The organism is Pseudoxanthomonas sp. LjRoot206, assembly GCF_056175725.1.
Map to the genome: position 1 here is coordinate 1 of NZ_JBGFFI010000006.1, position 225322 is coordinate 225322.

Sequence of the window (225322 nt, forward strand, 5' to 3'; positions counted from 1 at the left end):
GGCTTAACGCAGCAGGGACATCACGTTCTGCGGCACCTGGTTGGCCTGGGCCAGCATGGCCGTACCGGCCTGCTGCAGGATCTGGGTGCGGGTCAGTTCGGCGGTTTCCTTGGCGAAGTCGGTATCGCGGATGCGGCTGCGCGAGGCGGCCAGGTTCTCGGAGCTGGTCTGCAGGTTGGCGACCACCGAGGTGAAGCGGTTCTGCACCGCACCCAGGTCGGCACGCGCGCCGTTGACCGAGGTCAGCGCCTTGTCGACGATCTCCAGCGCCTGCTGCGCACCCTTGACCGAGCTGATGTCCAGATTGCTGGCGTACTGCCTGGTCGGGGCGGCACCGGCGGTGTAGCCGGCCGCGGTGGTGGCGAACGCGGTGAACGCACCGCTGCTGTTGACGCTGTCCTTGACCGAGGTCAGGGTGACGGCGCCCGCAGCGTTGGCTTCAGCATAGACACCGGTCTCACCGACCTTGCTGTTGATGTGCGCGGCCAACTGCTTGCCGGTTTCGCTGGCGTTGGCGGCGGCCAGGCCGACGCTCTTCACGGTCAAGGCGTCGAAGCTGACCGCCGTGCCCTTGCTGTCCGTGATGGTGAACGCGGCCACCACCTGGTCGGTGTTGTCCGTGCCGGTCACCGCCGCGATCGTGCCGGTGGCGAACTGGGCGCCGCCCAGGGCGTTCGCCTTCGCATCGACGGTCTTGTCGATGGCGATGGCCTGGCCGGCGTTGGCGCCGACCTGGAACAGCTGGCTGGAGAACGAACCGTCCAGCAGCTTGGTGCCGTTGAACTCGGACTGCTTGGCGACGCGGTCGATTTCGGCGGTCAGCTGCTTGACTTCGGCGTTCAGCGCGGCGCGGTCGGACGAGGAGTTCGTCGCGTTGGCCGACTGCACCGACAGCTCACGGATGCGCTGCAGGTTGTTGCCGATTTCGGTCAGCGAGCCTTCGGCGACCTGTGCCAGCGAGATGCCGTCGTTCGCGTTGCGGACGGCGACGTCCAGGCCGCGGATCTGCGTGCTGAAGCGTTCGGAGATGGCCAGACCGGCCGCGTCGTCCTTGGCGCTGTTGATGCGGAGACCCGACGACAGACGCTGGATGGTCGTGGCCAGCGAGGCGCCGCTGGTGCTCAGGTTACGCTGAGCATTCAACGACATCGTGTTGGTGTTGATTACCTGTGCCATGAGAGTTTTCCTTAGGCGTGTGTCGCACGGGGGGTGGAGTGGTCAACGCTGCCCGGCCGTGCAACCCGGGACGTCAAAGGGTTAGTTCCGCAGCAGGGACATCACGTTCTGCGGCACCTGGTTGGCCTGGGCCAGCATGGCCGTACCGGCCTGCTGCAGGATCTGGGTGCGGGTCAGTTCGGCGGTTTCCTTGGCGAAGTCGGTGTCGCGGATGCGGCTGCGCGAGGCGGCCAGGTTCTCGGAGCTGGTCTGCAGGTTCGCGACCACCGAGGTGAAGCGGTTCTGGATGGCACCCAGGTCGGCGCGGGCGCCGTTGACCGAGGTCAGGGCCTTGTCCACCACTTCCAGGGCGCGCTGCGCGCCGGCGAAGGTGGTGATGTCCAGCGACTGGACGAACGAGCCGGCCGCCGCCAGATCGCCACCGTTGGTGCTGGTTTCGGTCAGGCCCAGGTTGGCGGCCGTCGAGACGGTGGCGCCGGCGACGACGGGGCCGCCGAAGGCGAGGGCGAACTCCTGGCCACCCTTGATGCCGGTCAGGTTGATGACGCCCGCCTTGACCTCGGCGTACACGCCGGTCTCGCCCAGTCGGGCGTTCAGCGCAGCGGCCGCGCCCTGGGTGATCGACTGGCCGGCCTTCACTTCGAAGGCGCCGATGTCGACCGTGGTCGCGGTGCCGCCGGTCGGGGTGACGGTGACCTGCAACTGCGAGAACGTGGTGTCGGCCGCGGCCGCATCCGTGCCCAGCGCAGTGCCGGTGTAGAGGTTGGCGAAGGTCACGCCGCCCAGCGTCTGCGCGCGGGCGTCGACCACCTTGTCGATGGCGATGGCCTGGCCAGCGTTGGCGCCGACCTGGAACAGCTGGCTGGTGAACGAGCCGTCCAGCAGCTTGGTGCCGTTGAAGTCGGCCTGCTTGGCGACGCGGTCGATTTCGGAGGTCAGCTGCTTGACTTCGGCATTCAGTGCGGCGCGGTCGGACGCGGAGTTGCTGGCGTTGGAGGACTGCACGGCCAGTTCGCGGATGCGCTGCAGGTTGTTGCCGATCTCGGTCAGCGAGCCTTCGGCGACCTGGGCCAGCGAGATGCCGTCGTTGGCATTGCGCACGGCGACGTCGAGGCCGCGGATCTGGGTGCTGAAGCGTTCGGAAATGGCCAGACCGGCGGCGTCGTCCTTCGCACTGTTGATGCGCAGGCCCGACGACAGGCGCTGGATGGTGGTGGCCAGAGAGGCGCCGCTGGTGCTCAGGTTGCGCTGAGCGTTGAGCGACATCGTGTTGGTGTTGATTACCTGTGCCATGTTCGTCTCCTCTTATTTGGATTCACGGCGTTGAAGGGAAAAGACGCTGCCGGTTTGTTTTGTTGGGCTAGTCGTCTTCGTGTTGCGAAATGAATAACGGCGCTGCCAAAAAAACCTTTAGGGCATGCTGAAAAAAATGTGCTAGGGCACCGAAACCCTTGCTGGCAAGGGGTTTCAGCGGGATGCGAAAAGCGTGATGGCGGCCCTAAAGAAGGGTCGGCGGGTGCCGTTAAGCGCGCCGCGTCCGCTGGGTAGGGCCTGGGAACGCGCAGGGCGCCACCGCACGTGGCGCGATGAAAGCAGTCGTGGCATCACATGCGCAGGGCGCGCACGGCGGCGATCAGCGGGCGGGTTTTCGCCAGGCGTCGTCGGGATCGTCGAGCAGCGAGAGATCGGGTATGCGGTATTCGCAACCGACCAGGGTGCGTCCCTGCAGGCCGGGATGTTCGCCGGGATACACCACCAGCGCGTGCGCATCGTCGAGTGCGCCGGACAGCGGAGCGTCCTTGCTTTCTTCCAGCGCACGTTCGAGTTGCGCGGTGGCCTGTTCGATCGGGCTGTCCACCAGCAACAGCACGCGGTTGTCGGTGATGACGACCGCATCGCTTTGGTGTCCCCATGCCGTCGCGGGTTCGGCGAGGCGATAGAGGTCCATCGCCGGCGCGCTGTACTGGCGTTCGGTCTGGGTGAATTCGGTGGGACGCTCGCGCCGCAGTCGCGGCAGCAGGCCGCGCAGGTCGGCAGCAGCCGTGCGACAGGCGAGGGCGTCGATCAGCGTATCCGTCGGTCCATCGGGGACGGGCGGTGGCACGGTACGAACCGACTGCGCGGACGACAGGACTGCCGTGCCGGCCAGCCAGGCGGCCAGCACCATCGGCAGCGTCTTACTCGATCTGCGCATTCGCGTGGGCGGCATCCAGCGCTTCCATGGCGTCGCGCGGTTTCAGCTTGCCGGCTTTCTCGAACGAGGCGGCGGCCGTGTCTTCCTTCTTGTCGCCATGCAGGAGCAGCAGCACGTTGGCGTACTCGACGTGCGCGATGGGCGAGTCCGGCGTCAGCTTGAGCGCGGTCTTGATGTGCGATTCGGCTTCGCCGGCCTTGGCGCCGTAGGTCAGGCCGCCGATCATCGCGCCGATCTTGTCGATGATCTCGGCGTGATAGAGCGCCAGCGCGGTATGCGCTTCGGCATGCTTGGGCTCGCGCTCCAGCGTCGCGTCCAGCGCGGCGCGGACCTTGCCGGCGATGCCCTGCTTGAGCGCCTTGGCGATGCTCAGGCCCTGGCTGTAGCGGCCGAGCGCGAACGCATGCCGGTAGTGGCTGTTGGCTTCGTCGGGCAGCACCTTGATCGCGGCCTCGGCCAGCTTGGCGGCCTGCTCGAAGCGCTTCAGCTGTTCGGCCTCGTCCTCCACCAGATAGGTGGCGTGGATGCCCATGGCCTTCACCGCGACCGAGGCGCCCAGCGGCCCGAGGGCATCGCCGGCTTCGTAGGCGGCCTGGAAGTCGCCGTGGTGGAACGCGCGCCAGGCGTCCTGCAGCCGCTGCGCAAGGTCCGCCGCCTCGATGCCCTTGGCGGCCTTGCCGGCGGCGGCGATCAACGCCTTGGCGCGTTTTTCGTCCGGATAGGGTTCCTGGTCGCCGGCATGCAGTGCGGGCCAGGCCTTCTTCAGCGCATCGCCGGCATAGGCGTACGCCTTGGCGTCGTGAGGAAACGGAGCCCACTTCGAAGATTTAGCTGCCATCGGTCATCCCTCCCAAGGTGCGGCGAGCATCGCCGCGAACGCGGTCCGCAGGCAACCCCTACGCAATCCATCGCCTCAACGGCCAATAGTGTGATTGCTCGACGCAGGCCGGACAGCATCCCGTCATGGAAGCCGGCCATCGCGGTCGGCATGTGGATCGCCCCCATGGCCGCCAAGAAGACCTCCCGCAAGACCCCCGAACCCACCCTGCGCCACGTCTGGCTCGCCGGACTCGGCGTGATCGCGGTCGCCCGCCGCGAAGCCATTGCCGCCGTCGCCGATGCCGGCGATCGCCTGCAGGCAGCACGCCAGCAGGCGGAAGCCCTGGCCGGTCAGGCTCAGCGCGATGTGCTGGGGCGCCTGGCGGACGTCCGCGAGCAAGGCGAAGCCAGCGTGGAGCGCTTCAGTGCCGACGTCGAAGCCCGCCTGCAGCCCGTGCTGGCCAAGCTCGGCCTGAAGAAGCCTGCCCGCAAGCCGGCGGCCCGCACCCGCAAGAAGCCGGCCGCCAAGCGCACGCGTGCGGCCTCCACGCCGCGCAAGGCCGCGACGAAGCGCCCGGCACGCCGCAGTCGCGCCTGACCGCTGGCGACAAGCGCCGAGAACAGGAACGCCCCGGCATGCCGGGGCGTTCTTTCATGGCGACTTGTTTAAAGGTGGCGGGTGACCGCGGGCTCGGAGAACCAGTCGTTGTCGCGCCCGTTGGCGTAGCGGATCGGGATCTCCGCCAGCAGGGCAGGCTCCACATCGTCCAGGCAGGACAGGTTCACCGAGTAATAGCGCCCGCCCAGCACCTCCAGCTCGCCGCGGCCGAAGGACTTCACGCCGCAGTGCCTGCAGAACAGGTGTTCCGCCACGCCGCTGCCGAAGGGATAGCGGGTGAGGGCGTCTTCGCCCTGCAGCAGGCGGAACGCGTCGGGCTTCACCACCATCCCCCAATAGCGGGTCTTGGTGCAGATCGAGCAGTTGCAGCGGCCACTGCCGGCGCCCAGGTCGAGGTCGACGTCGTAGCGCACGGCACCGCAGTGGCAACTGCCCTGGTAGGTCTGGACGGTCATCTGGCGCATTCCTGATGGGATGTGGGGTGCCATTGTCGCGGTGATCGAGGACAGCATCAGTCCTCAATAGGCGTGCATACTGGCCCCATGCTCAGCACCTCCAATCGCCTGCTCCGCCTGCTGTCGTTGATGCAGTCCCGTCGCCACTGGACCGGCGCCGAGCTGAGCCAGCGACTGGAAGTCGACCGCCGCACCCTCCGCCGCGACGTCGAGCGCCTGCGCGAGCTGGGCTATCCGATCGACGCCTCGCCGGGACTGGGAGGCGGCTACCGGCTCGGGTCCGGCTCGGCGATGCCGCCGGTGCTGCTGGAGGACGACGAGGCCGTTGCGGTCGCCGTGGCCCTGCGCACCGCGGCGGCCAGCGTGGGACGGATGGAGGACACGGCGCTGCGCCTGCTGTCCAAGCTCGACCAGTGGTTGCCGGCGCGGCTGCGCAAGCGCGCCAGCGCGCTGTACTCGGTCACCTTGTCGCTGGCCGGCGGCGTGCCGACCTCCGACGTGGACCTGCTGCTGCGCATCGCCGCCGCCTGCCGCGACGGCTTCCGCCTGCGCATGCATTACCGCGACCGCAGCCAGCGCGCCACCGAGCGCCTGATCGAACCCCTGCGCCTGGTGCACACCGGCAGCCGCTGGTACCTGGTCGCGTGGGACCTGAAGCGCGAGGACTGGCGCACGTTCCGGGTCGACCGCGTCCAGTCGCTGCACGACACCGGCACGCAGTTCCCGCCGCGCGAGTTCCCCGGCGACGTGGCGGACTACGTGGCCAAGTCGATCACCCAGCCCTTCACCCGCTACCAGATCCGCCTGCGGCTGCCGGGCTCCATCGAAGAGCAGGCCACGCGTGTACCGACATGGTGCGGCATCCTCGAGGCCGGCGACGCGCACCACTGCATGCTCGAGTTGGGGGCCGAATCGATCGATGCGCTGCTCGCACTGATGGCGCTGATCGGCCCGGACTTCGAGATCGTCGACGATCGCGGACTGCTGCCCGAACTGCGCGCGGCGTCGACCCGCCTGGGCGCGGCGCTGGCCGCCGCCTGATCCATCGCATTGCCTAGGCCGATGTAGGCGGGGCTTCAGCCCCGACGCTTGCAGGCCTGTTCGCTGGAGTCTGGGGATAAAGCGTCGGGGCTGAAGCCCCTCCTGCACATGCGGCGCAGGCTACTCGGTATACGCCTGCGTCAACGTGTTCAGGTGCACGCGCTCGGCATCGCGCAGGAACGGTGCCACCAGCATCATCACCTGCACGATGCCCTGGCGGATCGCGGCCTGTTCGTCCTTCTCGCCGCGGGTGGCGGCGTAGTTCAGCCAGAAGGTGGAAATCACCAGGACATTGGTGGCGGTGGCGGCGAGTTCGGCAGCGGACGCGCGCATCACGCCGGCGTGGCCCATGCCGCGCATCACCGCATGTGCGCTGTCGTCGGCGCGCTTGAGGATGCGGGCGAAGCGCAGCCGCAGGCGGCGGTTGCGGCTGAGGATCTCGACCAGGTCGCGGTACAGGAAGCGGTAGTCCCAGATGCATTCGAACACCAGGTGCAGCTGCAGCCAGATGTCCTCCAGTCCCGGCAGCCGGTCGGTCGGCGGCGTCAGCGCGGCATCCATGCGCTCTTCGTAGCGGGCGAAGAGCTGCTCGATGATGTCGTCCTTGTTGCGGAAGTGGTAGTACAGGTTGCCCGGGCTGATTTCCAGCTCGTCGGCGATGTGGTTGGTGGTGACGTGCGGCTCGCCCTGCGTGTTGAACATCGCCAGGGCGGCGTCGAGGATGCGCTGGCGGGTGTCGCGCGCCACTTACGTGGTGAGCTTCTTCACCAGGTCCACGTACTTCTTCTGCGCGTCTTCCGGCGCCGTGCCCTTCAGCTTGGCCCACGCCTCGTACTTGGCGGTGCCGACGAAATCGAAGAAGCCGGGCTTGTCGCCCTTCACGTCGCCCTCCGATCCTTGCTTGTACAGGCCGTACAGCCGCAGCAGCGTGTCGTTGTCCGGGCGCTCGGTCAGCGTCTGGATGTCCTTGGATGCCTGCTCGAACGCGCTCTTCAGATCTGCCATGGATGATCCCTCCCAGTGATCGTGGCCATCACACCACGGGCGGTGGGGACGGTCAATCCGTGACGGGATTGTCGAACGTGGGCGGCTCTGGCAAGTTAGCCCGCAGGGCGGTCGGAGGGGCTGGCCCACGAAAATCGAGGATTGGGTCGTCATGAGCTATTTCGTCACGGGCGCCACGGGATTCATTGGCCGCTACCTGGTCGGTAACCTCCTCAAGCGCAGCGGGACGGTCCACGTGCTGGTCCGCAAGGACTCGCAGAAGAAATTCGACGCCATCGCCAAGAAAGCCGGCTGGGACATGAAGCGCGTGTCCGTGGTGCAGGGCGACATGACCAAGCCCAAGTGCGGGCTGACACCCGCCCAGCTGCGCGCGCTCACCGGCAAGGTGAAGCATTTCTTTCATCTGGCCGCCATCTACGACCTGACCGCCAGCCGCGAGTCGCAGCAGGCCGCGAACATCGACGGCACCCAGCATGCGCTCGACCTGGCCGCTGCGCTCAAGGCCGGCTGCTTCCACCACACCAGTTCCATCGCCGCCGCAGGCCTGTACCCGGGCATCTTCCGCGAGGACATGTTCGACGAAGCCGAGGGGCTGGACGATCCCTACCTGCGCACCAAGCACGAGTCCGAAGGCCTGGTGCGCAAGGAAACCCGCATCAAGTGGCGCATCTACCGTCCCGGCATGGTGGTCGGCCACTCGAAGACCGGCGAGATCGACAAGATCGACGGACCGTACTATTTCTTCACCCTGATCAAGAAGCTGCGCGAACTGCTGCCGCCGTGGATGCCGGTGCTCGGTGTCGAGGGCGGGCGCATCAACATCGTGCCGGTGGATTTCGTCGCCGATGCGATGGACCACATCGCGCACAAGCCGAAGCTGGATGGCCATACCTTCCACCTGACCGATCCGGAACCGATGCGCGTGGGTGAGGTGCTGAACACCTTCGCCCGCGCCGGCCACGCCCCCGAGATGACCATGCGCCTGGATGCGCGCATGTTCGCGTTCGTGCCAGGCGGTATCCGTACCGCGGTCGGCAACCTGCCGCCGGTGCGGCGCTTCATCGGCATGCTGCTGCGCGACTTCAAGATCCCGAAGGAAGTGCTGAAGTTCATCACCTATCCGACGCGCTTCGACAGCCGCGAGACCGAGCGCGCGCTGAAGGGCAGCGGCATTGCGGTGCCGCGCCTGGACGACTACGCATGGCGCTTGTGGGACTACTGGGAACGCCATCTGGACCCGGACCTGTTCATCGACCGCTCGCTGAAGGGTAAGGTGCGCAACAAGGTCGTGGTGATCACCGGCGGCTCGTCGGGCATCGGCCTGTCCACCGCGCAGCGCGTCGCCGAAGCGGGCGCGACCACGATCATCGTCGCGCGTGGCGAGGAGGAGCTGTTCAAGGCCCGCGACGACATGAAGAAGGCCGGCGGCAAGGTATTCGCCTACACCGCCGATCTCGCCGACATGGCGGACTGCGACCGGCTGGTGAAGACCGTGCTGGACGAGCACGGGCACGTCGACATCCTGATCAACAACGCCGGCCGCTCGATCCGCCGCTCCATCGAGGCCAGCTACGACCGCTTCCACGATTTCGAGCGCACGATGCAGCTGAACTACTTCGGCAGCATCCGCTTGATCATGGGCTTCCTGCCGACGATGACGGAGCGCCGCAAGGGCCACATCATCAACATCAGCTCGATCGGCGTGCTCGCCAACTCGCCGCGCTTCTCGGCGTACGTGGCGTCGAAGGCGGCGCTGGACGCGTTCAGCCGTTGCGCGCAGGGCGAACTGTCGGGCAAGGGCATCAGCTTCACCACGATCAACATGCCGCTGGTGAAGACGCCGATGATCGCGCCCACCAAGATGTACGATAGCGTGCCTACGCTGTCGCCCGAAGAAGCCGCCGACCTGCTGGTCAAGGCGATCATCGAGAAGCCGAGCCGCATCGCGACGCGCCTGGGCATCTTCGCCGCCTTGGTCAACGCCGTGGCGCCGAAGGCCTACGAGGTGGTGATGAACACTGCGTTCGAGCTGTTCCCGGACTCGGCTGCGGCCAAGGGCGACCGCAAGGCGCTGAAGGAGGCCGCGCCGAGCCAGGAGCAGATCGCCTTCGCCTCGCTGATGCGGGGCGTGCACTGGTAGCGGCAGCTCGTGTGTAGGAGGGCCTTCAGGCCCGACCATGGCTGCCCGAAAAGCGAGCTGCTTACGTGGGTCCTCGTTCGTTACCAGTGCGCACGAATGCTGAGACGTTCAGGTCGGGCCTGAAGGCCCTCCTACAGCGGTGACCGCGTGCTCGTGCTACGGGGTGCTGTCCGCCCATCGCAACGGCACCGCCTGCATGTTTCGCATATGCAACGCCAGTGGTTCGATCCGCGACCAGATGACGTCTCGGAGCTCCACGTCATCCACCGTCTCCGCCATCGCACCATGGAAGCACGCCAGCCAGCCGCTCGCTTCCTCCATGCCGATCCGGAACGGCAGGTGGCGGGCCCGCAACATCGGCGCGCCGTGCTTCTGGGTGAACAACGGCGGACCACCCAGCCAGCCGCTGAGGAACTCGAACAGCTTCTGCTCGCTGCCATCGAGCGTGTCCGGATGCTGTGCACGCACGGCCGCCGCTTCCGGCAGCGTATCCATCAGCGCATACATGCGCTGCGTCATCCGGCGCAGGCCGGCTTCGCCGCCGATGCGGTCGTACAAGGTGGGAGCGTCGGTCATTGGGATCAAAGGCGGGACGATCGCGGGATCATCCCCCGGCGGCGATGGCGCGCACAGCGACCGAACGTCGCGGCGCGCGCAGGCTCACATCGTCTTGCACTGGCGCCAGCGCACCGGTTCGCTGCTGCCCGGCGGCGGGTTGAGCTGCACGCGGCTGGCGCGCAGGGCCGGGTAACGCTCCAGCTCCAGGCAGATCCACGGCCAGACTTCCTTCTCGCTGGCCACCCGGTCGATGCTGAGGGTCAGCTTGGTCTGCCAGACGCCGCGGGTGATGCCCGGGGTCTTCGACAGCGCCTTCAACACGTTGGCCATCTGCACTTCCAGTTCCGCTTCCGTCGGTTCGTGGAAGCTTTCCTGCGCGACCGGAGCAGGCGCGGCGGGTGCTGGGGGGCGCGCGACAGCGGCGGGCGCAGGCGCGGCCGCTTCCTCGGTTTTCGGGTGCGTGCCGGACCAGGCGACCATCGCCAGCGCGCCCAGGGTGACGGCGCCCAGCCACGAGATGCTGGAGTGGCGCTTGGCGCGGCCGGACGCGTAGTGGGTGATCTGCTCGCGCAGGGCAGGTTCGACCAGATGGCGGACTTCCGGCCACAGGCGCGGTCCATCGAGCAGCTCGATCGTGGTGCCCTGGGCGGCGTCGCGGCCTTCCTTCTCCACCTTGCCCTCGGTGGCCAGGATGCCGCCTTGGGCGGCGCCCAGGCGGATGCTGGCCGCGAGTTCCTGTACCGGCGCGGCGGCGATCCGATAGGCCGATCCGTGCTTGCAGGACAGCAGCCAGCGCTCGTCGCCACGCGCGAGCAGGAAGGTCGATTGCGGCTCACGCGATTCCTGCGTCTCCGGTGCGGCTTCCACCAGGCCCCGTTCCGCCATCGCCGCAAGCACCAGTTTGGAGAACTCGCGCCAGCGCAGCCCAGACAGCGCGTGCAGGCCGTAGGACATTTCGTCGCGGGGGCGGCGGACCAGCCAGAAGTAGAGAGTGGCGGCGATACCGCTCACCAAAGTGACGGCCAGGCCAATGAGCCAGATGGACATGTTGCGCGGGCAGCGTTGTTGTTATTTGACCCGCGATTCTACCGGGCCGGCCCTGCGCATGTCTGTGATCGTCCGGTCGAATGCCGGAGGGCAAGCAAGCGCCCGCCAGTCCGAAGTCGTAAGGGGAGGGGAGCAAACGAACTTCGGTGGACTGGCGGGCGGAATGATTGTTACGTCATTCGATGCTGCCGCGCAACAAAAAACTGTTCAGAAAAGCGCGAGAAACATCATTGCCGCCTTATGGTGCAGCCTTCTTGCGCGATGCACGTTTGGCGGGCGTTTTCTTCGCTGCGGCAGGCGCCGGTTTCTTGACGGCGGCCTTGCGCGGACGCGCTGCGCGCGCGGGTTTGGCGGCCGGTGCGCCGCCGAGCTTGCGCAGTTCCGCGTTAAGCGCGTCGACGCGATCGATAAGCGCGGAAAGATCTTCGCGGCTCGGCACTTCCAGGCGGCGCAGCGCGCGGTGCACGCGTTCCTCGAAGACTTTTTCCAGCCGATCCCACGTATCCGAGGCGCGTTCGCGTGCCTGGCCGACCGTGGTCTCGACCGCGTCACGCATGGCCTGCGCCTTGCCACCGGCGGCCTTGCGCGTGACGTGCTCCAGCGACAGGCCTTCCTTCACCAGCGTCTCGAACAGCTTGGTGCCTTCGGCCTGCGCGCGACCGAATGCGCCGACGCCGGCCAGCCAGACCTGCTGCGCGGATTCGCCGAGGCGCTTGGACATCTGCTCGGCCTGCGCCTGCAGGTCCTCGTTCTTGGAAGCGGAAGCGGTCTTCTTGCGTGCGGATTTCTTCAGCGTGGCCATGGCGTTCCGTCGTTGGGTGGTGTTGGGAGTGCGCGCCAGAATCGACGCCGCGTCTAGAGTTTTCACACCAGCGGGTGACGCATCCGTGATCGGCTCAGGAGCGCCGCGCCGCCCGCTGCCGCGAGACCAGCTGGTCCACGTCGTCCAATGCGCGGCGCAGGCGTGCGGTGGTCTCGGTCATGCGCGGGGTCACGTCGAGGCCGTCCAGGATCGAACGATGACGGTCGTTGACGATGTCCTCGTTGTAGCGGATGCCGTGCGCGGCCAGCATCGGCTTGAGCACGGCGGCGCGCTTGCGCAGGTCCGCCAGCGTGTTGCGGTAGGCCAGCTGGCAGACGCGGTGGCGCGACGAGAAGCTGAAGAGGTTGGTGAAGAACAGCTCGCTGTCGTCCGCGTTCGGTTCGAACACCAGCTGGTCGATGTCCGGGTACCGGTGCGGGTACTTCTCCATGCCGATCTGCATGCGCGACTGCAGCAGGGTGCGCAGCGTCTGCGACAGCACGGCGGGCAGGCCGCCGCTGGCCAGGCCGACCGGTTCGGCCTCGTCCGCCTGCGTGAGCGCCTGGTTGGCATCGAACGGCACCAGCGGGTTGATGCCGATCATCAGGTCGATGCCGCGGTCCAGCACCGTGCTCGCGTGCATGGTGCGGCGCAGGGCACCGTCGAGGAAATGGCGGCCGCCGATTTCCACCGGCGGGTACAGGCCGGGCAGGGCGGAGCTGGCCTGCACGGCGCGCGAGATCGGGATGTCGTCCCAGCCTTGCTCGCCGAAGCGCACGGCTTCGCCGCTGTCCAGGTCGACCGCGACCACGAACAGGTCCGCCTCCAGCGTGCGGAAGTCGTTGCTGCGGCCACGCCGGCTGAAGATGTCGCGCAGGAAGCGCTCGACTTCCTCGTTGTCGAAGATGCCGGTCGGCACCAGCCCGCCGAAGCGCAGGAACAGGTCGGACCAGCGCGTGGCGCGGCGCGGGTTGCGCACCAGCCGCGACAGCCAGTCCGCGTACAGCCCGGGCAGGCTTGCGGCGCGGCGCAGGTACTCGCCGACGTTCGGGCGCAGGAAGGTTTCGGGGCGGAACTCGGCGTCGTCGCTGGTGCCGGTGATGAAGATGCGGCACATCTCCGCCGTACCCATGCGGTTGGCCAGCCCGGCCGCGAGGAAGGCGCCGGAGCTGACGCCCACGTAGCAGTCCATCCGGGTCAGGTCCAGGCCGTCCAGCGCTTCGTCCAGCGCGCGCAGCGCGCCCAGCTCGTACATGCCGCCGATGGGGCCGCCGCCGGCGATGGCCAGCCCGATCTTGCCGTTGTGGCCCCGTTGCCGTGCGCTGTGGATCGAAAGCATGTACTACCCGTGGTGACCTTGCGTTCCGAGTGTAGCCGACCGGCCCGCGGGTTGCGGTGGTCGCCATGCGCCGGGATCATGCGGTCCATGGCACGAGTGAATCCGCTGATCGAACGCGTCGGCCGGCGCCTGGCCTGGCACCAGGCCGCGCACGACCCGGCACGCGAACCGCGCAACCGGCTGCGCTGGCTGCCGGAAGTACGGCGCTGGCAGGCCGCGCGCCTGGAAACCAGCTTCGCGCACTTCCTCGAGGACCCGAAGCGGCGCGCGGCAGCCATGTTCTTCCTCACCGACGTCTATGGCGACCACGACTTCAGCGGCCGGGATGCCAACGTCGCCAAGGTGATGCCGATGATGCAGCGCCTGCTGCCCGGCGCGGTGCTCGAGACCGTATCCCATGGCATCGAACTGGGCGTGCTGACGCATGCGCTGGACATGCGCATGGCCGAAGCCCTGCACCGGCTGGCGCCGAGCCGCCGCAAGCTGGATGCCGACCTGTATGGCCAGGCCTATCGTGAGGTGGGGTTGCCGCGCCTGCGCAGGCACCAGATCGACCTGATCGCCGAGGTGGGCGTGGGGCTGGCGCGGGCGGTGAAGACCCCCGGCGTGGCCACGCTGCTCAAGCTGTCGCGCGGTCCGGCCAAGGCGACCGGGCTGGGCCAGTTGCAGGGATTCCTCGAGCGGGGCTTCGCCGCCTTCGCGGCGCTGGGCGATGGCAAGGCGTTCGTGCGCGATATCGAACGGACCGAACGGGCCGTGTCGCGCCGCTTGTTCTCGGGCGACCCGGATCCGTTCCGCGACTAGTCGAACTTTTCGCTCAGCACGCGGCGGATCTCGGCCTCGATCGGGCCCTTCATCGCCGACAGCAGGAAACCCAGGTTCGCGGTGACCCGCAGCTTGTCGGCGAGCAGGGCGATCTTGCCGTCCACGCCGGAGCGGCTGAAATTCAAGGTATCGCCGTCCCAGCCGTAGTCCATGTCGAAGCGTTCGGCGAGTTTCTTCGCCACGCCTTCGATGGCCTTGCGCGCCTGCGCAGGCGTTTTGGAATGCGGGTGCTGGATATCGATGCTGGCCATGCGCGGGCTCCTGTGACGTGGCGGTATTCTGCGCGGCGCGGCGTGAAGATGCCAAGCCGGGACTGCCTCGCCGTGCGCCAACCTGATAGGCTCCGGCGCGTGCAGAACCTCAGACTTCATTTCAGCAATCGCCCCGCACCGGACCGGCCGCTCACCACCGGTGTGCACCGCATCGTGCGCGAAGCCGCCGGCACCATCGGCGTCGGCGATGCGCTGCAGGGCGCACTGCTGGCGCAGATCTGCGTGGACCGGCGCGGCCTGTGGCTGCAGGTCGCCAACGGCATGCGCGGCGTGCACATCAACGGTCGCCCGGTCAGGCGGATGGCGGTGTTGCGTCCCGGCGACGCGGTGTTCGTGGAAGGCGTGGAGCTGCTGCTGCAGTCCGGCTATGCGTCGGCGTCGGACCTGCGCGACAGCGATGCCGGCCAGGGCGACATGCGTGTGGTGCTGCGCGGCCTGGGCGGCAAGTACCACGGCAAGAGCGTGTCGCTGGAACAGCCGCGCGTGGTCGGCCGTGCCCGTGATGCGCACATCCGCGTCGACGACCCGGCCTTCGCCGAGCGGCATGCCCGGCTGGAACTGCGCGGCGACCGCGTGCTGCTGCGCGACCTGGGATCGTCCGAAGGCACGCGCGTCAACGGCATGGCCGTGCGCGACGCGCTGCTGGTCGCCGGCGACCAGATCGTCTTCGACGCCCAGCACCGGTTCGTGCTGGAAGTGCCGTGGGCGCCGAGCGCGAAGCTGGAGGAGGCGGCAGCCGCGGACGATGCCGACGACGCATCCGCCGAGCGTGCCGTCGTGGCGAAGCCGTCGTCTTCGGCCTTGCGCTGGCCCTGGCTGCTGCTCGCGGCGTTGCTGATGGCGGGCGCGCTCAGCGCGCTGCTGCTGTTCGGCGCCGGCTGAACGACGTCCAGGCCCGCCAGCCGAGCAGGCTCGCCAGGATGGCGGCATACAGCAGCGGCTCGCGGATGTCGGACTTCACCAGCCACCAGAAGTGCAGCACCGCCAGCACGCCGATGGCATAGACGAGCTTGTGCAGCTGGCCCCAGCGGCGGCCGAGGCGGCGCATCCAGCCCTGCGTCGAGGTGATCGCCAGCGGCACCAGCAACAGCCAGGCCGCGAATCCGACCGTGATGTAGGGACGCTTCACGATCTCCTCGAAGATCTGCGTCCAGTAGCCGCGCAGGTCCAGGCCCAGGTACACGCCCAGGTGCAGCGTGGCGTAGAAGAACGCGTACAGCCCCAGCATGCGCCGGTAGCGCAGCAGCACCGACTGGCCCGTCAGCTGCCGCAGGGGGGTGACCGCCAGTGCGATCATCAGGAAGCGCAGCGCCCACAGGCCGGTGCGGTGCTCGATTTCCGCCACCGGGTCCGCGCCCAGCGCGTCGCTGCCGGTCTGCCAGACGTCGTAGAACTGCCAGGCGAGGATGGCCAGTGGCGTCAGCGCCAGTGCGTGCACCGCCGCCTTCGCGGCGACCAGGCCAGCCGATGGCTTGCGTCCGGCTGCCACTCAGTACCACTTCTTCAGGTCGAGGCCGGCATACATCGAGGCCACCTGGTCGCCGTAGCCGTTGAACATCCGCGTCGGGATGCGCTCGGCGAACAGCTTGCTCTGGGTGCCGGCGATGCGGCGTTCGGTCTTCTGGCTCCAGCGCGGATGGTCGACGTTCGGATTGACGTTGGAGAAGAAGCCGTACTCCGACGGCTGCAGGTCGTGCCACGCGGTCTCGGGCATGCGTTCGACGAACGTGATCTCCACGATCGACTTGATGCTCTTGAAGCCGTATTTCCACGGCACCACCAGCCGTAGTGGCGCGCCGTTCTGCTGCGGCAACGGCTTGCCGTACAGGCCGGTGGCGAGCAGGGTCAGCGGATGCATCGCTTCGTCGATGCGCAGGCCTTCCCGGTAGGGCCAGTTGATCGAGCGGTAGCGCACGCCGGGCATCTGCAGCGGGTCGGCCAGGGTGGTGAAGGCGACGTACTTCGCCTTGGAGGTTGGCTGGAATTTCTTCAGCACCTCGCCCAGCGGCACGCCCAGCCACGGGATCACCATCGACCAGCCTTCGACGCAGCGCAGGCGGTAGACGCGCTCCTGGGGCGTCAGCCCCTTGACGAGATCCTCGAGCGCGATCTTGCCGGGCTTGGCGCACTCGCCGCCGACCACCACCGTCCACGGCGAGGTCTTCAGCGTCTTGCGCGCGTTGGACGGGTCCGCCTTGCCGGTACCGAACTCGTAGAAGTTGTTGTAGCTGCTGACGTCCTCCAGGCGGGTCAGCGTCTCGGTCGTGCGGAACCCCGAGCGCGCCTGCTCGGGCGTCACGGTGATCTTGGGCGCGGGAGGCGGTTCGGCCTCGGCGCAGCCGGCCAGGGCGAGGGCAGGGGCGGCCGCCAGCGTCTGCAGCAGGCGCCGGCGCTCCAGGTAGACGCGCTCGTCGGTGATCTGGGCGGCAGGGATCCGCAGGGCATCGCGCAGGGACATCGGGTTCTCCAGACGGGGGGCGTGGCGATTGGACGCTGCAGGCGCCGAAAAATTCCCGCCACGACGTTACGGGTCCACCTTATACGCCGCAGGGTGAGCATGGGATGCAGCGCGTTCGTAATTCATGCTCCGGCGTCCGCATCGTTGCCCCTGCAACTGATGCACTGCGGCATACTACGGACCCTCTCTCGCAGGTGCCCCATGACGCGCGCGTTCAACTTCAGTGCCGGTCCCGCCACGCTGCCCGAGCCGGTGCTGCGGCAGGCCCAGGCCGAGATGCTCGACTGGAACGGCATCGGCGCGTCCATCGTGGAGATCAGCCACCGCAGCCAGGATTTCATCGCGGTGGCCGCCCAGGCCGAAGCCGACCTGCGCGCGCTGGTCGGCATCCCGGACGACTACGCCGTGCTGTTCCTGTCCGGCGGTGCGACGACCCACCAGGCGCTGCTGGCGCTGAACTTCGCAGCGCCGGCGCAGGTCGTCGATTACGTGGTGACCGGGCACTGGGGCAAGACCGCCATCAAGCAGGCCAAACCCTACTGCACGGTCAACATCGCCGCCGATGGCGAGCCGGGCGGCTTCCACGACATCCCGGCGCGCGATACCTGGCAGCTCACGCCGGGCGCGGCCTACGTGCACATCACCGCCAACGAGACCATCCACGGCGTGGAGTTCCGCGATACGCCGGACGTCGGCGGCGTGCCGCTGTTCGCCGACTTCAGCTCGTCGATCGCCTCCGAGCCGCTGGACGTGTCGAAGTACGGCGTCATCTACGCCGGTGCGCAGAAGAACCTCGGCCCGGTCGGCGTGGCGGTGGTCATCATCCGCAAGGACCTGTTCGAACGCGCCGGCCAGCCGCGCGCCGACATCTTCGACTACCGCTCGCATGCCGAGCGCGATTCCATGCTCAATACGCCGCCGACCTGGAACTGGTACCTGGCCGGCCTGGTGTTCAAGTGGATGCTGGCCGAAGGCGGCGTCGCCGAGTTCGCCCGCCGTAACGCAGTGAAGTCGTCGCTGGTCTATGGCGCGATCGACGCTTCGGGTGGCTTCTACCGCAACGAGGTGGCGCCGGCCGCGCGCTCGCGGATGAACATCCCGTTCTTCCTGCCCGACGACACGCTCAACGCGCGCTTCGTCGCCGAGTCCAAGGCGGCCGGCCTGCTGGCGCTGAAGGGCCATAAGGCGGTCGGTGGCATCCGCGCCTCGCTGTACAACGCGCTGCCGGTGGAAGGCGCGCAGGCGCTGGTCGATTTCATGCGCGACTTCCAGCAGCGCAATGGTTGAGTGACGTCCTTGTAGGAGCGACGTGAATCGCGACCACCAACCTTCCGGTCGCGACTCACGTCGCTCCTACAGAAAGCATCTTTAGGAAACGCGAATGGCCTCCAAGCCCACCAAACCCAGCAAGCCGAAGAAGACCGCCAAGCCCGCTGCGGGCAAGCAGGCCGAGGCGACGCCCGCCCCGGTGCTGTCCGACGTGCGCGCCAAGATCGACGGCATCGACCGGCAGATCCAGTCGCTGATCGCCGAGCGCGCCGTCTTCGCCCACCAGGTCGGCAAGGCCAAGGGCAAGCTCGCCGCCGCCGTCGATTACTACCGCCCCGAGCGCGAAGCGCAGGTGCTGCGCATGGTGGTGGACCGCAACGAGGGTCCGCTGTCGGACGAAGTGCTGGTGCATGTCTTCCGCGAGATCATGTCCGCCTGCCTCGCCCAGCAGGAGCCGCTGAAGATCGGTTACCTCGGGCCGGAAGGTACGTTCAGTCAGCAGGCGGTTCTCAAGCATTTCGGACGCTCGGCGCACGGCCTGCCGTTGGCGAGCATCGAGGAGGTCTTCCAGGAAGTGGCCAGCGGCAATGCCGATTTCGGCGTGGTGCCGGTGGAGAACTCGGGGCAGGGCACCATCCAGATCACCCTGGACATGTTCCTCACCTCCGACCTGAAGATCTGCGGCGAAGTCGAGCTGCGCGTGCACCAGTTCCTGATGTCGCGCACCGGCCGCATCGACGACATCGAGCGCATCTACGCGCATCCGCAATCGTTCGCACAGACCGCGGGCTGGCTGCGCGCCAACCTGCCGAAGGTCGAGAAGGTACCGGTCTCCAGCAATGCCGAAGGCGCGCGCCGCGCGCGCGGCAACGACGATGCGGCCGCGATCGGCGGCGAGAGCGCGGCGCATGTGTACGGCCTGAAGAAGGTCGTCATGAGTCCGATCCAGGACGACAAGGACAACACCACACGCTTCCTGGTGATCGGCCGCAGCATCTTCCCGCCGTCCGGCCACGACCGCACCTCGGTGCTGGTCTTCATCCACGACAAGCCCGGCGCGCTGTTCGACGTGCTCAGCCCGTTCGCGCGCCACGGCATCAGCATGAACCGCATCGAGTCGCGCCCGTCCCACCACGCCAAGTGGGAGTACGGTTTCTTCATCGACCTGGCCGGCCACATCGACGACGAGGCGATGAAGCAAGCGCTGGCCGACCTGAAGCAGCACTCTGCGCAGATCAAGGTGCTGGGTTCGTATCCCGTCGCGGTGCCGTGAACCTATAGCGACACCCGTAGCGACTAGCGCCGTCATTCCGGCGAAAGCCGGAATCCATCTTGCTCTTGCTGACCTTGCGAAAGGCAAAAGACAGAATGGATCCCGGCTTTCGCCGGGACGACGGAAAGCCCGTCGCCACCTCGAGTCAGCGCGCTCCTCCACTTTCCAGACCCGTAACGAACAGCGATGAAACAACAAGACTGGATCGCCTCTGTCGGCCAAGCGCTGCGCGGCACCCTCGATATCCCCGGCGACAAGTCCGTGTCGCACCGGGCAGTGATGTTCGCCGCACTCGCCGATGGCACCTCGACCATCGACGGCTTCCTCGAAGGCGAAGACACGCGCGCCACCGCGGCGATCTTCTCGCGGCTGGGCGTGCGCATCGAAACGCCGTCGCCGTCGCGCCGCATCGTGCACGGCGTCGGCGTGGATGGCCTGAAGGCAGCGGACGGCGAACTCGACTGCGGCAATGCCGGCACCGGCATGCGCCTGCTCGCTGGCCTGCTGGCCGCGCAGCGCTTCGACAGCGTGCTGGTCGGCGACGCTTCGCTGTCCAAGCGCCCGATGCGCCGCGTGACCGGTCCGCTGTCGACGATGGGCGCACGCATCGATACCGAAGAGGGTGGCTTGCCGCCGCTGCGCATCCACGGCGGCCAGCCGCTGACCGGTATCGACTACACGCTGGACGTGGCCAGCGCGCAGGTGAAGTCGGCGGTGCTGCTGGCCGGCCTGTACGCCGACGGCGAAACCATCGTGCGCGAGCCGCATCCCACCCGCGACTACACCGAGCGGATGCTCAAGGCGTTCGGCGTGGACATCGATTTCTCGCCGGGCTTTGCGCGCCTGCGTGGCGGCCAGCGCCTGGTGGCGACGGACATCGCGGTACCCGCGGATTTCTCGTCGGCCGCATTCTTCCTGGTCGCGGCCAGCATCATTCCGGGCTCGGAGCTGCGCCTGCGCGCGGTCGGCCTGAATCCGCGCCGCACCGGCCTGCTGCAGGCGCTGCGCCTGATGGGCGCCGACATCACCGAAGAGAACGCGAGCGAGCATGGCGGCGAACCGGTCGCCGATCTCGTCGTGCGCCATGCGCCGTTGCGCGGCATCGCCGTGCCGGAAGCACTGGTGCCCGACATGATCGATGAGTTCCCGGCGCTGTTCGTGGCCGCCGCCGCCGCCGACAGTCCCACCGTCGTGCGCGGCGCGGCCGAGTTGCGGGTGAAGGAATCGGACCGTCTCGCCGCGATGGCCAACGGCCTGCGCACGCTCGGCCTGCGCGTGGACGAGACGCCGGACGGCGCGACGATCTTCCCGGGCCCGCTGCAGGGTGGCGCGGTCGACAGCCATGGCGACCACCGCATCGCGATGGCGTTCTCCATCGCGGGCCAGCTTGCGCAGGGCGAGGTGCGCGTGGGCGACGTGGCGAACGTGGCGACCTCGTTCCCGGACTACGACGCGCTGGCGACCGGTGCCGGTTTCGCGCTGCGCAAGGCGTGACGCTTTGCTTTCTGTAGGAGCGACGTAAGTCGCGACCGCGATCTCGACGAATCATGGACGTCGGAGCGCGAGAACTCGGGTAAGCCGTCGGCTTGCGTATGTGGAAAGTCTACGGTCGCGACTTACGTCGCTCCTACAGGAAGCAGCCCGCAAACCCGGACGCAGAAAGGGGGACGCCTTGCCCGCGTCCCCCTTTCCTTTCCTCGTCCGCTCCGTGTGGGGAGCTTAGGTGAAGCCGGTTAGATGGGTTTGAAGTCCACCGGCACCTTCACGCTGGTGGCAATGGCCTTGCCGTTACGCATGGCCGGCTCGAAACGCCACTGCTTCACGGCGGTCAGCGCTGCGCGATCCAGCTCGCGTTCGCCACTGCGTTCGACCACGCTGACATTGACCGGGTTGCCCTGGGCATCCACCTCGGCCAGCACTACGACGGTGCCGCCGACACCGGCGCGCAGCATCGAAGCCGGATACTTGGGCTCGGCGTTGCCGGCCATCGGGCGGGCGTCGCGGCTGACCGCAGCCGGACGGTTGGCGGCCGCGCGTTCGGCGCGCGCCTTCTCGGCGCTAGCGGTTGCACGCTCCTTGGCGGGCGTGGTCATCGCCGGATCGTCGATCACGCTGCCGGGTACGGTGGCGACCGGGGCTTCGGCCGGGGCGCGCGACTGGCTCCACCAGATCAGGCCGCCGGCGGTGACCGCGAAGGCCAGCAACAGCAGCAGGACGGGCGAGGTGGTGCGACGCGGTTCGACCGTGGTGTCTTCGACGGTATCCGGGGCGCGGTATTCGTTGTTGGTGGGCATCGACATGTGAACCTCCGTTTCGCGTTGTGGGTTCCGCGTTGGAACGGTGCCGAGTCTTTGCTTGGGGATGTTTGCGATGCGTGATTCCGCAATGAAGCGAGCCGGCCGAAGTTCAGCTAGCGGAACGACGGTTCAGCAATGCGTACGCGTCGTCAAAGTGCATCCGCGCAGCGATCGTCCTGCTTGAAGTAGACGCCACCGGGGACACGAGCGTTCTGTTCGCCGCGTCTCGCCAGCGCGTCGCATCCCATCATGCTGACCGGCACCAGCTCCATCGCGATCGAACCCGATGCGTGACGCAGTACGAACGCGTGGCCCTGCCGTGTCCACGTGCCCGACTGGATCGGCTCCGCGCAGATGTCGCACTGCACCTGCATCGTGTAGCGACCGGAGTCCATCAGTCGTACCGCATGGGAGTAGCCGCGCCCCTTCACCCAGGTCTGGCCGGGCTCGTCGCCCAACGGGTCGTCGAACGACGGGCTGCGCGTGGACCAGAACCATGCGCAAGCGCAGAGGACGATCAACGAGATTGCCGACCAGGCAGCGATGCGTTTCAGCGATCGCGCATGGCCCATGCGGTCACCGCATCTTGAAATCGATCGGCACCGTCACCGCGCCCGGCACCGGCTGGCCATCACGCTGCGCCGGCTGGAAGCGCCACTGACGCACTGCGGCCAGTGCGGCACGATCAAGGTCGCGCGAACCGCTGCGCTGCGCGACTTCGACGGAGGTCGGCAGGCCGTCGACGCCGACTTCCACCCGCACCATCACCGTGCCCTGGTCGCCGTTGCGCATCGCGGAAGAGGGATATTCCGGCGCCGGGGTCTGGCCGGGGATCGGCACCGGCACGTCGCCGGGGGCCAGCGCGACCGGCGTGGCCGGCGCCGTCGGATCGGTCGGCGTGGCGGGCAACGGGGTTTCCGACACCGGCGCCGGCATCGGCGTTTCCTCGACCAGCTGCGGACGTTCCTCGGGGGCGGGGCGGGGCGCCGGCTCTTCCATGCCGCTGGCGCCCGCGCCGGTGGACAACGGTTCCGGCAGCGCCGCGATCGGCAGCGGCTTGTTGCCCGGCGCAGCGGCTTCGGGGGTGTAGAAGCCGTCATCGCGGCTGGCCCACCAGACGATCACGAACAGCAGCAGGCCGATGCCGAAGGCGATCGCGGCGTTTCGCAGGGCGGTGCGGGGCAGGCGGAAGGTGAAGTGCGGGTCGTGCGGTTGCTGGGCCGACATGGGGATCACCGGGAAAGACGCGCCGATTCTTGCACACGCGCCGTTAACCGCGCGGGCAGGCGGTCGCAGATGGGCGATAATGCGGGCTTCCCACGCCAGACTGCTGTTTCCATGCTCGATCCTGTCCTGCTCCGCACCCAGCCCGCCGAACTCGCCCAGCGCCTCAAGGAGACCCGCGGTTTCGACCTGGACGTGTCCCGTATCGCCGACCTCGAGGCCTCGCGCAAGCAGATCCAGAAGCGTACCGAGGAGCTGCAGAACCTGCGCAACACCCGCTCCAAGGCCATCGGCCAGGCCAAGGCCAAGGGCGAGGACGTCGCCGCGCTGATGGCGGAAGTGGCCGGCTTCGGCGACGAGCTGAAGGCCTCGGAAGTGAAGCTGGACGAGATCCGCAGCGAGATCGAGGCCATCGCGCTCGGCATCCCCAACCTGCCGCACGCCAGCGTGCCGGTCGGCAGCGACGAAGCCGGCAACGTCGAGCAGCACCGCTGGGGCACGCCGCGCACGTTCGACTTCGCGGTCAAGGACCACGTGGAACTCGGCGCCCGCCACGGCTGGCTCGACGCCGACACCGCCGCCAAGCTGTCCGGCGCACGCTTCACCGTGCTGCGCGGGCAGCTGGCGCGCCTGCATCGCGCGCTTGCGCAGTTCATGCTCGACCTGCATACCAACGAGCACGGCTACGAAGAAACCAGCGTGCCGGTGATCGTCAATGCCGACTCGATGCGCGGCACCGGCCAGCTGCCGAAGTTCGAGGAAGACCTGTTCGCCACCCAGTTGGGCGAACACACGCGCTACCTGATCCCGACCTCGGAAGTGCCGCTGACCAACATCGTCCGCGACGAGATCCTCGACGACGCCCGCCTGCCGCTGCGCATGACCGCGCATTCGATGTGCTTCCGCTCCGAGGCCGGCAGCGGCGGCCGCGACGTGCGTGGCATGATCCGCCAGCACCAGTTCGAGAAGGTGGAACTGGTCTCGATCGCGCGCCCGTCCGAGAGCTACGACGAGCAGGAGCGCATGACCCGCGCCGCCGAGACCGTGCTGGAGAAGCTGGGCCTGCCGTACCGCCGCATGCTGCTGTGCACCGGCGACATGGGCTTCGGCGCCACCAAAACCTTCGACCTGGAAGTCTGGCTGCCGTCGCAGGACATGTACCGCGAGATTTCCTCGTGCTCCAACTGCGAGGATTTCCAGGCGCGTCGCATGCAGGCCCGCTGGCGCAATCCGGCCACGGGAAAGCCCGAGCCTGTGCACACGCTCAACGGTTCCGGCACCGCCGTCGGCCGCTGCCTGATCGCGGTGATGGAGAACTACCAGAACGAAGACGGCTCGATCACCGTGCCTGAGGTGCTGCGCCCGTATATGGGTGGGGCGGAACAGATCGCCTGAGCAAACCGCCCCTCCCGCTTGCCTGTAGGAGCGCCCTCGGGCGCGATGCTCTTGTCAGGATCGCGCGAAAGGCATCGCGGGCATGGCCCGCTCCTACAACGCTCGAGGGTGGTCGGACATCGGTAGGAGCGCCCCCGGGCGCGATGCTCTTGTCAGGATCGCGCGAAAGGCATCGCGGGCATGGCCCGCTCCTACAAAGCTCGAGGATGGTCGGACATCGGTAGGAGCGCCCTCGGACGCGATGCTCTTCTCCGGATCGCGCGAAAGGCATCGCGGGCATGGCCCGCTCCTACAACGCTCGAGGGTAGCCAGCCGTCTGTAGGAGCGCCCTCGGGCGCGATGCTCTTCCCTGGATCGCGCGAAAGGCATCGCGGGCATGGCCCGCTCCTGCAACAGGAGGCAGCGCGGGCCGAGAATGCGGTCAGGCGGCCTGGCGCAGCGGGGTGGGGATGCTGGCCAGCGCGGCTTCGATGGCCTGCGCCTTGTGCTCGGGCGAGTAGGCCAAGCGCTCGGCGCGGATGAATTCCACGTCTGTGATGCCCAGGAAGCCGAACACCTGCTTGATGTAAGGCGCCACGAAGTCGATCGCCGTGCCGGCGTATTCGCCGCCGCTGGCCTCGGCCACGATGACTTTCTTGCCGCCGGCCAGGCCCATCGGGCCATTCTCGGTGTACTTGAAGGTGCGGCCGGCCACGGCCACGCGGTCGATCCAGGCCTTCAGCGTGGACGGCACGCCGAAGTTGTAGCGCGGCACGCCCAGCACGATGACGTCGGCGGCCAGGAACTGCTGCATGGCGGCCTCGCTGGCTTGTGCGGCGGCGGCATCGCCCCCACCCAGTACGGCGTTGGTCAGGTGGGGCAGCGGGTCGGTGTCCAGGTCGCGGTAGGTGACCTCCAGCCCGGGCACGCTGTCCTGCCAACGGGCTACGATGGCGGCGGTCAGTTGTCGGCTGACGGAGTTGGCGGCCAGCGCGCTGCTGTCGATATGCAATAGTTTCACGGTGGTACTCCAGTCGGATGCGGCCAGTGCCGCCTTGGAGATCACTGTAGGTCGTTGCATTGGTGGGATAAACGTAGTCTTACGTCACTGATTGTTCTAAAGGCGGAATTATTTCATGCAGCACGACCTCAACGACCTCTATTACTTCGCCATGGTGGTGGACCACGGCGGCTTCGCCGCGGCCGAGCGCGCCCTGGGCATCCCCAAGTCCCGCCTGAGCCGGCGCATCAGCCAGCTGGAAACCGACCTGGGCGTGCGCCTGCTGCAGCGCTCGACGCGCCGCTTCGCCGTCACCGACGTCGGCACCAGCGTGCACCGCCATGCGCAGACGATGCTGGCCGAAGCGCAGGCCGCGCGCGAAGTGGTCGACCGCCTGAGCGCGGAACCGCGCGGCGTGGTGCGTGTCAGCGTGCCGGTGGCGGTGGCGCAGATGCAGCTGCCGAAGATCCTGCCGGCCTTCCTCGACAAGTACCCGAAGGTGCGGCTGCAGCTGCACGTCAACAACCGCCGCGTCGACATCATCAACGAGGGCTACGACGTGGCCCTGCGCGTGCGCGCCAAACTGGACGACGACGGCAGCCTGGTGATGCGCAGCTTCGGCCAGATCCAGGAATTGCTGGTCGCCAGTCCCAAGTACCTCAACCGCGCCGGCCGCCCGAAGGTGCCGGAAGACCTGGCCGAGCACGTGACGCTGAGCATCAGCGAGGACGAGGCGCGCCAGCGCTGGGAGCTGCACGGTCCCAACGGCGAGGTGCGCCGCATCGAACTGAATCCGCGCCTGGCCGGCTTCGATTTCCCGCTGCTGCAGTCGATGGCGAAGGACGGTTACGGCATCACGCTGCTGCCGGAGACGGTATGCGCGGAGGCCGTGCGCAAGGGCGAGCTGGAGGTGGTGCTGCCGGAATGGAGCCTGCCGCAGGGCATCTGCCACGCGGTGTTCGCCTCGCGCCGGGGCATGTTGCCGGCGGTGCGGGTGTTCATCGATTTCCTGGCCGAGCACCTGCCGCAGCAGATCGAGTCGTCGCGGCTGGATTGTGGTGGCAAGTGCGCCGAGGAGAAGGAGAAGGCGATCGCCATGGCGATCGACAACACCAAGGCCGCCAAGGTGAAGAAGGCGTCGTAGGCCACGGCGGCGGGGTTCGTGCGAAAATGCGCGTCGGTCTGCAAGGGGCCGGGTAGGGTAAACATGGTAGCGGGGGCAGGATTCGAACCTGCGAACCGGACCAGCGAGTCCCGAGAAGCAACACCGGAGAGATGGCCGAGTGGTTTAAGGCAGCCGTCTTGACGCGAAGGCCGCAGGCCGGAGCGAACATCGACCGCAGGTCGATGGTAAAACTGCCGTACGGCGCGCAGCGCCGCGGTAGGGTAGTGACAACGGAGAGATGGCCGAGTGGTTTAAGGCAGCAGTCTTGAAAACTGCCGTAGGTGTAAGCCTACCGTGGGTTCGAATCCCACTCTCTCCGCCAGATCAACGCGCAAGGCATTGATTCTGATGCGTAATTATTTGAAGCCAGAGGCATTGCCAACAACGTTGCCAACAACCCTATAGGGCTAACCAAGCTGCGTGTACATAGCCCGACAGCATGATGACGAACGCCGCAATACCGAATCCGGCGGCAACCCCGACGGTCGCTATCCAAGACGGCTGGAAATAGCGCATTAGGGTCGCAACCTGTTCTTGGTGAGCGCGAACCCTCTCGATGTAGGTGAACTCGTCGTTGACCGCTTTCGCCATGTTGATGTTGATCGTGGAGCGCACAACCATCCCAAATATCTCCCACAAGATGAAGGCGACCACCGAAATAGCTGTGCAAATAGTTGCGGAGAAATAGGTGAGCGGTGTGAAAACATCCTTTCCTTGACTGAGCAAAGCGACTAGCGCCGCATACCCAACAACTAGGATGACGTTCGTGTAGCTCATGGCTGACGAAATGCTTTCGCGGAGTATCTCTTTCTGCGCTGCAACTAAATCGCCCCGATACACTTCCCGATGCCAGAACATGATGGAAAGGAACTGGTCTTGCGTAACGCCGGCCGCGACCCAAACATAAAACTTGTCGCCCCCGTGGAAGAACTCTCTCTTCTCGTATACGCAAGTTCCCTCGGCTCCAGGTTCCAGCCACTCTGCGATGTTCTGCCAATCTAGCGGGGCGTCTCGCCCATTGGCGATGCCACCGAGAAGGCGCTTGAGCGTGTACTCGTTCATGCGGGAATTCTCAGTCTTCCAGTGGGTTCTGGATGGCGTCTATCACTTCCGTAGCGTCAGCATGTTTGATAAAAAAGTAGAATGTCGAGTCGACGACTTGAAGTGTTCTCTGCTGAACGTCATAAGCAAAAATTGGTGGAGATATTGCCTTGACGGATTGAAGTTTCGCCAAGTTGCCTAGCAGGTACGTCATATCGCTGTTTCTAACGTCTCCGCCACGATGGTGGATCTCTCGGATCCATTCCCACAGCACCTGTTTCCTCGCACCGGTCGAAATTCCATCAAATCCGTGGCTGACGATAACGCGGACCAAGTAGTAAGGAAGATATAAAGGTAGCTGGTCGCCTTTGACGCCGCCCGAGATCAATCCAGCCGCGATTGCATTCAATGCGCGCTCGTGGCGCGCACCGTAGTCGCGGGTCTTGACTTGGATCGCACTGCGAAGATGCTCAGCGTCGTCGATCCGGCGTGGCAGAAATCCTCGGTTGAGTACGCCGGCCGAAGTACAAATGTGTTTCAGAAGTTCTTGAAATACACCGATGCTTGAGAAGGAAGCCTCGATGGTCTTATCTACTAGATCTTCCCCAAAACTAATGTTCAGTTCCACGCTGCCAGCATTTGCGACACGCTTGAAATCTTCTTCGATCCAAGGTTCGACCGGAATCTCGATAGTTCGATCTAGGAGGTCGCCGTTGAACTGAGCCAGTCGATTCTGTTCGCGCCAGACACCGAGGATGACGAACTTGACGCCTAGCTCTTGGAACGCGCGTAAGTCGAAAGCAAACTGCTGTTGAACCTCGTCGGTAAGGTAGTGGAAGTTCTCCATGACTACCCATTTTTCGCAATCCACCTTCTTCAGTAGATCGGAAATGGATTGAGGAAGTTCGAGGTTGGCAGGCACTTCTACGTAAGTGACATCCTGTCCGGAATTTGCAGCTGTGGTGCCTTCTGTAGCTGCTTCGCCGCCACCGAATACCGGGATCATGGCTTTGAGCTTTAATCCAACCGAAAGCTTCTGCTCGGTGCCGCTCTTCTCCGTCGTAGATGCGACAATCTTGACGCCAGCTTGCGACAGTATCGACTGATACACGTCGATAAGCTGGAACTTGGGGGTGAGGCTAACCAGTATGTTGTCATCATACGGGAGGTGCTTCGAGACGAGCGCCGTCTTTCCCTGCTTGGACGATCCGTAAACAATAATTTGTTTGTTGGCCCCTAGCGCTTCGCGGAAGCTGTCATCGACTTGCGCCCGTTCTACATAAGAACGGATCGGGCGCGAAGTTACCCCAAAGACTTCGTCAAGTGCGGTCATTCCATTTACCTCCGTGTGATGTAGGGAGCTTATGGGTCGCAGGGGGCCGGGGCAAGAAGTAGCTTAGCCCCGGTAAGGCCAAAGGCAGCACCCGGCGCCTCCACACTGCATGAGCTCTGACGCATCTCCCCGAGTGCGTACGGCCTACGACTTTTTGCCAGTGCGTATCTGCGCCACGCACGCGATGCGCCGGCTAGACTGCAGCAACGATTCGTCCGGACGCCTTGGCGCATGAAACTCACCCCAACCCCCATCACCGCCGCCATTGCCGGCCTCTTCGCCGGCATCGTGATGCCCCTGATCTGGCCGAGGCTCGGCGACGAGACGATGTACTGGGTGTTCGCGTTCCTGCTGGTGATCGCGCTGCCGATGCACGTGCTGGTGGTCGGCATCAGCCCCACCCGCAATGCCGAGGGCAGGGAAGGCCTCGACGGCGGCGTCATCAAGCGCGTCGCCATCTGGCTGGTGGCCGGCATTGCCGCCGTCGCGCTGATGAAGATCATCGCGCCCTGAAAGATCCGGCGTTGGACTCCGGCGATCGGCGGGAGGATCGTTTCGACCCGTCGCTCCGTCTTTCTGATGCAGCAGCCCATCATTTCGATCCAACGTTCCATCATTTCGATGGAGCGATGCATCGTTTCGATCGAACGTTCCATCGTCTTGATGGATCCTCGCATCGTTTAGATCCAGCGTTCCATCGTCGTGATGGATCCATGCATCGTTTAGATCCAGTGTTCCGTCGTTTCGATGGATCAATGCATCATTTCGATGCAATGTCCGAGCTTGCTGATGGATGAGCGCATCATTCAGCCGCAAAAGTGACTTCTGCTAGACGCCGAAGTTCGCCATATCGAGGCCGCCATCCGCGTCTGACGTGCGTAGAACGCCTGCGACGCGTATCGATTTAACATTCTTAACATCACGTTGACCTCTCAATGTGAGATGCGGACTACAATGCTGCATCGCATCAGTCGATGTCCGCGTCCACGCTTCGGGGACGGACGCACATCTGCAGCGCTTCCGCGCGCAGCGTGCCTGGCACGCGGCACCTCGTTTCCTGCGCCCGACCGCGGCGCTTTCCTCCGATGCGATGACGTTCCCCGCCGGCGTCCGTGGACGCCTTCGCGTCGTGCCTTGTGCGCGGCATCTCCCCATTCTGGAGTGCACCCGCATGACCCTGCTGAAAACCCCCTCGCAACCGCTGCTGTTGGCCACCGATCTGGATGGCACCTTCCTGGCCGGCGATGCCGACGCGCGCAAGCGCCTCTACCACCTGGTCGACGCGCATCCGGACGTGAAGCTGGCCTGGGTCACCGGGCGCGGGCGCGAGGCGATCCTGCCGCTGCTCGCCGATCCCGGTTTGCCCACGCCGGACTACGTGATCTGCGATGTCGGCGCCACCGTGCTGCGCACCGCCGACATGCAGCCGATCCAGCCGCTGCAGTCGCAGATCGAATCGCGCTGGCCGGGCGAACACGTCGTCGCCGACGCGATGCGCCGCTTCCCGATGCTGGTGCGCCAGGAAGTGCCGCAGGAGCGCCGCTGCTCGTACTACTGCCACCCGGAACAGCTCTCGACCATCCAGGCCGAGGTCGAGGCGGTCGCGGCATCGCTGGGCTGCGAGGTGCTGTATTCCGCCGACCGCTACCTCGACATCCTGCCGCGCGGCACGCGCAAGGGCAGCACGCTGACGGCGCTGGTCGATGAACTCGAACTCGAGCCTGCGCGCGTGCTGGTCGCGGGCGACACGCTCAACGACCTGTCGATGTACGGCGAAGGCTTTCCCGGCGTCTGCGTGGGCGACTCGGAGCCGGCGCTGGTCGCCGCCACCGCCGGTATGGACAACGTGCTGCATGCGGACGCGCCGGGCTGCGGCGGCATCCTGCAGGCGATGGCGCACTTCGCGCTGCTCGATGCCGACGACTACACGCCGACGCTGCATCCGCCGGGCAAGGCCGAGCTGGTGATGGTCTACCACCGCCTGCCGTACGAGGAGCACATCGTCGACGGCCAGCGCGTGCGCCGGCCCCACAGTTCGCCGAACGGCATCATTCCCAGCCTGCTGAGCTTTTTCGGCGAAGGCCAGCCGGGTTCGTGGGTGGCGTGGACGGTGGACGATCCGAAGGCGCCGCCGATCGAGGCGCGCGCGCCGGTCGATGCGGAGCGCTATCCCGGCCTGACCGCGACCCACGTGCCGCTGACGAAGTACGAGGTGGACGTGTTCTACAAGCGCTTCTCGAAGGAAGCGTTCTGGCCGGTGATCAACAGCTTCTGGGAGCGCGCGCGCTTCAGCGAGGACGACTGGGCGCTGTTCAAGCGCGTCAACCGCCGCTTCGCCGAAGCCGCCGCCGCCGAGGCCGCGCCCGGCGCGACGGTGTGGCTGCACGACTACAACCTGTGGATGGTGCCGTCGGTGCTGCGCGAGCTGCGCCCGGACGTGAAGATCGCCTTCTTCCACCACACGCAGTTCCCGTCGGCGGACATCTTCGCGATCCTGCCGTGGCGCCGCGAGATCCTCGGCAGCCTGCTGGCCTGCGACTACGTGGGCTTCCACATCCCGCGCCATGCGGAGAACTTCACCGATGCGGTGCGCAGCACCTTCCCGGTGGAAGTGACCGCGCGTGCCTCGTGCGCGCCGCGCTTCCTGACGTTCGGCTGCGCGGTCGGCGTGGAGGACATGGCCACCGAGCTGCGCATCGACGGGCGCACGGTGCGCATCGGCGCGCATCCGATCGGCACCGACGTGGGCCGCATCCGCGCCAGCCTGGAGACCGAACAGGTGGCGGAGGACATCGCGCGCATCCGCGACGAGATCGGCCGGCGCAAGCTGGTGCTGTCGATCGAGCGGCTGGACTACACCAAGGGCATCCTGCAGAAGCTGCACGCGTTCGAACGCCTGCTGGACGAATCGCCCGAGCTGCGCGGCGAGGTGACGCTGGTGCTGGTGTGCGTGCCTGCGGCCAAGGAGATGACCGTCTACCGGCCGCTGCAGCAGCAGATCGAGCAGGCGGTGGGCCGCATCAACGGCCGGCTGTCGCAGCTGGACTGGACGCCGGTGCGCTTCTTCTCGCGCGTGCTGCCGTTCGCCGACGTGGTGGCGCATTACGCCGCCGCCGATGTCATGTGGATCACGCCGTTGCGCGATGGGCTGAACCTGGTGGCGAAGGAGTTCGTCGCGGTGCAGGGCCTGGATGGTGGCGACGGCGTGCTGGTGCTGTCGGAGTTCGCCGGCGCAGCGGCGGAACTGAAGGGCGCGGTGCTGACCAATCCGCACGATCCGGCCGACCTTGCGCGCACGCTGCGACAGGCGCTGGCGATGACCACCGGCGAACGCGAGGACCGCCAGCGCCGGCTGTTCGAAATCGTCCGTCACCACGACCTGTCGCGCTGGGGCCGCGAGTTCCTGGCCGCCGCGCGAGGCACGACCGAGGACGCATCGGCGGATCCGCGGCCGGCCATCGCCGCTTAATGCATTTACGTTTGACTCGCCGTATGTACGTGGCGATAGTCGATCTCGTATCCAGGGGAAAGGAGATCCGCGATGCGCATGTTGGTCGTGCGGAGCATGGCGTGGCTGCTGATCGCGGCGACGGCGCTGGTGCTGTTCGGCCTGGCGCAGGCGCCGGAGCTCTGGGCGCGCTGAGGCGCGGGCAAAAGAAAACCCGACCATGGGCGATCGGGTCTGAAAGGGGGAGTCCCCGGCTCCGGCAGTGCTGCTTGCTCAAGGCAGCGCCCAATTCCATTGCAGAGCGGCCATGCCTGGCCTTTGCAGGGCGTGCTGCCGGGGACGCACGTATGGTCGCCCACGCCGTTCACATTCGCAGTCGGGTGTCGCCCCGGTGGTCTGTAGGAAAAATCCTACCCGTCAGCCGAACAGCCCGTTGATCGCGCCATAGCCCATGGCCTGCGGATCGGGCAGGGCGGTGGTGTCGTCCCGCAGGAAGGCGCCGACCTGCGCGCCCAGCCGCCCGTACATCGATTCCGCCAGCGCCGACCCGGTGCTGATGCGGCGCACGCCGAGGCCTTCGAGCGCAGCGAGGTCCTGCAGCTGCGGCCGCAGCATCACGTTGAGCGGCAGTCCGCATTGCGCGGCGATCGCGCGGATGGCGTCGGCCTCGACCAGCCCCGGTACGAACAGGCCGTCGGTGCCGGCGTCGCGATAGCGCGCCGCGCGCGCCAGGGTTTCCTCGACACGCGCGCCTTCGGCGGCAAGGCCGCGCAGATAGACGTCGGTGCGCGCGTTGATGAAGACGTCGACGCCGTGCGCGGCGCAGGCCTCGCGGATCGCACGGATCTTGGCGGCGAGCAGGGCGGGATCGCCGGCGCCGTCTTCCAGGTTGATGCCGGCCGCGCCGGCGTGCACGACCCGCAGTACGGTCGCAGCGACGGTGGCGGGATCGTCCGAATAGCCGCCTTCCACATCGACCGTCAGCGGTACGCGGACCACGCGCGTGATGCTGGCGACCGCGTGCAGCAGGACGTCGACGTCGAGGGCGTCGCCATCCGGATAGCCCTGCGCCCAGGCGAGCCCGGCGCTGGTGGTGGCGACAGCGGGCGCGCCGAAGTGTTCGATTAACCGGGCGGTGCCGGCATCCCAGGCGTTGGCGAGGCGGAGCAGGCCCTGTGCATGCAGGGCGCGGAAGCGGACAGCGGGGGAGGCGGTCATAGCAGCCGGATCGCGGGAAGGGAGCGACAGCGTGCCATGTTGCGGGCGGGCGGACTCACCGCATGCTGACAGGATCGTGCCGGCAACGACCTCGGCTCAGGCGCAGAGCCGCCAGCCTTCGAACAGGCGCCAGCGGCCGTCGCCGCCTTCGATGTTGATGGCGTAGTCCAGCCCCTGCTGGTGGCGCTGGTTGGCCAGCTTCACGGCGTACCCGAGCGCGGCGCCCGGGGTGGGGAAATGCAGGGGGGGCGATTCGTTGATCGACAGCTCGTAAGAGCCGTCGTCGGCAGGATCGTGGAAGAGATCGAAGGTCATCATGGGGAGCAGTGACGTGGCCTGTTGTACAGCACGTTACGGAGAGCACCGTGATGTGGACGCATACGTGCAGCCTGCCGTTTCGGCCGATTAATCCATGTCGAGACGGCGTGAGAAAACTGTGCGGTCGGACTGAATGGTCTACACATGGTCTTCGCATTCCGGCCCGTACAACGGTAACCAGTGGTCGGGCGGCGGATCCACCCCCTCTGCCTCCCGCGCTCCCCTGCTACCGAGCCGCAAGGCTGACACCCAGGGCACCACGAGAGAACCGAACGCAGCTACTCCGGACACCCCCTGTTCCGTGCTGCGCCTGGCGGTGGACCGCGAGTCCGACACCGTCGCCGCCCGGAGAGCCAGGCGTGTTCTCGCCCCAACGCAAACGGGCCCGCAAGGGCCCGTTTGCGTATCCGGACTCCGGCGGATCAGTGGGCCGAGGCGTCCCAGGACCGCAGGCCCTGTTCGACCACGCGCAGCGCGTCGTCCACGCGCCTTGCGTCGAGCTCGGCGGCGGTGTCGCGTTCGCTGTGGATCACCTGCATCACCTTGGGCACCTGCGCCGGCTTGCCGCCGCCGAAGACGGCGAGGATCGGGTCGATCTCGTCGCCGCCGACCAGCGAGAACGACACCGCCGGCCAGCCCGCCTTGAGGAAGGCCAGGTGGTCGGTGGGCGGGTACTTGTCGCCGGGCGCGAAGCCGAGCTTCTCGTGCCTGCTGGCGGCACGCAGGGCGGCGACCAGCAGGCTGTCGCCCTCGGCGGCGGGCGTCATCATCCACAGCGTGTCGCCCCAGCCGAAGACATCGAAGTTGACGTACAGCGCGGGCTTCTCGCGTCCGGCGGTGCCGACCCAGGCGTGCGCGCCGAGCAGGCCTTTCTCTTCCAGGTCCCAGAACACCACCTGCACCCGATGGTGCGCCAGCGGTTTCGCCTTCAATGCCTGCGCGAGCTCCAGCACGGCCGCCACCCCGGAAGCATTGTCGGTGGCGCCGTGGCCGACGGCGACCTTGTCGTAGTGCGCGCCGATCAGCAGCAGCGGCGCCTTGTCCGGTCCGCCGAGGTCGGCGACGAGATTCTGTCCGGCCTGTCCCTGCTGCTCGAACGCCTCGCGCTTCCACGCGATGCCCATCGCGTCGAGTCGCGCGCCGATGGCATCGCCGCGTGCGGTGGTGCCGTCGCCCTTGCTGATGGCCTCGACCTGGCCGAGCCAGCGGCCGGAAACGTCGTCGGCCCAGGCCGGCACGCTGGCGAACAGGGAAAGGAGCAGGGCGCAGCGCAGGCTGCGGCGGACGTGGCGCATGGTGGAACCCCCGGTGACGACGCGTGGAAAGCCCGAGTATGCCGCACGTCGTCCGCCGACCGGATGGATCTACACGCATGTAGCGTGTCGACACCCGATACAATGTTAATTGCGCGGCGACGGACGGCCCGCCTACGCTCGACCCGTCCTTCGAAGGCAGCCGTTTTCATGACCATCCGCGTTTTCCTGATCGACGACCACGCCCTGGTGCGCACCGGCATGCGCCTGATCCTCGGTGCCGATACGGACATCGAAGTGGTGGGCGAGGCGGATACCGGCGAAGCGGCGCTGCCGCTGGTGCGCCAGCTCAAGCCCGACGTGGTGCTGTGCGATCTGCATCTGCCGGGCTACAGCGGACTGGAAGTCACCGAACGCATCGTGCGCGCCGACATCGGCGTGCGCGTGATCATCGTGTCGGTGCTGGAAGACGGTCCGCTGCCCAAGCGCTTGCTGGAAGCCGGCGCGTCCGGTTACCTCGGCAAGGCCGGCGATGCCGCGGAACTGATCCGCGCCGTGCGCGACGTGGCGCGTGGCAAGCGCTACCTGGGCAGCAACGTGGCGCAGAACCTGGCGCTGCACACGGTCGGTGGCGATGCCTCGCCGTTCGACGCGTTGTCGCCGCGCGAACTGGAAGTGGCCATGTTGCTCACCCAGGGCCTGCGGCAGGAAGAGATCGCGCGCCGCCTGAGCCTGAGCGCGAAGACGGTGAACACGCACAAGACGCGGTTGTTCGAGAAGACCGGCGTGCAGGACAACATCGCCCTGGCGCGCCTGGCCGCGCAGTGGGGCCTGATGGACCCGACGCGCGCGCTTTGATCGGGTATGCGCACGCTCCGTGCGCGACCGCGACTATCCGGGAGCGGGAACCCGTCCTCGCACCTCCGTCGTGCCAATCCCGTCATTCCTATCCCGTCATTCCTATCCCGTCATTCCAGCGGCTTTCAACAGCCGTATGGCTGTTCACGCTGGAATCCATTGCTCGTGCGAGCCGCTGACATGGCCGCAAGAGCAAGATGGGTCCCAGCGTGAACAGCCACACGGCCGTTGAAAACCGCTGGGACGACGATCTGATGCCCATCCCGCGCTGATAGCTCCCCCTGAAACGACACTGGCCGCTCGCGCGGCCAGTGTGTTTTCCGACATCGGAGGAGTCGCAGCGCGTCAGGCGTTGCGATTCTCGGTGGTGTCATCGTCCTGCTTGTCGGCCTGTGCGACATCGTCGGCCGGCTTGACCGGGGCGACCACGGGCTCGAACAGGCTGCGCGTGACTGACGGCGGCGTGTCGGCGTCGGCGACGAAGAACAGCGAACCGGTGGCCGGCGCGCTGGCGGGCTTCGGTGCGACCGGTGCGGGTGCGACGGCCTCGGCAGGCGCCTCGGCTTCCGCGGTCGCCTCGTTGACCGCGTCGACCAGATCGATCTGCACGGGCTCGTTGCGTACCACGGCGACGGCCGGGGTTTCCACGACGGTTTCCACGGTCTCGACCGGGGCGGCCACGACCACGACCGGTGCGGGCGTCTCGACCCCCTCGACGACCACCGGCGCCGGTTCGGCGGCGATCTCGGCCTTGACCGAGTCGACGATGGCGACGGCGGCCGGGGCTTCGTGCTGCACGGTGGCGATGACCTCGGGCTGCGCGCGGGCGGCTTCGGCCTTCACTTCCTCGATGACCTCGGCGGCCGCAGCGGTCTCGACCACGACCGGCGCGGGCACGATGGCGGGCGTCGGGTCGGCGACGGTCTCCGGCGCCGGCGTTGCGACCACGGCGGCCACGACCGGTGCTGCTGACACGACCGGTGCAGCAGCGGCGACGGCGGGAGCCGCGTGCGGCTTCGGTGCACGCGGCGCGGCCACGGCCGGTTCCTCGTCGTCGAAGTCGAACTCCGGCTGCGAACGGTCGGCGACGGGTGCGTCGTCGTCGCTGCCCAGATCGTCGGCCAGCATGCCTTCTTCGCCTGCGGCACCGGCTTCGCCATTGCCGCGACGGCGGCGACGGCCACCACGACGGCCACGGCGGCGGCGGCCGCCTTCACCGGTGTCGCCCGCGTCGGCGGACGCTGCGGCCTCGCCGTCGACGGCGATCACCTGCGTCGCGTCGGTGTCGATCGTCGGCACGTCAGCAACGGCAACCGGCGCCGGGGCGGCGGCGGTGCGCATGACGGTGTCCTGCGTGGCAACGGCCACGGCGGCAGCCGTCGTCACCGCATCGGCGGCGACCGGTGCGGCGAGCTTGGCGGCCACATCCTGCTGCGGCGCGCGCGGCTGGCGCTGGCCCTGGCCGTCCTGCTGCGGCTTGCCACCCTGCTGGCCCTGCGGCTGCTTGGGCGCCTTGGGCTGCTGCGGTGCGTGTCCCTGGGCGTTCTGCGGCTGGCCCTGCGGCTTCTGCTGCTTCTGGCCCTGTGGCTGCTCGTTGCGCGGCTTCTGCTGCTGGGCGTTGCCACCCTGGGCGTTCTGGCCCTTGTTGCGCTCGTCGCGGCGGCTGTTGTCCTGCTTGCCGCCACGGTTCTGCTGCTGGCCGCGGTTGTCACGGTTGTCGCGGTTCTCGCGACGGCCGTTGTTGTTGCGATCGTTGCGCTGGCGGTTGTCCTGCTGCGGGCGGGCCTGCGGGGCTGGTGCCGCGGCTTCGCCACCGCCGAACAGGCGCTTGAAGAAGCCGACCACGCCGCCCGCGGCGGGCGCGGCGACGGCGACCGGCGCCACGACCGGTGCGGGTGCGGCCACCGGAGCCGGCGCCTCGCGCTCTTCGCGCACCGGAGCCGGCTGCGTGTGCTTGACGTGGGTGACGGCGGGCGCGGCCGGGATGTTGAGCTGCGCCTTGGTCAGCGCATGCACCGGCAGCTTGCGCTGGGTGCCGCGGTGGTAGCTGGGCTTGCTGCTTTCTTCGCCGAGCTCGTTCTCGCGGATGCGGGTGACTTCGTAGTGCGGCGTGTGCAGCGCTTCGTCGGCGACGATGATGACCGGCGCGTCGTGGCGCTGCTCGATCTCGCGCAGCGCGCTGCGCTTCTCGTTGAGCAGGAAGTTGGCGATCTCGAGCGGGGCCTGGATCAGCACTTGCCCGGTGTTGTCCTTCATCGCGTGCTCTTCGGCCACGCGGATGATCGACAGCGACAGCGATTCGACGCTGCGCATGCGGCCATGGCCTTCGCAGCGCGGGCAGACGATCTGGCTGGACTCGCCCAGCGACGGACGCAGGCGCTGGCGGCTCATCTCGAGCAGGCCGAAGCGCGAGATGCGGCCGATCTGCACGCGGGCGCGGTCGTACTTCAGCGCGTTCTGCAGCTTGTTCTCGACTTCGCGCTGGTGCTTGTTGCTCGACATGTCGATGAAGTCGATCACCACCAGGCCGCCCAGGTCGCGCAGGCGCAGCTGGCGGGCCACTTCCTCGGCCGCTTCCATGTTGGTATGGAACGCGGTCTCCTCGATGTCGCCGCCCTTGGTGGCGCGCGCCGAGTTGACGTCGATGGCGGTCAGCGCCTCGGTCTGGTCGACCACGATGGAGCCGCCGGAGGGCAGGCGGACGTTGCGTTCATAGGCGCCTTCGATCTGCGATTCGATCTGGAAGCGGTTGAACAGCGGGATGTCGTCCTTGTACGGCTTCAGCTTGCGCAGGTTGTGCGGCATGACCTGCTGCATGAACTCGCGGGCGGTCTCGTACAGCTCGTCGGTGTCGACCAGGATCTCGCCCACGTCGCTGCGCAGGTAGTCGCGCAGGGCGCGCACGATCAGGCGGCTTTCCTGGTAGATCAGGAACGGGGCCGGCTTGGTCAGCGCCGCTTCGGCGATCGCCTTCCACACGCTCAGCAGGTAGTCCAGGTCCCACTGCAGCTCTTCGGCGTCGCGGCCGACGCCGGCGGTGCGGATGATCACGCCCATGTCGTCGGGAATGGCCAGCGCGTCCATCGCCTTCTTCAGCTCGGCACGGTCGTCGCCTTCGATGCGGCGGGACACGCCACCGGCGGTGGGCGAGTTCGGCATCAGCACCATGTAGCGGCCGGCCAGCGAGATGAACGTGGTCAGGGCGGCGCCCTTGTTGCCGCGCTCGTCCTTGTCGACCTGGACGACGACTTCCTGGCCTTCCTTCAGCAGCTCACGGATGCCGGCCTTGTTGTGGTCGACGCCGGCCTGGAAGTAATCGCGGGAGATTTCCTTCAGCGGCAGGAAGCCATGGCGGTCCGCGCCGTAATCGACGAAGGCGGCTTCCAGGGAGGGCTCGAGCCGGGTGATGCGGCCCTTGTAGATGTTGGACTTCTTCTGTTCCTTCGACGGCTGTTCGATATCGATGTCGTACAGGGTCTGACCGTCGACGATGGCCACGCGCAGCTCTTCTGCCTGCGTGGCGTTGATCAACATGCGTTTCATTGTGCGTTCCTCGCGCGCTGCTACCGCGCGGAACGCCATGGGGTTTCGCCTCTGGAACGTTGCACCGCCCCTTGCGCAGGCGCAGCGGGGCAGATTCGGGTTTCCAGCGCTACGACACCACGGCAGGCCGCGGGAGCGCTTTTCTTTCTAATAGGTGTTGCGGGGCCGGAGGCAGCTTCCCTCGGAAGGGGGCGCCACGCGGGACATGTTCAGCATCAGGTGCCGTCACGCACCCGGCGGTATCCGGGCCTGCCGATCAGCCGCTAACATGGCCGCCCCTGGGGCGGTGGCCGCGCACTTGCCGGAATCGCGGGGAGACGGGCTTCTGGCCCAACTGCAACTCCCTGCGAAATCAAACCCTTATCTCGCCCTCCGAGTGTAACAGAATGAACGGCTCCAACCCCAGCCCCCCCTCCGAGAAGCCGGCCGCAGGCGCCAAGACCGCCGTGCGGACGGTCACGGTGCCGGAGGACAGGGGCGGGCAGCGGCTGGACAACTTCCTGCTCGGCCAGCTGAAAGGCGCGCCGCGCAGTCTGGTCTACAAGCTGGTGCGCAGCGGCCAGGTGCGGGTGAACGGCGGCCGGGCCAAGGCGGAGCGGAAGCTGGAAGGCGGCGACGAGGTCCGGATTCCGCCCGTCAGTCTCGTCGAAGTAGGAGACAAGGTCGCGCCGCCGAGCGGCTTCCTGAAGCGGATGGAGGCGTCCATCGTGTTCGAGGACGAGCGCCTGCTGGTCATCAACAAGCCGACCGGCGTCGCCAGCCACGGTGGCAGCGGGATCAGCCATGGCGCCATCGAGACGATGCGCGCGCTGCGGCCGAACCAGACGCTGGAACTGGTCCACCGGCTGGACCGCGACACCTCCGGCCTGCTGGTGATGGCCAAGAAGCGCTCGGCGCTGTCCGAACTGCAGGCGTTGCTGCGCGAGGACAGCGAGGACGGCACCCGCGGCATCGAGAAGCGCTACCTGACCCTGCTGGTCGGCCGCATGCCGGATGGCGTGATGAGCGTGGACGCGCCGCTGCACATCGGCCTGCGCCAGGGCGGCGAGCGCCATGTTCAAGTGCACCGCGACGGCAAGCCGTCGCTGAGCCATTTCCGCGTGCTCGAGCGGCGTGGCGGGCATTCGTATTGCGAGGTGCGCATCGAGACCGGCCGCACCCACCAGATCCGCGTGCATGCCCAGCACATCGGCCATCCCGTGGCCGGCGACGACAAGTACGGCGATCCGGCGGTCAACAAGCGCCTGCGCGAGCAGGTCGGACTCAAGCGTCTGTTCCTGCACGCCGCGTCGCTGCAGTTCGCATTGGATGGGGGCAGGACGCCCTACGTGCTCAATGCGCCCTTGGCCGACGATCTGGCTTCAGCGCTCGACCAACTGGGTTAAGGCTCTGGAATGTGTCGAGTGTCGAGCAGGTGCAGCTGCGGACGCTCGATATGCAACATCACCGATCGGGGCCAAGACGAGATTTCGCTCAACCTGAGGTCCACACGGGAATACGCCAGGCAGCAGCGGGGTGCGAACGGCGAAACCGAGGATTTGAGCGGGACGATCAGATGCAGTTCACCGCCTCCGAGCCAAGCCGTGGACGAGGCCTCGTCTGCTTGCTCAAGCTCATCGTGGCGGATCCACGCCTGTGCGCGTAGCCCGCCGTTGTCGCTGGTCTCGAGGTGTAGCCGGTTGAGTTCAGCATCGTCCGGAAGCGTATTTGACCGGGTGGCGGATACGCTGACGGACAGCTCGGCATAGGGTGGCGTTTCCGCTGGCGCGACAGGTGGCGGTGGCAGGGCGTTCGGCGCGGAGCTGACGTTCGCGGCGACACAGCCCACCAACATGACCGCCAGACCGACGCGCATCGGAAACACCAACTCAGCCTGCGCCCTGCGCGAAACACCGCGTCGGCTTCTCCAGCACCGGCGGGAACGTCACCGGCACGTTGATGGTGTGACTGACCGTCTGGCCGTTGCGCGTGGCGGCGCGGAATTTCCACGTCTGCACGGCCGCCAGCGCGGCCTTGTCGAGCGCGGCGTTGCCGCTGCTCTGCACCTGGGCGACGCGTGCCGGGACGCCGTCCCGTTCGATGGTCACGCGCAGCACCGTGGTGCCGCCTTCGCTGTTGCATTCGGCTTCGGCCGGATAGGCGGGCGGCGGGGTGTCGATCGCGGCCAGTTCGGTCGGCGCGACGAGCGGCGTCGCGGATTCTTCCGCCTTCTTCGCGCAGGCCGACAGCGCCAGCACAACGGCGAGCAGCAGCAGGGACGATGCGTTGGTGCGACGTTCCATCAGGAGTCTCCCAGCAGGGCGCTGGCCTTGGCCGCGCAGATGAAGTCGTTCTCGCTCAGGCCGCCCACGTCGTGCGTCGAGTAGCGCACGACGGCACGGTTGTAATGCACGCCCAGGTCGGGGTGGTGATCCTCGGCGTGCGCGACGAAGGCGAGTGCGTTCACGAACGCCATCGTCTCGTAGTAGTTGTCGAACGGAAACGTGCGCAGCAGCGCATGGCCGTCCTCCACCACCTCCCAGCCGGGGACCTGCGGCAGCAGTTCGGCAATGCGTGCGGGCGGCAGGCGGTGTTCGCTGCCGCGCAGCGGCACGCAATGCGCGCGGGCGAGGGGGATCAGGTCGGACATGGCGCAACTCCTGCTGGGCGACCAGTCTGAATGAACCACGACGACCGGCCTGTGGACGTGAATGCCCGTGGGGCAGGGGGCTAGAATAGCCGCATGATCCAGATTTCCGACAGCGCGCAGGCGCACTTCCGCAAGCTGATCGAGCGCGAGGCGCTGCCCGGCCTGGGCGTTCGCCTCAGCGCGGTCCATCCCGGCACGGCGCAGGCCGATGCGCGTCTCGAGTTCGCCGAGCCCCGTGATCTGGCGGGCGACGAGTGGGCGGTGGATTGCGATGGCTTCACGCTGTATGTCGATGCCGCCAGCGTGCACTGGCTGGACGGTGCCGACATCGATTACGTGCTGAAGGGCGCCAGCACCCAGCTGACCATCAAGGCCCCTCGCATCAAGGGCGAAGCGCCGGGCGACGCGGCGTCGCTGGTCGAGCGCGTGCGCTGGGTGGTCGACAACGAGATCAATCCGCAGCTGGCGTCGCACAAGGGGCGCGTGGCGGTGGAGGAGGTCAGCGGCGACGGCGTGGTCTGGCTGCGCTTCGGTGGCGGTTGCCACGGCTGCGGCATGGCCGATGTCACCCTCAAGCAGGGCATCGAGAAGACCCTGATGGCGCGCGTGCCCGGCGTCACCGCGGTCCGTGACGCGACCGATCACGGGACCGGCGATGCGCCGTACATCCCCCGCGGCAACGCGGCCTGACGGAGTTTAGCGCCGGTGACGAACGCCACCGACGTCATCGCACACCTGTTGCCGCGCAAGGCGGCCCCCATCCTCGAACGCCAGACCCGCCTGCCTTTCGGTTGGGGCCTGTGGCTGCGCGCATTGCCGGAGCGGCTGGGCCGCATCACGCGCGAGAAGGCCGACGCCATCCTCGACGTGCTGGCCGTCCACACGCCGAAGGCGCGGCGCGCGGCGCCGTTCCTGCCCAGCCGGTTCTACGCGCTCCGTTCGTTGTTCTACCAGGGCTGGGGACCGCCGCCGCGCGAAGAGCGTTGGCTGCGCTGGGCCGCGGCGTTCACCAGCGGAACGCTGCACCTGCTGTTCTTCCTGTTCCTGCTGTGGGTGGCGCTGGTGCAGATCCCGCCACCGCCCGAGGAGGCCGGCGACAGCAGCCGCGTCCGGCTGGAAATGATCGGCGAGGGCAGCCCGGAAGAAAGGGGCGGCGCGACGCAGGCCGGCGAAACCGCCGCCGAGCAGACGGCGAGCGCCGCGCCTGTCGCGCAACCGTCAGCGACGCCGGCGCCTGCCCAGCCGCAACCGCAACCGCAACCGAGCGAATCGTCGCCTCCGCCATCGGACGTCGCGGCGCCCACCATGGCGATGGACGTGCCGCCGGTTCCGCCGCGCGATGTGCCGGTCCCCGAGATCGCGGATCAACCGCTGCAGGTCACCGAAGTCGCCGAGCCGACCCGCGCCTTCGTGTTGCCGTCCGTCACGCCGCGACAGCCGGAGATCACGCAACCGGCGCAGCGGGAGGTGGGCGTGCCCACCCGCGAGATTCCCACCCCGGTCACCGCGCCCGTCGTGCGCCGCGACACGCCGGTGCGTGCCGTCGACGTGCCGGCGATGGCCACGCGCGACGCGGAGGTCCGTGAACGCGAGATGGCCACGCCTGCGCCGCAGGTGCGCGCGGTGCCGATACCGTCGCGCGAGGTATCGCCGCGCGCTGTCGCGACGCGGGAGCGCAACGTGCGGCAGGCCGAGGTCCGCGAGCCCTCGCCGCGGCCGTCTCCAGCGCCTGCACCTGCCGTCGCCGCGCCTTCGACGACGGGGGCATCGGCCTCGCCTTCGACGGCGAGTACACGGGCACCATCGACGGCGACCGCCGCACCGCGTGGCACCACGGCACCTTCATCGAGCAATGCGGGCCCGGCACCGGCAATGAAACCCGGCGGGTGGAGCACGCCGGCACGCACGGACGACTGGGGCAATTCGCGCCGCAACGTGGCGGGCGACAGCGCTGCCGACGGCCGCGACCAGGCCGGGCTCTACAACGCCGACGGCAGCCTGCGCGTGCCGGGCAACGCCGGTGATGCCACGGCGCAACGCGGCGCTCCGGGCGGCGGCAACGACCAGTGGACGCGCGAGCGGCTGGAAGAGGCGGGCACCTGGTTGCAGCGACCACCGTACGACTATGAGCCCACCAGCTTCGACAAGTACTGGGTCCCCAGCGAATCGCTGCTGGCCGAATGGGTGCGGCGCAACGTGCGCGAGGTCGACATCCCGATCCCCGGCACCAACATGAAACTGAAGTGCTCGATCTCGGTGCTGCAACTGGGGGGCGGCTGCGGCCTGGGCAGCCTGTTCCCCGAGCCGCCGAAGGCGCGTCCGCCGCCGGAGATCCCGGTCAAGCGCACGCCGATTCCGACCGACAGCTGATTGCGCGATGATGAAAGGTGTGTGGCAAGAGGGGGTGGTGCGGGGGCGACGTAAGTCGCGATAGGGCGCCACGGAGGTTCATCGCGACTTAGGTCGCTCCCACGGAACGCTTTGCCGCAGCTGCAAACAAGAACGGAGCCTTGCGGCTCCGTTCTGCATTTCCGATAGGGACAGGCTTACCTGTGCACGTTGTGCAGATCGCGCAGCTGCGACGGACGCGAGCCGAAATAGGCGGCGAGGTCGGAGATGTCCTGGTCGCTGAGGTTCGCGGCCTGCGGCGTCATCAGCGCGTGCTGGCGGTCGCCGCTGCGGTAGGCCTGCAGCGCATGCGCCAGGTAGTCGCCGTACTGGCCGCCCAGCTTGGGATACGTGTCGTCGATCGGCGCATTGCCTTCCGCGCCGTGGCAATCCACGCAGCTCTGACCGGTGGCCTGGCCCTTGGCCTTGGCGAGTTCCTCGCCCTTGGCGATGTGGCCCTTCGGCAGGCCGGCGGACGAACTGGAACCATGCTGACCGCTGGCATGGCCGGGATTCTCGGCCGAAGCCTCGGTGCTTTCCTTCGAGCAAGCCACCATGGTGAGGGCCGCGAACAGGACGATGGCTAGACGCTGGGCGTGCTTGGCGTTGGGCATGGTGGGCTTACTTGACGGTGGAAAGGAAAGCGGCGATGTCGGCGATGTCCTGGTCGGAGAAGCTCTGCGCCTGGGCCTGCATCGTGGGGTGCTTGCGGTTGCCGGTGCGGTACTCAGTCAGCGCGTTGGCCAGATAATCGGCCGACTGGCCGCCGATCTTCGGCACCTTGAAGCTCGGGTAGGCGTTCTTGTAGCCCTCGATGCCGTGGCAACCCTGGCAGGTGTAGCTGAGGGTGCGGCCAGTGTCGGCATTGCCGACCAGCGGCTTGGCGGCGGGAGCAGCAGCCGGTGCGGTGGCTTCAGTGGCGGCCGGCGCGGCGGCGGGGGCTTCCTGTTGGGCGGTCAGGGCGGCCAGCGGAAGGGCGGCCAAGGCAAGGCAAGCGGCGAGCGGCAGCGGTCGCATCATTCTCGGAGAACTCTCAGGTTGCGCGCGCCACGGACCACCGCAGCGCTTGGCTGAACGCAGTATAGCCTGCGACCGAATGCCGCGCACAGGCAGGGTCCGTGCGCGTAGCCCGCCGCCGCGTCCTTTGCCGCCGAATGGTTGCCTGGCAGCGGTGCGCGACGACGTTGGCAACAGCAAGGAACCCGCGCATCGGGAACGCCGGCGATCAGCCGTCGCGCCGACATCCACCGTCGCCGGCAAAGCGGGGCCGGCAGCAGCACGAACCTCGACGCAAGTCACCATGACCTTCGGCGCATGGAAGTCGTTCAGGGGTGATATACCTTCATACAACACCACCACAACACCACCACGGTACCGCACCATGTCCCGACCCCGCCCCCATTCCGGCCGTTCCTATCTGCGCCTCGCACTGGTCCCCGTGCTGTGCAGCCTGCTGGTCCTGTCCGCCTGCAAGGGAGGCGGCCCGACGCCCGAGGCCCAGGCCAAGAACGGCGACGCCCCGAAGGAACCCGATGCCATCCCGGTCGAGGTGGCCAAGGTCACCCATCGTCCGGTCGCCGCCAGCTACAGCGGCACCGCCGCGCTGGAGGCGCTGGGCGAGTCCCAGGTCGTCGCCAAGACCTCCGGTGTCGCCCTGGCCGTGCTGGTGGAGGAAGGGCAGGTGGTCCGCGCCGGCCAGGCGCTGGTGCGGCTGGACCCCGACCGCCTGCGCCTGCAGGTCGCCCAGGCCGAAGCGCAGATGCGCAAGCTGGAGAACAACTACCGCCGCGCGCAGCAGCTGGTCGAGCAGCAGATGATCAGCGCCAACGATGTGGACCAGATCAAGTACGACCTGGAGAACGCGCGCGCCATCTACCGCGCCGCGGCGCTGGAGCTGTCGTACACCACGGTCACGGCGCCGATCTCGGGCGTGGTGGCGTCGCGGTCGATCAAGTCCGGCAACTTCGTGCAGATCAACACGCCGATCATCCGCATCGTCGACCAGTCGCGCCTGGAAGCCACGTTGAACGTGCCCGAGCGCGAACTGTCCACGTTGAAGGCCGGCCTGCCGATCGCGCTGGCGGTGGACGCGCTGCCCGGCAAGGTGTTCCAGGGCACGGTGGACCGCATCGCCCCGGTGGTGGATTCCGGCAGCGGCACCTTCCGCGTGGTCGGCTCGTTCGCCAGCGACGGCGTGCTGCAGCCGGGCATGTTCGGCCGCATCCGCATCGACTACGACCAGCGCGCCGATGCGCTGGTGGTACCGCGCATCGCGCTGCTCGACGATGGCGACCCCGCGGTGTTCGCGGTGCGCGGCGGCAAGGCCACGCGCGTGCCGGTGAAGGTGGGTTACGTCGATGGTGAGTGGATCGAGGTGCGCGAAGGCCTGAAGGCCGGCGAGCAGGTCGTGACCGCCGGCAAGGTGGCGCTGCGTGAGGGCAGTGCCGTGCAGGTGATTGGCGCCGAAGCCGCGAAGGTCGCCGCCAAGCCGGAAGCCGCCAAGACCACGGGAAGCAAGCAATGAGCTCGCCTGGCCACGCACCGGGGGAGCACGACCCCCACGCGACCGGGGGCGATGGCACCGTGGGCGGAGGACTCGTCGAGTTCTCCACCCGCCGTCGCGTCACCGTGGCGATGTTCTGGATCACGTTGTTCCTGTTCGGCGTGATCGCGCTGTTCTCGCTGAAGGTCAACCTGTTGCCGGACCTCAGCTACCCCACGCTGACGGTGCGCACCGAGTACACCGGTGCCGCGCCCTCCGAAATCGAGACCCTCATCAGCGAGCCGGTGGAAGAAGCCGTCGGCGTGGTGAAGAACCTGCGCAAGCTGAAGTCGGTGTCGCGCACTGGCCAGAGCGACGTGGTGCTGGAGTTCGCCTGGGGCACGGACATGGACCAGGCCAGCCTGGAAGTCCGCGACAAGATGGAAGTGCTGCAGTTGCCGCTGGAGGCGAAGGCCCCGGTGCTGTTGCGCTTCAATCCCTCGACCGAGCCGATCCTGCGCCTGGTGCTGTCCAACAAGCAGGAGCCCAAGGACGACACCGACGCGATCCGCCTGCTCACCGAGCTACGGCGCTATGCCGACGACGACCTCAAGAAGAAGCTGGAGCCCGTCGGCGGTGTAGCCGCGGTGAAGGTCGGCGGTGGCCTGGAAGACGAGATCCAGGTCGACATCGACCAGCAGAAGCTGGCCCAGCTCAACCTGCCGATCGACACGGTCATCCAGCGCCTGCAGCAGGAGAACGTCAACGTCTCCGGCGGTCGCCTGGAAGAAGGTTCGCAGCGCTACCTGGTGCGAACGGTCAACCAGTTCGCGACGGTCGACGAGATCCGCGAGATGCTGGTGACCACGCAGAGCGGCGGCGACAACGCCGCCGCGTCTGCGGCGGCGCAGATGGCGGCGATCGCGGCCTCCACCGGGTCGGCCGAAGCGATGGCGGCGGCTGCATCGGTGCAGAGTGCCTCGGGCGGCGGTGGCAGCGTGGTCGCCGGCGGTATGCCGGTGCGGCTGAAGGACGTGGCCGACGTGCGCCAGGGCTTCAAGGAGCGTGAGGCGATCATCCGCCTGGCGGGCAAGGAAGCGGTCGAGCTGGCCATCTACAAGGAAGGCGACGCGAACACCGTGTCCACGGCCGAGGGGCTGAAGAAGAAGCTCGAACAGTTGAAGCAGCAGGTGCCGCCGGACGTCGAGCTGACGGTCATCGACGACCAGTCGCTGTTCATCGAGCACGCCATCGCCGACGTCCAGAAGGATGCCGTGATCGGCGGCGTACTCGCCATCCTGATCATCTTCCTGTTCCTGCGCGATGGCTGGAGCACGTTCGTCATCAGCCTGTCGTTGCCGGTGTCGATCGTCACCACGTTCTTCTTCATGGGCGAACTGGACCTGAGCCTTAACGTCATGTCGCTGGGTGGTTTGGCGCTGGCCACCGGACTGGTGGTGGACGACTCCATCGTGGTGCTGGAGAGCATTGCCAAGGCCCGCGAGCGCGGGTTGGGCATCCTTGAGGCGGCGATGGTCGGTACGCGCGAGGTCAGCATGGCCGTCGTGGCGTCCACCCTGACCACGATCGCGGTGTTCCTGCCGCTGGTGTTCGTGCAGGGCATCGCCGGCCAGCTGTTCCGCGACCAGGCGATGACGGTGGCGATCGCGATCGCCATCTCGCTGATCGTGTCGATGACGCTGATCCCGATGCTGAGCTCGCTGAAGGGACGGCCGCCGCTGGCGTTCCCGGAAGAAGCCCCGCATCCGGAGTGGAAGCCCGGGTCGCGCTGGCAGAAGCCGCTCGCGGCGACGGGCCGTGGCGTCGGTGCGGCCAGTCGTGGCGCGTCGTTCGGCCTTGCCTGGCTGGTGGTGCGCGCGTGGCGCGGACTGGCCGCCGTGGTGGGTCCCGTCATGCGCAAGGCCAGTGACCTGGCGATGGCACCGTACAACCGCGCCGAAGCCGGCTACATGCGCCTGCTGCCTGCATCGCTGCATCGCCCGTGGCTGGTGCTGGCGTTCGCTGCCGCCACGTTCGTGGTGGCGCTCGCCGCAGTGCCGATGCTGGGTGCGGACCTGATCCCGCAGCTGGCACAGGACCGCTTCGAGATGACGGTGAAGCTGCCCCCGGGCACGCCGCTGGCGAAGACGGATGCGCTGGTGCGCGACCTGCAGATCAAGCATGCCGGCGCCGAAGGCGTCCACGCGCTGTACGGCGTGAGCGGCAGCGGCACGCGCCTGGATGCGAACCCGACCGAGAGCGGCGAGAACATCGGCAAGCTGACGGTGGTCATGGCCAACGGTGGCAACGAGGCGATCGAAGCCCGTGAAACTGAAGCCTTGCGCGCGACGATGAAGGATCACCCGGGTGCGCAGGTCGACTTCAGCCGTCCGGAGCTCTTCAGCTTCTCCACGCCGCTGGAAGTCGAGCTGCGTGGACAGGACCTGGCCAGCATCGAGCACGCGGGCCAGAAGCTGGCGGCGCTGTTGCGCACCAATCCGCACTACGCCGACGTCAAGTCGACGGTGGAGCAGGGTTTCCCCGAAATCCAGATCCGCTTCGACCAGGAGCGCGCCGGTGCGCTGGGCCTGACCACGCGCCAGATCGCCGACGTGGTGGTGAAGAAGGTGCGTGGCGAAGTCGCCACCCGCTACAGCTTCCGTGATCGCAAGATCGACGTGCTGGTGCGTGCGCAGGAAGGCGATCGCGCCTCGGTGGAGAGCATCCGCCGGCTGATCGTCAATCCCGGCAGTGCACGCCCCGTGACCCTGTCCGCGGTCGCCGACGTGGTCGCCACCACCGGTCCCAGCGAAATCCATCGCGCCGACCAGGTGCGCGTGGCCATCGTGTCGGCCAACCTGCGCGACATCGACCTGGGCAGCGCGGTGCAGGAAGTGCAGAAGATGGTCGCCGAGAATCCGCTCGGCGCCGGCGTCGGCATGCATATCGGCGGCCAGGGCGAGGAACTGGCGGAATCGGTGACCTCGCTGCTGTTCGCCTTCGGCCTGGCGGTGTTCCTGGTCTACCTGGTGATGGCGTCGCAGTTCGAGTCGCTGCTGCATCCCTTCGTCATCCTGTTCACCATCCCGCTGGCCCTGGTCGGCGCGGTCGCCGCGCTGTTCCTGACCAACTCGCCGGTGTCGGTGGTGGTGTTCATCGGCCTGATCCTGCTGGTCGGCCTGGTGACCAAGAACGCCATCATCCTGATCGACAAGGTCAACCAGTTGCGCGAGGCCGGCGTGGCCAAGCGTGAAGCGCTGGTCGAAGGCGCACGCTCGCGCCTGCGCCCGATCATCATGACCACGCTGTGTACGCTGTTCGGCTTCCTGCCGCTGGCGGCCGCACCGCTGTTCGGCAGCCCGGGTGCGGAAGTCCGCTCGCCGATGGCGATCACCGTGATCGGTGGCCTGCTGGTCTCGACGCTGCTGACCCTGCTGGTGATCCCCGTGGTCTACGACCTGCTGGACCGCCGCGCCGACGACTACTACCTGGAACGCGGCCGTCGCGCCCGCAAGGCCGCGGCCATGCCGGCGCACGGGGAGGGCGAGCCCGCATGAGCGTCGCGGAGTTCAGCATCAAGCGGCCGGTCACGGCAGTGATGTTCTTCATTTCGCTGTTCGTGATCGGCCTGATCGCGGCGATCCGTCTGCCGCTGGAAGCCTTCCCGGAGGTGTCGCCGCCCTTCATCTTCGTGTCGCTGCCTTACACGGGATCGACGCCGGAGGAGGTCGAGCGCACGGTGCTGCGCCCGGCCGAGGAGGCGCTGTCGACGATGGCCGGCATCAAGCGGATGGAGTCGAACGCCAAGTCGGAAGGCGCGCAGATCTTCATCCAGTTCTCGGACTGGGACCGCGATGTCGCCATCGCGGCCTCGGAAGCGCGCGAACGGCTGGATGCGATCCGCGACGACCTGCCGGAGGACCTGCAGCGATACTTTGTCTTCAAGTTCTCCACCACCGACCAGCCGGTGCTGCGGGTGCGCCTGGCCAGCAAGGCCGACCTGACCGGCGCGTACGACATGATCGAACGCGAGTTCAAGCGCCGGATCGAACGCATTCCCGGCGTGGCCCGCGTGGACGTGTCGGGTGCGCCGCCGAACGAAGTCGAGATCGCGATCAACCAGGACCGCCTGACCGCGCACAACCTGAGCCTCAACGACCTGACCACGCGCCTGCAGGCGGTCAACTTCTCCATCTCCGCCGGCGTCATCAGCGACGGCCCGCAGCGACTGCGCGTGCAGCCGGTGGGCGAGCTGACCGACCTGCAGCAGCTGCGCGACCTGGTGATCGGCAGCGGCAACGTGCGGCTCGGCGACATCGCCGACGTGCGCCTGAAGCCGGCCCGCATGGACTATGGCCGCCGCCTGGACGGCCAGCCGGCGGTGGGCCTGGACATCTTCAAGGAGCGAAACGCCAACCTGGTGGAAGTGTCCAGCAATGCGCTGAAGGAAGTGGAAGCGATCCGCTCGCAGCCTTCGCTCAGCGACGTGCAGGTCAAGATCATCGAGAACCAGGGCGAGAACGTCACGTCCTCGCTGCTGGAACTGGCGGAAGCGGGCGTGATCGGCCTGGTGCTGTCGATCGTGGTGCTGTGGTTCTTCCTGCGCCACTGGCCGTCGGTGTCGATGGTGACGCTGGCCATCCCGATCTGCTTCGTGATGACGCTGGGCTTCATGTACTTCGCCGGCGTGACGCTCAACATCCTGTCGATGATGGGCCTGCTGCTGGCCATCGGCATGCTGGTCGACAACGCCGTGGTGGTCGTCGAAAGCATCTACCAGGAGCGCGAGAAATATCCGGACAATCCCATCTGGGCGTCGATCGTAGGTACCCGCCACGTGGCGATCGCGCTGTCGGCCGGCACGATCTGCCATTGCATCGTGTTCCTGCCGAACCTGTTCGGCGAGCGCAACTTCCTCAGCATCTACCTGGGACAGATCGCGGTCACCATCTCGGTCTCGCTGCTGGCCTCGTGGCTGGTGGCGGTAAGCCTGATCCCGATGATTTCCGCCAGGCTGAAGACGCCGCCACTGGTGCGCACGGAGACGGGCATCATCCCGCGCATGCAGAAGCGCTATGCCGGTTTCCTGCGCTGGACGCTGGAGCATCGCGGCTGGAGCGTGTTCGGCATCCTGCTGATCGTGGTCGTGAGCTTCGTGCCGATCAAGTTCACCAAGTTCGACATGTTCGGCGGTGACAGCGGCGGCGAAGCCGAGCTCTACTACCAGTGGAAGGGCGCCTACACCAAGGAGCAGATGTCGGACGAAGTGCTGAAGGTAGAGCAGTTCCTGCAGGCCAACCGCGAGAAGTACCACATCACCCAGGTGTACTCGTACTTCAGCGAGCAGGGCTGGGGCGGCACGCAGGTGAAGTTCGACACCGACAAGGCCAGCGAGACCAAGCCGCTGGTCGAACAACTCCGCAAGGACCTGCCGAAGTCGGCGCGCGCCAATATCGGCATCAACGGCGAGGGCGGCGGGCAGGGTGGCGGCGGCCAGCCAGGACAGAGCGTGTCCTTCCAGCTGGTCGGCGATTCGACGCAGACCCTGTCCGAGATCGCGAACGACCTGATCCCCATCCTCGCCAAGCGCAAGGAACTGCGTGACGTGCGCGTGGACGTCGGCGACCAGAACAGCGAGCTGACCGTGCGCGTGGATCGCGAGCGTGCGGCGGCGTTCGGCTTCAGCGCGCAGGAAGTGGCGCGATTCGTCAGCCTGGCATTGCGCGGCGCGCCGCTGCGCGAGTTCCGCCGTGGCGAGACGGAAGTGCCGGTCTGGGTGCGTTTCGCCGGAGCCGAGGACTACGGCACCGAGGACCTGGCCGGCTTCATGGTGCGCGCGCCCGACGGCCGCACCGTGCCGCTGTTGAGCCTGGTGAACGTGGCCGTGTTGCCGTCGGCCACACAGATCCAGCGCACCAACCGCCAGACGACGGTGACCGTGCAGGCGAACCTGGCCGAGAAGGTCACGGTGCCCGACGCACGCAAGGCACTGGAGGAAACGCTGAAGGACATGGCATTCCCGGCCGGCTACAGCTATTCCTTCGACGGCAGCGCATTCCAGGAAGACGATGAAGCGATGGGGCAGATGCTGTTCAAGACTGCCCTGGCCCTGGTGATGATCTACGTCATCATGGCGGCGGTGTTCGAGTCGCTGCTGTTCCCGGCGGCGATCATGAGCGGCGTGGTGTTCTCGGTGTTCGGCGTGTTCTGGCTGTTCGCGCTGACCGGCACGACGTTCGGCATCATGTCCTTCATCGGCATCCTGGTGCTGATGGGCGTGGTGGTGAACAACGGCATCGTGATGGTCGAGCACATCAACAACCTGCGACGGCGTGGCCTGTCGCGCACCGATGCGCTGGTCGAGGGCAGCCGCGAACGCCTGCGCCCCATCCTGATGACGATGGGCACGGCGATCCTGGCGATGGTGCCGATCGCGATGGCGAACACGCAGATGGCGGGCGACGGCCCGGCCTACGCGCCGATGGCACGCGCCATCGCCGGCGGCCTGGCGTTCTCGACGGTGGTCAGCCTGCTGTTCCTGCCGACCATCTACGCGATCCTGGACGACCTGCGCAGCGGCACCGCACGCACGATCAAGCGCGCAAGGCAGGGACGCGGCGGCACTCCGGCGACGGCCAGCAGCGTCGCAGCCATGCACGCGGAGTGAGCCATGGCAGAAAGGAAAAAGCCGGGCATCGCCCGGTTTTCTCTTTGGGTGACGCGTCGGGACGAAGGATCAGCCGACGAGTTTTCCGAGCATCCGCAGGCCGCCTGTCCACACGCCGATGGCGGTGCCCAGGCTGGTCAGGAAGAAGTTCAGCAGCACGCGCGCCACCCGGTTCTTCCACCAGCCACGCATCGTCTGCACGTCGTCGCGCAGCGCCATGAAGTCCGCATAGGTCGGTTTGCGCAGCGTCGCTTCCACGAACGCACTGACCGTGCCCGAGGCGAGCGCCGGATGCAGCGGCGTCAGGGGGGAGGAGATGAAGGCCGCGAGGATGCTGAGCGGATGCCCGCCCGCGATCGCGCAGCCGATGGCGCCCAGGACGCCGGTCGCCAGCACCCACTGCAGCAGCAGGTCGGAACCGACATCGACGCCGCCCTGCCAGAAGCCCCAGGCGAAACCGCCGATCAGGAACACGCCGATCACCAGCTCCATCCACGGGAAGCGCGACTTGGCCTTGACCACCTCGAGCGAGCGGCGGAGTTCGGCAGGATCGGCGGTGTCGTCCTTCAGGTGCCGGGTCAGGCCGGGCAGGTGGCCCGCGCCGACGACGGCGAGCACGCGGTAGGGCGACGTGGCGCCGACCGGCTTGCCGGTGGCGATCTGCCGCAGTGCCGACGCCATGTACTGGTCGCGCTCGGCGATGATGGTCTGGTAGAGCTCCGGGCTTTCGGCGGCGAATTCGCCGAAGCTCGATTCCATCATGTCGCCCTGCTTGAGCTTCTCGATCTCGTCGTCGCCGACCTCGTCGTCGCCGAACATGCTGGCCAGGATGCCGGCGCCGACCTTGGTCCGCTGCCACCAGCCCAGCGACTGCAGGGCGCGCTTGAAGGTCAGCCCCACCTCGCGGTCGATCAGGTGTACCGGCAGGCCACGCGCCTGCGCATCCAGTGCGCCGGCCTTGAGCTCTTCGCCGGGCTCGACGCCGAGCTGTTCGGCCAGGCGCCGCTGGTAGGCGGCCAGCGCGAGGTTGGCGGCGAACAGGTGGGTTTTGCCCTCGCGGATCACCTTCACCAGGTCCAGCCGTGCGAGCGTGTCGGGATCGGTCAGCGACTGCAGGCGGCCCGGATCCAGCTCCACGGCCACGCTGTCGTAGTCGCCGCTGGCGACGGCGGCGCGCACCGCATCGACGCTGGCGCGCGACACGTGGGCCGTACCGAGCAGGGTGTAGCGCACGCCGTCGCGCTCGACGATCTCGTGGGGTTGTCCATGCAGCGGATCGGCAACGGCATCAATCGATTCGGTCATCGCGTCATTCGTCTTTCGGAGGTGCGTCGGTACCGACGCCGAGGGAGCGCTGCATCTGCACGGTGTCCAGCCAGCGGTCGTGCTTCCAGGCGATGCCACGGAAGATACCGACCAGGGTGAAGCCGAACTTCTCGTGCAGGCGGATGGAAGCGGTATTGGTGGGTTCGCCGATGACGGCGATCATCTGCCGATAGCCGCGCGCTTCGCAGGCGTCGATCAGTGACTGCATCAGCGTGGCGCCGATGCCTTGGCCCTGGTGGCCGGGCACCACGTAGACGGAGTTCTCGACGGTCTTGCGATAGCCGGCGCGGGCGCGGTAGCTGCTGGCGTAGGCGTAGCCGACGAAGGCACCGTCGAGTTCGGCGACCAGGTAGGGATAGCCCGCGTCCAGCACGCCCTGCATGCGGCGCGCCATCTCGGGCTCGTCCGGGACGTCGTACTCGTAGGTGTTGACATGGTCGCGGACTTCGTCCGCGTAGAGGGCGGCGATGGCGGGCACATCGGCCGGCGTGGCATCTCGGACGATCAGCGGCACGCGCAAGCCTCAGTCGATGTAGCGCTTGAGCAGGTCGCCGTACGCATCGATGCGGCGGTCGCGCAGGAACGGCCAGATGCGACGCACGTGTTCGCTGCGCTGCAGGTCGACGTCGGCCATCAGGATGGTCTCGTCGCCGCCGGCTTCGGCGATGAATTCGCCCTGCGGACCCAGCACATGGCTGTTGCCCCAGAACTGGATGCCGGACGCGCCCAACGGCGACGGTTCATGGCCGACCCGGTTGCAGCTCAGCACCGGAAGGCCGTTGGCGACTGCATGGCCGCGGTGGCTCAGCACCCAGGCGTCGCGCTGGCGGTTCTTCTCCGGCTGTTCGTCGTCGGGATCCCAGCCGATCGCGGTGGGATACAGCAGCAGGTCAGCGCCGGCCAGCGCCATCAGGCGAGCGGCTTCCGGATACCACTGGTCCCAGCAGACCAGCACGCCCAGGCGACCCAACGATGTGTCGATGGGCGTGAAGCCGATGTCGCCCGGCGTGAAGTAGAACTTCTCGTAGAAGCCCGGATCGTCCGGGATGTGCATCTTGCGGTACTTGCCCGCGATGCTGCCGTCCTTCTCGTAGACGACGGCGGTGTTGTGGTACAGCCCGGCCGCGCGGCGTTCGAACAGCGACGACACCAGCACGACGCCATGCTGCTTGGCCAGGTTGCCGAGGCGTTCGGTGCTGGGGCCGGGGATCGGCTCGGCCAGGTCGAACTCGTTGACCGACTCGTGCTGGCAGAAGTAGGCGCCGTTGTGCAGCTCCTGCAGCAGCACCAGCTTCGCGCCTTGTTTGGCCGCCTCGGCGACGCGCGCTTCGATCACCGACAGGTTGGCGTCGGCATCGCCGTGGTTCTTTTCCTGGATCAGGGCAACGGGCAGGGTGGTGCGGCTCATCGTGCGAGGCGGGGGTATCGGGGGGAGGGCGCATGGTACCGCGTCCCCCGTGACGGCAGGCGTCCCGGTCATGAATGCGCGGGTTCAGGGCGTGCCGCTGGTCGCCTCCATTCGCCGCTGCCGCCGGCCCAGCGCGACGCCGGTGACTGCCCAGGCCACCGCCACGCTGGCGCCGATGAACATCGCGGCAGCGGGATGGTCGGCGAGCACGTCCAGCGCCCGCTTGACCCAGCCACTCAGCGCATCGCCGCCGCGGTAGACGACGGTGTCGATGAAATTCTTCGCCTTGTATTTCTGTTCTGCCGGCACGACGGTGTAGAGCATCTCGCGGCCGGGCCGCACGAAAGCGTACTCACCCGCGCGCCGCACCACCATCACCACGACGAACACCGCGAACACCGGCGACAGCGCCAGCCACAGGAAGCCACCGGCCATGATCACCGGCACCGCCACCAGCAGCACGCCCACGCCGAGGCGCTGCGCGATGCGACCGGTGATGAACAACTGGCTGAGGATGGCGAGTGTCTGCACCACGGTGTCGATCAGGCCGAAGACCTGCGTCTGTTCCTCTTTGCTGGCGAAGCGCTCGGCGACCAGCTTGGCCTGCTCGAAATAAAGGAAGGTGGTGACCGTCGCCAGCAGCAGCACGAAGAACGCGATGCCCAGCAGATAGGGCGAGCGGAACACGGCGGTCGCGCCGGCAAAGGGATTGCCGCCCAGCGGTCGTTGCCGCTGTTCGGAGGAACTGGCGCCGGCGGGCAGCGGATGACGGTCGCGCCAGCGATGCAGCCAGGTCGCGGTCGCCGCGCTGGCGCCGATCAGCACCGCCGAGACCAGCATCAGGCCGCCGTGCCCCAATGGCTTCACCAGCAAGGTGGTGAGCAGCGGACCGGCCAGGCCACCCAGGCTCGCGCCCGCGGCGATCAGCGCGAACAGGCGCTTGGCCTCGTGGCTCTCCATCACGTCGGCCAGCACGCTCCACGCCAGCGAGATCATCAGCAGATTGATGACCGACACCCAGATGTAGAAGGTGCGCGCCAGCCAGAGGTCGTCCGGCCACGCGAGCATCGCCGCGCCATAGCCCAGCAGGCTCGCCACGACCATGCCGAATACCCAGGGCACGATCCGCCGCCGCGACACCTTCGACGCGATCCAGCCGTACAGCGGCAGCACGATCAGGGTGGCAACGAAGGTGCCGGTGAACAGCCACTGCAGGTTGTCGACACCGCCCGCGACGCCCATCGTTTCGCGGATGGGCCGCAACATGAAATAGCCGGCGAACAGCAGGAAGAACATCGCCAGACCGGCGCCGACGACCGGCACTTCGTGGTCGCGGACATTGAACAGGCGGGCGAGCCAGCCGGCGATGCCGGGCGCGGGAGGGGTCGGCATCGGCTCAGGCCAGCGCGGCGATCAGCGCATCGCGCTGCGCCGGGGTCAGGTCCGGACCGGTGCCGGCCTTCAGGTTGTCGGTCTGCCGGTCGGGCTTGCCGGTCGCAGGAATCACGGCGGTCACCGCCGGATGGCTGAGGGCGAACTTCAGGAAGGCCTGCGCCCACGACGACACGCCAGCCTCCGCCAACGCAGGTGGCACCGGTTTGTCCTTGACCTGCGCAAACAGCTTGCCGTCCTCGAACGCTCGGTTGATCAGCACGGCGACGCCGAGTTCCTGGGCGAGCGGCAGCACGCGCTTCTCCGCACCACGACTGACGACGGAATAGTTGATCTGCAGGAAGTCCGGCTTCTCCGCCTGCACGACCTCGGCCAGCTCGTCCTGCGCACGTTCGACGTAGTGGGTCACGCCGACGTAATTCACCTTGCCCTGTGCCTTCAGTTCCCGTGCGACTGCCATCTGCGTCTTCAGGTCGCCCAGGTTATGGACCTGCAGCAGCGCGACCTTGTCGGTCTTGAGGCGCCGGAGGGTGTCCTCGAACTGCGCCATGCCGGCTTCGCGCCCGGTCACGCCGGACAGCTTGGTCGCCAGCCAGGCCTTGGCGGTGAGGTTCTGCTCCGCCAGCAGGGCGCCCATCACGTCCTCGGCGGTCCCGTAGGTGGGGGCGGTATCGATCAGGGTGGCACCCGCGGCGAAGAAGCGCGTCAGCACTTCCCGCAACGGATCCCGCTCGGCGGCGCTTTCGCCGACCTGGAAGCTGCCGGAGGTGCCCATGCCGATGACGGGGACGCGTTCGCCCGAAGACGGGATGGCGCGGGTGTTCAGCGGGCCCAGCGTAACGGGGGCGGGAGCCGCCTTGGAAGAAGCGCCGCGTGTCGCGTCCATGCCGCCGGCCTGGGCGGCGTCGCGGCAGGCCACCAGCCCGAGGCCGGCGGTGGCCAGCGCGGTGGTCGTCAGGAACTTGCGTCGTGAATACACGGCCGTCTCCTCGATCAGGGGAAACGGTGGTTATCAGTGATCAGCCGGAGCGAGATGTAAACGAAGCGTTCAATCTGCGCCCAACTGATGTCACGGTGCCACGAGCCGTGGCACCGACACTGCGCTCAACCCAGCAGGCCTGCCGGCAGTTGCATGGTGATGCAGTGGAGGCTGCCGTTCTGCCAGATAAGCGCACGGCACAGCACCTGGACGATCTCGCGGTCCGGGTAGGCTTCGGCGAGCACCGCAGCGGCCTGGTCGTCGGCAGGATCGCCGTACGCCGGCATCAATACGGCGCCATTGATGATGAGGTAGTTCGCATACGACGCGGCAAGCCGGCGGCCGTTGTCGATCACCGGCTGCGCCCAGGGCAGCGGGAACGGGCGGTACGGGCGGCCGTCGGCGGTGCGCAGCGCGGCGATATCGGCGGCCATCGCCTGCAGTTCCGCATGGTGGACGTCGCTGGCGTCGTCGCAGGCCTGGTAGACGATCGCGTCGCCAGGTGCGAAGCGGGCGAGGGTGTCGATGTGGGCATCGGTGTCGTCGCCTTCCAGATAGCCATGATCCAGCCACAGCACCCGGTCCTGCTTCAGCCAGCGCGCCAGCTTGTCCGTGAGTTCCTCGCGGGACGCATCCGGATGACGTTCGTGCAGGCACCGCCACGTGGTCAGCAATGTGCCGGCACCGTCGGTCTCAATGCCGCCTCCTTCCAAAGCAAAATCAATGCTTTGAACGAAATAATTATGAAACAACTGCAGACCGGAAAGTTCTCCGACCAGGCGGTCATCGCGGCTCGCTTCGTACTTCCCGCCCCAGCCGGTGAAACGGAAATCGAGCAGCTTGAAGCGGTCGCCGTCACGCAGGGTAATGGGGCCCGAGTCGCGCAGCCAGGTATCGTCGTATTCGGCCGGCACGAAGCGCACGCGCTCCATGTCCACGCGCGCGGAACGCAACCGGGCCTCGGCGTAGGTCTGCAGGTCGTCGTCGGCGACGCAGATCACCACGGGCTGGAAGCGGGTGATCGCGGCCACCAGGGCGACGTAGGTTTCCTCGACATCGGCGAGGCGGTCGGCCCAGTCGGTCTCGGCATGCGGCCAAGCGATCAGGACCGCGGATTGGGGTTCCCACTCCGCGGGGAAGCGATAGGCATCGGTCATCGGATTACGGGGCGCGTGGGGCGCCGGTCAGCGGATGGGAGGCTTCGGGCCGATTTCCTCGGCAGAGGCCTTGTTCAGGACCACGTCGATGACGCGGCTCTTCTCGAAGTAGACGGTGAATCCCGGATAGACCCAGCGATGGATCACCGGCCACTGGCGCTTCTGGCCGCCGCGCGGCTCCAGCTTCTGCTGCGGGGCGCCGAAGCGGGCCTCGACGTCGGCCGTGGTCTGTCCACGAACCGGTGCTGCGGCGAGCTGTTCCTGGGTACGTTCGATCAGCAGCGTATCGGCGGATGCAGGGCCGGCAAGACCGAGCAGGGCGATCAACGGAAGTGCGAGGGCACGACGGCTCATGGTGGAACTCCCCTGGATGATCTGCCTTTTATAACAAAAGGCAGGCAACAAAAAACCGCCCGAAGGCGGCTTTCCGCGCATTGCCGGCCGGAGCCGGCAGTGCCGTCGCTCAGCGCTGGCGCGCCTTGAAACGGGGGTTGGACTTGCAGATCACGAAGACCTTGCCGCGGCGGCGGACCACCTTGCAGTCGCGGTGACGGGCCTTCGCCGACTTCAGGGAGGACAGGACCTTCATGAGTTGAAACCTCGGCTAAAAGAATATGGGGTGAAGCGAAGCCCGCTATTCTAGCGGCAATTCCGTTGGCTTATCAAGCGGTTGCATCGGGCGTGCCTGGCGCTGTCGTCCTGGTCCCGGTCGCGGACGCCATAATAGGGGTGAAAATTCCCTGGAGCCGCCATGTCAGACACCATTCCCGTCCTCACCATCGATGGTCCCTCGGGGGCCGGCAAGGGTACCGTGAGCCGCCTCGCGGCCAGTCGCCTGGGCTGGCATTACCTGGACTCCGGCGCTCTGTACCGGGCCGTGGGCGTGGCGGCCAGCTGGGCCGATCTGGACGTGTCCGACCCCGCCGCCCTGGTCCGTTGCGCCTTCGATACGCGGGTAAGCTTTCGCGAATCGGAGCAGGGATTGCGGGTGATCGTCGACGATCTGGACGCTACCGACGAGCTTCGTCTCGAAACCACTGGCGCGTTGGCTTCCGCCATCGCCGCCATTCCCGAGGTCCGCTCAGCGCTCAAGGAGCGCCAGCGTGCATTCCGGCAGCTACCCGGCCTGGTCGCCGACGGCCGGGACATGGGGACCGTCATCTTCCCGGACGCTCCTTACAAGGTCTTTCTGACCGCAAGCGCCGACGAACGGGCCGAAAGGCGCTATAAGCAGTTGAAAGACAAAGGGGTTTCCGTCACAATCGACGGTCTGCTACGCGAGATCCTCGCCCGCGATGCCCGTGACGCCCAGCGCACGGTGGCGCCCCTGAGGCCGGCCGACGACGCCGTCCTCATTGACACCACCGGCCTCGGCATCGACGCGGTCGTCGAGCGCGTGCTGGCCCTGGTGCCTGCACGCGCAGGTTGATTCCCGCGCTGCAGAAGGTCCGTGCGGAATCCTCCGCATGGTTTTCCAACCACAACACTCACGGCCATACGCATCCCGCGCAGGCCGACAACGGGTGGACCGTCCGCATTCACGTGCGCCGGTCTGTGTCATCAACCGAGTATTTTTCAATGACCGAATCATTTGCCGAACTGTTTGAACAGAGCCAGACCCAACTGGCCAAGCTGAAGCCGGGCGCCATCGTCACCGGCGTCGTCGTGGAAGTCCGCAACGACGTCGTGGTGATCAACGCCGGCCTGAAGTCCGAAGGCATCGTGCCGATCGAACAGTTCCGGAACGACGCCGGCGAAATCGACGTGGGCGTGGGCGACGAAGTGAAGGTGGCCCTCGACTCGATCGAGAACGGCTTTGGCGAAACCGTCCTCTCGCGCGAGAAGGCCAAGCGCGCCATGGTGTGGGACGAGCTGGAGCAGGCGCTCGAGAAGAACGAGACCATCACCGGCCGCATCAGCGGCAAGGTCAAGGGTGGTTTCACCGTCGACATCAAGGACGTCCGCGCATTCCTGCCGGGCTCGCTGGTCGACGTGCGCCCCGTGCGCGACCCGGGTTACCTGGAAGGCAAGGAGCTCGAGTTCAAGCTCATCAAGCTGGATCGCAAGCGCAACAATGTGGTCGTTTCCCGCCGTGCGGTGGTCGAGAGCGAGCATTCGGAAGAGCGCGAGCAGCTGATGGACAAGCTGCAGGAAGGCGTGGTGTTGAAGGGTGTGGTCAAGAACCTCACCGACTACGGCGCGTTCGTCGACCTGGGCGGCATCGATGGCCTGCTGCACATCACCGACATGGCCTGGAAGCGCGTGCGCCATCCGTCCGAAGTCGTGGAAGTCGGCCAGGAGCTGGATGTCCGCGTGCTGAAGTACGACCGTGAGCGCAACCGTGTCTCGCTGGGCCTGAAGCAGCTGGGCGAGGATCCGTGGGACAACATCGCCCGCCGTTACCCGGCCAACAGCCGCGTGTTCGGCAAGGTCTCCAACGTCACCGATTACGGCGCGTTCGTCGAGATCGAGCCGGGCGTCGAAGGCCTGGTGCACGTGTCCGAGATGGATTGGACCAACAAGAACGTCAACCCGTCCAAGGTTGTCCAGGTTGGCGATGAAGTCGAAGTCATGGTGCTGGACGTGGACGAAGAGCGTCGCCGCATCTCGCTGGGCATGAAGCAGGTCGCCGCCAATCCGTGGGAAACCTTCGCGGCCACCCACAAGAAGAACGACAAGGTGTCCGGCCAGATCAAGTCGATCACCGATTTCGGCATCTTCATCGGCCTGGACGGCGGCATCGACGGCCTGATCCACCTGTCCGACATCAGCTGGAACACCACCGGCGAAGACATCGTGCGCAACTTCAAGAAGGGCGACACGCTGGAAGCCGTGGTGCTGGCCGTGGACCCGGAGCGCGAGCGCATCAGCCTGGGCGTGAAGCAGCTGGAGCAGGATCCGTTCGGCCAGTACATGGCGGCGCACCCGAAGGGCTCGAAGGTCGAAGGCACGGTGAAGGAAGTGGACGCCAAGGGCGCCACGGTCGAACTGGCCGACGGCATTGAAGGCTACGTGATGGCCCGCGACATCAGCTACGACCGCGTGGACGATGCCAGCCAGCACCTGAAGATCGGCGACAAGGTCGAAGCCAAGTTCATCGGTATGGACCGCAAGGGCCGCACGCTGCAGCTGTCGATCAAGGCGAAGGACGAGGCCGAGACCGCCGAGGCGCTGGCCGAGTACAACAAGTCGGCCGCCGAAGCGTCCACCGGTACCACCAGCCTGGGCGCGCTGCTGCGTGCACAGCTGGACGGTGGCAAGTCCGAGTAAGCGGCTCGCGCCGTTGCAGTATCACCCGCAGTAACGTTCCCCACCGGCCCGGAAACCCCGGGCCGGTGCGGGTACATCCGCCCGAATTCCGCACGCGATGACCAAATCCGAACTCATCGAGATCCTCAGCCGCCGCCAGCCGCACCTCAAGGCAGAGGACGTGGATCTGGCCGTCAAGGCATTGCTGGAAATGATGGGCGGCGCTCTTTCGCAAGGCGATCGCATCGAGATCCGCGGCTTCGGCAGCTTCTCGCTGCACTACCGCCCGCCGCGCATGGGTCGCAATCCGAAGACCGGCGAGTCTGTCGCGCTGCCGGCCAAGCATGTCCCCCATTTCAAGCCGGGCAAGGAGCTGCGCGAACGCGTCAGCGACGTCACGCCCATCGAGGAAAGCGGGGAGTAATCCCGCCCGCTCCGGCGCGTGTCGTTCCGCGTCGAGTCCGTTAAGCTAGGCGCCGTCCTGCAAGGAGTCGCCTGATGAACATGTTCCGCCTGGTCGTCGCACTGCTGTTCCTGGCCTACGGACTCATCATCGGCGTGCTCAATACGCAGCCGATCACGTTGAAGCTGCTGTTCACCGAATTCCAGACCTCATCCGGCGTCGGCATCATGCTGTCGCTGCTGCTGGGCGTGGTGGTGGGTGGGTTGATCGTGGTCGCCACACTGGTATGGCCCCTGTACGCGAAACTGCGCAAGGCGAACCGCGCGGCGGCGTCGACGGCCAGCGCCGGCAGTTCCACCGTCGACGGTGGTCTCTGAGCCATGGCGTTCCTGACCGAGTGGTTCTGGTTTTTCCTGTTCCTGCCGCTGGCAGCACTCAGTGGCTGGATCATCGGCCGCCGCGGTGGACAGCGACACGGCGACACGCAAGTCAGCCGGTTGTCGAGCACCTACTTCCGTGGCTTGAACTACCTGCTCAATGAGCAGCCGGACAAGGCGATCGAGCTGTTCCTGCATATCGCGGAGCTGGACAAGGAAACCTTTGAGACTCAGGTCGCCTTGGGGCATCTGTTCCGACGTCGCGGGGAAGTGGATCGTGCGATACGCCTTCACCAAGGTTTGGTCCAGCGCGCCGACCTTAGCGATGCACAGCGTGTCCAGGCGCTGCTCGCCCTGGGCGAGGACTACATGCGATCGGGGCTTCTCGATCGTGCGGAAACGGTCTTCACCGATCTTGCCCAGATCGACCAGCGTGCGCCCCAGGCGCTCAAGCACCTGATCGGCATCTACCAGGCGGAACGCGATTGGGAAAAGGCGATCGACAATGCCCGTCGCTATGAAGAGGTGACGGCCGAGCCGATGGGAAAATTGGTGGCGCAGTTCGAATGCGAACTCGCCGAACGCCATCGTACGGCGAACAACACCGAAGAAGCGCGAGCGGCGGTGGCTCGCGCGTATCAGGCGGATGCGGGCAGTGTGCGCGCGGGCATCATCGAAGGGCGCATCGAGGCGGATGCCGGCAGTGCCGAAGCCGCCGTACGTGCCTTCGAACGTGCCGCGCGGCACGATCCCGACTATCTCCCCGAGGTGTTGCCCAGCCTGCTGGCCAGTTATGACCAGGTGGGTGATCTGTCAGGCGCGCGCGCCTTCCTGTCCGAGATGTGCGAGCACTATCGCGGCATTGCTCCAGTGTTGGCGCTGACCAAGCTGGTTGAGCGCCAGGATGGCGTGGCTGCTGCACGTGCTTACCTGGCCCGGCAGTTGAAGGATCGTCCGTCGGTCAGAGGCGAGGCTTCTTTGATCGACCTGACACTCGCCGAAGGCGCGGATCCTGCCGCCACGCTGCACGATCTCAAGCACATTACTGACCAGTTGCTGGTCCGGAATCCCAGCTACCGCTGCACGCGCTGTGGCTTCGGTGCCCGCACGCACCATTGGCAGTGCCCGAGCTGTAAGGAGTGGGGGACCGTAAAGCCTCTGCTGAACTACGCGGTGGTGTGATGCCCGCTGTGTATGCATGGGTGGGGTTGCTTGCTGCGAGCGCCGCGGTAGCGACCTGGATCGCGCGGCGCTATGCGCTGCGCAGCAATCTCGTGGATCAGCCGGGCGATCGGCGCAGCCATGCGGTGGCGACACCGCGTGGCGGCGGGATCGCCATCGTGCTGGTGGTGCTGCTAGCAGGTCTATATCTGTCGACACGACATGCTTCAGGGGGGGCGTTGTGGCTGGGCTTCCTGCCTGGACTCCTGATCGTGGCGGGTATCGGCTGGTGGGACGACCACAAGCCCCTGTCGCCGTGGCTGCGCCTGGTAGTCCAGGGTGTCGCAGCGTTGGCTCTGGCTGCAGGTGCGGGGTGGGAAAGCGGCCAGTGGTTACCGGCGCTGCTCGCCTTCGGGGCCGCCATGGTGCTGGTTAACGTCTGGAACTTCATGGACGGGATCAACGGCTTGGCTTCCGGCCAAGCCGCGCTGGCCGCGCTCGGTTACGCCGCGTTGCTGACCGGCGAGTGGCATTGGCTGGCGCTGGCGCTATTGGCGGGATGCGTGGGGTTTCTGCCTTTCAATTTCCCGCGCGCCCGTATTTTCCTCGGGGATGTCGGCAGCGGAGCGCTGGGATACGTACTGGCGGCCCTGCTGGCGGCGGGCCTTATCCAGTTGCCCGAGGACAGAGCCCCCTTGCTCCTGGTCCCGCTCTGGGTGTTCCTCGTCGACGCCGGCTTCACGCTTGCCGGGCGCATGCTGCGTGGTGAGCGATGGTGGACGCCCCATGTGGGCCACCTCTATCAAGTTGCAGCGCGGCGCGTTGGACATACGTTGGTAACAGTGATTTACATAGCATTCGGCGGTGTTGGCTTATTGTTAAACTGTGTGTGGGCACCGGCGACGTTCTCGGCTGCAGCCTGCGCAGTGGTTGCGCTTTACGGGGTGGGTGGAGCGCTGTGGGTTTTATTGCGCCGAGGATGGCGCGGCTAGTACTTGGAGAGGGAACTGATGGAATCCTGGCGGGACCGTCTGAGCGGGTTCATTCCCCGCGCCCTGGTGGCGATCCACGATCTGGCGATGGTATGGGGGTGCTGGCAGGTCCTGCATCGCCTTCGCTACGCCATGCTTCCCCAGCAGCCGGAGTTTCCGCTCTGGTCCAACGAGATCGCAGTCGTCCTGCTGGCGCAGGGGGCGGTGTTCTGGTGGATGGGTCTTTACCGCGGCCTTTGGCGGTTTGCCAGCCTTCCTGACCTGTGGAACATCGTCAAGGCGTGCGCGCTCGGATTTCTGGGCGTGGTTCTCGGCCTGTTCTTCTACAACCGGTTCGGCTCCACCCCACGGGCTGTATTGGGCTTCTATCCGTTCGCGCTGGTGGGCTTCCTGGGTTTACCCCGGCTCGCATATCGCGCGTGGAAAGACAGCCAGGTTCACCGCAGCAGCGACAGTGCGTCACGGGTCCTGATCCTAGGCGCCGGCCGCGCGGGTGAGGCACTGGTACGCGAGCTTCGGCGGACCGGCGTTTATCACCCGGTTGCGTTCCTCGACGACGCTTCTCGGCTGCATGGATCGAAGTTGCTCGGGATCCCCGTGCTCGGAGGCCTTGAGAATGCCGCCGCCGTTGCTCGGGAGACCGCCGCACGCATGCTGGTGATTGCCATGCCTTCGCTCGATGCGCCCGCCATGCAGCGGGTCGTCGCGATCTGTGAGAGCACTGGCCTCCCGTTCCGAATGGTGCCACGCCTGGTCAATGTCCTCGAAGGGCAATCCATGCCGGGCGACCTGAAAGAGGTGGCTATCGAAGACCTGCTGGGCAGAAAGTCGGTCACTCCCGACTGGAAGCTCATTCGCGGCTGGCTGGGTGGCCGCACGGTCATGGTGACGGGCGCGGGTGGTTCGATCGGCTCGGAGCTTTGCAGGCAATGCGCGCGCCACGGAGCACAGCGAATTGCCCTGGTCGAGATAGACGAACTGGCCCTGATCACGATCCAAGGGGACCTGCGACGTGCGTTTCCCGATCTTGAGGTGCTCCCCGTCCTTGGCAATTGCGGCGACCCCGCCGTCATTGCCCACGCGATGCGCGTGGCCGAGCCTGATGCCGTCTTCCATGCGGCGGCCTACAAGCAGGTGCCGTTGCTGGAAAGCCATCTGCGGGAGGCTGTCGGCAACAATGTGTTGGCGACGGAGACGGTCGCACGCGCCTGCCGAGAAGCAGGCGTGGGCACATTCGTACTGATTTCGACGGATAAGGCCGTCGATCCGGTCAACGTGCTGGGCGCGACTAAGCGTCTGGCGGAAATGGCCTGCCAGTCATTGGACGATGCACGTTTCGGTACGCGTTACGTGACCGTGCGCTTCGGCAATGTGCTGGACTCGGCGGGCAGTGTCGTGCCGTTGTTCCGCGAACAGATCCGCAAGGGCGGGCCGGTGACGGTGACGGATCCGGACGTGACCCGCTACTTCATGACCATTCCCGAGGCATGCCAGCTGATCCTGCAGGCAGCATCGGGCGCCGCCCATGCCTCAATCTACACACTTGACATGGGCGATCCGGTTCCGATCCGCATGTTGGCCGAGCAGATGATCCGTTTGGCCGGCAAGCAACCGGGGCGCGATATCGCGATTGTGTACACCGGGCTGCGGCCGGGTGAGAAGCTGCACGAAACGCTGTTCCACGCGGACGAACGCTATCAGCCCACTTCGCATTCAAAGATCATGAAGGCTTTGGCGCGCGACGTGTCGCCAGAGTTCCTGGAACTCGCCTTGCAGCGCTTGCGCGCGGCCCATGCGCGTTATGACACCGCCGAATTGGGGGAAGTACTCAAGGTGGCGGTGCCCGAATTCGCCCCGCTGTCAAACGGTCTTGACGAAGCGTCGGCTAATATCGTGGTATTCCCAGGTCGTGATGCACGCAGGATCCGATGACGCAGGCAAGAATCCGTAAGGCCGTATTTCCTGTGGCGGGGCTTGGCACCCGCTTCCTTCCGGCGACCAAGACGGTGCCGAAGGAAATGCTGCCGATCATTGATCGGCCGCTGATCCAGTACGCGGTGGACGAGGCCGTCGAGGCTGGATGCGACACCCTGATCTTCGTTACCAACCGTTACAAACACGCGGTGGCCGACTACTTCGACAAGGCCTACGAACTCGAGCAGAAACTCGAGCGCGCGGGCAAGGCCGAACAGCTGGAGCTAGTGCGTAACGTATTGCCACCCCACGTGCGTGCCGTGTTCGTCACTCAGGCCGAAGCACTCGGCCTGGGGCATGCCGTGCTCTGTGCCAAACCCATCGTGGGCAACGAGCCCTTCGCCGTTCTGCTGCCGGATGACCTGATCTGGAACCGCGGCCCCGGTGCGCTCAAGCAGATGGCCGACGCTGCCGAAGCAAGTGGCGGCAGCGTCATCGCCGTCCAGGATGTGCCGGCAGAGCAAACCGGCAGCTACGGCATCGTGGCGACCGAGGCCTTTTCGGGTCGTGAGGGGCGCATCAGCGCCATCGTGGAGAAGCCGAAACCCGAGGTGGCGCCGAGCACGCTGGCCGTGGTGGGTCGCTACGTGCTGGATTCACGCATCTTCTCGTTGCTGGAGAGCACCACGTCCGGCGCCGGCGGCGAGATCCAGTTGACCGACGCGATCGCGGCGCTGCTTTCGGAGAAGCCGGTTTACGCATACCGCTTCCAGGGCACGCGCTTCGACTGCGGTACTCATATCGGTTTGATCGAAGCGACGATCCGCTACGCGCTCGATCACGAGAAGCTGAGCGATGCCGCGCGCGGCATGATGCAGAGCGCATTGAACGAACTCGGCGTGCAGGATCTCGGCTGACGGTTTCCCTACCGTCGCTTGTCTGTATGCCCATGGCGCGGGGATAGCGAGCGATGCGCATGTCGTCGCGCAACTACTACGTCGAGACGGCGGGCAGCGGCGATACGTTGCCGTCGCTTTCGTCGAAGGTCGATGCGTCCGTTTGCATCGTCGGTGGCGGTTTCGCGGGATTGAATACGGCCCTGGGCCTGGCGGAGCGCGGAGTTCGCGATGTCGTTTTGCTGGAGGCGGATACGCCGGCCTTCGGAGCATCCGGCCGCAATGGCGGATTCGTGTTTGGCGGCTTTTCGCGTGGCGAGTCCTGCCTACTGCGGGATCTGGGGCCGGCACGCGCGAGAGCCCTGTACACCGGAACGACGCAGTCCGTGGAACTGATCCGCAGCCGGATCGTGCGGCATGCCATCGGGTGCGACGACACGCAGGCCGGCATCCTGTGGGCGAACTGGTTCCGCGATCGTGAGGTGCTCAGGCGACGCCAAACGCTGCTCTCCGACACCTTCGGACAGGACTGGCGATGGGTGGATCGCGAAGACGTCCGTCTCCAACTGCGTACGGCGCGCTATCACGACGCCTTGTACGAACCGAGTGCGTTCCACTTTCATCCGTTGAAGTACGCGAAAGGCCTGACGCGGGTCGCGGGCTCGCAGGGCGTTTCTCTGTTCGCGCATTCGCCTGCGGTTTCGCTGGCCCGCATAGGTCAGGGCTGGCGTGTTACGACGCCGTCGGGAAGCGTCGACGCGCCACAGGTCGTACTCGCCTGTGGTGGCTACCTGGCGGGTCTGCACCGGCGCGTTGATGCAGGTGTGCTGCCGATCGCGACCTACGTGATGGTCACCGAGCCGCTCGGCGCCCGGATGGATGAAGCGATGCGCACCCGCGCTGCGGTCTACGACACCCGCTTCGCTTTCGACTACTACCGGCCGCTGCCGGATTCCAGGTTGCTCTGGGGCGGCCGTATTTCCATCCTGGACCGCTCGCCGCAGGCGGTGAGGCGCCTGTTGTACCGCGACATGCTGAAGGTTTTTCCGCAGCTGGAGGGTGTGGGTATCGACTTCGCCTGGTCCGGTCTCATGAGTTACGCCCGGCACGAGATGCCGCAAATCGGGCAGGTTGAGCCCGGGCTCTGGGTGGCGCAGGCGTTCGGCGGCCACGGTGTGGCGCCGACGACGCTGGCGGGCGAGGTCGTCGCCTCTGCCATTGCGGAAGGCGACGAACGTTGGCGCGAGTTCGGCGCCTATGGCCTGGTGTCGGCAATGAAGCCGGCAGGATTTCTGGGCGCCCAGCTCAGTTACTGGTGGGCGGAAGCCAAGGATGCCTGGAAGGCAAGAACGGAAGGGGAGGAGCGGACATGAGCGGAGCCATGGGCGTGATCGCGTGGGACGACTTCATGCGGGTGCAGCTGTGCGCGGGCACCGTGCTGCGAGTCGAACCGTTTCCGGAGGCGCGCAAGCCTGCGTGGAAGCTCTGGGTCGACTTCGGTCCGCATGGTGTGAAGAAGACCAGCGCGCAGGTGAAGTCGCTGTACGCACCCGAGGACCTGGTCGGAAGGCAGGTCGTCGGCGTCATTAATTTCCCGCCTAAGCAGGTGGGTCCGTTCGTCTCGGAATTCCTGCTGACCGGATTCCACACCGACGGTGGCGTCGTGGTGACGACGATAGAGCGGCCCGTACCCGACGGCACGCGCATGGCCTGACGTTCCCAAAGAAATGGCGCCATACGCGCCATTTCTCTTTCATCTCGGCAAGCGACCCGCTTACAGCGATTCGAAGATGCCCGCGGCGCCCATGCCGGTGCCGATGCACATCGTCACCATACCGTACTTCTGCTGGCGACGACGCATGCCGTGGACGATGGTGGCGGTGCGGATCGCGCCGGTCGCGCCGAGTGGGTGGCCGAGGGCGATGGCGCCGCCCAGCGGATTGATCTTGGACGCATCGAGCTCGCTGTCGCGGATTACCGCCAGCGCCTGCGCGGCAAAGGCTTCGTTGAGCTCGATCCAGTCCAACTGGTCCTTAGTCAGGCCGGCCTGCTTCAAGGCTTTCGGGATCGCGGCGATCGGGCCGATCCCCATCACTTCCGGGCGCACGCCAGCGACCGAGAAGCTGACGAAGCGGGCCAGCGGTGTCAGGCCGTAGTCCTTAATCGCCTGCTCCGAGGCCAGCAGCACGCCGGCCGCACCGTCGCTCATCTGCGAGGACGTGCCCGCAGTGACCGTACCGCCGAACTGCGGGTTGCGGAACACGGTGCGCAGCTTGGCGAGCCCTTCCAGCGACGTGTCGGCACGGGGGCCTTCGTCCTGTTCGACCAGCAGCTTCTTCAGCCGCACGGTATTGCCAGCGAGATCGGGCTGACGTGAGACGACCTCGTACGGGCTGATCTCGTCCTTGAATTCACCGGCGGCTTGGGCGGCCAGCGCCTTCTGGTGCGAGGCGACCGCGAAGGCGTCCTGGTCCTCGCGTGAGATCTTCCACTCCTCGGCAACTTTTTCGGCGGTGATGCCCATGCCGTAGGCGATGGCGACGTGATCGTTGTCGAAGACGCTCGGCGCCATAGCGATCTTGTTGCCCATCATCGGCACCATGCTCATGCTCTCGGTGCCGCCGGCCAGCATCAGGTCGGCGTTGCCCAAGCGGATCTGGTCCGCGGCCATCGCCACGGCCTGGAGGCCGGACGAGCAGAAGCGGTTGATGGTCTGTGCGGCGATGGTGTTCGGCAGGCCGGCCAGCAGCAGGCCGATGCGCGCCACGTTCATGCCTTGCTCGCCCTCGGGCATCGCGCAGCCGATGATGGCGTCATCGATGCGGTTGAGGTCGATGCCCGGCGCCTGCGCCACGACCGACTTCAGCACGTGCGCCAGCATGTCGTCCGGGCGGGTGTTGCGGAACACGCCCTTGGGCGCCTTGCCGACCGGCGTGCGGGTGGCGGCGACGATATAGGCTTCTTGTACTTGCTTGCTCATGTCTGGATATCCTGTGTCGTCGTCGGTCAGTTACGCAGCGGCTTGCCGGTCTTCAGCATGTGCGCGATGCGCGCCTGGGTCTTTTCCTGCTGGGCCAGTTCGACGAAATGCTTGCGTTCCAGTTTCAGCAGCCACTCCTCGTCGACCACTGCGCCGCGATCGACTTCGCCACCGCACAGCACGGTGGCGATGCGCACCGCGATCTCGTAGTCGTACGGGCTGATGAAGCGGCCTTCCAGCATGTTCACCAGCATCATCTTGAAGGTCGCGATGCCGACGTCGCCGGCCACCTGGATGCGGCGAGCGGGCAGGGGCGGACGGTAGCCCGTCTCGGCCAGCGCCAGCGCTTCCTGCTTGGCGATGTGCAACAGTTCGTAGGCGTTGAAGGCGACCTTGTCGCCGGCGCGCACGAGGCCCAGTTCCTTGGCTTCGACGGCGGAAGCGGACACCTTGGCCATCGCCACGGTCTCGAACGTCTTCTTCAACTCGGCGAACACGTCGCCGCCGGGGCCGGCGGCCTGCGACGCGCGTACGGCGATTTCCTTGAGGCCGCCACCGGCCGGCAACAGGCCCACGCCGGCCTCGACCAGGCCGATATAGCTTTCCAGGTGCGCGACGGTGCGTGCACTGTGCATCTGGAACTCGCAGCCGCCGCCCAGCGCCAGCCCGCGCACCGCTGCCACGACCGGCACCAGCGAGTACTTGATGCGCTGGCTGGTGGCCTGGAAGTTGGCGACCATCGCTTCGAACTCGGCGATCTTGCCCGCCTGCAGTGCACCCAGCGCGCCGGCCAGATCCGCACCGGCGGAGAACGGCTCCTTCGGCTGCCAGATCACGAGGCCCTTGAACTTCTGCTCGGCGATGGTGATGGCCTGCTGCAGGCCGTCCAGGACCGCGTCGGAGACGGTATGCATCTTGGTCTTGAAACTGACCACGCCGATGCCGTCGCCGTCGGTCCACAGGCGCACGCCGTCGTTCTCGAAAACCGTTTCACCTTGCGGGAAGACTTCGCCCAGCAGCGGATCGGGGAAGCGCTGGCGCTTGTAGACGGGCAGCGACGAGCGCGGCAGCTTGGCGTTCTTGCCCGGGCTGTAGCTGCCTTCGGCGCCGTGCACGCCTTCGCGGCCGTCGAACACCCAGTTCGGCAGCGGTGCGCTGCTCATGGCCTTGCCGGCCACGATGTCGTCGGCGATCCACTGCGCCACCTGCTTCCAGCCGGCAGCCTGCCAGGTCTCGAACGGACCGAGGCTCCAGCCGTAGCCCCAGCGGATGGCCAGGTCCACGTCGCGCGCGGTCTCGGCGATGTCGGCCAGGTGGTAGGCGCTGTAGTGGAACAGGTCGCGGAACACCGCCCACAGGAACTGCGCCTGCGGATGCTGGCTCTCGCGCAACTTGGCGAACTTCTCGGCCGGATTCCTGATCTTCAGAATTTCGACCACCTCCGGGGCTGCGGCCCGGTCGGAGGCGCGATAGTCCTGCTTCTCCAGATCGAGGACCACGATGTCCTTGCCGACCTTGCGGAAGATGCCGGCACCGGTCTTCTGGCCCAGCGCACCCTTGGCGATCAGCGCCTCCAGCCACTTCGGCGATTTGAAATAGCCATGCCACGGATCGTCGGGCAGGGTGTCGGCCATGGTCTTGATGACGTGGGCCATGGTGTCCAGGCCGACCACGTCCGAGGTGCGGTAGGTCGCCGACTTCGGCCGGCCGATCAGTGGGCCGGTGATGGCGTCCACCTCGTCGAAACCCAGCTTGTACTCACCCGTGTGGTGGGCGGTGGCCAGGATCGAGAACACGCCGATGCGGTTGCCGATGAAGTTGGGGGTGTCCTTGGCGTAGACCACGCCCTTGCCGAGCGTGCTGGTCAGGAAGGTTTCCAGACCTTCCAGCACTGAGGCATCGGTGGACCTGGCGGGGATGAGCTCGGCCAGGTGCATGTAGCGCGGCGGGTTGAAGAAGTGCACGCCGCAGAAGCGGTGGCGAAGCTGTTCCGGAAGAACTTCCGCCAACGTGTTGATTCCCAAGCCGGACGTGTTGCTGGCGAGCACGGCATGGTCGGCCACGAACGGGGCGATCTTCTTGTACAGGTCCTGCTTCCAGTCCATCCGTTCCGCGATGGCTTCGATGATCAGGTCGCAGCCCTTCAGGTGCTCCAGGCCGGTCTCGTAGTTGGCGGGTGTGATCGCGTCGGCCAGGGACTTGCTGGCCAGCGGGGCAGGGCTCAGCTTGGCCAGGTTGGCGATGGCCTTGTGGACGATGCCGTCGGGATGGCCATCCTTGGCGGGCAGGTCGAACAGGACAGTGTCGACGCCGGCGTTGGTCAGGTGCGCGGCGATCTGTGCGCCCATCACGCCGGCGCCCAGCACGGCCGCCTTGCGAACTAGCAGGGGGTTGGACATGGGATTTCCTTGGATTACAGGGGTTAGGTGCGGTCGGCGCGCAGGCCGGCCTCGGCGAAGCGGATGAGTTCACGGGCGGCACGCTCACGGTGCGCCGCTTCCGTGACACCCGTGGGGCGCTTGATCAGGCCAAAGTCGGCCATGGCGTAGGTCAGTGCGCCCGAGAAGAAGTCGAGCCGCCAGTAGAGCTCTTCCTTGCTCAGACCCGGTACGCAGGCGGCGATGGCCTTGCCGAATTCTCGCAGCACGTGGCCATAGTGGTCGGACAGGAACTTGCGCAGGCCATCGTTCTTCTCCGCATAGGCGCGGGCGATGACCCGGACGAAAGCGCCGCCGCCATGCCGGTCCTGGGCCAGCGCCAGGGCGGGTTCGACGAAGGCCGCCAGGATCGGTTCCAGTTCGCCCGGCCGCTCCGTCAGTGCCTTCCCAAGCAGGGAGAGGCGGGCGGCTGTCATGTCGTCCATACGGCGGCGGAACACCTCGTTGACCAGGTTTTCCTTGCTGCCGAAGTGGTAGTTGACGGCGGCGATATTGACGTCCGCCCGGCTGGTGACCTGTCGCAGCGACGTGCCGGCGAACCCGTGCTGGGCGAACAGCTCTTCGGCCGCCCCCAGGATCCGCTCCTTGGTGGAGAAATGCGTGGTGTTGCCCATGATTCCCTCCGGGACTGAATCAAACGCTTGTTTGACTCATTGTCTGCCCGGTGAGGGCGGAGTGTCATGTTGCGAAGCAGCAAATCTGTCCGAGGCTGGCTGCACACTTCCGTTGGATACGTTAGAATCTCGCTACGCTTTCTAGTCTAAGCCCGCGTTTCGACGCGGGTTTTTCATGTTAACCTTGGGCCGTAGTGGCCCGCCCAACGGAGAGAATCCCCATGGCGCTGGAGCGCACCCTGTCGATCGTCAAGCCCGATGCCGTTGCCAAGAACGTCATCGGCGAAATCTATGCGCGCTTTGAAAAGAACGGCCTGAAGATCGTCGCCTCGAAGATGAAGCACCTGTCGCGTCGTGAGGCGGAAGGTTTCTACGCCGTGCACCGCGAGCGTCCGTTCTTCAACGCGCTGGTCGAGTTCATGATCTCCGGCCCGGTGGCCGTGCAGGTCCTGGAAGGTGAGAACGCCGTGCTGAAGCATCGCGAGATCCTCGGTGCCACGAATCCGAAGGATGCTGCGCCGGGTACGATCCGCGCCGACTTCGCCGATTCCATCGACGCCAATGCCGCCCACGGCTCGGATTCGGTCGAGAACGCGAACATCGAAATCGCGTATTTCTTCGCTGCGACCGAAGTGTTCTCGCGCTGAGCGATATCTGATGAGCAGCCACGAACTGCCGCCGATCGAGTTGAAGCTGGCCACGGACGCACCGTCCGTGGCTGTCGGCGCGTCCGTGTCTGCGAAGCAGAACCTGATGGACCTGGACCGCGAAGGGCTGGAACGGTTCTTCGTCGAAAAACTCGGCGAACAGAAGTTCCGCGCGCACCAGGTGATGAAGTGGATCCATCATCGCTACGTCACCGACTTCGGCGAAATGACCGATCTCGGCAAGAACCTGCGCACCAAGCTGCAGGAACATGCGGAAGTCGTCGTGCCTCAGGTCGTGTTCGACAAGCCATCGAATGACGGCACCCACAAGTGGCTGCTCGGCATGGGCGTGGACGGCAAGAACGCCGTCGAGACCGTCTATATTCCCGACAAGAACCGCGGCACGTTGTGTGTGTCCTCGCAGGTCGGTTGCGGCCTGAACTGCACCTTCTGCTCGACTGCCACGCAGGGCTTCAACCGTAACCTGACCACGGCCGAGATCATCGGTCAGGTGTGGGTGACGGCGCGCCACCTGGGCAACGTGCCCGCGCAGAACCGCCGTCTCACCAATGTGGTGATGATGGGCATGGGCGAGCCGCTGCTGAATTTCGACAACGTCGTGCGCGCGATGAACATCATGCGCGACGACCTGGGCTACGGGTTGGCCAGCAAGCGCGTCACGCTGTCGACGTCCGGGCTGGTGCCGATGATCGATCGCCTGTCCACCGAGACGGATGTGTCGCTTGCGGTGTCGCTGCACGCGCCCAACGACGCGCTGCGTGAGCAACTCGTGCCGCTCAACAAGAAGTATCCGATCGCCGAGCTGATGGCGTCCTGCGTGCGCTACCTGCGTGCGAACAAGAAGCGCGACTCGGTGACGTTCGAGTACACGCTGATGAAGGGCGTCAACGACCAGCCGGAGCATGCTCGTCAGCTGGCACAGCTGATGCGCAAGTTCAGCAATGCCGCGCAGCTCAAGGATGCCGGCAAGGTCAACCTGATTCCGTTCAATCCTTTCCCGGGGACCCGCTACGAGCGTGCGCCGGAGGAAGACATCCGTGCTTTCCAGAAACTGCTGCTGGATTCGCAGGTGCTGACGATGGTCCGCCGCACGCGCGGTGACGATATCGATGCCGCCTGCGGTCAGTTGAAGGGGCAGGTGATGGACCGTACCCGTCGTCAGGCCGAGTTCCGGCGGCAATTGCAGGAACAGGGCATCGACGATGCGGCTTAAGGCGCTCTGCCTGCTGCTGATTCCCCTCCTGCTGGCGACCGCCTGCAGCCGCCTCACCTTCGTGCGTCCCAAAGGCAAGATGGGGCAGCTGGAAGGGCAGGAACAAGTCTCCGACTACACGGTAAAGGACAGTCCTGAAGTGAAGCGGAGGCAGGGCGTGCAGACGATCCTGGCCCGTTCACTGCAGCGGCTTCAGGCTGGCGAGCTCGCGCTTGCGGAGAAGGAAGCGCGATCGGCGCTCAAACTCGATCCTACGTCCGTCGACGCGCTCACCATGTTGGCGGTGATCGAAGACAGCCAGGGTCGTCGCGACAGGGCCGGCGAGTCCTATCGGCGTGCCGCCGAGCTGGCACCCGCTATGGGCGCGACCCAGAACAATTACGGCACGTGGCTGTGCGCGAACGGATTCGCAGCGGAGTCGCTGGTCTGGTTCGACCGCGCGATTCAGGCGCCGGGTTATGACACGCCAGGAGCGGCCATGGCGAATGCCGGTAGCTGCGCACTCAAGTCCGGCCAGAAGGAACGCGCCGCGCGCGACCTTCGCCAGGCGCTGGCGATCGAGCCCGCCAATGCGGTGGCACTGGAAGCCATGGCCCAGCTTGAGTTCGACCAACAGCAGTACATGTCCGCCCGCGCGTTCGTCGAGCGCCGCCTGGCGGCCTCGCCGGCCAGTGTCGGCGTGTTGAAACTCGCATCACAGATTGAAGAAAGACTCGGCGACAAGGCCGCTGCCAGTCGATATGTTCAGCGCATTCGGGCGGAGTTCCCCGACGCGCAGGACGTCACAACCGGGGGAAATGCAGGGCCATGATGCAGTCGGTAGTCGGGGATGTGTCCCCGCCGCAGGGGTGCGGCGCGGCGTTGAGATCGGCACGTGAGCAGGCCGGTCTTTCGGTGCAGGACGTCAGTCAGCGGCTGAAGATGCCCGCCAGGGTGCTGCAGGCCCTGGAAGCAGGGCAGTGGGACCAGTCCGGCGGCGCGGTCTTCGTGCGCGGACAAGTGCGCAGCTATGGTCGCCTGTTGAAGGTGGACGTCGAGCCGTTCCTGCAGCAGGCGGATGCCGTCGTCGCCAGGCCTGCGGATCTGGTCAGCCACAGCCATACACCGCGCTTCCAGTATTTCTTCGAGAGCTTCAAGCGGCGCGCGGTCTATGTGGTGCTGACGCTGGTGATCGTCACGCCGGTATGGATGGCGCTTCGTCCGTCCTCCAGCGCCCCGCGGGAGGCCGCTACCGCATCGCTGGATACCGTGCCTGACGCGCCCGTGGCCGCCCAAGACGCGGTGAATACTCCGGCGCGCGCGACTGCCCGCCCGCCTGCGGCCCCCTATGTGGCATCGATGGCGCCCTTGCCGCGCGCGTCGGCCCCTTGGCTGCTGCTCTCCTTCAAGGGCGACAGTTGGGTCGAAGTAAGCGCTCCCGATGGCCGCAAGGTCGAGCAGGGACTTCTACGCGCCGGCGACGAGCGTCGTTACGCACAGGGCGAAGTCGGTCGCATCAAACTGGGCGATGCGACGGCGGTCGAGGTTCAGCAAGCGGGGAGTACGGTGGATCTGGCGCCGTACCAGCGAGCGAACGTCGCACGCTTTACGGTATCCTCTGAGGGTTCCCTGGCGCCGGTCGTTGACTGACCCGCGTGCGGGTTTGTCCAACCTAGACCGAGACCCCGCTATGAGACGGGGCAAGAGAGCGCATGGCGATTGATGATCTGCTCGACGAGCACGAACAAAGCGAACGTGTCCGCAGCTGGCTGAGGAACAACGGTGCCGGCCTGCTGGGAGGCGTGGTCCTGGGACTAGCCGTGATTCTCGGCTGGCAGTGGTGGCAAAAGGACCAGGCCGGCAAGAAAGAGCAGGCATACCAAGGCTACCAGACGGCCGTCGAAGGTCTTGCGAAGGGCGACCTGAAGCAGACTCAGGGCGCGGTCGACGCGCTGGTCAAGGAAGACGAGCTTTATGCCGACGTTGCCGGCCTTCAATTGGCCAAGGCGCAGATCCAGGCCGGCGAGCGCGATGCCGCGATCGCCACGCTGCGTACGCTGACCCCCGACGACACCCTGCGCCCGCTGGTGAATCTGCGGCTTGCCCGACTCTTGATCGAGACGGGCAAGCACGACGAGGCGCTGAAGCTGCTCGAGAAGGCCGATGATGCCTCCAGCCTGGAAGTCCGCGGCGATGCGCTGCTGGCGACCGGCAAGTCCAAAGAGGCGCAGGACGCCTACACCCGCGCGCTGACGACGCTGGATGCGGTATCTCCGCAGCGACGACTGGTGGAATTGAAGCTGATCGATGCCGGTGGCACGCCGCCGAAGACCGGGGGTGCGGCATGACGCGCGCCATGAGTCCGGTCGTGCGCCTCGTCGCGGCGACCGTGCTGGTTGCGGCGCTCGGCGGCTGCAGCACCGTGAAGGGCTGGTTCTCCGGCAAGGACAAGGAAGGCGAGAAGCCGGTCGATCCGGCCGAGCTCGTCGACTTCACGCCGACGGCGACGGTCTCCAAGCTGTGGAGCGCCAACGCCGGCAAGGGCGAAAAGCGTCTCGGCCTGCAGCAGGTGCCGGTGGTCGAGGACGGCCGCGTCTACGCTGCCGCCGTGGAGGGCGGTGTGCGCGCCTTCGACCTGCAAACCGGCAAGCAGGTGTGGCAGTACAAGTCCGATCTGCGCCTGTCCGGTGGTCCGGGTGCCGGGCAGGGCCTGGTGGTGGTGGGTTCGCTCGATGGCAAAGTCATCGCGCTGGATGCGGCCACGGGTGCCGAGAAGTGGCAGGCCAAGGTGCCGAACGAGGTCATTGCCGCGCCGGCCATCGGCCAGGACATGGTCTATGTCCGTACCAACGACGGCCGTATCACCGCGTTGTCGACGGAGAATGGCGAGCGTCGCTGGTTCTGGAACAACGAACTCCCCAGTCTGACCGTGCGTGGCAATGCGCCGGTGGTGACGGGGCCGGGCGTGGTGTTCGTGGCCAGCGACGACGGTACCGTCACCGCGCTGGGCGGCGCAGACGGGCGCCCGATGTGGACGCAGGCCGTCGGCATCGGAGAAGGCCGCAGCGAGCTGGAACGCATGGCCGACGTCGATGGCGCCCCGGTGCTGGAGGGAACGACCCTCTATGCCACCAGCTTCAAGAAGGAAACCGTCGCGCTCGAAGGCCCGTCCGGCCGTCCGCTGTGGACGCGCGATAACGGGGGCAGCGGTGGGCTGGGCGTGACCAGCAGCGCCGTCGTCGTGTCCGACCCGGCCGGCACGGTCTGGGGGCTGGACAAGTACAGCGGCAGCGCGCTGTGGTCGAACACCACGCTGGCCCGTCGCTCACTGACGGCGCCGACCATCCACGGTGACTATGCGGTCGTGGGCGACTTCGACGGCTACCTGCACTGGCTGAAGACCGACAACGGCGAAGTCGCCGCGCGTGCGCGCGTCGGTGGCAAGGCCATCCGCGGCAAGCCGGTCGTGGCCGACGGCATCCTGCTGGTGCAGGACGTGGAAGGCGGGCTGACCGCGTTCGGCTTCAAGTGATCCGCGGGAGGAGCGGCCCAGCCGCTTCTCTTCGCTCCCGGAAAGGGCCGCATTGCGGCCCTTTTTCGCGGAAGAGGGCGTATTCCGCTACCATGGCGACCCCTTGACCGACCGGAGCTGTCGCGCCACCCGCGTGGCGGCGAGCCTCCGGCGACCTCTTTCTTTACGGTTGCCTCCTGCATGCTGCCCCTCGTCGCCCTGGTGGGCCGTCCCAACGTCGGCAAATCCACCCTGTTCAATGCGCTCACCCGCAGTCGCGACGCCTTGGTCCACGACCAGCCTGGCGTGACCCGTGACCGCAACTACGGCGTCTGCCGCCTGGACGAGGAAGATCCGTTCCTGGTGGTCGACACCGGTGGCATCGCCGGCGAAGAGGAAGGACTTGCCGGCGCGACGGCGCGCCAGGCGCGTGCGGCCGCCGAGGAAGCGGACCTGGTGCTGTTCATCGTGGACGGCCGCGAAGGCGCGTCCGCGCTGGACGACGAGATCCTCGCCTGGCTGCGCAAGACCGCGCGTCCCACGCTGCTGGTCATCAACAAGATCGACGGCATCAACGAAACCACGGCGATCGCGGATTTCGCGCGTTATGGCTTCGCCGACGTCATCACCATCTCGGCCTCGCACCGGCAGGGCATCGACGACCTGCTGGAGGAAGTCCACCAGCGCTTGCCCGAGGAAGGCGCCACCGCCGGCCTGGACAACGATCCCAATCGCATGCGCGTGGCCTTCGTCGGCCGGCCCAACGTGGGCAAGTCCACGCTGGTGAACCGCCTGCTGGGCGAAGAACGCATGATCGCGTCCGAGGTGCCCGGCACCACGCGCGATTCCATCGCCGTGGACATGGAGCGCGATGGCCGCCAGTACCGCCTGATCGACACCGCCGGCCTGCGCCGCAAGGGCAAGGTGGAAGAAGCGGTCGAGAAGTTCAGCGTGGTCAAGACGCTGCAGGCCATCGAGCAATGCCAGGTGGCGGTGCTGCTGCTCGACGCCACCGAAGGCGTCACCGACCAGGACGCCAGCGTGCTGGGCGCCGTGCTCGATGCCGGTCGTGCGCTGGTGGTGGCGATCAACAAGTGGGACGGGCTGACCGCCTACCAGCGGGAACAGGCCGAAGCCTTGCTGGCCCGCAAGCTGGGCTTCGTCGAATGGGCCGAGGTCGTGCGCATTTCCGCGCTGCATGGCTCGGGCCTGCGCGAACTGTTCAAGGCGATCCATCGCGCTCATGCGTCGGCGACCAAGGAGTTCGGCACCAGCGAGGTTAACAAGGCGCTCGAGATCGCCTATGAGACCAATCCGCCGCCGAGCATCCGCGGCCACGTCTCCAAGCTGCGCTACGTGCATCCGGGCGGCGCCAATCCGCCGACCTTCATCGTCCACGGCACGCGTCTGAAAGTATTGCCGGAGTCGTACAAGCGCTACCTCGAGAATTTCTTCCGCAAGCGCTTCAAGCTGGTGGGCACGCCGGTGCGTTTCATCTTCCGCGAGGGCGCCAATCCCTACGAAGGCAAGAAGAACGTGCTGACCGAGAAGCAGATCGCAAAGAAGCGCCGCCTGATCCGGCACGTCAAGCGCGGCAAGTGACGGGTTACCCGACCCGCATCGATTTCACCGCCGCCGCGGAGATCGTCCGCGAGGTCGCCGACAACCGCATGTTGAAGGCCGAACGCGTACCGGTTACGCGTGCCAGCGGGCGTGTGCTGGCCGAGAACATCGTCTCGCCGATCGCACTGCCGCCGTTCGACAACAGCCGCATGGACGGCTTCGCATTCGCGCACGCCAGTCTCGCATCGGGCGAGGCGACCGCCTTGCGCTTGGTGGGCGAGCAGTTCGCCGGCCTGTTGCAGGACCGGGAGGTGCACGTGGGCGAGTGCGTTCGCATCACCACCGGTGCGCCGTTGCCACGTGGCACCGACACCGTCGCCATCAAGGAGGATTGCCTCGAGGAAAGTGGCGTCGTCCGGGTGCCGGGAGGCATTGCGCCCGGCGCGGACATCCGTCGCAGTGGCGAGGACGTCGCCGCAGGCGTCCGGGTGCTGGAGGCGGGACAGTGCCTGACGCCTGCCCGTGTATCACTCGCCGCGGCGTTGGGTATCGCGTCGCTGGCCGTCACCCAGCGCCCGACCGTCGCTGTCTTCACCACCGGCGACGAGCTGGTGGAGCCTGGACTGCCGCTGGCACCCGGCCAGATCTACAACAGCAACCGCGACCTGCTGATGGGGCTGCTGCGTGCGGAAGGCCTGGAGCCGACCGCATGGCCGACCCTGCCGGACGATCCCGAGCGCATGACGATGATGCTGACCGACGCTGCGGCGGCCTTCGACGTGGTCATCACCTGTGGCGGCGTCTCGGCGGGCGAGAAGGACCATCTGCCCGGCCTGCTGGCCGACCATGGCCGCATCCACTTCTGGAAGGTGCGGATGAAGCCCGGCATGCCGGTGCTGTTCGGCGAGATGGATCGTGCCTTGTTCCTGGGTCTCCCCGGCAACCCGGTATCGGTGTTGGCCACGTTCCTGACGCTGGGACGCGAACTGCTGGACGGACTGCAGCGCCGCCGTGAGCCAAGGCTGCAATGGAAGGCCGTGCTCGGTGCGCCCTGGAGCAAGAAGCACGAACGCCTGGAATTCCTGCGTGGCCGGCTGGATGGCACACCCGACGGCCGGTTGCAGGTCATGCCGAATGTAGCCGATGCCTCGCACCAGCTGCGGGCCGCCGCCGACAGCAATGCGCTGATCGTGCTGCCCGAGGGCGTCCGCGACTACCGTGCAGGCGATGTCGTCGACGTGATCGGCTGCTGAGCCTGACCGCATCACGAGTTGCGCGATAATCGCCGCATGGCCATCCGCGAAATCGATCCCCGTGACGTCGCTGCGCTGCTCGCGCAGGGCAGTGTGTTCATCGATGTCCGCGAGGACCACGAGCGCGCCAGTGGGCAGGCGGAAGGCGCACGCGGTATCGCCAAGGCCGCCCTCGAGCGTGATCCTGCGGCGTATCTGCCGGACCCCGATGCCAGCATCGTGCTGATCTGCCAGAAGGGTGGCCGGTCGATGGAGAGCGCCCGCGTGCTGGAAGCGGCCGGCTACCGCCGCCTGGCCTCCGTCGCGGGCGGAACCTCGCGCTGGATCGACGAGCGGCATCCGGTGGTCGTGCCGGCGATGTCCGCCGATGCCCGCGACTTCAACGAACGCTATTCGCGCCATCTGCTGCTGCCTGAAGTGGGCGTCACCGGCCAACAGCGCCTGCAGCAGTCGCGGGTGCTGATGATCGGCGCGGGCGGACTGGGGTCGCCTGCTGCGTTCTACCTGGCGGCGGCCGGGGTGGGGCAGCTGCGCATCGCGGACGACGATATCGTCGACCGCAGCAACCTGCAGCGCCAGATCCTGCATACCGAAGCCCGCATCGGTGAACCGAAGGTTGCGTCGGCGCAGGCGACGCTGGCGGCGCTCAATCCGCGCACGCAGGTGGAGGCCGTGGCGGAGCGCGTCACATCCGACAACGTGGAGCGCCTGCTGAAGGGCGTGGACGTGGTCTTGGACGGCGCGGACAACTTCCCGGCCCGTTACCTGCTCAACGATGCCTGCGTGAAGCTGGGCAAGCCGCTGGTGTACGGCGCCGTGCAACGTTTCGAAGGCCAGGTGAGCGTGTTCGACGCCGGCCGGCATCGTGGCGACCTGCCGTGCTATCGCTGCCTGTTCCCGGAACCGCCACCGCCGGAGTTCGCGCCCAACTGCGCCGAGGCCGGTGTGCTCGGCGTGCTGCCCGGGGTGATCGGGCTGCTGCAGGCCACCGAAGTCATCAAGCTGCTGCTCGGTACCGGCGAGACGCTCGCCGGTCGCTTGCTGCATTTCGACGCGCTGGCCATGCGCTTTCGCGAAACGCGCCTGCGCCACGATCCGGACTGTCCGGTCTGTGCTGCCGGGCGGCCGTTTCCCGGTTACATCGACTACGCGGCGTTCTGCCGCGCGACCTGATCAATAGATCGCGCGCACACGCAATCCCTCGCGGAACTGCCGAGGGGTGATGCCGGTGTCGCGCTTGAATGCCGCGCTCAGGTGGCTGTGGCTGGCGAAGCCGCAGGCGAGGGCGATGTCGGTGATGTCGTCGTTGCGGTTGAGCAGGTACCAGCGCGCACGGCGCAACCGCTGCGCCAGGATGTACTGCGCGGGCGTGGTGCCGAAGGTGCGGCGGAACGCGATCAGCAACTGGTGCACGCTGATGCCGGCAAGCGTGGCCAGATCGGCCAATGCGATGCGCTGGCCCAGGGCGTTCTCGATGTAATCGCTGAGCTGCCGTGCGGTACGGGGTGCGAGCGACGCTGACCCCGTCGACGGTGCGACGGGCAGGCGGTAGCCGTCGTACAGGTGCTGGCGCAGCAGCAGCTGCAGCCGCTCGGCCATCATCGCCGACACGTCGTCGTCCTGTTGGCTGAGGCGACCCAGCCGCGCGACGCTGTAGTGGAGGAACTCGTCGCGGTGCCCCAGCCTCGGCATCAGTCCTTCGATCGGGATACGGCGGTCCGGGCCCACGTCGACATCCGCCATCGGTGAGACGCGCAGCTCGGCGTAGGTGATGACCTGTCCCGTCGCCTGGCTGGCGTAGCGCTTTCCCGCCGGCACCAGCCAGATGTCGCCGGGAGAGGGCGGGACATGGGTGGCGCCGACACCGTCGATCTCGGTATCCAGCTCGCGCATGGTGCCGCCGAGATGGACGATGACCGTGTGGCGCGGCTCGTCGATGGCCCACAGCGTGCGCTGGCGAATGTCTTCCCGGCACAGCAGCAGTTCCACGCCGGACCAGTGCGCCTGCGCAAGCACGCGGTACTGCGGTACAGGAAAAGCCGCTGCCGGATCCTCCGCAGGCGTGGCCAGCGCACCCGGATCTTCAATGTGAGTTGACGCCGGAGAATTTGATAGCGGAAGGGACATCGTGAAAGCCGGCCGGAACGCTTCCATCGCATCTTAGACGCGCCTCGCCGCGCTGCCCACCGCAACGTCATCGGCGGGCGCCCTTCCCCCTGCCAGGAGCGTTCCCATGACCGATCATTCCATCCGCGGCAAAGTCGCCCTCATCGCCGGCGGCGCCAAAAACCTCGGCGGGCTGATCGCCCGCGACCTCGCGCAGCAGGGTGCTGCGGCCGTCGCCATCCACTACAACAGCGCCGCCAGCCGGGCCGACGCCGAGGCGACCGTCGCCGCGATCCAGGCCGCCGGGGCGAAGGCCGTCGCACTGCAGGGCGACCTGACCAGCGCGGCGGCGGTCGAGCAACTGTTCGCCGATGCCATCGCGGCCGTCGGCCGTCCCGACATCGCCATCAACACGGTCGGCAAGGTGCTGAAGAAACCTATCACCGACATCTCGGAAACCGAATACGACGAGATGTCGGCGGTCAACGCCAAGACCGCCTTCTTCTTCCTGAAAGAGGCCGGCAAGCACGTCAACGACAACGGCAAGGTGGTCACGCTGGTCACCTCGCTGCTCGGCGCGTTCACGCCGTTCTATGCGTCTTACGCGGGCACCAAGGCGCCGGTCGAACACTTCACCCGCGCGGCGGCCAAGGAGTTCGGCGCACGGGGCATTTCGGTGACCGCGATCGGTCCCGGCCCCATGGATACCTCGTTCTTCTACCCGGCCGAGGGGGCGGATGCGGTCGCCTACCACAAGACCGCCGCTGCCTTGTCGCCCCACAGCAAGACGGGCCTGACCGACATCGAGGATGTGGTGCCCTTCATCCGCCACCTGGTCAGCGATGGCTGGTGGATTACCGGGCAGACCATCCTGATCAACGGCGGATACACGACCAAGTGATCGCGCGGGGTGGGTGGCATTGCGTTGCCCGCCCCGTGTCGTATGGCGTCCCCTTGCGATAACGTGGGAGGCACCGGATGACCACCGCAGAGGAATACCTTCATGCGTACCTTGATCTTCATCGTCGTCGGCCTGTTGCTGGTGGGCATCGCGATGTGGCTGGCTCGACCGGACAAGCGCCGTCCCGTGGCGATGGTCTTCAGCGCAGGCTGGCTGGCGGCCGTGCTGTGGAACCTGCGCACGGGCATGTCGCACGGTTACTCGCTGCAGGAAGAGCTGCCGATCCAGGCCGTGATCTACTTGGTGCCGGTCGTGGCAGCCTGGTGGTGCGCGTGGAAGACGGGACGGCGCTGAATCCATCGAGCGTTCTGGAGCCATCGACGTGACGACACCCGCACATCCGCTGTTGCGCACGGCAGGGCAGCCTGCCCGCGTAGCCAACGTCGAGCTGTTCTTCGACCTGGTCTACGTGTTTGCCATCACCCAGCTGTCGCACCACTTGTTGGAGCACCTGACATGGCTCGGCGTGCTGCAGACGGCGACGCTGTGGTTCGCGGTCTGGCTGGGCTGGCAGTACACCGCCTGGGTCAGCAACTGGTTCAATCCCGAACACCTGGTTATCCGCACCATGCTGATGGTGTTGATGGGCGTGGCGTTGCTGGTGTCGGCCGCGATCCCCGAGGCCTTCGGCGAGCGCGGGCTGCTGTTCGCCTGCAGCTTCGCCGCCATCCAGGTCGGGCGCACACTGTTCGTGCTGTACAGCCTCGGACGGGGGCATGTGCTGACACCCAACTTCCTGCGGATGCTGTGCTGGTTGCTGGTATCGGCCGCGCTGTGGATCGCCGGCGGCCTGAATGAAGGAAGCACACGCCTCGTGCTCTGGCTGCTGGCGGTAGGCTGCGAGTATCTGTCGCCGATGGGGGGCTTCCCGGTGCCCGGGTTGGGGCGGTCGCAGACGTCGGACTGGACCATCGATGGCGGCCACCTGGCCGAGCGGTGCCAGCTGTTCGTCATCATCGCGCTCGGCGAATCCGTACTGGCCACGGGTGCGTCGTTCGCGCATGCGGCACATCCGGGCTTGGCGGTGTGGACCGCGTTCGTCGTTTCGTTCGTCGGCTGCGTCGCCATGTGGTGGATGTACTTCGATACCTCCAGCGGGGATGCGGCGCACGAGATCGAGCATTCGGACGATCCTGGCCGGCTGGGCTCCTACTTCCACTACGTCCATGTGCTGCTGATCGCCGGCGTCATCGTCTGCGCGGTCGCCGACGATCTGGTCGTCGCGCATCCGCTGGATCCCGTGCAGGCCAAGTATGCCGCGGTACTGGTGGGCGGTCCGCTGGTCTACTTGCTGGGCAATGCGCTGTTCAAACGCGTCGTCTACAAGCGTTTTCCCCTGTCGCATGCCATCGGCATGGGCGCCTTGCTCGCGCTGTGGCCGCTGCTGCCACGGGTCAACCTGCTGGTCGCCGGCATGCTGACCACGGCGGTGATGGTGCTGGTGACGGTCTGGTCGGCGTACCACCGGCGCCGCGACGCCCGCGTTGCGCACGCGCATACCCCCGGTTAGGCGCGGCAAGGCAGGCACCATCCGGTAGACTCCCGGCATGAGTGCAGAATCCGGTGCCAGCCAACTGGTCAGTGTCGTCGCCCTGCTGGGCGCAGCGGTGGTTGCGGTGCCGATCTTCCGGCGCCTGGGTCTCGGGTCGGTGCTGGGCTATCTCGCCGCCGGCCTGGCGATCGGTCCGTTCGGACTGAAGTGGTTCAACGATCCCCAATCGATCCTGCACGTCGCCGAACTCGGCGTGGTGATGTTCCTGTTCGTCATCGGCCTGGAGATGCGGCCCAGCCACCTGTGGAGCCTGCGCAAGCAGATCTTCGGGCTCGGCGCGCTGCAGATCGCGGTATGCACGCTGCTGCTGACCGGCGTCGGCCTGGCGTTCGGCTACTCGCTGCCGGTGTCGTTCATCGGCGGCATGGGCTTCGTGCTGACGTCCACGGCGGTGGTGATGCAGCTGCTGGCCGAGCGCGGCGACGTCGCCCTGCCGAACGGACAGAAAGTGGTCTCGATCCTGCTGTTCGAGGACCTGCTCATCGTCCCGTTGCTGGTGCTGGTCGCCTTGATGTCGCCGCAGGTCGTGCAACCGGAAGAAGGCTCGCGCTGGCTGGCGATCGGCATCGGCGTGGCGTCGCTGGCGGGCCTGATCGCCGCCGGCATCTGGTTGCTGAATCCGTTCTTCCGCATCCTCGCCGCCGCGAAGGCGCGCGAGGTCATGACGGCGGCCGCGTTGCTGGTCGTGCTGGGAGCGGCGCTGCTGATGCAGCTGGGCGGCCTGTCGATGGCGATGGGCGCGTTCCTGGCCGGCGTCCTGCTGTCCGAGTCGACCTTCCGCCACCAGATCGAAGCGGACATCGAGCCGTTCCGCGGCATTCTGCTGGGCCTGTTCTTCCTCGGCGTCGGCATGGCGCTGGACCTGGCGGTGGTGGCCGCCAACTGGCCGCTGATCGTCAGCGCGGTGCTGGCGATGATGGTGGTGAAGGCCATCTGCATCTACGTGGTGGCGCGTTTCACCCGCAGCAGCCACGCCGAAGCCCTCGATCGCGCCGTGCTGATGGCGCAGGGCGGCGAGTTCGCCTTCGTGCTGTTCGCCGCCGCCGCGTCGGCCGGCATCATCGACGCGACCGTCAACGCCAACCTGACCGCCATCGTGGTGTTGTCCATGGCGCTGACGCCGCTGTTCGTCCTGTTGCTGCGGCGCTTCACCCATCCGGACAAGCCGTCGATGGAGGGCATCGAGGAGGCCAAGGGCCTCAGCGGCAGCGTGCTGATCATCGGCTTCGGCCGCTTCGGGCAGGTGATGAGCCAGTCGCTGCTGGCGCGCGACGTGGACGTGACCATCATCGATACCGACATCGAGATGATCCGCAGCGCTGAGGAGTTCGGATTCAAGATCTATTACGGCGACGGTACCCGCCTGGACGTGCTGCGCGCATGCGGCGCGCAGACCGCGCAATCCATCGCCATCTGCATCGACAACAAGGAGGCCGCCAGCCGTATCGTGGAACTCGTCAAGCACGAATTCCCGCAGGCGCAGGTGCTGGCGCGCTCGTTCGACCGCGAGCACTCGCTGGCGCTGATCGCAGCGGGCGTCGACTTCCAGATCCGCGAGACGTTCGAATCGGCCGTGGAGTTCGGCAAGGCCGCGTTGCTCAGCGTGGGCGTGTCGCAGGATGATGCCGATGCTATCGCGCTGGAGATCCGTCGCCGCGATGGCGAGCGCTTCGAACTGGAGATGGCTGGCGGCAGCCTGATGGATGGTGCGCGGATGATGTACGGCAACCGGCCGGCCAAACCCACGCCGACGCCGTTCACCAAGCCCAAGCGCGAGGCGAAGGCGCTGAACGAGGAAGCTGCCGAGATCCTCAGCGAGGAAGAAGAGGAATAGTCGGCGGGATCATTCGGTGGGCGCGAGGAAGTCGCGGATGGCAGGCCAGTAGGCGGGATCCGACGACAGGTCGTCGTGACTGGCGCGCGGAAAATCCACGACCTGCGCCTCGCCCTTGAACGAGGCCACCAACCGGTCGGTGTGCGCCGGCGGTACGACCGCATCGCGGCCCGCCCTCAGCACCAGCAGCCGTCCGTCGTAGCGCGGCAACCTTGCAACGGAATCGTAGCGGTCCTTCAGCAGCAGGCTCACCGGGAACGCCGGGTAGTGGGATTGTGCGACGGCCGCCAGGCTGTCGAACGGCGTCACCAGGATCAGATGCCTGATCGGGCGTTCCGATGCCACGTGTGTCGCCACGCCGCTGCCCAGGCTGCGGCCGATCACGGCCACGTCGCCATCCGGATGGCGTCGCGCGATGTCGTCATACACCGCAAGCGCATCGGCCAGCAGCGCAGCTTCCGACGGTTCACCGTCGCTGGCACCGTAGCCGCGATGGGCCACCAGATAGGCCGTGCGGGAGGGCAGCCACTGGGCGAACACGTCGCGATTGGCCTCCACCGATTCCGCATTGCCGCCGAAGTAAAGCACCGCATTCTGTCGGCCGGGGTTCACGACCCAGCCACGCAGCACGGCATCGGGCCGCTGAAAGGCGAAATCCGTCTGCGTCGGAGCGACCCGCGTGAACTGCGGGTAGTAGATCAGGCGGCGCTGCTGTAGGTAGAGCAGGGCGCAGATCGCCAGGTAAGCGCAGATCGCCAGTCCGAGCAGCCAGACCACCATGCGACGCGCGCGAGGATCAGCCATGGCGCTCCTGCGCGGCCTTGAACGCGGCCAGTTGCTCCGGCGAGGCCTCGCGCTGGTGCTGCGCCTTCCAGTCGGCGAACGGCATGCCGTAGATGCGCTCGCGTGCCTGCTCCTTGTCCATCGCGACGCCCGCGTCCTCCGCCGCTTCGCGGTACCAGTCCGCCAGGCAGTTGCGGCAGAAGCCGGCCAGGATCATCAGGTCTATGTTCTGCACGTCGCTGCGGTCGTGGTTGAGATGCTTCAGCAGGCGGCGAAACGCGGCGGCTTCCAGAGCAGTGGTGTCGGTCATGGTGGCGGGAGAGGTCCGGATGAGCAGCGCGGGTCGCGCTGGGGCAGGGGAATCGGGGACAATGTGCACCGACTCTACACCGCCCCCCCCCATGACTGCCCGAATCCTGGACGGCCGCCGCATCGCCGAGAACCTGCTGGACGAACTGAAGGTCCGGGTCGACGCACGCGTGGCCGCGGGCCAAGGCCGGCCCGGCCTGGCCGTGGTGCTGGTGGGTGGCGATCCGGCGTCCACCGTCTACGTCCGCAACAAGCGCCGCGCGGCTGAGAAGGTGGGCATCGAGGCGTTCGACTACGACCTGCCGGCAGGCACCTCCGAAGCGCAGCTGCTCGCGCTGATCGATCAACTGAATGCCGATCCCAAGATCCACGGCATCTTGGTGCAGCTGCCGCTGCCGGGCATTCCGGACGCGACACGCCTGATCGAGCGCATCGACCCCCGCAAGGACGTCGATGGCTTCCATCCGGCCAACGTCGGCCATCTGGCGCTGCGCCAGTTCGGCCTGCGCCCGTGCACGCCGCGCGGCATCACCACGCTGCTGGGCTACACCGACCAGCCGGTCCGCGGCCGCAACGCCACCATCGTAGGCGTCAGCAACCACGTCGGCCGCCCGATGGCGCTGGAGCTGCTGATCGCCGGCTGCACGGTGACCAGTTGCCACAAGTTCACCCCCCGCGACGTGTTGCAGGCGAGGGTCGGCGACGCGGACATCCTGGTGGTGGCCGCAGGCAAGCCGGGGCTGATTCCGGGCGAATGGGTCAAGCCGGGCGCGGTGGTCATCGACGTCGGTATCAACCGGCTGGACGACGGCCGGCTGGTGGGCGATGTCGGCTTCGACGCCGCGGTCGAGCGCGCCAGTTGGATCACCCCGGTCCCGGGCGGCGTGGGCCCGATGACCGTGGCCACGCTGATGCAGAACACGTTGGAAGCGGCCGAAGCGGGCATTTGACGCCGCTGGCCTGGAGACGGTGTGGGAGCGACGTCAGTCGCGATGAAGCTCCCTGATTGCCCCATCGCGACTGACGTCGCTCCCACGGAGAAAGCAGCGTTCCGCCAGCGGCAGGCGCCGGAAGCCCCACCTATCAGGGTATAATGCCGCGCTTCCCCAACTATCCGGGCCCGCCGATGCTGCGCATCCAGGCTGAAGCACTGACGTACGACGACGTCTCCCTCGTCCCCGCCCATTCCACCGTCCTGCCCAAGGACGTCAGCCTGGAAACGCGTCTGACGCGCGACCTGCGGCTGACGCTGCCGATCGTCTCGGCCGCCATGGATACCGTCACCGAAGCGCGCCTGGCCATCGCCATGGCCCAGCTGGGCGGTATCGGCATCCTGCACAAGAACCTGACCGTCGAACAGCAGGCGGCGGAAGTGGCCAAGGTCAAGAAGTTCGAGGCCGGCGTCATCAAGGAGCCCTTTACCGTCGGGCCCGAAACCACCATCGCCGAAGTGCTCAAGCTCACCCGCGCGCGCAACATCTCCGGCGTGCCGGTGGTGGACGGCGGCCAGCTGGTCGGTATCGTCACCAGCCGCGACATGCGCTTCGAAACGAAGCTCGACGATCCGGTCCGCCACATCATGACCAAGAAGGATCGCCTGATCACCGTGCGCGAAGGCGCCAGCGACGGCGAAGTGCTGCAGCTGCTGCACAAGCACCGCATCGAGAAGGTGCTGGTGGTCAACGACGCGTTCGACCTGCGCGGCCTGATCACGGTCAAGGACATCCAGAAGAAGACCGACAACCCCAACGCCGCCAAGGACAGCGCCAGTCGCCTGGTCGTCGGCGCCGCGGTGGGCGTGGGCGGCGATACCGACCAGCGCGTCGAAGCGCTGGTGGCCGCGGGCGTGGACGTCATCATCGTCGACACCGCGCATGGCCACTCGCAGGGCGTGCTGGACCGCGTCAGCTGGGTCAAGAAGCGCTTCCCGCAGCTGCAGGTCATCGGCGGCAACATCGTCACCGGCGATGCCGCGCTGGCGCTGATGGACGCCGGTGCCGACGCGGTGAAGGTCGGCGTGGGCCCGGGCTCCATCTGCACCACGCGCATGGTGGCCGGCGTCGGCGTGCCGCAGATCACCGCCATCGACATGGTCGCCGAGGCGCTGCAGGACCGCATTCCGCTGATCGCCGATGGCGGCATCCGCTACTCGGGCGACATCGGCAAGGCGATCGCCGCCGGTGCCTCCACGGTGATGATCGGCGGCCTGTTCGCCGGCACCGAGGAAGCGCCGGGCGAAGTCGAACTGTTCCAGGGCCGCAGCTACAAGAGCTACCGCGGCATGGGCAGCCTGGGGGCGATGGAGAAGGGGTCCAAGGACCGCTACTTCCAGGACGCCAGCGACGCCGACAAGCTGGTGCCGGAAGGCATCGAAGGCCGTGTGCCTTATCGCGGTTCCGTGGGCGGCATCATCCACCAGCTGGTCGGCGGCCTGCGCGCCACGATGGGTTACGTGGGTTGCGCGACCATCGAGGACATGCGCAGCAAGCCGAAGTTCGTGGTGATCACCGGCGCTGGCCAGCGCGAGAGCCATGTGCACGATGTGCAGATCACCAAAGAGCCGCCGAACTACCGGATGGGCTGATCGTTGCCAGGGAAGGGAGACGCCAGCGTTTCCCTTCTTCGTTTATAGCCGCAGGACACCATGACGAATATCCACACCGACAAGATCCTCATCCTCGACTTCGGCGCGCAGTACACGCAGCTGATCGCCCGCCGCATCCGCGAGATCGGCGTCTACTGCGAAATCTGGGCGTGGGACCACGACCCGGATGAGATCGCGAAGTTCGGCGCCAAGGGCATCATCCTGTCGGGCGGCCCGGAATCCACCACGCAGCACGGCGCACCCGCGGCACCGCAGCAGGTGTTCAACAGCGGCCTGCCGATCCTCGGCATCTGCTACGGCATGCAGACCCTGGCCGCGCAGCTGGGCGGCGCGACGGAAGCCGCCGACGCGCGCGAGTTCGGCCACGCCGAGGTGCAGCTGGTCGCGCACGACGCGTTGCTGGGTGGCCTGAGCGACCACCAGGGCGAGCCGCGCATCGATGTGTGGATGAGCCACGGCGACCACGTCGCCAAGGCGCCGCCGGGCTGGACGATCACGGCCACCACCGATCGCATCCCGGTCGCGGCGATGGCGCTGGAAGAGAAGCAGTGGTACGGCGTGCAGTTCCATCCGGAGGTCACGCACACCAAGCAGGGTCAGACCCTGCTGCGCCGCTTCGTCGCCGACATCTGCGGCTGCAAGACGCTTTGGACGGCGGCCAACATCATCGACGACCAGATCGCCCGCGTGCGCGAGCAGGTCGGCTCTGACGAAGTGATCCTCGGCCTCTCCGGCGGCGTGGATTCCTCCGTCGTCGCCGCGTTGCTGCACAAGGCCATTGGCGAGCAGCTGACCTGCGTGTTCGTCGACACCGGCCTGCTGCGCTGGCAGGAAGGCGACCAGGTGATGGCGATGTTCGCCGAGCACATGGGCGTCAAGGTCGTGCGCGTCAACGCCGCCGAGCGCTACTTCAAGGCCCTGGAAGGCGTTGCCGATCCGGAAGCCAAGCGCAAGATCATCGGCAATCTGTTCGTCGAGATCTTCGAAGAAGAGTCGAACAAGCTGAAGAACGCCAAGTGGCTGGCGCAGGGCACGATCTACCCGGACGTGATCGAGTCCGCCGGCAGCAAGACCGGCAAGGCGCACGTCATCAAGAGCCACCACAACGTCGGTGGCTTGCCCGAGCACATGAAGCTGGGCCTGGTCGAGCCGCTGCGCGAGCTGTTCAAGGACGAGGTGCGCCGCCTCGGCGTCGAGCTCGGCCTGCCGCACACGATGGTCTACCGCCATCCGTTCCCGGGTCCCGGCCTGGGTGTGCGGATCCTTGGCGAGGTGAAGCCGGAGTATGCCGAGCTGCTGGCCAAGGCTGATGCGATCTTCATCGACGAGCTGCGCAAGGCGGACCTGTACGACAAGACGTCGCAGGCCTTCGCGGTATTCCTGCCGGTCAAGTCGGTGGGCGTGGTCGGTGACGCGCGTGCGTACGAGTGGGTCATCGCGCTGCGCGCGGTCGAGACGATCGACTTCATGACCGCGCACTGGGCGCACCTGCCCTACGAGTTCCTCGGCACCGTGTCGAACCGCATCATCAACGAACTGCGCGGCGTCTCGCGCGTGGTTTACGACATTTCCGGCAAGCCACCGGCGACGATCGAGTGGGAATAAGCACAGCCGCCGACGAAGGCTGGATGCGCGAAGCGTTCGCGCTGGCGGACCGGGCCGAGCACGAGTTCGGCGAGATCCCGGTGGGCGCCGTGCTGGTAGATGCCGAAGGCCGACGCGTTGGCGAGGGCTGGAACCGCAACATCATCGACCACGATCCGAGTGCGCATGCGGAGATCGTGGCGATGCGCGAAGCGGGCAGGGCGCTGGGCAACCACCGCCTGGTCGGGAGTACGCTTTACGTGACGCTGGAGCCATGCGCGATGTGCGCGATGGCGCTGGTGCATGCGCGGGTGGCACGCGTCGTGTACGGCGCCTCCGATCCGAAGACGGGCGCGTGCGGCGGGGTTTTCGACCTGATCTCCGATCCTCGCCATAACCATCGCGTCGAGGTGACGGGCGGACTCCTCGGCGACGAAGCCGGCCGTCGCCTGACGAACTATTTCCGCGCCAAGCGCGGCCGCCCGCTGGTTTAGGGCGTCGGGAACTTCCGCTTCACCTTCCGGTGGTCCATCTCTTCGTTGATCGCGGTGACCGCGAGCGTCGATTCGCGCGCCAGCAGCAGGCTGGCCGCGAGCATCGCCACCACACCCAGCGCCGCCAGCCAGGTCGGCAGCGAGCCGAGCCGGTGTCCGGTGAACGTATCGACGGCAACGGCGAGGCTGGTGCCGACGAAGCAGCTGATGGCCGCGTAAAGCAGCTGGCCTGCGCGCAGGATGATCAGGCTGCGCTGGCGTTGCAACGCGATGCGCTTTTCCAGCAGGGCACGCTCCCCCTCGTCCTCCACATCGGCGAGCTCACGCAACAGCGTGCGTGCGCGGTCGATGATGCGTGCCAGGCGATTGTTGGCCGACAGCAGCAGCGATGCGGTGGCGGTCAGGAAGAAGGCAGGCGCCAGCATCGCGGTGAGCACGGCATGGTCGGTGGAAGGATTCATGGGCCGGTCGCCGGGGTGGTCTGCGTTATGATGACATGATGCGGTATGCCCGCATCCCCGGTGTGGATTCCCGGGTTCTTTCTCCGTCACGGACTGCTGCATGGCCTCTAACAACGCGCACAACGACCGCCTGATCTGGATCGACCTCGAAATGACCGGGTTGGACACCGATCGCGATTCCATCCTGGAGATCGCCACGGTGGTCACCGATTCGAAGTTGAACGTGCTGGCGGAAGGGCCGGAGTTCGCCATCGCGCACCCGGTCTCCGTGCTGGAGGCGATGGACGACTGGAACCGCAACCAGCATGGCCGCTCGGGCCTGTGGAAGCGCGTGGTGGAAAGCGAAGTCTCGCTGGGCCAGGCCGAAGCGCAGACGGTGGCCTTCCTCAACGAATGGCTGCCGGCGGGCGCCTCGCCGATGTGCGGCAACTCGATCTGCCAGGATCGTCGTTTCCTGCACCGGCTGATGCCGCGACTGGAGAAATACTTCCACTACCGCAACCTCGACGTCAGCACGCTGAAGGAACTCGCGCGCCGCTGGGCGCCGCAGGTGCTGGAGGGCGTGCGCAAGCAGGCCAGCCACACCGCGCTGAGCGACGTGCGCGATTCCATCGAGGAACTGCGTCACTACCGCAGGCACATGGCGGCGCTCGCCGACGAGTGACGTAGCGTGCGCCACGCGCACGACCCTGCGGAACCGTCATCGTGCGTCGTACGCTACGCCGTCGGCTTGGCCACGTCACCGTCGTCGGCGACACCTTTGGTGATGATGTCGGTCAGTGGCGTGCCGTCGCTGTTGTGGTGGTACACATGCAGGTCGCGCTGGGGGTAAGGGATGTTCAGTCCGTTGCCGATGATCTCGGTACGCACCGCTTCGGTCAGGTCGCTCTTGGTTTCGCCGAAATCCTTGGTCTTGGTCCACGCCAGCAGGATCAGGTCGACGCTGCTTTCGCTCAGTTTGGACACGATGACGCTCGGTGCCGGCTCCGGCAGCACGTGCGGGTGGTCCTGCGCGATCTTCAGCAGGATCTGCTTGGCCTGCTTGAGGTCATCGTCGTAGCCCACGCCGACCGGGATGTCGATGCGGCGGTGCGGCTTGGCGGTGAAGTTGATGATCGGCGCCGTGGTGATCAGGCTGTTCGGCAGCACGATCAGGCGGTTGTCCAGCGTGCGCATGCGCGTCTGGAAGATGCGGACCTCTTCGATGACGCCTTCCAGGCCGGCGGCCTGCACGAAATCGCCATCGCGGAACGGGCGCAGCACGATCAGCATGACGCCGGAGGCGATGTTCGACAGCGAATCCTTCAGCGCCAGGCCGACGGCCAGGCCGGCGGCGCCGAGCACCGCGAGCATCGAGGTCGGGTTCACGCCCAGCGAGGTGAGCGCGGTGATGATGACCAGCACCATCATCGCGGCGTAGCTGGCGCGGCGCAGGAAGCCGCCCAGGGTCGCGTCGGCGTGCGTGCGACCCAGCACGCGCTCCAGTCCCGCGCTCAAGCGCTTGGCCAGCCACATGCCGACCAGGAAGATGATCGCGGCCGCCAGCAGTTTCAGGCCCCAGGTTTCCAGCAACTGCAGCCAGTCGATACCGCGCAGCTCGCGCATCAGCGCGGCGGGTTCGGTGGGGATTTCGGTCAGGGCGGGAGCGGTGGCGGTTGCAGCAGGCGTGGGCATGGAGACTCCTGAAATGCAGCACGCCCCATCAGGGGCGTGCCGGGTGTACAGGAGAATGGTAACCGCCTTCACGTGAAGACGGTCGCCGGCATCACCCTGCCTTGGTCTTCGCCAACCGCAGCCAGGTATCGACCACCGTGTCGGGATTCAGGGAGACAGACTCGATGCCTTCCGCCATCAGCCACTCCGCCAGGTCAGGGTGATCGCTCGGACCCTGGCCGCAGATGCCGACGTACTTGCCCTTGCTGCGCGCGGCCTTGATCGCCATCGACAGCATTTTCTTGACCGCCGGATTCCGCTCGTCGAACAGGTTGGCGACGATGCTGGAATCGCGGTCCAGGCCCAGCGTCAGCTGGGTCAGGTCGTTTGAGCCGATCGAGAAGCCGTCGAAGATGTCGAGGAACTCCTCGGCGAGCAGGGCGTTCGACGGCACCTCGCACATCATGATGATCTTCAGACCGTTCTCGCCCTGGCGCAGGCCGTGCTTGGAGAGCACCTCGACGACCTTGCGGCCTTCCTCCAGCGTGCGCACGAACGGGATCATCACCCACAGGTTGTCCAGGCCCATCTCGTCGCGCACGCGGCGCACCGCCTGGCATTCCAGCGCGAAGGCCGGTTCGAACGACGGATCGACGTAACGGCTGGCGCCGCGGAAGCCGATCATCGGATTCTCTTCGTGCGGCTCGTAGCGCGTGCCGCCGATCAGGTTGGCGTATTCGTTCGACTTGAAGTCCGAGAGGCGCACGATCACCGGATGCGGCGCCACCGAGGCGGTGATCGTCGCGATGCCTTCGGCCAGCCGGTCCACGTAGAAGCTGACCGGATCGGCATAGCCGGCGGTCTTGGCGTCGATCTTCCTGCGAACGTCGAGCTCCTGGCGGTCGTATTCCAGCAGGGCGAGCGGGTGCACGCCGATGTGGCTGGCGATGATCATCTCCAGGCGCGCCAGGCCGATGCCGGCGTTCGGCAACTGGCCGAAGTCGAACGCGCGCTCGGGGTTGGCGACGTTCATCATGATCTTCAGCGGCGCCGGTGGCATGGCGGCCAGGTCGGTCGTGGTGCGTTCGAAGGGCAGGGCACCTGCGTAGATGAAGCCGGTGTCGCCCTCGGCGCAGCTGACCGTGACCTCGACACCGTCCGCGACCAGGTCCAGCGCATTGCCGGTGCCGACGACGGCGGGCACGCCCAACTCGCGCGCGATGATGGCGGCGTGGCAGGTGCGACCACCGCGGTTGGTGACGATGGCGCTGGCGCGCTTCATCACCGGTTCCCAGTCGGGGTCGGTCATGTCGGCGACCAGCACGTCGCCAGGCTGCACGCGCGCCATGTCATCCAGCGAGCGCACCACGCGGGCGACGCCGCTGCCGATCTTCTGGCCGATGGCGCGACCTTCGGCAATCACCTCGCCGCGCTTCTCCAGCGCGTAGCGTTCGATCTGCGTGGCCTTGGCGCGCGACTTCACCGTTTCCGGGCGCGCCTGCACGATGAACAGCTTGCCGGTCACGCCGTCCTTCGCCCACTCGATGTCCATCGGGCGGCCGTAGTGCTGCTCGATGACCAGCGCCTGCTTCGACAGCTCGTGCACGTCGGCATCGTTGATCGAGAACGTGTTGCGCAGCTCCGTGGGAGTGTCTTCGGTGCGCACGCGTTCGCCGGGGACGTCCGAATACACCATGCGCAGGGCCTTGCTGCCGAGCGAGCGGCGCAGGATGGCCGGCTTGCCCTGCTTGAGCGTGGGCTTGTAGACGTAGAACTCGTCGGGATTCACCGCGCCCTGCACGACCATCTCGCCCAAGCCGAAGCTGGAGGTGACGAAGACCACGTCGCGGAAGCCGGATTCGGTGTCCAGCGTGAACAGCACGCCGGATGCACCGACGCCGGAGCGCACCATGAGCTGCACGCCGGCGGACAGGAAAACGTCCTCGTGCTTGAAACCATGGTGGACGCGATAGGCGATCGCGCGGTCGTTGTAGAGGCTGGCGAAGACTTCCTTCACCTTGTGCACGACATCGTCGGCGCCGGTGACGTTGAGGAAGGTTTCCTGCTGGCCGGCGAACGAGGCGTCCGGCAGGTCCTCGGCGGTGGCCGAGGAGCGCACCGCCACGGCAACGTCGCCACCGCCGTTGTCGGCGGAGAGCTTGGCGTAGGCGGCGCGGATGTCGGCATCCAGGTCGGGCTGCAGCGGCGCATCGATGACCCAGCCGCGGATTTCCTTGCCGGCCGCGGTCAGGGCCGGTACGTCCTCGACATCCAGCGTGGCCAGCTTGTCGAATATGCGCGTGGACAGGTCGTTATGCGCGATGAAGGCCTTGAAGGCCTCCGCCGTGGTCGCATAGCCTCCCGGGACGGAGACCCCGAGGTTGGCCAAGTGGCCGATCATTTCGCCCAGCGACGAATTCTTGCCGCCGACGCGGGCCAGGTCGGCCAGGCGCAGCTCGTGCAACCACAGGATGTTCTCGTTCAAGCGCAATGCTCCGAAGCAGGCCGCGCCATGCCGATGACCATCGGCGTGGGGTGCCGTGTCCATGGGGAAAGAGGCGATATGATGCAGTGCATACCAATTGCAGACAAGCTTGATCTGACGGGGGTTTCCATGGTGAAGCAGGGAAGGGACGGGCATGTCTGAGTTGCGCCCGGTGTTTTATGTTTCAGATGGAACCGGTATCACGGCCGAGACCATCGGCCACAGCCTGCTGACGCAGTTCGCCGGCATGCGCTTCCAGACCGACCGCCTGTCCTTCGTCGACGACGAGGAGAAGGCGCGTGACGCGGCGGACCGCATCCGCAGGACGGGGGAGCGGATGGGCGCACGCCCGATCGTGGTGAGCTCCTGCGTCGATCCGGGCCTGAGCGCGCTCATCGCGGAGAGCGGGGCGCTGATGCTGGATGTGTTCGCGCCGTTCATCGAGCCGCTGGAACGCGAGCTGGGCGAGCAGCGCCAGTCGCGCGTGGGCCAGGCGCACGGCCTGGTGGATTTCGAGACCTACCACCGCCGCATCAACGCGATGAACTTCGCTCTGACGCACGACGACGGCATGGCGGTGAACTACGACGAGGCCGACGTGATCCTGGTGGCGGTGTCGCGCGCGGGCAAGACGCCGACTTGCGTCTACCTGGCGCTGCATTACGGCATAAGTGCGGCGAACTATCCGCTGACCGACGGCGATCTGGAAACCGACCGCTTGCCGGCACGCCTGCGACCCTACCGGCGCAAGCTGTTCGCACTGACCATCGATCCCGAGCGCCTGCACCAGATCCGGCAGGAGCGCCGGCCGAACTCGGGCTACGCGAAGATGGAGACCTGCAAGCGCGAGGTCGCGGCCGCGGAGGCGATGTTCCAGGTGGAACGCCTGCCGACCCTCAGCACGACTAACAAGTCGATCGAGGAAATCTCCAGCAAGGTGCTGTCCACGCTGGGCCTGCAGCGGGAAATGTACTGAGTCGAGGGGCCGCGGCGGCAGGTGGAAAAGGGCGCGCCGGGAATCCTTAACTTAGGCCGCACGCGGCGGCACGTCAATGCTGCCGCGACGGGGATTCGCCGTGTAGGATCGGTCCATGTCTCAGGCTCTCGCACGTACCGCGCGCATCCCCCGGCTGGGGCGTTTCGGCTGGCTGATGGCGCTGTACGCGGAGAACCACACCCGCCTCACGCGGCTGTTCGCGCCGGAGCATCTGCAGGTGGGGACCTACGTCTCCAGCATCGGCGACGGACTGGACCTGCGGCTGGAAGTCATCGAGACGCACCGCTACACGGTGGAGCTGCGGCTGACCTACGACATCTGCGATCCGCTCACCGGCGAACCGGATCCTTCCGCCTTCGTCCGCTTGTACCGTGACGCACGCCAAGCCGAAGCGACGCACTGCTACGTGGGCAAGCGCTGGCAGGACGTGATCGGCCTGTATCCGCCGCCGGCGGAAGTGATCAGCCACCGCATGCGCATGAACACTTTCCTCGGCAAATGGCTCGAGTACCTCGGCGAGCAGGGACACGGTGTCGCCACCCTGCATCCGGCAGGGGCGGTTCGCGACGTCGCATGACGATCACTCCCGCGTGGTGCTTCACGCAAGCCGCATGAAGCGGATCGCGTTCAGCCGTCGTAGCCCGTGATGCGCATCGCGCGACAGGTTCATCACGTCGATCGCGCCCAATGTTTCCAGTTCCAACAGGCGCTGTGCCAGCGCGTCGAAGGCGGCGGCATCCAGCCCAAGCGACCCCGCGGTCCATCGGGTGTCGCGGTGGACGGGAAGCTGCGACAGCAGTTCTTCGGCGAGGGCATTGTGGGTCATCACGGCAGGCTCCTCCGGGCGTGATGACGCTTCTACGCCGCCCGGAGTAAGGGCCGCGTAAACGCCCGCGAAAGCCGCATTACCATCCGTCGCGAACGCAAAAAAAGAGGCCCGGTTTCCCGGGCCTTCTGAAGAGTTGGCGTCCCCACGGGGATTCGAACCCCGGTCGCTACCGTGAAAGGGTAATGTCCTAGGCCTCTAGACGATGGGGACGCACGAAAGTGTTGCCAGATTTTCTTTCCGGACGGCCTATTGTCCGAAAGTTGGTGGAGCCAGGCGGGATCGAACCGCCGACCTCCTGCATGCCATGCAGGCGCTCTCCCAGCTGAGCTATGGCCCCACGTGCTGGCAGGAGCGGAATAATAGCTAGGCTCTTTCCGATGCGCAAGCATCCGTTACGAAAAATTTCACGACTGGCGCACCTCGGTGCATGCGGGTTGAAATAGGCTGATCGGAATCGGCAGGGCATTGCACGGCGAATGATCGGCTTTTCAGTGAAAGAGTGGTCGGCGTGGGCACCAGGACTGGTGGACCGCGATGCATGGCGTGCGTGGGCCGCAGCGCCGTGGGTGCCGTCGGGTGACGAGACGCCTGCATTGTCGGAGGTGCCCGCGATGCAGCGGCGCCGTATCGAGCGACTGGGGCGCATGGCGATCCAGACCGCATGCTGGTGCCAGCAGGCGGAAGACAGCGGGGTGCCGCTGGTGTTCGCGTCGCGGCACGGCGATGTGGCGCGTTCGATGGAACTGCTCGAGGCGCTCACTGCCGGCGAGCCGCCATCGCCCACGACGTTCGGCCTGTCGGTCCATAACGCCATCGCGGCGCTCTATTCGATCCTGCGGCGTGAGCGTGGCAACTACACCGCGCTGGCGGGCGGCATGGCGACCGTGGAGGCGGCCTGCGTGGAGGCCGCCGGGCTGATCGCGGACGGCGCACCGGAAGTGCTGCTGGTCATCTACGACGCGCCGCTTCCGGCCATCTACGCCGATTTCGCCGATGAACCCGACGCCGGTTTCGCGTGGTGCTGGCGCATTGCGGCCGAGGGCGCGGGTGCGCCGACCTTCCGCCTTGCATGGGAGCCGGACAGGCTGGGCGAAGACGTGGCTGCGGGCCTGCCGCATGGCCTGGAGGTGCTGCGCTTCTTCCTCTCGGCAGAACCCGAGTTGAGGCTTGCGGGCGAACGCTCAGTCTGGCGCTGGCGACGCGATGCTTGACCGGCTGGGCCATGCCTGGCGTGTCTTCGGTACGGGGTTGAGCTTCCTCGCCTTCGGTGTGGGCGGATTGTTCCTGGGCGTATGCGTGTTGCCGCTCATGCTGGTGCTCATTCGCGATGAGGAACGCCGCCGCCGCTGGGCGCGCCGTGCCGTGCAGGCCAGTTTCGCCGCCCATGTCGAACTGATGCGATGCCTCGGCCTGATGACGTACGAGATCCGTGGGCGCGACCGGCTGCAGCGCGATGGCCTGCTGATCCTGGCCAATCATCCGACCCTGATCGACGTGGTGTTGCTGGTGTCGTTGCTGCCGAATGCCGACTGCGTGGTGAAGTCGGCGGTGGCGCGCAACACGTTCATGAAGGGCCCGGTGCGTGCGGCCGGCTATGTGGCCAATGACGACGGTGCGGAACTGATCGAGGACTGCATCGCCGCCGTGCGGGCGGGCGGCAACCTGGTGATCTTTCCCGAGGGAACGCGCACGCGGCCTGGCGAGCCCATGAAGCTTCAGCGCGGCGCCGCGAACATCGCGGTGCGAGGGCGACTGGACATCACGCCGGTGCGCATTAGCTGTTCTCCACCGACACTTGGGAAAGGGGAGAAGTGGTATCGTGTGCCGCCGGTACGGTTCCATATGGTGATCGACGTTCAGGAAGACCTGCCGATCGCCCCATTCCTGAACGGAATGGAGGGGGGGAGCCCATCGGCAGGGGGAGAGGCGCTGGCAGCCCGGCGGCTCACGGAACATCTGGCCAACTATTTTGCGGGAGATCCATCGCGTGCAGGCACTTGAGCACGAGATCAAGGAATTGATCATTTCGTCGCTGTCACTGGAGGACATCTCCCCGGACGACATCGATACCGGCGCGCCGCTGTTCGTGGAAGGGTTGGGCCTGGACTCGATCGACGCCCTCGAACTTGGCCTGGCGCTGCAGAAGCGCTACGGCGTCGCACTCTCCGCGGACTCGCAGGAAACCCGCCGGCATTTCGCCAGCGTGCGTGCCCTGGCGGATTTCGTCGCCTCGCAAGGCAAGGCCTGAGCAGGGACGGGCAGGACTGGCAAGATGACCAAGAACGAACTTTTCGACCGGATCGTCACGATCCTGCATGACAGCTTCGAGATCGAGCCCGCGCGCATCACGCCCGAGGCCCGTCTCTACGACGACCTCGACATCGACAGCATCGATGCGGTGGACCTGATCGTGCAGCTCAAGCCGCTGCTCGGGCGCAGCCTGCAGCCGGACGCGTTCAAGTCGGTGCGCACGGTGCAGGACATCGTGGACGTGCTGTACGGCCTGATCCGCGACCAAGCTGCCTGACGCTGGCCGCGTTCCCGTGTCCAGGATAGGCGCGGCCATCTTCGTGGCGTTGTCGGTGGCATACCCGCTGGTGGTCTACTGGGCGATGGGCCGCTTCGAGCCCCGCTGGTTGGCCGTGCTGCTGCTGGTCCTCGCCGTGCTGCGCGCCATCGCCACCCGTCAGGCCATCTGGCTGATCGCCGCTGCCGGCGCCGCGTTGCTCGCGGCACTGGCGACGGCCTTCAACGACGCGCTGCCGCTGAAGCTGTATCCGGCGTTGATCAATGCGGTGATGCTGGTGGTGTTCGCGACCAGCCTGGTGTTCCCGCCGTCGGCGGTCGAGCGCATCGCGCGGTTGACCGAGCCCGACCTGCCGCCCACCGGCGTGGCTTATACGCGCCGGGTCACCCAGGTGTGGTGCGGCTTCTTCGTCTTCAACGGCGCGCTTGCGCTGGTCACGGCGCTGTGGATGTCGGACCGCGCGTGGGCGCTCTACAACGGCCTGATCGCCTACGGGCTGATCGGCCTGCTGTTCGGCGCGGAGTGGCTGGTCCGTCAGCGGGTGAAAGCGGGATACCGGCATGGCTGAGTGGCGCGCGCTCACCGACGTTGCCGTGCGGCCCCTGCCGGGTCGCCTGTTCGCAAGCGCACGCGATGCGTCCGCCGACCATGCCGGGTTCCATCGCGAGGTGCTGCGCTGGCACGCGAGCTTCCTTGGACGTGCCGGCGACATCTGGGCGCTGCATTTCGACGACGCCACGCATTTCGCCGCTGCCCTCTACGGCGCCTGGCATGCCGGCAAGACCGTGGTGCTGCCGGGCGATGCGCTGGCCGGCACCCAGGCGCGCCTGCGGGCACGCGTGGATGGCTTCGCCGGCGACTGGATAGAGAGCGACCTGCCGTCGCCCGATAGCGCGACGGACGCCGACACCTCGGTCGAGCCGCTCGATGCGGACGCGACGCGACTGATCGTGTTCACCTCCGGCAGTACCGGTGAGCCGGTCGCCATCGAGAAGCGGCTCCGCCAGCTCGACGCCGAGGTGCATGCACTGGAGACGGCGCTGGGCGGCCGCCTGGACGGCGTGGCCGTGCACGGCACCGTGTCGCACCAGCACATCTACGGCCTGCTGTTCCGCGTGCTGTGGCCGCTGGCTGCCGGGCGCGCGATCGTGCCGCGCGCATTTTTCCCCGAGGACCTGCTGGCCGCGATGGAGGGGCAGGACGCGGTGCTCGTCGCCAGTCCTGCGCACCTCAAGCGCCTGCCCGCGCAGCTGTCGTGGGCGTCCCTGCATGGCTGCCTGCGCGCGGTCTTTTCTTCCGGCGGCGCCTTGCCCGCCGAAGCGGCGCACGAGGTGGCCCGCCTGCTCGGCGTACCGCCTACCGAGATCCTAGGCAGCAGCGAGACCGGCGGTATCGCCTGGCGTCGCTGGGACACGGAGCTGCCGGCCTGGCGTGCGCTGCCCGGCGTGGACTGGCGCGTCCAGGACGGTGTGCTGGAAGTGCAGTCGCCGCACCTGCCCAGTGATACTTGGTGGCGCAGCCAGGATCGTGCGGAATCCGACGGTGCCGACGGGTTCCGTCTGCTCGGCAGGGCCGATCGCATCGTGAAGGTGGAAGAGCGGCGGGTATCGCTGGATGCGCTGGAGCGGCAGATCCTGGCGCATCCCGCGGTGAAGGACGCGCGCGTGCTGCTGCTCGGCGGTCCCCGCAGCGCGTTGGCAGCGGTCGTCGCCATGGCCGACGGCGTGCCGGTGCCGACGGATGCGACCGCGCGTCGTGCGTTGTCGCAGGCTCTGTCGCGGCACCTGGCGACCACGCAGGATGCCGTGACGCGGCCACGTCGCTGGCGGTTCACCGAAGCGCTGCCCTCCAACGCGCAAGGCAAGGTGACCGAAGCCGCGCTCGCCGCACTGTTCCGGCCCGAACGGCCGACGGCGCACTGGACCCTGCGGGAAGCGGCCCGTGCGCAGGTGGACCTGCCGCTGGAGGCCTCACTGGCGGTTTTCGATGGCCACTTCACCCAGGCGGCGATCCTGCCCGGGGTGGCGCAGCTCGACTGGGCGGTGCAGCTGGCGCGCGAAGTGTTCACCCTGCCGCCGCGCTTCCTGCGCATGGAAGCCCTGAAGTTCCAACGGGTGGCGCGACCGGGCGACCGGATCCGCCTGGACCTCGAGTGGCAGGCGGAGCGCGGCACGCTGGTGTTCCGTTACACGTCCGTGCACGGTCCGCATGCGAGCGGTCGCGTGGTGTTTGCCGATGGTAAATGACGCCACGCCGACGCCGGCCGCATTTCGCCCGCTGGTGGTGATCCCGGTGTTCGACCACGAACACGCCATCGCCATGATGGTGGACGGCGTGCTGGCGACCGGCACGCCGTGCCTGCTGGTGGACGATGGCTCGGGCGAGACCTGCGCGCGCGAACTCGACCGTCTGGCGGTGCTGCATGCGCCGCGCGTACGGCTGCTGCGCCTGCCGGCGAACCAGGGCAAGGGCGGGGCGGTGCTGGCGGGATTCCGCGACGCGGGCGCCCACGGTCACACCCACGTGCTGCAGATCGACGCAGACGGCCAGCACGATCCTGCCGACATCCCGCGCTTCCTCACCGATGCCCGGGCGCACCCGGCCGATGTCGTCTGCGGCGTGCCGCTGTACGACGCCAGCGTGCCGAAGGGACGCCTCTACGGCCGCTACCTGACGCACGTCTGGGTCTGGATCAACACGCTGTCCTTCGCCATCCGTGATTCGATGTGCGGCTTCCGCGTGTATCCGCTGCCGCCGGTGCTGCGCCTGATGGACGAGGAAACGATCGGGCGGCGCATGGACTTCGACGTGGAAGTGCTGGTGCGGCTGTTCTGGCGCGGCATCGTCGTGCGCAACCTGCCCACGCGCGTGACGTACCCGTTCGATGGCGTGTCGCACTTCGACGTATGGCGCGACAACGTGCGCATCAGTCGCATGCACACGCGGCTGTTCTTCGGCATGCTGCGCCGGCTGCCGCGCCTGCTGGCGCGCCGTACCCGGGCAGACGCGGCATGAGCGGGCGCAGCGAGCACTGGGCCGATATCGGCGAATCCACCTCGGTACGCGGCATCCTGCTGCTGTGCGCGGTGCACCGCTGGCTGGGCCGCTGGCCGTTCCGCGTGTGCGTGTATCCGGTGGTCTTCGTCCACTGGTTGCTCAACGGCACGGCGCGGCGCGCCTCGTTGCAGTACCTGCAACGCGCGCACGAGTACCAGGGCGTGCCGTCGCCGCGCCCCGGCATGCGGCAGAGCCTGCATCACTTCGCGATGTTCGCCGAGACCATGCTCGACAAGATCCTGGCGCTGGGCCAGCGCTATCCCGTCGACAAGGTGCGGATGCTGAGGCAGGACGTCCTGGCGCGCGTGAAGGCGGGCGAGGGCGGCCTGATCGTCACCGCGCACCTCGGTTGCCTGGAGCTGTGCCAGGTGATGGCCGACCTGGTGCCGGGTTTCCGCCTGACCGCCCTGGTGCACACCGCCCATGCCGAGCGCTTCAACCGGCTGATCCGGCGCCTGGACGCCGGCAGCCGCGTCGAACTGCTGCAGGTCACCGACCTCGGCCCGGCCGACGCGGTGAAGCTGGCCGAACGCGTCGCGCGTGGGGAGTTCGTCGCCATCGCCGGCGACCGCGTGCCGCTGCGGGGCGGGCGCAGCGTCATGGCCCCGTTCCTCGGCCACCAGGCGCCGTTTCCCATTGGGGCCTACGTGCTTGGCGCGGCGCTGCGCTGCCCGATGTTCACCATGGCTTGCACGCACGACGGCGACGGCTACGAAGTACGCCTGGAATCCTTCACCGACCGCATCGTGCTGCCGCGCGGCTCGCGCGATGCGGCCCTGGCCGGCTACGCTGCGCAGTTCTCGGCGTGGATGGAGCGGCAGGTCCGCCTGTCCCCGTACGACTGGTTCAACTTCTACCCCTTCTGGGATCAGGTACCGCATGACGTCCCCCATGAATGACCCCGTGGCGCCGGTGTTCGGCGACGCACCGTTGCGCATCGAAGACGTGGTCGCGCTGGCCCAGCGGCGCGTACCGGCCGTGCTGTCGACCGACGACGTGTTCCGCGCACGCATCGCGCGCGGCGCGGACTTCCTCAGCCGGCTGCTCGAGGAAGAGGGCGTCATCTATGGCGTCACCACCGGCTATGGCGATTCCTGCACGGTGAACATTCCGCCGGCGCTGGTCGCGGAACTGCCGCACCACCTGTACACCTACCACGGCTGCGGCCTGGGCCGCTTCCTGGACGAGACCGAAACCCGCGCGGTGCTCGCCGCCCGGCTGGCGTCGCTGGTACGCGGCATGTCCGGTGTCAGCCTCCCGCTGCTGGAAGGGCTGGAGACGCTGTTGCGCCACGACGTGCTGCCGCTGATCCCGGCAGAAGGCTCGGTCGGCGCCAGCGGCGACCTGACGCCGCTGTCCTACGTGGCCGCGGTGCTGTGCGGCGAGCGCGAGGTCATGCACGGCGGGCGCCAGCGTCCGGCGCGCGACGCGCTGGCCGAGATCGGCATGACGCCGCTCACCCTGCGGCCGAAAGAAGGCCTGGCGATCATGAACGGCACCGCCGTGATGACGGCGCTGGCCTGCCTGGCATTCCAGCGCGCCGAATACCTGTCGCGCCTGGCCACGCGGCTGACGGCGTTCAACGTGCTGGCGGCCGACGGCAACGCGCACCACTTCGATGCGGTGCTGTTCGCCGCCAAGCCGCACCCCGGCCAGTCGCGCGTTGCGCAGCGGTTGCGCGAGGACCTGCACAGCGACCGTCCGCCGCGCAACGAACAACGCCTGCAGGACCGCTACTCGCTGCGGTGCGCGCCGCACGTGATCGGCGTGCTGGAGGACGCGCTGCCGTTCCTGCGGCAGTTGATCGAAACCGAGCTCAACAGCGCCAACGACAACCCGCTAATCGATCCGGAACGCGAGCAGATCCTGCACGGCGGCCATTTCTACGGGGGCCACATCGCCTTCGCGATGGACTCGCTGAAGAATACGGTCGCCAACGTCGCCGACCTGCTGGACCGCCAGCTCGCGCTGATCGTCGACGCCCGCTACAACCACGGTCTTCCCGCCAACCTGTCCGGTGCGACCGGGCCGCGCGCCGCGATCAACCATGGCCTGAAGGCATTGCAGATCAGCGTGTCGGCGTGGACGGCGGAAGCCTTGAAGCTGACGATGCCGGCCTCGGTGTTCTCCCGTTCCACCGAATGCCACAACCAGGACAAGGTCAGCATGGGCACGATCGCCGCGCGCGACTGCCTGCGCGTGATCGAACTGGCCGAACAGGTCGTCGCCGGCATGCTGATCGCCGCACGCCAGGCCTTGGCCCTGCGCGAGCGCGTCGGCCTGCAGTCCACGCTGCGAGACGGACCGGCGGCCATGTACGCCGACCTGCAGCAGCGCATTGCGCTGGTCGAGGAAGACCGCGCCCTGGACGGCGAGCTGCGGCAGCTGCTGGTCGACATCCGCGACGGACGCTGGGATGTCTATGCCGGCTGACGCACGCGACGACCTGGCGATCGAGATCCAGCTCAGCCCGGCCTTCCACGACTGCGACGCGATGCAGGTGGTCTGGCACGGGCACTACTTCAAGTATCTGGAGATCGCCCGCTGCGCGCTGCTGCAGCGCTTCGACTACGACTACCCGCAGATGCACGCTTCCGGCTACCTGTGGCCGGTCGTCGATGCGCGCGTGAAGTACATCCGGCCCCTGCGGTACGCGCAGCCATTGGTCGTCGCTGCGCGCATCAGCGAGTGGGAGAACCGCCTGAAGATGGACTATGAGATCCGCGACGCCGCCAGCGGCGACGTGCTGACCCGGGCCCATACCATCCAGGTGGCAGTCGATGCCGCTTCAGGCGAGATGCTGTATCTGTGCCCGCCGGTGCTCTGGGAGCGGCTGGGAGTCGATACACCATGAAGACGATCCGCGGACTGGTGTCCGTCCTCGTGCTCGCCGTTGCAGGCGTTGTCGCAATGCCGGCCACCGCAGCCGATCCGCTCGCGCAGGTGCGCGCCCAGGTGGCGCAGGTGCCGGTGCTGCGCGGCGAGTTCGCGCAGGAGAAGCAGGTCGCCGGCTTCAGGAATCCGCTGCGCTCGAACGGCCGCTTCCTGCTGGCGCGCGACAAGGGCGTGCTGTGGACCACCACCGCGCCGTTCCCCTCGGAGATCGTGATCACCCAGGACCGCATCCTCAGCCGCCAGCGCGACGGTAGCCGCCGGGTGGAAGTGGACGGCAAGCAGCAGCCCGGCCTGCGCAGCGTCAACGCGATGATGTTCGCGCTGATGAGCGGCGACATGAAGGCGCTGACCTCGACCTTCGACGTGAAGGAAGAACCGGCGGCAACCGGCTGGAAGATGACGCTGGTGCCGCGCTCGCGGCAGCTGGCGCAGGCCTTCACCTCGGTGCGCCTGTCCGGTGACCGTTATGTGCGCGAAGTGGAACTGCGCGAGGCCAATGGCGACCTGACCCACCTGCGCTTCAGCGGCATGAGCGAAGCGCCCGCCAGCTTGTCGCGCGACGAGGCCGCCCGGTTTGACTGATCCTGTACTTCCCGTAGCAGACGGCCGGCCTCTGACGGGCTGGCGCTGGCTTGCGCTCGCCTGGTTGCTGGCGCTCGCGGCCGTGGCCTGGCACCAGTGGCAGTTCTGGCAGTCGCCGCGCATCGACAGCGACGTGCTGGCCCTGCTGCCGCAGGAAGCGGGCGATCCCACGGTGGCCGATGCTACCCGGCGTATCGCCGAGAACAGCGCACGCGATGTCGTGGTCATGCTCGGCGCGGACGACGCCGAGTCCGCGCTGAAGGCAAGGCAGGCATTCGTAGCGGCCCTCGCGACCCCGGCCGCGCAGACCATGCTGGCGACATCGGGCTCGCCCGAAGACTGGTTTGTGCAGGCCCGTGATGTCCTCGCGCCTCATCGTGATCGCCTGTTGACACCCGCGCAGCGCGAAGCGCTCGCGACGACGTCGCCCGACACGCTGGCGGAGTCCGCGCTGGCGGCGCTGTACGGCCCGATGGGCGCACCACGCCTCACCGAGTGGCGCAGCGATCCGCTCGGGCTGTGGCCGCAGTGGTGGCAGGCGCAGGCCGCTGCCTCCGGCATGGCACTGGACGGCGACGGCCTGCTGCAGGCCGAGGAGCGCCACTGGGCGGTGCTGCAGTTCACCCTGCGCGGCTCGGCGTTCCAGCTCGACGGCGAACGCCACCTGCAGGACCTGCTGGATGGCGCGACCGCGGCGGCGAAGACGGCGGTTCCCGATCTTCGTGTACTGAACGCGGGCGTCCCCCTGCATGCGGAATCCGCCGCGGTGCAGGCGAACCGCGAGGTCAACACGATCGGCTGGGGTTCGCTGGCGGCCGTCCTGCTGCTGGTCTGGCTGGCGTTCCGTTCGCTGCGTCCGCTGCTGCTGGTGGCGGTGTCGTTGCTGGTCGGCTGCGCGGTCGCGCTGACGGTGACGGTACTGGTGTTCGGCAAGATCCACCTGCTGACGCTGATCTTCGGCGCCAGCCTGGTGGGCGTGGCGGAGGACTACGGCATCCACTGGTTCGCCTCTCGCCAAGGCGTGGCCAGCGAGCGCCGCTGGTCGCTGCTGCGGCACCTGTTGCCTGGCCTGTGGCTGGCGCTGCTGACCAGCGCCATGGCCTACCTGGCGCTGGGGCTGGCGCCATTCCCAGGCTTGCAGCAGATGGCGCTGTTCTCGGTGGTCGGTCTGACCGCGGCCTTCCTGACGGTGATTTTCTTTTTCCCCTGGCTCGATGGCGGTCAGGTCCGCGCGACCGGCTTCTCGCGCTGGCTGGGCGGTACCTTGGCGCGCTGGCCGCGCCTGTCGACGCGTTTATCTGGCATCGTGTTCGCGGTGGCGATCCTGCTCGTGGCCGTGCCGGGCCTGATGCGCGTGCATGGCAACGACGACCTGCGCGGGCTGCAGTCGTCGCCGCCGGCACTGATCGCGCAGCAGCGCGACGTCGGCCGCCTGCTCGGCATGCCGAGTCCCGCGCAGTTCTTCCTGGTGCAGGGTCGCGATGCGGAGCAGGTCTTGCAGCGCGAAGAGCAACTGGTCGGACGCCTGCGTCGCGCGGAGGCTGCCGGCTCGGTCGGCGGGCATCGCGCCCTGAGCGACTGGTTGCCGTCGCGGCAGCAACAGGACGCGGACGCGGCCTTGACCGCGCGCGTCGAGCAGGACGTGCTCACGCGCTTGTCGACGGCCACCGGCGAGGATCTGTCGCGGGGTGAATTCGCCACGTCTGCGATGGAGATGGATGCTTTCCTGGCATCCCCCGCGTCGCTGCCCGTGCGCCACCTGTGGCTGGGGCGCGTGGGGCAGGGCGTGGCGTCGGTGGTGATGGTCAACGACCTGTCTCGCCCCGATGCGATGGCTGTCTTCGCCGCGCAGGCGGACGGCCTGGAAGGCGTGCGCTGGGTCGACCGCACGTCCGACATCTCGCGACTGCTCACGCACTACCGCCACATGATGTCGTGGCTGCTGCTCGCCGGCGTGGTGGTGGTGTTCGCCGTACTGGCGATCCGTTACCGCACGCAGGCGTGGCGGGTGATCACCCCCACGCTGCTCGCCGGCGTGCTGACCGTCGCGCTGCTGGGCTGGTTTGGCCAGCCGCTGCAGCTCTTCAACGTGCTGGCGTTGATGTTGCTGCTCGGCATGGGCATCGACTACGGCATCTTCCTGGTCGAGCACCGCGGCGATGCCAGCGCCTGGCTGGCGGTCTGCGTCGGCGCGGCCAGTACGTGGCTCTCGTTCGGCCTGCTGGGCCTGTCCGCCACGCCCGCGCTGCGCGCATTCGGCCTGACCCTGCTGTTCGGCATCGGCCTGGTCTGGCTGCTCTCGCCGCTGTTCCGGCCCCCGCCGGATCCTTCCCCCTCGCATGGAAACACCGTTGCATGAAAACGGAACGCACTGACATCCTGATCATCGGCGCCGGCCCCGCCGGTTCCGTCGCGGCGGCGATGCTGCGGCAGCAGGGCCGCAAGGTCCTGATCGTCGAACGCGAGCAGTTCCCGCGCTTCTCCATCGGCGAAAGCCTGCTGCCGCAGAGCATGGAATACATCCAGGCCGCGGGCCTGCTGCAGGACGTGGTGGAAGCCGGCTTCCAGTACAAGAACGGCGCCGCGTTCGTGCGCGGCGAGCGCACCACCGAATTCGACTTCCGCGACAAGTTCTCCGAAGGCTGGGGCACCACGTACCAGGTGCAGCGTGCCGACTTCGACCACGTACTGGCGAAGGGCGCCGAACGCATGGGGGCGGACGTGCGCTATCGCCACGAGGTGCTGTCCGCCGAACCTGGCGAAACCCCGCGCGTCACCGTGCGCTCGCCGGAGGGCGAGGAGTACGCCATCGAAGCGGACTTCATGCTCGACGCCAGCGGCTTCGGCCGCCTGCTGCCGCGCCTGCTGAAGCTGGAGTCGCCCTCGAACTTTCCCGTGCGCGGCGCCATCTTCACCCACGTGCGCGACCACATCCCGCACGACGCCGGCTTTGACCGCAACAAGATCCTGATCACCACGCACCCCGAGCACGTGGATGTCTGGTACTGGACCATCCCGTTCTCCAACGGCTGCTGCTCGCTCGGCGTGGTCGCGGAAACCGCCTTCCTCGAGCGCTACCAGGGCACCGAACTGGAGCGCCTGCAGGCCATCGTCGGCGAGGATCCCAACCTGACGCGCCTGCTGAAGAACGCGGAATGGGCGGTGTTGCCGGTGCGGCAGATCACCGGCTACTCGGCGAACGTGTCGTCGCTGTGGGGTCCGGGCTACGCGTTGCTCGGCAACGCGGGCGAGTTCCTCGATCCGGTGTTCTCGTCGGGCGTGACCATCGCCTTCAAGTCGGCGCAGCTGGCCAGCGAATGCATCCGTCGCCGCTACGCCGGCAAAACGGTGGACTGGGAGGCCGACTACTCGGTTCCGTTGCGTGGCGGCGTGCAGACGTTCCGCCGCTTCGTCGAGTCGTGGTACGCCGGGGGCTTCCAGAAGATCATCTTCCACCCCGATCCGCAGCCCGACATCCGCCGCATGATCTGCTCGATTCTCGCCGGCTACGCCTGGGACAGGAAGAATCCCTACGTGGCCGACACGCAGCGCCGCCTGAAGGTGCTGGAGCAGCTGTGCGGCGAGTGATCGTCCTGCTGCTGTGCGCGCTGCTCGCCGCCTGCGCAACGCGACCGCCCGCACCGGCTGTCGCGCTGCCTGCGTTGCGGCTGGCACCGGCCGCGCTGGGCCACGAGCTGGCCGAACAGCAGCGGCTCGTGTTCCGCTTCGGCACGCAGGTGCGCGAACTCGATGCGCTGCTCGAAGTCGATGCCGTCGAGCTGCGGTTGGCGGTGCAGGCGATGGGCCGGACCGGCGTGACGCTGCAGTGGGACGGCAGGCATCTGGTCGAACAGCGTGCGCCCTGGCTGCCGGCCGCCGTGCGCAGTGAACGCGTCCTCGACGATGTGCAGTTCAGCCTGTGGCCGGCCGATGCGGTGCGCGCGGCCCTCCCCGCGGGTTGGGAACTCGTCGACGAAGGCGGCACGCGCGAGCTGCGTCGCGACGGGCAGACGTGGCTCGTGCGCGAGCGCACAAGTGCGACCACGCTGCAGGTCCGCAACCGTGCGGATGGCTATGATCTGACCATCGAATCGGTGGCCGGCGGAGTCCACGACCCGTGAGCGGCGACACGATCTTCCTGAACCACCTCGGCATCGTCTGTGCGCTTGGCACGGACACCGGCTCGGTACGCTCGGCGCTGTTCCGCGACGATGCGCCGGGCGGGGTCGCGCTCGACGACACGCTCATCGCCGGCCAGGCGCTGGCGCTGGGCAGGGTGCGGGCTGCCTTGCCCTCGCTCGATCATCACCCCGTGCAGCTGCGCGGCCGCAACAATGCGCTGCTGGCGGCGGCCTACCGGCAGATCCACGATCAGGTGCAGCAGGCCATCGAGCGGTACGGCCCCGCGCGCGTCGCCATCGTGGTCGGCACCAGCACCTCGGGTATCGGCGAGGCGGAGCACGCGATGAAGCACTGGCAGCAGCATCGCCAGTGGCCCGCCGGCTTCCACTACGTGCAGCAGGAGATCGGCGCGCCGTCGCGCTTTCTCGCGGCCGAGTCCGGTGCCCGCGGCCCGGCATGGACGATTTCCACCGCCTGTTCTTCCAGTGCGAAGGCGATGGCGTCGGCGGCCCGCCTGCTGCGCGCCGGGCTGGTCGATGCGGTCATCACCGGCGGCGCGGATTCGCTGTGCGAGTTCACCGTGCGCGGGTTCATGGCGTTGGAATCCGTATCGGCCGAGCGCTGCAATCCGTTCTCCGCGCATCGTCACGGCATCAACATCGGCGAGGGCGCGGCGCTGTTCCTGATGACGCGCGCGCCGGGGGCTGTGCGACTGGCAGGGTGGGGTGAAACCGCCGACGCCCACCACATCTCCGCACCCGAACCGCAAGGTGTCGGCGCCATCGAGGCCATCCGCCTGGCGCTGGCGCGGGCAGGGTTGTCGCCCGCGCAGATCGACTACGTGAACCTGCACGGCACGGCCACGCCGCAGAACGATGCGATGGAGAGCCGCGCGGTGACGACAGCCTTCGGCGGTAAGGTGCCGGTCAGCTCCACCAAGCCGTTGACCGGCCACACACTGGGTGCCGCCGGGGCGATCGAGGCGGGACTGTGCTGGCTGGCGATGACCGACAACCCCGGTCACCACCTGCCACCGCACTGGTGGGACGGCGTGGCGGATCCGGACTTGCCGCCGCTGGCCTTCGTCGTCCCCGGTGCCCGCGCCGAGGGGCCGCTGCGCCACGTGCTGAGCCAGTCCTTCGCGTTCGGCGGCAGCAACGCCGTGCTGGTGTTCGGAGGGTAATGATGCGCGAGTTGTACGACATCGAGCGCGTGGTGCCGCATCGCGGCACGATGCGCCTGGTCGACCGCTTGCTCGACTGGGACGAAGACACCGTGGCCGTCGAGCTGCGCGTGCCAGAAGAGGGGCCGTTCAGCCATGCCGAAGGCGTACCGGCCTGGGTCGGCGTGGAATACATGGCGCAGACCATCGCGGCCTGGGCCGGCTGCCATGCACGCGCCTCCGGGCGCGAACCGTCGATCGGCTTCCTGCTGGGCACCCGCCGCTACGAGAGCCGGACCTCATGGTTCCGTGCCGGCACCGTACTGCGGGTGGAGGCGATCCGCGAGCTGCTGGGCGACAATGGGCTGGGCATGTTCCGCTGCCGCATCCTGGGGGAGGGCGAGGAACTGGCAACTGCCAACGTGTCGGTGTTCGAACCACCGGACGCGATGGCGTATCTGGAGAGTACGCAGGAATGAGTGCAGACAAGACGATCCTGGTCACCGGGGGGAGCCGGGGCATCGGGAAGGCGATCGCGTTGCGACTGGCGCAGGACGGCTTCGACGTCGTCGTGCATTGCCGCAGCCGCGTGGATGAGGCGGAGGCCGTCGCCGGCCAGATCCGCGAGCTGGGCCGCGGCGCGCGCGTGCTCGCGTTCGACGTGGCAGACCGCGCCGCCGCCGCGCAGGCGCTCGATGCCGACATCGGCGCGCACGGTACCTACCATGGCATCGTGTGCAACGCCGGCATCGCGCGCGACACCGCGTTTCCGGCGATGAGCGGTGAGGACTGGGATGCCGTGCTGCGCACCAACCTTGATGGTTTCTACAACATCCTCAACCCGCTGGTCATGCCGATGGTGCGGCGGCGCAAGCCCGGCCGCATCGTCACGCTGTCGTCGGTGTCCGGCCTGGTGGGCAACCGCGGGCAGGTGAACTACAGCGCGGCCAAGGCCGGGATCATCGGTGCGACCAAGGCGCTGGCGCTGGAACTGGCCAGCCGCGAGATCACCGTGAACTGCGTGGCGCCGGGCCTGATCGACACCGAGATGGTCAGCGGCGAGGTCGTCGACGAGGCCTTGAAGATGATCCCGATGAAGCGGGTCGGCAAGCCGGAAGAAGTGGCGGCGGTGGTGTCGTTCCTGATGTCGCCGCAGGCGTCGTACGTCACCCGGCAGGTGATCTCGGTCAACGGAGGACTGATCGGATGAATCGCAACGATCGACGCGTGGTGGTCACCGGCGCCGGCACCATCAGCCCGCTCGGCCACGACTGGCCCAGCGTGCACCTTCGCCTGCGCGAATGCCGCAACGCCGTGCGCCACATGGACGACTGGGCGAAGTACGAGGGGCTGAACACCCGGCTGGCCGCACCCGCCGAGGATTTCGAACTGCCGGCGCACTACAACCGCAAGACCACGCGCAGCATGGGTCGCGTGGCGCTCATGTCGGTGCGCGCGACCGAACTGGCACTGGAACAGGCCGGGTTGCTCGGGCATCCGCTACTCAAGAGCGGCAGGATGGGCGTGTCGTACGGCTCGTCCGCGGGCAGCCACGAGGCCGTCGGCGATTTCGGCCGTATGCTCAACGAGTACACGACCGAAGGCATCAACGCGACCACCTACCTGAAGATGATGAGCCACACCGCGCCGGTGAACATCGGCGTGTTCTTCGGCCTGACCGGACGTGTGTACACCACGTCCAGCGCCTGCACCTCCGGCAGCCAAGGCGTCGGCTGCGCCTACGAGGCCGTGCGCAGCGGCAAGCAGGTGGCGATGATCGCCGGGGGCGCCGAGCAGCTGGATGCCACGGCGGCCGCGGTGTTCGACACCCTGTTCGCCACCAGCGTGCGCAACGATCAGCCGGAACTGACGCCGCGCCCGTTCGATGCCAACCGTGACGGCCTGGTGCTGGGCGAGGGTGCCTGCACACTGGTGCTGGAGGACCTGGAGCATGCGCAGGCCCGCGGCGCGACCATCCTGGCGGAGATCGTCGGCTACGGCACCAACAGCGACGGCCAGCACGTCACCCAGCCCAGCGCCGACACGATGGCGCAGGCGATGCGGCTGGCGCTGGAGGACGCAGGCCTGACGCCGGAGGCGATCGGCTACGTCAATGCGCACGGCACCGCCACCGACCACGGCGACGTTGCCGAAACAGCGGCGACTGCGGCGGTGTTCGGCAACCGCATGCCGATCAGTTCGTTGAAGAGCTACGTGGGCCACACGCTGGGTGCCTGCGGCGCGTACGAGTCGTGGATCACGCTGCAGATGATGCGCGAGGGCTGGTTCGCCCCCACATTGAACCTGGAGGAGCGCGACCCGCGTTGCGCCGACCTGGACTACATCACCGGCGATGGCCGCGAGCTGCGGACCGACTACGTGATGAACAACAACTTCGCTTTCGGTGGCATCAATACGTCGCTGATCTTCAAGCGCTGGTGAGCAGCGGCCGGGCAGGGGTGCCCGGCCGGAGTCTTTCACGACAACAGGGGACAAAATGAAGAAGCATTCCGTGTCATGGCTGCTCGCAGCCGTGTTCGCCGTTGCAAGCATGCCCGCATTCGCGGGCAAGCAGGATCCGATGCTGATCCCGGCCTATGAGCGTGTGGAATCCACCAACGGCATTCCCCCGACGGCGGCGCGCATCAAGGCCGCCATCATCCATGCGGGGAAGGCGCGTGGCTGGACGGTGGCCGACAGTGAACCCGGCAAGGTCACCCTGCGCTATGCGCCGCGTACGCACGAGGTGATCGTGGCGGCGCGTTACGACGCCAACGGTTTCAAGATCGAGTACGTCTCCAGCAAAGAGATGAACTACGAAATCAAGCGGGGCACGCCGGAGATCCACGGCAACTACAACCGCTGGATCCGCAACCTCGCCATCGACATCCAGAACTCGCCGGTGTTCCACCAGCCCGATGCCGCGAGCACGGCGACGGCGCCGGAAGACGCGCCTTGAGCCGCGTGCTGATGCGCGTGTGGATGGCCCTGGCGCTGGCGACACCGCTGGCATCGGCCGTCGCCAGTGATGTCATCCGCACCAGTCCGACGATCACGCTGCGTGATGGCTACGCGGGGTATCCGGAGTTCATGAAGGAGTGCGACTGGGCGGAGGAACTGCCGGCGCACCTGGTCGAGTACTCGAAAGGACTGGTGGAACTGACGGACCAGGACCTGGATACAGTGCCTGGCCGTACCCTGCGCATCCGCATCATGCACATGCGCAGCGCGGAAGGCGGGGGCTTCTCCGGCCCCAAGTGGGCCGTGATCCGGGCCGATCTGTTCGAGGACGGCAAGCTGATCGGCCAGTTCCAGCCGTACCGCCGGACGATGACGATGTTCCGCGGTGGGTGCTCGTCGCTGAGCAAGATCAGCGACGCACTGGCCGCCGACACGGCGGCATGGCTGCGCCGCGGCGATTTCAGGGTGCAATTCTCGGATGAGCAGAACCACATCGAGATCGGCCCCGACGAGGACGTGCCGCCCATCCAGTGACCTGGAGCATGCCGCGATGGAAGATCCTGCGGTCCTCCACGCCACCCGAACATCCGGGTTGGCAAGCTTCACCCTTCAGCGGCCCGGCCGCCCATCCCCCAGGAGCTAGACCTTGAGACGACTTCTGACCACCGGCGTGACCTGCCTGATACTGGCCGCCGCCCCGGCGTTCGCCGCCGATACGCGCGTCGAACTGCCGCTGCAGGACCTGATCAACTCGCCCGAAGCGAAGGCCGCGGGCATCGATGGCAGCGTGCGTTTCTATCTTGCGGGGCAGAAGACGCCCGCCGTGGTGTCGCGCTTCGGCGAGGACGTCACCAACAAGAAGACCAACGGCGTGGGCAAGTCCGATGCCGAATCCTGCCGCTGGGTGGCGCTGTCCGCGCTGAAGGCCTTGCAGGAAGGTGCGAAGGACCGTGGTGCGAACGCGGTCATCGACATCGTCAGCTATTTCAAGAAGAAGGAATTCCGCAGCGCGACCAATTACGAATGCCATGCGGGCGGCATCATGAGCGGCGTCGCGTTCAAGGCGACCTACGCCAAGGTCAAGTAAGCGAACCGGCTTCCGTGCGGCCGCCCTCGGGCGGCCGCATGCGTTTCAGGGCTTCATGGCTGGTGCTGCGAATAGGTGGACGTGGTGCCGTCGTGATCGACCGCGAGCACGCGGTACGCCTCAGCGTCGACGCCCTCGACCTCCATGCCCGGCGACCCCATCGGCATGCCGGGCAGGACGAGGCCATGGACCCGTGGCCGTCCCTTCAGCAGCCGGCGGATATCGGACGCCGGCACATGGCCTTCCACCACGTAACCCTCGACTTCGGCGGTATGGCAGGACGCATGGTCCGGCGCGACGCCCAAGCGAAGCTTCACCACGCCCATGTCGGCCTCGATGCGGTCGTCCACCTCGAAGCCTACTTCTCGCAGATGTTCCACCCACAGGTGGCAACAGCCGCAATACGCATCGCGGTGCACGGTGATGCGCGGCAGGGTTTCGGTGGCCGTCGTCGCCGGTGCCGCCAGAGCTGCACTCATCGGTGAGGGAGCTGCCTGCGTGCACGCGGAGGCGAGCGCCGCGACCAGCACGGCCGAGGCGCTGCGGAGCAGGCGAGTGCGATATCGCATGACGTCCTCCATCAGAACCAGATCCTGACGCCTGCCACGACCCGGGTATCGCGGGCGGATTCACCCGCAACGCGGCGGTAGTCGGCGGTGTCGCCAAGGGCACGCTCGTGCACCACGCCGACGTAAGGCGCGAAGCGGCGACTGAACTCGTAGCGCAGGCGCAGGCCGGCTTCGACGCCGTTGGCGCCACGCCCGATGCCGTAGTGCGGATCATCCTTGGCGGCGATGTCGACTTCCACCAACGGCTGCAGCACCAGGCAATTGGTCAGGCGCAGCGTGTACTCGGCCTCGACATTCGCCGCGACCTGACCGTCGTCGGCAACATACGCCGTCGCCGAGACCTCGAACCGGTACGGCGCCATGCCCTGCACGCCGAACGCGGCCCAGTTGCGTGCATCGCCGGGCTTGAAGTCGTGGCGCATGCCCGCCACCACGTCCCACCACGGCGAGACGCTGCGACCGTACAGGACTTCGAGGTCAGCGCTCTCGGTGTGGCCGCCGACACGCTCGCCCTCGCTGCGCAACCACAGCCGGTCGGTATCGATGCCGAACCAGGCGATGCCTTCCCAGGCCTGGCCGGTGCCTTCATCCCCATCCCAGGCTTCCAGCCGGTTGAACGTCACCTTGTGGTTGAACGCAGGGGCATGCTGCATGGCGTGGTGGTCGATGGGCGGAAAGGCCGCGGCCAGATCCTCTGCAGTGATGACGGGAATCGGCTCCTTGGGCGAGACCGCGGTGGCTGCCATCATGGCCACATGGTCATGCGTGGCATCGGCGTCCTGCTCGGGCGCCTGGCTCGCAACCGGTGTCGGTGCTGCATGTTGCGCGTGATCATGGTGCTGTGCGAACGCGGGTGCCGCCACGCCTAGCAACATCGCAATGACGTAGGTGAGGCGTGGGGCAGGGGAGATGAAGGTCTTCATGCTTCGATCCTCACTTCCCGCATCATCCCGGCTTCCATGTGGTACAGCAGGTGGCAGTGGAACGCCCAGCGACCGAGCGCGTCGGCGCGCACGCGATAGCTGCGACGCGTACCGGGGGGCATATCGATGGTGTGCTTTCGCAGGTGGAAATCGCCGCCGGCGTTCTCCAGGTCGCTCCACACGCCGTGCAGGTGGATCGGGTGCTGCATCATCGTGTCGTTGACCAGCACGATGCGCATGCGCTCGCCGTACGTCAGTTTCAGGGGCTCGGCGCTGGCGAACGGAATGCCGTCGAACGACCAGGCGAATTTCTCCATGTGGCCGGTGAGGTGCAGTTCGACCGTGCGGCTCGGCTCGCGGCCATCCGGATCGTCGAACAGGCTGCGCATCGCACCGTACGTCAGCACCTGGCGTCCGTTGTCGCGCAGGCCGATGCCGGGATCGTCGAGCCTGGGCTCGCTGGCGGACGACTGCATGTCGACCAGCGGATTGCCGGTCTCGCTGGCGGGATGGTTCGGTGCGGTCGAGGCGGTGCCGTGGTCCATCGCGCCCATGTTCGCCCCGCATCCGCCTTCGCCCATCATCCCGCCGCAGCCGCCCTCCATGCCCTTGTGTGCGCCATGGCTTCCCATGTCGTGGGCCATGTCGGCCATCGTCAGCAGCGGGCGCGGATCGCGTGCCGGGATCGGCGCTTCCAGTCCATGGCGCAGGGCAAGCGTGCCGCGCGCATAGCCGGTGCGGCCCATGTCCTGCGCGAACAGGGTGAACGCGTCCTGTCCTGTCGGTTCGACGATCACGTCGAACGTCTCGGCCACGGCGATGCGGAACTCGTCGACGCTGACCGGATGGATGTACTGTCCGTCCGCCGCGACCACGGTCATCTTCAGGCCGGGAATGCGCACGTCGAAGTAGGTCATCGCGCTGCCGTTGATGAAGCGCAGCAGCACCTTCTCGCCCGGCTTGAACAGGCCCGTCCAGTTGCCGTCGGGCGCGGCGCCGTTCAGCAGGTAGGTGTAGGTGTGCGCGTTGATGTCGGAGATGTCGGTGGGCGTCATCCGCATGCGTCCCCACATGCCACGGTCCGCGATCGTGGCGCCGAGACCGTCGCGACGCGCGTCGCGCACGAAGTCCACCAGCGTGCGCTGGTAGTAGTTGTCGTGCTCCGGCATTTTCTTCGTCCGCCGGTACAGGGCAGCGGGATCCAGGTCGGTCCAATCCGACAGCAGCACGACATGCTCGCGGTCGTAGTGGTATGGCGCCGGTTCGCGCGGATCGATGATCAGCGCGCCATACAGGCCGGCCTGCTCCTGGAACAGCGAATGGCTGTGGTACCAGTAGGTACCGGACTGCTTCAGCTGGAAGCGGTACTGGAACGTTTCGCCCGGCGCGATGCCGTTGAAGCTCAGTCCCGGCACGCCATCCATGTTCGACGGTAGCAGGATGCCGTGCCAGTGGATCGAGGTCATGTCGCGCAACCGGTTGCTGACGCGCACGGTGACGGTGTCGCCTTCCCGCCAGCGCAGCGTGGGCGCGGGCAGGCTGTTGTTGACAGTGATCGCAGGCCGCGTGCGGCCGGTGATGTCGACCGGCATCGCGCCGATGTTCAGCGCGAAGTCGGTGCCGGTGACCAGTGACGCGCCGCCACGCCGCGCGGGCGTGCCGGCGGAGGCGGGCATGCGGGCCAGGCCGAGGCCCAGCGCGACGCCACCCGTGGCCAGTCCAGTCACGAACTGGCGGCGGGTAGGCCGGAACGCACCCAAGCGTCCGGGAGTGGAGTCATCGTGTTTCATTCAAAGCATCCTGTGCATCGTCGGTACGACCGACCGCAGTCGCGGGGGTGCCCGTCGTGATGATGGAGCCGGTGCGTGCAAGCGCCTCCGGCCATGCGGCAAGCCGCCGCTGTGCGGCCTCAGGCCGCCAGGATGGGAGGTCGGTGACGGTGCGACAGGCGCACGGAGGCATGGGCGTCGGCACGGTAGGCCGGTGCTTCCGCTGCCGGGTACAGGGGAGTTCCCACTGCGGCCAGCCAGGTCATCGCAGGCGCATGCTGGGTGCAGAAGCCATCGCAACTGCCGGCCTTGCAGCAGTCCGGCAGGCCCGGATCGATGTCGTGGTGGCCTGCCTTGGACGCATCCACGTCGTCCATCGGCATCGCCATGTCCATGCCTTCATGGCACGGCGGCGTGGCATCGCCAGCAGCCTCGACGGCCGCCGCCATGTCGCCCATCGCCATGCGGGTGGCGGCGTGCGCGTACGCCGTGCCGTTGAGCAGCAGCGCAAGGCAGAGCAGGGCACGGAGCAGGGCGGCGACGCGTGACATGGCGCCATCATACGCCATGACGCCGGACGTACCGTGGCGTAGGGAGAGGGCGGCAGGTGAGGCGGGCGTCCGCGATGCCAAGGCATGCGGCGACGCGATATCCTTGGCGCGTTCTTGAACACTCCGGACAACGTGGCGATCGCATGGCGGGCACGGTAATGACGAGCAAGGTGCCGGCGGGCGTTCCCACCGATTCCTCCCAGGATGTTTCGACTTCCACCCGCATCATCGTGGCGGATGTGGGCGGCACGTATGCACGGCTCGGGTGGATCGACGCCGACGGCGACAACGAGATCCACGAATACCGGCGCTACGACTGCGCGGAGCATCCGGACCTTGCCTCGATCCTGCACGACTACGCGGCCGGCACGCCGTGCGATGGTGCGGTCGTGGCCATCGCGGGCGTGCTCGAAGGCGACCGTCTGATCAATTCCAACCTGCCATGGGCGGTGTCGGTGGAACAGACACGCGCAGGTGCGGAACTGGCCTGGGTGCAGCTGATCAACGATTTCGAAGCGGTCGCCAATGCGGTGCCTACGCTGGCGCCCGACACGCTGTCGTCGCTGACGCCATCGACCGTGTCGACCACGTCGTCGCCGGCCCTGGTAATCGGTCCGGGTACCGGACTGGGCGCAGCGGTCTGGATCGAAGGCCAGCCGCCACGGGTGCTGCCGACGGAGGTCGGCCAGGCGTCACTGGCGGCCGGCAACGCGCTGGAGCTGGACATCGTGCGGCGGCTGCTGAAGGACCGGCCGTATCTGCACAACGAGCATGTGCTGTCCGGACCTGGTCTGATGAATCTTTACCGGTGCCTGTGCGAGCTTCGCGACGCGACGCCGGTGCATGCGGACGCCGGTGCGCTGGTCGCCGCCGCGGCGTCGGACGCGCTGGCCCGGGAAACGCTGGAGACGTTCTGCGGCTGGTTGGGCAGCGTGGTCGGCGATCTGGCGATCATCTTCGGCGCCCGCGTCGTCTACTTGGCCGGCGGCGTGACCGCGCACATCCCGCAGTTCCTGCACGACGGCCGCTTCCTGCAGCGCTACCTCAACAAGGGCGTGATGACCGAGCAACTGGAACGGGTGCCGGTGTGGCGAGTGGAGCACGGGCAGCTTGGGTTGCTGGGGGCGGTGGCCTGGTATCGGCAGAACACGAAAGATCGATGAGTTCCCCATATTGCCTCGGACATAATAGGCATTATGCGAAATGAGCCGTGGCACGTCCGGGCATGGCGTCGGCTGGCACAGTTCATGGCGGGATCGGTATATCTGTTACATCCCGGCCGGTAAATCTGTGACATTTCCCGATCTAGACCACTTCAGGAAATGTCACAGCTTTACTGGACGGCCCTGGTTCTCGCACGTCGCAGCCTGATGCCGCCCCGATTTGGAACGGATCCATGACCTCAAGTCCAGGCGTGCCTGACCCAACATCGATCTTAGCGATGGCCGCAGCACGGCGCACCGAGCTGTCCAGGAACTGGGCCACGGCAGAAGACCTTGGCGAGGGCGCTACCGAGATGCGGAAGTCTGGGCAGCTGCTCGGGGTGTATCTCACCGACCCCCAGCCCCACTACCGATTCCCCGCGTGGCAGTTTCAGCAAGACGGATGGCCCGTTGCTCACTTCTCAGAGATGCTGCGTATCATGCGGGACCACGGCGGCTACCTCGATAAGCACCGCTCGCCCACCGGCTGGAGTGAAGTCGAATGGTTTCTTACCCCGCATGTGCTTCTCAACGGGGAGTGTCCGGCCGAGGTGCTCGCACACGATCCGCAGGCTGTCCTTGAGGCGGCCCGCATTGAGTTCATTGAAGATGGCAATGCGGGTGGGTTCTAACTCACATATTCAGCTACTGCGTCCCGCTTCTACACTCCTGAGCCTTAAGAAGGCGCCGACAGCCGCCTGACCCATCGCAGCAGTTCCTCGTGCGGAATCGTCCGTCCGGCGTCGACGTCGGCCAAACCCTCGCGGGTCCGGCGATCCTTCTCTTCCTCGGTCAATTCCGGAAGTAGTGCTAGTAGCTTGTCTTCAGGGCTCATGGCACGGGTGAGCTGCGCTCAGGTGGGCGGGATTCTCGTGAACACGGGCAAGATCTGGGGATCCTCCAGGCCCGCCGGCAGCGGCTGCGAGACGTCGTGGACCGCCACGTCGATGATGACGTCCACCTCGGCGCACAAAGGCTGTATGGCGGTGGTCACCAGCCGCGCGGCCCGCTCGGCGAAGGCCAGCTCGACCACCAGCCAGATCAACAGCCCAGGCGGCTGTTCGGTGCCCGCTGACGCGTGCGTTTCCAACAGATACGCCGACGACACGAAGGTGGCGTGCTCGAGGCTGCGGCTAATGGCAGGAGCGAGCCAAGCCGGTGCGCCGATGGCAGGTCCCACCACGAACTCCGCCGGCGCCAGCCGTTCTACCCTGGCCAGAAAGCCCCTATCCAGCCACGTCGCGATTTCCTCCGGATAGAGGACAACGCCACCGTCGTTGGGATTGAGCATCAAGGTGGCCCCGCGCGTACCGGATAGCAGCTCACGGCCGGACACGCCCAGAATTTTGACCGCCGCCGAGCTGGCTACCTGCGCCTTGCCGAGCGAGGTAAAGAAAGGGATCGCATCGAACCCGTCAGGATGGCGGAACTGGACCAGCCGCGGTGTTCGCGCGTCGTCCGACACGGGTGCATGCACGTACACGATCGCATCCATGAGGGTCGGCAGGGATTCGTGAGAAAAACAGCCGAATCGGCTCTAACACCATGATTCAACGAGGAAACACCCCTCGACGTCAGGCAGTGCGTGGATTACAGACTTAGGCTTGATCGAACCAGAAGCCGCGTGACCCAGGCATTTCTGAAGTGCTGCTTAGGCACGCGTGCCCTTCTTGAATATTGGATTCAAGAGTTTCCACGCTCCTGACCCAACGGAAACCCTCAAGAAGGCTCCGACCATCGCCTGATCCATTGCAGTAGTTCCTCGTGCGGGATCGTACGTCCAGCGTCGACGTCGGCGATACCTTCGCGGGTCCGCCGATCCTTCTCTTCCTCGGTCAATTCCGGAAGGAGTGCTAGCAGTTTGTCTTCAGGGCTCATAGGCCGATGAGCTGCGCTCAAGTTGGCTTGATTCTCGTGAACATGGGCACGATCTGGGGATCATCCAGGCCCGCCGGCAAAGGCTGCGATACGTCGTGGACCGCCAAGTCGATGATGACGTCCAAATCTGAGCATAAGGGCTGTATGGCGGTGGTCACCAGACGAGCCGCCCGCTCGGCGAAAGCCAGGTCGACCACCAGCCAGATCAACAGACCGGGAGGCTGTTCGACGCCCCCCGACGAGTGAGTTTCCAGGAGATACGCCGACGAGACGAAGTCGGCGTGTTCAAGGCTGCCGCTGATGGCCGGAGCGAGCCAAGCCGGTGCGGCTTGGGCAGGTCCCACCGCGAACTCCGCCGGCTCCAGCCGTTCCACCCTGGCCAGAAAGCCCGTATCCAACAATGCCGCAACCTCTTCCGGGTAGAGGACAACGCCGTCGTCGTTGGGATTGAGCATCAACGTAGCGCCGCGAGTACCGGTTAGCAGCTCACGGCCTGGAACTCCCAGAATTCTGACAGCAGCCGAACTGGCCGCCTGCGCCTTGTCGAGCGAGGTAAAGAAGGGGATCGCATCGAAACCGTCAGGATGGCGGAACTGGACCAGCCGCAGTGTCCGCGCGTCATCCGAGACGGGCGCATGCACGTACACGATCGCATCCATCAGTCGCTTGAAGAATGCGCGTTCCTCGGCTGCGCTGTCGCGGGCCCGTTCAAAGGAAGCCTCCAGCGCTGCCTCTGCGGACGTAGTCCCTCTTGCACGCGGCCTGCTCGGTTGCTTCATAGTCAGATGCGATGAGGGCCAAGCGGGTATCCGGAGAACCAATCCGCCTCGATCTCGCTGCTCAGGTAGGGTCGTACGAAGGCCGACTGGGTCAGCGCTCGCAGCCGCTCTTCGTGCTCAGCAATCGCCTCGATGTCGCTGACGGTTGGATAGTGCCGCAGCAGTCGATATGCCTCTTGCCGCACCTCTTTGGGCACGGCTTGGCTGGCCGCTAGCTGCCGGAGGAACGCGCCCGCCTGCAACACATTGCGGGTGCGCTCAGATGGCGTCGTCATGACATCAAGAATGGCTGGAACTAAGGAATGCTTAGCTTATCGCGTCTGTGGCCGGCTAGCGCACGGTGCAACTACAGACCTTGCGATTTCCAAATTAATCCGGTATAATCAATAACTTACTTCGCATAACGTCGCTTATGTAAAACCGCAGCGTGGCCGTTTTGGTGAGTCTGGTGTCTGAATGGCTCCGCCCTCGATCGGTGTCTTGCTCACGTTGCGGCTAGCCCGCGCCGGACGCTCCAACCCTGATAGCCTTCAGTTCCGCGAGCATGATGGGCGCAGGCTTGGTAGGTTTTGAGGATGAACCCGGCACGCTTGAGGAGCACCGATGACGCTGCAAACGGATGACTCAGAGCGCGATCCTGCTCAGGCCAAGAAGAATGCCCAGGCGAATTTCGATCGAATGCTTACTGGCATTCCGATGGAAACCCAAGACAGAGAAGCCAGCTTGGCCAGTCGGCTGGCCGCCTTGCCTGGAAGCCCGATAAAAAAGCTGCGCGCCTTGCACAAGGAAATGGAGATCCTGTCCGCGGCGATGGCTCCATATGTCGCATGCAGTGCGGGCTGCTCGGCATGTTGCCACTACCCGGTGCACCTTTATCCCGTTGAGGCCGAGCTTATTGAGAAGCGCTCCTCGCATTCTCGATTGCCGAAGTCGCTTCCTAGCGCCGACTTCCATGGTTCGCCCTGCCCCTTTCTCATCCAGGAGCAATGTTCGATCTACGAGGACCGTCCAATGGTTTGCCGCCAGCATGTTGCGTTGACCAACACGGCGTTCTGGTGCGATCCGGTCAGATCGGGCGAGATCACTTTGCCGATGGCCCAACTCTCCAAAGTTCAAGAAGCTTTTCATGAGCTCGTAGCAAAAGATGGCCGCACGACTCCCATGGACATCAGACAGATCTTTGCAGTACCCGGCGAAAGCTCCTAGGCACGGGAGTGCCTGAAAACTTGTCCGGACAGCGCCCTTTCGTGCGAGATATGCGTGCAACGGGAATGTCAGGACTGATGGAACCGCGCTTCTTGCGTACGCCCACCGTAGCCATAGGCCGAGGCGCGCGCATCGTGGACATGTACATAGCTTGTCGGGTGCACGGGGCCTAACAGGCGCTCAAAGCAGGCGAATACCTCGGCAAGATACTCTGCCTTCTCCGCTTTGGTGTTGGTCTCATCCGTCACGATGATCTCCAGCGAGAAGCTTGAGACGCCAATCTCGCTCAGCGTCTTTCCTCCGATCAGCCAATCTTCAGGCCGGACGTACGTGATGATCGTCGCGATCAGGCCCGCCTTCTTTCCTAGAATCCGGCTGGTCAGATCGCTCACCTGTGTAGATATCTTTGCGGTCAGCGCGGGAGACGAAGATGCTGAGACTTTGATGTTGATCAGAGGCATGAAGGTGCTCGTGTGAAGCCGAGAGGCTAGTTGATGGCGATGACCACTTTGCCGATGGGCCTTCCATGTTCCATGCGCGCAAACGCGGCAGCAGCTTCAGCAAAAGGAAAGATGGTGTCGATAACCGGCACGATGGCGTGTTCGTCGATGAAGCGGATGAGGGCTTTGGTCATTTTCTTGGAACCCACTACCACCCCGGTGAGCGACTTTCCGCCGATGAGTGAGAATGGATCGATGCTCAATGCAAATCCGCCAGCGACGCCACCGATGGTCACGACTTGGCCGCCGGGGCGCAGACTTCGCAGCGAGCGAGCAATCGTGCCGGCTCCACCGATGTCCATCACCAGATCTACGCCGCCGGTCGTGCGGAGCACCGTTTCATCCCAGTTGGGATCGGTGTTGTAGTTGATGGCAGCGTGTGCCCCCAATGCCACCATGTGCTCGATGCCCTCTTCCCTCCCAGAGAGCACCGTGACGCGCAAGCCGGCTGCCAACGCGAGCTGGACCGCCCATGTAGACACGCCGCCGGTGCCCTGAATCAGCACATGTGCACCGTCGGGCAGCGCGCCCAACTCAAACAACGCGTGCCAGGCAGTGACCCCTGCGCAGGCGATCGTAGAAGCTTGCTCCCATGACAGAGTGCGTGGCGCGTGCACCAATGCGCTTTGATCGACCACCAGATGTGTCGTCAGCACACCGTCGATGTTGCCACCCAGCGACAGGGACAGCGCCTGCTCGCTGGGAAATCCCTCAGTCCATCGCGGAAAGAAGATGGGGAGTACGGCATCACCGATGGAGAAGTCGGTGATCGCCGAACCGACAGCTACTACTTGTCCGGCGGCATCCGACAATGGGATGCGGGCTTCGCCGGCCCCCATCTGACCGTGAGCAACGAGTAAGTCGCGGTAGTTGAGCGAGGCGGCCTTGACGGCCAGTAGCACCTGGTTCTCACCCAAGGACGAGGGCGGAACCTCGATTCTATGAAGGCTTTGTGGACCCTGTCCACGGATGATGCGGTAGGCGTGCATGAGGCTCATTCGGCGAGTTTGGTGAGAGGTGGCGATCGAGATGGCGCAATGACACAACGCATTCTTTGATGACGCCATTAATGAACAATATGGGCCGGATAGCCGATCGAGCTGAGTGCTTGCTTTATCAGCTCAAGCGGACGGCGGGTTTCGAGACTGATGCGGCGTTGGTCCGGCATGAACTGCGCCCGCATCGAGGGGTCTACGCTCATCAGCGCACGTCGAATGGGTGCCACACATGCGCTGCAAGCCATGGCCGGGATATGTAGTCGATGCATGCGTTGCTGCTCCAACCAGCAGGGATAGCCAGCGTCAGGCTTCCCACTGTGGCAACGTCAATGCCCGTTCGTCGGACTCGCCAAATCGTCCAGAATCGGACATTCCGGGCGGTTGTCGCCATGGCATCGACTTGCTAGGTCGCGTAGCGTTCGCTGCATGGCCTGCATCTCGGTAATCTTGATCTGCAGATCGTCGATGTGGCCCTGGGCCAGTTTCTTGACCTGGGCGCTGGCTCGCCGGTCATCGCTCCACAAGCCTAGGAGCGATTGGATTTGTTTGATGGAAAATCCCAGGTTGCGGGCACGACGAATGAACCGAAGCCTGTGCACATCGGCATCGGTGTAGAGGCGATAGCCAGCAAAGGTGCGGCTGGCCGGAGGGATCAGATCGATCCCCTCATAGTGGCGAATCATCTTGGCGCTGACCTCGCTGAGCGCGGCGGCCTCGCCAATGTTATGCAATCCGGCTTCGCGCGCGTCGGCCAGTTCGGGTCGCAGTGCCCTGGAGCTGCGTCTGGTTGCCATCATGCCTCTCCCACATCGATCTTGGTTGGCTGCCAACGGCGCAACAGCAGCGTGTTGGCAATCACGCTCACGCTGGACAAGGCCATCGCTGCGCCGGCGATGACCGGATCAAGCAAGCCCAGGGCCGCCAGAGGAATCCCGACCACGTTGTAACCGAAGGCCCAGAACAGGTTCTGATGGATCTTGCGGGTCGTGCGGCGGGAAATGTCGATGGCATCGGCGATCAGACCCGGCTCAGCGCGCATTAGGGTAACCCCAGCGGCATGCATCGCCACATCGGTACCGGTTCCCATGGCCACCCCCAGGTTGGCAGCAGCCAACGCTGGCGCATCGTTGACACCATCGCCGACCATGGCCACCGGTGCCGACTGAGCCAACTCAGCGACCAACGCAGCTTTCTGCTCAGGCAATACATTGGCGCGCACCTCTTGGATGCCCAGCACCTTTGCCACCGAGGCGGCGGCGCCGGGATTGTCGCCAGAAATCATGACGGTGCGCAAACCCAGCGTGTGCAGCCGTTGAACAGCCGCCGCTGCACCCAGACGCGGCGGGTCCTCAAAGGCCAGTATGCCGAGCAACTGCGGATGATCGGTGCCCTGCTCTGCCAGCCATGACACCGTGTGGCCGGTCTGGCTGAGTAGTTCGGCCCGGGTCTGCAATGCTGTGAGCTCCACGCCATGCTCAAGCATCATGCGGGTACTGCCCAGCAACAGGTTCCTGCCATCCACTGTGCCGGTGATGCCGCGGCCAGGCACCGCCTGCACATCGCGTGCGAGCGGAATGGCGCGCTGGCCCATCACGCTCAATACGGCCCTGGCCAAGGGGTGCTCGCTGCCTTGCTGCAGGGCCGCCGCCAACGGCAACAGATCGGCTGCGTGGCCACGGGTGGCAATCTCCTCGGTCAGTACAGGACGTCCTTGGGTCAACGTGCCTGTCTTGTCGAAGGCCACCACCTTTACGGTACGTGCCACTTCCAGCGCCTCGGCATCCTTGACCAGAATGCCCGCTCGGGCGGCCACGCCGGTGCCGGCCATGATCGCGGTCGGGGTCGCCAATCCCAGCGCGCATGGGCATGCGATGACCAGCACCGCTACCGCGCTCAGGATCGCCTGGTTCCAATCACCCGTTCCCAACCCCCACCCGAGCAGCGTGAGCAAAGCCAGGCCGATCACCACCGGCACGAAGATCGCGCTCACCCGATCCACGGTTCGCTGGATAGGTGCCTTCTTGGCCTGTGCATCCTCCACGAGGCGAATGATCCGAGACAACGCGGTCTCGGCGCCGATTGCCAGTGTGCGTACCAGGATGCGGCCTTCGCCATTGATAGCCCCACCGGTGACGCGATCGCCCTCCCCGCGCGCCACGGGCATGGACTCCCCGGTGATCAGGGACTCATCGACGTGCGTGCGGCCCTCCGAGATCACGCCATCCACGGGGATGCGCTCGCCTGGCCGCACACTGACAATGTCCGAGACGGCAACCTCGTGAATGGCAACCTCGCGCTCTTGTCCGTCCTGATACACGCGTGCGGTGGCTGGCCGCAGTGCTTGCAAGGCCCGGATCGCTTGCGTGGTCTGTTGTTTGGCGCGGGCCTCTAACCACTTGCCCAGCAGGATCAAGGTAATGATGACCGCCGAGGTCTCGAAGTACAGCGCGGCATCGCCGTGGTGTCCGGCATCATTGAACAAGTGATAGACACTCAGCCCATAACCGGCACTGGTCCCCAAAGCGACCAGTAAATCCATATTGCCCGTGCCAGCGCGCAGGGCGTGCCATCCAGCGCGATAGAAACGCGCGCCAATCCAGAACTGCACCGGCGTTGCGAGCAAGAATTGCAGCCAGCCAGGTAGCATCCAATGCTGCCCTGCGACCCATCCCAGCATCGGGACGACTAACGGCAGGGAGAGGACCGCAGCGATCAACAGTTTGAGGGTGTCACCACTGAGCGTCTGGCGCGCCGATGCTGTATCGGTGTTGCCTTCCGGAGTCTGCGGTTCGATCGCGCGGTAACCCGCTGCGCTGACAGCGGCAACCAGGGATGCGACCTCCACCAGTGACGTGGCGCGTATGCGCGCGCGCTCGGTGGCCAGATTGACCGACACCTCCATCACGCCCGGCACAGCGCGCAGCGCACGCTCTACCCGTGCCACACATGAAGCGCAGGTCATCCCTTGGATGATCAGATCCCACTCCTTGCTGGCAACCTCATAGCCAGCCTGCTTCACCGCCGCGATCAAGGCAGGAAACGCGGCTGCCGGCGCGGTGACTTCGGCCACTTCTGTTGCCAGATTGATCGACGCATCGCTCACGCCGGCAACGGCCCGCAAGCTGCGTTCTACCCGGCCTACACATGAGGCGCATGTCATGCCGGCGACGCCAAAGCGATGCGTGTCCGTAGGCGCCGGCGGCGGCGAAGTGAGCGTTATGTCCATGGAGTAAGGACCAATAGGAACGAGCAGGTAGCCTGAGCCTTCCCATGATGGGAAGGTCAACAACGCGGGACGGGGCATCACTGAACTTGCCTGTCGTTTGACCTTCCCACCGTGGGAAGGCCCATCGTGACACCGTCGGCAAACCGCCGATGCTTTTGGAGGGTTGTCCATGAATCTCGTTGTTGAAGGTATGACCTGTGGTCATTGTGTCCGGACGGTCACCCAAGCCATTCAGGCCGTTGAGCCCCAGGCCCAGGTGGACGTCGATCTGGGCAGTGGCATGGTCAAGATCGAGGGCCTGCTTGCCGTAGAACAGGCGGTGGAGGCCATCCAGCGGCAAGGCTATGTGATCGCCGCCGTGCTCCCTTCTGAGGCCGATACGCCACCCACCCCGGCTGCATCCTCCTGCTGCGGCGGATGCCACCGCTGAGGCCACGCAAGGGCTTGATCCTGATCAATGCCCGTCGGCCCCAAGAGGGCTAGACTGGCCATCATGAGAGCTCACACGTCCCCTGCCCTGATCCGCCCAGCGTCCGCAGGCGCTGCTTCGGGCGTGCGGAAGCGGTCATGGTGAAGCTGCTGAGGCGATGGCGGCGCCCCCGTCCTCGTGCCCGACTGGCATGGCTGGGACTGTGGGCGCTGCTGTTGCAGCAGCTGGCACTGGTGGCCTACGCCTGTCCGTTGGAATCGGTGGAAGCCGGACGAGCGACCCTGATGGTCGGTTGCGAAGAGATGTCCGCGCCGGATCCCGATGCTCCGGCGTTGTGCGACCAGCATTGCCAGCGCGATCACATCGCCACGGCCGATGCGAAGGCCCCTCAAGTGCCTTACCAGCCGGCGCTGGTCGCCTTCGCGCTGGTGCAGGCTCTGTTGCCACCGGTACACGCGCAGTTCTATCGGGATGTTCCGGTGTGCGTGTCCGATCCGCCTCCCCTGCAGCGCTTCTGTAGCCTGCTGATTTAAGCCCCCTCCTGGATTGACCCGTGCTCGTGCTGCATGCGTTGCAGCGCGCTCGTTGTCGTTTGTCCGGAGGTCTTATGGAGATGTCTTTCTTCTTGCGTGCAAGGCGCAGGATGGCGTGTGGATTCGTGTTTGCCCTGGCCCTCAGTGGTCCTGTGGTGGCAGCACCGCCCGCAATCCCGATCAGCTACACAGAAGCCCTACAACGGGCGCTTGCTAACGCCCCTACCCTGCAGGTGCGCCGATCCCAGATCGATGCCAGTACCGAAGAAGCCGCGCGTGCTGGCGCGCTGCCCGACCCACGTTTGATCGTGGGGCTTGCGAACTGGCCCGTCAGCGGACCCGATGCCTTCAGCCTGCGGGCCGATGAGATGACTACCCAGCAAGTCGGTCTGATGCAGGAGTTTCCTGCGCGTGCGAAACGACGTGCCGAGCAAGCGCTGGCGCAAGCGACGCTGGCGCAAGCGCGCTCACTGTCGATGGCCGAACAGCAGATGGTGGTCCAAGCGACCGCGCAGGCCTGGATCGAGCTGTGGAGTACGCAGCAAGCCGTAGATGCGTTGGAAGGTTTGCGCGAGCCGGCGCGCATCGCCGAGCGTGCGGCGCGTGCTCGCTTGGCAGGCGGCACGGCCGGGGCTAGTGACGTGCTTGCCGCTCAGGCCGCCCTACTGCAGTTGGAAAATCGCCTGGACCAGGTACATGCGGAGCATGCTGCGGCGCAGGCCGGCCTGGTGCGGTGGTTGGGTGTGGCACCAGAGGCGATCTTGGCCAGTGGTACGGCGCCGGATTTTTCGCAGTTGCCATTGGAGCCCGCCCAACTGCTGGCCAAACTGGACCAGCACACGCCACTACTGGGCTGGGAAGCACGCCAGAGCTTAGCCCAGGCCCAGGTGGATGCGGCCGTGGCCGAAACCCGCCCGGATTGGAGTGTGGAACTCACCTACGGACGTCGCGAGCGCGCACCCGACGGCATGGCGCGCAGCAACATGCTCATGGTGGAAGTGGGCGTGGGTCTGCCGCTGTTCCAGAAGAACCGCCAAGCACGAGGCATCGCGGCGCGACGGGCCGAGCTGGAGGCGGTGTCGGCAGAGCGCGATGAGGCCCGGCGCATCCAAGCCGAGTCGGTACACCGCGCGATGGCGCGATGGCGCGGGTTAACCGGCCAGTTGGAGCGTCAGAACACGCAGAGCCTGCCTTTGGCGCGCGATCGTGCACGCACAGCGTTGGCTGCCTACGGCGCCGGTGCCGACCTGCAGCCGTGGCTGGAAGCGCGGCGCGATGAGATCGAACTGCAACTGGAGAACGCCCGCCTGCTGGGCGAACAGGGCCGTGCCTGGGCGGCACTGGCCTATCTGCTGCCCCATGAGGAGAACACGCCATGAGCCCGACCAAAACGCGTCTCACACAACTCGCCGTGGCCCTCGGGTTGCTCGCGCTCGGCTTTGCCGGCGGCTATGCCTGGATGACTCGAACCTCTGATACCACCCCGCCCACCGGCAAGAGCGGCGCAGATCAAGCACGCAAGGTGCTGTACTGGTACGACCCCATGGCGCCGGAGCAGCGATTCGACAAGCCGGGCAAATCTCCGTTCATGGATATGGAGTTGCTGCCCAAATACGCAGATGAGGCCATGGGGGGCGGAACGCAGATCGATCCGCGCCTGCAGCAGAACGTGGGCATACGCACTCAAGAAGTGGCGGTAGAGTCACTAGGAAGTGCCGTACGCGTGCCGGGCACGCTGACGTGGGATCTGACCCAGGAAACCGTGGTCAGTGCGCGCATGGAAGGCTTGATCACCCACGTGCAGGTAAAGGCGCCGTTTACCGAGGTTCGTCGTGGTCAAGCGCTGGCCACGGTGCAGGCCCCGGCATGGAACGCCGCCATCGCCGAAGCCCATGCGCTGAGCCAAGCTCAGTCCGCGAGCGCGCGTGAGCTACAGGGCGCCGCGCACCAACGGTTGCGTTCGTTGGGCGTTCCTTCTGGCGCCTCGGTCAGAAGTGGCGTCGTGCTTGGCGCAGACCACAATGGTGTCGTGACCGAGATCTTTGCACGCGAGGGGCAGACGGTGATGCCCGGTACGCCACTGTTCAAGATCAATGGGCTGGACACGCTGTGGCTGGAGGCCTCGGTGCCCCAGGCAGCGCTGGGCACCTTGCGACCGGGGTCCTCAGTGCAGGCCACGGTCAGTGCATGGCCGGCAGAGCGCTTTGCCGGACGGATACAGGCATTGCTTCCCCAGGTCGACATGGCTAGTCGCACGCAGCGGGCGCGAATTGTGCTGCGCAACCCGCAGCGTCGGCTGGTGCCGGGCATGTTCGCCGAGGTTCTGGTGCAGCCCGATGCCGAGCAGGCCCTGCCAGTCGTTCCCACGGAGGCGCTGATCGCCACTGGGCGGGACAGCCGGGTCATCGTGCAGGATCCGGACGGGAGCTTCCGGCCAGTGCGGGTGAGTGTCGGACGCAGCGTGCAAGGGCGCACGCAGATCGTGGCAGGCTTGGCCGGTGGTGAACGCGTGGTGGTTTCCGGTCAGTTCCTGCTCGACTCTGAAGCCAGTCTCTCCGGTGCGTTGGAACGCCTGGGCGCTGCACAACCGACAAGCCCTGCCAGCGCATCAGGTGTACACGAGCGCCATGACGCCGGGCACGACGCACGCACTGTCGTGCCGTCACCGTCCAGACAGCCTGCGCCTGTCGCGCCAGAGATCTCTACCTCCACGCCGCCGCGCTGCCCGGTGCAGTACTGGTATGACCCGATGGTGCCGGAGAAGCATTTCGACAAGCCGGGCAAGTCACCGTTCATGGATATGCTGTTGGTACCCAAGTTTGGCCCCGCCGCAGCCGCCGATTGCCGGGCAAGCGAGGTCATGCCCGAAGCGATGGAGGGCACGCCATGATCGCGCGCCTGATCCATGCTTGCATCGCCAATCGCGTGCTGGTGCTGGTTGCCGCCGCGCTGCTGGCGGTGGTCGGCATCTGGTCGGTAAAGAACACGCCGCTGGATGCGCTGCCGGACCTGTCCGATACCCAAGTCATCATCCGCACGCAATGGGCGGGGCAAACTCCGCGCATCATCGAAGATCAGGTCACCTACCCGTTGGCCACCACGATGTTGTCCGTGCCGGGCGTGAAGGCGGTACGCGGCTTCTCCTTCTTCGGTGATTCGTTCGTCTACATCCTGTTTGACGATGCCACTGATCTTTACTGGGCACGCTCTCGAGTGCTCGAGTACTTGAGCCAGGTGCGCGATCGACTTCCGCCGAACGTGAATCCGGCGCTGGGTCCTGATGCGACAGGACTCGGCTGGATCTACCAGTACGCCTTGGTGGATCGGACCGGTCAACGTGATGTGGGGCAGCTGCGTGCGTTGCAGGACTGGTTTCTTCGTTATGAGCTAAAAACCGTGCCGGACGTGGCTGAGGTAGCCAGTGTGGGCGGTGCGGTGCGCGCCTGGCAGATCCAGCCCGATCCGCAGGCGTTGGCGGCCCGTGGACTCACGGTGGCTGAGCTCATCGAGGCGGTGGATGCGGCCAACGGCGCTACCGGGGGCTCGGTGATCGAACAAGGCGAAGCCGAACTGATGGTGCGTAGCGAAGGCTACCTGCGCACACAGGAGGCGTTCGAACAGGTGCCGGTAACCGGCAACGACGGCATCCCCGTCTTGCTCGGCGAGGTGGCCACGATCAGTCGGGGGCCGGTCTTCCGTCGTGGTATCGCAGAGTTGGATGGTCAAGGTGAGGTGGCCGGCGGCGTGATCGTCCTGCGCACCGGCAAGGATGCCTTGGGGGCCATCCGGAACGTCAAAGCGCGACTACAGGCGTTGCAATCCAGCTTGCCCGAGGGCGTGGAAGTGGTCCCGGTGTACGACCGCTCCGAGCTGATCCAGGATGCAGTGCGCAACCTCACCCATAAGCTTGGCGAGGAGTTCCTGGTCGTAGCGCTGGTATGCCTGCTGTTCCTGTGGCACCTACGCTCGGCGTTGGTGGCCGTCATCACCCTGCCCTTGGGTATCCTGGCGGCCTTCATCGTGATGCACGCCCAGGGAATCTCCGCCAACTTGCTGTCGTTAGGCGGCATCGCCATCGCCATTGGTGCGATGGTCGATGCAGCGGTGGTGATGATCGAAAATGCACACAAGCACCTGGAGCACTGGCGCGAAGCGCACGGCCGGGAACCCCACGGTGAGGAGCGCTGGCAGTTGATGGCCCGCTCGGCGGCCGAGGTCGGACCGGCCCTGTTCGCCAGCTTGCTGGTCATCACTCTATCCTTCGTGCCGGTTTTTGCCCTGCAGGCGCAGGAAGGGCGATTGTTCTCGCCCCTGGCCTACACCAAGACCTACGCGATGGCCGCCGCAGCAGGGTTGTCGGTGACCTTGATCCCCGTGCTGATGGGCTACCTGATCCGCGGCCGCATCCGCCCGGAACAGCAGAACCCCATCAATCGCATCCTGATCGCCGGCTACCGGCCCATCCTGCTGTGGGTCCTCAAACATCCCGGTGTCACCTTGCTGCTCAGCGGCCTGCTGCTGGTGCTCACCTTGATCCCCTTCAGCCGGCTGGGCAGTGAGTTCATGCCGCCCTTGGAAGAAGGCAGCCTGTTGTACATGCCCACAGCGCTGCCAGGCCTGTCAGCTGACAAGGCGCGCCAGTTGCTTCAGCTCTCAGGACGGATGATCAAAACCGTACCGGAGGTCGAGCACGTGTTCGGCAAGGCGGGCCGTGCCGAAAGTGCGACCGATCCGGCACCTATCGAAATGTTTGAGACCACCGTGACCTTCAAGCCGCGGGATCAATGGCGCCCGGGCATGACCCCTCAGAAGCTACGCCAGGAATTGGATGCCGCGGTCAAGATTCCCGGTCTGACCAATCTATGGGTACCGCCCATTCGCAATCGCATCGATATGTTGGCCACCGGCATCAAAAGCCCGATTGGGATCAAGGTCTCCGGACCGGATGTGGAGCAGATCGAACGCCTGAGCCAGCAGATCGAGCAGGTGGCCAAGACTGTGCCCGGCGTGAGTTCGGCACTGGCCGAACGCGTCACCGGCGGGCGCTATGTCGATGTACAGGTGCGCCCGGAGATCGCTGCACGTTATGGATTCACGCAAGGCCAACTCCAGCAACTGATTGCCACGGTCGTTGGCGGTGATCCAATCGGGGAAACGATCGAGGGGCGCGAGCGCTATCCCATCGTCTTACGCTACCCCCGTGGCCAGCGTGACTCGTTGCAGGCCTTGCAGGATCTGCCGCTGATCGCGCCAGGCGGTGTGCAACTGACCTTGAGCCAGGTGGCGGAGCTGTCGGTCAGCCCAGGCCCGCCGATGCTCAAGAGCGATAACGGCCGGTTGGTGGGCTATATCTACGTGGATGTGGCCGATCGCGACCTGGGATCGGTGGTCCAGGACCTGCAAGCCGCGGTGCAGTCCCAGGTGAGCTTGCCTGCCGGCTATGGGGTGGCCTGGTCAGGGCAGTACGAGTACCTGCAACGGGCATTGGCACGCCTGCAGTGGGTGGTGCCCGCGGCGTTGGCGATCATCTTCCTGGTCATCTGGATGGTGTTCCGCAGGCTCAGCGATGTATCCATCATCCTGCTCAGCTTGCCCTTGGCATTGGTGGGCGGTTTCTGGTTGATCTGGGGGCTGGGCCATGCGATTTCGGTGGCCAGCATGATCGGATTCATCGCCCTGGGCGGCGTTGCCGCTGAGTTCGGCGTCATCATGCTGCTGTACCTGCGCCATGCCTGGGAGCAGCGCTTGGCCAGCGGTGCGCCGGAAGATGTGTCGACTCTGCAAGAAGCTATCTACGAAGGTGCCGTGCAGCGCGTACGCCCCAAGGCGATGACGGTGGCCGTCATCCTGGCCGGCTTGTTTCCGCTGTTCATCGGTGCCGGTGCCGGTTCGGAGGTCATGCAACGTATCGCCGCGCCGATGCTGGGTGGCATGCTCACCGCACCGGTGCTCTCCATGGTGGTGATTCCCGCAGCGTTCTATCTGGTGCGGCGACGTGGACTGCGCGCGGCGCGGGGCGACCAATGAGAGACAGACTGAGCACTTGAGGTGCGTCCCCACAAAAAGACGCCAGTCATGGAAGAAGTCATGACTGGCGTCAAAGGGGAGAGTACCGCCTACGTGCTTACTTATCAGTGCCCGGCGTGCGGGGAAATATCAAAGCTCAGCGACGCCCGATCCGACACAAAATCCAAGCTCTTTTGTGTAGAGGGCACCATGTGATTGGTGTGGATGTACCAGGTCTTGGCGGAGGTCACCTTGAAACTGGCTTGGCCTTGGGCATCGGTACGCAGCAGCGTGGCGCTACCGTGCCCGCCCTTGACCGGTGCGTCAGCGCGATGGCCGACGTACACGCGCAGGTTGGGCACTGGCGTGCCCTGCTGCAGTACCTGGAACGACAGCTGTTCGCCGACCTTCACGCTTCCAGGATTGCGGGCCAGGCGGATCTCCAACGGATAGCCCAGCGAGGCGGCGAAGTCGTCAGTCAGTTTCGTGCCTACTTGTCCAATGGCGCGGGCATGCTTGGTATAGCTGTAGGTGACCCCGTTGGGGAACTTGCTCGCATCATAGGTGGCCAAGGTATCGGGCAAGTCTTCCAACTCCAGGTACTTGCCGAACTCGCTGGCCGTACGGGTGCTGGTGGAAGCCATCGTCGAGACCCCTAGCAGATAGGTGCCCTCGCCCGCCGGATGCACGGTGAGCTGGCTTTGCTTGCCGACCTCTTTCCAACTGGCCAAGTCCGGGGCCGCCTTGGCGCCACCCTGGCTCAGCGAAACGTTCTGTAGACGCGCCCGGGTGACTGCGCCAGCACTTTCATCGAAGGTGCCGTTGTTGACCAGGGCGGTGTTCGCCTCGCCCGCTGCGGTGCCGGGCTTGGAGAAAGCGACAAACAGGTCGTGCGCGCCGGCGCTACCGGCCACCGCGAATAGCAGTAGTGCGGCAGATAGTTGCGTGTTTCTCATGATGTGTAGCTCCTTGGGATCGTGACTTACCAGTGGTAACCAAAGCGGACATTCCAGCGACGACCCAGCAAGTCGTACGTCATGGTGTCGGTGTTGGCGTTGGGGTTGTTCTGCACGAACGGCGCCTTTTTATCGAACACGTTCTCAACGCCGGCCGAGATGTCCCATTTCTTCTTGATGCCGTAGCTCAGTTGCAGGTTGTGGTACACCACGCTGGACACATGCGAGCCGATCGTGCCGGGCACGGCGATGATGTCGTCCGCACTGCCGATGTACTGCGCCGAATAGACGCCAGTCCAACGGTTCTTGCCCATGCGCAGTGAGCCCAAGCCACGCCACTGGGTGTAGCTACCCAAGCCGCTGGTGATCTTGCCGGCGTACTCAATGGTGGTGGCACCGGCGAAGGGAGTGACGTCGTAGCGCTCAAGATACGAGGCATCCAGACTCGCGCTTGCCTGCCAGCCGGCCACATCGAATTGATACAGCACACCGATATCCACGCCTTCGGATTCCTCGCTGGCCGCATTGACCTGCTGGGACGAGAGGTAGTTGACCTCACCGGTGACCGGATCACGAGTGAAGTTGGCCGGTGAGCAGAACGGATGGGCCAAGTTCGGCGTGGTGTAGCACGCACGCAGCTTGACCGAGCCTTCAATGCTACGGATCGCATTCTCGATGCGGATACGGTAGTAATCGGCCGTGAGCGTCAGCCCCGGCGCAAAGCCTGGGGTCCACACAAAGCCTGCCGTGAAGGTCCGCGCATCTTCAGGCTTGAGGTCGGGATTGCCGCCGGTCGTGGTGAGGATGGTGTTGCCCAACTGACGAAAGTTGGTGGGCACCCCGGCGGCCTGGCAGTTGGCCCGAATCACCGAGTCCGCGGGCAAGGTGCTCCAGTTGCTGCACGGATCCAGGGTGGTCAGGCTGCCTTGGCCGATGCCGCCAAACAACTCCGGGATGCTGGGGATACGAAAAGCCGTCGCGTAGTTGAGACGAATCTTCAGCGGTTCGGCCACCTGCCAATCCAGCCCCACCTTGTAGTTGGTGTCGCTGCCGAACAGGTCGTAGTCGGAATAGCGGCCGGCCAGGTTCAGGGTCGCGTAGTCCACCAACGGGACGTCCTGCAGCAGCGGGACGGCAAACTCGACAAAGGCTTCCTTGGCCGAGTACTCACCTTCGATCGGATCCTGACGCACGATGTTGGCGCTGCCGTTGACTACCAGCGGATCTGGGTACAGCCATCCCCGTTCCTTGCGAAACTCAACGCCCGAAGCGAAGGCGACGCTACCGGCGGGCAAATCGAACAGGGCGCCGGAAATGGTGCCGCTAAAGCCCTGCTGGCTGTTGCCACCGGAGCCGCGCTGGGTAAACAGGATGTAATCCAGCACTTCGGGCGTCAGGTTGCCGTAGCCCAAGTAGTTGCCGCACGGAATAGCCGCCCCTGGTGTGTTGCTGCACAGGCTGGTGTTGAGAGTGTTCTCTACCCGATCCAGGTTGGCGATATTGGTCGAGCTGTCCGTAGCAGAGTTGCGGCCCCAGTTCATCGCGACATTCCACGCCCAGTTATCGCCCCACTGCCCCTCCAAACCAAGCACGGTGCGAAACGTATCGACCTCCTGCTCGGTGATGCGCGCCCCGGCTTCTTCCAGACGCCGACGTTCCAGGGTCAGGTTCTGGCCGGTGGGATTGGTGGGATTAGTGGCGGCGATCCGGATGGTGCGATACACCCCCAGGGTATTGGGTGAGGCACGCTGATTGGACTGGCGATTGGTCGCCATCAGTTCCGTGAACAGACGGGTGTTCTCGGTCAGGTCGAACTGACCAAAGCCACTCAAGCCCACTCGCTTGATCGGGCTGACCGCATTGAGCAACAAGTTGTAGTTGTAATTGTGCTTGGCCGGATCATAGAGCTCGTAGGAGCGTGGATCCCCGTTGGGGTCCTGGTTGAAGTTGACCACGCGACCATCGGCCAGTCGGGCTCGCCCACCGATGGTGGACGAGTTGCCCACGCACTGCAGGGTGCCGGCCACCACACCCAACGGACACGGTGCCCGCGACGCCATGGTGATCGTGCCGCTTTCGGCATAGGTCAGGGCGCCAGACATTGAGCTGCGCTCGCCGGTGGTACCGAAGGCCAGGTTGAAGGAGCCGATCTCGCCATCGCCCTGGAAAGTCTGACCATAGCGGGTGGATAGCTCCACGCCATCCATTTCCTTGCGCGTGATGATGTTCACCACGCCGGCCACGGCATCGGCGCCGTAGATCGCCGATGCGCCGTCCTTCAGGATCTCGATGCGATCAACCAGGGCCAAGGGCACCACGTTCAGATCCACCGAATTGTTGGCGCCGGTACCACCGTTGACCACGCGTCGGCCGTTGAGCAGTACCAAGGTGCGGTTGACGCCCAAGCCACGCAGGTTGATCTGGGTGGTGCCGTTACCGTTACCCGTCCAGAAGTTGTTGGATTGCGAGCCGGCTGCACCGGCCGATGCAGGCAAGCGCTGCAGCAGCGTCTCGACCGAGACGGCACCGGAGCTTTGGATGGTCTCGGCATCAATGACCGTGGTGGGGCCCACACCGGACATCTGGGCGCGTTTGATGTGACTGCCGGTCACCTGGACCGCATCAAAGGTGGTGGGTGAAGCGGCCGACGGCGTTGAGGCGTCGGCGCCGCCGGAGAGGGAGGCGCTGTAGGCATCGGGACCGGCTTGCCCTACACCGGAGGTCGGTGCGTTGCGCGTAGGCGTCGGCGTGTTGGCACCTTCTCGCACGATCGCCAGCGCGCCGCTTTGATCGCGCTTGACCGTCAGTCCGGTTCCGGCGAGCAGGCGGTTCAGCGCTGCATCTTGGGACATGTCCCCACGCGCGCCTGCGGTGCGTCGATCACGAACGTCTTCGCTCAAGTAGACCAGGCGAACGCCCGATTGCCGGGCATAGGCTTCCAGCGCGACTTTCAGATCCCCTTCGGGAATATCAAAACTGCTCGTTTGTGCAGCGGCGGAGGCCGCGATGACCAGACCACACATGACAGCCAACGCTGTCCTCGCCACTTTCGTACGTGCCATGCATTTTCCCCAGGTCGGCGCGAATCGGCCTGATATCTGTGACGAGAGGACGGCACGCTTCCGGTATGAAATATTTCAGATTGATGTCTGCTGGCGTCTCAGTGCGGTTGGGACACGCGAATCTGATCACCCTGCGTCTCCACGCGCAGGTTGAAGCCGGTGGCCAACAGACGTGCGAAGGCATCCACACCTGTGGCATCGAAACTGCCGCCCACACGCATGTGGGCCGTTTCCGGATCCATCAGTACCAACTGCTTATCGTTGTAGCGATTGAACTGGGCCGCCACATCCGCCAACGTGGTTTGATCGAACTCCAGGGTGCCATGGCGCCAGCTCAAGGACCGGCGCACCTTGTCCTGAGCGTTGACTGCCACCAGCGTGCCCGCCGGCTTGCTATACAGCAGCCCCCCGCCCTGCACGATCACCGGCGGCCGTCCCGGTTTGGCCACCAGCGGCTCAACGCGCACCTTGCCTTCCAGCACGGCCACTTCCAGGCGTTCGCGTTCCTGCCTGACCGAGAACTTTGTTCCCAGTACCACGACACGATGCTCGCCGGCGTGGATGACGAACGGGTGCGCCGGATCGGGCTTCACATCAAAAAATGCCTCGCCCTTGTCCAGCCACACGTGGCGCAGCGAGGGGTCCACCTGCGCCCGCAGCTGCGTGTGCGTGTTGAGCTCCAGGCGGGAACCGTCCGACAGGGCGATCACCTCCCGGCCGCCAACCTCGGTGCTGTAGCGCGTGCCAGGGCCCCACCCCGTGAGGGTGAACAGCACCGCCAGCATGGCAACGCTCGCGGCAATGGCCCAGCGCATCGGCGCTCGCCAACGGTGTATGCGTGGCGGCTGCACGGCGCGTACCGCCGCCAACCGGTCTGCGCGCGTCCACACCGACTTCAAACGAAGCCAGGCCACACGATGGGCGGTGTCCTGTTCCAGCCAGGCTTGCAGCTGGATCTGGTCCTGTGCAGTCCATTGTGGGGACTCGGCACGGTTGATCCATTGCGCCGCGACCTGTTCGATGTCCTTGTGTGGGCTCATGGCTGCGAACGTTCCTTGTTGAAGCGCCGTGACGGACGCTGGATCTTGCCGGTACCGCCGAGCATGAAGTCGGCCAAGGCCCGCATACCCAACAGGGTCTGACGCTCCACCGTATCTTCGGCGATCCCCAATCGTCCAGCCACTTCGCGCTGGGATAGACCGTAGATCTTGCGAAGCTCCACGATCTGTCGACATTTGTGGGGCAGTTTCTGCAAGCCTTGCTGCAAGCGGCGCAGTTCATCACGGGCGCCTAAGTGTCGCTCCGGCGTGACCTCATCGCTTTGCATGACCGCCTGCTCCACATCGGCCATCGCTTCGATGGAGACAATACGAGAGCGGCGAATGCGATCGATGAGCAAGTTGCGTACGGTGGTCATGACAAAGGGCTTGGTCTGCGCGGGCAAGCCCCGTCGCGCGGCTTCGTAGATGCGTGCGTAAGCCTCCTGCCGAAGATCAGGAATCTCGCTGTCCTCATGTCCATGCCGGCGCAGGAAGGCATGTATCAAGCCTTCCAGGGGCAGGACATGGGATATGAACCACTCATCCAGCGCCGTGGTCACCGGGGTACTCGCTGATTCATCAGGCAGGCTCAAGCACGTCCATTCACTGGGACGAGCGCGGTCAGGAAATCCGGTACGCCGCAAGACCCGCCGGCCTGCTCGGCCGGCGGGCGTTGGGATCAGATCTTGAAATCGTCGTACGCCACCTGGCTGTCGGGTACACCCAGCCGGGTCAGCAGCTCGCGTGTGGCCTTAAGCATGGCCGGCGGTCCGCACAGGTAGAACTCGCAATCGGCCAAGGCCTGGTGGGCCTTGAGCAGGCGGTCATGCGCTACCTCATGCACCAGGCCCCGCAATAGCGCGTCGTCGTTCTGCGCTTCATCCGACAGCACCAAGTGCCAGCTGAAGTTCTCGTGCTGCTGGGCCAGGCGCTCCATCTCCTCGATGTAGGGCGCTTCCTTGAGACTGCGCGCGCCATACCAGAAGTGGATCCGCTCACCGCCCTGCCCCGCCAACAGCGTCCGAATCATCGCGCGCAGCGGGGCCATGCCAGCGCCGCCGCCGATGAACACTTTCTCCCGTCCGTGAGGCTTGAGCGCAAAGTCGCCGAAGGGGCCGCTGAAGCAGACCCGATCCCCGGGCGAGAGCGTGTACAGGTAGGTTGAGCCCCTGCCAGGAGGATGGCGTTTCTTGTCCGATCGTCCAGGACTGAAGCGGGCCAGCAAGGTCAGTCGCCCCTGTGCCTGATCGACAGGCAAGGCGAGCGAATACGCCCGACGGACCGGTTCGCGGTTGACCAACTTCTCGGGCAGGTCCACGCCCGCCCACTCCTGATGGTGGTGCTCGGGCCGCACGAGCTTGTTCACCGGTACCTCGTAGTTGGGCACATGCACCTGCAAGTAAGCGCCAGGTTGATATTCCGGACCGGGGGCCTCGTCGGGCTTGAGCACGATCTCGCGCAGGAACGGCGTCACTGCCGTGACCTGCTCCACGGTGGCGCCATACTCGGTCCACAGGCTGGCCCCGCCAGCCACCTCGACATCGGTGTCTTCCGTCACGGCCAGATTGCAGGCCAGGCGATAGCCCATCTTGACCTTGCTGGCGCCCAGGTGGGCGCGATCGGCCGCGGTGGCTTTGGGTGCCGCGCCGCGGAAGCGCACCTCGCACAGGCCACAGCTCTGCCCTCCTCCGCAGTTGGACGGCAGTTGCACGCCTTCGCGCGCCAGCGAGACGTAGACGTTGTCGCCTGCCGACGCCCGGACGGTACGCAGCCGTGTCCCATCCGGACCGAATACCGACAACTCGCGGGCCGGACGCCAGCGGCGCGGCACGAACTCGCTCCAATGGAAGCTGGCAAACAGCAGCCAGATACCGGTCAGGGCCAACCACAGACCGCCGATCGCGGCGGTGACCACCAACGGGTTGTTGAAGTTCTTGCGCCCGGTGTAGTCCATGATGTGCAACATCCAGAACACATCGAACAGGCGCCAGGTCTTGTTGCGGTGGTAAAGCACCTCGCCCGTCTGGGCAGACAGGTACACCGTGGTGTCCTGGCCATCGTCGGTATCCACGCGCCACAGTCGGCCTTCGTGATCGCGTACCTCACCACTCCACTCCAACAGGCGCGGTGCTTTCAACGTGCCAGGGCCGGTATAGGAGGCTTGCGCCAGGCGTGTGGCCCAGGCCGCGTCCAAGGCAATGGGTTGGCCGGACACGGCGTTGGCCAAGGTAATGCCCTGGGCATCGGCCAACTGATAGACCGGGGTATCCAGCAACCAGCCCGAACTGACGCGACTGATCTTCTTGTTTCCACCCAGGAAACTGGCCGGCGAGCGGGCATTGGCAGGCCACTCATGGGCCGCATGCTCGTGAGCCTGGAACTCATGGCCCTGCACCTGGTCATGGTCCAGCCAGCTCATCATCACGCCACTGGCCATCCAAAGCAGCAACTGCAGGCCGATGATCAAGCCGACCCATTTGTGCAGCGTTCTCATCCAGGGCGTCATGCTGCGGCCCTCCTGCGAAAGCTGTAGAACAGCAACCAGGCACCGCTGAGCACGAACACCAAGCCAACCGCCGAGGCCACGCGCAACAAGGTGTTGTTGACGTCCGAACGGGCCTCGTAGTCCATGATGTGGAACATCCACAGGAAATCAAACCAGCGCCACAGGCTGTGCCGCCGCGCCAGTAACTCGCCGCTGTAGGGCGAGAAATACAGGGTAGTTTCACCGGCATCGGCGTAGTGCACCGCCCACATGGGAACCGGGCGGGTGGCCACTTCTTGCGGCGCCTGGGTAACCCACTCGACCCGAGCTACGGGTGCCTGGCCCTGATAGACGTCTTTTGCCAAGGCGATCGCCATCTGCTGATCACCTGGGGAGAGCACCTCCCCCGTCGTAGCGTCCAGCAGGTACACCAGATCGCGGGCGTGAATCTCGTAGACATCCCGCTCAAGCAGTCGCTTGAGCTTGACCTGCGTCATGCCCGGATAGCGCCGCTGCAGTTCCTCACCGGACAAGTGAGTGGGTGCCACCAGCGGCTGCTGATGGGCATGGGCCAAGTGATCGCCATGGATGATGTCCAGGGAGATGACCGTCATGTACACGCCACTGATCATCCACAGCAGCGCTTGCACGCCAATGATCAGGCCAATCCATTTGTGGGCCTTGCGTGCCCAGAAAGCCGATTTCATAGTGATCTCGTTCGACAAGAGGACAACGCCTGCTCCCGTCACCAGGACGGGAGCAGGCCAAGCAGGTCTTACCAGTGGTATCCCACGCGGGCATACCAACGACGACCCAGCAGGTCATACGTCATCGTGTCGGTATTGGCGTCGGTGTAGCTCTGGATAAACGGGGCTTTCTTGTCGTACAGGTTGTCGATGCCGAAGGACACATCGAAGGTCTTGTTCGGTGCGTACTTGAGCTGGACATTGTGGTAGGTCACGCTGGGTGCGTGATCACCAATGTCGCCGGGGCTGGCATTGATGTCATCGGCCTTGCCGATGTACTGCAAGCTGTAAGAACCGGACCAGGCTTCGCGTTCCATCGTCAGCGAGGTCAAGGCGCGCCAGTGAGTAAAGCTGCCACGGCCACCGGTGATCTTGCCGGCGTACTCGATCACATCCGCGCCCGGGAACGGCCGCACGTCGTACTGGTCCAGATAGGACACATCCACGCTCAAGGTCGAATCGAACCCAGCAACCGCGAACTCGTACAGACCACCCAGGTCGATGCCCCGTACCCGTTCGTTGGCCGCATTGACCGGCTGGGACGACAGGAAGTCCACTTCACCGGTGATCGGATTGCGGGTGAAGTTGTCATTGCCGCAGAACGGATGCGCCAAGCCCGGGGTGTTGTAGCAGATCGACAGCTTGGTTGAGCCATCGATACGCTGGATCGCGTTGTCGATCTTGATGTTGAAGTAGTCCACCGTCAGCGTCAGTCCCGGCAAGAAGCTCGGCGTCCAGACCGCACCCACGGTCAGGGACTTGGCATCTTCCGGCTCCAGGTCAGGATTGCCGCCGGAGGTGGTCAGGATCGTGTTGCCCGGCTGTACGTAACCTGCCGGCACGCCGTACGCCTGACAGTTCTGACGCACTACCGAATCAGCCGGCAAGCTGCTCCAGCCGCTACAGGGATCGGTCGTGGTCAGGTTGCCCTCGGCTACGCCACCAAACAATTCGGGGATGTTGGGGATACGGAAAGCCGTGGCGTAGTTGGCGCGCACCTTCAAGGACGGCACGATCTGCCAATCCAGGCCCACCTTGTAATTCACGTCTTCGCCGAACAGGTCATAGTCGGAATAGCGCACGGCGGCATTGAGCGTCAGGCTCTCGGCGATCACGCTGTCCTGAAGCAGCGGCACGGCAAACTCGGCGAAGGCTTCCTTGGCCGTGTACTCACCGGCGATCGGATCCTGTTGGTTCGTGTTGGCAATGCCCAGTACCGTCAGCGGATCGGGATCGCGCCAACCACGCTCCTTGCGAACCTCGATGCCAGAGGCAAAGCCCACCCAACCGGCCGGCATCTCGAATAGCTGGCCGCTGATGTTGGCGGTGAAGCTCTTCTGGTCGTTGCCGCCGTTGTCGCGCGTCCTGAACAGGATGTAGTTGAGCACCTCGGGGGTCAGGTCGCCGTAGCCGAGATAGTCACCGCAGGGGATCGCCGCGCCGGGCGTGTTGCTGCACAGCGCGGTGTTGAGCGTGTCATCCACCCGGTCCAGGTTCGCCACATTGGTCGAGCCATCCACACCAGTGTTGCGGCCCCAATTCAGCGCGGCCGACCAGTCCCAGTTCATGCCCAACTGGCCTTCAATGCCCGCGACCACGCGGAAGGTATTGGTTTCCTGGAAGAACTCGCGTGGGCCGGCCTCTTCCAGACGGCGGCGCTGCAGCAGCAGGTCTTGGCCGGTCGGGTTGGTCGGGTGGCCGGCCGCAATATTGATCGGTCGATAGACACCCAGGCTGCCGGGCGTGGCCAACTGGTCGGACTGGCGGTTGGTGAACATCAACTCGGTGAACACGCGCGTGGTTTCATTCACAGTGCTGTCGCCGAACAGGCTGAAGCTCAAACGCTTGATCGGATTGACGGCATTGAGATAGGGATTGCCGTTGTAGTTATGCTTGGCCGCCGAATACGGTTCATAGAAGTCCCCGTCACCATTGGGATCCTGGTTGAAGTTCACGCGCGAGCCGTCGGCTAGCAATGCGCGCCCACCGATGGTGGCCGAGCTGCCCACACATTCGAGTTGCCCGTCGACCTCACCCAAGCCGCACGGTGCGCGTGAGGCCATGTTGACCGCGCCGGTCTCCGAGTAGTTGATGCCGGCCATCAACGAACCGCGGTCTGACGAAATACCCCAGGCGAAATCGAACGACTTTTCTTCGCCATCACTTTCGAAGGTCTGTCCGTACCGCACCGCCGCCTCGGCACCGTCGTAGTTCTTCTTGGTGATGATGTTCACCACACCCGCCACGGCATCGGCACCGTAGATGGCTGAGGCACCGTCCTTGAGGACCTCGATCCGCTCGATCAGCGCTACGGGGATGATGTTCAGGTCCACCGAGCTGTTGGCACCGGTGCCGCCATTGACCACACGACGACCATTGAGCAGAACCAGCGTGCGGTTAATGCCCAAGCCGCGCAGATTGACCTGGGTAGTGCCGTAGCCGTTCTCGGCCCAGTAGGCATTGGACTGGCTGCCGGCAAAACCGGCCGAGGCCGGCAGGCGCTGCAGCAGCGTCTCCACTGAAGTGGCGCCGGAGCGCTCGATGGCTTCGGCATCCACGACGCTGACCGGGCCGACGCCGGAAATCTGGAGCCGCTTGATGTGACTGCCGGTGACCTGGACGGTGTCCAGCGTCTTGGCCGACTCGCTCGTGGCGCCCTGTTCAGCCTGCTGAGCCAGAGCCACCGTGGAAAAACCGGCGCACAGAAGGGCACCGACGGATACCGCCAAAGGATTGCGCTTGAAGTACATGGGTTCTCTCTCCCCCGAAGGGCAATGCATGCGTATGACCCTGGTGCCCCAGACGTGGGGGCCTATGCGACATCAGGGCGTGCGTAGACGTCGCCAATCAATGGCGACCAAGCAGCATTAGCCGATGGGAGGTCGGAACAGCCGGGATACCTGTCGTCGCAGCGGCGGCAACTCAGGCGTAGGTAGGTAGGTGCTCGTCAGGGCGTGCTGGGCGGCAAAGATGACCGGCACACGCCCGGCGAAGAAGGTGAGCACACAGCTGCAGTCGCAGGAGGTGGTGCTGCAGTCGCACTGATGATCGTTCTGATCACCCTGCCCGGCTCGCTTGCCACCGGGAAGAATTTTGTTGCAATCGTTACTAATCTTGGCGCGTTCATTGACACGCGCGCCGCCATGCACCGAGTGGGTGCCATTCACCGCACCTGGGGGAGGAATATGCCGCACGGCCATCCGCGTGGTGGCCTGCGCGCTCAGGATCCCATCCGCGCAGAGCACGAGGATCAGGAACATACGCAGTAGCACGCGAAGCGAAGGCATGAGCGTGTGGCGAACCCGCAGGTTGTCTATACCACAGCAATAGCACGAGGAAATTCTTAGTGTCAACTGCTTGTGCAGTACAGCATCGAAAGTGGTTGGACTGGTTGTATAGACATGTAATGCTTGGGCCATGGACGAACCCAAGCCGCACTACCAGAAGCTCAAGCACTTCATCCTGCGTCACATCACCAACGGCGACTGGCCCGCGCGCAGTCGCGTCCCCAGCGAGAACGAACTGACGGCCAAGTTCGGCTTGTCTCGCATGACAGTGAATCGAGCGCTGCGCGAGTTGACCGATGCCGGCGTACTAACCCGGGTGCAAGGTGTCGGCACGTTCGTCGCCGGCCCCAAGGCCGAATCGGCGATGTTCGAGGTGCGCAATATTCGCGACGAGATTCAGTCACGCGGCCAGACACACTCGGTCCAAGTGCTGATCTGCGAGACGGTCGAGGCGCGCTCCAGTGTGACGACCAACTTCGGCCTGACGCCGGGCACGGAGCTGTTCCACAGTCGCCTGCTCCACCACAGCGATGACAAGCCGGTGCAGTTGGAGGATCGCTTTGTGCAACCCAGCGTGGCGCCGGATTACCTGGACATCGATTTCCACACCGAGATTCCGCATCAGTACTTGATGCGCGTTGCGCCGCTGGAGCGCGCCGAACATGTGATTGAAGCCGAGACGGCCAGCAAGCGTCTGGCTGCGCAACTGAAGATCAACGAAGGCGATCCGTTGCTGGTGCTGACCCGACGTACGTGGTCGCGCGGACAGGTGGCCAGCTTTGTGCGGTTGATTCACCCGGCATCTCGTTACCGCTTTGTGGGCACCTTCCAGGTTGGCGCCCCCCTGACCCCTTGAGGATTTGATGGATACCTTGGAACGCTCCGCTTCCCCTGCGCGCACCGTTCGCGCTCCGATCGGCACCCAGCTGCACTGCAAGAGCTGGCTGACTGAAGCGGCCTACCGCATGATCCAGAACAATCTGGACCCCGATGTTGCCGAGCGCCCGGAAGACCTGGTGGTCTACGGCGGCATCGGTCGTGCTGCGCGCGACTGGAGAAGCTTTGACCGTATCTTGGAAACGTTGCGATCGCTTGAGGATGATGAATCCTTGTTGGTGCAATCGGGAAAACCGGTAGGCGTGTTCCGCACGCATAAGGATGCACCGCGCGTACTGATCGCCAACTCCAACCTGGTGCCCCACTGGGCGACTTGGGAGCATTTCAACGAGCTCGATAAGAAGGGCTTGATGATGTACGGGCAGATGACCGCCGGCAGCTGGATCTACATCGGTAGCCAGGGCATCGTGCAGGGAACCTACGAGACGTTCGTTGAGCTGGGTCGCCAGCACTACGGTGGCAACTGGCAGAACAAGTGGATCCTCACCGCAGGCTTGGGCGGTATGGGCGGCGCGCAAGCATTGGCCGCAACGCTAGCCGGCGCCAGCAGCATCGTGATCGAGTGTCAGGAGTCGCGAATCGATTTTCGCATTCGCACACGCTATGTCGATCACAAGGCCACCTCCATCGAGCAGGCCCTGCAGATCATTGAAAGCAGTCCAGTCCCCGTGTCGGTGGGATTGCTGGGCAATGCGGCCGAATTACTCCCGCAGTTCGTCGCTCTTGCACGCAATGGCGGCGCCCGCCCCCATGCGGTGACCGATCAGACCTCGGCGCATGACCTGATCAACGGGTATCTGCCGTCGGGATGGACGGTGTCGCAGTGGGAGCAGGCCCGGGCCGGCAGCGACGGCCAACGCCGTGAATTGGCGCAGGCCGCGGCCGCCTCGTGCGCCACGCACGTACGCGCCATGCTTGATTTCCACGCGCTGGGCGTGCCGACGATCGACTACGGCAACAACATCCGGCAAGTGGCCCTGGATCAAGGCGTGGACAATGCCTTCGCCTTCCCTGGCTTCGTGCCCGCCTGTATCCGTCCGCTCTTCTGCCGGGGCATGGGGCCTTTCCGATGGGTGGCCCTCAGCGGCGACCCGGAAGATATCTACAAGACCGATGCCAAGGTCAAAGAGCTGTTTCCGGATAACACGCATCTTCACCAGTGGCTGGATCAGGCGCGGGAGCGCATCGCGTTCCAAGGCCTGCCTGCCCGCATTTGCTGGCTGGGTCTGGGCGAGCGACACAAAGCGGCTTTGGCATTCAATGAAATGGTGCGTAACGGCGAATTGAAGGCGCCCATCGTGATTGGGCGTGATCATCTGGATTGTGGCTCGGTCGCCAGCCCCAACCGCGAAACCGAAGGCATGCGTGATGGTTCCGATGCGGTATCGGATTGGCCGCTGCTCAATGCCCTGCTGGCCACCAGTGGCGGCGCCACGTGGGTAAGCCTGCATCACGGAGGCGGCGTGGGCATGGGGTTTTCGCAGCATTCGGGTGTAGTCATCGTCTGCGATGGCACTGAACAAGCCGACCGGCGGCTAGCGCGCGTGCTATGGAACGATCCGGCCACCGGGGTCATGCGCCATGCTGATGCCGGCTACGAGCAAGCATTGGCGTGCGCGCGTGAGCATGAGTTGATCTTGCCGGCCATCCTGGAGTGAGCATCATGCTGAACTTGACGCCTGGCCAAGTGACCTTGGCGCAGCTGCGGCAGATCGCCGAAGGTGCCGCCCCCATCGCACTGGACCCCGCCTGTTGGGATCAGGTGCGCGCCTCTTCCCAAGCCGTCCAGGCCATCGTGGTGGCCGGTGAGCCTGCCTATGGCATCAACACCGGCTTTGGCAAGCTGGCCAAGGTCCACATAGCGCGCGAGCAATTGGAGCAACTGCAGACCAACCTGGTGCGCTCCCATGCCGTTGGCATGGGCCCGCTGCTCGATGACGCCTGCGTACGACTGATCTTCGCCACCAAGATCGCGTCTCTGGCCCGAGGCTACTCGGGCGTACGCGAGCAGACGCTGGCTACGCTAGTGGCGATCTACAACGCACAGATCTGGCCCTGCATTCCTGCCCAAGGCTCAGTAGGCGCCTCCGGCGATCTGGCACCGTTGGCGCACCTGACGTTGGCAGCCATGGGCGAAGGCCACGTGCGGGTTGACGGACAGGTGCTGCCCGCCAGCCAGGCGCTGGAACACGCGGGCATCACCCCGATCCGGCTGGCGGCCAAGGAGGGGCTGGCCCTGCTCAACGGCACGCAGGTATCCACCGGCATTGCATTGATGGCGCTGTTCGCGGCAGAGCAGATCTACTCAGCTGCCGTGTTGAGCGGCGCGATGAGCGTCGATGCCGCCTGCGGCTCTGACTCGCCCTTCGATCCGCGCATCCATGCCGTGCGTGGCCAGCCGGGCCAGATTGTCGTGGCCAAGCACTACCTTCGCCTGCTGGCCGGTAGCGCGATCCGTGAGTCGCATCGTCAGAACGACACGCGTGTGCAGGATCCTTACAGTCTCAGGTGCCAGCCTCAGGTGATGGGGGCCATACGCGACGTGATGCAACATGTGGCACAAGTGTTGTGGACAGAGGCCAACGCGGTCTCTGATAACCCACTGGTCTTCACCGATACCAGCGAAGTGATCTCGGGTGGCAACTTCCACGCCGAGCCCGTGGCCTTTGCTGCGGATCAACTGACCATGGCAGTGTCGGAGATCGGTGCCTTAGCCGAGCGCCGGATTGCCTTGTTGATCGATTCGACTTTGTCAGGTCTGCCCGCATTCCTGGTGGCCAACCCGGGCGTCAATTCAGGTTTCATGATCGCCCACGTGACCGCCGCTGCACTGGCCAGCGAAAACAAAACCCTCTCCCATCCCGCCAGCGTGGATTCTTTGCCGACCTCGGCCAACCAGGAGGACCATGTCAGCATGGCGACCTTCGCCGCGCGCAAGTCTCGCGAGGTGGCCGATAACGTGCGTCGCATCGTGGCCATCGAAATGCTTGCCGCCTGCCAAGGCATCGAGTTCCGACGGCCGCTGCAGTCTTCGCAGGCTTTGGAAGCGGTGCACGCGCAGGTACGCGCCCTGGTACCCCGCTACGACGAGGACCGCTATCTGGCCCCCGAGATGCAGGCCATCGAGGCCTTCATCCAACGAGGGGGGCTGCAACCGTTCCTGGAGTGGCCATTGCAGGAGACGGGCAGGTGAATCCTGCATGGGCGGGGCGCGTGGATCTGCCGTTGTCGGCCGATACCCAGCGCTGGCATCAGGTGGTGGCGTCGGACCCGGATCTTGGCGCTCCTGGCATTGCCCTGCTGGGCTTTGCCAGCGATGAAGGCATTCGTCGCAATGCCGGACGGCCAGGTGCTGCACAAGGGCCCGATGCACTTCGCAGGACGTTGGCCAACCTGCCCGTGCTACAACCCTGCCCTCTTTACGACGCAGGCAATATCGTCTGCGAGGATCGTGCCCTGGAGCTGGCACAGGCCCACTACTCCCAGCGCGCCCAACAACTCTTGGATAGCGGGCATTGGGTCGTCGGCTTAGGCGGAGGTCACGAAATTGGCTATGCCAGCTATGCGGCCCTGTGCGGCCACCTCGGACCATCACCATCGCGAATCGGCATTTTCAACTTCGATGCTCATTTCGATTTACGCGAGCAGGGGTGTGCGAGTTCCGGCACGCCCTTCCTTCAAGCATTGGAGCACGCCCACAGGAGTGCCACGCCGCTCCAGTACCACTGCATTGGCGTCAGTCGCTCCAGCAATACACCGCGCTTGTTCGCTACGGCCGAACGTGAGGGCGCCCACTACATCACCGATGACGCCCTAAACGCGTGGAATTGGCACGCACAAGCGGAAGTGGTGAATCGCTGGTGTGATGCGGTGGACGTAATCTACCTGACCCTGTGCCTGGATGTATTGCCGCAAGCCACTGCTCCGGGTGTGAGCGCGCCTAATCCAAGAGGCGTGAGCCTAGAGGTCGTGGAAGCATTGATGGACTTGATCCTGGCTTCAGGAAAGGTGCGGTTGATGGATGTGGCTGAGCTGTGTCCGCCCTTGGACTTAGATCAAGCTACTGCGCGCATAGCCGCTCGCCTAATCCACCGCGCCTGTAGCGCGGTACGACCGGCGCTCAACAGGAGCGGGCAGCTGAACTCTATGGCTTGAGGCTACCGACTTGTCCTTGCCAACCGATCTAGCGCGGGGCAAGCATCACCCGCGGAGGCTTGGCATTCGTCTACCAATTGTTTCAGCCCGGTCTCCAACAAACGCAAATCTTCAATGCGCTGGCGGACTTCGCTCAACTTCTGTTCCGTCAGCAATCGGGTTTGCTCACACGCGCCCCTGCCCTCGATCTGCAACAAACTAGCTATCTCATCAAGACGGAACCCGGCCGCCTGAGCTCGTCGGATAAATCTAAGCCGGCTAACATCAGCCTCACCATAGCGCCGTACACCGCGTTGTGGACGTTCGGGCTCAGGAAGCAAGCCCCGCCGCTGGTAATAGCGAATCGTCTCGATATGTACATCCGCGGCCTTTGCCAGCCGACCGATGGTCATGGCACTCATGATCACTGCTTGACTCCGTACCATGGTACGGAGAATAACATACTGCCATGAGTCAGCATCGTCCTCCCAAGTCCTTTTTGCCACCTCTTTGGGGCGCGGCGGTTGCCGCTGTTGGCGCGTCAATATGCTGCGTGGTGCCGCTGGTGCTGGTCTTAATGGGAATCAGCGGAGCATGGATCGCTAACCTCACGGCCTTTGACGTCTGGCGCCCTTGGTTGAGCGCGCTCACCATACTTTGCTTGGCTTGGGCGTTTTGGACCCAGTATCGCTCAGGCGCGCAGCGGTGCAGCAATGACGGTGGCTGCACGGATACCCCATCACTAAGGCGCCGCCGTCGTTGGCTCTGGATGGCCGCCAGCGGGATCGTGCTGTTGCTACTCTTTCCCTATTACATTAGCTGGTTCTTGTAAGGAGCACTTTATGCGCGCAATGCTTCTTGGTCTGATCATGACGATCTGGATGTCGGCGGCTTGGGCCATCACACCTCAACGGGTCATGTTGCATGTGGAGAACATGACGTGTCCGGCATGCAGCATTACCATCGAGAAGGCCTTGGACAAGGTGCCTGGGGTAACGTCCACTCAGGTAGACACACGGGCTGGAACAGTGACCGTTATTTTTGATGCGAAAATCGTGGATTCAGCGAGAATAGCAAAGGCGATCACTGACGCCGGTTTTCCAGCGACCATCAAGACAGGATCGGAAAGTGGCTGACATGCAACTGGCCAGCACCTTGACTTGCCCTGTATGCGGTCATCGGGCAACAGAGACCATGTCCACAGACTCATGTCAGTTCTTCTATGAATGCGTGAACTGCAATAAGTTGATTCAGCCCAAAACAGGCGATTGCTGCGTTTTCTGTTCTTACGGCACGGTGCCGTGCCCGCCTATTCAACGGCACAGCTCCTGCTGTTCTGGCGCAGCCTAGCTAACCCCTCCTGGGCGGGGACACCGTTTTACCTAGTCTTTGAGCGGCGCAAGTAGACAGCAGACGTCACCGCGATCAATTGGCGAGAAGTTGCTTCATCTGGGCGATCTCTTGCTTCTGCGAGGTGATGATGTCCAGGCAGAGTCTGGTCAGCTCGGGATCCTTCAGGCGGTTTTCTTCGCACATCAGGATGGCGCCGGCATGATGGGGAATCATAGAGCGGATGAACTGCCGATCAGTCACCGCGGCCTGCGTACGGATTCCCCACCAACAGAACAGCATGAACGCCACGGTCACGCTGGCCAGGATCAGGTTACGCCGACGATCGGGGTACATGCTGGACATGAGCCAAAGCTCGATCAACAGCATCGGCGCAGCCATTAGCCCTGCCATGTAGAGCTGGTTGACGTTGTGATAGACGTTGGCCCACTGATCGACCATGGCATACATCAGGGCGTACATAGCCAGGAACGACAGGGCCATCATCAGCAGCAGGCGACCGTAGTGCCCCTGATGCGTCTGACCGGGACTTCCTTGCGAGGCGTGTTGCCCTAGATGCTGCGTGTGCGTGCTTTCGTGCTTACCGTGCGAAGAAGACATGTCGATCTCCGTGGGAATAGCAGAACATCGCCGAATCCCGGGGGCCAAGGACCCAGCCCCCGGGGAGATAGCAGTTACATACCCTTGCCGGCAGCGAATTCCTGCGGGCTCAGCTTGCCGTCCTTGTTGCTATCGAGCATGCCAAAGTGGGGTGCCAGCTTGTGCTTGGCCAGCTCTTCCTTGGACAACGAGCCGTCCTTGTTGGCATCGAGCTTAGTGAAGTCGGCATCGGCCGCGGCCGGCTTGTGCTGACCATGCTCCTGCTTCTTATGATCCATCGGCTTGTGCTGGCCGTGGTCGGTGGTGGGCGTGGTGGTCTGGCCACCGGCGAAGGCCGCGCCGGCCATCAGGAACAGGGCCATCATCGAGAGGGAGGCATAACGCTTCATTGCAGTACTCCTTGTGGGATATGAGCCATCAGTGACAGGAATGGCCGCGCGCAGGCTCATCGGCGCGGTCAGGGTGAGAGGTGGCAACAACGGTGGAGCCGGACAAACGCAAGGCATTGGTGACCACCGAAACCGAGCTCAGGCTCATGGCCAGGGCCGCCATCATCGGACTGAGCAAAAGGCCGAAGCTGGGGTACAGCAGGCCGGCGGCGATGGGCACGCCGATGGCGTTGTAGACGAAGGCGAAGCCCAGGTTCTGCTTCATGTTGGCCACTGTCGAAGACGAGATGGCACGGGCTTGCACGATGCGCCTCAAATCACCCTTGACCAGGGTGAGCTGGGCGCTGGACATGGCCACATCCGTGCCCGTCCCCATCGCGATGCCCACATCGGCTGCCGCCAGGGCCGGCGCATCGTTGATGCCATCGCCGGCCATGGCCACACGACGCCCTTGGGCTTTGAGTTGCTGGACCAGTTCGGCCTTGTCCTGAGGTTTGACGCCGCCACGCACATCGTCGATGCCCAGCGTGCGCCCCACGGCCTCGGCCGTGGCCTGTGCGTCACCGGAGGCCATCACCACGTGCAGGCCATCGGCACGTAGCAGGTTCAAGGCAGGCAAGGTCGTGGCTTTGATGGGATCAGCCACCGCAATGGCGCCGGCCAACCGCCCATTGACCGCCAGGAACATCACGCTGGCGCCTTCTTTGCGAAGACGCTCGGCGCTGCTCTGCAAGGGGGCTACATCGGCGCCAACCGATGCCATCAGGCTTTGGTTGCCGAGCACGACATCCTGATCGGCCACGCGCCCGCGAACGCCTTGGCCGGTGAGCGAATCAAAATCCTGGGCGGCCACCAGGTTCAAGCCACGTCGTTGGGCTTCAGCCACGATGGCCTCGGCCAGGGGGTGCTCACTGCCCTGCTCCAGGCTGCCGGCCAAACGAAGGATCTGATCGGCGTCGAAACCGGCGTAGGAGAGCGTGTCGCGAAAGGCTGGACGTCCCTCGGTCAACGTACCGGTCTTGTCCACGATCAAGGTGTCGATCAGACGTAGCTGTTCGATCGCCTGAGCGTCGCGGAACAGGACTCCGACCTGCGCAGCGCGGCCGGTGGCGACCATGATCGACATGGGGGTAGCCAAACCCAGGGCACACGGGCACGCAATGATCAGAACCGATACGGCATTGAGGACGGCAAAGGTCCATGACGGTTCGGGTCCAAACAGGCCCCATCCGAAGAAGGTAAGCACCGCCGTGGCCAGCACGGCCAGAACGAACCAGTACGCCACCTTGTCCGCCATACGCTGCATCGGCGCGCGAGAGCGCTGGGCCTGGGCCACCAACTGCACAATCTGCGACAGTACCGTCCCGGATCCGACTTTGTCCGCCCGGATGACCAGGGCGCCCGTCCCGTTGAGCGTGGCGCCTATGACGTGGTCACCGACAGTCTTCTCCACCGGAATGGGTTCACCGGTCAGCATCGACTCATCGACACTGGTGCGACCTTCGATGACTTCCCCATCGACCGGCACCTTCTCGCCCGGTCGTACGCGAAGCAGATCACCCACATGCACGTGATCCAGCGCAACGTCCTCTTCGCCCCCATCGGGCTTGACGCGGCGTGCCGTCTTGGGCGCCAACCCCAGCAGCGACTTGATGGCTGCCGAGGTTTTGGAGCGCGCCCGCAGTTCCAGCAGCTGGCCGAGCAGCGTGAGCGAGACGATGACCGCCGCTGCTTCGAAGTAGACCCCCACCCGTCCATGCTCGCGGAAAGAGTCCGGAAACAGGCCCGGCGTCACGGTGGCCACCACGCTGTAGCCAAACGCGGCGGCCACGCCGATGCCGATCAGCGTCCACATGTTGGGGCTGCGATTGCCGATGGACTGTAGGCAGCGCACAAAGAAAGGCCACCCCGCCCAGAGCACCACCGGGGCGCTCAGCACGAGCTCAATCCAGGTGCGCGCCTGCGTGGACAAGCCGGGCAGACGATGTCCCAGCATGGCCAAGACCAGGACGATCAACGTCAAAGGCAACGTCCACCAGAAGCGTCGGGTGAAATCGCGTAACTCCGGATTGTCGTCCTCCTCCAGCGACGGCATCTCCGGCTCCAGTGCCATGCCGCAGATCGGACAGGTGCCGGGACCTGGCTGACGAATCTGCGGATGCATCGGACAGGTATAGACCGTGGCATGGGTATCGCGGGGGGGAGCCACCGCTGCTGGGGCGGTCATTTCAACTTGCTGGGCAGCACCGTCCGTATAACGGTCGGGATTAGTGATGAACCGCTCTCGGCATCTGGCTGAGCAGAAGTGATACTTCGTTCCGCCATGCAGAGCGTGGTACGGCGTTCTAGCCGCGGAGACCTGCATACCGCATACCGGATCACGCACCGAGTCTGGACCATCGCTGGCACCCTGCGGCATCGCCTTGCCGGCTTCATCGTGGGAATGAGGGGACATGGATCACTCTGGGCTGGAAGAAGGGATCGCGAGCAAACTGTCAGCTGCGTTGACCGTGCAGGACGTAAGGCTGCGTGGTGCCATCGGGCAGTACAAATTCCACCGTATAGGGTTGAACACGTCCGTCGGGCATCTCCATGCCAGGAGAACCGGCAGGCATCCCCGGTAGCACTAATCCACGGCCTACCGGGCGCTCACGCAACAGGCGCAGGATGTCTTGCACCGGCACATGACCTTCGACGATGTAGCCATCGATCTCGGCGGTATGGCACGAGCCGCGTCCATAAGGAACGCCCAAGCGCGCCTTGATCGGGTTCAGGTCTTCGCTGTTGTGCACCTCAACCGTAAAACCTGCTTTCTCCAGATGCTCCACCCACAGTTGGCAGCAACCGCAGGTCGCACTCTTATGTACTTTGACCAACGGCAACGGACGCTGCGGTTGAGTGACCTGCTGCGCAGCCGCCGATGTCGGAGATTGGGCGTCCGATGCCGCCTCTGAATTGACAGCCGATTCGGGGCGCGCGCATGCGGTCAGCGACAAGGCCGTGGCCAGCAGAAAGAGACAGCTGCGTGAAGTGTTCATCATGCTTCCTTAAGAGATGCCCGAGCGCCGAGGCGCTCGGGCGTGGAGCCGGGGCAGCTCCATGAAGGGATCAATGCTGGTGATCGTGGCCGTCATCGGCCTTGGGAGCTGGCTCGGCTGGTTTGGCTGGCATGGAGCCGTGCTGATCGTGCTCGCCCTCGGACTTGGCCTGCGCAGGTTGCTTTGCCGGCTCGGCCGCATGCACGTGCGTCTTGCCGTCGGCATGCACATGCGTGGTGCCTTCCTTAGGCTTGCTCATGTCCATGCCCATGCCACCTGCTTCATGCCCCTGGCCATGGCCATGGCCATCACCCATCTCTTCGCTATCACCGCCGCCATGGTGATCTGCACCCGCTTCCTCGCCATGCGAGTGCCCGCCGGTCTCACCGCCACCGTGTGAATGGCCATCACTGCTGGCTACCAACGCCTGGTAGCCGGCCTTGTCCAGCTTGGGCAGCTTCTGCAGGAAGGCCGACATGTTCCAGATGAACTCATCGTCCATGCTGCCGCCCCACGCAGGCATGCCGCTGGCCTTGATGCCGTGCTTGATCACCCAGAACGCCTCAGCTGGACCCACCGGGTGCTTGCTTAGGTTTGGTGGCGCGGGGTACAGACCCTTGCTCATCTCGGTGGCCGCCGCATCTGGCGAAAGATGACAGGTCACACACATAGCGTTGTAGTTGCCCGCACCCTGGCGGATACGCTCAGGATCATCCAGGTTCGTGGGTACCTGAAGCTTGGCGGCGCGCACCTCAATGGAACGCTCACGCGCCGTTTCAAGTAGCGCATACACCGGGCGACTATGCGGATCATCAGCGGCCACGTTGTACACGCCCAGAGAGACCGCGGCGGTTGCGACCACCGCAACCAATGCCACGCCGGCGCCGAGCCATACCCACATCTTCTTGTTGGATTTCATTGTCAGTTCCCCTTAGAACCAGGTACGAAGGCCGATGACCAAGCGCGTGTCTTCAAAAGACTCGCCATGCTCGCGTCGCATGTCTGCGGTATTGCCAAACGCACGCTCGTACACCACGCCGATGTAGGGAGCGAACTTTCGGGTGAACTCATAACGAAGTCGCAGGCCCGCCTCAGCGGTACTCAGACCCGAACCTATTCCGCGCAATGGATCGTTCTTGCCATACGCCGTGACCTCCACCAGCGGCTGCAGGATCAGCCGATTGGTCAGCAGCAGTTCGTACTCGGCCTCGACATTGGCAGCAGTCTGGCCGCCTTCGCCGAGATAGGCTGTGGCGGATACTTCGAACTTCATCGGTGCCAAGCCCTGTACGCCGATAGCGGCGAAGTTCTGCGAAGCCCCCGGCTTGAAGTCATGGCGCACACCGGCTACCACATCCCACCACGTGGAGATACTGCGGCCGTAGAGCACTTCCAGATCAGCCGACTCGGTCTGACCATCTGTGCGTTCGCCTTCACTGCGGAACCAGACGCGATTGAGGTCCGTACCGATCCAACCCTGACCCTCCCAACCCAGCCCTGTGCCCGGATCGGCATCCCAGGCTTCCAGGCGATTGAGCAGTACGTAGCTCTTGATCGAATTGTCATGCACCGGATGCGCGTGTGCGGGCGCGATGGCCGCCTGACGATCAGCCTCGGTCACCGCAGGAATCGGGGTGCGCGGCTGCGTTGGTGCGACAGGCCCATGTCCCATCTGACTGTGGTCCATGCCCTCCATCGATTGCATGCCAGCTTCTGGCGTAGCGGATGCGGGCGAACCGTGGCCCATCTGCGAATGGTCCATCCCCTGCATCGCAGGCGTGGACGTGCTGGAGGCGTCGGACGCAGCGGGCTGTGCCATCTGACTGTGATCCATGCCCTGCATCGGCTGCGTCTGCGCTTTGGGCGCTGCAGGTGTACTCGCGGGCGAGCTGTGCCCCATCTGCGAGTGGTCCATGCCCTGCATGGCAGGCTCGGCTGCTTGAGCCGGCGGCGCGGCATGGCCCATCGCCGCATGATCGATAGTCGCTTCGCTGGTCTTGGCCGGTGTTGTAGGTTTGGGGGCTGGCGCAGGCTTTGATGTCGGCGCCTGATGTGCAGAGTGATCCTGAGCCTGGGTCTGCGCGCCCTGCTCCATCGGCATGGAGCCGTGCTGCATGGATTGGGCGCTGGCCGCATTGGCCAGGGCCAGCGAGATAGCCAGGGTCAGCGCAGTCAGGGTGGTATTGCGTCTATTGATGTTCATTCGTCGACCCTCACCGTGCGCATCATTCCGGCTTCCATGTGATAGAGCAGGTGGCAATGGAACGCCCAGCTGCCCAACGCATCGGCACGCACGCGATACGTACGTCGGCTGCCTGGCGGCATGTCCACCGTGTGCTTGCGCACCATGAAGTTGCCGCTATCGTCTTCCACATCGCTCCACATGCCGTGCAAATGGATCGGGTGGGTCATCATCGTGTCGTTGACCAATACGATGCGCATGCGCTCGCCGTAGTTCAGCCGTAGCGGCTCGACATCGGAAAACTTCTGACCATTGAAACCCCAGGAGAATTTCTCCATGTGTCCGGTCAGATGCAGCTCGATCTCGCGACCGGGGTCGCGTCCGTCAGGGTCTTCAAAGGTGCTCTTGAGCATGGAATACGTCAGTACATGACGGCCGTTATCGCGCAGGCCATTGCCCGGATCGTCCAAGCGCGAAGTCACGCTCATGGCTTGGTTGTCCAACAGGGGATTGTTGGTCTCGCTGGCAGGGTGTGATTGCATGCCCCCATGCTGCATGCCGGCCATGGCACCATCGCCGGCGGCGGGCATCGCGTGACCCGCATGGGCCGAGGCCTCATTGCCGCTGGCAGGTGGGGTCATGCCGGGCATGCCCATGGCTGCACCACAGCCGCCTTCCATGCCCTTGCTGCCGCCAGACATATCCATCGATCCATGATCCATGCCCATGTCTGCCATCGTCAGCAGCGGCCGGGGATCCACAGACGGAAGAGGCGCGCGTAGTCCTTCGCGCACGGCGAGCGTGCCGCTGACGTAGCCGGTGCGACCGGAGTCCTGGGCAAAGATGGTGAATGCGTCCTGCCCGGAGGGCTCCACGATCACATCGAAGGTTTCTGCTACTGCAATGCGGAACTCGTCGACCGAAACCGGATGGACGTACAAGCCATCCGCCGCGACCACGGTCATCTTCAACCCCGGAATACGCACATCGAAGTACGTCATGGCAGAGCCATTGATGAAACGCAGACGCACCTTCTCGCCACTGCGGAACAACCCGGTCCAGTTGCCCAGAGAGGTCGTGCCGTTCATCAGGTAGGTGTAGGTGTTGGCGTTGACGTCGGACAGATCCGTGGGCGTCATTCGCATCACGCCCCACATCTTGCGATCTTCCAACGTGGCCGACAGACCATTGCGCTTCACATCGCGCGCGAAATCGCCGACCGTGCGCTTGTAGTAGTTGTCATGGCCCGGCATCTTCTTCAAACGATCGAACAGGGCCGTCGGGTCCAGGTCTGTCCAATCGCTCAGCATCACGACGTAGTCGCGATCGAAGCTGAAAGGCTCTGGCTCCAGTGGATCGATCACGATCGGTCCATAAAGCCCAGCTTGTTCCTGGAAACCTGAGTGGCTGTGGTACCAGTAGGTTCCGCCCTGATGCAGGGTGAACCTATAGTGGTAGGTCTCACCACGTCCGATGCCGTCAAAGCTCAGGCCCGGCACGCCGTCCATGTTGGCCGGCAGAATGATGCCGTGCCAATGGATGGAAGTATCCGTGCCATGGAGGGAGTTGGCCGGCAATGCATTGGAGACACGCAGGTTGACCGTGGTGCCTTCCCGCCACCGCAGCAACGGCGCCGGAACGGACCCGTTGACCGTGATCGCGGTGCGGGTCTTGCCGGTGAAGTTCATCGGCGTCTCGCCGATGGTCAGGTCAAACTCGGTGCCCGACAATACGTTGGCTTGTCCGGGGCCCTTGAGCGCCCAACTGGCTTTGGGCCAGAACCCCAATCCTGCGACTGCGCCTCCCAAGGCCAAGCCTTGGACAAATCGCCGCCGCGAAGGCAGCAGCGGTCCACCATGTGGACCACGAAAATCATCATGCGACATGTAAATGCTCCAAGCGTCGTGTTGCCACCGGCAGGCGGTGGTACAGAGCGGGTGGCTGGCCTATACAGGCATGCAAGCCACACCAACGGCGCCATTGCGGCGCCTAGGGACGCTTAGCCGATCGGTGGTCGGATCAGATGAGGCAAGGCAGGCGCCGGATGCCCCAAGGGCAGCGGCATGACATCCAGGCCCAAGGCCAGTTGTACCGAAACATGCAGGCGCGCAGGCAATGCGCTCGCGCACGCGTGCACGCAGGCGCACCGGCACGCAGACGACTTGCAACAGTCGGGGCCGGCATGATCGCCGTGCCCAGTGCCAGCCTTTTCAATCGATGTGGCATCGGGATGATGCTCAGCACTGTGATGGGCGACGCAGTCTTCGTCGACTTGCACCGCGGCAGCGACTTCGCTGGCCTGCTCTTCCATCACCGGATTCATACTGACCGACGCAAACGCCGACCACGCCCCGTTAAGCACGAGCATGGCGATCAGGATCAGTCGCAGTAGAAGTGAGGAGGCTGACACGGGCGACATGGTAAATCACTTTAGACAAGGCGCGCGTGTATCGGTCGTGAACAAAATCTCAGGCAGGCCTGAGATGCCGCGCCCCGTTAGTCGCGCTAGCCGCGCCCACTGGTGTTCCATCCGGGGGCGCTCCAAAGGGCCGGGTTGAAGCGAAGTGCTGCCCATAAAGCGAGCGACCGTACGGCCTACTTCTCGGATGTGCTCTCGATCAGCTTCACCAGCTCGCGCTTCTGCTGCTTGCTGAGCGAGCCCCAGCGTAGGAGCAACTTGGCCAGCAGATCATCATCGGTGTACAGCAACGCGGCGGGGATCCCCAACGCTTGAGCCAACCGCTCAGCGGTCTCCAGCTTCGGCTCGTGCTTGCCACGCTCGTACTGGTTGATTCGGGGGCTGGCCACGTGAGGATCCAGACCGGCCCGGATGCCCAACTCCTTCTGCGACAAGCCCGTGTGCAGGCGGGCTTGTTTGAGGCGTCGAGCGAAGGTCGGTGTTGAGTCGACTGACAAAGTCACGCGCGCACCCCATGGAGACCCCATAAGGATGGCGGATGTACCCTGCCTTGCATACTAAGATATTCTTAGCTTTGAGGCAACCGGCGACCCCGGTAGCGCTGCCATCGCCAGGAGCCACGCCGCTCCCTCACCCCCGGAACCCGCATGCCCGGAACCTCGTCAATGACGCCATCTGGGGTCGCCAGCATCGAGGCGTTGGGGCTTCGTGGCACCCTTTTCCTTGCCGCGCTGCTGGCCGCGCAGCTACGACGCATACCGGTGGCGCCCACACGCCGCTCCACCTTGCTGGTGCTGGACGCCTTGCGAGACTTGGCCCTGATCCAAGTTCCCTGGCCAGCGGATCGATGGCAGATCCGACCCGATGCCGAGGTCACGCCCATCGAAGATCTGCAATGGGCTTTCGCCTGGTCTACCCACGAGCGCAGGCACCTGCTCCCGGTGCTGGAAGACCAACTCGGTGATATGGCACACGATGTAGAACTGGCGGACGCAAAACTAGAGCTGTGGGATGAACTTGCACTCTGGGAGACCGAGCAGTTTCTAGAGCAGCAATTGCTCAAACATCACTTCGACCCAGGCTGGGCACGTGATGTGGGGTTCGTGTTTCAATCCGGACCGCGGGGTCTGCCGATCGCGCAGTGGCGCTATTGTTGCTGGGCGGTACGCCAAGGCGCGTCGGTGGCAATGCGTCTTGGCGTGCACGACAGCGCCCATGTGCGCGAGGCCATCTTTCAAGAGGTCAAGAAGCGCTTGCGCTACCTGATGACCAGTTCGCCCCAGCAAGGCATGTTCAAGCCCTACCATCTGGCACCGGAGTCCTCAGTAGCCAAGCTGTTCGTAGACTGGGTCGTACCTATGGAATGGGCGTACTGGACTGGGGAGCGCTATCCCGGCCGCTAGCAGGCAAACGAGTAGCCTCGTTAGTCCGCTCCCCCACCCTGCGTACTGCTGCGCCGGGTTCTCTTCACCGTATTTTGTGCCGGCGTCAGTTGATTCAGCAGGGGCTCCAGCGCTTCAAGACGCGCGTTGGCACGCAACGCATCGGCTTCAGCGCTCTGGCGGCGCTCACGCTCCTGCGCAAGGGTGTCTTGGACTTGAGCTAGCTCGCTGCGCAGGGCATCCAAGGCCTTGACGTCAGTCTTCCAGCGCTCCTGCAGTGCCATGTGGTCCGTTGCGGTCTGGCGCAACGCCACGATCTCGCTGTGTTGGCCTTCGTGGACCTGCCTCAACTGGACAAGCTCACGCTCAATCCGCCCATGGCGCTCCAGCCATTGGCCATTGTCGCGGTTAAGCACCAACAGCTCCTGATTCTTCGCGCCCAAGGCTTCATTGGCCTGACGTAAGGCTACTTGCAGCTCTTGGATCTGATGCTCGTGACGGCGAAGCTCTTGCTCGCGCTGCTCTTTGGTTGAAGCGCGGTAGTGCTCGAGCGCTTCCCGGGCGTGGGCATGCTTGTCCTCCAGAGAACGCGTATGCGCCTCGTAATCAGCCAGCCGCACCGTCATGCCGGCGATGCGCTCATTCAACTGGGCGATTTCCGCGACCTTGTCGCGCAGATTCTGCTGAAGTAGGGCGTGAGCGGCTTGCTCTTGCGTCAAGCTGGTCTCAGTGCGCTGCAGCTGACTGCCCAGGGCAGCGGCTTCCTGTTGGGCGGTGGAAAGCGCTTGTTGCTGACGCTGGAGTTCGGCCCCATGGCGTTCTCGCTCCCTGGTGAGGATCGCTTCTGCCTCCTCTTGAAGTCGCGCAGCCAGGCGCGCGACCAAGTCTTGCAAGGCCTCACTCACGGCCACCGCACGTGACGGACCGCCGCCCTCCTCCTCTTCCAGTTCACGCAAGTAGCGATGGATCGTGGTCTTGGAGCCCGTGTTGCCCAGAGCCACCCGAACCGCGTCCACGGAAGGCTTCTTGCCTTGGGCCAGCAGCGCGTCACGCGCTTTCTGGACATCCCCTTTGTAGAGTCCTGCGCGCGCCATGATGCTGTTCTCCAATTATTTCGTAATGTATTACATACCATGTAATTACATACTAATAAAGAGTGCAGGCGGCCGTTCGGCGGCGGCTTTGCTCAGGCGGGATAATGTTGAATTATCCCGCCTGATCATTTTATTCGAGTGGGACGGAGGGAAATTCGGTACGAAATACCGATTTCGAGGTGCGGCTGCACATGGCGCGAGAGCGTGGGACCTCAAGCGGCCCGAGAGAACGCACACGCGTTTCCCCTCGCCTGCAGTTGGACGGCATTGCGGCTTTAGGAGACGGCGGGTTCGCATGGAAGGCGCCCTACTTCTCCGGCGCGGTTATCGTCTCGTGGGCCCCGCACAGGGGCTACCAGGGTTGGCTCGGACTAAGCGGAATGGCGATGACCCCGCGGATAGGCCATGGCTTTTGCGCCGATTGCGGCATTGCTCGAACCCGAAACCGTCACGGGTGGTATCTTCGCTATGTCGCGCGCCAGTTGCGTTCAGTGCATGAACTTCCTGCAGTCGAACCCTCTTGAAGTCGCCACGCGGCCATCCTCTTTCGCGCCTGTTGATCTTCACAGTGGGGAACGAATGCGTGTCACAGTGCCCGAAAAGATTTCAATGCCGTTCTGGAACATCCGGACTTCGTTGCCTCGTCGCTTGACTCCGAAGCACTCGTTCTGGCCGGCGGGACGTACCCATGCGTAGCACAGGCAAGGGCCCTTGACCTTCCATGTGCCATTGAACCTTTCGCCCATATCCACGCCGATGACCGATCCGTCGCGACGGAACTGATTGGTGTAATGCACGCCGTCGCTAAGCTCATGATCGGAGAAAAGTGACTGCAGATCCTTGCCTTGGACAGTACGCCAACCTGCGTCCTCGGCAAGGACGATGCCGGGAAGCATGGAGGCCATGAGCCATCCAGACGCGACGATCACCTTCATTCACCGCCTCCTTTCGAGTGAAGCGACTGCCTCTTCCCACATTTGCGGAGTTCGGCGTGCATGGATGTCCCGGCTCATCATGCAACATGCGGGATGATGGTCACCGCGCCCGGCCGGAAGGATCGACAGCTTGACGCGCGATCCCAAGTTCGATGGGCCTTTTCGTTGCGACATGGCGATCTCGACGTTAGCGTACGTACTTGATTGTGACAGCGGTCTTCGCGTCCGAAGCAACCTGCGCCGGCGCTGATTCCAGATCACCGACATGCGCGTTCGCAACGCCAATTCGCGACGCCGCGGCTCCGTGCGTTACTTCACGTGAGAGCTTTTCACGAAGGGGCGTCCACCGCTTACAGCACCGCACTCACTCGACTGGATTCGTCTCTGCGTCGTGCTCCGCGACTTCCGCCAGCGAGAGCCGCTCGTCACCATTGAAATCCACGCCTGCGAAGTGCTGGCTCAGCGAGTGTTCCATAGGCAATTCCTCCGGCCTGAGGTACCCATCGCGGTTGGAGTCCAAGTCGGCGAACTTAGCTCGGATATCTTCCAGGTCGCAACGTTGCTTCAGCATGCCGACTCCGCGCGAACTGAAGTCGGCTGCATCGCCCCAGGCGGCCAGTTCAATGCACGTCGTAGGAGCTGAATTCGCTGGCCGCGACACCGTTCCTTCATCCTGCAAACTGCTGGAGCGGACCTCCGGAGTGGACACGAGCAGAACAAGTGCGAGGAGCAGAAACGTAGGCTTTTGGTCAATTTTCATTGCAGCTTCTCCAGAAAGTGCGTGTGCGGATATACCTCGGTTCCGGCAGTCGCCGGCGTGATGATGACCAGGCGCTGTTTCGTCGCCCAACGCAACCGGTTCAGTGGCCAAGTGCCTGCGACACCCAGCCCCACAGTGCGGCGCCTGCAATCACCGCCGGAATCACCAGCCGCGCCTTGCTGGCGAATAAGATGCTCAGGACGATCGCAAATAGGATCAGAGCCTCCAGGCCCGTCAGGCTTACGCGCAGAAGGGCCAGCGTCGTTCCCGCAATCAGGCCGACCACGCCTGCGGTCACGCCCTCCAAAAAAAGCCGCACGCGTGGCTGATGCACTATGCGTTCCAAGGCATCGTGACCCAAAAGCGTGAAGGCGAAGGCCGGCAGGAAGATGCCCACGGTCATCACCACTGCGCCCCACGGCCCGCCGCCGAGGTAGCCCACGAAGGTCGAAAAGATGATCAGCGGCGCCGGCAGCAATCCCGACAAAGCCAGGCCGTCAAGGAACTGCGCATTGCTCATCCACGCGCCCTGGGTTACGGCATCGCGCTGCAGGAATGGAATGACGGTATAGGCGCCACCGAACGTCAACAGGCCGGCCTTCAACCCGGACCAGAACAGCAGCAGCAGCGGTACCGTCGCCTGCACGACGGCGGTGCTCTCTGCGCCCACATGACTCAGCGCGTCTAGTCCGGCCAGGCCGCCGTTGCGCACTGCGAACACGACGGTCCCGGCGGCCGCCACTCCGATCACGCCCAGCGCGGCGATGCCGAGGCGGTGGCGTGCCATCAGGTAGATGATCCCGCCCACAGCGAGGATCAGCGCGAAGTGCACACCGGCCAACTGCGCACCTGTCGCCAGGATCGCGATCGCCCAGAGCCAGCGATCGGTGACGACGTGGCCGCCGATGCGAAACACGGCGCGCACGATCAGCGCCGCCACCGCCACCTGGACCGCCGCGAAGATGGCCAGCACGCCGTCGGCCTTCAACCCGAAGCGCACGTACGCCCACGATAGCGCGAACATCAGCACGAACCCCGGGAGCATGAAGCCCAAGCCCGCCAGCACACCGCCCCAGCGGCCGCGCGACAGCATCCCGAAATACACGCACAACTCGTGCGCCTCTGGGCCCGGCAGGATCTGATAGACGGCCAGCACCCGGTTGAACTGGGCGCTGCTGATCCAGCGCTCTTGCTCCACCAATTCATGCCGGATCATGCCGATCTGGGCGACCGGGCCACCCCAGGCTAATGCGCCGAAGCGTAGGAACCGCAGGAACAGCCGCAGCCACGGTTCTTGCGGTACCACGTAGGTGGGCGCGTCGTTGGTCTCGCTCGCGGCCACAGGGTTGGTGACTGTGCTCATGGGGCTCCCGTGGTCGTTGTTTGCGTCAGGTCGTGCATCGGATCACCGCGCCGCGGATTTGACTTGGGCACTTTGGGCATCCAGCACACGGCGAAACCCTTGGGCCAGCCCGGCCGCAGGCCCCTTGCCCCAGAAGTGGACGAAATAGAACGCCGGCTGCTCGCCCACCATGTGGTTGTGCAGCGCCACGACGTGGAAGTCTGCCTGGCGCAGTGCACGCAGCACCGGCTGGACTTCGTCGGCGGTCATGATCACGTCGCCGGTGACGGCAGCAAGCCGATCCGACCCGGTGAAGGCCGCCCAGGTCGTCAGGCCCATCGATCCGCCTACCGGCCGGCCGTGCATGCGTCCCTCCCGGCCGATCGTCACCTTCACCACGTCGCCAGTGATTTCCGGTGGATGCCCGATGGCCTTGGAGATGGCAGCGGCATCAATCTTTCCCGGTGTGGGCACGGGACCGCCGAAGCCAGTGGCCGGCTGCGGGCGCTGCGCGCGCACGGCCTTGATGGCGTCCCACACCTCTTTGACGCTGCCGGCCAATCGCACCGGATCGCCGTGACCGCCGATGTGCATGAAGTACACCTTCGGAGAATCGAAGAAGAAATGGTTGTGGAGCCCGGTCACATCGAGGCCGGCCTTGAACGCTGCGTCCATCGCCGCATCGACCTCATCCTCGAAGACGACGGTGTCACCCATCAGCATCGCGTTCTCGTCCGCCGGCATGAACGCGGCCCACGAGCCGAGCCCTGCGGGCGGCGGCAGCCGCATGCCGTCCACGGTCACCGCCACGTCGTCGCGGCTCCACCCGATGCGAACCACCCCGTCCGGTTGCACCTTCGCGACTGCGCCGCTGGCCTCGCCAATCCGGGCGGAGTCGATCTCGGCCGCGTGAACGCTGGCCCAGCCCCAAAGCAGCGACAGCGTGAGGGCCCGCAGGGCACGATGAGCGATGGCGTTCATGACTACTCCTTACATTTACATCGACAAAAAAGATGAAGGGGCACTTGCGCTCGCGACGACAGCGTCTCAATCTGACGGGCGAACTTGGGGTCAGGCAGCGGAAGGCCTGCAGCAAGCCTCCAGTCGCTGCGCCACGGTGTCCCATTGGATGTTCTGGAAGAACGCATCCACGTACTTGGCGGCCGCGGCGCCGTAGTCCATCTGGTAGGAGTGCTCGTACATGTCCATCACCAGGATGGGCAGCGTGGCCGCCGGGCCGTGAGCGTGATCGGCCATCCAGTAGTTCTCGAGCTGGCGGGTGTGGGTGTTGAAGCCGAGTACCACCCAGCCCGAGCCGCCGCCCAGCCCGGTGCCCATCCGGCGGAATTCGGTTTCCCATGCATCGAAGCTGCCGAAGGCTTCGGCCAGGGCCTTGCGACTGCCGGCATCGGCCTGGCCGCTGCCGCCCAGGTTGTCGAAGTAGTACTCGTGCAGCACCACCGAGCCGGTGCGCAGCAGGTGCTCCCGCTTGAGTTCGTTGTAGAGGTACGGCGGCATGTCCGGTGCGGCGAGCGCCTCGGCAAGGTGCTTCTTCGTCACGGCCAGCGCCTTGACCGAGCCGCCGTAGTTGTTCTCCCAATGCGAGCGGATCAGGCGTTCGGACAATCCTTTCAGTTTGGACGGGTCGAACGGCAGCGGCTTGAGCGTGGGGGTGCTGACGGGTGCAAGTGTGGAGGTGGACATGGCGGTGGTCTCCGAAGTCGGAACGGCATGGGCGGCCTTGGCGGCTCCCAGCGCGAGGGGGGCCGCAGCGGCCAGGCTCAGAACGTGGCGGCGTTGCGTGTCGATTGGTGAAGTCATGGTCATCTCGGTGATCACCGGAGCTTGAGGAGAAAGGTGCGGCCCATGCAGTGCGCGCATTGCTGCATCGCGAGCGCGCTTCGATTGAGTGGGAGGCGATTCACGCGGTGCTCCCGTTGCTGCGGAAACTGGCCAGCAGCCCGTCGAACACGGCGCAGGCGCGTTCCAGCAACTGGTCGTCATCGGCCACGGTGTCGCGCAATCCCGCCAGAACGCTTTCCACGCCCGACGCTTCCGGCGGCGGTGCGCCGCCCACGTCGAGGTAATGCACCAGCAGGCCCACGCGTGCGATCGGGCCTTGTTCCAGGCCGAAGCTGGCGGCGAGCACCTCGAAGGTGACGCGGTGGGCGACGTGGCTGAAGGTGGCGCCGTCGAAGTCGAAGCCCAACGCCTCCGGCGGACAGTCAGCCGGGTGGGTGAGCCACAGAATGCGGGCCTCGGGATCGATGAAGCGGCGGATCAACCAAGCGCTGGCCAGCCGATCCACCCACGGACGTCGCCGCGTGGCCCACAGGCGGCCTTGGTAATCGGCGGTGCGCAGCCGCTGGATCGTACCGGCCACAAAGCGCGGCTCGTCTGGCGCCTGCAGGCGGGCACAGGCCATTTCCAGCTCGGCCAGCGTGTCCTCGACCTGCCGCCGCGCTTCGCCCGGGAAGAAGTCGATCGCAGTGATCGACTCGAAGGTCCTGCGCAACTTGCGCGAGTGCTTCAACGCCTCTGACGGCGTAGTGTCGGGCAGGCTTTCACGAAGCCGCGTGGCATCGGCCAGCAGCTCGGTGTAGTCCCGGCTGCGGTCGAACAGGGCTACGTAGGGCGCCTCGTCGGTGGCCTGGGCGGTCAGCAGATGGGTAGCACCGCCACCCCCGGTCACATCGACCGCCACCGCTTCGAGCACGGCACGGTGCTCCGCCGCCGCTGGCAGCACGTAAACACCGTCCCGCAGGGCCGCAGCACCCGCCGCCTTGAGCGAGCGCCAAGCCCGCTGGCGCACCGTGGCATTCTCGGTGGGCAAGGAAAGAACCATGATGAGCCAATTCATTGGTAGAGTATCCTACATGAATGATGTAATTACTACGTCAAAATTAAGCAAGGCAATCGCGCGTGCCGTCGGCGGAGGTCGCAGATGACAGTGGAGCGCTATCTGGAGGCCGCCAACCGCGAAAACACGCAGCGCAGCTATGCTTCGGCACTGCGACATTTCGAGGTCGAATGGGGCGGGCACCTGCCGGCCACGCCGGACAGCGTGGCCCGCTATCTGGCTGATCACGCGGGCGAACTTTCCACCAACACGCTTCGGCACCGGCTTGCGGCCCTGGCAGGCTGGCACCACGAACACGGCTTTGTCGATCCGACCCGGGCTCCGCTGGTGCGCAAGGTGCTCAAAGGCATACAGACCCTGCATCCGTCGGTAGAAAAGCAGGCCGAGCCGCTGCAACTGACCCGACTGGCACAGGTGGACGATTGGCTTGGCGCCGCGATCGCCGCCGCACGCGAGCGCGGCGATCATGCGGACGAACTGCGTCATCGCCGCGATCGCTCGCTGATCCTTCTGGGCTTCTGGCGCGGCTTCCGTGGCGACGAGTTGATCCGGGTGCAGGTCGAGCACCTGCGCCTGGTCACCGGTGAGGGGATGACCTGTTTTCTCCCGCGCAGCAAGGGCGACCGGCAGGCACAGGGCAACACGTACAAGGTGCCGGCGCTGTCGCGGCTGTGCCCCGTGACGACCACGTGGGAGTGGATCGACGCCGCCGGGCTGACCGAGGGGCCACTGTTCCGTGCTGTTGATCGCTGGGGCCACGTTGCGGACGAGGCGCTACACCCCAACAGCCTGATTCCGCTGCTGCGCCGGTTGCTGACGTGCGCTGGGCTGCCTGATGCCGACGAGTACAGCAGCCACTCGTTGCGCCGCGGCTTCGCCGGCTGGGCCAATGCCAACGGCTGGGACGTGAAGGCATTGATGGAATACGTCGGCTGGCGCGATGTGCACTCGGCGATGCGCTACATCGATGGCGGCGATCCGTTCGCCCGCCAGCGGATCGAAGCGAGCTTGCCGGGAACGCCAACGCTGCTTGGGCCTACCTGAGGATACCGAATGGCGTCGATTGAACGGACCGCATACCCGCAATTCAAGCGCAACCCCGTCGTACGCGAACTGGTTGCGGCCTACACGCCGACCGACGCCGAACTGGCCTTTGTTGCCGAGAGTACCCGGCAGCCCGCGCACCGCCTGACATTGGCGATCCTGATCAAGACCTTCCAACGGCTGGGATATTTCCCTGCGTTGGACGAAGTGCCGCCGGCAGTGGTCCGCCATATCCGCGGCGCGCTGAAACTGAGGGTGCAGGTCAAGCCGGCGGTCCTCGCCAACGCCTCGCGCTATCGCTATTACCGCCGGATCCGCCAGTTCCTGCAAGTCCGGGCTTACAGCGATGGCGGCCTGAAGATCGCGGCACGGGCGGTATACGAAGCCGCCGCAGTCATGGACAACCCGGCGGACCTCATCAACGTGGCTATCGAACAGCTCGTGCGCGATCGCGTCGAGCTGCCGGCGTTTTCCACCCTAGACCGCTTGACGCGGCGCATTCGCACGCTGGTCAACGGTCGCTATTTCGCCCAGATCGAAGCGCGGCTGACCGTCGACGAAAAGCAGCGCCTTGAAGGTCTCCTGCAGGTCGAAGAGGGGCGCAAGAAGAGCCCGCTGCACGCGATCAAGCGCCTGCCCAAGCGCGCTTCGCTGCAGCACTTCCAGGAACTGATCGACCACATCGCCGAACTGGGCGAGTTGGTCGGCAGCGAGTTGCACCTCGCTGGCATTCCGGAAATCAAGCGCAGACACTTCGCCGCAGAGGCACGGGCGCTGGATGCCTCCGAGTTGCGCAAGTTTCGTCCCGCCAAGCGCTACGCCGTACTGGTGTGCCTGATCCACCGGGCCCGCGTCCAGACCCGTGACGATCTCGCGGAGATGTTCATCAAACGCATGGGCAATATCCACAATCGCGGCCGCGAGGAGCTTGAGCGGTTGCGGGCACGCTACCGCGAGAAGACCGAAGCGATCGTGGCGACGATGTCGGACGTGGTTCGCGTCCTTGACCATCATCCCGGCGACACTGAGGCGGGCCGGGAAATCCGGCGCCTGGTCAACGCCCACGGCGGCGTGCAGACCCTCCAGGCCGACTGCAATGCCATCGCGGCGCACAGTGGTGACAACCATTTGCCGCTGCTGTGGCCGTTCTACAAGAGCCATCGTGCCACCATCCTGCGGATGGTGCGCATGCTGGATCTGGCCTCGACCACGGAGGATCGCTCGCTCATCGATGCGATCGAGCTGATCCTGACGCAGGAACGGGCCCGCGGCGATTGGCTGGATGAACCGGTCGATCTGGCGTTCACTACCCAACTCTGGCGCAAGAGCATCGTCCATCGCACCGAACAGGGCGAGGAGCGCATCCACCGGCGCCTGTTCGAGGTCTGCGTGTTCTCGTCGCTGGCCAACGAACTGAAATCGGGCGACGTGGCCGTGCGCGGATCGGAAACCTACGCCGACTACCGCGAGCAGTTGCTGCCGTGGGAGCAATGCGAGCCCATGCTGGAGGACTACTGCGGCCAGGTCGGCCTGCCGGCAACGGCCGTGGGCTTCGTCAATGCGCTGCAATCACGCCTGATGCAGGTCGCCGAGCTGACCGATCAGGGCTATCTGGAGAACGGCCAGGTCGTCATCGGCGAGGACGGTATCCCTGTGCTCAAGCGCAGCAAGGCCAAGGAGATGAGCAGCGGCGCCCGTGCCCTGGAGACCGCGATTCTCGACCGCCTGCGCGAACGCAGCGTCATCGAAATCCTGTGCGACGTGGCTCACTGGACACGCTGGACCCGACACTTCGGGCCGTTGTCCGGCTCGGACACCAAGATCGAACAGCCAACCGAACGCTACGTCCTCACCGCCTTCACCTACGGCTGCAACCTCGGGCCGGCCCAGGCCGCCCGGCACCTGCGCGGCGCCGTCTCGGCACACATGCTGTCGTTCGTCAACCGCCGGCACGTGGACGCCAACAAGCTGGCGGCGGCCTGCCGCGACATCATCAACAGCTACGCTGGCCTGCAGCTCCCCAAATTCTGGGGCGACGGCAAGAGCGCCGCCGCCGACGGCACCAAGTACGACCTCTACGACCAGAACTTGCTGGCGTCGTACCACATCCGCTATGGCGGTTACGGCGGCATCGCTTACCACCACGTCTCCGACACCTACGTGGCGTTGTTCAGCCACTTCATCCCGTGCGGCGTCTGGGAGGCGGTCTACATCATCGACGGCCTACTGAAGAACACCTCCGACATCCAGCCCGACACCGTCCATGCCGACACGCAGGGGCAGTCGCTGCCGGTGTTCGGGCTCTCGCACCTGCTGGGCATCCAGCTGATGCCGCGCATCCGCAACTGGCGCGAGTACAAGTTCTTCCGCCCGGACGAGGACATCCGCTACGAGCACATCGAGCCGTTGTTCCGCGACACGGTCGACTGGGACCTGATCGAGACCCACTGGAAGGACCTGATGCAGGTCGTGCTCTCGATCAAGACCGGCAAGATCGCGGCCTCGACGCTGCTGCGCAAACTGGGCAACTACAGCCGCAAGAACCGTCTGTACCAGGCCTTCAAGGCGCTCGGTGCGGCCGTGCGCACCTTGTTCCTGTTGCAGTACATCTCCAACCGCGAGCTGCGCGAGCAGATCACCGCCTCGACCAACAAGGTGGAGGCCTACAACGGCTTCGCGAAGTATTTCTTCTTCGGCGGGGAAGGGGTGATTGCCGACAACGACCCTGTCGAGCAGGAGAAGGCCGTCAAATACAACGATCTGGTCTCCAATGCTGTCATCTTCTACAACGTGGTCGAGCAGACCCGGATCATGAAGTCGCTGATACGACAGGGGTGGAAGATCACCCGGGAGGACGTGGCTTCGCTCAGCCCGTACGTGACCAGCCACGTGAAGCGGTTCGGCGACTACCTGATCGATGTAGAGGCGATTCCGGAACCGTATGAGATCGAACTGGCGTTGGCGGCATAGTCTTGGCGCCAGAAAATATTCTCTAACCAGCTGATTCAATGGATAAAAACGGATCTTGTGAGCGATTTTTACACGTATGTCGGCTGAACCCCATATAGAGAAATATCCCGAATGTGCAGTTAACGAATTCTTGCGGTTTCTTTCAGCGCCGCCAATACCGCCAGCCCGTCGCGCAAGGGGCGCGGCTCGTGTGTGCGGATGAAGTCAGCTCCACCTGCGGCGGCGGCAAGCTCTGCAGCGAGTGTCGCGGCCCCGACATCCCCCGGACCACGGCCTGTGAGCGCGCGCAGAAAGGATTTGCGCGAAACAGACAGAAGCACCGGCAAATCGAAGCGCAGCCGCAATTCATCGAACCGCGCCAGCACCGAGAGCGAGGTTTCGGGAGCAGCCCCCAGAAAAAACCCCATGCCGGGATCAAGGACAAGGCGGTTGCGTTTGATACCGGCACCCGTCAGCGCCGCGATGCGCGCGTCAAAGAACGCCGCAATGTGATCCATGATGTCGCCAGCGGGTGCCTCGCGCCGATCTGCCTGCCCGTCTTGCACCGAATGCATAACGACGAGTTTGGCAGATGATTTCGCCAATTGCGGATAGAACGCAGCGTCTGGAAAACCGCGAATATCATTGAGATAGGCCACACCACGCGACAAGGCATAGGCTTGCGTCGCGGGTTGATAACTGTCGAGCGAGACGGGAATGCCATCTGCCTTGAGCGCGTCCAGCACCGGCGCGATACGCGCGATTTCTGTGTCGGACGAAACAGGCGCGGCGTCGGGATTGCTGGATGCCGGACCGAGGTCGATCACATCTGCCCCCTCGGCCATCAGCTTACGCGCCTGCGCAATGGCTGCGTCTGGCGCCAGATACCGGCCTCCATCGGAGAAACTGTCCGAGGTTATGTTGACGATGCCGAAAATGATGAGCGATTTATTCATGGGGGCTTCTATAATAATAATAATCGAGCATGAGTCTCATACGGATGCTCGGGTCGAAAGGGAATCCCCAGGCGAGTAACCTGTTTGCGGTGATCCATTAGCTGCAGGAGCAGAAGAGCATACATCTGGAAGCAAAGCCAGGAAAGCGGCCTATGGAGCTGTGCGGCAGCGCTCAGTAGGCAATTTTTCAAAATATTGTTAAGCCTTTTCTGAGCATGGTATTTTTCATGGTATTACCAATTAGCAGGAAAATAAGCCATTGAATATAAAAGATAAAAATGTCTTGTTTACAATAGAGTGGGATACAGACACGCTTGATATGTTTGGAGATCAGCCATGACAGATCCACTCAAAGCCCTTTTCGGCAAGCCTGATTACTCCCATATCGTAAGGGACACCACGGCCACTATCAGCATCACAGCCGCTGAAATGGCCGCTGTTTTGGAGGCTTACGACAGGGGTATAGACACGCTGGACGGCACCACCAGAACGGCGCTGGATTCCGTTATATCGAAACTCAAGGACGAGGTATGGCCATGAGCATGTATTACATCAAGACAGGTCTGGAGTACTGGAAACCCAAGGGCTACGGGTACACCAAGAGCCGCGAGGAGGCGGGGGTTTTCACCCTCAAGGACATGGAAGAATTGAACCTCGATGGCTGCACCCTGGAACGCGCCGAAGTGGCGTTCCTGGACGAGGACGGCCCCAGTCCCGACCTACCCCACCGCGTCACCCTGCCCCGCGATTGAGCGGGGCGCTGGAGGGTTTCAAAGGGGCACCCTTTGGCACGGGATATGTGTCAAAAACGGAGTTTTTGTAAACATATCCGACGTGCCTGTAAATCCGCGCGATTACTGCCAGCCCTTACACCCCGGTTGCTTAGGGTTGGTTGAAAGTGGTTTAGGGTTGGTTGAAAAGGGTTAACGGCCCCTGCTGCGGTCGCTGCGCTCCCGTTCCCGCTTGGCCTTGAATCGCTCTTTGATCTGCTGGGCGCGCTCCTGCTTCTCCTGCTCGTTCTCCTGCCGCAATTTCACCGCCTGCCGGATCAGTCCCGCTACCTGATCCTTGGATAGCCCCTTAAACGGCTCCTGAAGGGCCTGTAAGCGTTTTTGCTGCTGGGCTAGGGTTTCCCTTAGCTCCTTGGCTCTTCGCTCGTTCTGGGCGCTTACAGCGGCTTTCTCGGCCATCGGCTGCACAGACCCCATTATTTTGGCGTTCAACCTTTGCGCCACCCCTTCGACCGTCTCCACGGCTCCGAACACCTTCTCGGCCAGTGACACCCCCTTGACCTTCTGGGGTTTCAGCTCGTCAGGCGTCAGGTGTGGCACGTCTCGGCCTGCCTGCTGGATCGCCCCATAGTGGGTTTTAACTCGCTGGTGTGTGGCCCTGCTGCCCTCGATGCCCCGTTCAAGCCCCAGATCGGCCACCCGTTCGGCGTAGCTGGTCTGGTCCTGGCTCATCTTGATCGAACTGGCGTTGGCGGCATAGTCTTGGCGCCAGAAAATATTCTCTAACCAGCTGATTCAATGGATAAAAACGGATCTTGTGAGCGATTTTTACACGTATGTCGGCTGAACCCCCGTTAGACATTAGCCGAGTCATTCCGATGGAACCCGGGTGCTGTGGAAAAAGTGGATGCGCCACTCGCCGCCTTCTTTCCGAAGTACTGCCGACTCTAGCCAGCTCAGCTGCGTCAGGTCGGTCGCACTTTTGAGTGAGCCTTGATTTACATAGGTGACCAACGCAGTGCTTCCATCAACGCGAACCTCAGGCTCGGTGACCTTCCACTCATAGATCTTCCCGGCGGCGTGAGCTTGCTTAACAAGCTGCAATAAGGCATTCCCATCAAACCGCTTGCCTACATCAAAGGCGTAAAAGTCCGCGGAGGTGACGGAGTTGAACAAGGCCGCATCGTCATTCGTCAAGGCGACGAACATCTGTCGAACTGCTTCAACTGCCTTGTCTTGGTCGTTGGCCGCTGACGAAGCCTGTGCCGGGGCGCTAACGCCTATGGTCGATATCAGCAAAGCCATGGCCGCTATTCGGGAAAATCTTGCGAAGATCATTGCAGTCACCTCATGGTGTCCAACGTCCCAAGCGCCAGCGTCGTGTGACGGGCCATCGCCGCCGTCAGTAGCGCATCGTATCGCCAACCACCTCTGCGATTTCGCTGGATCTTAGGGCCGAGAGGGGCCACTAACAAGCAGGCGCACGCCCGCCCCTTGATCGCGCCAGCATGCCCGTCAATGGCTTCGGAACGTGCCCGCTTGTCTGGCCCTGCGATCCATCAAGCCGCTGGCACATCAAAGGGCTCTAACGCTGGCAAGACATCGTCGAATTCCTGATGCAGTGTGGCCATAAAGGCCGAGACGTCAGGATCCAGCGTGATCTCGACCAGAACGATCAAGGTCAGGAATGAAAGTGCATTGGAGTTCTTCTGCATGTCGATCAGCAGGCTGATCGGATAGCCATCACGATTGCGCGCAAAAGGATGGATGCCGCCGTGCACAAACGAATTCAATCCATCCCCCAACCGCGAACGCGCTTTGGCGAGCAAGGCCGCCGCGCCGCGCGGCCCACGCTCTTCCAGTCGCGCCAGCATCTCGGGAACGGCGGGCAGCTTCTTGGCGGCCTGCTGACTTTGGGCGCTCAGAGGCGCGATCAGGCGATCCAGATCGGATGGGCTTGCCGCATGCTTGGCCCATACGGCCCGTACCAGGCTTTCGAACTGGGGGCGAATCAGGGCAATGGCCGACGCCGGGAACGCACCTAGGAGTGACTGGGTCGCCACGGCATGCTCAATGGCCAGTGAGCACAGGCCTTCAGCAGCATGTGAGGACGGATCATTCGGCCGCTCCACCGATTGCCAGGCCGAGATAATTTGGGCGGTTAGCTCGCCCGACCGCTGGATGAGCTGTTGAAGATCAGCCTTGACAGGCTCGGCATCGGCTGAATCAGGGATCATTCGAAAATACTGCAGTCTTCAAGCCTGAGGTTCGTAGGATGACTCTCGTCAGCATTAAGCTGGAAGCCTATCGGCAGGTCGCTCCGTCATGACCAACCGAAACTTTTCTATTCTCTCGCATGAGACGCTGACATCTTCGTCCACCAAAGCGGAGCAGGAACAACTTAGATAGCTGGAGTTGCAGCCGGCGCATGTGCAAGCTCTTACATAGACAGATGTAACTGCGGATAGTTGGCCGACGTCGAGCGCTTCAGCAACCAACACCTCCTCAGGGGGCAGCCTGATTGAGACAGTATTTTTCTCGTCTATCAGTAGCAAGCTCGGGTCAATGTAGGGTCTATCTAGCCTGAAAGTCCCATCGAGCCGGAACAAGTCGGATACTTCCGATGCGAGTCCAGTGTTATCGAAATTCTGTTTTAGGTAGTCATAGCTCGACGTGCACCAGATGCCAATCTGGTCCAATGACGCAGGAAATGCCTCCAGATTGGTAGCGGCGTTAGCTAGCGGGCCTGCAAATCCAGCGAAAGCAAATCTGATGGTTACTTCGCCGTAGTCAATTCCCACATTCGCCGTAATAAAGCGCTTTTCGCCCCGTGAGTTGAATCGTTCGCAGATCTTGCTGAGCGCAGACTTCCAAGTGTTAGCCGCAGTAGCTGCACTTGCACCGCTGAAGATCACAAGCGGATGGTTGATATCCATGTCTTCAATGGCCACATGGACAATGTCTGGTGATAGAAGAATCTGATGACCAAGCTCCCTCTGGGTGAGCTTCACAAGGTCAAGCGCAGAAAGTTCAATCGTCTTGATGGATATCCCATTGTCGTTGACGCCTATCCCTGGAACTAGACCGCAAGCGGGTACGTCCGGGTATTCATCGGAATAGTGATAAGAAACGGCAATCTGCACGCTGTTCCGCTCTGCAATTTCCAAGGGCATCAGGTCGCTACGTGGCGCTTGCAGTTCTGGCTCTTGAGTGCCCGCCATCGCGTCTTGAGGGGGCGCACTGAGATATTCGCCTGGCAGTGGGTTGCCCCTATAAAAATCGCAAACAAGCTCCCTCCACGTTGCTAGCTCCAGTGGACCGTCCACGCGCCACAGCTTGACATAGTGACTCTTCTTGCCTGCCTTGGAGATATCTGTATCGATCCTCTCCAGGTACTGCTCCGTATCGTAGACTCGAATTGCACCATCAAGATGGTTTGGCAAGCCAGTGCCATCGTCGATGATGGAGTGCGCGTATCGGCAGCCATAAGCATCAGCGCCAATGCCAAGCGACTCTTGATCTAACAACTCCTCGCACTCGAAAGATCGCGTTCCATTCTGTGTGTGCCAGAAAAATTCGGTTCTATCTACGCAATGGAAAAAGCGCTCGCGTTCTGAGGCCTTGTGCACAGACACGCCAACCGGGATGGAGGTCAAGTCATCATCGAACTTGGGACCTCGCCAGTACTCCAGCTCGATGGGTGTCAAGTAGCTGGAGGCTAATCCAAGCGAATCTGGATCGAGCGCGATTTTGACGACAAGTTCTGAATTTTTCTTCAGTTCTATGAACTTGCGTAGGAAAGCCTCATTCGTGTTGTTTATCTGAGAGAGTGAGCGACGGAAGTAGCGATGAGCGAAGACCACCAACTCGCCTATCTTAAAAACGCCAGGAGCGATCGCATCGAGTTCGCTGATGTTGATCAGGCTGCGCTTGTCCGCGTCATTCGTTGGGAAGAGATCTGGGAACTGACGCTTTGCAATCCCGGCGTCGATGACGGTGACGCATTCCCTTCTCATCATCCAGGAGTTCACTGAGGGTGCTTCTTTCAGAAGTGCGAGCAAGGCCGCTTTCTCATCTGGATCTACTTCCAGAATTTTTCTGGCGAAGAATCGACGAGCGAATAGTTCGGCGTGTACGACGTCATCGTCTGTAGTAGCCAGGCATATCTCACCCCTAAGAAGCGCCCGGCTTGCGTGGAGCTGCAAGCCAATGGGACGTGATACTCCTAGTAGTCTGTGATAATCGTGGCTGACGAACATGGGCGTCCCCTCCCATGCCTGTTCAAGGGCACCCGCTAGTGCCTGGACTCCGATTGAGTAGCCATAGCGGTTGATTTCATCACTGCTAAAAGTTGCGAGTCGCACGTCCATAGTCGTCAGGTCCTATTCCCTTCGCTCACCACGGCGAGAGCTCTGTGGTGAATTTAGTTTGTTCCGCGGAGATCGGCTAGTCGCCGTTTACAGCCTCTCGCTAGCCCGCTGCACCGCGACGACATCAATGACCCCTTCTTGCGAGGGGAGGCTGATTGGGGTCGATAGTCATACTCTTCGGCTTGCGTAACAATGTCTGCTCTTTAGTGTGGAGATGACCGCTGATGTCTTACAAATCCATCCTCATCGCGCTTGGATTCAGCCTGCTACTGTCAGTAGGCCAAGCGGTGGCGCAGACACCCAATCGCGCGGCCTCCCTGGCGCCTGCCGGCGCGCCTTCCCTGGGGCCAGTAACGGCGCCGGTCACAATCGTGGAGTTCTTCGACCCGGCCTGCGAGTCCTGCCGCGCGATGTATCCCCACGTGAAGCAACTGCTGGCTGCCTATCCCAAGGACGTGCGTCTGGTGATCCGCTACGTGCCCTTCCATGGGCAGGTCTCCAAGGAAGCGATTGGTGTGCTGGAAGCGGCCCGGGAACAGAAGAAGTTTGAGCCGGTGCTGGAGACCTTGATGCGAAACCAGCCTGTCTGGGCCAGCCATGGCGCGTCGGACCCGAAGAAGGTGTGGGAGTTCGCCGTCGCCGCGGGCCTGGACCGTGTACGCGCAGAGCGCTATCTGGCGACCGGGGCCGTCGAGACCCTGATCAAGCGCGAAGTGGCCGCCGTGGAAGCGGCCGACATTCGCGGCACGCCGACATTCTTCGTCAACGGCAAGCTGCTTTCCGAACTGGGGCCTCAGCAACTGAGCGCGCTCGTGGCAGCCGAACTCCAGCGCACCCGAAAGAAGCCCTGACCTTGGCGCGGCCTGCCGACGTATTCGGCAGGCCGTGACGACGTGGAGAAGGATCTCGACGTGGCACTGCCGCGACCGTGAGGTCATCAGCTTGAGGCTGTGGCGCTAGGACCTGTCCTTATAGGCCAACAGACGCAGTGCGTTGAAGACCACCAACAATGTGGAGCCTTCGTGCACGGCCACCGCCGGACCGATGCCGAGCCCGAAAATCGTGGCCGGCACCAGGAAGGCGACGATGCCGAGGCTGACGAAGACGTTCTGCCGGATGATGCCGCGCGTGTGACGACTCAGGCCCACGGCGAATGGCAGGTGCTTCAGGTCATCGGCCATCAACGCCACATCGGCCGTTTCCAGGGCCACGTCCGAGCCGGCCGCGCCCATGGCGATGCCGACAGTGGCGTTGGCCATCGCAGGCGCATCGTTGACGCCGTCGCCAACCATGGCGACCTTGTCCTGTTCGCGCAGCTTGCGGATCGCCTCGACCTTGTCTTCGGGCATCAGGTCGCCCCACGCCTCGTCCAGGCCGACCTCCTTGGCCACGGCCTGGGCCACCTTCTGGTGATCGCCGGAGATCATGATCATGCGCTCGATGCCCATGGCCTTCAGGCGCACCAGCGCCTGCTTGGCCGCCTCGCGTGGCGTGTCCATCAAGCCGATCGCGCCGAGCTCCCGATCGCCCAACCGCACGACCATGGTCGTCCTGCCCTGCTCGCGTAACGCGGCGATGGCCTCTGCCGCGGCGGCGCCCAGGGCAGGAACCCCGTCTGCGCCGAACATCTCGGCCTTGCCGATCCATACCGGCTGATCGCCCAGACGGGCTTTGACGCCGCGGCCGATCAGGTTTTCCAAGTCCGAGGCCGTTGGCAACTTACCCGCATCCAATCGGCTGCGACCATCACGCGCGATCGCGGCGGCCAACGGATGATCACTCAGCGACTCCACCGCGACCGCCACCTGCAGCAGCTCGGTCTCCGACGCCCCGTCCACCGGCACCACATCGGTGATGCGCGGGCGCCCTTCGGTCAGGGTGCCGGTCTTGTCGAAGGCCATCGCCTTCAACGAACCCAGATCCTCCAGCGGCGCGCCGCCCTTGATCAGCACGCCCCCACGCGCCGCGCGGGCGATGCCGGACAGGACCGCGCTCGGGGTGGCGATGGCCAACGCGCACGGACTGGCGGCCACCAGCACGGCCATGGCGCGATAGAAGCTGTCGCGGAACGGCTCATCCACCACCACCCAGGCAAACAGCAGCAGGAACGCCAGCGCCAGTACCGCAGGCACGAATATCCGCTCGAAGCGATCGGTGAAGCGCTGGGTGGCCGACTTGCGCGTCTCGGCCTCGCTCACCATCTTCACCACCCGCGCCAGCGCGGAGTCCTCGGCGCGCTTGGTCACTTCCACTTCGATCGCACCGGCCCCATTGATGGTGCCTGCGAAGACCCGACTGGCCGCATCGACACTGTCGGGCCGGCTCCGTGCCTGCGCGGCATCCTCCACCGGCCGCTTGTCCACCGGGATGGACTCGCCGGTCACCGGTGCCTGGTTGATGCTGGAGTTGCCCTTCAGCAGGAATCCATCGGCCGGCAGGCGCTCGTTGGGACGCACCAGTACCCGATCACCGAGCTGCAGGTCGCCGACCGGAATCTCGGTGGTGGACTCGCCGCGGATGACGATCGCCGTATCCGGCGCGAGTTCGGCCAGCGCTTCGATGGCGCGCTTGGCGCGTCCCATCGCGTAGTGCTCCAGCGCGTGACCCAAGCTGAAAAGGAACAGCAGCAACGCACCTTCGGCCCAGGAGCCCAGCGCGGCGGCGCCGGCGGCGGCGACCAGCATCAAGGTGTCGATTTCAAAGCGCTTGAGCTTGAGGTTGTCGTAGGCCTCGCGCAGCGTGTAGGCGCCGCCAAAGACATACGCACCGATATAGCAGGCGGTGGGCAACCACCCCGGCAATGAGGCGGCGAACTTCTCGATCAGAAAGCCCACCAGCAGCAACGCACCACAGGTCAGGGCGAAGATCAGCTCGGTGTTGGGGCCGAGCAGGCCGCCAGTGTGGTCGTGGTCGTGCTTCTCCTCTCCGTGCTCCCCTTGTTTGCCGTCATGCGCATGACCGGCATGATCCTCGTGCTGGGACGGCTTGCCCGTCACCACGCGTGTAACGCCCATGCGCTTGAGAGAGGCCTCCAACCCGCCCTCGTCGATCTTCTCGCGCTCGAACTCCAGGTACACCGTGCCGGCCGAGCTGGCGCGGGCTTCCAGCACGCCGAACACCGAGCTCATCTGTTCGGCCACCGTGCGGGCGCGTCGCTCATGTCCGATGCCGGTGACCGTCCAGGTGAGGTGGCCGAAGCTTTCGGTGACACGTGCGCCCGCGGCCTGGGCCAGCTCGCGAATGCGGGCCAGCGACATCACCTGCGGATCGAAGTGCACGCACAGCTGGCCCAGCCCCTCCCCTTCGGCAGGTCGAATGTGGACGCGATCCACACCGGGGCGTGCGAGCAGTTCGCTCTGCAGGCGCTCGATGCACGCATCGGCGGCATCCCGCACGTGGGGAAGCACAACGGGAATGTCCAGGCGCAACTTGCCAGGGGAGGTATCCATATCGATCTCGTAAGTGCTGCGCAGATGAACCTGAGTGTCCACAGCGCAAGTGAGTGCCACGCGACAGCACGGTCGTTGCGACCGGCGCACGCGATCCCGAAGCAGCGGCTACGCCAAGGCGGCGTGCGCCGGCGCGATCACGCGATGGGTGGGCGTAAGGGGTGCGTAGAGCGCTGGGCCAGCGCCAGGACCGCGGCGATGGGCGTATAGGCCTGGCCGGGGATGAGCGGCCCAGGGGCCGGGAAGTCCGGCAGGATCACCGCGTGTGCGCACACGTCCGAGTGATGGAACAGGCTGTGCGCTCCCTTGGTGTGCTCATCGGGCACCTCGCCCTTGGCATCGTGCGCATGCGCGGCTGCGCGCAGGTGCGGCGCGCTGTGCTCCAGACCATGCAGCTGCCCGAGCTGGGTCAGGACCGGATGGGCCAGCACCGCCGCCACGATCAGCCACAGCGCGCCCAAGGCGAGCCAGGATCGGGGATGGGCGGTCAGAAGGCGCACGCGGGGGTCCCGGGCTGCACGAATGGCCCGACGATACCCAACCCGGTCGCGCACGCCAAGCGCTGTTACACCCTAACGCTGCAGCGCGATGACAGTTTCCTGAATTGCGTGATTGTCTAACGCGCAAGGGACTGACTACCATGCGCGCACCATGACGCGTGCCCTACGCCAACTCAGCCGATTCCTGCGCCTGCCGGCGCTGGCACTGCTGTTGTTCGCGGTGGTGGCCAATCCGGTGCTGGCGGCCGTGGGCGATATCCACGAGTCGGCCCAGGCCGTGGCCGATCATGCCGATCCCGAGCACTGCGATGTCAGCGATGACGCCACCAGCGCGGTGGTTGATCAGGATGCCGGCGATCAGGACGAGGGTTCGGCCGGCGATCTGCTGCACGCGCTGGTCCATGGCGCCCATGCCTGCGGCCACCCGGTGGCTATTCCCTCGCCCGCCCTTGTGGTCGAACCGCTCGCTCCTCAGGCGATCGCGCCTGTGCACGAGATCCAGCCGCTGGATTCCCTGCAGCCGCTGTCCCTGACCCGTCCTCCGATTACGGCCTAACGCTGCACGCCGGCTTGCCGGTGCATCGTTTTTTCGCCTAATCGGAGATACCTCATGTGGTTGCGACTGGCAGCATGCGCTGCCTTTTTGGTCGTGCCCGTTGCGTACGCGCAGACGGGGACGGCGCCTTCTTCTACCCTTTCGTTGGACGACGCCATCGCGCGCGTTGCCACGACACACCCTGACCTGCGCATCTTCGACGGACGTCGTCAGGTCCTGGATGCCAACTTGGCATCGGCGGCCCTCAAGCCCCCGATGACACTCGGCGCAACCATCGAAAACACGCTCGGCACCGGCAATTACCGCGGTTTCAGCGAGGCCGAGCTCACCGTCACTCTGGCTGGCGTGATCGAGCGCGGCGGCAAGCTCAACGCCCGACAAGCCCTGGCGCTGGCCAACATTGATACGTTGGCACCGCAGCGCGAGATGGCGCGGCTGGACCTGCTGGCTGAGACGGCGCAGCGCTATCTGGCGGTTACCGCAGCGACCAAGCGCAAGAGCATCGCCGAGTTGGACATCGTCCAACGCAGGCGCGCTGTCGATGCAGCACGTACCCGCCTGACCGCCGGTGCCTCGCCCGAGTCCGTCGTGCTCACCGCACAGGCTGCCTTGGCCACGGCCGAGCTGGATCGGGATCGTGCCATTGCCGATGAAGCGGCCACGCGCCAGAACCTGGCGGCCTTGTGGAATGAGCGCACGCCCAGCTTCACCGTGGCCGCGGGCAATCCCTTGGTGCTGCCGGAACTGCAGAGCTTCAATGCACTGAGTGACTACCTGCAGAACACGCCCGAGCTTGCTGAGTTGGCGGGCGTGGAGCGTGTGCGTGAGGCCCAACTCCGTCTGGCCCGCACGCAAGCAACGCCTGATCTGCAGTGGCAGGCCGGTGGACGCTACAACCGTGCCACCAGCGATGTGGGGTTCATGGCCGGCATCAGCATTCCACTGGGATCGGCACGCCGTGCCGCACCGGGTATCCGTGCTGCAGAAGCCGAACTGGCCATGACGCCGATCGAACGCGAATCCCTGCGCATCGATCTGTACTCCGCGCTGACCAACGCCTACGGCAACTACTCCACCGCCCGTTTGGAAGTCGGTCGCCTGCGTACCGACGTGATCCCGCGCTTGGAGAAGGCTGAGAAGGCCGCCGAGTACGCGTGGAAAGCCGGTGCGATCAGCTATCTGGAGTGGTCGCAGCTGCAGGCGCAACGCGTGGAAGCCAGCGTGCGCCAGCTGCAAGTGGCCGTCGACGCACAAGCTGCCCTGATCGAGATCCAGCGCCTGACCGGGCAGCCGATCGTCGCCAGCGGCACCACCACCCCATAAGGATTTCCAAATGAAGAACGTTGCAAAGATTGCAGCTCCGACGTTGCTGCTGGGCGCTGTCCTGATGCTGGCCGCTTGCGGTGGTTCCAAGGACGCCACGGAAGAGAAAACGGCGCCTGCCAAAGAGGCCAGCGCTGAGGGTGACGATCACGGCGCCGAAGGCGAAGCCGGGCACGAGGAAGGGGAAGCTGGCCACGGTGAGGAAGCCGGCGGTCATGAAGAAGAAGGTGCCGAGAAGACCACGATCCCGCAGGAAGAAGCTGACAAGAGTGGCGTGAAAGTCGCGAAGGTCAGTGAGGGAGCCATCAAGAACGAATTGGAAGTCCAAGGCGTGCTGACGCCGATGGAAGGCGGCGTGGCCCAGGTCACCGCTCGCTATCCCGGTGTGGTGCGTGCCCTGCGCGCCAACGTGGGCGACACCGTTCGTCAAGGCCAAGCGCTGGCCGTGGTGCACAGCAATCTCAGCCTCACCAGCTACACCATCACCGCACCCATCAGCGGCGTCGTCCTCAGTCGACAGGGCAGTGTCGGTGGCGTAGCCGCCGAAGGCCAGCCGCTGTTTGAGATCGGCAACCTATCCAAGGTGTGGGTCGACCTGCATGTGTTCGGGGCCGATGCGCAGTACCTGCGTCCGGGCGTGGCCGTCACGGTTAGCCGCCTGTACGACAACGTCAGTGCGACGACGACCATCGAACGCGTGCTGCCCAGCACCTCAACGGCGAGCCAGAGCCTGGTCGCCCGTGCCGCACTGCCCAACGAGGATGGCTTCTGGCGTCCAGGCACTGCAGTCAAAGCGCAAATCACGATGTCCACCAGCGATGCGGGCGTTGTGATTCCGCAGTCGGCCATCCAGAGCATGGACGGCAAGGACGTGGTGTTTGTGCGTGACGGCGATACCTACACGGCGCGGCCGGTGAAGCTGGGTGATCGTGACTCCACGCAAGTGGCCGTGCTGGAAGGCGTGAAGGCCGGCGAGGACATCGTGGTGACCCAGAGCTACCTGGTCAAGGCGGACATCGAAAAGTCCGGCGCGACACACGCGCACTAAGGAGACCGTCATGCTCGAAAAAATCATAAAAGTCGCGATTAATCATCGCTGGCTGGTCATGACGTTGACGGTGGCCTTGATCGCCATCGGCATCTGGAGTGCCCGTCAGATCCCTATCGATGTCACCCCCGACATCACCAACGTCCAGGTTCAGATCAACACCGAAGCGGCCGGCTACTCGCCGCTGGAAGCGGAACAACGCGTCACCTTCCCCATCGAGACGGCCATGGCCGGTCTGCCGAAGATGGAGTACTTCCGCTCGATCTCCCGCTACGGGCTGTCCCAAGTCACCGTCGTGTTCAAGGACGGCACGGACATCTACTTTGCCCGGCAGCAGGTCTCCGAGCGCGTGGCGCAGGTGAAAGCGCAAATGCCCGAAGGTATCGAACCCACCCTGGGTCCGATTGCCACCGGCATGGGCGAGATCTTCTCCTACACCATCGATGCCGATCCCAAAGCCCGCAAACCCGATGGCACGCCTTACACCGCCACCGATCTGCGTACGCTGCAGGATTGGGTGATTCGTCCGCAACTGCGCAACGTTCCGGGTGTGACCGAAGTCAACACCATGGGCGGGTTCAAGCGTGAGGTTCACGTCACGCCCGATCCGGCCAAGCTGCGCTCGCTGGATCTGACCTTTGAAGATGTGGTCACGGCCCTGCAGGCCAACAACCAGAACGTGGGCGCCGGCTACATCGAACGTAACGGCCAGCAGTTCCTGGTGCGTGTACCGGCCCAGGTCTCGGACATTCCCGCCATCCAGAAGATCGTCGTCACCCGTCGTGATGGCGTGCCGATTCGGGTTCGTGATCTGGCCAATGTGGCCGACGGTGAAGAACTGCGTACGGGTGCGGCGACCCAGAATGGCCACGAAGTCGTGCTTGGTTCGGTGGTCATGCTGGTGGGTTCCAACAGCCGTGACGTTTCCCAAGCCGCGGCCGCCAAGCTTCAGGAAGCGGCCAAGAGTCTGCCCAAGGGCGTGACCGCCACGCCGGTGTACGACCGTACCTCGCTGGTGGATCGCACGATTACCACGGTTGCCAAGAACCTGATCGAAGGCGCGTTGCTCGTCATCGTTATCCTGTTCCTGCTGCTGGGTAACTTCCGTGCGGCATTGATTACGGCCGCGGTGATTCCGCTGTCGATGCTGTTCACCCTGACCGGTATGGCGCGCGGTGGCGTGTCGGCCAACCTGATGAGCCTGGGCGCCCTGGACTTCGGTCTGATCGTGGACGGTGCCGTCATCATCATCGAGAACTGCCTGCGTCGCTTTGGCGAGCGTCAGCATGAACTCGGGCGTGAGATGACGCTGGAAGAGCGCTTTGAAGTGGCCTCCAGCGCCTCGGCTGAAGTGATCCGTCCGAGCTTGTTCGGTCTGGGCATCATCACCGCCGTCTACCTGCCGATCTTTGCCCTGACCGGTGTGGAAGGAAAGATGTTCCACCCGATGGCCATCACCGTGGTGCTGGCGCTGACGGGCGCGATGATCCTGTCCCTGACCTTCGTACCGGCTGCCGTGGCGATGTTGCTCGGTGGCAAGGTCGAAGAGAAGGAAAACTGGTTGATGCGCTGGTTCCGAGGGCGCTATGAACCTTTGCTGGATCTGAGCCTGCGTAGCGGAAAGCTGGTGGCCGTTGGCGCGGTTGCCCTGCTGGTTGGCAGTGGGCTGCTCGCCTCTCGCATGGGTAGCGAGTTTGTTCCCAGCTTGGATGAAGGCGATTTCGCGCTTCAGGCCATGCGTATTCCCGGCACCAGCATGACTCAGTCCTTGGGTATGCAGCGCATTGTGGAAGAACGGTTGCTGCAGTTCCCGGAAGTGGAGCGCGTGTGGTCGAAGATCGGTACGGCTGAGGTCGCCTCCGACCCGATGCCGCCGTCGGTGGCTGACACCTTCGTGATGGTCAAGCCGCGTGATCAGTGGCCCAACCCGCGCAAGCTCAAGGCGGACCTGGTGGCGGAAGTTGAGGCGGAGATGAAGAAGATCCCCGGCAACAACTACGAGTTCACCCAGCCGATCCAGATGCGCACCAACGAGCTGATTTCGGGCGTGCGTGCGGACGTGGCGATCAACCTGTACGGCGATGACCTGGATACGTTGCTGGAAGTGGGCCAGAAGATCGAGGCCGCCGCCCGCAAGGTACCCGGTGCAGCTGACGTTCGCCTGGAACAGGCTGCTGGCCTGCCCATGCTCTCGGTGCTCCCCGATCGGGATGCCTTGGCACGCTATGGCCTGAATCCGGCTGACGTGCAGCGCAACGTGGCCACGGCCATCGGTGGTGAAGTCGCCGGTCAGCTGTTTGAGGGCGATCGACGCTTCGACATCGTGGTCCGTTTGCCAGAACAGCAGCGACTGGATCCCACGGCGCTCTCGGCATTGCCCATCTCGCTGACGGCGGCCATTGCGGCCAACCAGGCTGATGAGTCGGTGGGTACACAGGCCAACGCCGCTCAGGCGCAGGTCGTACCGCTGAGTTCGGTGGCGCGCGTGGAGATCTCCGAGGGGGCGAACCAGATCAATCGTGAGAACGGCAAGCGGCGCATCATCGTGACCGCCAATGTCCGTGACCGCGATCTGGGTAGCTTCGTCTCCGAACTGCAGTCCGCCATCGATCAACAGGTGACGGTGCCTACCGGCTACTGGATCGAATACGGCGGCAGCTTCGAGCAGCTGATCTCGGCCAGCAAGCGTCTGTCCATCGTGGTGCCGGTGACCCTGGTGCTGATCTTCGCCCTTCTGTTCATGGCCTTTGGTTCGGCCAAGGACGCGCTCATCGTCTTCAGCGGTGTCCCGCTGGCCTTGACCGGTGGCGTGCTGGCGTTGGCGCTGCGCGGGATTCCGCTGTCGATCTCGGCCGGCGTGGGCTTTATCGCCCTGTCCGGTGTGGCGGTGCTCAACGGCCTGGTGATGATCAGCTTCATCCGCAGCCTGCGTGAGAGCGGTCAGCCGATGGCCGAAGCCATTCGCGAAGGCGCGCTTACCCGCTTGCGACCCGTGCTGATGACCGCGCTGGTGGCCTCGCTGGGCTTCGTGCCGATGGCGCTGAACGTGGGTGCCGGCTCGGAGGTGCAGCGTCCGCTGGCCACCGTGGTCATCGGCGGAATCATCTCCTCCACGTTGCTGACGCTGGTGGTACTGCCGGTGTTCTACCGGTGGGTGCACACCCGCTTCAATCGCACCCCGGCGCACATGAAATCGTGACAGGGCACGGCGGCGGTGTACGCACCGCCGCCCTACCCCGTTCCTCGCCGCTCTTTTGCATCTGTTCCCAGGAGAACACGCATGAGCACAGGGCATGATCATGGAACGTCCGAGATCCGGTACGAGAAGCCCCTATGGTGGGCGCTCGGTCTGACTTCCACGTTCCTCATCGCCGAGATCATCGGCGGTCTGGTAACAAACAGTTTGGCGCTGCTGTCCGATGCGGCGCACATGATGACCGATGTCATCGCCCTCACCGTGTCGTTGATCGCGGTGCGTATGAGTCGACGTCCGGCTGATGCTCGCCGCACCTATGGCTATGCCCGTATGGAAGCCTTCGGCGCGATCATCAACGGCGGTCTGTTGTTCGTGGTCGCCGGTTACATCCTGTGGGAAGCGGTGGGACGTTTTCGTGAGCCGCCGGAAGTTGCGTCCACGGGTATGTTGGTGATCGCCATCCTGGGTTTGATCGTCAACCTGATCTCCATGCGCCTGCTACGCGCCGGCAGTGGCACCAGCCTGAATGTGAAGGGTGCCTACCTGGAGGTCTGGAGCGACATGCTCGGATCGGTGGGCGTGATCATTGGCGCAATCGTCATCAAGGTCACGGGTTGGACGCTGGTCGATCCGATCATTGCGGTGTTGATCGGCTTGTGGGTGCTACCCCGTACCTGGACCCTGCTCAAGCGGGCCGGCCATATCCTGATGCAGGGGGTGCCGGAAGGCATGGATGTGGCGGCCATCCGTAAGCGGCTGATCGAGATGCCGGCCGTGCAAGAGGTCCACGACCTTCATGTGTGGTCGCTAGGGACCGGGCAGGTCGTGCTGACGGCTCACATCGTCCTGGCCGCGGGAGTGCCCGACCCGCAGACGATCCAGGTCGAGCTCACCCGGGTGATCGAGCAGCAGTTCGATATCCATGATGTGACATTGCAGGTGGAACGCACTTCGTGCAAAAGCGAGGTGGGCCATGCCTGACCGGAATCGAGCGAGTTTCCGCAAGGTGTTCGCCCGATTCCAAGACACATCGCTCCGAGGTTCAACCAGTGCACACCGTCCGCGTTGGCGGGTGGCGCTGAGCCTGGAGCTGGTCGTCCTGATGGTTGCCGTCTTCTTTGCGTTCACCGCAAACGGCGCCTTCTGGGCCAGTGTCAAAGAGTCAGGCGTCCTGAGCGGCGCGCGAGAGCTGCGTTTCTACATCGGGGTGACCGCCGCCCTGGTCGGCTTGCATGCGTTGCTGTTCGGCGTGGTGCTCAACCGCTGGATTGCCCGACCTGTTCTGGCGGTCCTGCTGGTGGCCACCGCCTCGGCGGCTTACTTCGCCAGCACGTACGCGGTCTATCTGGATCCGAGCATGGTCCGGAACGTGATCAGGACCGATACGCAGGAGGCGCGCGAGCTACTGACGTGGGACATGCTGGGGACCGTCCTGTTGATGGGCGTGCTGCCTGCCGCCGCGCTGTGGCTGGTGCACTTTCCTCGGGTGTCGATCAAGCGAGCGTTGTTGCGGCGCACGTTGTTCTTGGGCGCGATGTTGCTGATTGCCTGCGTCGGGGTGATGGCGACCTTCCAGGATCTGTCATCGCTGATGCGCAATGACAAGGCGCTTCGCTATCTGATCGCGCCGGGCAATTACATCGTCTCCATCTCCCGCGTACTCAGCGAGGAAGCCAAGAGTCCGAAGGGCCCACGGCAAGTGGTGGCTGCCGATGCCAAGCAACAGGTGCATGCGCCATCGACCAAACCCCACCTGCTGGTGGTTGTAGTCGGTGAAACCGTGCGCGCCCAGAACTGGGGACTCAACGGCTACGAACGGCAGACCACGCCACAGCTGTCGAAGTTGAATGTCATCAACTTCAGCGACGTCACCGCGTGCGGGTCCAACACGGAAGTCTCCGTGCCCTGCATGTTCTCCCTTGCGGGCCGGCGCAACTACGACCGCGAGAACATCGTGGGCTCCGAGTCGCTGCTGCACGTGCTGGAGCGGGCCGGCGTCAAGACGTTGTGGCGGGACAACCAGACCGGCTGCAAGGGCGTCTGCGATGGCTTGTCCTTCGAGTCCTACCGCAAGCCGCCGGACAGCTCGCTGTGCGATGACCAAGCCTGCCGTGATGCGGTGATGCTGCAGGGCTTGCACGATGTGATCGATGACAACCCCGGCGACACGGTGGTGGTCCTGCATCAACTGGGTAATCACGGGCCGGCGTACTTCAAGCGCTATCCGGAAGCGCTGCGCCAGTTCCGGCCTGACTGTCGTTCCGCGGATCTTGGCAGCTGCACGCGGCAGGAGATCGTCAACGCCTACGACAACGCCATCCTGGAGACGGATGACTTCCTGTCCAAGACGATCCAGATGCTCTCGCAGGACACCACGCACGACACGGCGATGATCTATGTCTCCGATCACGGCGAGTCGCTGGGCGAGGGCAACGTCTATCTGCACGGCTTGCCCTACTCCATTGCGCCGGACACCCAGATCAAGGTGCCGATGGTGGCCTGGCTCTCACCGGGCATGGCCAGCGGCAAGGGCGTCAACACCGCGTGTGTGCGCAGTCGGGCAAGCCAGCCGATCAGTCACGACAACTTGTTCCATTCGGTGCTCGGTCTGATGCAGGTCAGCACCACGGCTTACGACCCGAAGCTGGATGTGTTCTCGGGATGCCAGACCACGGCAGGAGCCTCGCCATGAGGCTCCCGTATGGCCCCTCACCTCTTGCCCGGCATCTGTTGCCGGGCCTTCGGCCGCTTCGCGCCTCGCGCTTGGAGCAGGCACCCACTTCTTCTGAAGGAATTTCCCATGGCTGACGGTTATGGCCACCTGCCGCGTGGTCCCAAGCGTTTGATGATGGCGGCACGTTGGTCTGCTCAAGGACTGCGTGCGGCCTGGCTGCATGAGTCGTCCTTTCGGCTCGAGGTTGTGCTCGCCCTGGTGCTCGCACCGTTGGGCCTGCTGCTGGGCGAGACCGGTGTAGAGCGCGCCCTGCTGGCCACCACGGTCTTGCTGGTGCTGCCGGTCGAACTACTCAACTCGGCGATCGAGGCGGTCATCGAGCGCTACGGCCCCGAGCATCACGAACTAGCCGGTCGTGCCAAAGACATGGGCTCGGCTGCGGTTTTCATGACGTTGGCGGTTACCGCCCTGACATGGCTGGCCATCTTGGCCAGCTGATGTCATCGGGCTGGAGGTTGATATGGCGTACATCCTTTTAGCAGCACTGATCTTTGCGGTGGGCTGGGGCCTCAAATCGGCGATGTCGATTCCCCACCCCGATGGCCTGACCGTCATCCTCAGCAGCACGGTGGTGCTGACCGGCGCGCTGTTCTGGGTGGTGGTCACCCTGCATGCGCTGGATCTGCTGGTGGCGTTCAAGCGCGACGATCGCCGGTATCTGTCCGAGTTCGCGGCTGCGATGCGGCCACGCCCGCGTGAGTTGCTGGTGGCCGCCCCGGTAATGGTGCTGGGCTTGCTCATCGCCTATCGGTCCGTGGGCACTGCCGGCACGGTGGTCGCCGCTTTGGAGGCGCCGTTCTATGCGCTGGCCATCGCGGCAGCGCTGATGGCCAGACCCCTGCAGGTCACGCAGGGGCGTCGGCGGCGCACGGGCCTTGTGCTGAGCGTGATCTACGGCGCTCTGTTCGCCATCACCGCGGTCCTGCAGTCCACTGTCGCCACCCGCATGGGCATGCAGGGCGCCGCGCCGTGGCTGGGGGTGACGTCGGCCCTGGCAGCGATCGCAGCCTGGGTGTCGGCGGCCAAATTCAGAGCTTCGATTGAGCAGGCACGCGCCCTGTCATCGCCGGTGATCGAGAGCTTCGGCAATCCCTTTCCCCGCCATCAGAAACGGCCGTCCCCACCGGACGGGACGTCGCCGCGTTCGCGCAAAGGCCCGCCCGGGCCGCCGCCGCACGGCGGACGAAAGCGCCGGCGTCGCTACTAGATCACGCGATCCCGCACCAAAGTTTTCGCGTTCATTTCCTCTGTTTGCACGAGCGATACGTCGATGCGTCATTCCCTTAGCGACCTCTCCCCTCGCCAGATGTGGCTGCTGATCCTGCTGGTCATTGCGGCGCTGCTGGCCGGCCTGGGCTTACGCGAGCCGATGCCCGCAGACGAGCCGCGCTTCGTACTGGCGGCCAAGACCATGGTGGAGACCGGCCAATGGCTGTTCCCGCAGCGCGGGATTGAGCTCTACGCCGAGAAGCCGCCCACCTTCATGTGGCTGCAGGCGGCCAGTTATGTGCTGGTGCGCAGTTGGGATGTGGCATTCCTGCTGCCGTCCTTGCTGGCCGCGCTGCTGACGCTGTGGCTGACCGGCGATCTTGCCCGGCGCCTGTGGGGAAAGCGCACGGCCGACTACGCCGTGTTGGGCCTGTTCGTCTGCCTGCAGTTCGTGCTGCAAGCCAAGCGCGCGCAGATCGACATGGTGCTGGTGGGCATGACCACGCTCTCGCTATGGGCGTTGGTGCGCTACCTGCTGGAAAAGCCCAGCCCCTGGCTGCTGATGGTGGGCACCTTCGCCGCCGGCCTGGGCACGGTCACCAAGGGCGTGGGCTTTCTGCCGTTGTTGGTGTTCCTGCCTTGGCTGTGGGCGCGGTGGAAGTCGCCCCACCCCATGCCCTCGCACCGAGGGGTGCATGTGCTGGCTGGCATTGCGGGTTTTGTGCTGGGTGCAGGCGTGTGGCTGGTACCGATGCTGGCCACGGTGGCGGCCTCATCAGATCCGGCCCTGCACACCTACGCGCGGGAAATGCTGTTCAAGCAGACCGGCACCCGCTACGCCAATGCCTGGCACCACGTAAAACCCGCCTGGTACTACCTGCAGACCATGCTCACGCTGTGGCTGCCGGGCGTGCTGCTCGCGCCGTGGTTGCTACCGGCGTGGTGGCGGCGTGTGCGTCGCGTGGACCCGCGTTACGCGCTACTGCTCGGTTGGGCGCTGCTGGTGCTGGTCTTCTTCAGTGCCAGCCCGGGCAAGCGCGAGGTCTACATCTTCCCAATGCTGCCTGCCCTGGCGCTCGCCGCATCGCCGTTGTTGGCCGGCTTGCTGCGTCGGCGTGGCGTACGCGCGGTGCTGTGGTCATACCTGTCGGTGGTGGTCACCCTGACGGGCGCCTTGGGCCTGTGGTTGCTGACCGCCTCGCCCGAGCGCGTGCAAGGCCTGCTCGCCGGACGCGGCATGGACATGAGCACCGTCAAGCAGGTCAGCGGCTGGCTGCTGGCCTTCACCGTCGTGAGCCTGGTCGTGATGGTCGCCGCACGCCGGCGGGTGGTGTTTGCGCTAGTGGCGGTCACCGCCTCGCTGTGGATCGCCTATGGCGTGGGATTCATACCGGCGCTAAGTCCTGACAGTTCTGCCAAAGCGCTGATGCAGCGCGTCGAGGCCACCATCGATCTGGATGCGGAGCTGGCCATGCTCGGCTGGCGCGAACAGCACCTGCTCCAGGCCGACCGACCGGTTACCGAGTTCGGTTTCAAGAAGCCCTGGGTGGAGCAATGGCAGCAGGCGCAAACCTGGCTGCTGCATGACCCCACGCGACGCTGGCTGTTCCTGCGCAAGGAAGCCATTGGGCCTTGCCTGGATCCAACACAGGTCATCGACATCGGCGCCTCCAATCGACGCGCCTGGATTCTGGCGCCGGGCACGGCCTGGATCGCGAACTGCGAGGTTCCGGCCACGTGGTCAGCCGATGTCAGCGAAGACTGAGTCCTCCTTCTCCTTTCCCGCACGCCTTTCTGCTGAGTCCTTCGCCATGCAAAGCCCGTCCCTGCCCCGGATGCCGAGTTTGTCGGTCGTCATTCCCGTCTTCAACGAACGCGGCAACATCGGCCCGCTCGTGCAGGAGGTGGTGTACCACCTGCGCGGCAAGATCGCCTTCGACATCATCTGTGTGGACGATCGCTCCGACGATGACACGCGCGAGGTGCTCGGCTGGCTCAAAGCCGAGGTGCCGGAACTGCGGGTGTTGCTGCACCATCAACGCAGTGGGCAAAGCACCGCCATCCGCAATGGCGTCAAGCACGCGTTCTCGCCCTGGATCGCCACGCTCGATGGCGACGGCCAGAACGATCCGGCCGACATCCTGAAACTGCTGACCGCTCGCCAGGCGGCTTCGCCGCAGGTACGCCTGTTCGCGGGCTGGCGCACCGAGCGCAAGGACACGGCCAGCAAGCGATGGGCTTCGCGCTGGGCCAATCGCATCCGGCAATCGCTGCTACGGGATGACACGCCCGATACCGCCTGTGGCATCAAGCTGTTCGACCGCGCCGCCTTCCTGGACCTGCCGTACTTCGATCACATGCACCGCTATCTGCCGGCACTGATGCAGCGCGCCGGCTGGAAGACGCTCAGTGTGCCGGTCTCTCACCGGCCGCGGGGATCGGGCCAGTCCAAGTACACCAACCTGGGCCGTGCCCTGGTGGGCATCCGCGACCTGATGGGCGTGGCCTGGCTGATTCAGCGCAGCCACGTGACGGCCACCAGCGAGCTTAGCGCCGGCCCCAAGTCATGAACGTCATGGATCAGGAAATCCTGTGGCTGAGCTGGTCGGGCTTACACACAACGCCCTGGAAGCTCATTGGTCTGACCGGCGCGGCCTTGTTCGGCGTGCGCTGGCTGGTCCAGTTCATGGCGTCCAAACGCGCCGGCCGGCCGGTGATCCCGCGCCTGTTCTGGTACATGAGCTTGTGCGGTAGCCTGATGGCCTTGAGCTACTTCCTGTTCTCGTCCAAGCAGGATGCCGTGGGCGTCGTGCAGAACCTGCTGCCGGCCTTTACCGCCGCGTATAGCCTTTATCTGGACATACGCCATCACCGTAGCATTGGTACGAGCGCCTTAGCCAAACCCGCCTCGTCCCCTTCCGAGGACGATCACTCCTGCTAGATCGTGGCACTGGGCTGCTCGCTTGGTCGACTTTCGCGCCACGCAGCCCGCAACACGCGCACCGCCGAGCGCAGGAACAGAACCAGCAACGCTGCGGCAATCAACAGATCGGGCCAACCCGCGCCGAAGGCCCACACCAGCGCCGCGGCCAGGATGACGGCAGCCCCCTCGTAGATGTCATTGCGCGAGCACTCCCACGCCGAAGCCATGTTGATATCGCCGGCGCGATAGGGGGTCAGCAACCACAGGCAGACCGCATTGGCCGCCAAGTTAAGCAACGCAGCCGCCCCCATGCTCTCAAAGATCGGAACACCCGGATGGGCCAAGCGCCAGACGATCTGTACGCCTACCGCGATCGCGGCGCCTAGGATCAAGAAACCTTTGAGCAGGGCCACCCGGCCCTTCAGGTGTGCCGATGCGCCCACCACCGCCAGGCTCACCGCGTAGGTCAGCGCATCCCCCAGGTTGTCCAGACTTCCGGACAGCAGCGCAGATGAGTGGGAATGCCACGCCGCTAGCGCCATCATGCCGAAGGTCGCCAGGTTGATCAGCAGCACGATGACCAGCACCTTGCGCTGCTTGGCTTGCATACGTGCCACATCAACCACTTTGCCGCAGCCACAGCATTCAGACATCACGCGCTCCGTTGAGAGGCCACTCCCGCAACCGGACAATCACAGTCGGGACTCAGCTATCGTAAAGTCTGTAGCAACTACAGAGTCAAGCGATCCTTCAATGAAGATCAGTCAGGCTGCCGAGGCCAGCGGATGCCACCTTGAAACCATCCGCTACTACGAGAAGATCGGGCTGCTGCCCCACCCCACCCGCACGGACAGTGGTTATAGGGTTTATACGAGCGCCGATATCGAGCGCCTGCGGTTCATCGCGCGAGGGAGGGATCTGGGCTTCAGTCTGGAAGAGATCCGCAGCCTCCTGCAACTGGCCAGCGATGAGCGTTTGTCCTGCGACGACGTCGACCGCCTGGCGCGTACACATCTGACCGATATTCGTGCGCGCCAGGAAGATCTTCGCCGGATGGCCGATGAACTTGAGCGTGTCATCATCAGTTGCCACGGGGGACAACGGGCCGAGTGCACGATTCTTTCGACGCTACGCCAGCCAATGCAACGTTCTAAAGTCTGACCTTGTAGCGGATTTCTACTCTCGACCGGAAGCGGACGTAGGGAACTGGTCAAAAAGATGGACGGGCCACTTCCACACCTAGATCGCGCGGAGGCTGACCCGCTTGGCAAGCTCTTCCGCGCTTTCCTTCCGTTCGCTATAGCGATCGACCAGGTAGGGCGAGATATCGCGCGTCAGTAGCGTGAACTTCACTAGTTCTTCCATGACGTCCACGATGCGGTCATAGAACGCGGAGGGCTTCATGCGCCCTTCTTCATCGAACTCATTGAACGCCTTTGCGACGGAGGACTGGTTGGGGATCGTGATCATGCGCATCCAGCGTCCAAGCACGCGCAACTGATTTACCGCATTGAAGGACTGCGAGCCGCCAGAGACTTGCATGACGGCCAAGGTCTTGCCCTGGGTTGGACGCACCGATCCTTGAGACAACGGAATCCAGTCGATCTGCGCCTTCATGATGCCGCTCATGGCGCCGTGCCGCTCGGGTGAGCTCCAAACCATGCCCTCCGACCACTGCACCAGTTGCCGCAGTTCCTGGACCTTCGGATGGGTATCGGGCTCTGCATCTGGCAGCGGCAGGCCTGTCGGATCGAAGAGGCGGGTCTCTGCGCCCATTGCCTGAAGTAGTCGGGCCGCCTCCAGCGCGAGCAACTTGCTGTATGACCTCTTCCTCAGCGATCCGTAGAGCAGAAGAATCCGCGGGCCATGCTTAGCACGTGCGGTCGGGGATAGTCGGTCAACCTCGGGAACATGGAACAGCGCGGCCGAGATGTTGGGCAGATCGCCAGGATTAGACATGAGGCTTTCCAAGTAGCTTGTGGATCGTTGCACCCAGGGCTGCCCCAATGACCTGCGCCACAACGAAGGCGGGCACGTCGCCAGGCGAAATGCCGGCGAAGCTGTCACTGAACATGCGGCCGAAGGCTGCAGCAGGATTCGCGAATGAAGTCGACGAGGTGAACCAATAGGCCGCACCGATGTACGCAGCCACCATCACGGCCACACGGGACGCAGGCGCCCGGAGCACAACCAACAGCAAACCTGCTGTTGCAACGATCTCGCCCAGCCATTGGCCCGTGCCGCTCCGCACCTTCGCGGAGAACTCCAGCACCGGAAGATCGAACATAGCATTCGCCAAGAAAGCACCGCATACCGCGCCCGCGAGCTGGACTAGGATGTATGCCGGCAAGAGGGTCTTGGGGAGTTCGCCACGCGCAGCCATCACGGCACTGACCGCGGGGTTCATGTGTGCACCACTGATCGAACCGAACACCTCAATCAGGATGTAGAGGCCGCCGACCGTTGCCAGCGTATTTGCCAGCAAGGCAACGGCATTGTTTCCGCCCGCGAGGCGCTCGGCCATGATCCCTGAGCCCACCACCGTCACCAGCAGCAGGCCCGTGGCCAAGAACTCGGCAATGAGACGCTGGCGGATCATTCAGCGCCGACGCGCCCGATCTCGCCCAGCTTTGCCTGTGCGGCCAGACGGTCGAGGCTTTGTAGGGGCAGTGATAGCAATAGCTCGATACGGCGGCGCAGTGTGGCAAACGCTGCGGTATAGGCGCGACGACGATCTTCTTCATCGCCCGTGGCGGCTACCGGGTCGGGCACACCCCAGTGCGCGAGTGCAGGATGACCCAGCCATACGGGGCACGCCTCTCCCGCAGCGTTGTCGCAAACCGTGATGACGATATCCATCTCGGGTGCGCCTTCCACGGCGAACTCGTCCCAGTTCTTGCTGCGCACCTGGCTGGCGTCATAGCCGATGGCCTCGGCAAGCTCCCGCGCCATCGGCTGGACGTGGCCGCTGGGATGACTGCCGGCGCTGTAGGCCTTGAACCGGCCGTGGCCCAGCACGTTGAGGATCGCCTCGGCCATGATGCTGCGCGCGGAGTTGCCGGTGCACAGGAACAGTACGTTGTAAGTCTTGTCGGTCATGTCGTATCTCTGGGGTGCGGATCAACGGAGCTTCTTCTTGACTGCCGGCGTGCAGGACTTCCCGCCGCAGCAGTTCTCCGTCAGGAAGCCAATCAGACCGTTCATGCGGTCGTAGTCGGCACGTATCCGGATGACACGTCCTTCCCGCTCGTCAGTGACAAGCCCTGCGGCACGCAACTGGTTCAGATGCGCCGTAAGGGTGGCAGGCGGCAAATCGAGCTGATCGCGTAGCTCGCCTACGGCCATGCCGCCGGGGCCTGCCTGTACGAGGGCGCGGTAGGCGGCAAGCCGGTGGTCGTGCGCGAGCGCACGAAGCGCTTGAACGGTCTGGGGCGTATCCATACTTCTATATTTCCGGAATATTAGAAGTATTGCAACCCACCATTGCAGAAAAATGACCGCTTGGGTCGAGAGCGGGTCTCTCAGTAAAGGGGCCGGCGTCTAGTTCTTGGCTAAACGCGGCATTACACGGATGTATAGAAGCATCGCTGCCAGCTCGACGATTGTTTGCGTCACGATTACGGCAGGAACTATGGGCAATGCGTCGGGCACTGCGAGTGCCAATGGCAAGACCACCAGGGAATTACGGGTTGCTGCCGAAAAGCCCACTGCCCGGCCGGCGGTCGCGGGCAGCTTAAATGCGCGTGCCACGACCAATCCCAGGACGGGCGCGATGATGGCAAAGGCCAGGTAGAAAGGTAGCGCGTCCATTGCAGCGCTCAGCGCCAAGCTCAGTTGAGGCGTCACCGCAGCAATGACGATCAGCAGGACAAGGGCCGTGGCTGGCACGGGAAGAAGACCCATTGGTATGACGATCAAGATGACGAACGCATGCAGGAACGGACCTGGCTGTACCAAGCTTGAGGACTCAGCCCCCAGCAGCAAATTCAGATACAGCGGCAACAGCAGCATCTGCACAATCAGAAGCACCGGTGTGGCGGCCAGCAGCAGCGAGGAATCAGACTTCCCAAGGTGCGAGAACGTCACCACATAGTCGATACACGGGCACAGGAGCACGAACAGCATCGCGATCCGCATCAGAGGATCGCCAGGGAACAACGGCAGGGCCAAGGCCACCAGCATTGGGATCACGATGAAGTTGGCCACCAGCAAGGCGCCCATAAAGCGCACATTCCCCAGTGAGTCCCGGATGCGCGACAGGGGAACCTGCAGGAAGGTCACGAAGAGCATGACGCCCAGCGCTGGGTTGATCGCTGCCTCGAGCCCCTCTGTGCCAGGCACCAGCATTGCCAGTACGAATCCGAGCACCAGCGCCACAAAGTAGATGGGCGTCTGGAAGTGCTCAAGCCGCTCGCGCATCAATTCCAGATTCATGGAGCAGCTGTCTCGGATTTGGCGGGCCGATTGGCCAGCCAGAAGCCAACAACCAGAATCAACGCGATGGTGATCTGTGCGCCGATGCCCTCAACTGTCGGATACAAGCCCAACAGCTCGACCCGCGGCCCGCCGTCCAGCCAGGAGATGGGCAGATAGCCTGCCTCCTGCAGCGCCGAGACAGCCTTGCCCATGAGCACGACAGCCAGCACGGCAATCAGTAGGGAGCTGTATCGGAAGAACTGGCCGATCGGCAAGCGCCGGCTGTATCGCATCATCAACCAGGCAATGACGACCAGAACGATGGATGCCGAGAGGCCGCCGGCGATAACGCTGCTGGCATTGCCTTGGCTCCAGATGGCGGCATAGAACAGGATGGTCTCAAACACTTCCCGATAGACCACCACGAAGATCAGACCCAGCAGGAACAGGCCCGACTTCCGGCTCAGCGCCTGGCCCAGCTTGTCGCGTACGTAGCGCTGCCAGTTCTCTGCATGGCTCTTGCCGTGCATCCAGATACCTACCCAGACCAGCACCACCGCCGCGAGCAGCGATCCGAACCCTTCAGACAGTTCTCGGCTGGCGCCGCTGATAGAGATTACCCACGTGGCTAGCACCCAGGTCACGATGCCGGCCCCTAGTGCCGACACCCAGCCGGCGTGAACCCACGGCAGCATTTCGGTCCGCTCTGCCTTGCGCAGCAGGGCGATCATCGCGATGACAATCAGCAATGCTTCCAGCCCTTCGCGAAGCAGGATGGTGAAGGCCGCCACGAAGCTGGCCACGGCCGAGGTCTGGCCCTGATCCAGTGCCTGTTCGGCTTGGGCGAAGAGATCGTCCAGGGCCGTGACCTGGCCTTGGAGTTCTTCGGCAGCCACATTGCCAGCAATATCCGATCGAACGCGTGCCATGGCCGCTTCGATCTTCACCATCAAGGCGTTGTCGCGTGCCGCCAGCAGCGGCTCCACCGGCTCAAACCCGTCCAGATATGCAGACAGGGCCAGATCCTTGGCCTGTGAGGGTTGTCCGGCGCGGTAGGCCGTCATCGCCTGCTCAAGCAGCTTGCGCGAGGTCGCCAGCGCCGAGCTGGCATCCTGCGCCTGTGAGGCCTCCGGATGGCGACGCAAGAACGCCACGATGGCCGAGGTCTGTTCTGCCGATCCCACCGATGTGGCCAATGCGGCGGGCGTACTGCTGACGTAGGCATCGAAGTTGAGCTTGCCGCGCAGGGCTGGATCGCCTTCGATCAGCTTCTTTCCGGCATTGGCCTGATCTTCGGGATACGCCATGGCCCCTACGTAGGTCGCCAGCGCCCAGCGATCCTCTACCGGCAAGCTTGCGTAGCTCACCATCGAGGTGCCCTCCAGGCCTTGGTCGATGACCTGGTAAAGGGCAAAGACGCTGCGCTCATCGGCGCGCGCGCGATCGGTGAAATCAATCGGTGGGGGATCCAAGCCTGCACCGGCGGGGCCATCACCTGCACCCGAGGGACCATGGCAGGCCGCACACAGTTGCGCGTACAAGACCTTGCCGCGTCCGTAGTTGGGCGCTTGCGTTGGAAGCAAGGGAATCGGATAGGCCTTCACCAGGAGCGCAGCCAGCGCACGCGCTTGATCTGCGATCTGCTCCGGCGCGGCTTTCGCCTGGATTGCGTCCTGCAGCGCAGTCGCATCTTGCTTCAACTGCGCGGACTCAGCTTTGGCGGGCAGCTGGCCGATGGCCTCGGCAGCAGTGGCCGAGAATTCCTTCATCTCGGCGTACTCCACCTCGTTGACCACCTCGCCCTCGCGTACGGCCTCCCGATAGTCGACGGCGATGTAGTCCAGCAGTCGCCACGTCGTGGGCACGTTCTTCTCGGACGCATAGGAGACATTGCTATGCAGGAGCGCCGCCAGGCCTGCTAGTACGAGGACGATCGATCGAAAGGTCATGTAGGCATCAACAGTAGGGAGAGGGGCCGGCTGGCGGCTATGCGTGATGGCGGCGGCTGATCACTGCAGTTCGTCAGGTCCGGTGGGACGTCCAGTGCATTGCGCGAATAACTTGATCGCCTTGTCGCAGTAGATGCAGTGCCCATGGCAACAGTCGTGCATCAAGAACGCGACAAGATCCGAGAGCGCGGGGAAGTCCGCGCTGTAGATGATCGATTTGCCCTCTCGGCGAGCCAGCGTTAACCCAGCCTGCTCCAGTTCCTTGAGGTGGAATGACACCCGAGAGGGCTGTGCGCCATCGAGCGCGGCGGCGATCGCGCCTGCAGACATGCCGTCCGCGCCGGCCACGACGAGCATACGGACGATGCGCAGACGATCCGCATGGGCGATGGCCCCGAATCCCCGTAGCGCCGCCGTCTCGTTCATTTCAATATTTCAACAGATAATGAAATATTAGGATGACGGCCACCGCCCCAAACGTCAACTGAGACTCATTCTTGATTGTGGCTGGGCTTACTTGGCTGGCCCGCAGCACCCGGTTGTGGCCGGGGAGCCCAATGTGCGCAGGGAAAGCTCTTCGATGATCACGCAGTCAGCGCCAGCGCCGCCGGCACACTGCTGGTCGCAGCGCTCAACAAATCCGGCGATGCTTTGCTCCAACTGCCGCAACTCCTGCAGTTTTCGGCGTACCTCCTCCAACTGTTCCTGCGCAAGGTCTCGCGCCTCCATGCAGGATCGCTCGGAGTCCATCAGCACCACCATCTGGCGCACCTTCTCGATCGGAAAATCGAAGTCCCGACAGCGGCGGATAAAGGTTAGACGCCGTACGTCATTCTCGTCGTAAACGCGCTGGCTACCCGCCGGCCGGGTCGGCGCCGGCAGCAAGCCAATCTGTTCGTAGTAACGGATGGTGGGGGCGTTGGTTCCGGTGATCTGGGCCAAACGCCCGATTTTGAGTGCCGTGCTCATGACAGAACCTAAAGTAACTCTAACTTAAGCCTACCTCACCCCCGCGGAGAAAGCACTTGAACCTCAAGCCACTTGAGGTCCTACAGTGCTCTCCTCCCGGGCACCGCCCCGCTGCTGGACCGCCGAATGAAAGCACTCTTGAGCCTTGCCGGCCTGGCCGCCGCATGCAGCGTGTGTTGCAGCACCGCCTTCGTCTTGCCCGGCCTGGTGGGCATGGGCGGCATCGCCTATGTCGGCGGGATGGGAAGCTGGGTAACGGTACTGAGCGCCCTCGGCGTGGCGGCGGCACTGTCCATCGGCGTGATGCGATATCGCCGCAAACGAGCTCGCTGTCTGTCCAACTGCGCTTCTGTCGCCGATGGTCAATGCGTGAAAGGAGGCTAGGCATGAATACCCCCATTGCATGCACGCTCTCAGGTCCTGAGCTGAAAGAGCGTCTGGCCATCATCACCGCACTGGCCGAGCGGGCTCTGCTGGGTCACGAGCAGCAAGGCTCAACCCTGCATCTTCGCTACGCGGTAGATGCGGCCGCTGATCTGGAGGAGGTCGTCGCAGCCGAACGCATCTGCTGTGCCTTCCTGGAATTCGATCTCCGGCCTGAAGTCGATGTCATCCACTTGGCAATCACCGCGCCCGCGCAGGCTGGTGAGTTCGCGCCAGTACTGATGGCGCACTTCCTCGGACAAGCCGGGACAAGCCAAGCGTCATGCACATCCTCTTGTGGCTGCAGTACACCTTGATGCGTGCCGCTTTCAAGGACCGCGCGGTGATCTGGATGCAGGCGGTGCTGGCGTTGTGCTTGTTGGTCGCCGGTCCGGCATGGGCTCAAGGAGCGGTGGTCCAGACACCCCACGTACGTGCGCAGTTGGTGGCGTATGCGCCCGAAGGTATTGGCCCCGGGAAGGACGTACGTCTGGGTCTGCACATCGTCCATCAGCCTGACTGGCACACCTATTGGAAGAACCCGGGCGATTCTGGGCTTCCGACGACACTAGAATGGACGCTGCCGACAGGCGCACAGGCTTCGGACATTCAATGGCCTGCACCGAAGAAATTGCCCTTCGGCCCCTTGATGAACTACGGCTATGACGGCCAAGTACTACTTCCCGTCAAACTCGATCTGCCTCCGACCTTCTCCGATTCAACGCTGTTGATTCGTCTGCGCGCAGATTGGCTGGTATGCAATGAGATCTGCATTCCGGAGTCGGGTCAGTTCGAGTTGAGTATTCGGACTGACACCGCCCTCACCACGCATCGCGACCTGTTCGAGGACGCTAGCGCCAGCGCACCCAGCACGCTAAAGGGCCTCTCGGGAACCGCTGCCTCCAACCAGGAATCGCTGTTGGTCCGTGTGAACGGGTTGCCCGCGTCGGTCCAGGGACAGCAGCTCACCTTTTTTCCGGAAATCGGAGGGGTGATCGAGCCGGCTGCATCGATCCAGCAACGGTGGGTCGCAGATCAATGGCAGGCAGATGTACCGCTGGCCATCCAACGCACAGAAGACCCAACCCTGTTGTCTGTGGTGCTAACTATGCCCGGGCAGCCTGGCGGCTTTGCAGTAACGTTGACGAGGGCAGATCCGGCCCCGACCAGTGCGGTGCCGACACCAGCCTCAACCACCCGTCCAGGTCCTGTCCTGCTGACGTTGGGGCTGGCACTGCTGGGCGGCATACTACTGAACTTGATGCCCTGCGTTTTCCCCGTGCTCTCGCTCAAGGTACTGAGTGCAGCCCAATCTGGACAAAGCTTACGCGGCCTGATTGGCGGGTCATTGGCCTACACAGCCGGCGTGGTGCTTTCGACCATGTCCTTGGGCGGCCTGTTACTCGCACTGCGAGCGGCGGGTGAGCACCTGGGATGGGGCTTTCAGCTGCAGTCACCGATGTTCATCGCGGTGCTGGCTATCGTATTCACGCTGATAGGCCTGAATCTGTCCGGCGTGTTCGAGGTTGGCAATGTCCTGCCGCAACGCGTCGCGCGTCTACGCTCACGTCATCACGCGGTGGACCACTTCCTGACAGGCGTGCTCACCGTCGCCTTGGCATCGCCGTGCACCGCTCCTTTCATGGGGGCTGCGTTGGGTGCGGCACTGGCACTACCTACGAGCCTAGCATTGGCAATCTTTGCAGCGTTGGGTCTGGGTATTGCAACGCCTTACATCGTGGCCACGTGGATGCCGGGCTTGACCGCACGATTGCCGCGGCCAGGGCCGTGGATGACGCACTTCAAGATCCTGATGGCGTTTCCGATGTTCGCCACGGTGATCTGGCTGCTCTGGGTGCTGGGGCAACAAGTCGACATCCACGGCGTGATGTCGGTACTGCTGATCCTGCTGATCCTGGCGCTCGTCGTTTGGATTTTCGGTGCATCCGGTTTGGGCGTCGCGGTCGCTGGCTGATCGGTGCGCCTGCACTGGCCCTGCTCATCGTCGTCGGCATGTGGGGATGGTCGAACGTTCAGCAGGTTGACCGTGCCAGTGAGGCGGCCAGCGAGGACGCGATATGGCAGACGTGGAGCGAATCAGCCGTTGCGTCTGCTCGCCGGGACGGGCAGCCAGCCTTCGTCGACTTCACGGCCGCATGGTGCATCACCTGCCAGGTCAACAAGCGCACAACCCTCTCTGACAGCACCGTCATGGCGGCATTCAAGCAGCACAACGTAAGGCTGCTGCGAGCAGATTGGACGACCCGAGATCCGCAGATCACACAGGAGCTCAGACGGCTTGGACGCAGTGGAGTGCCGGTGTACGCCCTCTACGATCCCGGCAAAACAGATCCAACGCTGCTCGCTGAGATTCTGATGCCTTCCACCGTACTCAAAGCGTTGGCGGACATGACGCCTGGCAACGCCGGCAGCCCAACTCAACCAAGTGAGGAATGATTGTGATCAAGATGATGACTGTGAGCGCTACGCTCGCCATTGCGCTGCTGACAGCGCAAAACTCGCTGGCCCAGGCGGTGGTAGGCAAGCCGGCTCCCGCGTTCTCGGCAACTGATACCAGTGGCAAGCAAGTCTCCCTCGCCCAGTTGCGCGGCAAACTGGTGGTGCTTGAGTGGACCAATCCCGGATGCCCCTTCGTGGGCAAGCACTACGACAGCGGCAACATGCCAGCTACTCAGAAGCACGCCATTGCCAAGGGGGCGACGTGGGTAAGCATCCAGACCGGGATCAGCGATGACACCAAAGCGCGATCCCAGCTCCAATCCTGGCAGAAGGCCAAAGGCGCCTCGCCGATACTGACGATCATCGATAGCGATGCGAAGATCGCAATCGCCTATCGGGCAACCACCACCCCGCACATGTTCATCGTCAATACCAAGGGGGTCGTGGTTTACGCAGGTGCCATCGACAACAAGGCCAGCGCTAACCCGGCAGATATTGCGACAGCTACCAACTACGTCACCCAAGCCATTGATGAGGTGGTAGCAGGCAAAGCCGTGAGCCAGCCCGTCACCAAATCGTATGGGTGCTCGGTGAAGTACCCCGCACGCCCCTAAGCGCGGCCCGATTGTCCCGAGCCAACGAAACGCGCATTACCGAGGAAGTTTAGAGTTTCCGACGAACGCGCTTGCAGAACGTGACCGCGTTGGCGTTTCATGTCGTACGGCCTTGGCCGGGGGGTAATACCAGTAACTGACGCGCGCCGCATTCTTGCGGCGCGCTGCACTCGCTCATGCCGAAGAGGAAGTCGCCCAAGTATCTCCGTATTGGACAATCTAGAGGAGCACGTTGCTATGCGAGCCAGCCACTCTGCCGTCCTGTTGCCACTGGTGATAACCGCCGTCCTGTTCGTAGGATGTAAAGCGTCCGATCAGTCGCCCACTACAAGCACACGCACTGACGCTGGCACTTCCGAGCAAGGCTCCGATGCCGAGTTGGTAGCGCTCCTTAACAAGCACAACTTCACCGGTCGAGTCGAAGAGACGTTGACCAAACGGCTGGGTCGCCCGATCAATGAGCCATTGGCTGAGGTGGGACGACTCCTCTTCTTTGACCGCGTGCTATCCATTCATTCCGACACCGAAACCAAGGGCACGACAGGCAATCCGTGCTCAGGCTGCCACGCCCCCAACGCCGCGATGGCCGACACGCAATCCATTGCAGTTGGCGTGGACCCGTTGGGCGTTGTTGGAAAAAGTAGGAAAGGGCCGCGCAATCAACGCCGGTCACCCACCGTCATCAATACCGCGTTCTATCCAAAGTTGATGTGGGAGGCGAAGTTCCTTTCAAACTCGGGCGATCCCTTCGACAACTCCCAAGGCTTTGATCTGCAGTTGGAGAAGTTCGAGCCCAATGATCCGACGGTGAAGCATTTGCTCGTCGCGCAGGCCCATATGCCGCCAACCGAACTCCCGGAGATGGCAGGATTTGGACGAGAACTGGCTGAAACACTAACTGCGATGAATCTTGCGGCTGCCGCGAAGCCAATGGTGGAGGGCCAAGCATCAGCACAGGACGCTGACGTGGCATCGCTGATGGCCGTGTTCTCGAACAGGCAGCCATTCTCCAACCAGGCAAAGCTGGTCCAATCATTCGGGAATGACGCCGCAGTTCCGTGCAAGAAGGAGGAGAGCCAATTCAGGCATAGGCATGGGCAAGAAATCCCTGTCCATGATGCTGCTCATTCAATTCGACAACTGGTCATTGATGATGTGAACAAGGTTCCTGAGTATGTGAATCTTTTCGCCGCCATCTTTGATGACGTCAAGAAGAGTGGAAAGGTCGAGTTCATCCACGTTGCACAGGCACTTGCCGAGTTTGAGATGAAGCTGACCTTCGCCAATGCGCCCATCGACGAGTACGCCCGAGGAGATCGAACCGCGATGACCGATGCGCAGAAGCGAGGAGCCGTCCTCTTCTTCCGAGACAACAGCTGCGTCTCATGCCATGCCGTTTCGGGAAAATCCAATGAGATGTTCAGCGATTTCCAGAACAGGAGAATCGGTGTCCCGCAGATCGCTCCGATCTACCGGGATGGGTATGGAAACTTCATGTTTGAGCAGAGTGATGTAATCGTGGGGCAGTGCGACCAGGACCCAGGTGTAATGCTCACCAATGGTGATCCGGAGTCGGCGTACAAATTCAGGACTTCCCCATTGAGGAATGTCGGCGCGCAACCCACGTTCTTCCACAACGGCGCCTATACCCGGCTTGAGGATGCAATCAAGCACCACACCGACGTGGTGACCTCCGTGAAGAACTACGATGCGAAGAAGGCTGGCGTAGCCGACGATCTGACGATTCTGAAGCCTTCAAACAATGGCCCACTTCGCAATCTTGACCCGATGCTACAGGGGGTGAGCAAGCTCTCGGCGCAAGACATCGCAGACCTGACCGAGTTCGTTGGAGTTGGGCTGATGGATGATCGCGCCAGAATGGACAGCCTGTGCAAACTCGTCCCCAAGAAGCTGCCTAGCGGCCGCTTCCCGGGCATTTACGAAGGTTGTCCATGAGGCCAAGCTTTACCGCAGTGCTGGCAGCAGGACAGGAACCTCCTCCCGTCCTGGTCTGCCAAACTCGCCTCTATAGGGCGCCCAAGCACCCCTTCCCGGCAACGCGCTCGGGGTACGGGACAGCGCGGTGCTAACACCTAGCAGCGCCAGGGACACACCGCGGGGAACCGGTAGCCAATCTCATCAGCGAAGAAATCCCTCCAGCCGCATGAGCGTGAACGGCATCCGTGCATGACCCTCAGCCGGCGGCTCGACGTCGACGCCATGCAGGGGCCCTCCCGAGGAGTTTTCCCGTGGTGCTTCTACCTCCTCGCACTGCCTACGCAGGCGCGTGGCGTAAACGGCAAAGCCGTCGCAGGGCACATCCATCCAGCGCCATTGCATCTCGTAGCGCACCAGCGTTGATGAGACTGAGCGCAGGGTACTGAACTGAAGGTCCTCCACAGACATGGCGCACACACGATGCAGTGCCCGCACTCTCAACTGATCATCGAGATGCCTGAGATCGGTGTGCAGCATGCGCTGCGCCACCTGCAGGCAGTAATGTAGATGACTCTTCAAGGCTTTGTAGAGGATCAACAGGCGATGGCGCCTGATGGGCGCATCTTCAGATGGCGGCTGCCTGAGATAGCGTTCCAGTTGTCGGCAGTTTGAGAGTCTCCACAGCCAGAAGCCAGTCGCCACCGGGCAACATCCAAGAATGTCCTGCGCATTCCGGATGCTGAGGCCGAAGTCAGGCCCAAACATCCGAAGCGGGGAATCCAGACACTGCCCGTGCGATCTGCCTTTGGCCTTGACGAACCAACGAACGATGCAGGACATCGCCAACTGGAACTCTGCCATGCTGCAAGCTTCTATCAGATCTCCGGGATGGGCGGCCCGATCGTCTGCGGCTCTGAACTTGACCGACTCCGTTTTCAGTTCCACCTTCGGAATGTGCAGGCGTCTGAGCGCGGGATGGACGCCTGCCTGTGCACAAACGCTATCCAGGCGCAAATGACTCATATTGGCGCATGATCCGGAAGATGAAGGTCTCAGTACCGAGTCGACATGTGGCCCTATGATCTTGCGCACTTTCAGCACCGAGCTTCTCACCTCTCGCACAGCCGTCTGGACGGCCTGGCGCTGGGTCTCCGGGCGCGGCGTACCGAAGACATGACCAGCTGTCAGTGGAGCACTACAACGAGGACAACAGAACGCTTCTGTACGCCGAGCGTAGGAAAGGGTCAGATGACCGAAACAATGTCCGCACGTACTATGCAGCGGCTCCATGTGTAACGGGCATTTGTGAACCGCCAAGTCCTGGTGAATTCTTAGATGCACCCCGTCGACCAAGCAGTGATCACACACGCGAAGGCTGCGACTTCTCCACGCGGTCGGCGTGTCCACTTTCTCTGTGAGTACCCATTCGGCTAGCCCGTCAGCGAACGGCAGACCTCCTAAGTCCGGCGCCATGTGATGGTCCCGAATGTTGGATAACCACTTTTCGGTAGGACCCAGTACAAGGCCTTCAGCGTAGCTGCGTCCCAGAATGGTCGACAGATAGCGCAGTGGCGGCATGGCTTGGAACCACGCGATCTTGCTGATAACCGAGTACAACGACTCCTCGGGAAGCAAGCAGTCATCGCGCCACGGGACGATACGCTTGCTTGTCACGACAGGGTCTCCTTTGCCGCCTCTTCCAGCAGCCCCAGATCCAGTTCCATATCCGCGCTGTCCAGGTCCTTGTGTAACAGGCATATCTGGGCCAGATATGACGAAATGGCTTCCATGGGTATGCCGCGCTGGACTTCGGAAGCGCTGCGCAGGGCTGTGAATGCCTGCCATAGCACCTGAGCTTTGGCTTGCAAGCGCAAGCCGTTTTCGTAGGCGCGCGGGAACAAGAACATCGTGTAGCTCCAGCCACTTCCCTCGGGATACTCGGATTTGATGTCCATCGCCTCGCACAACGTGGCCAGGTCCTCGACGGTACGGCACCCCTTGAACTCGACCACGCGTTTGAAGAAGCGCTCCAACAAGTCCTGCCGACCCGCCGTCTTGAGTTCATCGATGCGGTCGAGTAGTTGTTTCTGTCCCATCAACACCACGGTGACCTTTACCTGCTTTACGATCACCTTGTTGATTACTCCTTTGAGCCAGTTGAGCTCTCTGATGTGCAGCTCTTGCGCTTCATCGATCAGCATGTACAAGTGCATGTCCACTCCGGCAAGGGCCAAGAGAGCACGCGTCAACTGGTCACGCTTCCCCGCCAGGCTTCGCGCGATGGGCGCGGCGATCGCCATCTGTAGAAGGATGTCTTCCAGCAATCGGCCTTCAGCAGAGGATTCCTCCCGCATGGCTTCATAGCGAAGCACCCCGCTGCCAGGATGCTCCTGTCGAATGAAGTTCTCGATAGCCGTCAGACAGCGGGACTTTCCGGTGACCGGATCAGCCCAGGACGCATAGGAGAAGCGCGTCTTTCTGGCCCCTTCAATGACCGCCCAAACGGCATTCTGTACCGATGTCGACGGCAGGACCGCAGCCTCACAGATGATCGGATGCTGGGCCCATAGTCGCTCACGCTCAACGATCAACTCCTCTATCACCGCTGCCCCCTGTTGAAGGCCCGCAGCTGCGGCATGACAAAGCGACGCTCTTCCTTGCCTGCCCCTGCTGGCTCCTTCTTGGCGTTCTCAATAGCCGCGGTGACGGCCGACTGCGCAACTGAGTTGGCGCTTTGTTGGCGTGAATGTTCGTTCTCGGCGTGCGCGGTCAGTGTCTTGATCTGGTCAGCCGACAGCGGCGTGTTTTTTGCGGCGTCGTGCGCAATCTGCGCCAAGTGCGCTGCGATGGGATCTTCGTCGTAGCCAATACGCAGCTGTCCGTCGCGGATGAGCTTGTTGGCGATGATGCGTTGACTTAGCGTATGGGGCGGATGCCGCCACCTCCCCGTCACCGTGGCCGTGCCCAAGGATTCCCCTTTCAGGGTGAACAAGCGCATGTACCGCGCATCGTGACGGTTCATGTGGACCATGACCCACTGACCGATCAAGTCCCAACGCTCAGACAGCACCTCTCCCACATAGGATTCCTCCTGGAGGTAGAGGTGCGCTCGCACGCCGGTCTGCTCACTGCCCTTAACCTTGAGCCGAGTCACGCTGACATCCAGGCTGGGCAGGTGATCCAGGGGCGGTGGAAGCATGGGGAAGATCAGACCCTGCTCGATGTCGTTGACCCAGCCCTGCAACTGCTCAATGCGCCGCACGCCGTACGCACCGCTGGAGCGTTTGCGGTTGTGGAACCGGACGCTGCGATAGATCAACGCAAAGGCAGCGGCCTCGGTCATCTGCGGCTCCCGGGCCGGCGGCGCCTCGATCCGAATGGGATCCTGCGGGCCCGAGCCGGTCGTCTCATCGAGTCTGTGGAAACCCAGGCATTCCAGATCACTGAAAAGCCCTTCGACGTTGGGTCGCCGCTCCGGGCGCTGCACAGGACCAAAGTTGATGTCGCATCCCAGAAGGGCCCGCGCGCGGCCTTGGATCTCTTCGGCAAGATGGGACAAGGCGTTGTCGACCAGAAGCTGATTCAAGCCGCACCATTCGAATGGCACGCCCAGATCGATCGGCATTGCAGGCTCGTTCTCTTCCCCCTTCGCAGAGGGATCAACCGGCACCCCGCCTCCCGTGCACGCGTGATGCAACACCTCAAGAATGTCATCACCCCGAGCCTGGGACCGAAAGATGATCTTTAGTCCGACCACCAAACCGAGCAATCGATCAACCATGGCGATCAGGCTCATTCGAGGGCTCTTGACCCAGCGTTTCCCACCGGGAGTCTCGAAGGCGATCCAGCCCTTGAAATGGCAAAGGTGCTCGTCCAGTTCGACCGCGTCGAGGAACTGACTTGCACGCAGGCGAGAGAATGTGCCGGTGCCACTGTGCGATTTCGTCTTGGCCTTCTGGCCGTACTGTGTCGCCACGATGGCATCGTAGTTCGAGGCCAAGTAGTGGCGGATGTATTCGCTGATCGCGCCCCTGCCGAGCTTGTCGGTATTCAAGGGCCACTGGTTCTCTGGGATTCCCTGCTCTCGGCAGTGGGCAATGAACCACTTGTGGGCGACACCGGGGCGAACCTTGTTCTCGTGCCCCACCTGGCGGGTTGCGGTCTTAAACAGGTACTTCTTGAACGCAGCTTCGATTTTCGGATGCTGATTCATAAACAAGGCGCATGCGCCGGTGAGCCCAGACTTTCCGTTTCTCCCGCTGGGCGCCAGCGGTTTGACGCGCGCCGGCGCGCCGATTCGAACGCCTGGCACAAGTCCCAGCCATCCGACCAAGCGGCCATCCGGCCGTCGTGTGATGCAGCGATTGAACGCACGAATGAGCGCCTCACGGGAGTAGCCCTCGTCGTCCTGAATCTCCTGGACCTTGTCTCCCTCCATGTACCGTATCAGTGCCTTCTTGAGCGCCGTGAAGCGCGCAACCGCCTCATCATCCAGCGCGCTCAGGCTGACCTCGGGCCATTCGTCGTACTTCAGCAGGTCAACGGGTGCGTTGCTTCGGGTGTACCGGTTCATGCTGGCCTCCGCGCCCACACCCGGGTATGCAACGACCATAGGCGTTGGTCGAGGTCGCCCTCCAACTGTCGTTGGCGAAGGAGAATGCCTACGACGCCAAGAACCAGCGCAGGAGGGTGTCCGATCAAGGCCGAAAGAATGTCTGCCACCGACATCTTGCTGCCCTTGCTCAGCAGCGTGATCATCTGGCGTTCCAACGCGTCGGTGGGATGAGCGCTCACGCGGCGAATGGCCGGCGCAATGCGCCGCCAGTTGTCTATCCGCATAACGTTGGCGTCCAGATCCGGAATGCTCAGGTAGAGATCCGATGGCGCCAACATTTCTGGGGGTGGCGGCTGCGTCCCTCCCCAGAAGACACGGCCTTTGACTCCGGAGCGCACGACATCTGCGAAGTGCTCGGGCTGCTCGGATGCGCTCAGACGCTTGGCTTTTCGCTCTTCGTCAGGTGCTCTCCGCAAAGGGCCATAGTCGATCTCTTCCAGCGTCGGATCACCCTCCAACAGATAGACAAGTTCCATCTTTGGATCGGAGTTGACGATGATGTCTTGCTGTTGCAGCGGTGGACGGATGATCCACAGGTTGTAGGGACTCTGCCCTCGCCGGCGAACCGCGTCCGCGATGGCGCTTCGCCCCTTTTGCGCGGGCGATTTTGACGTCTTCATACCTTTCCTTATCTAGGGACTAGGGAAAGGCAGGCGTGAAACGAAGGGCATCGTCCGGCGCAGCAGAGCCTGTTGACACAGGAAAACCCGCGCGCTAGAGTCAAGTCGTCAATCGTTGTGCCAATCCGCTTCAGGAAAAAACCCGGCCCGCCAGCCGGTTTTTTTTTGCCTGCCGAATGGAATACATTTCGATCAGCTCATCGCCTGGCCTCCGTTGCGCTCAATTGATGGATGCTAGGACAGAGCTCGGGTAGCTGTCAGAGATGGATTGAGCCGCAATCCATTCCCTCGTTGGTCAGAGAGTCTTATGGCCCAGAAGAAGCAGTCATATTCGGACACCATCGGCCCCCTGCTTTGGGTGCGATTCCTCTTACACCGTTTCGCCTGCGAACTGGGTGCGCTCAACGCGCAGCTGCCACTGCCGGTCGTCGAATCAGCGGGCACCTTCGTGTTTGGGGTGACGCCGAGCCCGGACCCGTCGATTCCCGACATGTTTAGACGAACCTATGAGCTCGGCAAGAATCCTGACGGCGCCTACTTCAACGAGCCCGATGGTTCAGGGCAGAAGTTCAATCTTTTTCAGCGCGTAGTGGCGCGTGTACCTGAGTCCCAGCCCTGGCTGCTGAGTGAGGCAGGTGCGTACTTCAGCGGTGAGCCAACCATCGATCAAAGCGCACAGAACGTTGCCGCGATGCTGCAAGCACGGTCGATGGTCCTATTGAGTCCCGAGAGCGTCCACGCCTGGCGTGAGCACGATCCAGAGGGACTGGCCACCGCGGAGCGCCTCTCACTGGATGCGTTAGCCGTCGATGCTACCCCCGAAGCCCTGACGCTCTTGCTGGGCCTGCTTCATATGGCGGTCTGGCACTTCTTGCCGGACCGCCGCGATGAGACCTCGGATGCAGGGCTGATTGAAACGCTCGAAGAGTGCTGCCGACGGTCAGCTGCTTCGATTGGTCAGCTGGAATGGGTAAGGTGTAGCGAAGGGGGCGCTGACCTGGCAAACAGCCTGCACAGCGCGGTAGAAAGTGCCCTGCTTTGGCTAAAGCGCGTCGGACACCGTAGTCACAGTGGGCGCGAGATGTTGCGAAGATTCCCGACGAGGATCGTCCTTGTCCACGATACCGTGGAGAATCAGCAACTCATGCGTGCACTGAGTCTTCGCTCTTCGATATACGGTTTTGAGCCCATGCTGGATCCTGAGGACTACGGCACCCTGTCCTCTGACTGGGCCGGCGTGAAGAACGGGCTCCAGGCGGAGGCCGCCGCGGCCGCATTCAGCATGAGGCCTGCCTGACACGCAGTTGGTCGACAAATGCACCTGAGTTGGCGGCGACGCGTACTACCGCACATCCGCGAGGAAGGCTTCGACGAGGTCTTATCAACCCTGCAGCCCTCGCAGCGGTCAACCGTCGATGTGTCCCACTAACGGCGGGGTGACGGTGCTCGTCGCCCTGCACGGCCTTTCACAGGCAGGCGCAGGACCATCGGGTCGCGGCCGTGCGTGCAGCGCGCTTGGGGAATGTCTCAAATATGCCGGCAAGCCCAGAATATGTAACAGTTTTACCGATCTCAAAAATCGGTAGAGCTGTGACATTTTGGATCGGGATCGCCCTAAGTCATTGTTATTTATGAGGCGCGCTTGTCACGGGTTTACTGATCCCGCCAGTCAAGTCACAGGATTAGCGTGTACTTCGGGCAAGTCACAGCTTTAGCGTCGTGTTTGTCTACCGCGGATAATTCCGTCGCGGCCAGGTAGATCCTGCATGTTTGGGCGCGTAAAAAATCCGTCGCCGAATCAACAGAGCCTGTGACATTTTCCGATCTAGACTACTCTAGGAAATGTCACAGATTTACCGGCCTACCAAGGTTTTCGCGCGTCGCAGCCTGATGCTGCTCCGACTTGGAACGGATCAATGACTACCAGTCCAAGCGTGTCTGACCCAACATCAATCCTAGCGATGGCCGCAGCACGGCGCACCGAGCTGTCCAGGAATTGGGTCACGGCGGAAGACCTTGGATCGGGCGCTACTGAGTTACGGAAGTCTGAGCAGCTGCTGGGAGTGTATCTCACTGATCCCAAGCCCCATTACCGATTTCCCCCTTGGCAGTTTCAGCAAGACGGACGGCCCGTTGTTCACTTCTCAGAGATCCTGCGCATCATGCGGGACCACGGCGGCTACTACGATAAGGACCGCTCGCCCACCGGCTGGAGTGAAGTCGAATGGTTTCTTACCCCGCATGTGCTTCTCAATGGGGAGTGTCCGGCCGAGGTGCTCAAACACGATCCACAGGCTGTCCTCGAAGCGGCCCGCATTGAGTTCATTGAAGATAGCAATGCGGGTGGGTTCTAGATCCTGCTCGCCCCATTCTTGGGATGACCAAACGGTAACAAGGAAGCACACATGGCCGCGGCATTCTTGTTCGATCCGCCTGTTGAGTGCGGCAACTATGCCGAATGGGCGCTAGCCATCACTTTGGCGTCAGGGCTGCCGCAAAAGAGCCAGAGGCCGATCCATATTCGAGACGGTGATCTATTGTTTCGCCTCGGCGATGGCGAGTCCTGGAATGCATCAGGCGTCGGCGGGCGTCTTGATGATAGCAACACGATGCCCGGTCTTCTAAGGAAACCCTTGAGGTCGACGTTGGGTACCCATCGGATCCATGTAATCTACATTCCAGACCTTGATCACGCACTGGCGTTGAATTTGCACGCGTACTTGCTAAGTGAACCGCGTTACATGGGATGTTACGGAGTCAATCAATCGCTGGGACTGCACTACGTATTGTTTGACTGCAAACTGGTCCTCAGCTACCGCATTACAGAGAAAGAGTGCTTGGTAAAGCACCCCGAATGCGTTGAAGTAGTCCAGAGTCTCAGGCTCTTTCGCTCCGTTGTACATGCTTCTGCTGAGCGCCAGATTTTCTTGGCACAGGGCGATAAAAAATTCCTGTCCTAACGAATGTGCTTGCTGTCGTCCGACACGGGCACGTGAATGTAGACGGTGGCCTCCAGCAGGCTGCGGAAGAACGCCGGCTCCTCGGTCGGGTCGAGCCTCGATCTCTCCAACTGCGCTTCCAACTCGCGATGGGGTGGTCCCTGACGGTCTGGCGGCATACGTGGCCGCCGTGGCATGCCCTACTCCCGATGCGGACCGAGGGGATAACTCCGCAACCAGTCCGCTTCGAAGCGGGACGTCAGGTACGGCCTCACGAAAAAGGACTGGGTCAGCTCACGCAACCGTTCCTCGTGGCCAGCAATGGCTTCGACGTCGCTGATAGTCGGGTAATGCCGCAGCAGCCGATAAGCTTCTTGGCGAACGGTCTTGGGCACGGCTTGGTTGGCGGCGAGTTCTTTCAGGAACGCGCCGGCCTGCAGCAGGTTGCGCGTGCGCTCGCTGGGCATGGTCATGCTGGCACTGACGCTGAAACTAAGGAATTCTTAGCCTACGCCCAAAGCGCATGCCAGACCAGCGCCCCCACTACGTGGCCCTGGAAGCGGGTTTTCGCTGGCGCGGTGTGGCGGGCTTCTTTGCCGTGGTTCGGCGCGAGCCCGACGTGGCCAACAGGGCGTCCAGGCGGGCACGGGCCGCGGCACTCTCGCGCTCTGCCGCATGTTGGGCCCTCTCCGCCATCCGCTGCGCCTGGCCAGCAGCCTGCAGGGCGCGGGTGTGCTCACGCGCTTGCGTGCTCAGTTGCGTTTTCGTTGCCTTCACCTCTTGGCGGAGCCGATCGATCTCGGAAAAGCCACGGTCCTCGGCCTGGCGCAGATGGGCTTGCAGCGCCTCGCGCTCGGCCGCTGCTGCGGTGCGCTCTTGCTCCACGCGGTCCAGCGCTGCCTGGAGCTGCGTTTCCTGGGCGCGATAGCGTTGCTGAAGCTCCTCCGTCTGGCGCTGCAGATGGCCGACTTGGCTGGCCAATTCGTCTGCGCGCTGCGTACTGATGGCCAAGGCCGCCTCGGCAGACTGGGTGGCGGCGGTGGCCTGCTGCGCTTGGGTCTGGGCCTGACGGACCTGATCGCCGGCGGCGGCCAACTGCGCCGCCAGATCGGCCTGGGCGTCGGTCAGCTGCTGGCGCTTGGGCACCAGCGTGGCCTCGGCCTGCTGGCGTCCGGCCGCCAGCGCCAGCTCCCAGATCTGGGCCAAGGCCGTGCCCACGGCCTCCGGCACCGCCGGCAATGTCAGTCGGTGCTGCAGGCGTTCGGCCAGCTGCGCCCACCACGTATCCAGCAGCGGCCCGATCGTGTTCGGCGAGCCGCGTCCCAAGGCCTGCCGCACGCGTTCGACCGTGGGCCGCTCGCCGGCGGCCAATAGCGTGTCAGCCGCAGCGAACACCTCGTTTTCCTGCACACCTCGCGCCATGGATCGCTCTCCTATTCGGGCGCCCTGCCCCCGTTGCTTATCTACTTCCGATAAGGGATAGTTATCGGAAGTAGACGCCCTACTTCATATAAAGTGATACATACGACATATGAAATCTAACACACTCGTCCCGCGACCCGACGACTTGCCCGCCCTAGCCCCGGACCGGCTGGCGGCGCAGGCCGCCGAGGCCGTGCGCGAGCTGCTGGCCGAGGCCGCCGCGGCCAACACCACGCGCAGCTATGCCAGCGCGCTGCGCTACTGGGCGGCCTGGTTCCAAGGCCGGTTCGGCCAGCCGATCACGCTGCCGGTGCCCGAGCCGGCCGTGGTCCAGTTCGTGGTCGACCACCTGGCCCGGCGTGGCAAGGCCGGTCTGGCGTGGGAACTGCCGC

At 64.8% G+C, this 225322-nt stretch carries 219 protein-coding genes, 3 tRNA genes and 1 pseudogene (1 of these 223 cut by a window edge); 116 read left to right on the plus strand and 107 right to left on the minus strand.

Translation table 11 applies throughout. The annotated features are described in order from the left end of the window. Nucleotides 1-3: 3 nt before the first annotated feature. The 4 genes from AC04MD_RS17545 to AC04MD_RS17560 form a co-directional block, all read right to left on the minus strand. The gene (locus AC04MD_RS17545) at nt 4-1176 is read right to left on the minus strand and encodes a flagellin (protein WP_475498557.1); all 1173 of its coding nucleotides are present in this window, start codon (nt 1174-1176) and stop codon (nt 4-6) included. A gap of 81 nt (nt 1177-1257) precedes the next feature. Continuing rightward, a complete protein-coding gene (locus AC04MD_RS17550; RefSeq protein WP_475498558.1) occupies nt 1258-2469 on the minus strand; it encodes a flagellin in 1212 nt (403 codons plus the stop codon). Between the two features lie 340 nt (nt 2470-2809). Next, nucleotides 2810-3370, minus strand: a complete 561-nt coding sequence (locus AC04MD_RS17555; protein WP_475498559.1) for a hypothetical protein — start codon at nt 3368-3370, stop codon at nt 2810-2812. Then, a complete protein-coding gene (locus AC04MD_RS17560; RefSeq protein ID WP_475498560.1) occupies nt 3354-4208 on the minus strand; it encodes a hypothetical protein in 855 nt (284 codons plus the stop codon). Before AC04MD_RS17560 ends, AC04MD_RS17555 begins: the two co-directional genes overlap by 17 nt. Before the next feature lie 165 nt (nt 4209-4373). Between AC04MD_RS17560 and AC04MD_RS17565 the strand changes: the two genes are divergently transcribed. Beyond that, complete coding sequence (locus tag AC04MD_RS17565) at nt 4374-4787, plus strand: phasin family protein (protein ID WP_475498561.1); 414 nt, start codon at nt 4374-4376, stop codon at nt 4785-4787. A gap of 68 nt (nt 4788-4855) precedes the next feature. On the opposite strand, the gene AC04MD_RS17570 is transcribed toward AC04MD_RS17565, so the two are convergent. Continuing rightward, nucleotides 4856-5263: a GFA family protein gene (locus AC04MD_RS17570; protein WP_475498562.1), complete on the minus strand. Its 408-nt coding sequence runs from the start codon at nt 5261-5263 to the stop codon at nt 4856-4858. Nucleotides 5264-5350: 87 nt separating this feature from the next. Between AC04MD_RS17570 and AC04MD_RS17575 the strand changes: the two genes are divergently transcribed. After that, nucleotides 5351-6304, plus strand: a complete 954-nt coding sequence (locus AC04MD_RS17575; RefSeq protein WP_475498563.1) for a helix-turn-helix transcriptional regulator — start codon at nt 5351-5353, stop codon at nt 6302-6304. Between the two features lie 120 nt (nt 6305-6424). Here the strand turns inward: AC04MD_RS17575 and AC04MD_RS17580 are convergent, their stop codons facing one another. Next, nucleotides 6425-7051: a TetR/AcrR family transcriptional regulator gene (locus AC04MD_RS17580; RefSeq protein ID WP_192267855.1), complete on the minus strand. Its 627-nt coding sequence runs from the start codon at nt 7049-7051 to the stop codon at nt 6425-6427. Continuing rightward, nucleotides 7052-7309: an acyl-CoA-binding protein gene (locus AC04MD_RS17585; protein ID WP_475498564.1), complete on the minus strand. Its 258-nt coding sequence runs from the start codon at nt 7307-7309 to the stop codon at nt 7052-7054. Between the two features lie 151 nt (nt 7310-7460). On the opposite strand from AC04MD_RS17585, the gene AC04MD_RS17590 reads away from it, so the two are divergent. Next, on the plus strand, nt 7461-9449 hold the full coding sequence (locus AC04MD_RS17590) for an SDR family oxidoreductase (protein ID WP_475498565.1): 1989 nt from the start codon (nt 7461-7463) through the stop codon (nt 9447-9449). A gap of 156 nt (nt 9450-9605) precedes the next feature. Here AC04MD_RS17590 and AC04MD_RS17595 read toward each other — a convergent pair whose 3' ends face one another. The 4 genes from AC04MD_RS17595 to AC04MD_RS17610 form a co-directional block, all read right to left on the minus strand. After that, nucleotides 9606-10025 (minus strand): group II truncated hemoglobin, encoded by a 420-nt coding sequence (locus tag AC04MD_RS17595; RefSeq protein WP_475498566.1) that lies wholly within the window; start codon nt 10023-10025, stop codon nt 9606-9608. A gap of 84 nt (nt 10026-10109) precedes the next feature. Then, nucleotides 10110-11054 carry a restriction endonuclease gene (locus tag AC04MD_RS17600; RefSeq protein WP_475498567.1) on the minus strand — a complete coding sequence of 315 codons (945 nt, stop codon included), beginning with the start codon at nt 11052-11054 and terminating at the stop codon, nt 10110-10112. Nucleotides 11055-11292: 238 nt separating this feature from the next. Next, entirely contained in the window at nt 11293-11856 is a 564-nt protein-coding gene (locus AC04MD_RS17605; protein WP_475498568.1) for a phasin family protein, read from the minus strand. Nucleotides 11857-11950: 94 nt separating this feature from the next. Next, a complete protein-coding gene (locus tag AC04MD_RS17610) occupies nt 11951-13195 on the minus strand; it encodes a patatin-like phospholipase family protein (protein ID WP_475498569.1) in 1245 nt (414 codons plus the stop codon). Between the two features lie 87 nt (nt 13196-13282). Between AC04MD_RS17610 and AC04MD_RS17615 the strand changes: the two genes are divergently transcribed. Then, on the plus strand, nt 13283-13999 hold the full coding sequence (locus AC04MD_RS17615; RefSeq protein ID WP_475498570.1) for a DUF8198 family protein: 717 nt from the start codon (nt 13283-13285) through the stop codon (nt 13997-13999). Here the strand turns inward: AC04MD_RS17615 and AC04MD_RS17620 are convergent. After that, nucleotides 13996-14271, minus strand: a complete 276-nt coding sequence (locus tag AC04MD_RS17620; protein ID WP_192314265.1) for a polyhydroxyalkanoic acid system family protein — start codon at nt 14269-14271, stop codon at nt 13996-13998. The genes AC04MD_RS17615 and AC04MD_RS17620 overlap by 4 nt on opposite strands. Before the next feature lie 99 nt (nt 14272-14370). Here AC04MD_RS17620 and AC04MD_RS17625 point away from each other — a divergent pair, with 99 nt between their 5' ends. Next, a complete protein-coding gene (locus AC04MD_RS17625; protein ID WP_475498571.1) occupies nt 14371-15174 on the plus strand; it encodes an FHA domain-containing protein in 804 nt (267 codons plus the stop codon). On the opposite strand, the gene msrQ is transcribed toward AC04MD_RS17625, so the two are convergent. Beyond that, nucleotides 15143-15751, minus strand: coding sequence for a protein-methionine-sulfoxide reductase heme-binding subunit MsrQ (gene msrQ, locus AC04MD_RS17630; protein WP_475498809.1), 609 nt, complete (start codon nt 15749-15751; stop codon nt 15143-15145). The two genes, AC04MD_RS17625 and msrQ, sit on opposite strands and share 32 nt — an antisense overlap. 30 nt (nt 15752-15781) lie before the next feature. Next, nucleotides 15782-16750 carry a protein-methionine-sulfoxide reductase catalytic subunit MsrP gene (msrP, locus tag AC04MD_RS17635; RefSeq protein WP_475498572.1) on the minus strand — a complete coding sequence of 323 codons (969 nt, stop codon included), beginning with the start codon at nt 16748-16750 and terminating at the stop codon, nt 15782-15784. A 201-nt stretch (nt 16751-16951) separates the two neighbouring features. Here msrP and serC point away from each other — a divergent pair, with 201 nt between their 5' ends. The 3 genes from serC (at nt 16952) to aroA (ending at nt 20786) form a co-directional block, all read left to right on the plus strand. Next, complete coding sequence (gene serC, locus AC04MD_RS17640; RefSeq protein WP_475498573.1) at nt 16952-18037, plus strand: phosphoserine transaminase; 1086 nt, start codon at nt 16952-16954, stop codon at nt 18035-18037. 94 nt (nt 18038-18131) lie between these two features. Then, nucleotides 18132-19292 (plus strand): prephenate dehydratase, encoded by a 1161-nt coding sequence (gene pheA, locus AC04MD_RS17645; RefSeq protein ID WP_475498574.1) that lies wholly within the window; start codon nt 18132-18134, stop codon nt 19290-19292. Nucleotides 19293-19478: 186 nt separating this feature from the next. Continuing rightward, entirely contained in the window at nt 19479-20786 is a 1308-nt protein-coding gene (gene aroA, locus AC04MD_RS17650) for a 3-phosphoshikimate 1-carboxyvinyltransferase (protein ID WP_475498575.1), read from the plus strand. Between the two features lie 239 nt (nt 20787-21025). On the opposite strand, the gene AC04MD_RS17655 is transcribed toward aroA, so the two are convergent. The 3 genes from AC04MD_RS17655 to AC04MD_RS17665 form a co-directional block, all read right to left on the minus strand. Next, the gene (locus AC04MD_RS17655; RefSeq protein WP_475498576.1) at nt 21026-21592 is read right to left on the minus strand and encodes an energy transducer TonB; all 567 of its coding nucleotides are present in this window, start codon (nt 21590-21592) and stop codon (nt 21026-21028) included. 146 nt (nt 21593-21738) lie between these two features. Then, entirely contained in the window at nt 21739-22161 is a 423-nt protein-coding gene (locus AC04MD_RS17660; RefSeq protein WP_475498577.1) for a hypothetical protein, read from the minus strand. Between the two features lie 4 nt (nt 22162-22165). After that, the gene (locus tag AC04MD_RS17665) at nt 22166-22816 is read right to left on the minus strand and encodes an energy transducer TonB (RefSeq protein ID WP_475498578.1); all 651 of its coding nucleotides are present in this window, start codon (nt 22814-22816) and stop codon (nt 22166-22168) included. Between the two features lie 111 nt (nt 22817-22927). Here AC04MD_RS17665 and serS point away from each other — a divergent pair, with 111 nt between their 5' ends. Then, entirely contained in the window at nt 22928-24208 is a 1281-nt protein-coding gene (serS, locus tag AC04MD_RS17670; protein ID WP_475498579.1) for a serine--tRNA ligase, read from the plus strand. 421 nt (nt 24209-24629) lie between these two features. Here the strand turns inward: serS and AC04MD_RS17675 are convergent, their stop codons facing one another. Further along, nucleotides 24630-25208 (minus strand): FMN-dependent NADH-azoreductase, encoded by a 579-nt coding sequence (locus AC04MD_RS17675; RefSeq protein WP_475498580.1) that lies wholly within the window; start codon nt 25206-25208, stop codon nt 24630-24632. Nucleotides 25209-25323: 115 nt separating this feature from the next. Between AC04MD_RS17675 and AC04MD_RS17680 the strand changes: the two genes are divergently transcribed. Both AC04MD_RS17680 and AC04MD_RS17685 read left to right on the plus strand, forming a co-directional pair. Next, nucleotides 25324-26331: a LysR family transcriptional regulator gene (locus AC04MD_RS17680; protein WP_475498581.1), complete on the plus strand. Its 1008-nt coding sequence runs from the start codon at nt 25324-25326 to the stop codon at nt 26329-26331. 253 nt (nt 26332-26584) lie between these two features. Beyond that, a tRNA-Ser gene (locus AC04MD_RS17685) sits at nt 26585-26674 on the plus strand. 77 nt (nt 26675-26751) lie between these two features. On the opposite strand, the gene AC04MD_RS17690 is transcribed toward AC04MD_RS17685, so the two are convergent. After that, entirely contained in the window at nt 26752-27414 is a 663-nt protein-coding gene (locus tag AC04MD_RS17690; protein ID WP_475498582.1) for a hypothetical protein, read from the minus strand. Nucleotides 27415-27424: 10 nt separating this feature from the next. After that, nucleotides 27425-28726 (minus strand): hypothetical protein, encoded by a 1302-nt coding sequence (locus tag AC04MD_RS17695; RefSeq protein ID WP_475498583.1) that lies wholly within the window; start codon nt 28724-28726, stop codon nt 27425-27427. A 231-nt stretch (nt 28727-28957) separates the two neighbouring features. Here AC04MD_RS17695 and AC04MD_RS17700 point away from each other — a divergent pair, with 231 nt between their 5' ends. From AC04MD_RS17700 to ggpS, 3 genes are all read left to right on the plus strand, one after another. Then, nucleotides 28958-29239 carry a hypothetical protein gene (locus AC04MD_RS17700; protein ID WP_475498584.1) on the plus strand — a complete coding sequence of 94 codons (282 nt, stop codon included), beginning with the start codon at nt 28958-28960 and terminating at the stop codon, nt 29237-29239. An 11-nt stretch (nt 29240-29250) separates the two neighbouring features. Then, nucleotides 29251-29523, plus strand: a complete 273-nt coding sequence (locus AC04MD_RS17705) for a hypothetical protein (protein ID WP_475498585.1) — start codon at nt 29251-29253, stop codon at nt 29521-29523. A gap of 374 nt (nt 29524-29897) precedes the next feature. Then, complete coding sequence (gene ggpS / locus AC04MD_RS17710) at nt 29898-32195, plus strand: glucosylglycerol-phosphate synthase (RefSeq protein WP_475498586.1); 2298 nt, start codon at nt 29898-29900, stop codon at nt 32193-32195. Between the two features lie 396 nt (nt 32196-32591). Here the strand turns inward: ggpS and AC04MD_RS17715 are convergent, their stop codons facing one another. The 3 genes from AC04MD_RS17715 to AC04MD_RS17725 form a co-directional block, all read right to left on the minus strand. Continuing rightward, a complete protein-coding gene (locus AC04MD_RS17715) occupies nt 32592-33392 on the minus strand; it encodes an isocitrate lyase/PEP mutase family protein (protein WP_475498587.1) in 801 nt (266 codons plus the stop codon). 96 nt (nt 33393-33488) lie between these two features. Continuing rightward, entirely contained in the window at nt 33489-33707 is a 219-nt protein-coding gene (locus AC04MD_RS17720; protein WP_475498588.1) for a hypothetical protein, read from the minus strand. A 425-nt stretch (nt 33708-34132) separates the two neighbouring features. Continuing rightward, nucleotides 34133-35005, minus strand: a complete 873-nt coding sequence (locus AC04MD_RS17725) for a M28 family metallopeptidase (protein ID WP_475498589.1) — start codon at nt 35003-35005, stop codon at nt 34133-34135. 168 nt (nt 35006-35173) lie between these two features. On the opposite strand from AC04MD_RS17725, the gene AC04MD_RS17730 reads away from it, so the two are divergent. Continuing rightward, nucleotides 35174-35821, plus strand: coding sequence for a response regulator (locus AC04MD_RS17730; RefSeq protein ID WP_475498590.1), 648 nt, complete (start codon nt 35174-35176; stop codon nt 35819-35821). A gap of 345 nt (nt 35822-36166) precedes the next feature. On the opposite strand, the gene rne is transcribed toward AC04MD_RS17730, so the two are convergent. Next, complete coding sequence (rne, locus tag AC04MD_RS17735) at nt 36167-39364, minus strand: ribonuclease E (protein WP_475498591.1); 3198 nt, start codon at nt 39362-39364, stop codon at nt 36167-36169. A 386-nt stretch (nt 39365-39750) separates the two neighbouring features. Here rne and AC04MD_RS17740 point away from each other — a divergent pair, with 386 nt between their 5' ends. Continuing rightward, entirely contained in the window at nt 39751-40749 is a 999-nt protein-coding gene (locus tag AC04MD_RS17740; protein ID WP_475498592.1) for an RluA family pseudouridine synthase, read from the plus strand. Here AC04MD_RS17740 and AC04MD_RS17745 read toward each other — a convergent pair. From AC04MD_RS17745 to AC04MD_RS17755, 3 genes are read right to left on the minus strand one after another with little or no spacing between them, the layout of a single operon-like run. Next, nucleotides 40746-41219 (minus strand): hypothetical protein, encoded by a 474-nt coding sequence (locus AC04MD_RS17745; RefSeq protein ID WP_475498593.1) that lies wholly within the window; start codon nt 41217-41219, stop codon nt 40746-40748. The genes AC04MD_RS17740 and AC04MD_RS17745 overlap by 4 nt on opposite strands. Before the next feature lie 13 nt (nt 41220-41232). Next, a complete protein-coding gene (locus AC04MD_RS17750) occupies nt 41233-41646 on the minus strand; it encodes an energy transducer TonB (RefSeq protein WP_475498594.1) in 414 nt (137 codons plus the stop codon). Then, nucleotides 41646-41993, minus strand: a complete 348-nt coding sequence (locus AC04MD_RS17755) for a 4a-hydroxytetrahydrobiopterin dehydratase (protein ID WP_475498595.1) — start codon at nt 41991-41993, stop codon at nt 41646-41648. The genes AC04MD_RS17750 and AC04MD_RS17755 overlap by 1 nt, the downstream gene beginning before the upstream one ends. A gap of 93 nt (nt 41994-42086) precedes the next feature. Here AC04MD_RS17755 and AC04MD_RS17760 point away from each other — a divergent pair, with 93 nt between their 5' ends. Together AC04MD_RS17760 and AC04MD_RS17765 are read left to right on the plus strand one after the other, a co-directional pair. Next, a complete protein-coding gene (locus AC04MD_RS17760) occupies nt 42087-42683 on the plus strand; it encodes an NfuA family Fe-S biogenesis protein (protein WP_475498596.1) in 597 nt (198 codons plus the stop codon). Between the two features lie 15 nt (nt 42684-42698). Then, a complete protein-coding gene (locus AC04MD_RS17765) occupies nt 42699-44363 on the plus strand; it encodes a DNA polymerase III subunit gamma/tau domain-containing protein (RefSeq protein WP_475498597.1) in 1665 nt (554 codons plus the stop codon). A gap of 176 nt (nt 44364-44539) precedes the next feature. On the opposite strand, the gene AC04MD_RS17770 is transcribed toward AC04MD_RS17765, so the two are convergent. Both AC04MD_RS17770 and AC04MD_RS17775 read right to left on the minus strand, forming a co-directional pair. Beyond that, nucleotides 44540-44995, minus strand: a complete 456-nt coding sequence (locus tag AC04MD_RS17770) for a c-type cytochrome (RefSeq protein ID WP_475498598.1) — start codon at nt 44993-44995, stop codon at nt 44540-44542. A 7-nt stretch (nt 44996-45002) separates the two neighbouring features. After that, a complete protein-coding gene (locus AC04MD_RS17775) occupies nt 45003-45398 on the minus strand; it encodes a c-type cytochrome (protein ID WP_475498810.1) in 396 nt (131 codons plus the stop codon). Nucleotides 45399-45762: 364 nt separating this feature from the next. Here AC04MD_RS17775 and AC04MD_RS17780 point away from each other — a divergent pair, with 364 nt between their 5' ends. The 3 genes from AC04MD_RS17780 to AC04MD_RS17790 are packed head-to-tail and all read left to right on the plus strand — an operon-like array spanning nt 45763 to nt 53530. Further along, a complete protein-coding gene (locus tag AC04MD_RS17780; RefSeq protein WP_475498599.1) occupies nt 45763-46905 on the plus strand; it encodes an efflux RND transporter periplasmic adaptor subunit in 1143 nt (380 codons plus the stop codon). Continuing rightward, nucleotides 46902-50420: an efflux RND transporter permease subunit gene (locus AC04MD_RS17785; protein ID WP_475498600.1), complete on the plus strand. Its 3519-nt coding sequence runs from the start codon at nt 46902-46904 to the stop codon at nt 50418-50420. The genes AC04MD_RS17780 and AC04MD_RS17785 overlap by 4 nt, the downstream gene beginning before the upstream one ends. After that, the gene (locus AC04MD_RS17790; RefSeq protein WP_475498601.1) at nt 50417-53530 is read left to right on the plus strand and encodes an efflux RND transporter permease subunit; all 3114 of its coding nucleotides are present in this window, start codon (nt 50417-50419) and stop codon (nt 53528-53530) included. Before AC04MD_RS17785 ends, AC04MD_RS17790 begins: the two co-directional genes overlap by 4 nt. 69 nt (nt 53531-53599) lie before the next feature. Here AC04MD_RS17790 and AC04MD_RS17795 read toward each other — a convergent pair whose 3' ends face one another. The 8 genes from AC04MD_RS17795 to ykgO form a co-directional block, all read right to left on the minus strand. Further along, nucleotides 53600-54835: a TraB/GumN family protein gene (locus tag AC04MD_RS17795; protein ID WP_475498602.1), complete on the minus strand. Its 1236-nt coding sequence runs from the start codon at nt 54833-54835 to the stop codon at nt 53600-53602. Nucleotides 54836-54839: 4 nt separating this feature from the next. Next, the gene (locus AC04MD_RS17800) at nt 54840-55370 is read right to left on the minus strand and encodes an N-acetyltransferase family protein (RefSeq protein WP_475498603.1); all 531 of its coding nucleotides are present in this window, start codon (nt 55368-55370) and stop codon (nt 54840-54842) included. Nucleotides 55371-55379: 9 nt separating this feature from the next. After that, nucleotides 55380-56264: a carbon-nitrogen hydrolase gene (locus tag AC04MD_RS17805; RefSeq protein ID WP_475498604.1), complete on the minus strand. Its 885-nt coding sequence runs from the start codon at nt 56262-56264 to the stop codon at nt 55380-55382. Between the two features lie 84 nt (nt 56265-56348). Further along, on the minus strand, nt 56349-57656 hold the full coding sequence (locus AC04MD_RS17810) for an NTP/NDP exchange transporter (RefSeq protein ID WP_475498605.1): 1308 nt from the start codon (nt 57654-57656) through the stop codon (nt 56349-56351). Between the two features lie 4 nt (nt 57657-57660). Continuing rightward, nucleotides 57661-58635, minus strand: a complete 975-nt coding sequence (locus tag AC04MD_RS17815; protein WP_475498606.1) for an aldo/keto reductase — start codon at nt 58633-58635, stop codon at nt 57661-57663. Between the two features lie 125 nt (nt 58636-58760). Beyond that, nucleotides 58761-59792 (minus strand): agmatine deiminase family protein, encoded by a 1032-nt coding sequence (locus AC04MD_RS17820; protein ID WP_475498607.1) that lies wholly within the window; start codon nt 59790-59792, stop codon nt 58761-58763. 27 nt (nt 59793-59819) lie between these two features. Further along, the gene (locus AC04MD_RS17825; protein ID WP_313926915.1) at nt 59820-60146 is read right to left on the minus strand and encodes a hypothetical protein; all 327 of its coding nucleotides are present in this window, start codon (nt 60144-60146) and stop codon (nt 59820-59822) included. A gap of 109 nt (nt 60147-60255) precedes the next feature. Beyond that, a complete protein-coding gene (gene ykgO / locus AC04MD_RS17830; RefSeq protein WP_010342887.1) occupies nt 60256-60381 on the minus strand; it encodes a type B 50S ribosomal protein L36 in 126 nt (41 codons plus the stop codon). Nucleotides 60382-60543: 162 nt separating this feature from the next. Here ykgO and cmk point away from each other — a divergent pair, with 162 nt between their 5' ends. The 10 genes from cmk to AC04MD_RS17880 all read left to right on the plus strand — a co-directional run bounded on the left by cmk (nt 60544) and on the right by AC04MD_RS17880 (nt 70498). Next, a complete protein-coding gene (gene cmk, locus AC04MD_RS17835; RefSeq protein WP_475498608.1) occupies nt 60544-61221 on the plus strand; it encodes a (d)CMP kinase in 678 nt (225 codons plus the stop codon). 149 nt (nt 61222-61370) lie between these two features. Further along, entirely contained in the window at nt 61371-63062 is a 1692-nt protein-coding gene (gene rpsA / locus AC04MD_RS17840; protein WP_475498609.1) for a 30S ribosomal protein S1, read from the plus strand. A 97-nt stretch (nt 63063-63159) separates the two neighbouring features. Next, a complete protein-coding gene (locus AC04MD_RS17845; RefSeq protein WP_055944733.1) occupies nt 63160-63465 on the plus strand; it encodes an integration host factor subunit beta in 306 nt (101 codons plus the stop codon). A gap of 74 nt (nt 63466-63539) precedes the next feature. Then, nucleotides 63540-63821: a lipopolysaccharide assembly protein LapA domain-containing protein gene (locus AC04MD_RS17850; protein ID WP_475498611.1), complete on the plus strand. Its 282-nt coding sequence runs from the start codon at nt 63540-63542 to the stop codon at nt 63819-63821. A gap of 3 nt (nt 63822-63824) precedes the next feature. Next, nucleotides 63825-65003, plus strand: coding sequence for a lipopolysaccharide assembly protein LapB (gene lapB / locus AC04MD_RS17855; protein WP_475498612.1), 1179 nt, complete (start codon nt 63825-63827; stop codon nt 65001-65003). Continuing rightward, a complete protein-coding gene (locus AC04MD_RS17860) occupies nt 65003-65974 on the plus strand; it encodes an MraY family glycosyltransferase (protein ID WP_475498613.1) in 972 nt (323 codons plus the stop codon). Before lapB ends, AC04MD_RS17860 begins: the two co-directional genes overlap by 1 nt. Before the next feature lie 18 nt (nt 65975-65992). Further along, complete coding sequence (locus AC04MD_RS17865; protein ID WP_475498614.1) at nt 65993-67906, plus strand: polysaccharide biosynthesis protein; 1914 nt, start codon at nt 65993-65995, stop codon at nt 67904-67906. After that, nucleotides 67903-68805 carry a UTP--glucose-1-phosphate uridylyltransferase GalU gene (gene galU / locus AC04MD_RS17870; RefSeq protein ID WP_475498615.1) on the plus strand — a complete coding sequence of 301 codons (903 nt, stop codon included), beginning with the start codon at nt 67903-67905 and terminating at the stop codon, nt 68803-68805. Before AC04MD_RS17865 ends, galU begins: the two co-directional genes overlap by 4 nt. 59 nt (nt 68806-68864) lie before the next feature. Next, nucleotides 68865-70157, plus strand: a complete 1293-nt coding sequence (locus AC04MD_RS17875; RefSeq protein WP_475498616.1) for an NAD(P)/FAD-dependent oxidoreductase — start codon at nt 68865-68867, stop codon at nt 70155-70157. Continuing rightward, complete coding sequence (locus AC04MD_RS17880; RefSeq protein ID WP_475498617.1) at nt 70154-70498, plus strand: tRNA-binding protein; 345 nt, start codon at nt 70154-70156, stop codon at nt 70496-70498. Before AC04MD_RS17875 ends, AC04MD_RS17880 begins: the two co-directional genes overlap by 4 nt. Nucleotides 70499-70558: 60 nt before the next feature. On the opposite strand, the gene AC04MD_RS17885 is transcribed toward AC04MD_RS17880, so the two are convergent. Genes AC04MD_RS17885 through AC04MD_RS17895 form a run of 3 tightly spaced genes read right to left on the minus strand, consistent with a single transcriptional unit; the run spans nt 70559 to nt 74816 of the window. After that, nucleotides 70559-71764, minus strand: coding sequence for an acetyl-CoA C-acyltransferase (locus AC04MD_RS17885; RefSeq protein ID WP_475498618.1), 1206 nt, complete (start codon nt 71762-71764; stop codon nt 70559-70561). 26 nt (nt 71765-71790) lie between these two features. Continuing rightward, nucleotides 71791-74163 carry a 3-hydroxyacyl-CoA dehydrogenase/enoyl-CoA hydratase family protein gene (locus AC04MD_RS17890; protein WP_475498619.1) on the minus strand — a complete coding sequence of 791 codons (2373 nt, stop codon included), beginning with the start codon at nt 74161-74163 and terminating at the stop codon, nt 71791-71793. Between the two features lie 23 nt (nt 74164-74186). Beyond that, complete coding sequence (locus AC04MD_RS17895; protein ID WP_475498620.1) at nt 74187-74816, minus strand: TetR/AcrR family transcriptional regulator; 630 nt, start codon at nt 74814-74816, stop codon at nt 74187-74189. Between the two features lie 221 nt (nt 74817-75037). Between AC04MD_RS17895 and ndk the strand changes: the two genes are divergently transcribed. From ndk to moeB, 9 genes are all read left to right on the plus strand, one after another. After that, nucleotides 75038-75463 carry a nucleoside-diphosphate kinase gene (ndk, locus tag AC04MD_RS17900; RefSeq protein WP_475498621.1) on the plus strand — a complete coding sequence of 142 codons (426 nt, stop codon included), beginning with the start codon at nt 75038-75040 and terminating at the stop codon, nt 75461-75463. Between the two features lie 10 nt (nt 75464-75473). After that, nucleotides 75474-76697, plus strand: a complete 1224-nt coding sequence (rlmN, locus tag AC04MD_RS17905; RefSeq protein WP_475498622.1) for a dual-specificity RNA methyltransferase RlmN — start codon at nt 75474-75476, stop codon at nt 76695-76697. Between the two features lie 79 nt (nt 76698-76776). Then, nucleotides 76777-77508, plus strand: coding sequence for a type IV pilus biogenesis/stability protein PilW (gene pilW, locus AC04MD_RS17910; RefSeq protein WP_475498811.1), 732 nt, complete (start codon nt 76777-76779; stop codon nt 77506-77508). Beyond that, nucleotides 77505-78326, plus strand: coding sequence for a helix-turn-helix domain-containing protein (locus tag AC04MD_RS17915; protein ID WP_475498623.1), 822 nt, complete (start codon nt 77505-77507; stop codon nt 78324-78326). Before pilW ends, AC04MD_RS17915 begins: the two co-directional genes overlap by 4 nt. A gap of 62 nt (nt 78327-78388) precedes the next feature. Continuing rightward, nucleotides 78389-79024: a YfgM family protein gene (locus AC04MD_RS17920; protein WP_475498624.1), complete on the plus strand. Its 636-nt coding sequence runs from the start codon at nt 78389-78391 to the stop codon at nt 79022-79024. Continuing rightward, a complete protein-coding gene (gene bamB / locus AC04MD_RS17925; protein ID WP_475498625.1) occupies nt 79021-80208 on the plus strand; it encodes an outer membrane protein assembly factor BamB in 1188 nt (395 codons plus the stop codon). The genes AC04MD_RS17920 and bamB overlap by 4 nt, the downstream gene beginning before the upstream one ends. A gap of 180 nt (nt 80209-80388) precedes the next feature. Continuing rightward, nucleotides 80389-81789: a ribosome biogenesis GTPase Der gene (der, locus tag AC04MD_RS17930; RefSeq protein ID WP_475498626.1), complete on the plus strand. Its 1401-nt coding sequence runs from the start codon at nt 80389-80391 to the stop codon at nt 81787-81789. Then, nucleotides 81786-83003, plus strand: coding sequence for a molybdopterin molybdotransferase MoeA (locus tag AC04MD_RS17935; protein WP_475498627.1), 1218 nt, complete (start codon nt 81786-81788; stop codon nt 83001-83003). Before der ends, AC04MD_RS17935 begins: the two co-directional genes overlap by 4 nt. Nucleotides 83004-83021: 18 nt before the next feature. Further along, nucleotides 83022-84176: a molybdopterin-synthase adenylyltransferase MoeB gene (moeB, locus tag AC04MD_RS17940; protein ID WP_475498628.1), complete on the plus strand. Its 1155-nt coding sequence runs from the start codon at nt 83022-83024 to the stop codon at nt 84174-84176. Here moeB and AC04MD_RS17945 read toward each other — a convergent pair whose 3' ends face one another. Then, nucleotides 84177-85019, minus strand: a complete 843-nt coding sequence (locus AC04MD_RS17945) for a helix-turn-helix transcriptional regulator (protein WP_475498629.1) — start codon at nt 85017-85019, stop codon at nt 84177-84179. 217 nt (nt 85020-85236) lie between these two features. Here AC04MD_RS17945 and AC04MD_RS17950 point away from each other — a divergent pair, with 217 nt between their 5' ends. The 4 genes from AC04MD_RS17950 to AC04MD_RS17965 all read left to right on the plus strand — a co-directional run bounded on the left by AC04MD_RS17950 (nt 85237) and on the right by AC04MD_RS17965 (nt 89456). Continuing rightward, nucleotides 85237-86010: an SDR family oxidoreductase gene (locus AC04MD_RS17950; protein ID WP_475498630.1), complete on the plus strand. Its 774-nt coding sequence runs from the start codon at nt 85237-85239 to the stop codon at nt 86008-86010. Nucleotides 86011-86112: 102 nt separating this feature from the next. Further along, nucleotides 86113-86364 (plus strand): hypothetical protein, encoded by a 252-nt coding sequence (locus AC04MD_RS17955; RefSeq protein WP_475498631.1) that lies wholly within the window; start codon nt 86113-86115, stop codon nt 86362-86364. A gap of 28 nt (nt 86365-86392) precedes the next feature. Further along, on the plus strand, nt 86393-87580 hold the full coding sequence (locus AC04MD_RS17960; protein ID WP_475498632.1) for a low temperature requirement protein A: 1188 nt from the start codon (nt 86393-86395) through the stop codon (nt 87578-87580). Nucleotides 87581-87617: 37 nt separating this feature from the next. Continuing rightward, nucleotides 87618-89456, plus strand: a complete 1839-nt coding sequence (locus AC04MD_RS17965) for a monovalent cation:proton antiporter-2 (CPA2) family protein (RefSeq protein WP_475498633.1) — start codon at nt 87618-87620, stop codon at nt 89454-89456. 9 nt (nt 89457-89465) lie between these two features. Here the strand turns inward: AC04MD_RS17965 and AC04MD_RS17970 are convergent, their stop codons facing one another. Both AC04MD_RS17970 and AC04MD_RS17975 read right to left on the minus strand, forming a co-directional pair. After that, nucleotides 89466-90260, minus strand: coding sequence for an alpha/beta hydrolase (locus AC04MD_RS17970; RefSeq protein ID WP_475498634.1), 795 nt, complete (start codon nt 90258-90260; stop codon nt 89466-89468). Beyond that, nucleotides 90253-90549: a DUF1244 domain-containing protein gene (locus AC04MD_RS17975; RefSeq protein WP_475498635.1), complete on the minus strand. Its 297-nt coding sequence runs from the start codon at nt 90547-90549 to the stop codon at nt 90253-90255. The genes AC04MD_RS17970 and AC04MD_RS17975 overlap by 8 nt, the downstream gene beginning before the upstream one ends. Nucleotides 90550-90610: 61 nt before the next feature. Between AC04MD_RS17975 and folD the strand changes: the two genes are divergently transcribed. The 4 genes from folD (at nt 90611) to tadA (ending at nt 95231) form a co-directional block, all read left to right on the plus strand. Continuing rightward, a complete protein-coding gene (gene folD / locus AC04MD_RS17980) occupies nt 90611-91498 on the plus strand; it encodes a bifunctional methylenetetrahydrofolate dehydrogenase/methenyltetrahydrofolate cyclohydrolase FolD (RefSeq protein ID WP_475498636.1) in 888 nt (295 codons plus the stop codon). Between the two features lie 176 nt (nt 91499-91674). After that, a complete protein-coding gene (gene guaB, locus AC04MD_RS17985; RefSeq protein ID WP_475498812.1) occupies nt 91675-93132 on the plus strand; it encodes an IMP dehydrogenase in 1458 nt (485 codons plus the stop codon). 60 nt (nt 93133-93192) lie between these two features. Next, the gene (gene guaA / locus AC04MD_RS17990) at nt 93193-94758 is read left to right on the plus strand and encodes a glutamine-hydrolyzing GMP synthase (RefSeq protein WP_475498637.1); all 1566 of its coding nucleotides are present in this window, start codon (nt 93193-93195) and stop codon (nt 94756-94758) included. Continuing rightward, nucleotides 94749-95231: a tRNA adenosine(34) deaminase TadA gene (gene tadA, locus AC04MD_RS17995; protein ID WP_475498638.1), complete on the plus strand. Its 483-nt coding sequence runs from the start codon at nt 94749-94751 to the stop codon at nt 95229-95231. The genes guaA and tadA overlap by 10 nt, the downstream gene beginning before the upstream one ends. Here tadA and AC04MD_RS18000 read toward each other — a convergent pair. Continuing rightward, nucleotides 95228-95692 (minus strand): DUF2721 domain-containing protein, encoded by a 465-nt coding sequence (locus AC04MD_RS18000; protein WP_475498639.1) that lies wholly within the window; start codon nt 95690-95692, stop codon nt 95228-95230. The genes tadA and AC04MD_RS18000 overlap by 4 nt on opposite strands. A 100-nt stretch (nt 95693-95792) precedes the next feature. On the opposite strand from AC04MD_RS18000, the gene orn reads away from it, so the two are divergent. Continuing rightward, nucleotides 95793-96356: an oligoribonuclease gene (orn, locus tag AC04MD_RS18005; RefSeq protein WP_475498640.1), complete on the plus strand. Its 564-nt coding sequence runs from the start codon at nt 95793-95795 to the stop codon at nt 96354-96356. Between the two features lie 53 nt (nt 96357-96409). Here orn and AC04MD_RS18010 read toward each other — a convergent pair whose 3' ends face one another. Both AC04MD_RS18010 and ppsA read right to left on the minus strand, forming a co-directional pair. After that, a complete protein-coding gene (locus AC04MD_RS18010; RefSeq protein WP_475498641.1) occupies nt 96410-97366 on the minus strand; it encodes a mechanosensitive ion channel family protein in 957 nt (318 codons plus the stop codon). Between the two features lie 91 nt (nt 97367-97457). Further along, the gene (gene ppsA, locus AC04MD_RS18015; RefSeq protein WP_475498642.1) at nt 97458-99830 is read right to left on the minus strand and encodes a phosphoenolpyruvate synthase; all 2373 of its coding nucleotides are present in this window, start codon (nt 99828-99830) and stop codon (nt 97458-97460) included. Nucleotides 99831-99984: 154 nt separating this feature from the next. Here ppsA and ppsR point away from each other — a divergent pair, with 154 nt between their 5' ends. Next, on the plus strand, nt 99985-100806 hold the full coding sequence (gene ppsR, locus AC04MD_RS18020; RefSeq protein WP_475498643.1) for a posphoenolpyruvate synthetase regulatory kinase/phosphorylase PpsR: 822 nt from the start codon (nt 99985-99987) through the stop codon (nt 100804-100806). A 115-nt stretch (nt 100807-100921) separates the two neighbouring features. Beyond that, nucleotides 100922-101404 (plus strand): DUF1249 domain-containing protein, encoded by a 483-nt coding sequence (locus AC04MD_RS18025; protein WP_475498644.1) that lies wholly within the window; start codon nt 100922-100924, stop codon nt 101402-101404. Nucleotides 101405-101425: 21 nt separating this feature from the next. On the opposite strand, the gene AC04MD_RS18030 is transcribed toward AC04MD_RS18025, so the two are convergent. The 3 genes from AC04MD_RS18030 to AC04MD_RS18040 all read right to left on the minus strand — a co-directional run bounded on the left by AC04MD_RS18030 (nt 101426) and on the right by AC04MD_RS18040 (nt 101993). Beyond that, complete coding sequence (locus AC04MD_RS18030) at nt 101426-101653, minus strand: hypothetical protein (protein ID WP_475498645.1); 228 nt, start codon at nt 101651-101653, stop codon at nt 101426-101428. Nucleotides 101654-101790: 137 nt separating this feature from the next. Beyond that, nucleotides 101791-101866: transfer RNA gene (locus AC04MD_RS18035), tRNA-Glu, on the minus strand. Nucleotides 101867-101917: 51 nt separating this feature from the next. Continuing rightward, nucleotides 101918-101993, minus strand: a tRNA-Ala gene (locus AC04MD_RS18040). A gap of 139 nt (nt 101994-102132) precedes the next feature. Between AC04MD_RS18040 and AC04MD_RS18045 the strand changes: the two genes are divergently transcribed. From AC04MD_RS18045 to AC04MD_RS18145, 21 genes are all read left to right on the plus strand, one after another. After that, a complete protein-coding gene (locus AC04MD_RS18045; protein WP_475498646.1) occupies nt 102133-102867 on the plus strand; it encodes a beta-ketoacyl synthase chain length factor in 735 nt (244 codons plus the stop codon). Continuing rightward, complete coding sequence (locus tag AC04MD_RS18050; RefSeq protein WP_475498647.1) at nt 102860-103657, plus strand: lysophospholipid acyltransferase family protein; 798 nt, start codon at nt 102860-102862, stop codon at nt 103655-103657. Before AC04MD_RS18045 ends, AC04MD_RS18050 begins: the two co-directional genes overlap by 8 nt. After that, a complete protein-coding gene (locus tag AC04MD_RS18055; protein WP_462687195.1) occupies nt 103635-103904 on the plus strand; it encodes a phosphopantetheine-binding protein in 270 nt (89 codons plus the stop codon). Before AC04MD_RS18050 ends, AC04MD_RS18055 begins: the two co-directional genes overlap by 23 nt. A 24-nt stretch (nt 103905-103928) precedes the next feature. Then, nucleotides 103929-104183, plus strand: coding sequence for an acyl carrier protein (locus AC04MD_RS18060; RefSeq protein WP_142124725.1), 255 nt, complete (start codon nt 103929-103931; stop codon nt 104181-104183). 16 nt (nt 104184-104199) lie between these two features. After that, nucleotides 104200-104751, plus strand: coding sequence for a COG4648 family protein (locus AC04MD_RS18065; RefSeq protein WP_475498648.1), 552 nt, complete (start codon nt 104200-104202; stop codon nt 104749-104751). Beyond that, complete coding sequence (locus tag AC04MD_RS18070; RefSeq protein WP_475498649.1) at nt 104744-106429, plus strand: ApeI family dehydratase; 1686 nt, start codon at nt 104744-104746, stop codon at nt 106427-106429. Before AC04MD_RS18065 ends, AC04MD_RS18070 begins: the two co-directional genes overlap by 8 nt. Next, nucleotides 106419-107198: a glycosyltransferase family 2 protein gene (locus tag AC04MD_RS18075; protein ID WP_475498650.1), complete on the plus strand. Its 780-nt coding sequence runs from the start codon at nt 106419-106421 to the stop codon at nt 107196-107198. Before AC04MD_RS18070 ends, AC04MD_RS18075 begins: the two co-directional genes overlap by 11 nt. Continuing rightward, complete coding sequence (locus AC04MD_RS18080) at nt 107195-108139, plus strand: LpxL/LpxP family acyltransferase (protein ID WP_475498651.1); 945 nt, start codon at nt 107195-107197, stop codon at nt 108137-108139. Before AC04MD_RS18075 ends, AC04MD_RS18080 begins: the two co-directional genes overlap by 4 nt. Beyond that, a complete protein-coding gene (locus AC04MD_RS18085) occupies nt 108132-109673 on the plus strand; it encodes an HAL/PAL/TAL family ammonia-lyase (RefSeq protein ID WP_475498652.1) in 1542 nt (513 codons plus the stop codon). The genes AC04MD_RS18080 and AC04MD_RS18085 overlap by 8 nt, the downstream gene beginning before the upstream one ends. Continuing rightward, nucleotides 109663-110094 carry an acyl-CoA thioesterase gene (locus tag AC04MD_RS18090; protein ID WP_475498813.1) on the plus strand — a complete coding sequence of 144 codons (432 nt, stop codon included), beginning with the start codon at nt 109663-109665 and terminating at the stop codon, nt 110092-110094. Before AC04MD_RS18085 ends, AC04MD_RS18090 begins: the two co-directional genes overlap by 11 nt. Continuing rightward, entirely contained in the window at nt 110091-110717 is a 627-nt protein-coding gene (locus AC04MD_RS18095; protein WP_475498653.1) for an outer membrane lipoprotein carrier protein LolA, read from the plus strand. Before AC04MD_RS18090 ends, AC04MD_RS18095 begins: the two co-directional genes overlap by 4 nt. After that, a complete protein-coding gene (locus AC04MD_RS18100; protein ID WP_475498654.1) occupies nt 110710-113076 on the plus strand; it encodes an MMPL family transporter in 2367 nt (788 codons plus the stop codon). The genes AC04MD_RS18095 and AC04MD_RS18100 overlap by 8 nt, the downstream gene beginning before the upstream one ends. Beyond that, nucleotides 113073-114305, plus strand: coding sequence for an NAD(P)/FAD-dependent oxidoreductase (locus tag AC04MD_RS18105; protein ID WP_475498655.1), 1233 nt, complete (start codon nt 113073-113075; stop codon nt 114303-114305). Before AC04MD_RS18100 ends, AC04MD_RS18105 begins: the two co-directional genes overlap by 4 nt. Next, the gene (locus AC04MD_RS18110; protein ID WP_475498656.1) at nt 114302-114838 is read left to right on the plus strand and encodes a DUF3261 domain-containing protein; all 537 of its coding nucleotides are present in this window, start codon (nt 114302-114304) and stop codon (nt 114836-114838) included. The genes AC04MD_RS18105 and AC04MD_RS18110 overlap by 4 nt, the downstream gene beginning before the upstream one ends. Then, nucleotides 114835-116022 (plus strand): beta-ketoacyl-ACP synthase, encoded by a 1188-nt coding sequence (locus AC04MD_RS18115; protein ID WP_475498657.1) that lies wholly within the window; start codon nt 114835-114837, stop codon nt 116020-116022. Before AC04MD_RS18110 ends, AC04MD_RS18115 begins: the two co-directional genes overlap by 4 nt. Nucleotides 116023-116024: 2 nt before the next feature. Continuing rightward, a complete protein-coding gene (locus AC04MD_RS18120; RefSeq protein ID WP_475498658.1) occupies nt 116025-116480 on the plus strand; it encodes a hotdog family protein in 456 nt (151 codons plus the stop codon). Next, nucleotides 116477-117211, plus strand: a complete 735-nt coding sequence (gene fabG, locus AC04MD_RS18125; protein ID WP_475498659.1) for a 3-oxoacyl-ACP reductase FabG — start codon at nt 116477-116479, stop codon at nt 117209-117211. Before AC04MD_RS18120 ends, fabG begins: the two co-directional genes overlap by 4 nt. After that, nucleotides 117208-118443 (plus strand): beta-ketoacyl-ACP synthase, encoded by a 1236-nt coding sequence (locus AC04MD_RS18130; RefSeq protein WP_475498660.1) that lies wholly within the window; start codon nt 117208-117210, stop codon nt 118441-118443. The genes fabG and AC04MD_RS18130 overlap by 4 nt, the downstream gene beginning before the upstream one ends. Nucleotides 118444-118498: 55 nt before the next feature. Beyond that, nucleotides 118499-118960: a hypothetical protein gene (locus AC04MD_RS18135; RefSeq protein ID WP_475498661.1), complete on the plus strand. Its 462-nt coding sequence runs from the start codon at nt 118499-118501 to the stop codon at nt 118958-118960. Beyond that, nucleotides 118957-119496 carry a hypothetical protein gene (locus tag AC04MD_RS18140; RefSeq protein ID WP_475498662.1) on the plus strand — a complete coding sequence of 180 codons (540 nt, stop codon included), beginning with the start codon at nt 118957-118959 and terminating at the stop codon, nt 119494-119496. The genes AC04MD_RS18135 and AC04MD_RS18140 overlap by 4 nt, the downstream gene beginning before the upstream one ends. Before the next feature lie 112 nt (nt 119497-119608). After that, nucleotides 119609-120049: an excinuclease ATPase subunit gene (locus tag AC04MD_RS18145; RefSeq protein WP_475498663.1), complete on the plus strand. Its 441-nt coding sequence runs from the start codon at nt 119609-119611 to the stop codon at nt 120047-120049. 53 nt (nt 120050-120102) lie between these two features. Here AC04MD_RS18145 and AC04MD_RS18150 read toward each other — a convergent pair whose 3' ends face one another. The 4 genes from AC04MD_RS18150 to AC04MD_RS18165 form a co-directional block, all read right to left on the minus strand. After that, nucleotides 120103-120618 carry a DUF411 domain-containing protein gene (locus AC04MD_RS18150; RefSeq protein ID WP_475498664.1) on the minus strand — a complete coding sequence of 172 codons (516 nt, stop codon included), beginning with the start codon at nt 120616-120618 and terminating at the stop codon, nt 120103-120105. 11 nt (nt 120619-120629) lie between these two features. Beyond that, nucleotides 120630-121541 (minus strand): copper resistance protein B, encoded by a 912-nt coding sequence (locus tag AC04MD_RS18155; RefSeq protein WP_475498665.1) that lies wholly within the window; start codon nt 121539-121541, stop codon nt 120630-120632. Next, on the minus strand, nt 121538-123331 hold the full coding sequence (locus AC04MD_RS18160) for a copper resistance system multicopper oxidase (RefSeq protein ID WP_475498666.1): 1794 nt from the start codon (nt 123329-123331) through the stop codon (nt 121538-121540). Before AC04MD_RS18160 ends, AC04MD_RS18155 begins: the two co-directional genes overlap by 4 nt. 119 nt (nt 123332-123450) lie before the next feature. Then, entirely contained in the window at nt 123451-123861 is a 411-nt protein-coding gene (locus AC04MD_RS18165; protein ID WP_475498667.1) for a CopL family metal-binding regulatory protein, read from the minus strand. A 158-nt stretch (nt 123862-124019) separates the two neighbouring features. Here AC04MD_RS18165 and AC04MD_RS18170 point away from each other — a divergent pair, with 158 nt between their 5' ends. Together AC04MD_RS18170 and AC04MD_RS18175 are read left to right on the plus strand one after the other, a co-directional pair. Further along, nucleotides 124020-125024 carry a glucokinase gene (locus AC04MD_RS18170; RefSeq protein ID WP_475498668.1) on the plus strand — a complete coding sequence of 335 codons (1005 nt, stop codon included), beginning with the start codon at nt 124020-124022 and terminating at the stop codon, nt 125022-125024. 278 nt (nt 125025-125302) lie between these two features. After that, entirely contained in the window at nt 125303-125695 is a 393-nt protein-coding gene (locus AC04MD_RS18175; protein WP_448243861.1) for a hypothetical protein, read from the plus strand. A gap of 221 nt (nt 125696-125916) precedes the next feature. Here AC04MD_RS18175 and AC04MD_RS18180 read toward each other — a convergent pair whose 3' ends face one another. The 3 genes from AC04MD_RS18180 to AC04MD_RS18190 form a co-directional block, all read right to left on the minus strand. Further along, nucleotides 125917-126558 carry an SseB family protein gene (locus AC04MD_RS18180; protein WP_475498669.1) on the minus strand — a complete coding sequence of 214 codons (642 nt, stop codon included), beginning with the start codon at nt 126556-126558 and terminating at the stop codon, nt 125917-125919. Between the two features lie 400 nt (nt 126559-126958). Further along, nucleotides 126959-127720 (minus strand): SseB family protein, encoded by a 762-nt coding sequence (locus AC04MD_RS18185; protein WP_475498670.1) that lies wholly within the window; start codon nt 127718-127720, stop codon nt 126959-126961. Between the two features lie 2 nt (nt 127721-127722). Continuing rightward, nucleotides 127723-127995 (minus strand): BPSL0761 family protein, encoded by a 273-nt coding sequence (locus tag AC04MD_RS18190; protein WP_046933515.1) that lies wholly within the window; start codon nt 127993-127995, stop codon nt 127723-127725. Nucleotides 127996-128323: 328 nt separating this feature from the next. Here AC04MD_RS18190 and AC04MD_RS18195 point away from each other — a divergent pair, with 328 nt between their 5' ends. After that, nucleotides 128324-128926 carry a YkgJ family cysteine cluster protein gene (locus tag AC04MD_RS18195; RefSeq protein WP_052759651.1) on the plus strand — a complete coding sequence of 201 codons (603 nt, stop codon included), beginning with the start codon at nt 128324-128326 and terminating at the stop codon, nt 128924-128926. 68 nt (nt 128927-128994) lie between these two features. On the opposite strand, the gene AC04MD_RS18200 is transcribed toward AC04MD_RS18195, so the two are convergent. The 4 genes from AC04MD_RS18200 to AC04MD_RS18215 all read right to left on the minus strand — a co-directional run bounded on the left by AC04MD_RS18200 (nt 128995) and on the right by AC04MD_RS18215 (nt 133650). Then, complete coding sequence (locus AC04MD_RS18200; protein ID WP_046933516.1) at nt 128995-129387, minus strand: tautomerase family protein; 393 nt, start codon at nt 129385-129387, stop codon at nt 128995-128997. A 26-nt stretch (nt 129388-129413) separates the two neighbouring features. Next, nucleotides 129414-130415, minus strand: a complete 1002-nt coding sequence (locus AC04MD_RS18205; protein WP_046933530.1) for a zinc-dependent alcohol dehydrogenase family protein — start codon at nt 130413-130415, stop codon at nt 129414-129416. Between the two features lie 335 nt (nt 130416-130750). After that, a complete protein-coding gene (gene cueR / locus AC04MD_RS18210) occupies nt 130751-131218 on the minus strand; it encodes a Cu(I)-responsive transcriptional regulator (RefSeq protein WP_201417330.1) in 468 nt (155 codons plus the stop codon). Continuing rightward, complete coding sequence (locus AC04MD_RS18215) at nt 131218-133650, minus strand: heavy metal translocating P-type ATPase (protein WP_279911751.1); 2433 nt, start codon at nt 133648-133650, stop codon at nt 131218-131220. The genes cueR and AC04MD_RS18215 overlap by 1 nt, the downstream gene beginning before the upstream one ends. Before the next feature lie 169 nt (nt 133651-133819). On the opposite strand from AC04MD_RS18215, the gene AC04MD_RS18220 reads away from it, so the two are divergent. The 5 genes from AC04MD_RS18220 (at nt 133820) to AC04MD_RS18240 (ending at nt 140640) form a co-directional block, all read left to right on the plus strand. Continuing rightward, nucleotides 133820-134080 (plus strand): heavy-metal-associated domain-containing protein, encoded by a 261-nt coding sequence (locus tag AC04MD_RS18220; RefSeq protein ID WP_162337844.1) that lies wholly within the window; start codon nt 133820-133822, stop codon nt 134078-134080. 137 nt (nt 134081-134217) lie between these two features. Further along, the gene (locus AC04MD_RS18225; RefSeq protein ID WP_046933519.1) at nt 134218-134613 is read left to right on the plus strand and encodes a hypothetical protein; all 396 of its coding nucleotides are present in this window, start codon (nt 134218-134220) and stop codon (nt 134611-134613) included. 74 nt (nt 134614-134687) lie between these two features. Continuing rightward, the gene (locus AC04MD_RS18230) at nt 134688-135992 is read left to right on the plus strand and encodes a TolC family protein (protein ID WP_184578737.1); all 1305 of its coding nucleotides are present in this window, start codon (nt 134688-134690) and stop codon (nt 135990-135992) included. Next, complete coding sequence (locus AC04MD_RS18235) at nt 135989-137503, plus strand: efflux RND transporter periplasmic adaptor subunit (protein WP_046932607.1); 1515 nt, start codon at nt 135989-135991, stop codon at nt 137501-137503. The genes AC04MD_RS18230 and AC04MD_RS18235 overlap by 4 nt, the downstream gene beginning before the upstream one ends. Next, nucleotides 137500-140640 (plus strand): efflux RND transporter permease subunit, encoded by a 3141-nt coding sequence (locus AC04MD_RS18240; RefSeq protein ID WP_046932604.1) that lies wholly within the window; start codon nt 137500-137502, stop codon nt 140638-140640. Before AC04MD_RS18235 ends, AC04MD_RS18240 begins: the two co-directional genes overlap by 4 nt. A gap of 104 nt (nt 140641-140744) precedes the next feature. Here the strand turns inward: AC04MD_RS18240 and AC04MD_RS18245 are convergent, their stop codons facing one another. The 8 genes from AC04MD_RS18245 to AC04MD_RS18280 all read right to left on the minus strand — a co-directional run bounded on the left by AC04MD_RS18245 (nt 140745) and on the right by AC04MD_RS18280 (nt 152327). Further along, entirely contained in the window at nt 140745-141575 is an 831-nt protein-coding gene (locus AC04MD_RS18245; protein ID WP_046932602.1) for a DUF4198 domain-containing protein, read from the minus strand. A gap of 26 nt (nt 141576-141601) precedes the next feature. Then, nucleotides 141602-144637, minus strand: coding sequence for a TonB-dependent receptor (locus tag AC04MD_RS18250; RefSeq protein ID WP_080952948.1), 3036 nt, complete (start codon nt 144635-144637; stop codon nt 141602-141604). 98 nt (nt 144638-144735) lie between these two features. After that, nucleotides 144736-145677, minus strand: coding sequence for a FecR family protein (locus tag AC04MD_RS18255; protein WP_052756063.1), 942 nt, complete (start codon nt 145675-145677; stop codon nt 144736-144738). Next, nucleotides 145674-146237, minus strand: a complete 564-nt coding sequence (locus tag AC04MD_RS18260) for an RNA polymerase sigma factor (protein WP_052756062.1) — start codon at nt 146235-146237, stop codon at nt 145674-145676. Before AC04MD_RS18260 ends, AC04MD_RS18255 begins: the two co-directional genes overlap by 4 nt. A gap of 119 nt (nt 146238-146356) precedes the next feature. Beyond that, nucleotides 146357-148183, minus strand: coding sequence for a PepSY domain-containing protein (locus tag AC04MD_RS18265; RefSeq protein ID WP_046937801.1), 1827 nt, complete (start codon nt 148181-148183; stop codon nt 146357-146359). Beyond that, entirely contained in the window at nt 148180-148869 is a 690-nt protein-coding gene (locus tag AC04MD_RS18270) for a PepSY domain-containing protein (protein ID WP_046932627.1), read from the minus strand. Before AC04MD_RS18270 ends, AC04MD_RS18265 begins: the two co-directional genes overlap by 4 nt. 68 nt (nt 148870-148937) lie before the next feature. Further along, complete coding sequence (locus AC04MD_RS18275; RefSeq protein WP_475498671.1) at nt 148938-151658, minus strand: TonB-dependent receptor; 2721 nt, start codon at nt 151656-151658, stop codon at nt 148938-148940. A gap of 117 nt (nt 151659-151775) precedes the next feature. Then, a complete protein-coding gene (locus tag AC04MD_RS18280) occupies nt 151776-152327 on the minus strand; it encodes a CopL family metal-binding regulatory protein (RefSeq protein WP_152667173.1) in 552 nt (183 codons plus the stop codon). On the opposite strand from AC04MD_RS18280, the gene hutC reads away from it, so the two are divergent. The 4 genes from hutC to hutG are packed head-to-tail and all read left to right on the plus strand — an operon-like array spanning nt 152326 to nt 157247. Then, nucleotides 152326-153051, plus strand: coding sequence for a histidine utilization repressor (hutC, locus tag AC04MD_RS18285; RefSeq protein ID WP_046934788.1), 726 nt, complete (start codon nt 152326-152328; stop codon nt 153049-153051). The genes AC04MD_RS18280 and hutC overlap by 2 nt on opposite strands. A 7-nt stretch (nt 153052-153058) precedes the next feature. After that, nucleotides 153059-154750 carry a urocanate hydratase gene (hutU, locus tag AC04MD_RS18290; RefSeq protein WP_046934789.1) on the plus strand — a complete coding sequence of 564 codons (1692 nt, stop codon included), beginning with the start codon at nt 153059-153061 and terminating at the stop codon, nt 154748-154750. Continuing rightward, nucleotides 154747-156285 (plus strand): histidine ammonia-lyase, encoded by a 1539-nt coding sequence (gene hutH, locus AC04MD_RS18295; RefSeq protein ID WP_202924162.1) that lies wholly within the window; start codon nt 154747-154749, stop codon nt 156283-156285. The genes hutU and hutH overlap by 4 nt, the downstream gene beginning before the upstream one ends. Next, nucleotides 156282-157247, plus strand: a complete 966-nt coding sequence (gene hutG / locus AC04MD_RS18300; RefSeq protein ID WP_046934806.1) for a formimidoylglutamase — start codon at nt 156282-156284, stop codon at nt 157245-157247. Before hutH ends, hutG begins: the two co-directional genes overlap by 4 nt. A gap of 2 nt (nt 157248-157249) precedes the next feature. Here the strand turns inward: hutG and AC04MD_RS18305 are convergent, their stop codons facing one another. Then, on the minus strand, nt 157250-157648 hold the full coding sequence (locus AC04MD_RS18305; RefSeq protein ID WP_080955572.1) for a MerR family transcriptional regulator: 399 nt from the start codon (nt 157646-157648) through the stop codon (nt 157250-157252). A 47-nt stretch (nt 157649-157695) separates the two neighbouring features. Between AC04MD_RS18305 and AC04MD_RS18310 the strand changes: the two genes are divergently transcribed. From AC04MD_RS18310 to AC04MD_RS18325, 4 genes are read left to right on the plus strand one after another with little or no spacing between them, the layout of a single operon-like run. After that, nucleotides 157696-158058 (plus strand): mercuric transporter MerT family protein, encoded by a 363-nt coding sequence (locus AC04MD_RS18310; RefSeq protein WP_046934791.1) that lies wholly within the window; start codon nt 157696-157698, stop codon nt 158056-158058. A gap of 10 nt (nt 158059-158068) precedes the next feature. Further along, a complete protein-coding gene (locus AC04MD_RS18315; RefSeq protein ID WP_046934792.1) occupies nt 158069-158362 on the plus strand; it encodes a heavy-metal-associated domain-containing protein in 294 nt (97 codons plus the stop codon). Nucleotide 158363: 1 nt separating this feature from the next. After that, nucleotides 158364-158576, plus strand: coding sequence for a GDCCVxC domain-containing (seleno)protein (locus tag AC04MD_RS18320; protein ID WP_080955569.1), 213 nt, complete (start codon nt 158364-158366; stop codon nt 158574-158576). Next, nucleotides 158528-158632: a hypothetical protein gene (locus AC04MD_RS18325; RefSeq protein ID WP_475498672.1), complete on the plus strand. Its 105-nt coding sequence runs from the start codon at nt 158528-158530 to the stop codon at nt 158630-158632. Before AC04MD_RS18320 ends, AC04MD_RS18325 begins: the two co-directional genes overlap by 49 nt. A gap of 19 nt (nt 158633-158651) precedes the next feature. Here AC04MD_RS18325 and AC04MD_RS18330 read toward each other — a convergent pair whose 3' ends face one another. The 9 genes from AC04MD_RS18330 to AC04MD_RS18370 all read right to left on the minus strand — a co-directional run bounded on the left by AC04MD_RS18330 (nt 158652) and on the right by AC04MD_RS18370 (nt 167731). Continuing rightward, a complete protein-coding gene (locus AC04MD_RS18330; RefSeq protein ID WP_046934793.1) occupies nt 158652-159176 on the minus strand; it encodes a DUF305 domain-containing protein in 525 nt (174 codons plus the stop codon). 74 nt (nt 159177-159250) lie between these two features. Further along, complete coding sequence (locus tag AC04MD_RS18335) at nt 159251-159565, minus strand: hypothetical protein (RefSeq protein ID WP_046934794.1); 315 nt, start codon at nt 159563-159565, stop codon at nt 159251-159253. Between the two features lie 28 nt (nt 159566-159593). After that, on the minus strand, nt 159594-162020 hold the full coding sequence (locus tag AC04MD_RS18340) for a heavy metal translocating P-type ATPase (protein WP_379605912.1): 2427 nt from the start codon (nt 162018-162020) through the stop codon (nt 159594-159596). Between the two features lie 40 nt (nt 162021-162060). Further along, complete coding sequence (locus tag AC04MD_RS18345; RefSeq protein ID WP_080955570.1) at nt 162061-162603, minus strand: DUF411 domain-containing protein; 543 nt, start codon at nt 162601-162603, stop codon at nt 162061-162063. Between the two features lie 70 nt (nt 162604-162673). Further along, complete coding sequence (locus AC04MD_RS18350; RefSeq protein WP_228903386.1) at nt 162674-163522, minus strand: c-type cytochrome; 849 nt, start codon at nt 163520-163522, stop codon at nt 162674-162676. A 12-nt stretch (nt 163523-163534) separates the two neighbouring features. Beyond that, nucleotides 163535-164806, minus strand: a complete 1272-nt coding sequence (locus AC04MD_RS18355) for a copper resistance protein B (RefSeq protein ID WP_046934796.1) — start codon at nt 164804-164806, stop codon at nt 163535-163537. Beyond that, nucleotides 164803-166671: a copper resistance system multicopper oxidase gene (locus tag AC04MD_RS18360; RefSeq protein WP_046934797.1), complete on the minus strand. Its 1869-nt coding sequence runs from the start codon at nt 166669-166671 to the stop codon at nt 164803-164805. Before AC04MD_RS18360 ends, AC04MD_RS18355 begins: the two co-directional genes overlap by 4 nt. Before the next feature lie 113 nt (nt 166672-166784). Continuing rightward, complete coding sequence (copL, locus tag AC04MD_RS18365) at nt 166785-167204, minus strand: transcriptional regulator CopL (RefSeq protein ID WP_046934798.1); 420 nt, start codon at nt 167202-167204, stop codon at nt 166785-166787. A gap of 176 nt (nt 167205-167380) precedes the next feature. Next, nucleotides 167381-167731 carry a helix-turn-helix domain-containing protein gene (locus tag AC04MD_RS18370; RefSeq protein ID WP_046934799.1) on the minus strand — a complete coding sequence of 117 codons (351 nt, stop codon included), beginning with the start codon at nt 167729-167731 and terminating at the stop codon, nt 167381-167383. Between the two features lie 120 nt (nt 167732-167851). Between AC04MD_RS18370 and AC04MD_RS18375 the strand changes: the two genes are divergently transcribed. Next, nucleotides 167852-168607: a hypothetical protein gene (locus AC04MD_RS18375; protein WP_475498673.1), complete on the plus strand. Its 756-nt coding sequence runs from the start codon at nt 167852-167854 to the stop codon at nt 168605-168607. 20 nt (nt 168608-168627) lie between these two features. Here the strand turns inward: AC04MD_RS18375 and AC04MD_RS18380 are convergent, their stop codons facing one another. The 7 genes from AC04MD_RS18380 to AC04MD_RS18410 all read right to left on the minus strand — a co-directional run bounded on the left by AC04MD_RS18380 (nt 168628) and on the right by AC04MD_RS18410 (nt 175577). Next, nucleotides 168628-169680 carry a DNA-binding protein gene (locus tag AC04MD_RS18380; protein WP_054668669.1) on the minus strand — a complete coding sequence of 351 codons (1053 nt, stop codon included), beginning with the start codon at nt 169678-169680 and terminating at the stop codon, nt 168628-168630. Between the two features lie 563 nt (nt 169681-170243). Then, nucleotides 170244-170615 carry a hypothetical protein gene (locus AC04MD_RS18385; RefSeq protein ID WP_021201848.1) on the minus strand — a complete coding sequence of 124 codons (372 nt, stop codon included), beginning with the start codon at nt 170613-170615 and terminating at the stop codon, nt 170244-170246. 364 nt (nt 170616-170979) lie between these two features. Then, nucleotides 170980-171375, minus strand: coding sequence for an EF-hand domain-containing protein (locus tag AC04MD_RS18390; RefSeq protein ID WP_021201847.1), 396 nt, complete (start codon nt 171373-171375; stop codon nt 170980-170982). Between the two features lie 100 nt (nt 171376-171475). Continuing rightward, nucleotides 171476-172738, minus strand: a complete 1263-nt coding sequence (chrA, locus tag AC04MD_RS18395; RefSeq protein WP_080241902.1) for a chromate efflux transporter — start codon at nt 172736-172738, stop codon at nt 171476-171478. A 42-nt stretch (nt 172739-172780) separates the two neighbouring features. After that, nucleotides 172781-173698 carry a DUF1259 domain-containing protein gene (locus AC04MD_RS18400; protein WP_021201845.1) on the minus strand — a complete coding sequence of 306 codons (918 nt, stop codon included), beginning with the start codon at nt 173696-173698 and terminating at the stop codon, nt 172781-172783. A 90-nt stretch (nt 173699-173788) separates the two neighbouring features. Continuing rightward, nucleotides 173789-174421: a superoxide dismutase gene (locus AC04MD_RS18405; RefSeq protein ID WP_100322981.1), complete on the minus strand. Its 633-nt coding sequence runs from the start codon at nt 174419-174421 to the stop codon at nt 173789-173791. A 217-nt stretch (nt 174422-174638) separates the two neighbouring features. Beyond that, complete coding sequence (locus AC04MD_RS18410; RefSeq protein WP_031269114.1) at nt 174639-175577, minus strand: chromate resistance protein ChrB domain-containing protein; 939 nt, start codon at nt 175575-175577, stop codon at nt 174639-174641. Nucleotides 175578-175661: 84 nt separating this feature from the next. On the opposite strand from AC04MD_RS18410, the pseudogene AC04MD_RS18415 reads away from it, so the two are divergent. Beyond that, nucleotides 175662-176615 (plus strand): annotated as a pseudogene (locus AC04MD_RS18415) (site-specific integrase); the annotation flags it as partial. Nucleotides 176616-176630: 15 nt separating this feature from the next. Continuing rightward, entirely contained in the window at nt 176631-179591 is a 2961-nt protein-coding gene (locus AC04MD_RS18420; RefSeq protein WP_021201841.1) for a Tn3 family transposase, read from the plus strand. A 119-nt stretch (nt 179592-179710) separates the two neighbouring features. Here AC04MD_RS18420 and sul2 read toward each other — a convergent pair whose 3' ends face one another. Then, nucleotides 179711-180526: a sulfonamide-resistant dihydropteroate synthase Sul2 gene (gene sul2, locus AC04MD_RS18425; protein ID WP_001043260.1), complete on the minus strand. Its 816-nt coding sequence runs from the start codon at nt 180524-180526 to the stop codon at nt 179711-179713. A 336-nt stretch (nt 180527-180862) separates the two neighbouring features. On the opposite strand from sul2, the gene AC04MD_RS18430 reads away from it, so the two are divergent. Further along, on the plus strand, nt 180863-181066 hold the full coding sequence (locus AC04MD_RS18430) for a hypothetical protein (protein WP_000131876.1): 204 nt from the start codon (nt 180863-180865) through the stop codon (nt 181064-181066). Continuing rightward, the gene (locus tag AC04MD_RS18435; protein WP_129545979.1) at nt 181063-181278 is read left to right on the plus strand and encodes a hypothetical protein; all 216 of its coding nucleotides are present in this window, start codon (nt 181063-181065) and stop codon (nt 181276-181278) included. The genes AC04MD_RS18430 and AC04MD_RS18435 overlap by 4 nt, the downstream gene beginning before the upstream one ends. 171 nt (nt 181279-181449) lie before the next feature. On the opposite strand, the gene AC04MD_RS18440 is transcribed toward AC04MD_RS18435, so the two are convergent. The 4 genes from AC04MD_RS18440 to AC04MD_RS18455 form a co-directional block, all read right to left on the minus strand. Next, nucleotides 181450-181989 carry a hypothetical protein gene (locus AC04MD_RS18440; RefSeq protein ID WP_475498674.1) on the minus strand — a complete coding sequence of 180 codons (540 nt, stop codon included), beginning with the start codon at nt 181987-181989 and terminating at the stop codon, nt 181450-181452. Nucleotides 181990-182127: 138 nt separating this feature from the next. Beyond that, entirely contained in the window at nt 182128-182562 is a 435-nt protein-coding gene (locus tag AC04MD_RS18445) for a nuclear transport factor 2 family protein (RefSeq protein ID WP_271249854.1), read from the minus strand. A gap of 254 nt (nt 182563-182816) precedes the next feature. Further along, on the minus strand, nt 182817-183494 hold the full coding sequence (locus AC04MD_RS18450; RefSeq protein WP_271249855.1) for a DUF6988 family protein: 678 nt from the start codon (nt 183492-183494) through the stop codon (nt 182817-182819). Nucleotides 183495-183548: 54 nt separating this feature from the next. Next, nucleotides 183549-185627, minus strand: a complete 2079-nt coding sequence (locus tag AC04MD_RS18455; RefSeq protein WP_475498675.1) for a hypothetical protein — start codon at nt 185625-185627, stop codon at nt 183549-183551. Between the two features lie 224 nt (nt 185628-185851). Between AC04MD_RS18455 and AC04MD_RS18460 the strand changes: the two genes are divergently transcribed. After that, nucleotides 185852-186478, plus strand: coding sequence for a DsbA family protein (locus AC04MD_RS18460; protein ID WP_271249857.1), 627 nt, complete (start codon nt 185852-185854; stop codon nt 186476-186478). Between the two features lie 105 nt (nt 186479-186583). On the opposite strand, the gene AC04MD_RS18465 is transcribed toward AC04MD_RS18460, so the two are convergent. Together AC04MD_RS18465 and AC04MD_RS18470 are read right to left on the minus strand one after the other, a co-directional pair. Then, nucleotides 186584-189076, minus strand: coding sequence for a heavy metal translocating P-type ATPase (locus tag AC04MD_RS18465; RefSeq protein WP_334180534.1), 2493 nt, complete (start codon nt 189074-189076; stop codon nt 186584-186586). Nucleotides 189077-189213: 137 nt separating this feature from the next. After that, entirely contained in the window at nt 189214-189576 is a 363-nt protein-coding gene (locus AC04MD_RS18470) for a hypothetical protein (protein ID WP_475498676.1), read from the minus strand. A gap of 151 nt (nt 189577-189727) precedes the next feature. Between AC04MD_RS18470 and AC04MD_RS18475 the strand changes: the two genes are divergently transcribed. The 11 genes from AC04MD_RS18475 (at nt 189728) to AC04MD_RS18525 (ending at nt 202583) form a co-directional block, all read left to right on the plus strand. Continuing rightward, a complete protein-coding gene (locus AC04MD_RS18475; protein ID WP_187572539.1) occupies nt 189728-190132 on the plus strand; it encodes a hypothetical protein in 405 nt (134 codons plus the stop codon). Nucleotides 190133-190186: 54 nt separating this feature from the next. Then, on the plus strand, nt 190187-191455 hold the full coding sequence (locus AC04MD_RS18480; RefSeq protein WP_327482779.1) for a TolC family protein: 1269 nt from the start codon (nt 190187-190189) through the stop codon (nt 191453-191455). A gap of 10 nt (nt 191456-191465) precedes the next feature. Next, entirely contained in the window at nt 191466-192503 is a 1038-nt protein-coding gene (locus AC04MD_RS18485) for an efflux RND transporter periplasmic adaptor subunit (RefSeq protein ID WP_475498677.1), read from the plus strand. 10 nt (nt 192504-192513) lie between these two features. Next, on the plus strand, nt 192514-195702 hold the full coding sequence (locus AC04MD_RS18490; RefSeq protein ID WP_449301638.1) for an efflux RND transporter permease subunit: 3189 nt from the start codon (nt 192514-192516) through the stop codon (nt 195700-195702). An 81-nt stretch (nt 195703-195783) separates the two neighbouring features. Beyond that, nucleotides 195784-196680, plus strand: coding sequence for a cation diffusion facilitator family transporter (locus AC04MD_RS18495; protein WP_449301637.1), 897 nt, complete (start codon nt 195784-195786; stop codon nt 196678-196680). Beyond that, nucleotides 196673-198391, plus strand: a complete 1719-nt coding sequence (locus tag AC04MD_RS18500; RefSeq protein ID WP_185894172.1) for a phosphoethanolamine transferase — start codon at nt 196673-196675, stop codon at nt 198389-198391. The genes AC04MD_RS18495 and AC04MD_RS18500 overlap by 8 nt, the downstream gene beginning before the upstream one ends. A 108-nt stretch (nt 198392-198499) precedes the next feature. Next, a complete protein-coding gene (locus AC04MD_RS18505) occupies nt 198500-198871 on the plus strand; it encodes a diacylglycerol kinase (protein WP_056881660.1) in 372 nt (123 codons plus the stop codon). 22 nt (nt 198872-198893) lie between these two features. Further along, complete coding sequence (locus AC04MD_RS18510; protein ID WP_454259009.1) at nt 198894-199640, plus strand: hypothetical protein; 747 nt, start codon at nt 198894-198896, stop codon at nt 199638-199640. Nucleotides 199641-199703: 63 nt separating this feature from the next. After that, nucleotides 199704-201407, plus strand: coding sequence for an ArnT family glycosyltransferase (locus tag AC04MD_RS18515; protein WP_475498678.1), 1704 nt, complete (start codon nt 199704-199706; stop codon nt 201405-201407). Between the two features lie 70 nt (nt 201408-201477). Continuing rightward, a complete protein-coding gene (locus tag AC04MD_RS18520) occupies nt 201478-202212 on the plus strand; it encodes a glycosyltransferase family 2 protein (protein WP_454259010.1) in 735 nt (244 codons plus the stop codon). After that, nucleotides 202209-202583, plus strand: coding sequence for a lipid-A-disaccharide synthase N-terminal domain-containing protein (locus tag AC04MD_RS18525; RefSeq protein ID WP_475498679.1), 375 nt, complete (start codon nt 202209-202211; stop codon nt 202581-202583). The genes AC04MD_RS18520 and AC04MD_RS18525 overlap by 4 nt, the downstream gene beginning before the upstream one ends. On the opposite strand, the gene AC04MD_RS18530 is transcribed toward AC04MD_RS18525, so the two are convergent. Continuing rightward, nucleotides 202580-203218: a cation efflux transmembrane domain-containing protein gene (locus AC04MD_RS18530; protein WP_475498680.1), complete on the minus strand. Its 639-nt coding sequence runs from the start codon at nt 203216-203218 to the stop codon at nt 202580-202582. The genes AC04MD_RS18525 and AC04MD_RS18530 overlap by 4 nt on opposite strands. 100 nt (nt 203219-203318) lie before the next feature. Between AC04MD_RS18530 and AC04MD_RS18535 the strand changes: the two genes are divergently transcribed. Continuing rightward, nucleotides 203319-203726 (plus strand): MerR family transcriptional regulator, encoded by a 408-nt coding sequence (locus AC04MD_RS18535; RefSeq protein ID WP_327482770.1) that lies wholly within the window; start codon nt 203319-203321, stop codon nt 203724-203726. Nucleotides 203727-203804: 78 nt separating this feature from the next. Here AC04MD_RS18535 and arsH read toward each other — a convergent pair whose 3' ends face one another. From arsH to AC04MD_RS18575, 8 genes are all read right to left on the minus strand, one after another. Then, the gene (arsH, locus tag AC04MD_RS18540) at nt 203805-204524 is read right to left on the minus strand and encodes an arsenical resistance protein ArsH (protein WP_475498681.1); all 720 of its coding nucleotides are present in this window, start codon (nt 204522-204524) and stop codon (nt 203805-203807) included. Next, nucleotides 204517-205164 (minus strand): aquaporin, encoded by a 648-nt coding sequence (locus tag AC04MD_RS18545; protein WP_475498682.1) that lies wholly within the window; start codon nt 205162-205164, stop codon nt 204517-204519. The genes arsH and AC04MD_RS18545 overlap by 8 nt, the downstream gene beginning before the upstream one ends. Further along, entirely contained in the window at nt 205161-205664 is a 504-nt protein-coding gene (locus AC04MD_RS18550; protein WP_475498683.1) for an arsenate reductase ArsC, read from the minus strand. The genes AC04MD_RS18545 and AC04MD_RS18550 overlap by 4 nt, the downstream gene beginning before the upstream one ends. A gap of 21 nt (nt 205665-205685) precedes the next feature. Beyond that, the gene (locus AC04MD_RS18555; protein ID WP_299347587.1) at nt 205686-206006 is read right to left on the minus strand and encodes an ArsR/SmtB family transcription factor; all 321 of its coding nucleotides are present in this window, start codon (nt 206004-206006) and stop codon (nt 205686-205688) included. Nucleotides 206007-206105: 99 nt separating this feature from the next. Beyond that, complete coding sequence (locus AC04MD_RS18560; RefSeq protein WP_475498684.1) at nt 206106-206999, minus strand: arsenic resistance protein; 894 nt, start codon at nt 206997-206999, stop codon at nt 206106-206108. Next, nucleotides 206996-208930, minus strand: a complete 1935-nt coding sequence (locus AC04MD_RS18565) for an FTR1 family protein (RefSeq protein ID WP_475498685.1) — start codon at nt 208928-208930, stop codon at nt 206996-206998. Before AC04MD_RS18565 ends, AC04MD_RS18560 begins: the two co-directional genes overlap by 4 nt. A gap of 60 nt (nt 208931-208990) precedes the next feature. Then, the gene (locus AC04MD_RS18570; protein ID WP_475498686.1) at nt 208991-209356 is read right to left on the minus strand and encodes an ArsR/SmtB family transcription factor; all 366 of its coding nucleotides are present in this window, start codon (nt 209354-209356) and stop codon (nt 208991-208993) included. 87 nt (nt 209357-209443) lie between these two features. Further along, nucleotides 209444-209899 (minus strand): MerR family transcriptional regulator, encoded by a 456-nt coding sequence (locus AC04MD_RS18575; RefSeq protein WP_475498687.1) that lies wholly within the window; start codon nt 209897-209899, stop codon nt 209444-209446. 126 nt (nt 209900-210025) lie between these two features. Here AC04MD_RS18575 and AC04MD_RS18580 point away from each other — a divergent pair, with 126 nt between their 5' ends. The 6 genes from AC04MD_RS18580 to AC04MD_RS18605 all read left to right on the plus strand — a co-directional run bounded on the left by AC04MD_RS18580 (nt 210026) and on the right by AC04MD_RS18605 (nt 215352). Continuing rightward, on the plus strand, nt 210026-210283 hold the full coding sequence (locus tag AC04MD_RS18580; protein ID WP_475498688.1) for a hypothetical protein: 258 nt from the start codon (nt 210026-210028) through the stop codon (nt 210281-210283). Nucleotides 210284-210285: 2 nt separating this feature from the next. Then, complete coding sequence (locus AC04MD_RS18585) at nt 210286-210639, plus strand: hypothetical protein (RefSeq protein ID WP_475498689.1); 354 nt, start codon at nt 210286-210288, stop codon at nt 210637-210639. Next, on the plus strand, nt 210606-212297 hold the full coding sequence (locus tag AC04MD_RS18590; protein WP_475498690.1) for a protein-disulfide reductase DsbD domain-containing protein: 1692 nt from the start codon (nt 210606-210608) through the stop codon (nt 212295-212297). Before AC04MD_RS18585 ends, AC04MD_RS18590 begins: the two co-directional genes overlap by 34 nt. A 38-nt stretch (nt 212298-212335) precedes the next feature. Continuing rightward, nucleotides 212336-212779 carry a thioredoxin family protein gene (locus tag AC04MD_RS18595; protein ID WP_475498691.1) on the plus strand — a complete coding sequence of 148 codons (444 nt, stop codon included), beginning with the start codon at nt 212336-212338 and terminating at the stop codon, nt 212777-212779. Further along, nucleotides 212776-213396 carry a redoxin domain-containing protein gene (locus AC04MD_RS18600; RefSeq protein WP_475498692.1) on the plus strand — a complete coding sequence of 207 codons (621 nt, stop codon included), beginning with the start codon at nt 212776-212778 and terminating at the stop codon, nt 213394-213396. The genes AC04MD_RS18595 and AC04MD_RS18600 overlap by 4 nt, the downstream gene beginning before the upstream one ends. Before the next feature lie 429 nt (nt 213397-213825). Further along, nucleotides 213826-215352 carry a cytochrome-c peroxidase gene (locus tag AC04MD_RS18605; protein WP_475498693.1) on the plus strand — a complete coding sequence of 509 codons (1527 nt, stop codon included), beginning with the start codon at nt 213826-213828 and terminating at the stop codon, nt 215350-215352. A 183-nt stretch (nt 215353-215535) separates the two neighbouring features. Here AC04MD_RS18605 and AC04MD_RS18610 read toward each other — a convergent pair whose 3' ends face one another. From AC04MD_RS18610 to AC04MD_RS18625, 4 genes are all read right to left on the minus strand, one after another. Further along, nucleotides 215536-216357 (minus strand): hypothetical protein, encoded by an 822-nt coding sequence (locus tag AC04MD_RS18610; RefSeq protein WP_475498694.1) that lies wholly within the window; start codon nt 216355-216357, stop codon nt 215536-215538. A gap of 647 nt (nt 216358-217004) precedes the next feature. Further along, entirely contained in the window at nt 217005-217925 is a 921-nt protein-coding gene (locus AC04MD_RS18615) for an ATP-binding protein (protein ID WP_475498695.1), read from the minus strand. A gap of 8 nt (nt 217926-217933) precedes the next feature. Further along, nucleotides 217934-219907, minus strand: a complete 1974-nt coding sequence (locus tag AC04MD_RS18620; protein ID WP_475498696.1) for a hypothetical protein — start codon at nt 219905-219907, stop codon at nt 217934-217936. Then, complete coding sequence (locus tag AC04MD_RS18625) at nt 219904-220569, minus strand: hypothetical protein (RefSeq protein WP_475498697.1); 666 nt, start codon at nt 220567-220569, stop codon at nt 219904-219906. Before AC04MD_RS18625 ends, AC04MD_RS18620 begins: the two co-directional genes overlap by 4 nt. A 307-nt stretch (nt 220570-220876) precedes the next feature. Here AC04MD_RS18625 and AC04MD_RS18630 point away from each other — a divergent pair, with 307 nt between their 5' ends. The 3 genes from AC04MD_RS18630 (at nt 220877) to AC04MD_RS18640 (ending at nt 223529) form a co-directional block, all read left to right on the plus strand. Then, the gene (locus AC04MD_RS18630; protein WP_475498698.1) at nt 220877-221866 is read left to right on the plus strand and encodes a hypothetical protein; all 990 of its coding nucleotides are present in this window, start codon (nt 220877-220879) and stop codon (nt 221864-221866) included. A 664-nt stretch (nt 221867-222530) separates the two neighbouring features. Further along, nucleotides 222531-222923, plus strand: a complete 393-nt coding sequence (locus AC04MD_RS18635; RefSeq protein WP_475498699.1) for a hypothetical protein — start codon at nt 222531-222533, stop codon at nt 222921-222923. Between the two features lie 51 nt (nt 222924-222974). Beyond that, nucleotides 222975-223529, plus strand: coding sequence for a hypothetical protein (locus tag AC04MD_RS18640; RefSeq protein WP_475498700.1), 555 nt, complete (start codon nt 222975-222977; stop codon nt 223527-223529). A gap of 179 nt (nt 223530-223708) precedes the next feature. On the opposite strand, the gene AC04MD_RS18645 is transcribed toward AC04MD_RS18640, so the two are convergent. Both AC04MD_RS18645 and AC04MD_RS18650 read right to left on the minus strand, forming a co-directional pair. After that, nucleotides 223709-223981, minus strand: a complete 273-nt coding sequence (locus AC04MD_RS18645; RefSeq protein ID WP_313035989.1) for a BPSL0761 family protein — start codon at nt 223979-223981, stop codon at nt 223709-223711. A 70-nt stretch (nt 223982-224051) separates the two neighbouring features. Beyond that, the gene (locus tag AC04MD_RS18650; RefSeq protein ID WP_475498701.1) at nt 224052-224930 is read right to left on the minus strand and encodes a DNA-binding protein; all 879 of its coding nucleotides are present in this window, start codon (nt 224928-224930) and stop codon (nt 224052-224054) included. Between the two features lie 109 nt (nt 224931-225039). On the opposite strand from AC04MD_RS18650, the gene AC04MD_RS18655 reads away from it, so the two are divergent. Next, nucleotides 225040-225322, plus strand: partial view of a site-specific integrase gene (locus tag AC04MD_RS18655; RefSeq protein WP_475498702.1) — the 5' portion only. It continues 833 nt past the right edge of the window; 283 of the gene's 1116 nt are visible here — the first part of the coding sequence; its start codon is at nt 225040-225042; the stop codon falls past the right edge of the window.

Coding starts and splice junctions, on each gene's coding strand:
- AC04MD_RS17545 (WP_475498557.1), bottom strand. CDS start 1,176: ATGGCACAGGTAATCAACACCAACACGATGTCGTTGAATGCTCAGCGT.
- AC04MD_RS17550 (WP_475498558.1), bottom strand. CDS start 2,469: ATGGCACAGGTAATCAACACCAACACGATGTCGCTCAACGCTCAGCGC.
- AC04MD_RS17555 (WP_475498559.1), bottom strand. CDS start 3,370: ATGCGCAGATCGAGTAAGACGCTGCCGATGGTGCTGGCCGCCTGGCTG.
- AC04MD_RS17560 (WP_475498560.1), bottom strand. CDS start 4,208: ATGGCAGCTAAATCTTCGAAGTGGGCTCCGTTTCCTCACGACGCCAAG.
- AC04MD_RS17565 (WP_475498561.1), top strand. CDS start 4,374: ATGGCCGCCAAGAAGACCTCCCGCAAGACCCCCGAACCCACCCTGCGC.
- AC04MD_RS17570 (WP_475498562.1), bottom strand. CDS start 5,263: ATGACCGTCCAGACCTACCAGGGCAGTTGCCACTGCGGTGCCGTGCGC.
- AC04MD_RS17575 (WP_475498563.1), top strand. CDS start 5,351: ATGCTCAGCACCTCCAATCGCCTGCTCCGCCTGCTGTCGTTGATGCAG.
- AC04MD_RS17585 (WP_475498564.1), bottom strand. CDS start 7,309: ATGGCAGATCTGAAGAGCGCGTTCGAGCAGGCATCCAAGGACATCCAG.
- AC04MD_RS17590 (WP_475498565.1), top strand. CDS start 7,461: ATGAGCTATTTCGTCACGGGCGCCACGGGATTCATTGGCCGCTACCTG.
- AC04MD_RS17595 (WP_475498566.1), bottom strand. CDS start 10,025: ATGACCGACGCTCCCACCTTGTACGACCGCATCGGCGGCGAAGCCGGC.
- AC04MD_RS17600 (WP_475498567.1), bottom strand. CDS start 11,054: ATGTCCATCTGGCTCATTGGCCTGGCCGTCACTTTGGTGAGCGGTATC.
- AC04MD_RS17605 (WP_475498568.1), bottom strand. CDS start 11,856: ATGGCCACGCTGAAGAAATCCGCACGCAAGAAGACCGCTTCCGCTTCC.
- AC04MD_RS17610 (WP_475498569.1), bottom strand. CDS start 13,195: ATGCTTTCGATCCACAGCGCACGGCAACGGGGCCACAACGGCAAGATC.
- AC04MD_RS17615 (WP_475498570.1), top strand. CDS start 13,283: ATGGCACGAGTGAATCCGCTGATCGAACGCGTCGGCCGGCGCCTGGCC.
- AC04MD_RS17620 (WP_192314265.1), bottom strand. CDS start 14,271: ATGGCCAGCATCGATATCCAGCACCCGCATTCCAAAACGCCTGCGCAG.
- msrP (WP_475498572.1), bottom strand. CDS start 16,750: ATGTCCCTGCGCGATGCCCTGCGGATCCCTGCCGCCCAGATCACCGAC.
- serC (WP_475498573.1), top strand. CDS start 16,952: ATGACGCGCGCGTTCAACTTCAGTGCCGGTCCCGCCACGCTGCCCGAG.
- pheA (WP_475498574.1), top strand. CDS start 18,132: ATGGCCTCCAAGCCCACCAAACCCAGCAAGCCGAAGAAGACCGCCAAG.
- aroA (WP_475498575.1), top strand. CDS start 19,479: ATGAAACAACAAGACTGGATCGCCTCTGTCGGCCAAGCGCTGCGCGGC.
- AC04MD_RS17655 (WP_475498576.1), bottom strand. CDS start 21,592: ATGTCGATGCCCACCAACAACGAATACCGCGCCCCGGATACCGTCGAA.
- AC04MD_RS17660 (WP_475498577.1), bottom strand. CDS start 22,161: ATGGGCCATGCGCGATCGCTGAAACGCATCGCTGCCTGGTCGGCAATC.
- AC04MD_RS17665 (WP_475498578.1), bottom strand. CDS start 22,816: ATGTCGGCCCAGCAACCGCACGACCCGCACTTCACCTTCCGCCTGCCC.
- serS (WP_475498579.1), top strand. CDS start 22,928: ATGCTCGATCCTGTCCTGCTCCGCACCCAGCCCGCCGAACTCGCCCAG.
- AC04MD_RS17680 (WP_475498581.1), top strand. CDS start 25,324: ATGCAGCACGACCTCAACGACCTCTATTACTTCGCCATGGTGGTGGAC.
- AC04MD_RS17690 (WP_475498582.1), bottom strand. CDS start 27,414: ATGAACGAGTACACGCTCAAGCGCCTTCTCGGTGGCATCGCCAATGGG.
- AC04MD_RS17695 (WP_475498583.1), bottom strand. CDS start 28,726: ATGACCGCACTTGACGAAGTCTTTGGGGTAACTTCGCGCCCGATCCGT.
- AC04MD_RS17700 (WP_475498584.1), top strand. CDS start 28,958: ATGAAACTCACCCCAACCCCCATCACCGCCGCCATTGCCGGCCTCTTC.
- ggpS (WP_475498586.1), top strand. CDS start 29,898: ATGACCCTGCTGAAAACCCCCTCGCAACCGCTGCTGTTGGCCACCGAT.
- AC04MD_RS17715 (WP_475498587.1), bottom strand. CDS start 33,392: ATGACCGCCTCCCCCGCTGTCCGCTTCCGCGCCCTGCATGCACAGGGC.
- AC04MD_RS17720 (WP_475498588.1), bottom strand. CDS start 33,707: ATGACCTTCGATCTCTTCCACGATCCTGCCGACGACGGCTCTTACGAG.
- AC04MD_RS17725 (WP_475498589.1), bottom strand. CDS start 35,005: ATGCGCCACGTCCGCCGCAGCCTGCGCTGCGCCCTGCTCCTTTCCCTG.
- AC04MD_RS17730 (WP_475498590.1), top strand. CDS start 35,174: ATGACCATCCGCGTTTTCCTGATCGACGACCACGCCCTGGTGCGCACC.
- rne (WP_475498591.1), bottom strand. CDS start 39,364: ATGAAACGCATGTTGATCAACGCCACGCAGGCAGAAGAGCTGCGCGTG.
- AC04MD_RS17740 (WP_475498592.1), top strand. CDS start 39,751: ATGAACGGCTCCAACCCCAGCCCCCCCTCCGAGAAGCCGGCCGCAGGC.
- AC04MD_RS17745 (WP_475498593.1), bottom strand. CDS start 41,219: ATGCGCGTCGGTCTGGCGGTCATGTTGGTGGGCTGTGTCGCCGCGAAC.
- AC04MD_RS17750 (WP_475498594.1), bottom strand. CDS start 41,646: ATGGAACGTCGCACCAACGCATCGTCCCTGCTGCTGCTCGCCGTTGTG.
- AC04MD_RS17755 (WP_475498595.1), bottom strand. CDS start 41,993: ATGTCCGACCTGATCCCCCTCGCCCGCGCGCATTGCGTGCCGCTGCGC.
- AC04MD_RS17760 (WP_475498596.1), top strand. CDS start 42,087: ATGATCCAGATTTCCGACAGCGCGCAGGCGCACTTCCGCAAGCTGATC.
- AC04MD_RS17770 (WP_475498598.1), bottom strand. CDS start 44,995: ATGCCCAACGCCAAGCACGCCCAGCGTCTAGCCATCGTCCTGTTCGCG.
- AC04MD_RS17775 (WP_475498810.1), bottom strand. CDS start 45,398: ATGCGACCGCTGCCGCTCGCCGCTTGCCTTGCCTTGGCCGCCCTTCCG.
- AC04MD_RS17780 (WP_475498599.1), top strand. CDS start 45,763: ATGTCCCGACCCCGCCCCCATTCCGGCCGTTCCTATCTGCGCCTCGCA.
- AC04MD_RS17785 (WP_475498600.1), top strand. CDS start 46,902: ATGAGCTCGCCTGGCCACGCACCGGGGGAGCACGACCCCCACGCGACC.
- AC04MD_RS17790 (WP_475498601.1), top strand. CDS start 50,417: ATGAGCGTCGCGGAGTTCAGCATCAAGCGGCCGGTCACGGCAGTGATG.
- AC04MD_RS17795 (WP_475498602.1), bottom strand. CDS start 54,835: ATGACCGAATCGATTGATGCCGTTGCCGATCCGCTGCATGGACAACCC.
- AC04MD_RS17805 (WP_475498604.1), bottom strand. CDS start 56,264: ATGAGCCGCACCACCCTGCCCGTTGCCCTGATCCAGGAAAAGAACCAC.
- AC04MD_RS17810 (WP_475498605.1), bottom strand. CDS start 57,656: ATGCCGACCCCTCCCGCGCCCGGCATCGCCGGCTGGCTCGCCCGCCTG.
- AC04MD_RS17820 (WP_475498607.1), bottom strand. CDS start 59,792: ATGACCGATGCCTATCGCTTCCCCGCGGAGTGGGAACCCCAATCCGCG.
- AC04MD_RS17825 (WP_313926915.1), bottom strand. CDS start 60,146: ATGAGCCGTCGTGCCCTCGCACTTCCGTTGATCGCCCTGCTCGGTCTT.
- ykgO (WP_010342887.1), bottom strand. CDS start 60,381: ATGAAGGTCCTGTCCTCCCTGAAGTCGGCGAAGGCCCGTCACCGCGAC.
- cmk (WP_475498608.1), top strand. CDS start 60,544: ATGTCAGACACCATTCCCGTCCTCACCATCGATGGTCCCTCGGGGGCC.
- rpsA (WP_475498609.1), top strand. CDS start 61,371: ATGACCGAATCATTTGCCGAACTGTTTGAACAGAGCCAGACCCAACTG.
- AC04MD_RS17845 (WP_055944733.1), top strand. CDS start 63,160: ATGACCAAATCCGAACTCATCGAGATCCTCAGCCGCCGCCAGCCGCAC.
- AC04MD_RS17850 (WP_475498611.1), top strand. CDS start 63,540: ATGAACATGTTCCGCCTGGTCGTCGCACTGCTGTTCCTGGCCTACGGA.
- lapB (WP_475498612.1), top strand. CDS start 63,825: ATGGCGTTCCTGACCGAGTGGTTCTGGTTTTTCCTGTTCCTGCCGCTG.
- AC04MD_RS17860 (WP_475498613.1), top strand. CDS start 65,003: ATGCCCGCTGTGTATGCATGGGTGGGGTTGCTTGCTGCGAGCGCCGCG.
- AC04MD_RS17865 (WP_475498614.1), top strand. CDS start 65,993: ATGGAATCCTGGCGGGACCGTCTGAGCGGGTTCATTCCCCGCGCCCTG.
- galU (WP_475498615.1), top strand. CDS start 67,903: ATGACGCAGGCAAGAATCCGTAAGGCCGTATTTCCTGTGGCGGGGCTT.
- AC04MD_RS17875 (WP_475498616.1), top strand. CDS start 68,865: ATGTCGTCGCGCAACTACTACGTCGAGACGGCGGGCAGCGGCGATACG.
- AC04MD_RS17880 (WP_475498617.1), top strand. CDS start 70,154: ATGAGCGGAGCCATGGGCGTGATCGCGTGGGACGACTTCATGCGGGTG.
- AC04MD_RS17885 (WP_475498618.1), bottom strand. CDS start 71,764: ATGAGCAAGCAAGTACAAGAAGCCTATATCGTCGCCGCCACCCGCACG.
- AC04MD_RS17890 (WP_475498619.1), bottom strand. CDS start 74,163: ATGTCCAACCCCCTGCTAGTTCGCAAGGCGGCCGTGCTGGGCGCCGGC.
- AC04MD_RS17895 (WP_475498620.1), bottom strand. CDS start 74,816: ATGGGCAACACCACGCATTTCTCCACCAAGGAGCGGATCCTGGGGGCG.
- ndk (WP_475498621.1), top strand. CDS start 75,038: ATGGCGCTGGAGCGCACCCTGTCGATCGTCAAGCCCGATGCCGTTGCC.
- rlmN (WP_475498622.1), top strand. CDS start 75,474: ATGAGCAGCCACGAACTGCCGCCGATCGAGTTGAAGCTGGCCACGGAC.
- pilW (WP_475498811.1), top strand. CDS start 76,777: ATGGGGCAGCTGGAAGGGCAGGAACAAGTCTCCGACTACACGGTAAAG.
- AC04MD_RS17915 (WP_475498623.1), top strand. CDS start 77,505: ATGATGCAGTCGGTAGTCGGGGATGTGTCCCCGCCGCAGGGGTGCGGC.
- AC04MD_RS17920 (WP_475498624.1), top strand. CDS start 78,389: ATGGCGATTGATGATCTGCTCGACGAGCACGAACAAAGCGAACGTGTC.
- bamB (WP_475498625.1), top strand. CDS start 79,021: ATGACGCGCGCCATGAGTCCGGTCGTGCGCCTCGTCGCGGCGACCGTG.
- der (WP_475498626.1), top strand. CDS start 80,389: ATGCTGCCCCTCGTCGCCCTGGTGGGCCGTCCCAACGTCGGCAAATCC.
- AC04MD_RS17950 (WP_475498630.1), top strand. CDS start 85,237: ATGACCGATCATTCCATCCGCGGCAAAGTCGCCCTCATCGCCGGCGGC.
- AC04MD_RS17955 (WP_475498631.1), top strand. CDS start 86,113: ATGCGTACCTTGATCTTCATCGTCGTCGGCCTGTTGCTGGTGGGCATC.
- AC04MD_RS17965 (WP_475498633.1), top strand. CDS start 87,618: ATGAGTGCAGAATCCGGTGCCAGCCAACTGGTCAGTGTCGTCGCCCTG.
- AC04MD_RS17970 (WP_475498634.1), bottom strand. CDS start 90,260: ATGGCTGATCCTCGCGCGCGTCGCATGGTGGTCTGGCTGCTCGGACTG.
- AC04MD_RS17975 (WP_475498635.1), bottom strand. CDS start 90,549: ATGACCGACACCACTGCTCTGGAAGCCGCCGCGTTTCGCCGCCTGCTG.
- folD (WP_475498636.1), top strand. CDS start 90,611: ATGTGCACCGACTCTACACCGCCCCCCCCCATGACTGCCCGAATCCTG.
- guaB (WP_475498812.1), top strand. CDS start 91,675: ATGCTGCGCATCCAGGCTGAAGCACTGACGTACGACGACGTCTCCCTC.
- guaA (WP_475498637.1), top strand. CDS start 93,193: ATGACGAATATCCACACCGACAAGATCCTCATCCTCGACTTCGGCGCG.
- AC04MD_RS18000 (WP_475498639.1), bottom strand. CDS start 95,692: ATGAATCCTTCCACCGACCATGCCGTGCTCACCGCGATGCTGGCGCCT.
- orn (WP_475498640.1), top strand. CDS start 95,793: ATGGCCTCTAACAACGCGCACAACGACCGCCTGATCTGGATCGACCTC.
- AC04MD_RS18010 (WP_475498641.1), bottom strand. CDS start 97,366: ATGCCCACGCCTGCTGCAACCGCCACCGCTCCCGCCCTGACCGAAATC.
- ppsR (WP_475498643.1), top strand. CDS start 99,985: ATGTCTGAGTTGCGCCCGGTGTTTTATGTTTCAGATGGAACCGGTATC.
- AC04MD_RS18025 (WP_475498644.1), top strand. CDS start 100,922: ATGTCTCAGGCTCTCGCACGTACCGCGCGCATCCCCCGGCTGGGGCGT.
- AC04MD_RS18030 (WP_475498645.1), bottom strand. CDS start 101,653: ATGACCCACAATGCCCTCGCCGAAGAACTGCTGTCGCAGCTTCCCGTC.
- AC04MD_RS18045 (WP_475498646.1), top strand. CDS start 102,133: ATGATCGGCTTTTCAGTGAAAGAGTGGTCGGCGTGGGCACCAGGACTG.
- AC04MD_RS18050 (WP_475498647.1), top strand. CDS start 102,860: ATGCTTGACCGGCTGGGCCATGCCTGGCGTGTCTTCGGTACGGGGTTG.
- AC04MD_RS18060 (WP_142124725.1), top strand. CDS start 103,929: ATGACCAAGAACGAACTTTTCGACCGGATCGTCACGATCCTGCATGAC.
- AC04MD_RS18070 (WP_475498649.1), top strand. CDS start 104,744: ATGGCTGAGTGGCGCGCGCTCACCGACGTTGCCGTGCGGCCCCTGCCG.
- AC04MD_RS18075 (WP_475498650.1), top strand. CDS start 106,419: ATGGTAAATGACGCCACGCCGACGCCGGCCGCATTTCGCCCGCTGGTG.
- AC04MD_RS18080 (WP_475498651.1), top strand. CDS start 107,195: ATGAGCGGGCGCAGCGAGCACTGGGCCGATATCGGCGAATCCACCTCG.
- AC04MD_RS18085 (WP_475498652.1), top strand. CDS start 108,132: ATGAATGACCCCGTGGCGCCGGTGTTCGGCGACGCACCGTTGCGCATC.
- AC04MD_RS18090 (WP_475498813.1), top strand. CDS start 109,663: ATGCCGGCTGACGCACGCGACGACCTGGCGATCGAGATCCAGCTCAGC.
- AC04MD_RS18095 (WP_475498653.1), top strand. CDS start 110,091: ATGAAGACGATCCGCGGACTGGTGTCCGTCCTCGTGCTCGCCGTTGCA.
- AC04MD_RS18105 (WP_475498655.1), top strand. CDS start 113,073: ATGAAAACGGAACGCACTGACATCCTGATCATCGGCGCCGGCCCCGCC.
- AC04MD_RS18120 (WP_475498658.1), top strand. CDS start 116,025: ATGCGCGAGTTGTACGACATCGAGCGCGTGGTGCCGCATCGCGGCACG.
- fabG (WP_475498659.1), top strand. CDS start 116,477: ATGAGTGCAGACAAGACGATCCTGGTCACCGGGGGGAGCCGGGGCATC.
- AC04MD_RS18130 (WP_475498660.1), top strand. CDS start 117,208: ATGAATCGCAACGATCGACGCGTGGTGGTCACCGGCGCCGGCACCATC.
- AC04MD_RS18135 (WP_475498661.1), top strand. CDS start 118,499: ATGAAGAAGCATTCCGTGTCATGGCTGCTCGCAGCCGTGTTCGCCGTT.
- AC04MD_RS18150 (WP_475498664.1), bottom strand. CDS start 120,618: ATGCGATATCGCACTCGCCTGCTCCGCAGCGCCTCGGCCGTGCTGGTC.
- AC04MD_RS18155 (WP_475498665.1), bottom strand. CDS start 121,541: ATGAAGACCTTCATCTCCCCTGCCCCACGCCTCACCTACGTCATTGCG.
- AC04MD_RS18160 (WP_475498666.1), bottom strand. CDS start 123,331: ATGAAACACGATGACTCCACTCCCGGACGCTTGGGTGCGTTCCGGCCT.
- AC04MD_RS18165 (WP_475498667.1), bottom strand. CDS start 123,861: ATGTCACGCGTCGCCGCCCTGCTCCGTGCCCTGCTCTGCCTTGCGCTG.
- AC04MD_RS18170 (WP_475498668.1), top strand. CDS start 124,020: ATGACGAGCAAGGTGCCGGCGGGCGTTCCCACCGATTCCTCCCAGGAT.
- AC04MD_RS18175 (WP_448243861.1), top strand. CDS start 125,303: ATGGCCGCAGCACGGCGCACCGAGCTGTCCAGGAACTGGGCCACGGCA.
- AC04MD_RS18180 (WP_475498669.1), bottom strand. CDS start 126,558: ATGGATGCGATCGTGTACGTGCATGCACCCGTGTCGGACGACGCGCGA.
- AC04MD_RS18185 (WP_475498670.1), bottom strand. CDS start 127,720: ATGAAGCAACCGAGCAGGCCGCGTGCAAGAGGGACTACGTCCGCAGAG.
- AC04MD_RS18190 (WP_046933515.1), bottom strand. CDS start 127,995: ATGACGACGCCATCTGAGCGCACCCGCAATGTGTTGCAGGCGGGCGCG.
- AC04MD_RS18195 (WP_052759651.1), top strand. CDS start 128,324: ATGACGCTGCAAACGGATGACTCAGAGCGCGATCCTGCTCAGGCCAAG.
- AC04MD_RS18200 (WP_046933516.1), bottom strand. CDS start 129,387: ATGCCTCTGATCAACATCAAAGTCTCAGCATCTTCGTCTCCCGCGCTG.
- AC04MD_RS18205 (WP_046933530.1), bottom strand. CDS start 130,415: ATGCACGCCTACCGCATCATCCGTGGACAGGGTCCACAAAGCCTTCAT.
- cueR (WP_201417330.1), bottom strand. CDS start 131,218: ATGGCAACCAGACGCAGCTCCAGGGCACTGCGACCCGAACTGGCCGAC.
- AC04MD_RS18215 (WP_279911751.1), bottom strand. CDS start 133,650: ATGGACATAACGCTCACTTCGCCGCCGCCGGCGCCTACGGACACGCAT.
- AC04MD_RS18220 (WP_162337844.1), top strand. CDS start 133,820: ATGAATCTCGTTGTTGAAGGTATGACCTGTGGTCATTGTGTCCGGACG.
- AC04MD_RS18225 (WP_046933519.1), top strand. CDS start 134,218: ATGGTGAAGCTGCTGAGGCGATGGCGGCGCCCCCGTCCTCGTGCCCGA.
- AC04MD_RS18230 (WP_184578737.1), top strand. CDS start 134,688: ATGGAGATGTCTTTCTTCTTGCGTGCAAGGCGCAGGATGGCGTGTGGA.
- AC04MD_RS18235 (WP_046932607.1), top strand. CDS start 135,989: ATGAGCCCGACCAAAACGCGTCTCACACAACTCGCCGTGGCCCTCGGG.
- AC04MD_RS18240 (WP_046932604.1), top strand. CDS start 137,500: ATGATCGCGCGCCTGATCCATGCTTGCATCGCCAATCGCGTGCTGGTG.
- AC04MD_RS18245 (WP_046932602.1), bottom strand. CDS start 141,575: ATGAGAAACACGCAACTATCTGCCGCACTACTGCTATTCGCGGTGGCC.
- AC04MD_RS18250 (WP_080952948.1), bottom strand. CDS start 144,637: ATGGCACGTACGAAAGTGGCGAGGACAGCGTTGGCTGTCATGTGTGGT.
- AC04MD_RS18255 (WP_052756063.1), bottom strand. CDS start 145,677: ATGAGCCCACACAAGGACATCGAACAGGTCGCGGCGCAATGGATCAAC.
- AC04MD_RS18265 (WP_046937801.1), bottom strand. CDS start 148,183: ATGACGCCCTGGATGAGAACGCTGCACAAATGGGTCGGCTTGATCATC.
- AC04MD_RS18270 (WP_046932627.1), bottom strand. CDS start 148,869: ATGAAATCGGCTTTCTGGGCACGCAAGGCCCACAAATGGATTGGCCTG.
- AC04MD_RS18275 (WP_475498671.1), bottom strand. CDS start 151,658: ATGTACTTCAAGCGCAATCCTTTGGCGGTATCCGTCGGTGCCCTTCTG.
- hutC (WP_046934788.1), top strand. CDS start 152,326: ATGGACGAACCCAAGCCGCACTACCAGAAGCTCAAGCACTTCATCCTG.
- AC04MD_RS18280 (WP_152667173.1), bottom strand. CDS start 152,327: ATGGCCCAAGCATTACATGTCTATACAACCAGTCCAACCACTTTCGAT.
- hutU (WP_046934789.1), top strand. CDS start 153,059: ATGGATACCTTGGAACGCTCCGCTTCCCCTGCGCGCACCGTTCGCGCT.
- AC04MD_RS18305 (WP_080955572.1), bottom strand. CDS start 157,648: ATGAGTGCCATGACCATCGGTCGGCTGGCAAAGGCCGCGGATGTACAT.
- AC04MD_RS18310 (WP_046934791.1), top strand. CDS start 157,696: ATGAGTCAGCATCGTCCTCCCAAGTCCTTTTTGCCACCTCTTTGGGGC.
- AC04MD_RS18315 (WP_046934792.1), top strand. CDS start 158,069: ATGCGCGCAATGCTTCTTGGTCTGATCATGACGATCTGGATGTCGGCG.
- AC04MD_RS18320 (WP_080955569.1), top strand. CDS start 158,364: ATGCAACTGGCCAGCACCTTGACTTGCCCTGTATGCGGTCATCGGGCA.
- AC04MD_RS18330 (WP_046934793.1), bottom strand. CDS start 159,176: ATGTCTTCTTCGCACGGTAAGCACGAAAGCACGCACACGCAGCATCTA.
- AC04MD_RS18335 (WP_046934794.1), bottom strand. CDS start 159,565: ATGAAGCGTTATGCCTCCCTCTCGATGATGGCCCTGTTCCTGATGGCC.
- AC04MD_RS18340 (WP_379605912.1), bottom strand. CDS start 162,020: ATGTCCCCTCATTCCCACGATGAAGCCGGCAAGGCGATGCCGCAGGGT.
- AC04MD_RS18345 (WP_080955570.1), bottom strand. CDS start 162,603: ATGAACACTTCACGCAGCTGTCTCTTTCTGCTGGCCACGGCCTTGTCG.
- AC04MD_RS18350 (WP_228903386.1), bottom strand. CDS start 163,522: ATGAAATCCAACAAGAAGATGTGGGTATGGCTCGGCGCCGGCGTGGCA.
- AC04MD_RS18355 (WP_046934796.1), bottom strand. CDS start 164,806: ATGAACATCAATAGACGCAATACCACCCTGACTGCGCTGACCCTGGCT.
- AC04MD_RS18360 (WP_046934797.1), bottom strand. CDS start 166,671: ATGTCGCATGATGATTTTCGTGGTCCACATGGTGGACCGCTGCTGCCT.
- copL (WP_046934798.1), bottom strand. CDS start 167,204: ATGTCGCCCGTGTCAGCCTCCTCACTTCTACTGCGACTGATCCTGATC.
- AC04MD_RS18370 (WP_046934799.1), bottom strand. CDS start 167,731: ATGGGGTCTCCATGGGGTGCGCGCGTGACTTTGTCAGTCGACTCAACA.
- AC04MD_RS18375 (WP_475498673.1), top strand. CDS start 167,852: ATGCCCGGAACCTCGTCAATGACGCCATCTGGGGTCGCCAGCATCGAG.
- AC04MD_RS18380 (WP_054668669.1), bottom strand. CDS start 169,680: ATGGCGCGCGCAGGACTCTACAAAGGGGATGTCCAGAAAGCGCGTGAC.
- AC04MD_RS18385 (WP_021201848.1), bottom strand. CDS start 170,615: ATGAAGGTGATCGTCGCGTCTGGATGGCTCATGGCCTCCATGCTTCCC.
- AC04MD_RS18390 (WP_021201847.1), bottom strand. CDS start 171,375: ATGAAAATTGACCAAAAGCCTACGTTTCTGCTCCTCGCACTTGTTCTG.
- chrA (WP_080241902.1), bottom strand. CDS start 172,738: ATGAGCACAGTCACCAACCCTGTGGCCGCGAGCGAGACCAACGACGCG.
- AC04MD_RS18400 (WP_021201845.1), bottom strand. CDS start 173,698: ATGAACGCCATCGCTCATCGTGCCCTGCGGGCCCTCACGCTGTCGCTG.
- AC04MD_RS18405 (WP_100322981.1), bottom strand. CDS start 174,421: ATGTCCACCTCCACACTTGCACCCGTCAGCACCCCCACGCTCAAGCCG.
- AC04MD_RS18410 (WP_031269114.1), bottom strand. CDS start 175,577: ATGAATTGGCTCATCATGGTTCTTTCCTTGCCCACCGAGAATGCCACG.
- AC04MD_RS18420 (WP_021201841.1), top strand. CDS start 176,631: ATGGCGTCGATTGAACGGACCGCATACCCGCAATTCAAGCGCAACCCC.
- sul2 (WP_001043260.1), bottom strand. CDS start 180,526: ATGAATAAATCGCTCATCATTTTCGGCATCGTCAACATAACCTCGGAC.
- AC04MD_RS18430 (WP_000131876.1), top strand. CDS start 180,863: ATGACAGATCCACTCAAAGCCCTTTTCGGCAAGCCTGATTACTCCCAT.
- AC04MD_RS18435 (WP_129545979.1), top strand. CDS start 181,063: ATGAGCATGTATTACATCAAGACAGGTCTGGAGTACTGGAAACCCAAG.
- AC04MD_RS18440 (WP_475498674.1), bottom strand. CDS start 181,989: ATGAGCCAGGACCAGACCAGCTACGCCGAACGGGTGGCCGATCTGGGG.
- AC04MD_RS18445 (WP_271249854.1), bottom strand. CDS start 182,562: ATGGCTTTGCTGATATCGACCATAGGCGTTAGCGCCCCGGCACAGGCT.
- AC04MD_RS18450 (WP_271249855.1), bottom strand. CDS start 183,494: ATGATCCCTGATTCAGCCGATGCCGAGCCTGTCAAGGCTGATCTTCAA.
- AC04MD_RS18455 (WP_475498675.1), bottom strand. CDS start 185,627: ATGGACGTGCGACTCGCAACTTTTAGCAGTGATGAAATCAACCGCTAT.
- AC04MD_RS18460 (WP_271249857.1), top strand. CDS start 185,852: ATGTCTTACAAATCCATCCTCATCGCGCTTGGATTCAGCCTGCTACTG.
- AC04MD_RS18465 (WP_334180534.1), bottom strand. CDS start 189,076: ATGGATACCTCCCCTGGCAAGTTGCGCCTGGACATTCCCGTTGTGCTT.
- AC04MD_RS18475 (WP_187572539.1), top strand. CDS start 189,728: ATGACGCGTGCCCTACGCCAACTCAGCCGATTCCTGCGCCTGCCGGCG.
- AC04MD_RS18480 (WP_327482779.1), top strand. CDS start 190,187: ATGTGGTTGCGACTGGCAGCATGCGCTGCCTTTTTGGTCGTGCCCGTT.
- AC04MD_RS18485 (WP_475498677.1), top strand. CDS start 191,466: ATGAAGAACGTTGCAAAGATTGCAGCTCCGACGTTGCTGCTGGGCGCT.
- AC04MD_RS18490 (WP_449301638.1), top strand. CDS start 192,514: ATGCTCGAAAAAATCATAAAAGTCGCGATTAATCATCGCTGGCTGGTC.
- AC04MD_RS18495 (WP_449301637.1), top strand. CDS start 195,784: ATGAGCACAGGGCATGATCATGGAACGTCCGAGATCCGGTACGAGAAG.
- AC04MD_RS18500 (WP_185894172.1), top strand. CDS start 196,673: ATGCCTGACCGGAATCGAGCGAGTTTCCGCAAGGTGTTCGCCCGATTC.
- AC04MD_RS18505 (WP_056881660.1), top strand. CDS start 198,500: ATGGCTGACGGTTATGGCCACCTGCCGCGTGGTCCCAAGCGTTTGATG.
- AC04MD_RS18510 (WP_454259009.1), top strand. CDS start 198,894: ATGGCGTACATCCTTTTAGCAGCACTGATCTTTGCGGTGGGCTGGGGC.
- AC04MD_RS18515 (WP_475498678.1), top strand. CDS start 199,704: ATGCGTCATTCCCTTAGCGACCTCTCCCCTCGCCAGATGTGGCTGCTG.
- AC04MD_RS18520 (WP_454259010.1), top strand. CDS start 201,478: ATGCCGAGTTTGTCGGTCGTCATTCCCGTCTTCAACGAACGCGGCAAC.
- AC04MD_RS18525 (WP_475498679.1), top strand. CDS start 202,209: ATGAACGTCATGGATCAGGAAATCCTGTGGCTGAGCTGGTCGGGCTTA.
- AC04MD_RS18530 (WP_475498680.1), bottom strand. CDS start 203,218: ATGTCTGAATGCTGTGGCTGCGGCAAAGTGGTTGATGTGGCACGTATG.
- AC04MD_RS18535 (WP_327482770.1), top strand. CDS start 203,319: ATGAAGATCAGTCAGGCTGCCGAGGCCAGCGGATGCCACCTTGAAACC.
- arsH (WP_475498681.1), bottom strand. CDS start 204,524: ATGTCTAATCCTGGCGATCTGCCCAACATCTCGGCCGCGCTGTTCCAT.
- AC04MD_RS18545 (WP_475498682.1), bottom strand. CDS start 205,164: ATGATCCGCCAGCGTCTCATTGCCGAGTTCTTGGCCACGGGCCTGCTG.
- AC04MD_RS18550 (WP_475498683.1), bottom strand. CDS start 205,664: ATGACCGACAAGACTTACAACGTACTGTTCCTGTGCACCGGCAACTCC.
- AC04MD_RS18555 (WP_299347587.1), bottom strand. CDS start 206,006: ATGGATACGCCCCAGACCGTTCAAGCGCTTCGTGCGCTCGCGCACGAC.
- AC04MD_RS18560 (WP_475498684.1), bottom strand. CDS start 206,999: ATGAATCTGGAATTGATGCGCGAGCGGCTTGAGCACTTCCAGACGCCC.
- AC04MD_RS18565 (WP_475498685.1), bottom strand. CDS start 208,930: ATGACCTTTCGATCGATCGTCCTCGTACTAGCAGGCCTGGCGGCGCTC.
- AC04MD_RS18570 (WP_475498686.1), bottom strand. CDS start 209,356: ATGAACGAGACGGCGGCGCTACGGGGATTCGGGGCCATCGCCCATGCG.
- AC04MD_RS18575 (WP_475498687.1), bottom strand. CDS start 209,899: ATGAGCACGGCACTCAAAATCGGGCGTTTGGCCCAGATCACCGGAACC.
- AC04MD_RS18580 (WP_475498688.1), top strand. CDS start 210,026: ATGAAAGCACTCTTGAGCCTTGCCGGCCTGGCCGCCGCATGCAGCGTG.
- AC04MD_RS18585 (WP_475498689.1), top strand. CDS start 210,286: ATGAATACCCCCATTGCATGCACGCTCTCAGGTCCTGAGCTGAAAGAG.
- AC04MD_RS18590 (WP_475498690.1), top strand. CDS start 210,606: ATGCACATCCTCTTGTGGCTGCAGTACACCTTGATGCGTGCCGCTTTC.
- AC04MD_RS18595 (WP_475498691.1), top strand. CDS start 212,336: ATGTGGGGATGGTCGAACGTTCAGCAGGTTGACCGTGCCAGTGAGGCG.
- AC04MD_RS18600 (WP_475498692.1), top strand. CDS start 212,776: ATGATTGTGATCAAGATGATGACTGTGAGCGCTACGCTCGCCATTGCG.
- AC04MD_RS18610 (WP_475498694.1), bottom strand. CDS start 216,357: ATGAGTCATTTGCGCCTGGATAGCGTTTGTGCACAGGCAGGCGTCCAT.
- AC04MD_RS18620 (WP_475498696.1), bottom strand. CDS start 219,907: ATGAACCGGTACACCCGAAGCAACGCACCCGTTGACCTGCTGAAGTAC.
- AC04MD_RS18625 (WP_475498697.1), bottom strand. CDS start 220,569: ATGAAGACGTCAAAATCGCCCGCGCAAAAGGGGCGAAGCGCCATCGCG.
- AC04MD_RS18630 (WP_475498698.1), top strand. CDS start 220,877: ATGGCCCAGAAGAAGCAGTCATATTCGGACACCATCGGCCCCCTGCTT.
- AC04MD_RS18635 (WP_475498699.1), top strand. CDS start 222,531: ATGGCCGCAGCACGGCGCACCGAGCTGTCCAGGAATTGGGTCACGGCG.
- AC04MD_RS18640 (WP_475498700.1), top strand. CDS start 222,975: ATGGCCGCGGCATTCTTGTTCGATCCGCCTGTTGAGTGCGGCAACTAT.
- AC04MD_RS18645 (WP_313035989.1), bottom strand. CDS start 223,981: ATGACCATGCCCAGCGAGCGCACGCGCAACCTGCTGCAGGCCGGCGCG.
- AC04MD_RS18650 (WP_475498701.1), bottom strand. CDS start 224,930: ATGGCGCGAGGTGTGCAGGAAAACGAGGTGTTCGCTGCGGCTGACACG.